Annotated in this window: 217 protein-coding genes, 1 pseudogene and 3 riboswitches (2 of these 221 cut by a window edge); of the genes and pseudogenes, 102 read left to right on the top strand and 116 right to left on the bottom strand. The window is 63.1% G+C overall.

The features are described 5' to 3' along the window. The 6 genes in view from LDN85_RS19335 to mnhG are tightly spaced (each overlapping or abutting the next) and all read left to right on the top strand, a layout consistent with a single transcriptional unit that may run on beyond the window. Positions 1 to 1031: the 3' portion of a Na+/H+ antiporter subunit A gene (locus LDN85_RS19335; RefSeq protein ID WP_223943867.1), read on the top strand. It extends 1978 nt beyond the left edge of the window; the window shows 1031 of its 3009 coding nt (coding positions 1979-3009); its start codon lies beyond the left edge, outside the window; the stop codon is at positions 1029 to 1031. Next, positions 1028 to 1525, top strand: coding sequence for a Na(+)/H(+) antiporter subunit C (locus LDN85_RS19330; protein ID WP_026543333.1), 498 nt, complete (start codon positions 1028 to 1030; stop codon positions 1523 to 1525). The genes LDN85_RS19335 and LDN85_RS19330 overlap by 4 nt, the downstream gene beginning before the upstream one ends. Further along, complete coding sequence (locus tag LDN85_RS19325; protein ID WP_026543334.1) at positions 1522 to 3105, top strand: Na+/H+ antiporter subunit D; 1584 nt, start codon at positions 1522 to 1524, stop codon at positions 3103 to 3105. The genes LDN85_RS19330 and LDN85_RS19325 overlap by 4 nt, the downstream gene beginning before the upstream one ends. Next, complete coding sequence (locus LDN85_RS19320; RefSeq protein ID WP_223943866.1) at positions 3102 to 3668, top strand: Na+/H+ antiporter subunit E; 567 nt, start codon at positions 3102 to 3104, stop codon at positions 3666 to 3668. Before LDN85_RS19325 ends, LDN85_RS19320 begins: the two co-directional genes overlap by 4 nt. Then, positions 3665 to 3943 (top strand): monovalent cation/H+ antiporter complex subunit F, encoded by a 279-nt coding sequence (locus LDN85_RS19315; protein ID WP_026547836.1) that lies wholly within the window; start codon positions 3665 to 3667, stop codon positions 3941 to 3943. Before LDN85_RS19320 ends, LDN85_RS19315 begins: the two co-directional genes overlap by 4 nt. Continuing rightward, on the top strand, positions 3933 to 4325 hold the full coding sequence (gene mnhG / locus LDN85_RS19310; RefSeq protein ID WP_026543337.1) for a monovalent cation/H(+) antiporter subunit G: 393 nt from the start codon (positions 3933 to 3935) through the stop codon (positions 4323 to 4325). Before LDN85_RS19315 ends, mnhG begins: the two co-directional genes overlap by 11 nt. 97 nt (positions 4326 to 4422) lie before the next feature. Here the strand turns inward: mnhG and LDN85_RS19305 are convergent, their stop codons facing one another. Both LDN85_RS19305 and LDN85_RS19300 read right to left on the bottom strand, forming a co-directional pair. Beyond that, positions 4423 to 4683, bottom strand: a complete 261-nt coding sequence (locus LDN85_RS19305; protein WP_026543338.1) for a DUF4235 domain-containing protein — start codon at positions 4681 to 4683, stop codon at positions 4423 to 4425. Between the two features lie 35 nt (positions 4684 to 4718). Continuing rightward, positions 4719 to 5489: an NUDIX hydrolase gene (locus LDN85_RS19300; RefSeq protein WP_223943865.1), complete on the bottom strand. Its 771-nt coding sequence runs from the start codon at positions 5487 to 5489 to the stop codon at positions 4719 to 4721. A 410-nt stretch (positions 5490 to 5899) separates the two neighbouring features. Continuing rightward, positions 5900 to 6036: riboswitch (TPP riboswitch) on the top strand. A gap of 77 nt (positions 6037 to 6113) precedes the next feature. On the opposite strand from LDN85_RS19300, the gene LDN85_RS19295 reads away from it, so the two are divergent. Genes LDN85_RS19295 through LDN85_RS19285 form a run of 3 tightly spaced genes read left to right on the top strand, consistent with a single transcriptional unit; the run spans position 6114 to position 9117 of the window. Continuing rightward, the gene (locus LDN85_RS19295; protein WP_223943864.1) at positions 6114 to 6734 is read left to right on the top strand and encodes an ECF transporter S component; all 621 of its coding nucleotides are present in this window, start codon (positions 6114 to 6116) and stop codon (positions 6732 to 6734) included. Beyond that, the gene (locus tag LDN85_RS19290) at positions 6734 to 8326 is read left to right on the top strand and encodes an ABC transporter ATP-binding protein (RefSeq protein ID WP_223943863.1); all 1593 of its coding nucleotides are present in this window, start codon (positions 6734 to 6736) and stop codon (positions 8324 to 8326) included. The genes LDN85_RS19295 and LDN85_RS19290 overlap by 1 nt, the downstream gene beginning before the upstream one ends. Further along, positions 8323 to 9117 (top strand): energy-coupling factor transporter transmembrane component T, encoded by a 795-nt coding sequence (locus tag LDN85_RS19285; RefSeq protein WP_223943862.1) that lies wholly within the window; start codon positions 8323 to 8325, stop codon positions 9115 to 9117. The genes LDN85_RS19290 and LDN85_RS19285 overlap by 4 nt, the downstream gene beginning before the upstream one ends. An 83-nt stretch (positions 9118 to 9200) precedes the next feature. Here the strand turns inward: LDN85_RS19285 and LDN85_RS19280 are convergent, their stop codons facing one another. Next, a complete protein-coding gene (locus tag LDN85_RS19280; protein ID WP_026543343.1) occupies positions 9201 to 9800 on the bottom strand; it encodes a GNAT family N-acetyltransferase in 600 nt (199 codons plus the stop codon). 117 nt (positions 9801 to 9917) lie between these two features. Next, the gene (locus LDN85_RS19275) at positions 9918 to 12119 is read right to left on the bottom strand and encodes a penicillin acylase family protein (protein ID WP_223943861.1); all 2202 of its coding nucleotides are present in this window, start codon (positions 12117 to 12119) and stop codon (positions 9918 to 9920) included. A gap of 113 nt (positions 12120 to 12232) precedes the next feature. Between LDN85_RS19275 and LDN85_RS19270 the strand changes: the two genes are divergently transcribed. Next, positions 12233 to 12967 (top strand): siderophore-interacting protein, encoded by a 735-nt coding sequence (locus LDN85_RS19270; protein WP_223943860.1) that lies wholly within the window; start codon positions 12233 to 12235, stop codon positions 12965 to 12967. 43 nt (positions 12968 to 13010) lie between these two features. Here LDN85_RS19270 and LDN85_RS19265 read toward each other — a convergent pair whose 3' ends face one another. Then, the gene (locus tag LDN85_RS19265) at positions 13011 to 13361 is read right to left on the bottom strand and encodes a hypothetical protein (RefSeq protein WP_026543346.1); all 351 of its coding nucleotides are present in this window, start codon (positions 13359 to 13361) and stop codon (positions 13011 to 13013) included. A gap of 179 nt (positions 13362 to 13540) precedes the next feature. Next, a complete protein-coding gene (locus LDN85_RS19260) occupies positions 13541 to 14590 on the bottom strand; it encodes a WXG100 family type VII secretion target (protein WP_051421718.1) in 1050 nt (349 codons plus the stop codon). Positions 14591 to 14799: 209 nt separating this feature from the next. Here LDN85_RS19260 and LDN85_RS19255 point away from each other — a divergent pair, with 209 nt between their 5' ends. Next, on the top strand, positions 14800 to 16323 hold the full coding sequence (locus tag LDN85_RS19255) for a UDP-N-acetylglucosamine 1-carboxyvinyltransferase (RefSeq protein ID WP_223943859.1): 1524 nt from the start codon (positions 14800 to 14802) through the stop codon (positions 16321 to 16323). A 46-nt stretch (positions 16324 to 16369) separates the two neighbouring features. Continuing rightward, entirely contained in the window at positions 16370 to 17566 is a 1197-nt protein-coding gene (locus LDN85_RS19250) for a glutamate--cysteine ligase (RefSeq protein ID WP_223943858.1), read from the top strand. Positions 17567 to 17663: 97 nt separating this feature from the next. On the opposite strand, the gene LDN85_RS19245 is transcribed toward LDN85_RS19250, so the two are convergent. Genes LDN85_RS19245 through LDN85_RS19235 form a run of 3 tightly spaced genes read right to left on the bottom strand, consistent with a single transcriptional unit; the run spans position 17664 to position 19546 of the window. Next, positions 17664 to 18872: an O-succinylhomoserine sulfhydrylase gene (locus LDN85_RS19245; RefSeq protein ID WP_026543349.1), complete on the bottom strand. Its 1209-nt coding sequence runs from the start codon at positions 18870 to 18872 to the stop codon at positions 17664 to 17666. Then, a complete protein-coding gene (locus LDN85_RS19240) occupies positions 18873 to 19283 on the bottom strand; it encodes a rhodanese-like domain-containing protein (RefSeq protein ID WP_026543350.1) in 411 nt (136 codons plus the stop codon). Continuing rightward, on the bottom strand, positions 19280 to 19546 hold the full coding sequence (locus LDN85_RS19235; RefSeq protein ID WP_026543351.1) for a DUF1737 domain-containing protein: 267 nt from the start codon (positions 19544 to 19546) through the stop codon (positions 19280 to 19282). The genes LDN85_RS19240 and LDN85_RS19235 overlap by 4 nt, the downstream gene beginning before the upstream one ends. Positions 19547 to 19559: 13 nt before the next feature. Beyond that, positions 19560 to 19672: riboswitch (SAM riboswitch) on the bottom strand. 165 nt (positions 19673 to 19837) lie between these two features. On the opposite strand from LDN85_RS19235, the gene LDN85_RS19230 reads away from it, so the two are divergent. The 4 genes from LDN85_RS19230 to LDN85_RS19215 all read left to right on the top strand — a co-directional run bounded on the left by LDN85_RS19230 (position 19838) and on the right by LDN85_RS19215 (position 24601). Further along, a complete protein-coding gene (locus LDN85_RS19230; protein ID WP_346347052.1) occupies positions 19838 to 21166 on the top strand; it encodes an NtaA/DmoA family FMN-dependent monooxygenase in 1329 nt (442 codons plus the stop codon). After that, positions 21166 to 22788: an aromatic amino acid ammonia-lyase gene (locus LDN85_RS19225; RefSeq protein ID WP_223943856.1), complete on the top strand. Its 1623-nt coding sequence runs from the start codon at positions 21166 to 21168 to the stop codon at positions 22786 to 22788. The genes LDN85_RS19230 and LDN85_RS19225 overlap by 1 nt, the downstream gene beginning before the upstream one ends. After that, positions 22785 to 23846, top strand: a complete 1062-nt coding sequence (locus tag LDN85_RS19220; RefSeq protein ID WP_223943855.1) for a cysteine synthase family protein — start codon at positions 22785 to 22787, stop codon at positions 23844 to 23846. The genes LDN85_RS19225 and LDN85_RS19220 overlap by 4 nt, the downstream gene beginning before the upstream one ends. Before the next feature lie 272 nt (positions 23847 to 24118). Continuing rightward, positions 24119 to 24601: a carboxymuconolactone decarboxylase family protein gene (locus tag LDN85_RS19215; protein ID WP_091552353.1), complete on the top strand. Its 483-nt coding sequence runs from the start codon at positions 24119 to 24121 to the stop codon at positions 24599 to 24601. A gap of 274 nt (positions 24602 to 24875) precedes the next feature. Here LDN85_RS19215 and LDN85_RS19210 read toward each other — a convergent pair whose 3' ends face one another. Then, a complete protein-coding gene (locus LDN85_RS19210; RefSeq protein ID WP_026543356.1) occupies positions 24876 to 26330 on the bottom strand; it encodes an amino acid permease in 1455 nt (484 codons plus the stop codon). Between the two features lie 831 nt (positions 26331 to 27161). Here LDN85_RS19210 and LDN85_RS19205 point away from each other — a divergent pair. Continuing rightward, complete coding sequence (locus LDN85_RS19205) at positions 27162 to 27755, top strand: hypothetical protein (RefSeq protein WP_223943854.1); 594 nt, start codon at positions 27162 to 27164, stop codon at positions 27753 to 27755. A gap of 43 nt (positions 27756 to 27798) precedes the next feature. On the opposite strand, the gene LDN85_RS19200 is transcribed toward LDN85_RS19205, so the two are convergent. Next, positions 27799 to 28740: an aminodeoxychorismate lyase gene (locus LDN85_RS19200; RefSeq protein WP_026547850.1), complete on the bottom strand. Its 942-nt coding sequence runs from the start codon at positions 28738 to 28740 to the stop codon at positions 27799 to 27801. Between the two features lie 86 nt (positions 28741 to 28826). Here LDN85_RS19200 and cls point away from each other — a divergent pair, with 86 nt between their 5' ends. Continuing rightward, on the top strand, positions 28827 to 30299 hold the full coding sequence (gene cls, locus LDN85_RS19195) for a cardiolipin synthase (RefSeq protein WP_026543358.1): 1473 nt from the start codon (positions 28827 to 28829) through the stop codon (positions 30297 to 30299). 21 nt (positions 30300 to 30320) lie between these two features. On the opposite strand, the gene LDN85_RS19190 is transcribed toward cls, so the two are convergent. The 3 genes from LDN85_RS19190 to LDN85_RS19180 form a co-directional block, all read right to left on the bottom strand. Next, positions 30321 to 32390 carry a chorismate-binding protein gene (locus LDN85_RS19190; protein WP_223943853.1) on the bottom strand — a complete coding sequence of 690 codons (2070 nt, stop codon included), beginning with the start codon at positions 32388 to 32390 and terminating at the stop codon, positions 30321 to 30323. Then, a complete protein-coding gene (locus LDN85_RS19185) occupies positions 32387 to 32947 on the bottom strand; it encodes a low molecular weight protein-tyrosine-phosphatase (RefSeq protein WP_026543360.1) in 561 nt (186 codons plus the stop codon). The genes LDN85_RS19190 and LDN85_RS19185 overlap by 4 nt, the downstream gene beginning before the upstream one ends. Before the next feature lie 92 nt (positions 32948 to 33039). Beyond that, a complete protein-coding gene (locus LDN85_RS19180) occupies positions 33040 to 33660 on the bottom strand; it encodes a TetR/AcrR family transcriptional regulator (RefSeq protein WP_043433109.1) in 621 nt (206 codons plus the stop codon). A 99-nt stretch (positions 33661 to 33759) separates the two neighbouring features. On the opposite strand from LDN85_RS19180, the gene LDN85_RS19175 reads away from it, so the two are divergent. Then, on the top strand, positions 33760 to 34068 hold the full coding sequence (locus tag LDN85_RS19175; RefSeq protein ID WP_091552343.1) for a hypothetical protein: 309 nt from the start codon (positions 33760 to 33762) through the stop codon (positions 34066 to 34068). Between the two features lie 79 nt (positions 34069 to 34147). Here LDN85_RS19175 and LDN85_RS19170 read toward each other — a convergent pair whose 3' ends face one another. Genes LDN85_RS19170 through LDN85_RS19160 form a run of 3 tightly spaced genes read right to left on the bottom strand, consistent with a single transcriptional unit; the run spans position 34148 to position 37592 of the window. Next, positions 34148 to 35104, bottom strand: a complete 957-nt coding sequence (locus LDN85_RS19170; RefSeq protein ID WP_223943852.1) for a ribokinase — start codon at positions 35102 to 35104, stop codon at positions 34148 to 34150. After that, positions 35101 to 36546: an MFS transporter gene (locus LDN85_RS19165; RefSeq protein ID WP_223943851.1), complete on the bottom strand. Its 1446-nt coding sequence runs from the start codon at positions 36544 to 36546 to the stop codon at positions 35101 to 35103. The genes LDN85_RS19170 and LDN85_RS19165 overlap by 4 nt, the downstream gene beginning before the upstream one ends. Beyond that, the gene (locus LDN85_RS19160; RefSeq protein ID WP_223945498.1) at positions 36546 to 37592 is read right to left on the bottom strand and encodes a nucleoside hydrolase; all 1047 of its coding nucleotides are present in this window, start codon (positions 37590 to 37592) and stop codon (positions 36546 to 36548) included. Before LDN85_RS19160 ends, LDN85_RS19165 begins: the two co-directional genes overlap by 1 nt. 211 nt (positions 37593 to 37803) lie before the next feature. On the opposite strand from LDN85_RS19160, the gene LDN85_RS19155 reads away from it, so the two are divergent. Beyond that, entirely contained in the window at positions 37804 to 38862 is a 1059-nt protein-coding gene (locus tag LDN85_RS19155) for a LacI family DNA-binding transcriptional regulator (RefSeq protein ID WP_223943850.1), read from the top strand. Here LDN85_RS19155 and LDN85_RS19150 read toward each other — a convergent pair. Next, the gene (locus LDN85_RS19150) at positions 38855 to 39211 is read right to left on the bottom strand and encodes a hypothetical protein (RefSeq protein ID WP_223943849.1); all 357 of its coding nucleotides are present in this window, start codon (positions 39209 to 39211) and stop codon (positions 38855 to 38857) included. The genes LDN85_RS19155 and LDN85_RS19150 overlap by 8 nt on opposite strands. On the opposite strand from LDN85_RS19150, the gene LDN85_RS21950 reads away from it, so the two are divergent. Continuing rightward, positions 39210 to 39377, top strand: coding sequence for a hypothetical protein (locus LDN85_RS21950; protein ID WP_263422073.1), 168 nt, complete (start codon positions 39210 to 39212; stop codon positions 39375 to 39377). The two genes, LDN85_RS19150 and LDN85_RS21950, sit on opposite strands and share 2 nt — an antisense overlap. Here the strand turns inward: LDN85_RS21950 and LDN85_RS19140 are convergent. Then, the gene (locus LDN85_RS19140; RefSeq protein WP_026543368.1) at positions 39367 to 39990 is read right to left on the bottom strand and encodes a LysE family transporter; all 624 of its coding nucleotides are present in this window, start codon (positions 39988 to 39990) and stop codon (positions 39367 to 39369) included. The two genes, LDN85_RS21950 and LDN85_RS19140, sit on opposite strands and share 11 nt — an antisense overlap. Positions 39991 to 40147: 157 nt before the next feature. On the opposite strand from LDN85_RS19140, the gene LDN85_RS19135 reads away from it, so the two are divergent. Next, positions 40148 to 41221 (top strand): DNA polymerase IV, encoded by a 1074-nt coding sequence (locus LDN85_RS19135; protein WP_223943848.1) that lies wholly within the window; start codon positions 40148 to 40150, stop codon positions 41219 to 41221. Between the two features lie 175 nt (positions 41222 to 41396). On the opposite strand, the gene LDN85_RS19130 is transcribed toward LDN85_RS19135, so the two are convergent. The 5 genes from LDN85_RS19130 to LDN85_RS19110 form a co-directional block, all read right to left on the bottom strand. Next, positions 41397 to 42380, bottom strand: a complete 984-nt coding sequence (locus LDN85_RS19130; RefSeq protein ID WP_223943847.1) for an aldo/keto reductase — start codon at positions 42378 to 42380, stop codon at positions 41397 to 41399. A gap of 18 nt (positions 42381 to 42398) precedes the next feature. Beyond that, positions 42399 to 43556 carry a DUF6596 domain-containing protein gene (locus LDN85_RS19125; RefSeq protein ID WP_263422072.1) on the bottom strand — a complete coding sequence of 386 codons (1158 nt, stop codon included), beginning with the start codon at positions 43554 to 43556 and terminating at the stop codon, positions 42399 to 42401. A 66-nt stretch (positions 43557 to 43622) separates the two neighbouring features. After that, a complete protein-coding gene (locus tag LDN85_RS19120; RefSeq protein WP_026543372.1) occupies positions 43623 to 43982 on the bottom strand; it encodes a YciI family protein in 360 nt (119 codons plus the stop codon). A gap of 103 nt (positions 43983 to 44085) precedes the next feature. Then, the gene (locus LDN85_RS19115) at positions 44086 to 44901 is read right to left on the bottom strand and encodes a methyltransferase domain-containing protein (RefSeq protein WP_026547861.1); all 816 of its coding nucleotides are present in this window, start codon (positions 44899 to 44901) and stop codon (positions 44086 to 44088) included. 29 nt (positions 44902 to 44930) lie between these two features. After that, entirely contained in the window at positions 44931 to 45512 is a 582-nt protein-coding gene (locus tag LDN85_RS19110) for a helix-turn-helix domain-containing protein (protein ID WP_223943846.1), read from the bottom strand. A gap of 168 nt (positions 45513 to 45680) precedes the next feature. On the opposite strand from LDN85_RS19110, the gene LDN85_RS19105 reads away from it, so the two are divergent. Next, complete coding sequence (locus LDN85_RS19105) at positions 45681 to 47858, top strand: MMPL family transporter (RefSeq protein ID WP_026543375.1); 2178 nt, start codon at positions 45681 to 45683, stop codon at positions 47856 to 47858. A gap of 3 nt (positions 47859 to 47861) precedes the next feature. On the opposite strand, the gene LDN85_RS19100 is transcribed toward LDN85_RS19105, so the two are convergent. The 4 genes from LDN85_RS19100 to LDN85_RS19085 are packed head-to-tail and all read right to left on the bottom strand — an operon-like array spanning position 47862 to position 50344. Beyond that, positions 47862 to 48371 (bottom strand): GNAT family N-acetyltransferase, encoded by a 510-nt coding sequence (locus LDN85_RS19100; protein ID WP_223943845.1) that lies wholly within the window; start codon positions 48369 to 48371, stop codon positions 47862 to 47864. Continuing rightward, complete coding sequence (locus tag LDN85_RS19095) at positions 48368 to 48718, bottom strand: metalloregulator ArsR/SmtB family transcription factor (protein WP_091552322.1); 351 nt, start codon at positions 48716 to 48718, stop codon at positions 48368 to 48370. The genes LDN85_RS19100 and LDN85_RS19095 overlap by 4 nt, the downstream gene beginning before the upstream one ends. Positions 48719 to 48757: 39 nt before the next feature. Continuing rightward, positions 48758 to 49576 (bottom strand): hypothetical protein, encoded by an 819-nt coding sequence (locus tag LDN85_RS19090; protein WP_223943844.1) that lies wholly within the window; start codon positions 49574 to 49576, stop codon positions 48758 to 48760. A gap of 30 nt (positions 49577 to 49606) precedes the next feature. Beyond that, a complete protein-coding gene (locus tag LDN85_RS19085; RefSeq protein WP_223943843.1) occupies positions 49607 to 50344 on the bottom strand; it encodes an MIP/aquaporin family protein in 738 nt (245 codons plus the stop codon). A 45-nt stretch (positions 50345 to 50389) separates the two neighbouring features. Between LDN85_RS19085 and LDN85_RS19080 the strand changes: the two genes are divergently transcribed. The 4 genes from LDN85_RS19080 (at position 50390) to LDN85_RS19065 (ending at position 54036) form a co-directional block, all read left to right on the top strand. After that, the gene (locus LDN85_RS19080; protein ID WP_091552320.1) at positions 50390 to 51064 is read left to right on the top strand and encodes a helix-turn-helix domain-containing protein; all 675 of its coding nucleotides are present in this window, start codon (positions 50390 to 50392) and stop codon (positions 51062 to 51064) included. Positions 51065 to 51198: 134 nt separating this feature from the next. Then, a complete protein-coding gene (locus LDN85_RS19075; RefSeq protein ID WP_223943842.1) occupies positions 51199 to 51633 on the top strand; it encodes an arsenate reductase ArsC in 435 nt (144 codons plus the stop codon). 28 nt (positions 51634 to 51661) lie between these two features. Next, the gene (gene trxB, locus LDN85_RS19070; RefSeq protein ID WP_026543382.1) at positions 51662 to 52639 is read left to right on the top strand and encodes a thioredoxin-disulfide reductase; all 978 of its coding nucleotides are present in this window, start codon (positions 51662 to 51664) and stop codon (positions 52637 to 52639) included. 26 nt (positions 52640 to 52665) lie between these two features. Then, entirely contained in the window at positions 52666 to 54036 is a 1371-nt protein-coding gene (locus LDN85_RS19065) for an NAD(P)-binding domain-containing protein (RefSeq protein WP_223943841.1), read from the top strand. Between the two features lie 17 nt (positions 54037 to 54053). On the opposite strand, the gene LDN85_RS19060 is transcribed toward LDN85_RS19065, so the two are convergent. Further along, positions 54054 to 54911, bottom strand: coding sequence for a prephenate dehydratase (locus tag LDN85_RS19060; RefSeq protein ID WP_026543384.1), 858 nt, complete (start codon positions 54909 to 54911; stop codon positions 54054 to 54056). Between the two features lie 110 nt (positions 54912 to 55021). On the opposite strand from LDN85_RS19060, the gene LDN85_RS19055 reads away from it, so the two are divergent. Then, positions 55022 to 55534, top strand: a complete 513-nt coding sequence (locus tag LDN85_RS19055) for a hypothetical protein (protein WP_223943840.1) — start codon at positions 55022 to 55024, stop codon at positions 55532 to 55534. Between the two features lie 67 nt (positions 55535 to 55601). Here the strand turns inward: LDN85_RS19055 and LDN85_RS19050 are convergent, their stop codons facing one another. Beyond that, complete coding sequence (locus tag LDN85_RS19050; protein ID WP_223945496.1) at positions 55602 to 57014, bottom strand: aldehyde dehydrogenase family protein; 1413 nt, start codon at positions 57012 to 57014, stop codon at positions 55602 to 55604. 161 nt (positions 57015 to 57175) lie between these two features. Here LDN85_RS19050 and LDN85_RS19045 point away from each other — a divergent pair, with 161 nt between their 5' ends. Beyond that, positions 57176 to 57829: a LysE family translocator gene (locus LDN85_RS19045; RefSeq protein WP_026547873.1), complete on the top strand. Its 654-nt coding sequence runs from the start codon at positions 57176 to 57178 to the stop codon at positions 57827 to 57829. Here LDN85_RS19045 and LDN85_RS19040 read toward each other — a convergent pair. Then, positions 57826 to 58416, bottom strand: coding sequence for a TetR/AcrR family transcriptional regulator (locus LDN85_RS19040; RefSeq protein ID WP_026543388.1), 591 nt, complete (start codon positions 58414 to 58416; stop codon positions 57826 to 57828). The genes LDN85_RS19045 and LDN85_RS19040 overlap by 4 nt on opposite strands. Before the next feature lie 123 nt (positions 58417 to 58539). Between LDN85_RS19040 and LDN85_RS19035 the strand changes: the two genes are divergently transcribed. Together LDN85_RS19035 and LDN85_RS19030 are read left to right on the top strand one after the other, a co-directional pair. Beyond that, complete coding sequence (locus LDN85_RS19035) at positions 58540 to 60561, top strand: primary-amine oxidase (protein WP_223943839.1); 2022 nt, start codon at positions 58540 to 58542, stop codon at positions 60559 to 60561. Between the two features lie 22 nt (positions 60562 to 60583). Further along, the gene (locus LDN85_RS19030) at positions 60584 to 61063 is read left to right on the top strand and encodes a hypothetical protein (protein WP_223943838.1); all 480 of its coding nucleotides are present in this window, start codon (positions 60584 to 60586) and stop codon (positions 61061 to 61063) included. A 93-nt stretch (positions 61064 to 61156) separates the two neighbouring features. Here the strand turns inward: LDN85_RS19030 and LDN85_RS19025 are convergent, their stop codons facing one another. The 3 genes from LDN85_RS19025 to LDN85_RS19015 form a co-directional block, all read right to left on the bottom strand. Continuing rightward, the gene (locus tag LDN85_RS19025; protein WP_223945511.1) at positions 61157 to 61378 is read right to left on the bottom strand and encodes a hypothetical protein; all 222 of its coding nucleotides are present in this window, start codon (positions 61376 to 61378) and stop codon (positions 61157 to 61159) included. A 61-nt stretch (positions 61379 to 61439) separates the two neighbouring features. Next, positions 61440 to 62339: a sigma-70 family RNA polymerase sigma factor gene (locus LDN85_RS19020; protein ID WP_223943837.1), complete on the bottom strand. Its 900-nt coding sequence runs from the start codon at positions 62337 to 62339 to the stop codon at positions 61440 to 61442. Positions 62340 to 62356: 17 nt separating this feature from the next. Next, positions 62357 to 62815 (bottom strand): carboxymuconolactone decarboxylase family protein, encoded by a 459-nt coding sequence (locus tag LDN85_RS19015; protein ID WP_026543393.1) that lies wholly within the window; start codon positions 62813 to 62815, stop codon positions 62357 to 62359. 95 nt (positions 62816 to 62910) lie between these two features. Between LDN85_RS19015 and LDN85_RS19010 the strand changes: the two genes are divergently transcribed. Beyond that, positions 62911 to 63948 (top strand): zinc-dependent alcohol dehydrogenase family protein, encoded by a 1038-nt coding sequence (locus LDN85_RS19010; protein WP_223943836.1) that lies wholly within the window; start codon positions 62911 to 62913, stop codon positions 63946 to 63948. 70 nt (positions 63949 to 64018) lie between these two features. Here LDN85_RS19010 and LDN85_RS19005 read toward each other — a convergent pair whose 3' ends face one another. The 3 genes from LDN85_RS19005 to LDN85_RS18995 form a co-directional block, all read right to left on the bottom strand. Beyond that, the gene (locus LDN85_RS19005; protein ID WP_026543395.1) at positions 64019 to 65254 is read right to left on the bottom strand and encodes a pyridoxal phosphate-dependent aminotransferase; all 1236 of its coding nucleotides are present in this window, start codon (positions 65252 to 65254) and stop codon (positions 64019 to 64021) included. Positions 65255 to 65302: 48 nt separating this feature from the next. After that, entirely contained in the window at positions 65303 to 65962 is a 660-nt protein-coding gene (locus LDN85_RS19000; protein WP_223943835.1) for a hypothetical protein, read from the bottom strand. Positions 65963 to 66095: 133 nt separating this feature from the next. Beyond that, positions 66096 to 67688, bottom strand: a complete 1593-nt coding sequence (locus LDN85_RS18995) for an alkaline phosphatase D family protein (RefSeq protein ID WP_223943834.1) — start codon at positions 67686 to 67688, stop codon at positions 66096 to 66098. Positions 67689 to 67821: 133 nt separating this feature from the next. Between LDN85_RS18995 and LDN85_RS18990 the strand changes: the two genes are divergently transcribed. Then, positions 67822 to 68232: a hypothetical protein gene (locus LDN85_RS18990; protein ID WP_223943833.1), complete on the top strand. Its 411-nt coding sequence runs from the start codon at positions 67822 to 67824 to the stop codon at positions 68230 to 68232. Here the strand turns inward: LDN85_RS18990 and LDN85_RS18985 are convergent. The 5 genes and pseudogenes from LDN85_RS18985 to LDN85_RS18965 all read right to left on the bottom strand — a co-directional run bounded on the left by LDN85_RS18985 (position 68214) and on the right by LDN85_RS18965 (position 75258). After that, positions 68214 to 70658 (bottom strand): annotated as a pseudogene (locus tag LDN85_RS18985) (HAD-IC family P-type ATPase). The gene LDN85_RS18990 and the pseudogene LDN85_RS18985 sit on opposite strands and share 19 nt — an antisense overlap. A gap of 302 nt (positions 70659 to 70960) precedes the next feature. Then, on the bottom strand, positions 70961 to 71974 hold the full coding sequence (locus LDN85_RS18980) for a hydroxyacid dehydrogenase (RefSeq protein ID WP_223943832.1): 1014 nt from the start codon (positions 71972 to 71974) through the stop codon (positions 70961 to 70963). Continuing rightward, positions 71971 to 72915, bottom strand: coding sequence for a carbohydrate ABC transporter permease (locus LDN85_RS18975; RefSeq protein WP_223943831.1), 945 nt, complete (start codon positions 72913 to 72915; stop codon positions 71971 to 71973). The genes LDN85_RS18980 and LDN85_RS18975 overlap by 4 nt, the downstream gene beginning before the upstream one ends. Further along, positions 72912 to 73844 (bottom strand): sugar ABC transporter permease, encoded by a 933-nt coding sequence (locus LDN85_RS18970; protein ID WP_026543402.1) that lies wholly within the window; start codon positions 73842 to 73844, stop codon positions 72912 to 72914. Before LDN85_RS18970 ends, LDN85_RS18975 begins: the two co-directional genes overlap by 4 nt. A 100-nt stretch (positions 73845 to 73944) precedes the next feature. Further along, complete coding sequence (locus LDN85_RS18965; RefSeq protein ID WP_223943830.1) at positions 73945 to 75258, bottom strand: sugar ABC transporter substrate-binding protein; 1314 nt, start codon at positions 75256 to 75258, stop codon at positions 73945 to 73947. Positions 75259 to 75548: 290 nt separating this feature from the next. On the opposite strand from LDN85_RS18965, the gene LDN85_RS18960 reads away from it, so the two are divergent. From LDN85_RS18960 to LDN85_RS18940, 5 genes are all read left to right on the top strand, one after another. Continuing rightward, positions 75549 to 77570, top strand: a complete 2022-nt coding sequence (locus tag LDN85_RS18960) for a hypothetical protein (protein ID WP_223943829.1) — start codon at positions 75549 to 75551, stop codon at positions 77568 to 77570. 116 nt (positions 77571 to 77686) lie between these two features. Then, positions 77687 to 78766, top strand: a complete 1080-nt coding sequence (locus tag LDN85_RS18955) for a substrate-binding domain-containing protein (RefSeq protein ID WP_223943828.1) — start codon at positions 77687 to 77689, stop codon at positions 78764 to 78766. A 44-nt stretch (positions 78767 to 78810) separates the two neighbouring features. Then, positions 78811 to 79059, top strand: coding sequence for a DUF1016 N-terminal domain-containing protein (locus tag LDN85_RS18950; RefSeq protein WP_026543406.1), 249 nt, complete (start codon positions 78811 to 78813; stop codon positions 79057 to 79059). A gap of 51 nt (positions 79060 to 79110) precedes the next feature. Beyond that, on the top strand, positions 79111 to 79305 hold the full coding sequence (locus LDN85_RS18945; protein WP_223943827.1) for a hypothetical protein: 195 nt from the start codon (positions 79111 to 79113) through the stop codon (positions 79303 to 79305). A 115-nt stretch (positions 79306 to 79420) separates the two neighbouring features. Next, positions 79421 to 80029, top strand: a complete 609-nt coding sequence (locus LDN85_RS18940; protein WP_026543408.1) for a dihydrofolate reductase family protein — start codon at positions 79421 to 79423, stop codon at positions 80027 to 80029. Positions 80030 to 80125: 96 nt separating this feature from the next. Here LDN85_RS18940 and LDN85_RS18935 read toward each other — a convergent pair whose 3' ends face one another. From LDN85_RS18935 to LDN85_RS18900, 8 genes are read right to left on the bottom strand one after another with little or no spacing between them, the layout of a single operon-like run. Further along, positions 80126 to 80974: a CPBP family intramembrane glutamic endopeptidase gene (locus LDN85_RS18935; RefSeq protein WP_223943826.1), complete on the bottom strand. Its 849-nt coding sequence runs from the start codon at positions 80972 to 80974 to the stop codon at positions 80126 to 80128. Between the two features lie 42 nt (positions 80975 to 81016). Next, positions 81017 to 81808, bottom strand: a complete 792-nt coding sequence (locus tag LDN85_RS18930; protein WP_223943825.1) for a glucosamine-6-phosphate deaminase — start codon at positions 81806 to 81808, stop codon at positions 81017 to 81019. Positions 81809 to 81842: 34 nt separating this feature from the next. Beyond that, positions 81843 to 82763, bottom strand: coding sequence for a gfo/Idh/MocA family oxidoreductase (locus LDN85_RS18925; protein WP_223943824.1), 921 nt, complete (start codon positions 82761 to 82763; stop codon positions 81843 to 81845). Next, on the bottom strand, positions 82760 to 83647 hold the full coding sequence (locus LDN85_RS18920; protein ID WP_223943823.1) for a carbohydrate ABC transporter permease: 888 nt from the start codon (positions 83645 to 83647) through the stop codon (positions 82760 to 82762). Before LDN85_RS18920 ends, LDN85_RS18925 begins: the two co-directional genes overlap by 4 nt. Then, positions 83644 to 84600: a sugar ABC transporter permease gene (locus LDN85_RS18915; protein ID WP_223943822.1), complete on the bottom strand. Its 957-nt coding sequence runs from the start codon at positions 84598 to 84600 to the stop codon at positions 83644 to 83646. Before LDN85_RS18915 ends, LDN85_RS18920 begins: the two co-directional genes overlap by 4 nt. A gap of 29 nt (positions 84601 to 84629) precedes the next feature. Continuing rightward, positions 84630 to 85916 (bottom strand): extracellular solute-binding protein, encoded by a 1287-nt coding sequence (locus LDN85_RS18910; RefSeq protein WP_223943821.1) that lies wholly within the window; start codon positions 85914 to 85916, stop codon positions 84630 to 84632. A gap of 5 nt (positions 85917 to 85921) precedes the next feature. Further along, complete coding sequence (locus tag LDN85_RS18905; protein WP_223943820.1) at positions 85922 to 87268, bottom strand: sulfatase; 1347 nt, start codon at positions 87266 to 87268, stop codon at positions 85922 to 85924. A gap of 2 nt (positions 87269 to 87270) precedes the next feature. Further along, positions 87271 to 88317 carry a hydroxyacid dehydrogenase gene (locus tag LDN85_RS18900; protein ID WP_223943819.1) on the bottom strand — a complete coding sequence of 349 codons (1047 nt, stop codon included), beginning with the start codon at positions 88315 to 88317 and terminating at the stop codon, positions 87271 to 87273. Between the two features lie 133 nt (positions 88318 to 88450). On the opposite strand from LDN85_RS18900, the gene LDN85_RS18895 reads away from it, so the two are divergent. Further along, entirely contained in the window at positions 88451 to 89587 is a 1137-nt protein-coding gene (locus tag LDN85_RS18895; RefSeq protein WP_223943818.1) for an ROK family protein, read from the top strand. Between the two features lie 63 nt (positions 89588 to 89650). On the opposite strand, the gene LDN85_RS18890 is transcribed toward LDN85_RS18895, so the two are convergent. Both LDN85_RS18890 and LDN85_RS18885 read right to left on the bottom strand, forming a co-directional pair. Next, positions 89651 to 91666, bottom strand: a complete 2016-nt coding sequence (locus LDN85_RS18890) for a WD40 repeat domain-containing protein (RefSeq protein WP_223943817.1) — start codon at positions 91664 to 91666, stop codon at positions 89651 to 89653. A gap of 169 nt (positions 91667 to 91835) precedes the next feature. After that, positions 91836 to 92768, bottom strand: coding sequence for an NAD-dependent epimerase/dehydratase family protein (locus LDN85_RS18885; RefSeq protein ID WP_223943816.1), 933 nt, complete (start codon positions 92766 to 92768; stop codon positions 91836 to 91838). A gap of 139 nt (positions 92769 to 92907) precedes the next feature. Here LDN85_RS18885 and LDN85_RS18880 point away from each other — a divergent pair, with 139 nt between their 5' ends. The 9 genes from LDN85_RS18880 (at position 92908) to LDN85_RS18840 (ending at position 100971) form a co-directional block, all read left to right on the top strand. After that, complete coding sequence (locus LDN85_RS18880) at positions 92908 to 93651, top strand: TetR/AcrR family transcriptional regulator (RefSeq protein ID WP_223943815.1); 744 nt, start codon at positions 92908 to 92910, stop codon at positions 93649 to 93651. Between the two features lie 17 nt (positions 93652 to 93668). Next, positions 93669 to 94460, top strand: coding sequence for an oxygenase MpaB family protein (locus LDN85_RS18875; protein ID WP_026547919.1), 792 nt, complete (start codon positions 93669 to 93671; stop codon positions 94458 to 94460). Beyond that, positions 94453 to 95346 (top strand): DUF817 domain-containing protein, encoded by an 894-nt coding sequence (locus tag LDN85_RS18870; protein ID WP_223943814.1) that lies wholly within the window; start codon positions 94453 to 94455, stop codon positions 95344 to 95346. The genes LDN85_RS18875 and LDN85_RS18870 overlap by 8 nt, the downstream gene beginning before the upstream one ends. A gap of 138 nt (positions 95347 to 95484) precedes the next feature. Further along, complete coding sequence (locus tag LDN85_RS18865) at positions 95485 to 96291, top strand: hypothetical protein (protein ID WP_223943813.1); 807 nt, start codon at positions 95485 to 95487, stop codon at positions 96289 to 96291. 3 nt (positions 96292 to 96294) lie between these two features. Further along, on the top strand, positions 96295 to 96525 hold the full coding sequence (locus tag LDN85_RS18860) for a hypothetical protein (RefSeq protein WP_026543423.1): 231 nt from the start codon (positions 96295 to 96297) through the stop codon (positions 96523 to 96525). 339 nt (positions 96526 to 96864) lie between these two features. Beyond that, on the top strand, positions 96865 to 98736 hold the full coding sequence (gene dnaK, locus LDN85_RS18855) for a molecular chaperone DnaK (protein WP_223943812.1): 1872 nt from the start codon (positions 96865 to 96867) through the stop codon (positions 98734 to 98736). Between the two features lie 2 nt (positions 98737 to 98738). Beyond that, complete coding sequence (locus LDN85_RS18850) at positions 98739 to 99398, top strand: nucleotide exchange factor GrpE (protein WP_026547921.1); 660 nt, start codon at positions 98739 to 98741, stop codon at positions 99396 to 99398. Between the two features lie 153 nt (positions 99399 to 99551). Next, positions 99552 to 100532: a DnaJ C-terminal domain-containing protein gene (locus LDN85_RS18845; protein ID WP_223943811.1), complete on the top strand. Its 981-nt coding sequence runs from the start codon at positions 99552 to 99554 to the stop codon at positions 100530 to 100532. A gap of 10 nt (positions 100533 to 100542) precedes the next feature. Beyond that, entirely contained in the window at positions 100543 to 100971 is a 429-nt protein-coding gene (locus tag LDN85_RS18840; RefSeq protein WP_223943810.1) for a helix-turn-helix transcriptional regulator, read from the top strand. Between the two features lie 9 nt (positions 100972 to 100980). Here LDN85_RS18840 and LDN85_RS18835 read toward each other — a convergent pair whose 3' ends face one another. Beyond that, positions 100981 to 101442: a hypothetical protein gene (locus tag LDN85_RS18835; RefSeq protein ID WP_223943809.1), complete on the bottom strand. Its 462-nt coding sequence runs from the start codon at positions 101440 to 101442 to the stop codon at positions 100981 to 100983. 297 nt (positions 101443 to 101739) lie between these two features. Here LDN85_RS18835 and LDN85_RS18830 point away from each other — a divergent pair, with 297 nt between their 5' ends. Beyond that, the gene (locus LDN85_RS18830) at positions 101740 to 102042 is read left to right on the top strand and encodes a DUF3040 domain-containing protein (RefSeq protein WP_026543435.1); all 303 of its coding nucleotides are present in this window, start codon (positions 101740 to 101742) and stop codon (positions 102040 to 102042) included. A 52-nt stretch (positions 102043 to 102094) separates the two neighbouring features. On the opposite strand, the gene LDN85_RS18825 is transcribed toward LDN85_RS18830, so the two are convergent. Continuing rightward, on the bottom strand, positions 102095 to 102520 hold the full coding sequence (locus LDN85_RS18825) for a hypothetical protein (protein WP_223943808.1): 426 nt from the start codon (positions 102518 to 102520) through the stop codon (positions 102095 to 102097). Between the two features lie 87 nt (positions 102521 to 102607). Then, positions 102608 to 103258: a hypothetical protein gene (locus LDN85_RS18820; RefSeq protein WP_223943807.1), complete on the bottom strand. Its 651-nt coding sequence runs from the start codon at positions 103256 to 103258 to the stop codon at positions 102608 to 102610. A gap of 106 nt (positions 103259 to 103364) precedes the next feature. Here LDN85_RS18820 and LDN85_RS18815 point away from each other — a divergent pair, with 106 nt between their 5' ends. Then, positions 103365 to 103706, top strand: coding sequence for a hypothetical protein (locus tag LDN85_RS18815; RefSeq protein ID WP_026543438.1), 342 nt, complete (start codon positions 103365 to 103367; stop codon positions 103704 to 103706). 400 nt (positions 103707 to 104106) lie between these two features. On the opposite strand, the gene LDN85_RS18810 is transcribed toward LDN85_RS18815, so the two are convergent. From LDN85_RS18810 to LDN85_RS18785, 6 genes are all read right to left on the bottom strand, one after another. Further along, positions 104107 to 105924 (bottom strand): beta-galactosidase family protein, encoded by a 1818-nt coding sequence (locus LDN85_RS18810; RefSeq protein ID WP_223943806.1) that lies wholly within the window; start codon positions 105922 to 105924, stop codon positions 104107 to 104109. 17 nt (positions 105925 to 105941) lie between these two features. Next, the gene (locus LDN85_RS18805) at positions 105942 to 106640 is read right to left on the bottom strand and encodes a hypothetical protein (RefSeq protein ID WP_223943805.1); all 699 of its coding nucleotides are present in this window, start codon (positions 106638 to 106640) and stop codon (positions 105942 to 105944) included. Positions 106641 to 106645: 5 nt separating this feature from the next. Next, entirely contained in the window at positions 106646 to 107587 is a 942-nt protein-coding gene (locus LDN85_RS18800) for a carbohydrate ABC transporter permease (protein WP_026543440.1), read from the bottom strand. Beyond that, positions 107587 to 108513, bottom strand: a complete 927-nt coding sequence (locus tag LDN85_RS18795; RefSeq protein WP_026543441.1) for a sugar ABC transporter permease — start codon at positions 108511 to 108513, stop codon at positions 107587 to 107589. Before LDN85_RS18795 ends, LDN85_RS18800 begins: the two co-directional genes overlap by 1 nt. A gap of 116 nt (positions 108514 to 108629) precedes the next feature. Beyond that, complete coding sequence (locus LDN85_RS18790; RefSeq protein ID WP_223943804.1) at positions 108630 to 109910, bottom strand: sugar ABC transporter substrate-binding protein; 1281 nt, start codon at positions 109908 to 109910, stop codon at positions 108630 to 108632. A gap of 71 nt (positions 109911 to 109981) precedes the next feature. Further along, a complete protein-coding gene (locus LDN85_RS18785) occupies positions 109982 to 110995 on the bottom strand; it encodes a hydroxyacid dehydrogenase (protein WP_223943803.1) in 1014 nt (337 codons plus the stop codon). 229 nt (positions 110996 to 111224) lie between these two features. Between LDN85_RS18785 and LDN85_RS18780 the strand changes: the two genes are divergently transcribed. From LDN85_RS18780 to LDN85_RS18765, 4 genes are all read left to right on the top strand, one after another. Further along, positions 111225 to 113141 (top strand): heparinase II/III family protein, encoded by a 1917-nt coding sequence (locus LDN85_RS18780; RefSeq protein ID WP_223943802.1) that lies wholly within the window; start codon positions 111225 to 111227, stop codon positions 113139 to 113141. Beyond that, positions 113138 to 114286 carry a LacI family DNA-binding transcriptional regulator gene (locus LDN85_RS18775; protein WP_026543444.1) on the top strand — a complete coding sequence of 383 codons (1149 nt, stop codon included), beginning with the start codon at positions 113138 to 113140 and terminating at the stop codon, positions 114284 to 114286. Before LDN85_RS18780 ends, LDN85_RS18775 begins: the two co-directional genes overlap by 4 nt. Further along, positions 114286 to 116268, top strand: coding sequence for a DUF2264 domain-containing protein (locus LDN85_RS18770; RefSeq protein WP_223943801.1), 1983 nt, complete (start codon positions 114286 to 114288; stop codon positions 116266 to 116268). Before LDN85_RS18775 ends, LDN85_RS18770 begins: the two co-directional genes overlap by 1 nt. Before the next feature lie 919 nt (positions 116269 to 117187). Next, positions 117188 to 117988 carry a GNAT family N-acetyltransferase gene (locus LDN85_RS18765; protein ID WP_026543445.1) on the top strand — a complete coding sequence of 267 codons (801 nt, stop codon included), beginning with the start codon at positions 117188 to 117190 and terminating at the stop codon, positions 117986 to 117988. A 259-nt stretch (positions 117989 to 118247) separates the two neighbouring features. On the opposite strand, the gene LDN85_RS18760 is transcribed toward LDN85_RS18765, so the two are convergent. Then, a complete protein-coding gene (locus tag LDN85_RS18760; RefSeq protein WP_223943800.1) occupies positions 118248 to 121733 on the bottom strand; it encodes a discoidin domain-containing protein in 3486 nt (1161 codons plus the stop codon). 319 nt (positions 121734 to 122052) lie between these two features. Here LDN85_RS18760 and LDN85_RS18755 point away from each other — a divergent pair, with 319 nt between their 5' ends. After that, the gene (locus LDN85_RS18755) at positions 122053 to 122715 is read left to right on the top strand and encodes a GntR family transcriptional regulator (protein ID WP_223943799.1); all 663 of its coding nucleotides are present in this window, start codon (positions 122053 to 122055) and stop codon (positions 122713 to 122715) included. After that, on the top strand, positions 122712 to 123884 hold the full coding sequence (locus LDN85_RS18750; protein ID WP_223943798.1) for an MFS transporter: 1173 nt from the start codon (positions 122712 to 122714) through the stop codon (positions 123882 to 123884). Before LDN85_RS18755 ends, LDN85_RS18750 begins: the two co-directional genes overlap by 4 nt. 28 nt (positions 123885 to 123912) lie before the next feature. Here the strand turns inward: LDN85_RS18750 and LDN85_RS18745 are convergent, their stop codons facing one another. Continuing rightward, the gene (locus tag LDN85_RS18745; RefSeq protein WP_263422098.1) at positions 123913 to 124575 is read right to left on the bottom strand and encodes a WYL domain-containing protein; all 663 of its coding nucleotides are present in this window, start codon (positions 124573 to 124575) and stop codon (positions 123913 to 123915) included. Positions 124576 to 124684: 109 nt separating this feature from the next. Here LDN85_RS18745 and LDN85_RS18740 point away from each other — a divergent pair, with 109 nt between their 5' ends. Further along, the gene (locus tag LDN85_RS18740; protein ID WP_223943796.1) at positions 124685 to 125425 is read left to right on the top strand and encodes an alpha/beta hydrolase; all 741 of its coding nucleotides are present in this window, start codon (positions 124685 to 124687) and stop codon (positions 125423 to 125425) included. A 24-nt stretch (positions 125426 to 125449) separates the two neighbouring features. Here LDN85_RS18740 and LDN85_RS18735 read toward each other — a convergent pair whose 3' ends face one another. Continuing rightward, entirely contained in the window at positions 125450 to 128902 is a 3453-nt protein-coding gene (locus tag LDN85_RS18735; protein WP_223943795.1) for a DEAD/DEAH box helicase, read from the bottom strand. A gap of 165 nt (positions 128903 to 129067) precedes the next feature. Between LDN85_RS18735 and LDN85_RS18730 the strand changes: the two genes are divergently transcribed. Then, positions 129068 to 129916 (top strand): hypothetical protein, encoded by an 849-nt coding sequence (locus LDN85_RS18730; RefSeq protein ID WP_026543451.1) that lies wholly within the window; start codon positions 129068 to 129070, stop codon positions 129914 to 129916. Positions 129917 to 130002: 86 nt separating this feature from the next. Here the strand turns inward: LDN85_RS18730 and LDN85_RS18725 are convergent, their stop codons facing one another. Together LDN85_RS18725 and LDN85_RS18720 are read right to left on the bottom strand one after the other, a co-directional pair. Then, entirely contained in the window at positions 130003 to 130218 is a 216-nt protein-coding gene (locus LDN85_RS18725; RefSeq protein ID WP_035761425.1) for a hypothetical protein, read from the bottom strand. A gap of 268 nt (positions 130219 to 130486) precedes the next feature. Then, positions 130487 to 131026: a hypothetical protein gene (locus tag LDN85_RS18720; RefSeq protein WP_223943794.1), complete on the bottom strand. Its 540-nt coding sequence runs from the start codon at positions 131024 to 131026 to the stop codon at positions 130487 to 130489. 151 nt (positions 131027 to 131177) lie between these two features. Here LDN85_RS18720 and LDN85_RS18715 point away from each other — a divergent pair, with 151 nt between their 5' ends. Then, complete coding sequence (locus tag LDN85_RS18715) at positions 131178 to 131675, top strand: sigma-70 family RNA polymerase sigma factor (protein WP_026543453.1); 498 nt, start codon at positions 131178 to 131180, stop codon at positions 131673 to 131675. Further along, positions 131672 to 132346, top strand: coding sequence for a zf-HC2 domain-containing protein (locus LDN85_RS18710; RefSeq protein WP_223943793.1), 675 nt, complete (start codon positions 131672 to 131674; stop codon positions 132344 to 132346). The genes LDN85_RS18715 and LDN85_RS18710 overlap by 4 nt, the downstream gene beginning before the upstream one ends. 40 nt (positions 132347 to 132386) lie before the next feature. On the opposite strand, the gene LDN85_RS18705 is transcribed toward LDN85_RS18710, so the two are convergent. The 4 genes from LDN85_RS18705 to LDN85_RS18690 form a co-directional block, all read right to left on the bottom strand. Next, positions 132387 to 132881, bottom strand: coding sequence for an SRPBCC family protein (locus LDN85_RS18705; RefSeq protein WP_223943792.1), 495 nt, complete (start codon positions 132879 to 132881; stop codon positions 132387 to 132389). Further along, positions 132881 to 133273: a hypothetical protein gene (locus LDN85_RS18700; RefSeq protein WP_223943791.1), complete on the bottom strand. Its 393-nt coding sequence runs from the start codon at positions 133271 to 133273 to the stop codon at positions 132881 to 132883. Before LDN85_RS18700 ends, LDN85_RS18705 begins: the two co-directional genes overlap by 1 nt. Positions 133274 to 133294: 21 nt before the next feature. Further along, entirely contained in the window at positions 133295 to 134200 is a 906-nt protein-coding gene (trmB, locus tag LDN85_RS18695) for a tRNA (guanosine(46)-N7)-methyltransferase TrmB (protein ID WP_026543457.1), read from the bottom strand. 93 nt (positions 134201 to 134293) lie between these two features. Then, the gene (locus LDN85_RS18690) at positions 134294 to 134707 is read right to left on the bottom strand and encodes a hypothetical protein (RefSeq protein WP_026547938.1); all 414 of its coding nucleotides are present in this window, start codon (positions 134705 to 134707) and stop codon (positions 134294 to 134296) included. A 164-nt stretch (positions 134708 to 134871) separates the two neighbouring features. Between LDN85_RS18690 and LDN85_RS18685 the strand changes: the two genes are divergently transcribed. Next, positions 134872 to 136149, top strand: coding sequence for a CynX/NimT family MFS transporter (locus LDN85_RS18685; protein ID WP_223943790.1), 1278 nt, complete (start codon positions 134872 to 134874; stop codon positions 136147 to 136149). Positions 136150 to 136224: 75 nt separating this feature from the next. Here LDN85_RS18685 and LDN85_RS18680 read toward each other — a convergent pair whose 3' ends face one another. Next, positions 136225 to 137517: an MFS transporter gene (locus tag LDN85_RS18680; RefSeq protein WP_223943789.1), complete on the bottom strand. Its 1293-nt coding sequence runs from the start codon at positions 137515 to 137517 to the stop codon at positions 136225 to 136227. Positions 137518 to 137556: 39 nt separating this feature from the next. Continuing rightward, positions 137557 to 138774 (bottom strand): M20 family metallopeptidase, encoded by a 1218-nt coding sequence (locus tag LDN85_RS18675; protein ID WP_026543461.1) that lies wholly within the window; start codon positions 138772 to 138774, stop codon positions 137557 to 137559. 140 nt (positions 138775 to 138914) lie between these two features. Between LDN85_RS18675 and LDN85_RS18670 the strand changes: the two genes are divergently transcribed. Further along, complete coding sequence (locus LDN85_RS18670; protein WP_167332899.1) at positions 138915 to 139952, top strand: Lrp/AsnC family transcriptional regulator; 1038 nt, start codon at positions 138915 to 138917, stop codon at positions 139950 to 139952. On the opposite strand, the gene LDN85_RS18665 is transcribed toward LDN85_RS18670, so the two are convergent. Then, entirely contained in the window at positions 139949 to 140728 is a 780-nt protein-coding gene (locus LDN85_RS18665; protein WP_223945495.1) for a class I SAM-dependent methyltransferase, read from the bottom strand. The two genes, LDN85_RS18670 and LDN85_RS18665, sit on opposite strands and share 4 nt — an antisense overlap. A 205-nt stretch (positions 140729 to 140933) precedes the next feature. On the opposite strand from LDN85_RS18665, the gene LDN85_RS18660 reads away from it, so the two are divergent. Beyond that, positions 140934 to 142808, top strand: a complete 1875-nt coding sequence (locus LDN85_RS18660) for an FG-GAP-like repeat-containing protein (protein WP_223943788.1) — start codon at positions 140934 to 140936, stop codon at positions 142806 to 142808. 5 nt (positions 142809 to 142813) lie between these two features. Here LDN85_RS18660 and soxR read toward each other — a convergent pair whose 3' ends face one another. Continuing rightward, positions 142814 to 143269 carry a redox-sensitive transcriptional activator SoxR gene (gene soxR / locus LDN85_RS18655; RefSeq protein WP_026543464.1) on the bottom strand — a complete coding sequence of 152 codons (456 nt, stop codon included), beginning with the start codon at positions 143267 to 143269 and terminating at the stop codon, positions 142814 to 142816. A gap of 68 nt (positions 143270 to 143337) precedes the next feature. On the opposite strand from soxR, the gene LDN85_RS18650 reads away from it, so the two are divergent. After that, a complete protein-coding gene (locus tag LDN85_RS18650; RefSeq protein WP_223943787.1) occupies positions 143338 to 144822 on the top strand; it encodes an MFS transporter in 1485 nt (494 codons plus the stop codon). Between the two features lie 505 nt (positions 144823 to 145327). Beyond that, a complete protein-coding gene (locus LDN85_RS18645) occupies positions 145328 to 147052 on the top strand; it encodes a DEAD/DEAH box helicase (RefSeq protein WP_026543465.1) in 1725 nt (574 codons plus the stop codon). Positions 147053 to 147265: 213 nt separating this feature from the next. On the opposite strand, the gene LDN85_RS18640 is transcribed toward LDN85_RS18645, so the two are convergent. The 5 genes from LDN85_RS18640 to LDN85_RS18620 form a co-directional block, all read right to left on the bottom strand. Continuing rightward, positions 147266 to 147916 (bottom strand): MBL fold metallo-hydrolase, encoded by a 651-nt coding sequence (locus LDN85_RS18640; RefSeq protein ID WP_026543466.1) that lies wholly within the window; start codon positions 147914 to 147916, stop codon positions 147266 to 147268. Between the two features lie 4 nt (positions 147917 to 147920). Next, positions 147921 to 148925 (bottom strand): aldo/keto reductase, encoded by a 1005-nt coding sequence (locus tag LDN85_RS18635; RefSeq protein ID WP_091552471.1) that lies wholly within the window; start codon positions 148923 to 148925, stop codon positions 147921 to 147923. 535 nt (positions 148926 to 149460) lie between these two features. Then, positions 149461 to 149844, bottom strand: a complete 384-nt coding sequence (locus LDN85_RS18630; RefSeq protein WP_275966432.1) for a multidrug efflux SMR transporter — start codon at positions 149842 to 149844, stop codon at positions 149461 to 149463. A gap of 2 nt (positions 149845 to 149846) precedes the next feature. After that, complete coding sequence (locus LDN85_RS18625; RefSeq protein ID WP_091552225.1) at positions 149847 to 150161, bottom strand: multidrug efflux SMR transporter; 315 nt, start codon at positions 150159 to 150161, stop codon at positions 149847 to 149849. A gap of 9 nt (positions 150162 to 150170) precedes the next feature. After that, positions 150171 to 150236, bottom strand: a riboswitch (guanidine-III (ykkC-III) riboswitch). Positions 150237 to 150293: 57 nt separating this feature from the next. Then, entirely contained in the window at positions 150294 to 150938 is a 645-nt protein-coding gene (locus LDN85_RS18620; protein ID WP_223943786.1) for a HutD family protein, read from the bottom strand. A 97-nt stretch (positions 150939 to 151035) separates the two neighbouring features. On the opposite strand from LDN85_RS18620, the gene LDN85_RS18615 reads away from it, so the two are divergent. The 3 genes from LDN85_RS18615 to LDN85_RS18605 all read left to right on the top strand — a co-directional run bounded on the left by LDN85_RS18615 (position 151036) and on the right by LDN85_RS18605 (position 152962). Continuing rightward, complete coding sequence (locus LDN85_RS18615; RefSeq protein ID WP_091552221.1) at positions 151036 to 151632, top strand: phosphoribosylanthranilate isomerase; 597 nt, start codon at positions 151036 to 151038, stop codon at positions 151630 to 151632. 384 nt (positions 151633 to 152016) lie between these two features. Next, the gene (locus LDN85_RS18610) at positions 152017 to 152466 is read left to right on the top strand and encodes an SRPBCC domain-containing protein (RefSeq protein ID WP_223943785.1); all 450 of its coding nucleotides are present in this window, start codon (positions 152017 to 152019) and stop codon (positions 152464 to 152466) included. A gap of 94 nt (positions 152467 to 152560) precedes the next feature. Beyond that, positions 152561 to 152962, top strand: coding sequence for a YccF domain-containing protein (locus tag LDN85_RS18605; protein WP_011776159.1), 402 nt, complete (start codon positions 152561 to 152563; stop codon positions 152960 to 152962). A gap of 71 nt (positions 152963 to 153033) precedes the next feature. Here LDN85_RS18605 and LDN85_RS18600 read toward each other — a convergent pair whose 3' ends face one another. From LDN85_RS18600 to LDN85_RS18585, 4 genes are all read right to left on the bottom strand, one after another. Beyond that, the gene (locus tag LDN85_RS18600) at positions 153034 to 154905 is read right to left on the bottom strand and encodes a sialidase family protein (RefSeq protein ID WP_223943784.1); all 1872 of its coding nucleotides are present in this window, start codon (positions 154903 to 154905) and stop codon (positions 153034 to 153036) included. Positions 154906 to 154915: 10 nt separating this feature from the next. Further along, positions 154916 to 155662 carry a 2-phosphosulfolactate phosphatase gene (locus tag LDN85_RS18595; protein WP_223945493.1) on the bottom strand — a complete coding sequence of 249 codons (747 nt, stop codon included), beginning with the start codon at positions 155660 to 155662 and terminating at the stop codon, positions 154916 to 154918. Between the two features lie 14 nt (positions 155663 to 155676). Next, positions 155677 to 156546 carry a DUF4031 domain-containing protein gene (locus tag LDN85_RS18590; RefSeq protein WP_223943783.1) on the bottom strand — a complete coding sequence of 290 codons (870 nt, stop codon included), beginning with the start codon at positions 156544 to 156546 and terminating at the stop codon, positions 155677 to 155679. 132 nt (positions 156547 to 156678) lie between these two features. Next, entirely contained in the window at positions 156679 to 158013 is a 1335-nt protein-coding gene (locus LDN85_RS18585) for an FAD-binding oxidoreductase (protein ID WP_223943782.1), read from the bottom strand. 389 nt (positions 158014 to 158402) lie between these two features. Between LDN85_RS18585 and LDN85_RS18580 the strand changes: the two genes are divergently transcribed. Genes LDN85_RS18580 through LDN85_RS18565 form a run of 4 tightly spaced genes read left to right on the top strand, consistent with a single transcriptional unit; the run spans position 158403 to position 161536 of the window. Then, positions 158403 to 158813 (top strand): TOBE domain-containing protein, encoded by a 411-nt coding sequence (locus LDN85_RS18580; RefSeq protein WP_026543476.1) that lies wholly within the window; start codon positions 158403 to 158405, stop codon positions 158811 to 158813. After that, positions 158810 to 159616: a molybdate ABC transporter substrate-binding protein gene (gene modA, locus LDN85_RS18575; RefSeq protein WP_223943781.1), complete on the top strand. Its 807-nt coding sequence runs from the start codon at positions 158810 to 158812 to the stop codon at positions 159614 to 159616. Before LDN85_RS18580 ends, modA begins: the two co-directional genes overlap by 4 nt. Before the next feature lie 13 nt (positions 159617 to 159629). Then, positions 159630 to 160445: an ABC transporter permease gene (locus LDN85_RS18570; RefSeq protein ID WP_051420949.1), complete on the top strand. Its 816-nt coding sequence runs from the start codon at positions 159630 to 159632 to the stop codon at positions 160443 to 160445. Continuing rightward, a complete protein-coding gene (locus tag LDN85_RS18565; protein WP_026547955.1) occupies positions 160442 to 161536 on the top strand; it encodes an ATP-binding cassette domain-containing protein in 1095 nt (364 codons plus the stop codon). The genes LDN85_RS18570 and LDN85_RS18565 overlap by 4 nt, the downstream gene beginning before the upstream one ends. A 50-nt stretch (positions 161537 to 161586) precedes the next feature. Here LDN85_RS18565 and LDN85_RS18560 read toward each other — a convergent pair whose 3' ends face one another. Together LDN85_RS18560 and LDN85_RS18555 are read right to left on the bottom strand one after the other, a co-directional pair. Continuing rightward, positions 161587 to 162204, bottom strand: a complete 618-nt coding sequence (locus LDN85_RS18560) for an MSMEG_1061 family FMN-dependent PPOX-type flavoprotein (protein WP_026547956.1) — start codon at positions 162202 to 162204, stop codon at positions 161587 to 161589. Positions 162205 to 162307: 103 nt separating this feature from the next. Continuing rightward, a complete protein-coding gene (locus LDN85_RS18555) occupies positions 162308 to 162643 on the bottom strand; it encodes a hypothetical protein (RefSeq protein ID WP_223943780.1) in 336 nt (111 codons plus the stop codon). 219 nt (positions 162644 to 162862) lie between these two features. On the opposite strand from LDN85_RS18555, the gene clpB reads away from it, so the two are divergent. Continuing rightward, a complete protein-coding gene (clpB, locus tag LDN85_RS18550; RefSeq protein WP_223943779.1) occupies positions 162863 to 165520 on the top strand; it encodes an ATP-dependent chaperone ClpB in 2658 nt (885 codons plus the stop codon). A 76-nt stretch (positions 165521 to 165596) separates the two neighbouring features. On the opposite strand, the gene LDN85_RS18545 is transcribed toward clpB, so the two are convergent. Next, on the bottom strand, positions 165597 to 166223 hold the full coding sequence (locus LDN85_RS18545; RefSeq protein WP_223943778.1) for a septum formation family protein: 627 nt from the start codon (positions 166221 to 166223) through the stop codon (positions 165597 to 165599). A gap of 746 nt (positions 166224 to 166969) precedes the next feature. Here LDN85_RS18545 and LDN85_RS18540 point away from each other — a divergent pair. The 3 genes from LDN85_RS18540 (at position 166970) to LDN85_RS18530 (ending at position 168930) form a co-directional block, all read left to right on the top strand. Continuing rightward, complete coding sequence (locus LDN85_RS18540) at positions 166970 to 167194, top strand: DUF3073 domain-containing protein (protein WP_011776148.1); 225 nt, start codon at positions 166970 to 166972, stop codon at positions 167192 to 167194. A gap of 186 nt (positions 167195 to 167380) precedes the next feature. Beyond that, positions 167381 to 168163 carry a VOC family protein gene (locus tag LDN85_RS18535; RefSeq protein ID WP_223943777.1) on the top strand — a complete coding sequence of 261 codons (783 nt, stop codon included), beginning with the start codon at positions 167381 to 167383 and terminating at the stop codon, positions 168161 to 168163. Beyond that, positions 168160 to 168930, top strand: coding sequence for a VOC family protein (locus LDN85_RS18530; protein ID WP_091552204.1), 771 nt, complete (start codon positions 168160 to 168162; stop codon positions 168928 to 168930). Before LDN85_RS18535 ends, LDN85_RS18530 begins: the two co-directional genes overlap by 4 nt. 174 nt (positions 168931 to 169104) lie before the next feature. On the opposite strand, the gene purM is transcribed toward LDN85_RS18530, so the two are convergent. The 7 genes from purM to LDN85_RS18495 form a co-directional block, all read right to left on the bottom strand. Beyond that, positions 169105 to 170253 (bottom strand): phosphoribosylformylglycinamidine cyclo-ligase, encoded by a 1149-nt coding sequence (gene purM / locus LDN85_RS18525; protein ID WP_223943776.1) that lies wholly within the window; start codon positions 170251 to 170253, stop codon positions 169105 to 169107. After that, a complete protein-coding gene (gene purF, locus LDN85_RS18520; protein ID WP_026547027.1) occupies positions 170250 to 171881 on the bottom strand; it encodes an amidophosphoribosyltransferase in 1632 nt (543 codons plus the stop codon). Before purF ends, purM begins: the two co-directional genes overlap by 4 nt. Positions 171882 to 172028: 147 nt before the next feature. Then, positions 172029 to 172361, bottom strand: a complete 333-nt coding sequence (locus tag LDN85_RS18515; RefSeq protein WP_026543486.1) for a hypothetical protein — start codon at positions 172359 to 172361, stop codon at positions 172029 to 172031. Between the two features lie 91 nt (positions 172362 to 172452). Next, positions 172453 to 172794, bottom strand: a complete 342-nt coding sequence (gene uraH / locus LDN85_RS18510; protein WP_017199951.1) for a hydroxyisourate hydrolase — start codon at positions 172792 to 172794, stop codon at positions 172453 to 172455. Beyond that, positions 172791 to 173300, bottom strand: coding sequence for a 2-oxo-4-hydroxy-4-carboxy-5-ureidoimidazoline decarboxylase (gene uraD / locus LDN85_RS18505; RefSeq protein ID WP_223943775.1), 510 nt, complete (start codon positions 173298 to 173300; stop codon positions 172791 to 172793). Before uraD ends, uraH begins: the two co-directional genes overlap by 4 nt. A 155-nt stretch (positions 173301 to 173455) precedes the next feature. Next, a complete protein-coding gene (locus LDN85_RS18500) occupies positions 173456 to 174295 on the bottom strand; it encodes a phosphatase PAP2 family protein (protein WP_223943774.1) in 840 nt (279 codons plus the stop codon). 95 nt (positions 174296 to 174390) lie between these two features. After that, positions 174391 to 174882, bottom strand: coding sequence for a helix-turn-helix domain-containing protein (locus LDN85_RS18495; protein ID WP_223943773.1), 492 nt, complete (start codon positions 174880 to 174882; stop codon positions 174391 to 174393). A 63-nt stretch (positions 174883 to 174945) separates the two neighbouring features. Here LDN85_RS18495 and LDN85_RS18490 point away from each other — a divergent pair, with 63 nt between their 5' ends. Both LDN85_RS18490 and LDN85_RS18485 read left to right on the top strand, forming a co-directional pair. After that, complete coding sequence (locus LDN85_RS18490; protein WP_223943772.1) at positions 174946 to 176187, top strand: MFS transporter; 1242 nt, start codon at positions 174946 to 174948, stop codon at positions 176185 to 176187. A gap of 26 nt (positions 176188 to 176213) precedes the next feature. After that, entirely contained in the window at positions 176214 to 177308 is a 1095-nt protein-coding gene (locus tag LDN85_RS18485) for an alanine--glyoxylate aminotransferase family protein (RefSeq protein WP_223943771.1), read from the top strand. Positions 177309 to 177564: 256 nt separating this feature from the next. Here LDN85_RS18485 and LDN85_RS18480 read toward each other — a convergent pair whose 3' ends face one another. From LDN85_RS18480 to LDN85_RS18415, 14 genes are all read right to left on the bottom strand, one after another. Then, complete coding sequence (locus LDN85_RS18480; RefSeq protein WP_223943770.1) at positions 177565 to 177837, bottom strand: hypothetical protein; 273 nt, start codon at positions 177835 to 177837, stop codon at positions 177565 to 177567. An 8-nt stretch (positions 177838 to 177845) separates the two neighbouring features. Then, the gene (locus LDN85_RS18475; protein ID WP_223943769.1) at positions 177846 to 178931 is read right to left on the bottom strand and encodes a C2 family cysteine protease; all 1086 of its coding nucleotides are present in this window, start codon (positions 178929 to 178931) and stop codon (positions 177846 to 177848) included. Further along, complete coding sequence (locus LDN85_RS18470; RefSeq protein ID WP_223943768.1) at positions 178931 to 179485, bottom strand: hypothetical protein; 555 nt, start codon at positions 179483 to 179485, stop codon at positions 178931 to 178933. Before LDN85_RS18470 ends, LDN85_RS18475 begins: the two co-directional genes overlap by 1 nt. Positions 179486 to 179752: 267 nt before the next feature. Continuing rightward, a complete protein-coding gene (locus LDN85_RS18465) occupies positions 179753 to 180172 on the bottom strand; it encodes an ATP-binding protein (RefSeq protein WP_223943767.1) in 420 nt (139 codons plus the stop codon). Next, a complete protein-coding gene (locus LDN85_RS18460) occupies positions 180165 to 180497 on the bottom strand; it encodes an STAS domain-containing protein (protein WP_026543495.1) in 333 nt (110 codons plus the stop codon). The genes LDN85_RS18465 and LDN85_RS18460 overlap by 8 nt, the downstream gene beginning before the upstream one ends. Further along, positions 180487 to 182493 (bottom strand): glycosyltransferase family 2 protein, encoded by a 2007-nt coding sequence (locus LDN85_RS18455; protein WP_223943766.1) that lies wholly within the window; start codon positions 182491 to 182493, stop codon positions 180487 to 180489. The genes LDN85_RS18460 and LDN85_RS18455 overlap by 11 nt, the downstream gene beginning before the upstream one ends. Positions 182494 to 182516: 23 nt before the next feature. After that, positions 182517 to 183635, bottom strand: a complete 1119-nt coding sequence (locus tag LDN85_RS18450; RefSeq protein ID WP_223943765.1) for a SpoIIE family protein phosphatase — start codon at positions 183633 to 183635, stop codon at positions 182517 to 182519. Between the two features lie 336 nt (positions 183636 to 183971). Continuing rightward, positions 183972 to 184439, bottom strand: a complete 468-nt coding sequence (gene bcp, locus LDN85_RS18445; protein ID WP_026543498.1) for a thioredoxin-dependent thiol peroxidase — start codon at positions 184437 to 184439, stop codon at positions 183972 to 183974. A gap of 97 nt (positions 184440 to 184536) precedes the next feature. Beyond that, positions 184537 to 185319 (bottom strand): winged helix-turn-helix domain-containing protein, encoded by a 783-nt coding sequence (locus LDN85_RS18440; protein WP_223943764.1) that lies wholly within the window; start codon positions 185317 to 185319, stop codon positions 184537 to 184539. Positions 185320 to 185329: 10 nt separating this feature from the next. Next, the gene (gene allB, locus LDN85_RS18435; RefSeq protein ID WP_026543500.1) at positions 185330 to 186679 is read right to left on the bottom strand and encodes an allantoinase AllB; all 1350 of its coding nucleotides are present in this window, start codon (positions 186677 to 186679) and stop codon (positions 185330 to 185332) included. After that, positions 186672 to 187838, bottom strand: a complete 1167-nt coding sequence (locus LDN85_RS18430; protein ID WP_223943763.1) for a glycerate kinase — start codon at positions 187836 to 187838, stop codon at positions 186672 to 186674. The genes allB and LDN85_RS18430 overlap by 8 nt, the downstream gene beginning before the upstream one ends. Before the next feature lie 25 nt (positions 187839 to 187863). Further along, a complete protein-coding gene (gene gcl, locus LDN85_RS18425) occupies positions 187864 to 189639 on the bottom strand; it encodes a glyoxylate carboligase (RefSeq protein ID WP_223943762.1) in 1776 nt (591 codons plus the stop codon). Between the two features lie 134 nt (positions 189640 to 189773). Continuing rightward, a complete protein-coding gene (locus tag LDN85_RS18420; protein ID WP_223943761.1) occupies positions 189774 to 190652 on the bottom strand; it encodes a 2-hydroxy-3-oxopropionate reductase in 879 nt (292 codons plus the stop codon). Between the two features lie 87 nt (positions 190653 to 190739). After that, on the bottom strand, positions 190740 to 191543 hold the full coding sequence (locus LDN85_RS18415; RefSeq protein WP_089596273.1) for a TIM barrel protein: 804 nt from the start codon (positions 191541 to 191543) through the stop codon (positions 190740 to 190742). 260 nt (positions 191544 to 191803) lie between these two features. Between LDN85_RS18415 and LDN85_RS18410 the strand changes: the two genes are divergently transcribed. Next, complete coding sequence (locus tag LDN85_RS18410) at positions 191804 to 192067, top strand: hypothetical protein (protein ID WP_223943760.1); 264 nt, start codon at positions 191804 to 191806, stop codon at positions 192065 to 192067. Between the two features lie 27 nt (positions 192068 to 192094). Here the strand turns inward: LDN85_RS18410 and LDN85_RS18405 are convergent, their stop codons facing one another. Together LDN85_RS18405 and LDN85_RS18400 are read right to left on the bottom strand one after the other, a co-directional pair. Continuing rightward, complete coding sequence (locus tag LDN85_RS18405) at positions 192095 to 192619, bottom strand: hypothetical protein (protein WP_223943759.1); 525 nt, start codon at positions 192617 to 192619, stop codon at positions 192095 to 192097. Positions 192620 to 192830: 211 nt separating this feature from the next. Then, complete coding sequence (locus LDN85_RS18400; RefSeq protein WP_223943758.1) at positions 192831 to 194165, bottom strand: HEPN domain-containing protein; 1335 nt, start codon at positions 194163 to 194165, stop codon at positions 192831 to 192833. Between the two features lie 621 nt (positions 194166 to 194786). On the opposite strand from LDN85_RS18400, the gene LDN85_RS18395 reads away from it, so the two are divergent. After that, positions 194787 to 195992: a hypothetical protein gene (locus tag LDN85_RS18395; protein WP_223943757.1), complete on the top strand. Its 1206-nt coding sequence runs from the start codon at positions 194787 to 194789 to the stop codon at positions 195990 to 195992. Positions 195993 to 196468: 476 nt separating this feature from the next. Next, a complete protein-coding gene (locus LDN85_RS18390) occupies positions 196469 to 197326 on the top strand; it encodes a reverse transcriptase family protein (protein ID WP_263422071.1) in 858 nt (285 codons plus the stop codon). Positions 197327 to 197933: 607 nt separating this feature from the next. Here LDN85_RS18390 and LDN85_RS18385 read toward each other — a convergent pair. Then, entirely contained in the window at positions 197934 to 199607 is a 1674-nt protein-coding gene (locus LDN85_RS18385; protein ID WP_223943755.1) for an AAA family ATPase, read from the bottom strand. A gap of 618 nt (positions 199608 to 200225) precedes the next feature. Between LDN85_RS18385 and LDN85_RS18380 the strand changes: the two genes are divergently transcribed. The 6 genes from LDN85_RS18380 (at position 200226) to LDN85_RS18355 (ending at position 206514) form a co-directional block, all read left to right on the top strand. Then, complete coding sequence (locus LDN85_RS18380) at positions 200226 to 201221, top strand: LacI family DNA-binding transcriptional regulator (protein WP_223943754.1); 996 nt, start codon at positions 200226 to 200228, stop codon at positions 201219 to 201221. Between the two features lie 198 nt (positions 201222 to 201419). Further along, entirely contained in the window at positions 201420 to 202739 is a 1320-nt protein-coding gene (locus tag LDN85_RS18375) for an ABC transporter substrate-binding protein (RefSeq protein WP_223943753.1), read from the top strand. A gap of 2 nt (positions 202740 to 202741) precedes the next feature. Beyond that, positions 202742 to 203698 (top strand): sugar ABC transporter permease, encoded by a 957-nt coding sequence (locus LDN85_RS18370; protein ID WP_223943752.1) that lies wholly within the window; start codon positions 202742 to 202744, stop codon positions 203696 to 203698. Then, entirely contained in the window at positions 203695 to 204594 is a 900-nt protein-coding gene (locus LDN85_RS18365) for a carbohydrate ABC transporter permease (RefSeq protein WP_223943751.1), read from the top strand. The genes LDN85_RS18370 and LDN85_RS18365 overlap by 4 nt, the downstream gene beginning before the upstream one ends. A 64-nt stretch (positions 204595 to 204658) precedes the next feature. After that, positions 204659 to 205762, top strand: a complete 1104-nt coding sequence (locus LDN85_RS18360; protein WP_223943750.1) for a Gfo/Idh/MocA family oxidoreductase — start codon at positions 204659 to 204661, stop codon at positions 205760 to 205762. 2 nt (positions 205763 to 205764) lie between these two features. Then, a complete protein-coding gene (locus tag LDN85_RS18355) occupies positions 205765 to 206514 on the top strand; it encodes a ThuA domain-containing protein (protein WP_223943749.1) in 750 nt (249 codons plus the stop codon). Between the two features lie 46 nt (positions 206515 to 206560). Here the strand turns inward: LDN85_RS18355 and LDN85_RS18350 are convergent, their stop codons facing one another. The 4 genes from LDN85_RS18350 to LDN85_RS18335 form a co-directional block, all read right to left on the bottom strand. Then, positions 206561 to 206809: a hypothetical protein gene (locus LDN85_RS18350; RefSeq protein ID WP_026543516.1), complete on the bottom strand. Its 249-nt coding sequence runs from the start codon at positions 206807 to 206809 to the stop codon at positions 206561 to 206563. A gap of 229 nt (positions 206810 to 207038) precedes the next feature. Then, positions 207039 to 209045, bottom strand: coding sequence for an FG-GAP-like repeat-containing protein (locus tag LDN85_RS18345; RefSeq protein ID WP_081733472.1), 2007 nt, complete (start codon positions 209043 to 209045; stop codon positions 207039 to 207041). A 63-nt stretch (positions 209046 to 209108) separates the two neighbouring features. Beyond that, the gene (locus LDN85_RS18340; RefSeq protein WP_223943748.1) at positions 209109 to 211091 is read right to left on the bottom strand and encodes an FG-GAP-like repeat-containing protein; all 1983 of its coding nucleotides are present in this window, start codon (positions 211089 to 211091) and stop codon (positions 209109 to 209111) included. Between the two features lie 97 nt (positions 211092 to 211188). Next, positions 211189 to 212082 (bottom strand): LysR substrate-binding domain-containing protein, encoded by an 894-nt coding sequence (locus tag LDN85_RS18335; protein WP_223943747.1) that lies wholly within the window; start codon positions 212080 to 212082, stop codon positions 211189 to 211191. A gap of 115 nt (positions 212083 to 212197) precedes the next feature. Here LDN85_RS18335 and LDN85_RS18330 point away from each other — a divergent pair, with 115 nt between their 5' ends. Genes LDN85_RS18330 through LDN85_RS18320 form a run of 3 tightly spaced genes read left to right on the top strand, consistent with a single transcriptional unit; the run spans position 212198 to position 215891 of the window. Next, complete coding sequence (locus LDN85_RS18330; protein WP_223943746.1) at positions 212198 to 212962, top strand: enoyl-CoA hydratase/isomerase family protein; 765 nt, start codon at positions 212198 to 212200, stop codon at positions 212960 to 212962. A gap of 17 nt (positions 212963 to 212979) precedes the next feature. Then, positions 212980 to 214572, top strand: coding sequence for an AMP-binding protein (locus LDN85_RS18325; RefSeq protein ID WP_223943745.1), 1593 nt, complete (start codon positions 212980 to 212982; stop codon positions 214570 to 214572). After that, positions 214569 to 215891 (top strand): MFS transporter, encoded by a 1323-nt coding sequence (locus tag LDN85_RS18320; protein ID WP_223943744.1) that lies wholly within the window; start codon positions 214569 to 214571, stop codon positions 215889 to 215891. The genes LDN85_RS18325 and LDN85_RS18320 overlap by 4 nt, the downstream gene beginning before the upstream one ends. A gap of 63 nt (positions 215892 to 215954) precedes the next feature. Here the strand turns inward: LDN85_RS18320 and LDN85_RS18315 are convergent, their stop codons facing one another. Next, positions 215955 to 216374, bottom strand: a complete 420-nt coding sequence (locus tag LDN85_RS18315; protein WP_026542034.1) for a hypothetical protein — start codon at positions 216372 to 216374, stop codon at positions 215955 to 215957. Positions 216375 to 216731: 357 nt separating this feature from the next. Between LDN85_RS18315 and LDN85_RS18310 the strand changes: the two genes are divergently transcribed. From LDN85_RS18310 to LDN85_RS18300, 3 genes are read left to right on the top strand one after another with little or no spacing between them, the layout of a single operon-like run. Continuing rightward, positions 216732 to 217226 carry a DUF6301 family protein gene (locus LDN85_RS18310; RefSeq protein WP_155854093.1) on the top strand — a complete coding sequence of 165 codons (495 nt, stop codon included), beginning with the start codon at positions 216732 to 216734 and terminating at the stop codon, positions 217224 to 217226. A 1-nt stretch (position 217227) separates the two neighbouring features. Further along, a complete protein-coding gene (locus tag LDN85_RS18305) occupies positions 217228 to 218850 on the top strand; it encodes a hypothetical protein (protein WP_223943743.1) in 1623 nt (540 codons plus the stop codon). Continuing rightward, positions 218847 to 219332: a DUF6301 family protein gene (locus tag LDN85_RS18300; RefSeq protein WP_035761073.1), complete on the top strand. Its 486-nt coding sequence runs from the start codon at positions 218847 to 218849 to the stop codon at positions 219330 to 219332. Before LDN85_RS18305 ends, LDN85_RS18300 begins: the two co-directional genes overlap by 4 nt. A gap of 21 nt (positions 219333 to 219353) precedes the next feature. On the opposite strand, the gene LDN85_RS18295 is transcribed toward LDN85_RS18300, so the two are convergent. Beyond that, positions 219354 to 219818 (bottom strand): hypothetical protein, encoded by a 465-nt coding sequence (locus LDN85_RS18295; protein WP_026542030.1) that lies wholly within the window; start codon positions 219816 to 219818, stop codon positions 219354 to 219356. 184 nt (positions 219819 to 220002) lie between these two features. Here LDN85_RS18295 and mpaB point away from each other — a divergent pair, with 184 nt between their 5' ends. From mpaB to mpaP, 9 genes are all read left to right on the top strand, one after another. After that, entirely contained in the window at positions 220003 to 221055 is a 1053-nt protein-coding gene (mpaB, locus tag LDN85_RS18290; RefSeq protein ID WP_223943742.1) for a daptide biosynthesis RiPP recognition protein, read from the top strand. Next, on the top strand, positions 221055 to 222344 hold the full coding sequence (mpaD, locus tag LDN85_RS18285) for a daptide-type RiPP biosynthesis aminotransferase (protein ID WP_223943741.1): 1290 nt from the start codon (positions 221055 to 221057) through the stop codon (positions 222342 to 222344). The genes mpaB and mpaD overlap by 1 nt, the downstream gene beginning before the upstream one ends. Then, positions 222341 to 223564: a daptide-type RiPP biosynthesis dehydogenase gene (gene mpaC / locus LDN85_RS18280; RefSeq protein ID WP_223943740.1), complete on the top strand. Its 1224-nt coding sequence runs from the start codon at positions 222341 to 222343 to the stop codon at positions 223562 to 223564. The genes mpaD and mpaC overlap by 4 nt, the downstream gene beginning before the upstream one ends. Beyond that, positions 223561 to 223704 (top strand): daptide-type RiPP, encoded by a 144-nt coding sequence (locus tag LDN85_RS18275; RefSeq protein WP_155854090.1) that lies wholly within the window; start codon positions 223561 to 223563, stop codon positions 223702 to 223704. The genes mpaC and LDN85_RS18275 overlap by 4 nt, the downstream gene beginning before the upstream one ends. Before the next feature lie 45 nt (positions 223705 to 223749). Then, entirely contained in the window at positions 223750 to 223875 is a 126-nt protein-coding gene (locus LDN85_RS21945; protein WP_256378406.1) for a daptide-type RiPP, read from the top strand. A gap of 44 nt (positions 223876 to 223919) precedes the next feature. Continuing rightward, complete coding sequence (locus LDN85_RS18270; RefSeq protein ID WP_155854089.1) at positions 223920 to 224057, top strand: daptide-type RiPP; 138 nt, start codon at positions 223920 to 223922, stop codon at positions 224055 to 224057. An 85-nt stretch (positions 224058 to 224142) separates the two neighbouring features. Then, positions 224143 to 224961 (top strand): daptide-type RiPP biosynthesis methyltransferase, encoded by an 819-nt coding sequence (mpaM, locus tag LDN85_RS18265; protein ID WP_026542027.1) that lies wholly within the window; start codon positions 224143 to 224145, stop codon positions 224959 to 224961. Further along, on the top strand, positions 224958 to 226148 hold the full coding sequence (locus LDN85_RS18260) for a YcaO-like family protein (protein WP_223943739.1): 1191 nt from the start codon (positions 224958 to 224960) through the stop codon (positions 226146 to 226148). The genes mpaM and LDN85_RS18260 overlap by 4 nt, the downstream gene beginning before the upstream one ends. Further along, positions 226145 to 227065, top strand: partial view of a daptide biosynthesis intramembrane metalloprotease gene (gene mpaP / locus LDN85_RS18255; protein WP_051421617.1) — the 5' portion only. 783 nt of this gene lie beyond the right edge of the window; the window shows 921 of its 1704 coding nt (coding positions 1-921); its start codon is at positions 226145 to 226147; its stop codon lies beyond the right edge, outside the window. Before LDN85_RS18260 ends, mpaP begins: the two co-directional genes overlap by 4 nt.

Genomic DNA, 227065 nt, shown 5'->3' with positions numbered 1-227065 from the left:
CACAGATGCTGGTGGAAACGATTGTCCTGGTGGCGTTCGTGCTCGCCATGCGGAGCCTGCCCGCTGAGCTTCGCGACAGGACCGGCGGACGGCTTCGGGTGATCCGCGTGATCATTGGCGCGGCCTTCGGCATCACCATGATTTTCGTGGCGATCTACGCCATGGGCGCCCGCGTGGCCACGCCGATTTCCCTGGACTTCCCCCGTCTGGCCTACGAGGGCGGTGGCGGCTTGAACGTTGTCAACGTGACCTTGGTGGACATCCGCGCCTGGGACACGTTCGGCGAGATTTCGGTGCTCGCCATCGCAGCCACGGGTGTCGCGAGCCTGATCTTCGTCCGCAGCCGCGGTGACCGCATCAAGACCTCGGAGGCGGTGCCGGAAGGCAGCGTGGGGCGCCGCACCGGCGTCGAGCGTGACTCGCGTGACGGTGTCACGCTGGCCCTGGCGAAGAAGTTCACGGACGTCAGCCGTGATGCATGGCTGGTTGCGGGACGCACCTTGGCGCCCGAACGCCGCTCCATCATCTTCGAGGTGGTGACCAGGCTGATTTTCCACTCGATGATCGTCTTCTCCATCTACCTCCTCCTCGCCGGCCACAACCTGCCCGGCGGCGGCTTTGCAGGCGGCCTCACGGCGGGCCTTGCCCTGACCATCAGGTACTTGGCAGGCGGCCGCTTCGAGTTGAGCGAGGCTGCGACAGTCAGTGCCGGCACCCTTTTGGGGACGGGACTTGCGACGGCGGCGGCCTCGGGCCTGGTGCCGCTGTTCCTTGGCGGACAGGTGTTCCAGAGCGCGATCATAGAGTTCTGGCTGCCGGTCTTCGGCGACGTCAAGTTCGTCACCTCCACGATCTTCGACATCGGCGTTTACATCGTGGTCGTCGGCTTGGCGCTCGACGTCCTCCGCAGCCTCGGTGCCGAAATCGACGAACACTTTGAGGGCAAGGGGGCGCCCCTTGCTGAGGAAGACGCCGCCGATCTTGCTGAAGAAGCCGCAGAATCCGCCGCTTCCGGGAAAGGTACCGCATGAGCATCAACCTGACCCTGCTGATCGTCATGGGCGTGCTGTATGCCTGCGGCATCTACCTGATCCTGGAGCGGAGCCTGACAAGGGTGCTGTTGGGTTTGATGTTGCTGGCCAACGCCACCAATATCCTGATCCTGACCACCGGCGGCTACGCGGGATTGGCGCCCCTGTTCACCAAGGAAACAGCCCCCGAAGCCTACAGCGATCCCCTCCCGCAAGCGTTGATCCTGACCTCGATCGTCATTTCCTTCGCTGTAACGGCGTTCATGCTGGGCATCATCTACCGCACGTGGGTCCTGGCGCGGCAGGACGAAATCCAGGATGACCTTGAGGACCGCCGCGTGGCCGAGACGCCGAGCTTCGATGCCGAGGATGACGCGATTGTGCCTTTGGAAACCTCGGAATTCGCCGTCACACCTACCACCTCCCACCACACCCACCCCGAAGCCACCGAGACTCCGAGCAAGGCACCCAACCAGGAAGGAGGCAGCGCGTGAACCTCGCAAACCTGTCGCCGCTAGCTGTCCTCCTGCCGATCCTGGGTGCCGCACTCGCGTTCCTGTTGATCCGGCACCACACTGCCCAGCGCGTGGTGAGCATCGGTATCCTCAGTGCCACATTGCTGCTCGAGTGCCTCCTGCTCGTCTCCGTATGGGACGGCGGTACAACCTCAGTCACGTTGGGAGGATGGCTGCCGCCATGGGGCGTGGTGCTGGTGGTGGACCAGTTCTCCTCGCTCATGCTGGTTGTATCCACCGTGGTGAGCCTTGCGGTGTTGATCTACGCCACCGGCCAAGGCATGGCCGACGGCGACCAGGAAGCCCCCGTCTCGATCTTCCACCCGACGTACCTGATCCTGGTGGCCGGAGTCTCCAACGCCTTCCTCACCGGCGATCTCTTCAACCTCTACGTGGGCTTCGAGATCCTCCTGACGGCGAGCTACGTGCTCATGACCCTCGGAGGCACCGGACCCCGCATCCGCGCGGGCGTCACCTACGTGGTGGTCTCAGTGGTCTCCTCCGTGCTGTTCCTCATCGCCATCGCCATGATTTACGGGGCCACCGGAACCATCACCATGGCGGACCTGGCCATCAAACTGGCCGAACTGGACCAGGGGACGCAAAACCTCCTGCACGTCATGCTCCTGGTTGCTTTCGGCATCAAGGCGGCTGTGTTCCCGCTGTCCTTCTGGCTCCCCGATTCCTACCCGACAGCGCCGGCGCCGGTTACCGCAGTGTTCGCCGGGTTGTTGACCAAGGTGGGCGTCTACGCCATGGTCCGCACGGAAACGTTGCTTTTCCCCGGGGACACACTGAATGTTCCACTCATGGTGGTGGCGTTACTGACCATGGTGGTGGGCATACTCGGCGCCCTGGCCCAAAGCGACATTAAACGTCTGTTGTCGTTCACTTTGGTCAGCCACATCGGATACATGGTGTTTGGCCTGGCCATGAGTTCCGTAGCCGGTCTGGGCGCCGCGGTCTTCTATGTGGCGCACCACATTACGGTGCAGACCAGCCTGTTCCTGGTCACCGGCCTCATAGAACGCAGGGGCGGCAGTTCCTCCATTGACCGGCTGGGTGGCCTGGCCAAACTCTCTCCGTTGCTTGCGCTGCTCTTCTTCATCCCGGCCATGAACCTCGCAGGCATCCCGCCGTTCTCAGGCTTCCTGGGAAAGCTGGGCCTCCTGCAGGCCGGGGTGGAGCTCGGAACACCACTGGCCATCACGCTGGTGGTTGGCGGCGTTGTCACCAGCCTCCTGACGTTGCTGGCAATCGCGCGTGTATGGAACAGGGCCTTCTGGCGCAAGCCCGAAGACGCCGAGTATCCGGACCCTGCGCTTCAGGCGCCGGGGAACGTGGGCGTCCTGCCGCGAACCATGGTGGGGTCGACGGCGGGACTGGTAGTTTTCGGTGTGGCGCTGACAGTCTTTGCTGGTCCGCTGTTCAAGGTTGCAGACGGCTCAGCTGGGATCATGCTGGACCGTTCGGCCTATATCCACTCGGTCCTGGGTGACTCGGTCGAGGTGCCCCCGCTAGCCCAGTCCGAGGAACCGCAGCCGGGCGGTGCCAAATGAGCCGTAAGCCCATTTCCTTCCGTACCGAACTCCCACTGCTCATCTGGTTGGTGATCGTCTGGGGTGCGCTGTGGCGGGATTTCAGCCCAGGCAACCTGTTGTTCGGTGCATTGGTCGCGGTCTTGGTGGCCAAGCTGTTCTACCTTCCACCAGTGGAACTGAGTGGCAGGTTCAACATCCTGCGCGCCGTTCCCTTTGCGCTGATGTTCCTCGCCAAAGTGGTGGCAGCGAGCTTCCTCGTGTTGTTCCTGGCTGTAGTCAAGGGACCCAAGGTGCGCAGCGCCGTCGTCGCTGTTCCCCTGCGAAGCCACTCGGACCTGATGGTGACCGCCACCGGGCACGTCATCTCGCTGATCCCGGGCTCGCTGGTGGTGGAAGTGGACCGGTCGACGTCCACCCTTTACCTGCACGCGCTGAACATTTACGAAGAAGCGGACATTGACAAGATCCGCCAGGAAGTCCAGACCATCGAGGCACGACTGATCCGGATCATGGGTACGGCCGAGGAAGTACAGGCGCTCAACGCTGAAGTACGTCCGGGAACCGAAGGGGCAACACGATGAAGGAAATCATCCTCGTGGTGACGGCAGTGATCCTCAGCCTGGCTGCCGCAGGTGCGATTGTGCGCATCGCTATTGGCCCGTCCCTGTTGGACCGCGTGTTGGCATCGGACGTTTTGCTGGCCATTCTGGGTGCTGCACTGGCGATCGACATGGCGTTGAACAGGCACCTCAACAACTTGATGCTGCTGGTAGCCCTAGCCGTGATCGGCTTCATCGGATCGGTGACCGTTGCGCGGTTCGTGGCGGAACGGAGGGAACAGAGCAATGAATCCTGACGCTACCGGCGTGGATGCCGTGATCGATGTTGTGACCGCTGTGTTCCTGGTGGTGGGCGCCTTGATGTCCTTGGGCGCCGCAATCGGCCTGCTCCGGTTCCCGGACCTCATGAGCCGCATGCACGCAGCCACCAAACCCCAGGTCCTCGGATTGTTCCTCATGCTTGCCGCGATCGGCCTGCAAATGCGGACGTGGTGGGTGTGGCCAGTACTGCTGGTGGCTTGGATCTTCCAACTGCTGACCGCACCTGTGTCCGCCCACATGGTGGGCCGCTCCGCCTACCGAACCAAGCACGGCCACCGCGAGATGCTCACCAAAGACGAACTCGAGGCCGTTGTGCAGCGGGCTGCCGCGGGACAAGAGCCCCGGAACGACCGCTAAAAGCTCCCAGCAAAACGCGGGGACGCTCTGTTCCCACTGGTGTTCATTCCATCAAGTGGAGGCAAAGCGACCCCGCGTAGTTGTCTGTAGTTGAGGGCTAGACGATGTCCTGCGACTTGGCGAAACGTGCAATGGCGCGCTGTGTGCCACGGCTGGCCAGCACCTGGATCAAGGTGCTGACGAAGGCCGAGATCAGCGCAAAGGTCAGCGCTGAACGCAAGGACGTTTCCATGTCGTCGTTGCCCAGGGGTGGTTTGTTGCCTGTGGCCTTTTCCCACCCTTTGTTGACGAGTTTGGTGCCGACGAAGCCTGCTCCGAGGCTCACTCCGGTACCCAGCAGCTTGAAGAAGAGGTTCATGGCTCCAGCCTAGTCGTCCGGGGCCGAGCCAAGTGTCAGCGGCGGCTTTCCCGCTCTTTCAGGAACGCTGCCAAGGACCCCACTGGGGCCAACACCGGAACGACGGCGTGGTCTGCTGACCACACAGCGTCCACGGTTTCAAAGCCGGCGATTTCCTTGAGCAGGTAATAAGTAGGCGGCATCAACTTCAGTGTCCCGGCCGCTTCCGCGTCCAGGATTCCGGCGACCGGCATCCACAAAGATTGCCAGGCCTCGGTGGTTTGATGCTGGGGCGCGGCCCCTGGATGTGGTTTGGCGACGTAGAAGTAAGTGTCAAAGCGCTTGGGCATGTCCGTGGGAGTAATCCAGTTGGCCCAGGGGCGGAGGTCTTCGGCACTGATCCTGAGGCCGGACTCCTCCTGGACCTCCCGGATTGCGGCGGTCAGGACCGTGCCGGCATTGGTTTCGGCCTGCGCGGAACCGGTGTGGAGGCCGGCGTCGGTGCTGGCGCCGCGACTGGGGCTTGGGCTGAGGCGTGATTCAGGGCCGGGGCCTGATCCGGTTCCGATGGAGCTGGAGCGCCAAGCGGCGGCGTGGCGTTGAAGCAGTTCCGCCGGGTAATCCCATCCTGACTCGTCTGCAACATCCACCCGACCTCCCGGGAAGACCACCATTCCGGCGGCGAAGTCCATGGTGCTGACCCTGTGCTGGACAAAGGCTTCGAGCCCGCCTGGGGCATCGCGAAGAAGGATGACACTGGCAGCAAGCCGGGGTTCCGACGGGGTGTCCTCGCCGGCAGGGTGATTCTGAGTGGGTAGGTCCGTCATGAAATGTGCCCCTTTGCCGCGGTGGATTCTGCTGATTCATTCTCTCAGGTCGGGTTGTGGGGCCTGTTGTGCGGGGTTTGGGGTGGGGGATGGGTGTGGAGCGGGCCTGGCAATGTGGGTGGGGTTTGTTGTGGGGCCTGTTGTGCAGGGTTTGGGGTGGGGTATGGGTGTAGAGCGGGCCTGGCAACGTGGGTGGGTTTGTTGTGGGGCCTGTTGTGCAGGGTTTGGGGTTGGGGATCGGTGTGGAGTGGGCCTCGCAACGCACACGCCGGCGCCAACCCGCACACGCCCGCGCCAACACGCCCGCCCCCCGGCCCAGCCAGCCAGCCCGATTGTGACCGCATGCCGGCAACACATCAGCGCCCGCGAAACCCACAGGTGTAAACTGAACCCGCCCATCAGGGCAGATTTGATAACGACAGGGGAGCGCCGCCGTCGGAGCCTGCAGAGATGCGGGAGACGCGAGGGCGCTGAGAGTGCGGACAGCCGCAGACCCTCGAACCTGATCCGGTTAGTACCGGCGCAAGGGAGTCGAGCTTCTCAGAGTGTCCGGATCCAGGCGGCGCAAGCCACACCCGGGATCCGGGGAGCACTTTCCCCTCCTGTAACCTCAGGAGGCAGAAAATGACCACGGTAAACGTGAAGAAGACCAGTTATAACTGGCGTGTTGTAGACATTGTTGTGGCGGCTTTGATCGCCATCGCGGGCGGCGTGATTTTCTGGGCTTGGTCCCAGGGTGCCGCACTGGTATCCATCCCCCTGAACGCAACCTACCCGCCGCTTACCGGCCTCATCGCCGGCGGTTGGATGATCCCCGCCGTGCTCGGCATGCTGATCATCCGCAAGCCTGGCGCCGCGTTGTTCTGCGAGGCCATCGCTGCCACAGGCGAACTCATCATGGGTTCGCAGTACGGCACCACGGTGCTGATCTCCGGCATCCTGCAGGGCCTGGGCGCCGAGCTCATCTTCGCGGCCTTCCGGTACAAGAAGTTCAACCTGCCCGCCGCCCTCCTCGCCGGTGCCGGTGCCGGGCTCTTCTGCGGCCTGAACGACTCCTTCCTCCCGTGGGGCTGGAACATCGCCTACGAAGCCATCGACAAGCTCACCTACATCACGTTCACCACGATCTCTGGCGCTGTGATCGCAGGCGGACTGTCCTGGATCGCCACCCGCGGCTTGGCAAAGACCGGCGTCCTGAGTTCGTTCGCCTCCCGCAAGGCCGCTTCGGAGCCAGTTTTCAACTGATGCGCGCCACCAACAGCGGCGCGGTGAGGCCGGCCGCCATCTCCGCCGAGGGCTGGGGCTGGCGGCATGCCGGCCGGGCCGCCCCCGCAATTGAGGGCCTGGATCTCCGGATTGAGCCGGGGGAGCGGGTCCTGTTGCTGGGGCCCTCGGGCGCCGGTAAATCGACGCTCCTGCATGCCCTTGCTGGGGTCCTGGGCGACGAGGAAGACGACTCGGATGAAACCGGCTCGCTGCTGATCGACGGCGTTGCGCCCCGCGGGCAGCGTGGCCGCGCCGGATTGATGCAGCAGGACCCGGAAACGCAGGTGGTCCTCTCCCGCGTGGGCGATGACGTGGCCTTCGGCGCAGAAAACCTTGCCGTTCCGCGCGAGGAGATCTGGTCCCGTGTCCATGAAGCGCTCGACGACGTGGGGTTGCGAACCGCTGCCGGCGGCGGTTTGGCGTTGGACCACCCGACGGCGGCACTCTCCGGTGGCCAGAAGCAGCGCCTTGCACTGGCAGGCATTTTGGCGATGCGGCCCGGTTTGATCCTTTTGGACGAGCCCACGGCCAACCTGGACCCGGCAGGGGTGCTGGAGGTCCGCGACGCGGTCAAGCGCAGCCTGGACAAGACCGGAGCGACCATGGTGGTGGTGGAACACCGCGTGTCCGTGTGGAAGGACCTGGTGGACCGGATCGTGGTCCTGGCGCCAGGGTCGGGCGCGGCTGCGGCGGCAATCCGTGGCTCAGCCACAGCCACAGCCGGGGTGCTCCTGGACGGACCCCCGGATCAGGTCCTGTCCGAGGCCCGCACCATGCTGATGGCGGCCGGCGTATGGGTGCCGGGGTACGTTCCGGCAACCCGGACGCGGCACAACCAGCCCGAAACCGCACAACTGCTCCTGGCAGCACAGGACCTTTCAGTTTCCAGGGAAAAAGCCCGGCGCAAGGGTTTCAGGACCATCCCGCCTGTGCCGGTGCAGACGGGGATCACCGCACAGGTCCGGGCTGGCCAGGCGTTGACCATCACCGGCCCGAACGGGGCCGGCAAGTCCACGTTCGCGCTCACGTTGGCCGGCCTTTTGGCGCCGGTGGACGGCACTGTGAGTGCCGCCGTCGAGCTTTCCGAGGGAGCTGGAATTGATCCGTTCAAGTGGAAAGCGGACCAGCTGATTTCACGGATCGGAACGGTGTTCCAGGAACCGGAGCACCAGTTTGTCACGGGCAAGGTCCTGGACGAGCTCATGTTTGGTCCAAGGCATCTGGGCCACGGTGAGGAACGCGTGGATGAGTTGCTGGAGCGGTTGCGTCTCACCCATCTCGTGGACGCCAACCCGTACACACTGTCCGGGGGCGAGAAGCGACGGCTTTCGGTGGCCACGGTGCTGGCCGCGCATCCCAAAGTCCTGGTGCTCGACGAGCCCACCTTTGGCCAGGACGCCAATACATGGGCCGAGCTGGCCTCGTTCCTTTCTGAGCTGCTGGATGCCGGAACCGCGGTTGTCTCGGTGACACATGACCAGGAGTTCAGCGCCGTGCTGGGTGGAACCGAATTGCGCCTGGGCACGAGCCAACAAGGCGAATCCACGCATCAGGCGGCGGGTGCAGCATGAGGGATGCCCTGAATCTGCGCGGGAATCATGCCCTCCTCACGCGTGCAAACCCCTTGGCCAAGTTCGTGTCCGTTTTCCTGATTTCGCTGGTGTTGGCCCTTTCCATCGACTGGGTCTCGGCGTCCGCAGCGCTGGTTGCGGAACTTGCCGTGTTTCCGCTTGCCGGGCTCACGCTCAGGCTGCTGTGGCAACGGGCGTGGCCCCTGATCATCGCGGCGGCCATCGGCGGCTGGAGCACGGCGATTGTGGCGGCGGACAGCGGCGCTGTACTGCTCGACGTCGGACTCTGGTCCATCAGCGAAGGTTCCCTTGAACTGGGGCTGGGTTTCATGTTGCGCGGTTTGGCGATCGCCTTGCCCGCCATCTTGTTGATGACGTGCACCGACCCTACTGACCTGGCCGATGCGCTGGCGCAGAAGGCAAGGTTGCCGCACCGCTTTGTCCTGGGATCCTTGGCCGCGATGAGGCTGGTGGGGTTGATGGCCGAGGAGTGGCAAACCATCGGGATGGCCCGCCGCGCCCGCGGAGTCGGTTCCCAGGGCAGCCCGTTCCAGCGGCTGAAGGCAACGCTGGGCCAGAGCTTCGGTTTATTGGTCCAGGCTGTTCGCCGGGCATCCCGGCTGGCGGTGACTATGGAAGCGCGCGGTTTCGGTGGCGGACAGCGGACGTGGGCGCGCGAATCCACTTACTCGTTGCTCGACGTCTGGGTGCTCCTGGGTGGCTTGGTGATCGCAGCCGGCGCCGTGCTGGCAGCTGTTGGTGCGGGAACGTGGAGCTTCGTCTGGCGCTAGTGCTTTCATGCACTGGCGCTCCGGGCACCAAGAGTGCCGCCGGCTTTTTTGGGGCCGGCGGCACTTCGCTTTTTCGGCGGCGCTTACAGTGCCTGTTGGTCCTGGATCTCGTCGAATCCTGAACGGGTAAGAAAACCCAACTGGGCTTCCTTCTCCGCAAGCTGAATGATCGGCCCCAGCTCAAAGCAGGTCGCTTCCAAACGACGCAGGGCTTTGGCGTTGCGTGAGTCCGGTTCCACCACAATCCGGTCCTTGCCCGGCAGGGAGAACATGTACTTGATGAGGGCTGTCCCGAGCTTCGGCGTGAAGTGCGGGATGGGCCGTGTGGCCGGGGCCAGGAGCAGGTGCATGCCGATGTCGGCCTCCCGGGCGGGGTAGGCCTCGCCTACGGGGTCGTGCAAGGGCTCGTAGGTCTGGAAGAGTGCCAAGGGCTCGCCATCAAGGATGGCCAGGAAAGCGTGGTGGGTGTCCAAAGAATCAAGGAACTCATAAATCCCCTGGACTTCTTCACGGGTATTTTCCGTCATTCCCCAGAACTTTGCCCGGGGCTGCGTGACCCACTCAAAGATGAGATCGATGTCCTCGGCGGGGATCAGCGGGACGATGCGCAGCGCGCCCCATCCTTCGAGGTCCTCGGAGTAGGTGGTGGTGCGGACGGAGAAGTCCTGGGTGGTGGTGGTCATGGCTTCCTTCGGGGCTGATGCGTGGCTGATGCGGTGCAGGCGAGGTGCTGGTGCGGTGCAGGTGAGGTGCTGATGCGTGGCTGGTGCGGTGGTGGTGTGGGAGTAGCGCGGGCTGGGTCAGTCTTTGAAGAGTTCATGCCAGTCGGTGACTACCGGGGCCAGTTCCCCGGCAGCCCAGAGCGGGAGCTGGTCGGCAAAGTGCTCGTGGTCAGGCGTGCCGGAGGCTCCGAATGGGACGATCCAACGGCTGTTGCGCCGCTCGGACAAATCCCACACGTAGCGGGCCACAGGTCCACGGAAGCTTCGGTCATCAACGCCGGGCAGGCTCTCGGTGCAGAGCACGCAGCCCGTATCTCCTGCCAGCCCGGCCGTGGGCGCCGCTGAAGCAAGTGGACCGGGAAGGACATGAACGGCCAACAGGGTGTGGCGGTCGCCCCAGGAGAGCACCCGGGGTTCCTGTACCGCAACGTCCTCAAGGGCTGCAGCAGCTTCCGCCGGGACGTCGATGCCAAGTTCGGAACCACGAACCAGCAGGGTTTCCAGGGCGAAGCCGATGCGGGACGCCACTGAAAGCCAGGGGCCGAACAACGGCGAGTAGCCCGTAGGCGCGTCCAAGGGTACCAGCGCGGAATGCCGTGCCAGCCGCCGGACCAGCTGCCCCCGCCAGGCCGCAAACACCGCGGCATGCCGGCTTTCGGCGTCCATGCGGCCGTCCCAGTCCAGCAACAGTGAACGCAGGACCTCCGCGTCGGGGGACAAATGGTCCTCCCCGGACGAACCCTCCGCCGTGGACAAACCGGCATCCCCGGACGAACCCTCCCCGGACGAACCATCCCCGGACGAACCCTCCCCGGACGATTCATCCGCAGCCAGTCCGGAGAGCAACGAACGGAACAGCGGCCAAGGTCCCAGCAGGGTGTCCGTGTGGATGGCTTGCATGTCACCCACGGACAACGGCCCCGACGCCGACGCCAGATCGAGCAGTTCACGGATGCGGGCGGCCCGATGCGCAGGGGCGAACTCCATGGCCACGGCGTCGCCTCCTCCGGCCGCGCGGTCATTCGCGCTCACGGCAAACTGCTCCACGTCGGTGCGGGGCAGGAAGACGTACTGCTGCTCCCACTGGTGACGGGGCGAGAAGGCCGGAGCCGGAAGGCGACGGTTTGCCGGATTGCGCTGCGGGACGAGCCCTGCAACGAAGTGCCGGACAGCTCCGGACGTGTCCGCGGCGATCACGCTGTTGACGGGCTCAACCCAGGCATCGAAAGCTGCTTCCACCTCAGCGACGCTGCGGCTCTCCAGCAACGGAAGGAGGGCCTCGAAACCCAGCCGCCCTTCAACGCGGGCCGGAAAGCGCAAACTCAGGGCGTCGCCGTCGGGCGCTTCGGAGATCACCGAACCCCGCGCGGTCTCAATGACCTCAACGGTGACCGGCTCACTGTCGCGCACGGTGATGGTTTCGAAACTCACGACGGCGGTTTCCCAACCGTCCGCTCCCCGCGCCTCGATGCGGACCCCGCCGGCGTCCGTGACCCGGCGGAGTTGTTCCTCGAAAAGGTCCTGGTAATCGGCCATGGCGTTGGTGATGGCCCAGGCGGTGTGCCCGGTGTGGGCGAAATGGGGGAGGCCGGGGACACCTGGGAAGGCGAAGCCGATCGCGTCGAAGTCCGGGCAGGCGAGCCGTATTTGCTGGTACACGCCGGGAAGTTCCATGAGGCGGTGCGGGTCGCCGGCGATCAGCGGGAGGCCGGTCGCTGTCGTCGAGCCGTGTGCAGCCCAGGCGTTGCTGCCGGACCAGACGGGGGCTTCGATGCTGAACAAGCCCACAGCGTCATCGCCCAGAGTCCGTGCCACGTGGGCCCTGAACAGTTTGTTGGGGAACGTGGAAAAAAGTACGTGGTGTACCAGGAAGACACCCAGCGGGGTCCACGGATTCCAGGGCTCCGGCGCGCTGCCGGACGCAGCGAATTCCGGGCCGTTGCGCAGCCCGTCGGCCAGCGCCTGGTTGATGCCGGCTACGTACTGTCCGCACCAGCGCTGGGTCCGGGTGTCGAGGTTCCCAAAGCAGCGGCGGGCTGTGTCATCGAGCCTGGCTTGGCGGGCGAACCGGTCCCAGACCACGGCGTCGGCTCCCAGGACTTCGGCGGTGCGGCCTTCTGAGCGCCACCGTTCCAGCTCGATCTGCCACGATCGGTCGGCAGCGGCGTTGTTGCCTTGGAGGAAGGCGAGTTCGTCGGCCGAATCAGCCCACAAATGCGGGATTCCCCACCGGTCGCGGTAGGTGCCGGGGCCGCCTGCCGGGGCGGAAGGGTGCGTCAAGGCAGGCGTCATAATCTCTGGCCGCTTTCGAGCTTAGGTTAGGCTTACTTAAGTTCAAGATAAATGGCTTTGGCCCCGTTCACAAATCGTGGACATTCGTGAAGGAGTGTTGCTTGAAGCGCAATTGGGAAGGCGTCGTCCTCAAAGTCATGGGCGCCAAGGACTTCACCTTGGAGGTCACCGGGAAGGACGAAATAACCCCGGACTTCCTCCGCGTGCACGTTCGGGACGGCGGGTTGCTGGAGCGAAGCGGATTGCATCCCACCATGTGGATCCGGCTGTGGTTCGACGACGCCGGCAAGGCCCACCAGCGCGCCTACACGCTGGTCAACGCTTCCCCTGCTGACGGAACCTTCAGCATGGACTTCGCACTGCACAACGGGGTTGCCGCTGACTGGGCCCGCTCTGTCCAGCCCGGCGACACCATCGATGCCACGGTCCAGGGCAGTTCCTTCACGTTCCCGCAGCCGGTCCCGCGCCGGATCTGGGTGGTGGGCGATCCCGCCTCCATCCCGGCCATCAACTCCTTGCTGGACCAACGGAACCTTACCGCCGCGGGCGCGGCTCCCGTCACCGCCTGGCTTGAATACCAGCACGACGCCGACCCCTCGCTTCAGGTGCGGACGTCAGAGTCCGACGTCGTCACCTGGGTTCCGCGCAAACGTGACGGTGCCGCCTTGGTGGAGGAAGTCTGCGATGCGCTCACGGCCGGGACCGTGTCCGTGGAGGAGGACTTCTTCTGGATCGCCTGTGAAGCCTCCAGCACCCGGGCAATCGTGAAGCACCTGCGCAAGACGCTGGGCGTGGACAAGCACCGGATCGACGCTTTGGGGTACTGGCGCGTCTAGGAATCACGTCCAGGCGCCGCGGCGCTTCTGCCGTATCGCAGCGTTACTCGCGCCAGTTCAGGAAGCCCTTTTTCCCCTCCGGCGGCGTGAGGACCACGTCCCGCCCGTACTTCTTCTTCGCGTCATCGCCGAAAAAGGCATCAGGAACTATCCGGATTGCCTTGGCAACCTTTCCGTCCTTCATGAAGACGAACAGCGCCGGGGATGCCGTGTAGCGGTTCTCCTTGGTCAGGGGTTCGCCGAAGGCCGCTTCGATGTCCTTGGCCGGCGTCCCTTCGGTCACGAATCCGGCCTGGTCCCACTCGAAGTCCGTGGCGTCAGCCAATTTCAGGGCCGTCCCGTTCTTGGCGGATTCGAGGACCTGGTTGTTGAGCTTCTCATTCGATTCGGGCATAACGGATCCTCCTAGTGAACAGGCGGCCAGGGCGCAGGCCAGGACGAGGGTGAGCAGGCTTGCGAGCGTGGCGCGGGTTGCGAGGGTGGCGCGGCGTGTGGGGGTGGCGCGGCCCGCGGCGGGGGTGCGGCCTGCTGAAGTCCGTGGCCGGTGTCGTGCCTGTGTTGCGGGCTGGGTCCTCACGAGGTGGTCCGGGACTCGTCGTTGAACTCCGGATCCTCGCCCGGGGCGGGTTCGGCATTGTTGGCATCGCCGGTCTGGTCCATGGGGACCTCGTTGGACGGGTGGGGCAGCAGGTCCTGTCCCACCACCACGGTGTCGCCGTTGTTCACGGCTTCCTCAATCAAATCCGCAAGCTCCTCAGCACTGGCATCCGGGTTGGCGATGGCCACATTGCGGCCCACCTCATTGTTGTACAGATCCATGGCTTCACGGGGCGCAGGGTTTCCAGGGAGCTGCTCGTGGGCCGTCGCGTAATCCTCCGCCCAGTCGGCGCCGAACTCCTTGACCATGAGGGCGTTCCAATAGGCGTGGCGGAAGGCGTCATTCTGGTCATCGTTGCGGTCTGCACTGGGAAAGCGGTCATCAGCGGTGCTGAACGCGTCATCGTGGATGTCCTTGAAGGCGTTCATCTCAAAAGGGCCCAAGCCGTTGAGGAGCTCAGCTTCCTTCTCGGTGACTTCCCTTTGGTCGACAATGAAGCGCAGGGGATCCCAGTCCCCGGGCCACTTGGTGACCTTGGCATCGCTGACCTGGTACTTGTCCAGGATTTCCTGCGGTGTGGGCTGGTCCTGGTTGGACGCGGTCTTGGTGCTGGCGTCACCCCCGGAACTGCCGTTGCTGTCGGAACCGGTGCTGTCGGCGGACCCGGAATCGCCGGCGCCCCCGGAGCTGCCGGCGTCCCCGGCGCTCCCTGAACCGCTCCCCGAACCGTTGCTGCCAGCGCCTTCAGTGGAAGCGGAGGATTGCTGGTCCGCGTTGGTCAGGACGGACCGTGACGCTTCCTCCAGTCCACGCGTTGTCCGTTCCAGCAGCGGCCTCAGCCGGCCTTGCCAATCCGCGGCAAAACGCTTGGCGTCCTGGCCCTGCCACCCGCCGCCATGGCCGGTCATTCCCTGCCCGATCAACGAGTCGAGCTCCCTGGCCCGGCTGGTCAACAGTGTGGCACCGTTGGACAGGGCCTTTGAGAGTGCTTTGAGTTGGTCGACGTCGGCGCCGTAGAAAGGCATGTTTCCCCCTGAGCTTTGCCTCCATGCTTTGGTATTGTCGCGCGAATCGCAATGGGGACCTCTGCCCAGCCATAACGGGTGGAAAGCGTTAGCCGGAAGTGAGCGGCCGCCGTCGAGCCTTTATCTCACAATCCGGGTACGGTGTGACGTTTGCCGCTCAAACGGCGTTTTATGCTCCAGTTCTAGCTCACCTGTGATATTTCTTGGATATGACGCAACCTACCGCTGAACACGTAGGCCTTCTGCTCCGTAACGCCCGCGGCGAAAAAGGGTGGACGCAGGGGCAGTTGGCTACCGAGCTTGGAACCAGCCAGAGCGCAATCGCCCGGATGGAGCAAGGCAAACAGAATCTCAGCCTTCGGATGATCGAGCGGCTCGAGGCCATCTTCGGCCGATCAATCGTCAAAGTGGGCAAGCCCCAGATGACCCACCTCCGGGTTGAGGGCGGCAGGACCCTTTCCGGAGAAGTGGATGTCAACAGCAGCAAGAATGCAGGCGTGGCCCTTCTGTGCGCCAGCCTGATCAACCGCGGCACCACCACGTTGCGCCGGTTGGCCCGGATCGAGGAAGTCAACAGGATTGTTGAAGTCCTGACGTCCATCGGCGTCGAATGCACGTGGCTCAACGGAAGCGACCTCCGCATCCGCAGGCCCGACGTCCTGGACCTGGGTTCCATGGATGTGGACGCCGCCCGCCGTACCCGCAGCGTCATCATGCTGCTTGGTCCGCTCTTGGACGAGACCAGCGAATACCTGCTCCCCTACGCCGGTGGCTGCGACCTCGGAACCCGCACAGTGGAGCCGCACATGCAGGCGCTGCGCCAGTTCGGGCTCGACGTCGAAGCGAAGTCCGGGTTCTATTCCGTGACTGCGCCGCCCGCTGATGGACACGACCGTTCCTTCGTCCTCACCGAACGTGGCGACACCGTGACCGAGAACGCCATCATGGCCGCCGCACACCGCGAGGGCACCACGGTCATCCGGAACGCGAGCCCCAACTACATGGTCCAGGACCTCTGCTTCTACTTGCAGGGACTCGGCGTGGAGATCCAGGGCGTGGGAACCACCACGCTGAAGATCACCGGCCGTTCCGCCATCGATGTGGAAATCGAGTACTTCCCCTCCGAAGACCCCATCGAGGCAATGAGCCTGATCACCGCCGGGATTGTCACCAACTCCGAGGTCACCATCCGCCGTGTCCCCATCGAGTTCATGGAAATCGAGCTCGCCACCTTGGAGCAGATGGGCCAGAACCTCGAAATCTCCGGGGAGTACATGGCGCGCAACGGCCGGACCCGCCTGGTGGACGTAACTACCAAGCCATCCGAGCTCCGCGCTCCCCAGGACAAGATCCACCCCATGCCGTTCCCCGGCTTGAACATCGACAACCTGCCGTTCTTCGCAGTCATCGCAGGCAACGCCGAAGGCCAGACCATGATCCACGACTGGGTCTACGAAAACCGTGCGATCTACCTGACGGAGCTCAATAAGCTGGGCGCCCAGGTGCAGTTGCTTGACCCGCACCGGATCTACGTCAATGGACCCACCAAGTGGCGTGCCGCGGAGATCGGCTGCCCGCCGGCCCTGCGTCCTGCCGCGTGCTTGCTCCTGGCAATGCTTGCTGCCCGTGGCACGTCCGAGCTCCGCAACATCTACGTGATCGAGCGCGGCTACGAGGATCTGGCAGAGCGGTTGAACACCATCGGCGCCAAAGTCGAGTACTTCCAGGACTAGGCTCCACGCCACTGTCCTCCGCAGGCCGCCTGACGCAGAATGGAGCATGCGGACGTTCGGGGTTGAGGAAGAGCTGCTCATCGTCCATCCTGTGACGGGCGAACCCTTGGCCTTGGCCGATGCGCTGCTGGCCACCTACGACCAGCCTGCCACTGCTACCGGGCTCAGTCCCGAGCTCAAGCTCGAGCAGATCGAGACCCAAACCCGGCCCTGCCACAGCTACGCCGAACTCCGGCACCAGATCCGCCGTGGCAGGGTCATGGCCAATGAGGCGGCCCGCCGGCACGGCGCACAGGTTGCTGCGATCGCTACCTCTCCACTGGATTCGAACACCCACACCACCCCGGATCCCCGGTATGCCGCCATGCTGGACCGCTTTGGTATTACCGCCACTGAGCAATTGACGTGCGGATTCCACGTCCATACCTCCGTGGAGTCGCCGGAGGAGGGCGTGGTGATACTGGACCACATCCGCGACAAACTCGCGGTGCTCACGGCGCTCTCCGCCAACTCGCCCTACTGGCGGGGACTCCCCACGGGGTTCGACAGCTACCGCACGCAGGCCTGGAACCGTTGGCCCACCTCAGGACCCTCCGCTCTTTTCGGCTCCCTTACCGCGTATCGACGCCTTGTGAAGCGGCTGCTGGATACGGGCGTGATCCTGGATGAAGGCATGATCTACTTCGATGCCCGCATCTCCCGCAACCATCCCACCGTGGAGGTCCGGGTAGCCGACGTCTGCCTCCGCGCCGAGGACGCGGCCTTGATTGCGGTGCTGGTGCGGGCTTTGGTGGAGACGGCTTCCCTGGAAATGCTCGACGGCGTTGAGCCCACCCCGGTGCCCACGGCACTCCTGCGGATGGCAAGTTGGCAGGCCAGCAATGCCGGGCTGCGCGGAGATCTTCTGGATTTCGGTGATTTCCGGCCACGTCCGGCAGCGGAAGTGGTGTGGGCGTTGGTGGATTATGTGAGCCCGGTCCTGGATGACCAGGGCGAATTGGAACTGGTCAAGGCCGGCATCCAGGAGTTGCTGGATCGGGGCAATGGCGCCCACGAGCAGCGGGAAGCGGCGGTGCGCTTTACCAACAGGAGGCACGGCGGTCAGAGCCAGGCGGGTAGTCCGCCTACCGCGGAAGCCTTGGCCGCCGTCGTCGGGCATGCAGCGAAGGTGACGGTCCGCGGAACCTCTGCCGACGCGCACAAGGAGCCCGCGCCGACGCTGGCCAGGGTCAGGCGGCCCTAGGTCCGCAGGCTTCCCCGGTCTTCCGTGGACTTCGCCACCGTGCCGGCAGCATTGACTGCTCCGGCACGGTGGGAAGGATGCTTCCCCGGCTGCAAGATCAGACCTGCTTGAGGGCCTTCTCCAGGTCCAGGATGAGGTCGTCCACGTCTTCCAGGCCCACCGACAAACGGACCACGCCGTCGCTGAGGCCGATCGCGGCCCGGCCCTCCGGTCCCATGGCCCGGTGGGTGGTGGTGGCCGGGTGGGTGATGAGTGACTTGGAGTCACCGAGGTTGTTGGAAATGTCCACCACGCGCAGCCCATCGAGCAAGGCGAACGCAGCCTCCTTGGCTGAGCGTCCGGCCGAAGGCGACAACTCGAACGTCAGCACCGTACCGCCGGCCTTCATCTGTTTCGCGGCCAGCTCGTACTGCGGGTGGGACTTCAGCAGCGGGTATTTGACCCAGCTGATGGCGGGTTGCTGCTCAAGCCACTCTGCGATCTTCAAAGCCGATGCCGAGCTGTGGTTTACCCGCAGGCCGATGGTCTCCAAACCCTTGGTCAGCACCCAGGCATTGAACGCCGACAGCGACGGGCCGGTGTGCCGCATGAGCTGCTTGACCGGGCCGTCGATGAACTCCTTGGTCCCCAGGATCGCGCCGCCCAGAACACGGCCCTGGCCGTCGATGTGCTTGGTGCCTGAGTACACAATCACGTCCGCGCCCAGCTCACCGCAGCGCTGCAGCAGGGGAGTGGCGAAGACGTTGTCGACGACGACGGTCGCCCCGGCGGCATGCGCCAGTTCGCTGACGGCCGCGATGTCCACGATTTCCTGCATGGGGTTGGACGGTGACTCGAAGAAGACGGCGGTGGTCGGCTCCGAGAGGGCTTCACGCCATTGGTCCAGATCCGGGCCATCCACGAATACCGTCTCCACGCCCCAACGGGGCAGGATCTCATTGAGGATCACAAAGCAGGAACCGAACAAGGACCGGGCGGCCACCACGCGGTCGCCGGCAGCCAGCAAGGCACCCAGGGCGGTGAACACCGCGGACATGCCGGACGCCGTCGCAAAGCATGCCTCGGTTCCTTCGAGCAGCCGCAGCCGCTCCTGGAAGGTGGCCACGGACGGGTTGCCGTAGCGGGAGTAAACGAAGCGTTCGTCCTCGCCGGTGAAGGCACGTTCGGCCGCAGCGGCTGACTCATAAACAAAGCCGGAGTTCAGGAAAACCGGCTCGGACGTTTCCTGGAAATTGGTGCGGTCAAGACCACCGCGAACGGCCTGGGTGTCAGGGCTCCAGCCGGCGGCGTCGGGATTGAATGTCACTTACTCGGTCCCCAGGTTCGTCGGCAGGCCGCGGTTTTTCCAGCCGTTTACGGTGCGCTCGCCGTAGCGGTCCGGTTCGCCTTCAAAGCCTTCAAGGACGTTGTAGGCAGTGAAGCCGGCTTGCGTCGCGGCGATCGCGGCGGAGATGGAGCGCTGGCCGGAGCGGCAGATGAAGACGAGCTCCACGGCTTCGTCCTCGGGTGCCTGCTGCTGCAGGTCCTCGATGAAGCGGGAGTTGGGGATGCCGCCGGCGAGGTTCCACTGGATGAAGAGGGGATCGTTCTCCGTGGCTTTGGTGTCCGGGATGCCGATGTGGGCCCATTCGCCCTCGGTGCGGACATCCACCAGGATCGCGCCTTGTTCAAGCTTGGCCCACGCGTCCTGTGGGGTCAGGTCACCTGCGTAGCTCATGCGTGGCCCTCGAATGCTTCTTCGTCGTCGTAGTTCTCAAGCTGGTCCACTGCGTTGGCTACGGCCGCGTCAGCGTTGGCGATCGCGGCGGGAAGGACAATTGCTTGGGCAACAATGACGGTGGTGCCGTTGAACGTTGCTGCCGGGCTGCCATGGAGCACATAGCCCTCGGCGAGTGCGCTATGGATACGCTCACAAAATTCACGGTTGTCCGGGCCTGTAATCAGGCGGTAGGACAGTTTTTCTTCAGTGGGTTCAGGCATTGCTGGTGCTCCTCAGTCACGCTTGCAGTTCGAATTTGTCGATACGCCGAGTAGTCACCTGAGGCACCCCGCCGGAGAGAGGGTTGCCGACCAGCAAGTCAGGGCTTTGCGCTGGTACTCATTACTCAAGAAAAACGTAACATCGACCGGCCTTGGGCCGCACTTGCGTGCTGTTCTCCGGTCGTCATGTTGCGTAATCGGAGGCCGCCCGGGACCTCACCAAATGTGACGTCCCGGGAGCATAATTGACCCAGTACGACCCCCTGTAACTTCGCATGAAATCAGGTCGCGGTGAACGGACAGAGCAGTTCTACACTCAAGCCCATGCTGCACTTTGGATGGTTTGTAGGCCACGGATTCGGTGTCCAAGGGTGGGGGACGCCGGGCTACGGCCTGGGCTACGACTGGAAGAAACCCGCCCTGTACCAAGAGGCCGTCCGGGCGTTCGAACAATCCGGTTTGGACCTCTTCATCATTGAGGATTCCCTCACCGTGCCGGACACGTACGGCGGATCGGCGGAGGTCTCCCTGGCTCATGCCTCCTTCGCGCCCAAGCATGATCCCCTGGCGCTGGTCCCGTATCTTCTGTCCGCCACCGAGCACCTGGGGATCGTCCCGACGGTCAGCGCGTCCTTTTATCCGCCCTTCACAGCTGCCCGGCTCCTGGCCACGCTGCAACACTTCTCGGAAGGGCAGCTGGGCTGGAACGTGGTGACGTCCGGCAGCGACCTCGCCGCGCAGAACTACGGGCTGGACCAGCAGATAGAACACGACCTCCGGTATGAAAAGGCGGAGGAATTCGTCGACGTCGTCAGGCGGCTCTGGCGGAGTTGGGAACCTGGCGCTGTGGTTGAGGATGTGGAGGCCGGCGTGTTCGCGGACCACAGCAAAGTGCATCCGATCAACCACCACGGCGACTTCTTCAAGGTACGCGGTCCCCTGAATACGGCGCCTTTGCCTGAAGAACCCGTGTTGGTGCAGGCCGGGGCGTCACCGCGGGGGAAAGCGTTCGCAGGTGGCCATGCCGACGTAGCCATTGCCTTGGCCCGCGGCGTTGACGGTATGAAGGCCTACCGCGACTCCATCCGTGCCGAGGCCGCCAAGGCAGGCAGGAATCCCGACGACGTCAAGGTACTTTTCGTCCTTAAGCCCACAGTGGTTGGCTCAACTGCCGAAGCTGAGGACTTGCGGGCCCAGCGCCGCGAACTCACCCAGCGGGACATCGACAGCCAGCTCAACTCCATTTCGTATCTTTCGGTGATCGACTTCAAACAATTCGACCTCGATGCTCCACTGCCGGAACTGAGTACCAACAGCAACCAGGGGACCTTGGAACACTTCGCCAAGGCGGCGCCTCCCGGTTCCACGTTGCGTGAGATCCTGCAGGCCAGGAGCGGCGGGGCAGGGGATTCGATCATCGGCACGGTGGGCCAGATTGCCGACTACCTTGAGTCCACCGGCTCCGAGGTGGGCGGCGACGGGTTCCTCTTTTCCGGTTTCGTGGATCCGGTGACGGTCCATGGCGTGCTGGATAAACTCACTCCCGAACTGCGGCGTCGTGGCCTGTTGAGGAAGAGTTACGGCAATGGTGGGTTCCGGCAGAACCTCCTGGACTTTTGATGGCCTCTGTTGAGCCCCGCACCCTTCATCTGGGGATGACGCCGATTTCCGCGCGGAGTGTTGCCCTGACGGCCGCTGAGTCCTCGTTCCACGTGAAACTCAACCAAGATGCGTTGACTCTGATGACCCGCTCACGGGATGTTCTGGAGCATGCGGCGGCCTCCGGACAGCGGGTTTACGGGCTCAACACTTTGCTTGGATCCGGCAGGGATACCGCTGTGGAGGAGAAGTCACTGCTGGCGTATCAAATCCAAGTCGTCAGGTATCACAACAGCGGCGTGGGCTCCTATCTGGACCGTCCCGCTGCCCGCGCTGTGATCCTGGCCCGGCTCATCGGGTTCAGCCGGGGAGGTTCCGGCGTGCGCCCGGAAACAGCCGCTTTCTATGGGGAGATGCTGAACCGTGGAGTCCTTCCCGCCATCCCGCGCGAAGGCTCGGTGGGTTCCTCGGACCTCACCCAGCTGGCCGCCGTCGCAGCCGTTGCCATTGGTGAGGGCCAAGCCTTCGACGCCGACGGCACTTTGATCCCCGGAGCCAAAGCGCTCGCCGACGCCGGCCTGCAGCCACTGGTCCTCGCGCCCGGCGAAGCGCTCGCCTTGGTCAGCGCCAACGCCTACTCCGTGGGCGTCGGAACCCTCGCCCTGGTGCGGTTGCAATACTTGGCCCGCCTGGCCGACGTCGCGCTTTCTCTCTCGCTGGAGACCATCGCCAGGTACGACGGCGGCGGGAACCTCAGTCCGTTTTCGCCGGCCATCCAAGCGGCCAAGGCGGTAAACGGCCAGGGTGACTCGGCGGCTGCAGTGCGCCACCTGCTCAGTGGTGGCTGGATGGAAGATGTGCGTCCCGAGGTGTCGGTGCAGGATGCGTTGTCCTTCCGGGCCGCACCGCAGACGCACGGGGCCTTTCGATCCCTCGTGGCGCAGCTGGGTGCTGCGTTGGAGGTAGAGCTGAATGGTCGCGGCGACAATCCGTTGGTTGATGTCGAGTCCGGGCTCATGGTGTCCGGCGGGAACTTCCAGCCGATGCAACTGGCCCTTGCGTTCGAAGGCCTGCGGGTCGCGGTGGCACACGTGGGGGTCTCCAGCGAGCGGCGCATCGCCAAGCTGTATCCGCCGCAACGGGCCATCCGGGCCAGGCACCTGCAGGCAGCATCGACTCAAGCCCCGTCTGCGGGGTCTGAACCGGGGGCCGGACTGGAGTCTGCCCCGGCTGCCGGGCTTGCCCAGGAGGAACTGCCCGGGCTGCTGTGGTACTCCGCCGCCGGGCTGTTGGCCGAGCTCAAGTTCCTGGCCGCCCCGGCCACCCTCGGCGCACCGACCCTGTCTGCCGACGTCGAGGACCATTCAACGCTGGCCCCTTTGGCCCTGCAGCAACTCGAAAAGTCGGTGGAGGTGCTGGAAAAGCTGTTGGCAATCGAGGCATTGACGGCGTCCTATCTGCTGCTGGAAGCGGGAGCCGCGCAGCCGCTCGGGAAGGGGACAGCCGTCGTCGTGGGTCGACTCGCTGATGTGCTGGCCGACAGGCCGGCGGCGCCCGATCTTGTGGAACGGGCGCGGATTGCAGTGCGGGACGCGACGGACCGAGTACTCCCGGAAACAGAGGAAGGGGCGGAGTTGCGGTGAACACAACAATTCGCAAACACGGAGTGCACTCGGCAACGGCTACCCCGGACGGGCTGGACGCCTCGGTCCTGGACAAAGTGGGCAACACGCCTTTGGTGAAGTTGGAGTCGCTGGGCCGCGGCCTGGGGAGCACCATCCACATCAAGCTTGAGTCCGAGAACCCCGGCGGCTCCATCAAAGACCGCACCGCCCTCAGCATGGTTCGCGCGGCCGAGAAGTCCGGGGAGCTGAAGCCGGGAGCCACCATTGTGGAGAGCACCTCGGGCAACACGGGGATCGGCCTGGCACTGATCGGGCACCTGACGGGCCACCCAGTGGTGGTGGTGACGGGCGATACGATCTCCGAAGAAAAGCTCGCTGCGCTTCACAATTACGGGGCCCGCGTGATCCTGACTGACTGGAATGCGCCGTCCGAGTCACCGGAGAACGCCCGCGCAGTAGCCGCCCGGATCACCGCAGAGACACCCGGTGCCTGGCGGCCCATGCAGTTCGACAACCCCGCCAATCCCTTGGCGCACTATCAAACCACCGGACCGGAAATCTGGGAGCAGACGGGCGGCCTGGTCACGCACTTCGTTGCCGGCATAGGGACCGGCGGGACCATCAGCGGGAACGGGCGGTACCTGAAGGAACGGGTGGCGGATTCACGGCCCGGCGGGCACCTGGAAGTTGTTGGCGCCGACCCCTATGGCTCCGCCTACAGCGGCGGGCACCCCGGGGAGATCCTGGTGGATGGCGTGGGAAACTCCTGGCCGGAACCCGAATGGCCCAAGGCATTCGACCGCTCCATTGTGGACCGATTCCTGCGCATTCCCAACGACGACGTCTACACCACCGTCCACAGGCTTCTCGACGAAGAAGGCCTGGCGCTTGGCCCGTCCTCAGGGCTCGCGGTGGCCGCGGCTGTCCGGGTGGCTCGTGCTGCGCCGCACGGTTCGGTGGTGGTGGCCATAGCGCCCGACGCCGGCACCAACTACCTGAGTAAGGCCTTCAACCCGGCGTGGCTGGCCGAGCATGGCATCCGGCTCGCCGCCGACACCCCTGCCGCGCGCGAATAGAACCCTCTTTCAGGTCCCCCGGGTTTGGGGTGGACCCTCTTTCAGGTCCCCCGGGTTTGGGGTGGACCTTCTTTCACATCCCCCGGGTTTGGGGCGAACCTTCTTTCACATCCCCCGGGTTTGGGGCGAACCTTCTCTCACATCCCCGGGTTTGGGGCGGACCTTCTCTCAGTTCCCCCGGGGTTTGGGGCGAACCTTCTTTCAGGTCCCCCGGGTTTGGGACGAACCCTCTCGCGTCAGGCTGCATGGGCCCTTTGCGCTAGGCTCCAACCATGCCCGAACAGGAAACAAAACCACGTCTGGCCGGCTATCTGGACAAGCAGCAGCCGGAACTTTATGCCACGCTGAGCCACTATTCCCAGCAACTTGTAGACGAAGCCGACCGACTGGGAATCTCGCGTCGCACCCTCGAACTCGTCAATTACTTGTGCTCGCAGATCAATGGTTGCGCCTTCTGCCTTGACCTTCACCATCGCCGGGCCCTTAAGCTCGGTGAAACAGAACAACGGTTGTCCTTGGTAGCTGTTTACAAGGAAGTTCAGCTCTTTGATTCCGCTGAAGTGGTGGCCATGGAAATCGCTGAGCAAATAACCCGCATGAGTTCTTCACGGCCCAGTCCTGAGCTCTTTGAGAAGGCACGGCAGCACTACAGCGACGAGCAAATCAGTGTGCTCTGCATGGCTGCCATCGGCATCAACGCTTTCAACCGGCTGTCCATCTTGAGCGAGCACCCGGTCCGCGCAGCCAAGAAGTAGCCCGGAAAACACAGCCGGGTGATTAACCCGGAAGATACAGCCGGGTGATTAAGGGGCGTGCCTCCACCACCAACTTTGGCTGGCAGGGCCGATCTGACACATCTCTTGCCCGGCGTGTCAGGGCTGCCCGGGTTTCAATGTGGGTGGTGGAGGTCCGGGAGGTGTGGCGTCCTGACCCTCTTTGAGATGGGCTCAGCCCCTGGTCAACCCGCAAAGGTTGTCCAGGGGTTGAGCTGTCTCCAAACAAGGTCAGGAAGCTACGAACCAGGAAGAACTATGCGTCCGCTGCCTTCTTGAGCGACCGGCGTCGGCCGTACTTGAAGTAGAAGACGGCGTAGCAGGCGCCCACGAACGGAACGCCGAACAACAGTGCTGCGACCTGGTTGGGGTCGAACGCGATACCGATCAGCGATACAAGGCAAAGTGCGAACGCCAGGATCGGGACCAGCGGGAACAATGGGGCCTTGTACGGCAGTGTGCTGAGGTCTCCGCCGTTCCTGATGAAGGTCCGCCGGTAAATGAAGTGCGACGCCACGATGGACATCCAGACACCCACGGTGGCGAAGCCGGCTACCGAGACGAGCACAAGATAGACCGTGGCCGGAGCCACCACGCTGCTGATCAATGAGGCCAAGCCGCCCAGCATGCTCACGCAGAGCGCCACCATCGGGATGCCGCGCTTGGTGAGTTTCTTGAATACCTGCGGTGCGTGGCCTTCATCGGCGAGCGAGAAGAGCATGCGTGCACAGGAGAAGAGGCCGCAGTTTCCGGCGGAGAGCAGCGCGGTGATGATCACGAAGTTCATGATGTCCGCGGCATAGGGGATGCCGAGCATCGAGAAAACGGTGACGAACGGGCTCTCGTCCACGCTGACTTTTTCGTAGGGGATAGTGGCCGCGATGACCAGGATCGCCCCGACGAAGAAGATCATGAGCCGGATGACCGTGGTCCTCATGGCCTTGGGGATGTTGGCGCCCGGGTTGGCGGTTTCGCCCGCGGCAACGCCGATCAGTTCCGAGCCGGAGAAGGCGTAGAAGACAGCCAGGCAGGTAACGAAGACGCCGGTGAAACCGTTGGGGAACAGGCCCGCCGGCGTGCTGAAATTCTCACCAAAGGAGGGATAGTCTCCCGTAGCGAGGGGGTGGAATCCCGCCAAGGCGGCGCCGCCGAGAATTATCAAGCCGACGACGGCGGCAACCTTGATAAGCGCGAACCAGAACTCCGATTCGCCAAAGACACGCGATGAAATGGCGTTCAGTGTGAACAGGACCGTGGCGAAGATGAAGCACCAGATCCAGACGTCGACGCCTGGGAACCAGCGCTGCATGAGGAGGCCGGCCGCTGTAAATTCCGAACCCAGGGCAACCGCCCAGCAAAGCCAGTACAGCCACGCAGTGGCGAATCCTGTGGCGGGGCCGATGGTGCGGGCTGCGTAAATGTGGAAAGCGCCGGAGACGGGGAACGCGACAGCGAGCTCCCCGAGACAAGCCATCACCAGGTAAACCACTACGGCGCCGATGAGGAACGCCAGGACAGCGCCCAAGGGGCCGGCTGTGGCGATGGTGTATCCGGAACTTACGAACAGGCCTGATCCGATGACGCCGCCCATGGCGATCATGACCAAGTGCCGGGCCTCCATGGACCGGCGCAATCCTGTTTGCGAGGCGTCAGTGTGGGACTGTGCCTCTGTTGCCGATGCTTCGGCTTCTGTGGGGGAGCTGAGTCCCATATTCCCTCCGGGAAGTTAGCCAGCAAAGTCTGAAGTAGTACCAGCCGGACGTGATCCAACTAACACGAGAACAAGATTCATCACATGACGAATGACCATTTCAAGGAGAATAAGGAATGCGATTGAACACACAGACAGCCCTTGGCTGAGGCTAAGAGTTCCTAATCATTTAGTCATGCGAGCGATTACTCTACTTGTTATCTGCTAGGTTCCATGCGGAGCTCCTTAGCCGGAGGCCCGCTGATGGGGTGGGTTTGCAACCGTTCTGCACAGACTGAGTCGCGGCGAAAAGCTGCCTGCCGTGTCTAAGTCGCTGACAGGGTGCTCTCCCTCTTTTCTTGGTTTCGTTACATTATCGGGACCGTCCGACATTAACCGGGTATGAGAGTGAAGACAAAAACAGGGGACCGTGGGGAGTTGCCCTGGCAGCGGCGACTCCAGCCCAGAGCCCCGGCGATTCCGCAGTACATTCGCGCCACCGGCTTTTGGCCCAAGGCTGGGTTGGGACTGGCTGCTCTGACCGTCGTTGCTGCGGGGGCCGTTGTTGTGGCTCCTGCCGTGTCAGCGCAGTTTCAGCCGGAAGGGCCTCCGGTTTTGCCGGTCGGTGATACCCAGAGTGAGGGGAGCGCCGCTGGCGAAGGACCCCGGGAGAACGACCTCGGTGACCTCGTGTGCCAGGGGAACATGGTGCCGGTTCAGGCGCTGGTTAATCCCAAGCCCGCAAGTGAGCTGTCTTCCGGCGCTGCGCCGGCACTCGAGGGGCGTGACGTCTCTGACTTTAACCCTCACACGTGGCTGATTGCGCAGGAGAGCAGTGACCGGGTGATGCTGATGACGAAGCTCCAAACTCCCCAGGATGACGGCAGCGGAGATATTCGCGACTACCAATACATCATCATTTCCACCAAGTCCATGGAATCGGAACCAGGCAAAGCTGTGTGGGCAGTGGTCGAGTCGTCTACATGCACCCCCGAGTGGGACCTCGGCGGGTTGGATACCGCGGCGGTAACCCTTGATCCGGCACAGCCCAGAAGCCTTGCCTCCAACCACCTCGCCTTGCTTGTCACGGAGATTTCCTGCAACTCGGGGCAGGACGCCGAGGGGCGCCTTGAAGTAGCCAAACTTGTCGAAACGGCCTCAACCGTGGAGGTGGTCGTGGGAGTGCGGCCGTCCGGGGCCGGGATGAAGACCTGCCAGGGAAACCCGCCTACACCGTTGACAATTTTGCTGCAGCAACCCCTGGGAGAGCGCAAAGTCTTGAACACGTCGCCCTTCCAGCCTCGGGAGATTGCGGTACCTGCCGCACGCGAATTGTCGGACGGTGTAGCTGCAGCCGGTGGCACTGCTGCGCAGGGTGGCTCCGCTGGTCGGGTGGCCCGTGTTCCGGGGCCACCCGCCCCAGTGGTTCAGCATTCCGGCTGGTGAGAGCTGTCCACGCTCTGCCGGAGGCCCGCTGATGGGGTGATGTTTACTCGATTCCCGCGAACAGATGGTTCAGCTCCGCGGTGAGCTGCTTGCGCACCTCGGGCGTGCCGATTTCCTTGCCGTTGATGTGGTTCACAGGGGCGATCAAGCGAATGCTGGAAATGAGCCAGACGGCGTCGGCGTCGAACAGGTCCTGCGGTTCCAGGGGACCATAACCCAATTCCCAGCCGGCAGACTTCGCGGCAGCGAACAATGCGCCCTGCGAGGTGCCCGGGAGGATGCCGCTGTCCAGCTGGGGAGTGATGAGCCGACGAACAGTCCTGACCGAACCATCGCCGTCGTCTGCTGTTTCAAGGTGCGCCAGCAACACGGTGGACGTGGGGCCTTCCAGGACCCGGCCGTCAGTTGACGTGAAGATGGCATCGTCCGCACCCTGCTTGTGCGCGTAGCGCAGCGCCGCCATGTTCACGGCGTATGAGAGCGTCTTTGCGCCCAACAGCAGCCACGGTGCGCGCTCGCCGGCTTCGGTATCAAAGCCGCGGTCCAGAAGGACGACGTCGATGCCCGTCTCGCGCTGTCGGCGACTGCCCGCAGGTGAGGGCGACGCTTGTACCCAGCACGTGGGGCTGGCGGCGCCTTCAACGCCTCGGGTCACGATGAGCTTGACTACGACCTCGTCCTCTTCGGGTGTCGGGGCAGGGTGGACGTCGCGGAATTCGTTGATGGCTGTCTCGATGGCCCGGCGCCAGACGTCCTGCCCGGGGAGCTCCAGGTCCAAGGCTGCCGCGGAACTGCCCAGACGGTTCAGGTGCGCCTGGACTTTGCGGGGGCGGCCTTGAACGGCAAGGAGTGATTCGAACACACCGTCGCCGCGGGTGGCACCCAGGTCCGTTGCCATGAGTTGCGGTTGGCTGGAATCGGCAATACGGCCGTTTTCGAAGGCTGGGTCCAGGAAAACGAGGACCGTGGGGGCAGGTGAAGTCATGGTCCCAGCTTAGTGCGGGGCCACTGCGGACGACTTTGCCGGATAGGCTGTGGTCACCGTTGTTCATGGACCGTAGGGGTTATCGCGTGCTCTTTCCTTTTCCGTTTGGCCAGGAGTGGACCTGGTTGTTGGGTGCGTGGGCCATTGCGGAAGTCATCATGCGCATCGTGCTGCTGGGCATCATTCCGGGCAACCGTCGTCCCACCACGGCCATGGCATGGCTCTTGGCTGTTTTCCTCATCCCTTCCGTTGGGTTTGTGCTGTTCCTGCTCTTTGGCAATTTCAAGTTGTCCAGGCGCAGGCGGGAGCAGCAGGAAGAAGTCAACCGCCGCGTCCGCGCGGTGACCTCCGACCTCGCTGACCCCGTGAGCGTCTACTCCGGGCCGGAATGGGTGAAATCGGCGGGAGAGCTCAACCACCGGCTGGGTTCGCTGCCGATGGTTGACGGAAACAAAGTGGAGCTGATTCCGGGCTACGAGGAATCCATCAAGGCCATGGCCGAGGCGGTCAAGGGTGCGAAGACCTACGTCAATGCCGAGTTCTACATCATGAGCAGCGACTCGGTGACGAACGACCTTCTGACTGAGCTGGAGAAGGCTGCCGAACGGGGAGTGACCGTAAGGCTGCTCTTTGACCACATCGGAACGCTTCGGGTGAAGGGCTACCGTCGGCTGATCCGCCGGTTGAAGGCAGGCAAGATCCAGTGGAAGCGGATGCTTCCGCTGCTGCCCATCCATGGCCAATGGCGCCGCCCGGACCTCAGGAACCACCGCAAGATCATGGTGATCGATGGAATGGTTGCTTTCACCGGCTCGCAGAACCTCATCGAGCCGTCCTACAACAACCCCAAACACCACAAAGTGGGCCGCAAGTGGGTTGAACTGATGTCCCGTCTTGAGGGGCCAATCGTGGCTACGCTCAACGTAGTGTTCGCTACGGACTGGCTTAGTGAAACGGACGAATCCCTCGAGGACCAGCTGCGTTTGCCAACCCAGCCGGCTCCCGGACACGTCACCGCCCAGGTAGTGCCGAGCGGCCCCGGTTTTGCCACTGAGAACAACCTGCGCCTGTTCAACACCCTGATCTACTCTGCGCAGCACCGGATTTCCATTTGCAGCCCGTACTTTGTCCCGGACGACTCCCTCCTCTATGCCATCACCACGGCCGCACAGCGAGGTGTCGACGTGGAGCTCTTCGTCTCAGAAAAGGGCGATCAGTTCCTGGTCCACCATGCCCAGCGCTCCTACTACGAAGCTTTGTTGGAAGCCGGTGTGCGCATCTACCTGTACCGTGCGCCATACGTTCTCCACGCCAAGCACTTCACCATTGATGACGAGGTGGCCGTCCTCGGTTCCAGCAACATGGACATGCGCTCCTTCTCCTTGAACATGGAGGTCTCGGTGATGCTCCTTGGCGCCGAAACCGTGAACCTCATGCGGGCCGTGGAATCCACGTACCGCGAGGTGTCCCGTGAGCTTATGCTGGACGACTGGATGGATAGACCACCCTTGGCCAAGTATGTGGACAACGTGGCCAGGTTGACCGCGACGCTGCAGTAGTCCTCAACAGCAGACCCAGGGTCAGTCCGGGAAGCCGGCCCCCAGTGCTGACAGCACCCCGAACGCCTTGGTCCGGATTTCCTCGTACTCGTCGTCGGCCACGGAGTCTGAAGTGATGGCCCCGCCCACGCCGAGGGTAAGGGTCCGCCCACCGGCGCCTTCCGGGTTGACCACCAACGTACGGATCACCACGGCCAGATCAGTGGCCGCATTCAGCGAAAAGTAGCCAACAGCTCCCGAATAGATGCCGCGGGGTCCGGACTCGAGCTGGTCCAGGATGTCCATGCTGCTGATCTTTGGTGCACCGGTCATCGAGCCGGCGGGAAAGGCTGCTGCCAAAGCTTCCGCCCGGGGTGCGCCCGGTTTCAAATGGGCGTCAATGGTGCTGACCATTTGATGGACGGTTGCGTAACTCTCGATCGCGCACAAGCGGCTGACTGTGACGGAGCCAGGGATGGCGAAATGGCTGAGGTCGTTGCGCAGCAGGTCCACGATCATGATGTTCTCGGCGCGGTCCTTCCGCGACGTCTCGAGGTCGTGCCGCAAAGCAGCATCCTCGGCAGCATCCGGAGAGCGCCGCCGGGTGCCCTTGATCGGCTCGGCGCGCATGCCGCCGTCGGACAGGATCCGCAGGAAACGCTCGGGCGAGGTGCTTGCCACCACCAGTTCGCCGAACCGGAGGTAACTGGCAAACGGTGCCGGGTTCCGGCGTCGGAGGTTCAAGTAGCTGCGCCAAGGGTCCAGGTCCCCGGCGGGGGCTTCGAGGGTGGTGGTCAGGCAGATTTCGTAGGAGTTGCCCTCGCTGATTTCGTGCTGGGAGTCCGCGATCTTGCGCTTGTAGTCGGTGGCGGAGTCCCGGCTCACGAATTCCGGGACGGCGCCTGACTCGACGGCGCCTGATGCAACGGCACCGGAAGAGCCGGCAAAAGGCTCGGCAGAAGAGGCGGCAACAACAGCAGCCCCGACGGCGGTGCGGGCCGCGCGCAACCACTCACCGGCGTCGGGCGCTTCCAACGCGAGCAGCCAGACGGCGTGTTCCCGGTGATCCAGGACCACGGCCCGGCCGGCGAAGAGCAAGGCGGCATCGGGGGTGTCGGAGGCGACGTCGTTGCCGCCGGTTTCGCGTTTGAGCTCGTAGCCGAGGTAGCCGAGCCAGCCGAGGGTGAACTGGCCGTCGTAACCGCGTGGCGCGCGGACGGCGCGTCGGCCCCAGACGGAATCGAGCCAGCGGAAGAACGGCCCGGTGGTGTTGACGGAGGCCGAACCTGCGGTCACCCGGGTAGTCCCGGACTGGTGACGTACCGACTGGCCGAAGGTGCCGCCGTCGTCAGCCAGGATGCTGAAGCGGCTGCGGGCCGCGGCTTGGGACCTGCCGGCCACCGAGGCGGCGTTGGAGGAATCGAGCCACACGGCGTTGGCGGAGCGGCCGTAAAGGGACTCGAACAACAACGCTGCGTCCGGGGTGGCGTCCAGGCGTTCGGAGCGCAGTTGAAGGCCGCGGCGTGCACTAAGTTCCGGTGACAGGATCGAGGCGACTGAAGGCAGGTACATGAGGGCCTGCAGGACATCTTCCGGTGCACTGCCGTCAGCGGGGTTCTGGACCCGGACGTCGGCAGCGCTGACCACGGCATCGGAGGCAAGCCACTGCTCTTCCTGGGCAGCCCAGCTGTCCCAGTAAGGTTCGTAGGTACTTCCGTCCCGTGCCAAGGCTCGACGGCGGCGATCCTCACCTGGGCATTCCACCCAGACCACGGCGTCCAGCAGGGGCCGGGCAGTCTCTGCCGCAGCACCCACGCCCTCAACAATGATGATTTCGGCGGGCAGCGTGACGTTCAGTCCGCCGTCGTAGTGGCGTTCCCAGTCCCAGCTGGTCCATTCGGCGGCCTGGCCGGAGCTGAGCGGTGTCAGGACTGTGCCGACGTAGCGCTCAATGCCCGGCATGAGGCCGTTCCAGCCGGGATAAATGTCCTCAAGGTGGAACAGCGAGACTTTGTGGTGCTGCCGCAAACGGGCAGCCAGTTCCACGGCCAGTGTGGTTTTTCCTGCGCCGGACCTGCCGTCAACAGCGATGATCACGGGTGCAGGGGTCATGTCATAGAGGTTACCTGCTGGTGGTCGTGGCCCGCGGCGGCTTCGGCGGAGGCGATGGCTGCTTTGACGTACTGCACGATTCCGGGGATGGCGTCTTTGATGAGCGTCCAGGTGTTGTCGAAGTCCGTGTGGCCGCCGTACCAGGGGTCCTCGATGCCGAGATCCAGGGAGCTGCGGCCTTCCATGTGGGGATCGAAGCTGCGGAGCATCCGTACTTTTTCGAGCGAGGCCCGGTCAGGGGCGCCCTCCTGGAGCCAACCGAAGTGGTCAACGTCAAGGGCGAGGATCAGGTCCCGTTCGGCGTACCATTCGTGCAGCCACTTGCGGGCAATGTGGTCTTCCGAAGCGATGTGCTGTGCTGTCAGGACGCGGGCGGCGCGGGGGTCGATCGGGTGCCCCACCTCGTACCCGGTGGTGCCGGCGGAGTCCACCCGCACCAGTTGGCCGAGCCCTTCCGCGGCGAAGGCTTCGGTGAGCATGAGTGCTGCCATGGGTGAGCGGCAGATGTTTCCCGTGCAGACCGTGATGATGCGGTATGGGCTCGTCGTTGAGTACATTCAGCAAGCATGATTGATGGCACCCCTTCTTGGCTAGGGGCCACTTCACAACTGAGTCACTTTTCGTGTCAAAGCTGTCACAGAGCAGCTGGCTACCCCTGCGTTGTGAGCACCGGATCAGTGGTCGAGGCTTCGGCGGCCAGCGCTGCGGCCGCCAGGTAGACGGTGCGTACGACGGCGGCGCGTCGCCTTTGCACGCGGCCGGGGTCGTTGCCGGCCATCAGTCCATCGAGTGCCGGGAGGACGGGCGCGGCATCGCAGAGGCTGACGATGGTGATGAGCAGGTCTCCGGCGTCTTCCCTTGAAATGCCGGGGAGGGCGGCGATGGTGCTGTTGACCTTGGAGGCGCAGTTGGCCATCCTCTTGGGCAGCCCAACAACTTCCACGCCCCGTTCCAGTCCTTCCCAGAAAAGGAGGCGGGGTGCGGTGGCGTCTTTTTGGTGGTGGTCAAAGAGCCGGCCGGCGTAGTCTGCCATGGCCTCGGGTCCGTTGCCCTCGATGGGCACTTCATCCATCAGCGAGCTTAGGGCGGTGACGATCACGGCATCAAAAAGGGCGTTCTTGTTGCCGAAGTATTGGTAGATCCGTTCCTTGTTGACGCCGGCTTCTGCAGCGATGCGGTCGATGCGGGCGCCGGCAAGTCCTCGCGCGCAAAACTCGGAGGTCGCTGCCTCAAGAAGCAGTCCCTTGGTTCGCTCTGTGTCCCACGCCATAGGGTCATATTACCATTTTCCAACTAAGTAGTTGTAATTGATTCGCGGCGGGGTTATGGTGATCTCAAGCCAAAAGCAACCGTTTAGTTGGAGAATGCCATGACAGCACAAACAACCTCCGAAATCGCCGTCGAGCCAGCAGCGCCTGCCCGTCCGCAGGGCCCTTCCGTCCACATGCGGGCACTCATCACATGGCTGGCGATCTTCCCGCTCGTCTCCATCGGCATGCTGCTCCTGGGCCCCATCATGGAGCCGCTCCACCCGGTCCTGCGGGCGCTTATCCTGACAGCCTTTGTTGTGCCCACCGCCGTCTACCTCGTGGTTCCCCGCCTCATGGCCGGCCACGGCGCGCTGTCCCGCAAGGCCGTGGAACGCGCAGCACAACGGGCAGCCCGCACCTCCGCTTAACCCAAGTAGGTAACAGCAAATGCTCCACCGGGGCCTCGGTGGAACGTTTACTGTTACCCAGTTGGGTGCCGGACTGGGGCTAAGCGTCCCTCAGCTGTTCGACGTCGGCGATGCCCGGGTACGCGGCCTGCGTCCCCTTCTTGGTTGCGGCCAACGCAGCGGCAACCGAAGCGAAGGAAGCTGCGCTTGCCAAGGAGTCCCCGGCATCCAAGCGGGCAGCGACAGCACCAGTGAAGGCATCACCGGCGCCAGTGGTGTCAACAGCTGATACCCGCGTCGGAGCGATGCGCGTGATCTGATCTTCAGCGCCGTGTGCCAACGAATCCAGGACCACGGAGCCCTGGGCGCCGAGTGTCACCAGCACCCGCTGCAAACCTCGGTCCGCGAACTGGCTCCGAACCGGCTCCCACGCCTCCGCCCCAGCGTCAGCGTCAGGAATGTCCGCTTCGGCACCAAGGAACAGCGAAGCCTCGTGGGCGTTCACCAACAGCACATCGCTCAAGTGCGCCAGCTGCTCCGGCACCTCCGCGTAAGGCGAGAGGTTGAGCAGGACAGTGGCGCCGGCGTCGTGCCCTGCTTGGGCGGCGGCAATCACAGTCTCGATCCCCACCTCAAGGCAGAGGCACACCACGGCCGCGTCCTTGAAAGCGTCCGGCGCGACGTCCGCGGGCTTGAGTGTGCCGTTGGCGCCGGCAGAAATGATGATGCTGTTCTCGCCGCTGGAGTCCACGGAAATGACGGCGACGCCAGTGGCGACCTCCCTGCGCAGGACCCGCGAAACGTCCACTCCGGCGTTGGCCGTCGAATCCAGGAGCATGGTGCCGTTGGAGTCCTCTCCCACGGCGCCGATCAGGCTGACCCGGCCGCCGAGCTTGCTGGCAGCCACCGCCTGGTTTGCGCTCTTGCCTCCGGGATTCACCGCGAAACCGTTGCCGTGGACCGTCTCGCCGGGTTGGGGGAGGCGGTCGCAGTAGATGGTGAGGTCGGCGTTCAGGGAACCGACGACGACGATTCCCGCCTTGGGTGCGCCGCTCATGCGGTCACCGCCTGATCCTCGGTCACTTCTGCGTCCACCGGCTTGGGGATCAACAGCGAGGCCGCGAAGGCAGCGAGGGTGATGACAAGGCCCACCACCACGACCGTCAGGTAGGACGCCTTGGCATCATTGAGCGAGGCTGTGGCCACGAGAACGGCGGGAAGGACCAGGAAGCTCAGCCCGGCGCCGAGGTTGAAGGCGCCGGCGTTCATGCCCGGAAGGAAACCGGGGTTGCCTTGCGGCGAGAGCACCACGCCCAGTCCGTTCAGCATGATGTTGACCGTACCGGCGTACATGATGCCCAGCAAGGCCGTTCCCACGATCATCATGGGCAGGTTGTTGAGGCCGAAGAAAGCGATGATCGCCAAGGCCACCAAGCTTCCGACCAAACCGATGCGCAGGACCTTGGTGTAGCCGAGGACGGGTGCGAGGCGGCCGCTGATCGGACCGAAGAGCCAACCAAGAAGGGCGTACGGGGTCAGGATGATCAGCGACATCTCGGTAGGACCAACGCCGAATCCGGGATCCGCAGCCTGCACATAGGCGGGCACGATCCCGTTGATGACCGCGAAGATACCGGTCATGGTCAGCGTGGTGGTCAGCAGCGGAGCCCACGTGGAGCGCTGGCGCAGGTGCACTGTCTCAACCATGGGCTGCTTGGCGCGCTTCTCAACAGTCCAGAACGCAAAGAACGCGACGACGGCAATCACCGTGAGCACGAGCGCCAGGGTCAGCGTGCCGGCGTCGAAGGCCGTGGCCAGCTTGGCGCCTTCGTTCAGTGCGGTCAGCAGGGCGCCGACGGCGATGACGATGCAAAAAACGCCCAGCCAGTCCATGGTGGTGCCTGCCGCGGGCTTGCTTTCGCCGGCGAGGACGGCGATCAGGACGGTGGCGATCAGGGCCAGGGCAACCATGAGCCAGAAAATGCTGCGGAAGCCGAAGTTCTCGGCGAAGTAACCGCCAACGAACGAGTCCACGCCGGCCACGCCGCCGTTGACTGCCGTGATGAGCCCCATGAGGGTGCCGTACTTGCGCGGGTTGGTGACGGCGGAACGGAGCATGATCAGGCAGAGGGGAACCGTGGGACCACTGACACCTTGGATGATGCGGCCCACGAATAGCCACGTCACGTCCGGAGCCATTGCCGCGATGACCGAGCCCACGGCCATGAGGATCATCATGCCCACAAGGATTTTCTTGCGGCCCACGATGTCACTCAGGCGGGGCAGGAAGAGCGAGAACAGGGCGGCCGCAGTGAAGAACCAGGTCTGGGACAGCCCGATGGTGGCTTGGTCGGTGTTGAGTTCGTTGCCCATGGTGACCAGGGCCGGGCTGAGCATGGAGGCGTTGAGCTGGAAGGCCACGCAGGCTGCCAGCAACGCCACCATGAGGGCGGTGACGTTGCCGCGGGAGGTCTTGGAAGCGGTTGCGGGGGAGGACATTACTTTGCCTCTCCTGCCAGGATGGCCTCTGCTGTGGCGCTGACTTCGACGTCGGTGGGGCGGCCCGCGGCGGTGGCGACAGCACCGGCGTCGTGCGTTGGTTCGCCGATTCGTTCGATGGCATCGGTGACCAGGTCCCAGAACTTCTTGTGGTCCAGGTCCACAGCCACCGACGTGTGGCAGTCATCCGGGGCGGGCGCACGGAAATCGGCAACAGTCATGCCCAGGGTGAGCTTGCCCTGAAGCTCAATGTCCACCGGGACCTTGCGGGTGGTCATGACGGTGGGGTCGATGACGTAGGCGACGGCGCAGGGGTCATGGACCGGCGGGAAGTCGAATCCCTGGGCGTCCTTGTAGGTCTTCTGGAAGAAGTCCATGAGTTCCATGACGAACTTGGCCGGCTTGGTGCCGATCTTTGCGATGCGGTCCACTACCTCGTCCGTTGCCAGCGCCTGGTGCGTGAGGTCCAGGCCAACCATCACCACTGGCCACTTTTCGTTGAAGACGATGTGCGCGGCTTCGGGGTCGATGATGATGTTGAACTCCGCCACGGCACTCCAGTTGCCCACGTGGTAGCCGCCGCCCATGAGCACGACTTCCTTCACGCGCTCCACGATGCGTGGCTCCTTGCGGGCTGCCATCGCAATGTTGGTCAGGCCCGCGGTGGGGACCAAGGTGACGGTGCCGGGCTCGTGAGCCATGACAGTTTCAATGATGAGGTCGACGGCGTGGCGCGGGTCCAGCTCGATGGTGGACTCGGGCTGCTCCGGGCCGTCCATGCCGGAATCACCATGGATGCTGGGAGCGGTTTCGATGGTGCGTACCAGGGGGCGGTCGCAGCCGGCAGCGAAGGGGACGCCGGTGATGCCGGCAATGGTGGCCACCGAGAGGGCGTTCCGGGTGACCTTTTCCAGGGTCTGGTTTCCCACGACCGTTGTCACGGCCAGAAGTTCGATGTCCGGGTTGCCGTGCGCCAGCAGCAATGCCACGGCGTCGTCATGGCCAGGGTCACAGTCAAGAATGATTTTCTTGCGTGCCGGTGTCATGGTGTTGGGGTCCACGTTTCTCTCCACGTCATTGGGGCCTGCCTGGTACTTGCCCCGGGCAGGGCGCTAAGCATTCAGGGGAATTCTGGCACTCGTTTGTGGGCTACGTCAAACGCTTAACGTGTTTGTGCGGCGTGTCATTTCCCTCCGACGTCAAGCGCTTGATGCCTTCGCGCAGGTCAGGGCGGATTTGGAACGCTACGATCGATGCATGGAATCCCTGGACCGGCGCCACGGCCGCGCACCCCGCTCACCCCGGGTGACGGCTGCGATGGTGGCTGCTCGGGCAGGCGTTTCGACGGCGACCGTCTCACTGGTGGCGAACGGCAAAACCCAAGGACGGGTGTCAGAGGACAACATCTCACGGGTCCGCTCCGCGATCGCCGAACTCGGTTACGTGGTGGACAGCATCGGCAGCTCCCTGGCCCGCGGCGTCAGTTCCATCGTCATCCTGGTGACCCCGGACGTTTCCAACCCGTTCTTTGCCAACGTGATCGCCGGGGTGCGGGAGTCCCTGGGAACCCAGTATCAACTGCTGCTCTCAGTGACCGACGCCGGCGAATCGCCCCAGGCTTCCGACGTACGCAAACTATTGGCACTCCGCCCTGCAGGGCTGCTGGTAGGCGCCCCCAGCGCAGAGTTTTTGGAAGATCTGTCAGCGGCGGCTCCGTTGGTGCTGCTCGACGCACCGGGCCTTGAGTCCTACGCGCCGTCCGTGAACCTTGACGTTGCCCAGGGTGCCCGCGAGCTGGCCCGTCATCTGGCTGCATCCGGCCATACCCGCGCCGCCTACGTGGATGGCGTGACAGGAACAACAACCTTCCAGCTGCGCCGCGAAGCCTTCCTGGCCGAGGCTGCCGCCTGCGGGCTCTCGGTGGCTGAAGGCCATGTTGTCAGCACCCCGATCGACGTCGGTGCTGCCGCTGCCGCGTTCGCCGACGCCTGGCCGGAATGGCAGCGCGAGGGGGTGACCGCCGTCGTCTGCGGTACCGACACGCATGCCTATGGTGTGCTGCAGGAAGCCCGCGTGGAGGGTGTCCGGATCCCTGGAGAACTGGCCGTGGCAGGCTTCGACGACCTGCCCTACTCGGCTACCAGCAACCCAAGCCTTACCAGCGTCCATCTTCCGGCGACGCCCCTGGGGCGCAAGGCTGGGGAGCAGCTGCGGGGCCTCATGGAAGGCCTGCCGTTGGCGGAGCCCCATGTGACGCTGGAGAGCTCGCTGGTGGTGCGGGGATCTACGTCATCCAGCCAGGTGTCACCTAACTAGGTGCCAGCGGGCGAAGCTGGTCCTCCGGGATGGGGTTGGGCACGGTGAAGTAAACCTGCGGGGCGGTCATATCTCCCCAGTCCTCCCTTTTCACCCGCACCAAGGTGGGCGTGACTTCGGCGATCCGCACGCGCAGCCACCCGCCGTCGTCGAGCAGTAATTCGTGCGGGTCGGCGAGGTATCCCAGACCTAGCTCGTCAAGGGTTTCCTCAGCCACGAACCAGTCCACTACTTCCGTGCGCGCCCGTCCCAGCAGGTCGATGGCCACAAAACCGTCGTCCACGGGCTTCATCCAACCCACGTGCTCACGGTCGTCCGAGCGTCGGTGTTCGATCCAGTCCGGTTCCATGTCCTCGACCGTAGCACCGGGTGTGGCTGGTTCGCTGGGCTTGGCTGGTTGCTTGGCTGGTTCGGTTGGTTGGTTCGCTGGCTGGTTGCTTGGCTGGTTGCTTGGCTGGTTGCTTGGCTGGTTCGGTTGGTTGGTTGGTTCGCTGGCCGACTCGGCTAGTGGATGACGGCGAGCAGGATGCCCACAAGGACGAACAAGCAGCCGAAGACCCTGTTGAGGACCTTCTGGCCGTGCTCATCATGGGTGAATCTCTGGAAGGACCGGGCCGCGAAAGCGAAGAAGAACCACATCACCATGATGTCGATAATGATGACCGTAGTAGTCAGCACCGCGTATTGCTGAAGCAGCGGCTGATCCGGACGGATGAACTGGGGCATGAACGCCAGGAAGAACACGATTGCTTTGGGGTTCAGGAGGTTTACCCATATGCCGCGTTGGAACATGGAGAGGGCGGACTCGTTCTTCTTGTCCGCGACTTCTTCCTCGTCCAGATCCGGTTTGCGCAGGAACTGCCGGATCCCCAGGTAGACCAGATACGCGGCCCCGGCGTACCGGATGACGTTGAAGATCACCGGAGAACTCGAAACCAGCACTCCGACGCCCAAGGCAACAATGACGATGTGGATGACCAGGGCCACCTGTTGGCCGAGGATGCCCCAGATGGAGCGTCGGAAGCCGGAATTGAGCGAGTTGCTCATGGTGAAGATGGCCCCGGCGCCGGGAGTGAAACTGATCAGGGTGCCGGCGCCAACCAGGGCCAGCCAAAGTGAAAACTGCACATCTCAGCTTAGGCCCGGGGGACGGGTGCTCTTGACGCGTTGCTTCCTGACCTTCTTTGGCGGCTGACGAGGGTGAATGCACCCGGAATAGGTTGATTCGCCCGCCCGCCCGAGCCAAAGAAGGTCAGGACGCCACAGCGTAGGGCAAACTGGTGCCGTGAGCGGAATCCCTTGGGTACTCCACGTCGATCTCGACCAGTTCATAGCGGCTGTCGAGATCCTGCGCCGGCCTGAGCTGGCGGGCAAGCCCATCATTGTGGGCGGCAGGGGAGATCCCACGGAACGGGCTGTTGTCTCCACGGCCTCCTACGAAGCCAGGGCGTTCGGCGTCGGCTCCGGAATGCCGCTGCGGATCGCGGCCCGGAAGGTACCGGATGCCATCATCCTGCCGGTCGACCAGGAGGCGTATCTCGCGGCCTCGGACGTCGTGATGGCCACCCTGCGAGCACAGCCGGGCGCCACCGTTCAGGTGCTGGGTTGGGATGAGGCGTTCGTCGGCGTAGTAACCGAGGACCCGGAAGCGTACGCCAGGAAGATCCAGGCCGCCGTCCTCGAACAAACCCAACTGCACTGCAGCGTGGGCATCGGCGACACCCTTGTCCGCGCCAAGAATGCCACCGATTTCGGCAAGCCCGCAGGAACATTCACCCTGACCAAGGAGAACTGGCTCGAGGTCATGGGAGCCAAGCCCACCAGGGAACTGTGGGGCGTCGGGCCAAAAGTGTCTCAGCGCCTCGCGAAGCACGGAATCACTACGGTGGCAGAGCTCGCATCAACGGAGCCGCAGGATCTCGTCACTGAATTCGGACCGAAAATGGGCCCGTGGTACGCGCAGTTGGGACGGGGGGAGGGTGCCAGCGAAGTGGACGACACACCGTGGGTCGCCCGGGCACATGGCCGCGAGACAACCTTCCAGCAGGACCTGACCGAGCGCACGCAGATCAGTGACGCCATCAAAGATTTGAGTGCCCGTGTTTTGGAAGATGTGGCCGCGGAGGGGCGGCCGGTGATCGGGCTGACCCTGAAAGTCCGTTACGCGCCGTTCTTCACCAAGACCTACGCGAGGAAGATCCCCGAGACTTTCGACCGGGAAGAAGTTCTGGCGCAGGCCTTGGAGCTGGCCGCGAAAATGGAGCCGGACCGCCCCATTCGCCTCCTCGGCTTGCGGGCCGAAATGTCCATGCCCGAGGAAGCCCGCAAGGGACACACGCCGACGCGCGGCGGCTGGTAACGCGGTCGAGCACCAACACCCGACGGCGGTCCGCAGCGCCCGACGGCGGTCCGCATTTGACCGAGGAAGCCCGCAAGGGACACACGCCGACGCGCAGCGGCTGGTAACGCGGTCGAGCCCTAACGCCGTCGGGCCCTAACGCTGCGGATCGCAACACCCGACGGCGGCCCTCCTACTACCAGCGCGGGTGGATCGCTTCGCGGAAATAGCGGTCGTAGATGTCCCGGACGTTGTGGGCGAGGCCGGTACCAAGGTCCTGCATTCCGCCGGCCTCGGCATTTGCTGCTGCCTGCGATGCGGAGCGTGCACCGGGAATGACCGAGGTGACACCGTCCTGGGCAATCACCCAGGCGAGGGCCGCTTGGGCGGTGCTGACGCCGTCGGGCACCAAGCCGCTGAACTCCTGTGCGGCCCTGACGCCGGTTGCGAAGTCGACGCCGGAGAACGTCTCGCCGACGTCAAAGGCAGAACCGTCGCGGTTGTAGTTCCGGTGGTCGTTCTCCGGGAATTCGGTGTCCGGTGTGTACTTCCCGGACAGCAGGCCGGAGGCCAGCGGGACCCGGGCGATGATGCCGACTCCGGCTTCCTTCGCTGCGGGCAGTACCTCGTCAAGAGGCTTGAGACGGAAGGCGTTGAGGATGATCTGCACGGACGCGGTATTCTCGCGCTTGATGGCCTCAAGGGCCTCATCCGTCCGCTCGACGCTCACGCCGTAATTGCGAATGACTCCTTCGCTGACGAGGGTGTCGAGTGCGTCGTAGACTTCGTCGCTGCTGTAAACGGACGTGGGCGGGCAGTGCAACTGAACAAGGTCCAGCGTGTCCTGCTGCAGGTTGCGCCGTGAGCGGTCAGTCCATTCCCGGAAGTTTTCCAGGGTGTAGTTCTCGCGCAGTTGATCCACGCGGCGGCCCATTTTGGTGGCTACTGTGATGTCCAGTTCCGGGTTGGCGCGCAGGAAACGGCCAATGAACTGCTCGCTGCGGCCGTCACCGTAGACGTCCGCGGTGTCGAAGAAAGTGACGCCGCCATTCACGGAGGCTTCCAGGACTGCGAAGGCGTCCTCTTCGGTGACAGAACCCCAGTCGGCTCCGAGTTGCCAAGTGCCCAGTCCCACGGTGGAGACGGATCGGCCGGTTTTGCCAAGTATGCGCTGTTCCATGGTTCCGACTATAAGGCTTTATGGCTGGTCCATCCGCGCCACTTTTCCCAGTAGGTAGCGCCTTTCCTGAAGGCTGGCCGTCTTTTTGGCTGCGGCCAAGTAGGCGGCCCGGGCCTCCGGATACGAGCCTGCCATCTCCAAAAGATGCGCCCTGACCGCGTCCAATCGCTGGCTCCGCCCCAGGGCTTCATCCAGACCGGCCAGCAACTCCAGCCCCGCGGCCGGGCCGTGAACCCTGGCCACCGCTACCGCGCGATTCAGCGTGACCACGGGACTGGGTGCTACGGCATCAAGAACTGTGTACAGGGCAAGAATCTGCGGCCAGTCGGTCTCCTCATCTGAGGCCGCTTCCGCGTGGACCGCTGCGATGGCGGCCTGTAGCTGATAGGGCCCGGTGGCCCCCTGACCCAGGACGGAGGACAGCAGCGCGATGCCCTCCTGGATCTGGTCCCGATTCCACTGACTGCGGTCCTGCTCCGCCAACGGCACCGGCATCCCATCCGCCGAAGCCCGCGCAGCCCGGCGGGAATCGGTCAGCAGCATCAACGCCAGCAGGCCGGCCGCCTCAAGCTCTTGTGGCGCGGCGTCCACCAGCAGACGGGTCACCCTGATGGCCTCGGTGGTGAGGTCCTGACGCTGCAGCGACGGACCCGAGCTTGCCGCGTAACCTTCGTTGAAAATCAGGTACAGGACGTGAAGTACGACGCCGAGCCTCGCCTTGCGCTCGGAAGGCGGCGGCAAGGTGAAGGTGGCACCGGCTTTCTGGATCCCTTGTTTCGCGCGGCTGATGCGTTGTCCCATGGTCGCTTCGGGGACGAGGAAAGCCGAGGCGATTTCCGCCGTCGTGAGTCCTCCAACTGCCCGGAGAGTTAGGGCGAGCTGCGACGGAGCGGACAGGGCCGGATGGCAGCAGAGGAACATCAAGGTGAGCGTGTCGTCGGCTTCCGAAACCGTACCCGGCTGGATGTCGGCGTCCATGGCAGCAACGCGTTCTTCGCGGGCCCGGCGGGCGTTTTCGCTTCGATAAAAGTCCACCAGCCTGCGGGTTGCGACCGTTATCAACCACGCCCGTGGGTTGTCCGGCAACGTGGATGGCCACTGCATGGCGGCTTCCAGCAGCGCCTCCTGGACGGCGTCCTCGCAGGCATCGAACTGTCCGTGTTTGCGTGCCAGCACGGCAAGGACCTGCGGCGCCAGGCTGCGCAGCAGGTCCTCGATCCGTGCATTCGGCGAGTGGTCCAGCTAGACCTCCGGCGGAGCTTCCTGGACCGCGCGCAACTCAACCACCTGCGCGTACTTGACGATGCTTGAGCAAATTTCGACGGCGCGCTCCTCGCTGGCCACGTCAACCACCCAATAACCCACCAAGGACTCTTTGGACTCGGCGAACGGGCCGTCGGTGGTGATGACGCCGTCGGGGGTCTGCTTGACCAGCTTCGCGGTGCTGCCGTCGGCCAGGCCCGCGTTGAACACCATCTCGCCGGACTCGGTCAGGTCCTTGTCGATCTGGATCATGAACCCGATCATCTCCTGGATCCACGCGGGGTCAGCTGTCTCCATCATGCCCTCGGCCGATCCGAACATCATGATCATGTATTTCATCTCAAACTCCTTGTGAGGGGCGGCCTTTGGTGGCGCCTTCACCCGTGGGTCGGAACTGCGGTGGGCTTTTCTACATGGTTGGGGAAATTCTTTTTTGCACCGCTCAGGCCCGGGCGATCACCTCACCGTTGGGGATCAGGAAGTATCCGTCATCGGTGGCTCCCCAGCGGTGCCATCCCGCGGCAATCCGGGCGAGGTCGGCCTCGTTGGCGTAACCGTACTCCAGGGCTTGCTCGGCGAAGGCGGAGTGCAGGACCCGTTCGCTCCACACGCGTGATTGCCAGGCACGTTGCTGGGCGGTGGCGTAGAGCCAGTTGCTGCTGGTGGGAGCCACCTGGGTGAAGCCGGCCTGCTGGGCCCACGACACCAAGCGCCGGCCGGCGTCCGGTTCAGCTCCGTTGCGGCGGGCGATCTTTTGGTACAGCTCCATCCAATCGTCCAGTTCCGGGACTTCGGGGTACCAGCTCATGCCATGGAAGTCTGCGTCGCGCACGGCAACAATGGCGCCGGGCTTGGCGACGCGCCGCATTTCGCGCAGCGCCGCCACCGGGTCCGTGAGGTGTTGGAGCACTTGGTGCGCGTGAACGAGATCGAACGACTCATCCTCGAAGTCGAGATCGTAGATATTGCCGGTCTGAAAGGTCACGTTGTCCACGCCGCGTTCGATGGCCAGCCCGGTTGCCTGCGCAACGATATCCGGAGAGCGGTCCAATCCGATTACTTGCCCGGGCGCGACCAGCCCCGCAAAGTCGCACGTGATGCTCCCGGGTCCGCACCCGACGTCGAGCACTGACGTTCCGGCGGTGAGGTGCGGGATGACAAACGCTGCCGAATTCTCGGCCGTCCGTGAGGCGTGGGCCCGGACAACCGACTCGTGGTGCCCGTGGGTGTAGACATCTTCAGGCTGCTGCGCGTTCATAGGGAAACGCTACAACTTGGAAGGTGGAATTAGGTGGAATGCGCTGCGTCGGGTTGGGTCGCTTCCTCGCGTGCGGCGAGGGTGGCTTCCACCATGTCCGTCATGAACCGGGTGACGAGCTCCAGTTCCTCGGAACTGTAGGCGGCCATGGCCTTGCCCATGCGGATGGCAAGCGGCATGAACATGGCGCTTCCGTCCTTATAGGCCTTGGGTGTCATCTGGAGCTGGACCTGCCGGCGGTCCGTGCCAAGGCGTTCGCGCACCACGTGGCCACTGGCGTGCAAGCGATCCACCAGCGCAGTGGTGGCGGGGGAGCTGAGGCGCAGCTCGGTGCGGAGGACCCCGGGCGTGACCACCTTGCCAGCGGCCGTGTGGCGCATGATGACGGCGAGCGCGTTCAGGTCCGTGCGGTGCATGTCATTGCGCCCGCCGGCTGCGTCCACGTAGTGGTTGGCTTCCAGGGTGAAGTTCTGGAGGAGCCTCACCAGTTCCTGGGGTGCGGCGTTCTGGGGACGTCCCTGTCCGGCTTCGCCTGGTTCGGCTTCGTTTGGTCCGGCTTCGCCTGGTTCGGTGCGCTCTGCTTCGGGGCGCGTGGCTGCTGTATCCGACATGTCCGCCCTCCTGCCAGCGTTTGCCTGGTGATTAGTGCCTTCCGGATATTACTCCCAGCAGCCGGGGATTCCGGCATTCGCTTCCACTAACCCTTGGAATAGTTCCATCGTAGAGATAATCTATGATGGAATAAAGACCCTTTACGCATCCCCACAGAAGAAGGACCCATGAACACGCGGAAAGTACCGTTCTGGCTTCGATGGCTGATACCCGTGGTGCTGGTCATCACCTGGCTTGGTATCGCAGGAATTGGCGGCCCTACGTTCGGCCGATTGGAGGAAGTATCCTCCAATGACCAGGCCTCGTTCCTCCCCGCAGGTGCCGAAGCCACCGAGGCCGGCGACTGGCAAGCCAAATTCCGGGACTCTGAAGAGATCCCTGCCGTGGTCATCGTTGAGAACGATGCCGCCTTCACTCCGGCCCAGCTGGGCCAAGCAGCCCAGCTGAAAGCCGACATCGAGGCACTCAAGCTGGGGAGCGCCGTCGTCGGGCCCATCCCCTCCGAAGACGGCAAAGCCGTCCAGTTCATAGTTCCGATGGCGTCCTCGGATGAGCTGCGAGATAAGGTCCAGGAGCTGCGCGACGTCGTCCAGCCCGGAGCACCCGACGGCATGAAGGCCTTCGTGACCGGGCCAGCCGGCCTGACCGCCGATCTGGTCAACGCTTTCGGCGGGATCGACGGCATCCTGCTGCTGGTAGCGCTGGGCGCTGTGTTCGTGATCCTGCTGCTGGTTTACCGTTCCGTGGTGCTGCCTCTTGCTGTGCTGTTCACTTCGGTTTTTGCCTTGTGCGCCGCCATTCTGCTGGTGTTCGGCATGGCCAAGGCGGGCTGGATCCAGCTCAACGGCCAAAGCCAGGGCATCCTTTCCATCCTGGTCATTGGTGCAGCGACCGACTACGCGCTGCTCTTCGTGGCGCGTTTCCGTGAGGCGCTGACCCACACCACCAACCGCACCCAAGCCGTCATCACCGCATGGAAGGCCTCGTTCGAACCGATCCTCGCCTCCGGCGCAACGGTGATCATCGCGCTTCTCTGCCTGCTCTTCTCCGACCTGAACTCCAACAAGGCGTTGGGCCCCGTGGCGGCTGCAGGCATTCTCTGCTCCCTGTTCGCGGCACTCACGCTCCTGCCGGCGCTGATGGCCTTGCTCGGCCGCGCCGCCTTCTGGCCCTTCCGCCCCAAGTTGCTGCCCGACGACGAACGCGAACCGGAGATTGTCACCGGACTTGAGGGACAGAAGGGTCTGTGGCGCGCCACGGGTCGCCTGGTCTCCAAGCGGCCGCGCGTTGTCTGGGTGGCGTCAGTGCTGCTGCTCCTTGCGGCCTCGACCGGCCTGATGCAGCTGAAGGCCAACGGTGTTCCGCAGACGGACGTCATCCTTTCGGCATCCGACGCCGTGGACGGCCAGGAGGCCCTGGCGCGGCACTTCGACGCCGGCAGCGGCAGCCCCGCCGTCGTCATCGCCCCGCAAGGTTCCGCGCAGCAGGTCCTGGACAAGGTCAAAGCCGCCGACGGCGTGGGCGATGCCTATCTGCTGGCTGATGGAAACGTGCCCATCACCGGGGCCCCGGGCGCTCCAGCCGATCCGGCCGTCCGCGATGGCAGGGTCCTGATCAACGCCACCCTGAACTCCGCCGCTGACTCCATAGAGGCCGAAGAAGCGGTGAAGTCGCTGCGGGTTGCGGTCAAGGAGGTCGACGCCGATGCCCTGGTGGGTGGCGTAACCGCCACTGCGTTGGACACCAATACCACCGCGCAACGCGACTTGGTGGTGATCATCCCGATCGTGCTGATCGTCATCCTGTTCATCCTGATGCTCCTGCTGCGTTCGGTGGTGGCTCCGGTGCTGTTGGTACTCTCCGTGGTGCTTTCCTACGGTGCCGCCATGGGTGTCTCGGCGTGGGTGTTCAACGGAATCTTCGGATTCTCAGGTGCCGACGCCACGGTGCCACTGTTCGGCTTCGTGTTCCTGGTGGCCCTGGGCGTTGACTACAACATCTTCCTGATGAGTCGTGTCCGCGAAGAGTCTTTGAAGCACGGGACCCGACCGGGGATCCTGCGGGGCTTGGCCGTCACTGGTGGTGTCATCACCTCTGCCGGTGTGGTCCTCGCCGCCACGTTCGCGGCCCTCGGGGTTATCCCCATCATGTTCCTGGTGCAGCTGGCTTTCATCGTGGCATTCGGTGTGCTGCTGGATACCGTCCTGGTCCGCTCCCTGTTGGTTCCCGCGCTCGCCTATGACATCGGCAGCAAGATCTGGTGGCCGGGCAAGCTCGGGCGCGAGTCCTCGCCTGCGACCCCTGTTGGGCGTCACAAAGAGGAGGAGGCCCCGGTGGGCCGATAACCGTCAGTCAATAACTGGCGAGCGGCGCTCCAGCAGCAGGGTGTCGCGCCATTGTCCGGCGGCGGGTCCGGTGCTCAGGCGAGCAATACGTTCCCGTCGCCCGACAATGGCGAATCCATTGGCCTGATGCAGCCGCAGGCTGGCCTCGTTTTCAGGGAAGATGCTGGACTGGATGGTCCAGATTCCCTTCGCCTCCGTGGAGTCAGCCAAGGCCGTCAGGAGAAGTGCGCCGACCCCTTGGCCGCGGGCGGCGCCGGCGACGTAGATGGAATGCTCCACGACACCGGCGTAGGCCGGACGCTTGGAGACCGGCGAAACCGCGGTCCAACCCAGAACGTTCCCCTCGCCGTTGACGGCCACAAATCGGTGGTCGGGCAACCTGGAGTTATTGAAGGCGTCCCATTCTGGCGCGGACGATTCGAACGTGGCGAAGCCGGTGTCGATGCCTTCCTGGAAGATCTCCCTGACGGCGGGCCAGTCTCCGGGCTCCATGGCCCTCAGCATTACCGTCACAGCCCCGTCACCATGCCGGCAACAGCGTCCAAGGCGCCAGGGACGAGCGAGTAGTAGGCCCACGTGCCGCGCTTTTCCCGGTGCAGCAAGCCTGCGTCCACCAGGATTTTCAGGTGGTGCGACACCGTTGGCTGGCCGAGGCCCAGGGGCTCGGTGAGATCGCACACGCAGGATTCCCCCGATGCCTCAGCTTTGACCATGGACAGAAGCCGCAGCCGGTTGGGGTCAGCGAGGGCTTTGAAGACCGAGGCCTTCTGCTTCGCATCCTCGGCATCGAGGGCGGGCTGGCTCGTTGATTCGCGGCAGTCTTGCGTCGAGGCGGATTCGAGCGTGGGGAGGACGGTCATGTACCTATTATGCGCTTGCATTGACGGTCATCAATGTTCTCAGCGGCGACCGGTGGGGACCACTTTCGACTTCGGCCTGTCCTGTGAGCGGCGTACTTTTTTGCGTTGTCGCCGCCGCTTAATGTCAGCACTGAATGGTGGCCTGGGCGTGCCACGGAGCGGGCCGCTCCAGTAGTGCCCACCCAAAAGGACTCCGGCCAGGGCGCCATACGCCCACGCGAACGGAAGAGCCGGCTGGCTGGTGTTCCCGCCCAGGAATGCCAGTAAAAAGAACTCCACGGGGACCACCAGGAGGAGCATGTTCCGGGTCAGTGGTGACGGCGGAAAACGGAACAATGCCCAGCCGCAGAGCAAGGCACCGGCCAAAACGGCGGCGACTGCCGCCGTCGGACTCTGGAAGGCGAGGTGGGCGAGGCCGCCGCCAATGAGGACAGCGACGCAGCCTGCAACGGTCGGCAGGAGTCGGCGGCTACCCACGGCCTCTACCTCCTTGGCGTTGCTCTTGGCCTCCTGCGGATCAGCGGTCCGCGGACGCTTGCCCGACCACGGGCGTCCACTGCCTAGTGCCCCTGCGATGAACCCAAGGCCCCAGGATGCTGCTGCAGGAATCCCCAGGCTGTCCTCGACTGAGAGCCACGAGTAGAAAGTCAGCGGAAGCGCCAACAGCATCACCATGGAAGCTCGGGACGTCTGCGGAACCTGCCGGAACAGCAGCGTGGTGTACACCGCCCCCAGGACAAAGATCGGGGATGCTCCGAGCAGGACGCTGCGGGCCATCCATGCGAAAGCCACGACAACAACCATGATCATCCCAACAGGGAGGACCCATGCCGGCCATTGGCTTGAAGTCTTCTTCATGTCAGCATTCCCCACGGGACCAAGGGTAGATCACGCCCGGGTGTTCACTGTGTGCGGCACGACGACGTCGTCCGCCGTGCGCGCATCCCTGGGAAACAGTGCCACCAGAAGGCCAAGTCCAACGGCGGCGCCGATAAGTTGCGCGAGGACAAAGCCCGGGACGGAGACGGGTGCGATCCCGGCGAAGGTGTCGCTGAAGATGCGGCCCACAGTCACCGCGGGGTTCGCGAAGGACGTGGAGGACGTGAACCAGTATGCCGCTCCGATGTAGGCGCCGACAGCGGGGGCTGCCAGGGAGCTGCGCTTGGTGGCAGCAAGGGAGAAGATCAGCAGAACAAGTCCGGATGTAGCCACAACCTCGGCCAGCAAGTGGCCAGGAGTTGCACGTTCTTTGCCGGAAATCGACGTGCCGACTTCAAACATGGTGTTGGCCAGAACGCTGCCGCCGATCGCCCCCACGGTCTGCGAGGCAATGTACGTGCACAGTTCCTTCACTGACAGCCCGCGGCCGGTTCGCCTGCCCAGAATCCAGTCCACCAGTGAAACTGCCGGATTGAAATGCGCGCCGCTGATGGGTCCAAAGATCAGTATGAGGACCGTCAGTCCGAGCACCGTGGCAGTGCTGTTTTGCAGCAGTTGCAGGCCGACATCGTCGGGGGAGAGCTGCTGGGCCGCAATACCGGAGCCCACAACGATCGCAACGAGGAGGCAGGTCCCCAGCACTTCGGCGAGCGCGCGGCGCCACAATGCCGGCGGATGAGTAGTCATGGGAACAGCTTGACGCAAGAAGTTGGTTCAGTCAAAATTGAATCAATGACTATTGAACGAAACTCAAGCCTTCTGGAGCGGGCGGCCAAGTACGCGGCCCTGGCTGATCCTGCGCGGCTCCGCATCGTGGACCTGCTGACATTGGGGGATCTGTCGCCGACGGAATTGCAGGTGGAACTGGACATGCCCGCCAACCTGCTGTCCCATCACCTGCGGTCCATGGAGGCCGCCGGGTTGGCTGTTCGGCATCGTTCGGAAGCCGACAAGCGGCGCAGCTATGTGCGCCTGGCTCCCGGGGCGCTGGATGGCCTCACTCCCGGCCGCGAGCATGGGGCCAGCCGGGTTTTGTTTGTCTGTAGCCGGAACAGTGCCCGCTCGCAGTTGGCGACGGCTTTGTGGCGAACCGCCAGCGACATCCCTTCGTTGTCGGCGGGAACTCATCCGGCGGACCATGTGGCGCCGAGGGCTGTTGATGTCGCCCGCCGGCATGGTTTGGACCTTGCCGGAGCCAAGCCATGCCTGATAGACCGAGTGATGCGGGACGAAGATCTGGTAGTCACGGTCTGCGATAACGCCCATGAGGAGTTGCGGGGGTTGCGCGGCATTCACTGGTCCATCCCCGATCCGGTTCGACTCGACAATGAGGAGGCGTTTGAAGAGGCCTTCGCAGACATTTCGCGCCGGGTTCACGATCTCGCGCCCCGCTTGCGTGTGGCCTAGCCATGCAGGAGCCATATATTGACAATCATCGATGTATTAGCCAATACTCGATTCATCGATGAACATCAATACGTTTCATCGCGGCATTGGCACGATGCCCACCAAACCGGCCCAACCGATGTCAGGAGAAACCTGTGAGCACCGAAACCGCCAAGAAGCCCTCCGTTTTGTTTGTCTGCGTTCATAACGCAGGGCGTTCCCAGATGGCTGCTGCGTTTCTCACAAGCCTGGCAAAAGGTGCCATCGAGGTCCGCTCCGCCGGCTCGCAGCCCGCAGACAAGGTCAACCCTGCAGCTGTTGACGCGATGTCTGAGCTAGGTATCGACATGTCCGCTGAGGTTCCGAAGGTCCTCACTACCGAAGCCGTCAAGGAATCCGATGTTGTGGTGACCATGGGTTGTGGCGACGAGTGCCCGTACTTCCCGGGAAAGCGCTACGAAGATTGGGTCCTCGAGGATCCCGCGGGCCAGGGCGTCGAGGCCGTCCGTCCCATCCGCGATGAAATCAGGGCCCGCATCGAGAACCTGATTACCGAACTGCTGCCTGCCCGCCACGCCGACGCCCAGTAATTCACCCGAACCCTCCCAAGGAGACCACGTGAACACCGAACAGCTGATCATCATCGGGTCCGGCCCTGCCGGGTATACGGCCGCCATCTACGCCGCCCGCGCCGGGCTGAACCCCCTCGTTTTGGCCGGCTCGGTCACCGCCGGCGGCGCACTCATGAACACCACGGAAGTAGAGAACTTCCCCGGCTTCCCGGGCGGGATCCAAGGCCCGGAGCTTATGGACGGGCTGCAGGAACAGGCCGAAAAGTTCGGTGCACGGATAGTGTTCGACGACGTCACTGAGGTCGACCTCAAAGGTCACCTCAAGCGCGTGGTCACCGGGGCGGGAGAGAGTCACGAAGCGCCGGCGGTCATCCTCGCCACGGGCTCCGCCTACAAAGAGCTTGGGCTTCCGGAAGAGAAGAAACTCAGCGGGCACGGCGTCTCCTGGTGTGCCACCTGTGACGGCTTTTTCTTCCGCGAACAGGACATCATCGTGGTCGGTGGGGGCGACTCCGCCATGGAGGAGGCTACCTTCCTGACACGGTTTGGAAAGTCTGTCACGGTAGTGGTCCGGAAGGACGAACTCCGGGCCTCGCGCATCATGGCCCAGCGCGCCAAGGACAACCCTAAAATCACTTTTGCGTGGAACTCGGCCATCACCAAGATTCATGGGGACACGAAAGTAACCGGAGTGACGCTGCAAGACACCCGCACTGGCGAAACCCGGGAACAAGCGGCAACCGGGATCTTCGTGGCTATCGGCCACCTCCCCCGGACGGAGCTCGTGGAAGGACAAGTGGATCTCGACGCTGAGGGTTACATCAAGGTGGACTCACCCACCACGTGCACCAACCTCTCGGGCGTCTTCGCCTGCGGTGACGCCGTGGACCACCGGTACCGCCAGGCCATTACCGCTGCGGGTACCGGTTGCTCGGCGGCACTCGATGCTGAGCGATACCTCGCCGCCCTGGATGATGCCCACAGCATTGCCACTGCGCTGGTCGAAGAGCCCACCCACTCCTGAACATCACCTCTGAAGGTAAGAGCAGCATGAATCAGCACCTCCCGATTGCAGTCATCGGTGCGGGCCCTGTTGGCCTGGCGGCCGCAGCACACCTGCTCGAACGCGGCCTCGAACCGGTCATCTTCGAAGCCGGCGCTTCGGCAGGGGCTGCCATCGAACAATGGCGCCACATCCGCCTCTTCTCGCCGTGGAGGTTCAACCTCGACGCCGCTGCGGTGCGGCTACTCGAGCCAAGGGGCTGGAAATCGCCCCGTCCCACCGCCCTGCCCTACGGCGGGGAACTGGTTGATGACTACCTCACCCCCTTGGCGGAGCTCCAGCCCATTGCTTCCCGCCTGAAGACCGGTGCCCGCGTCATTGCAGTAACCCGGGCCGGCCTCGACAAAACCCATGTCCGCGACCGGGACACGGCTCCCTTTTTGGTTCGGGTTGAACACGGTGACGAGGTGCGCGATTACACCGTGTCAGCGGTCATCGATGCCTCCGGCACGTGGTCCACCCGGAACCCCTTGGGAACCTCGGGGTTGCCCGCCATCGGTGAAGAGCGTGCAGCAGAGCGCATCACTTCGCCCTTGCCCGATGTTTCCGGCAGGGATCTAACGGCTTTTGCTGGTCGGAGGGTTCTGGTGGTCGGCGCGGGCCATTCCGCTGCAAACACCCTGATCAGCCTCGCCCAACTGGCCAAGGAGGCACCGGAGACCAGGATCCTCTGGGCGGTCCGGGGGGCCTCTGCGGAGAAGGTCTATGGTGGCGGCGACGCGGACGGCCTGCCCGCCCGCGGCCAGCTCGGCTCGCGGCTGCGCAGGCTTGTTGAATCCGGCACCATCGAACTGCATACCAGTTTCGGAATTCGCTCCCTGACCGATTCAGAGGACGGAGTGACCATCACCTCCGGCGACGGACGCTCCCTGGTGGCCGACGTCGTCGTACCTTGTACCGGATTCCGTCCCGATCTGGACATGCTCCGGGAACTCCGCTTGGACCTGGACCCTGCCGTTGAAGCTCCCACCGAATTGGGCCCCCTGATTGATCCCGAATTCCACTCGTGCGGCACGGTCCCGCCACACGGTGCGATGGTGCTTGCCCATCCGGAGAAGAACTTCTACATAGTCGGCATGAAGTCCTACGGGCGTGCACCGACATTCTTGCTGGCCACCGGCTATGAGCAAGTCCGTTCGGTATCCGCTGCCCTCGCAGGAGATCAGCTGGCGGCGGACACTGTCCACCTTGAACTGCCGGAGACCGGGATTTGCTCCTCTGACGCCGGTACCAGCTGTGACGTTCCTGCTGTGGCACCATTGGCACCGCAGCTGGCGGCCAGCGGCTGCTGCTCAACTCCAGAACCATCATTCGTTGGATTTCCCACCGGGCTTGCCCACGGTCGCTCGGGGAGCTAGCTGGCGATGCGGCCTCCTCAGGCGGTGACCGTGTTCCGTTCCCGGTAATCGTCGGCAGCGTAGACCCCGAGGATCCGGACTTCGGTGGTGAAGAACTCCAGTTCCTCCAACGCCCGCCGGAGTCGTGCGTCTTCGGGGTGGCCTTCGACGTCGGACAGGAACATGGTGGCGGCGAACTCGTCACCCACCATGTAGCTTTCCAGCCGCGTCATGTTCAGGCCGTTGGTCGCAAAGCCGCCGAGAGCCTTGTAAAGGGCTGAGGGAACGTTGCGGACGCGGAAGACGAAGCTGGTGATCGCAGGGCCAGGCAGTTCATCCTTGCTGGGAAGCTCGCGTTCCCTGGCCAAAACAACAAAACGCGTGGTGTTGGTGGGATCGTCCTCTACTCCTGAGGCCAGGACGTCGAGCCCATAAAGGCCGGCGGCCAGCGGCGGAGCCAAGGACAGCTTTCGGGGATCGTTCCAATCCCTTACTTCGCGGGCCGAACCGGCTGTATCGCCGGCGATCACGGGCTTGAGGCCAGCCTCCCGGATGATCCGCCGGCACTGACCAAGCGCGTGGATGTGGCTGTGGACCTCGGTAGCTCCCTCGATGGTGCTTCCCGGTATGCCCAGAAGGTCAAAGTGGATCGGCAGGAAGAACTCGCCCACGATCTGGAGCTTGGACTGGGGGAGGAGCACGTGGATGTCGGCTACGCGTCCGGCAATGGAGTTCTCAATCGGGATCATGGCCAAATCCACTTCACCCGTGGATACACGCTCAAAAGCATCCTCAAAGCTCGCGCACGGCACGCTTTCGAGTTCGGGGAACATTTCCTTGCACGCGAGATCCGAATTGGCTCCGGGCTCACCTTGGTACGCAATCTTCTGGGCCATGATGCTCATGGTTACACGCAGGCCGCCCGGCTTCCCAACCGCGTCCACCCTGTGACTGGACAAGCGGGCGCCACCGGCCCTAGGTTCGCAGCAAGGATTGGGGGCCGCTGATGCCGAGTACAACAACGTTTCAAGGGGACAGGGCGCAGCAGATCAACGAGCAGCGGGTGGCAAGCTTCGCGGGCACGATCATCGGCGTATTCACGTTTCTGTGGGCATTCGTGATTTCAGGACTGATGGGCTGGAACGTCCTGGCAACAGCGCCGTGGCAGGTCGCATCACACGCGTTGAGCCTGATGTCAGCGCTCATCATCCATCTCTACTGTCTAAGACTTGCTCACCGGACGAGTGCCTCCGGGCTGCTCTGTTTCGCAGCCGCAGCGTTCTTCTTCGCCGACATCGCATTGGGCTTTCAGTACAGCCCGTTCTTCGGAATTGCCCTCATCGCTTGGGCGGCCAGTGCCCGCCGCCCCTTCCTTGCCGGAACTGGAGTGTTGGCTCTAGGGGCCGCCATTTTCGCCAGATTCGACCATGAGCTCGGCGTCGTCGTCGTAGGTGCATGCGGCGCGATCATACTTGCGATCGCAGCCTGGCCAAAACGGAGCACTGGAAAGCAAAAGTAAGTGACAGATAACGTCGCTATGAGGGCTCATTGCGACGTTATCTGTCACCTGGATGGGTAAGCGCGGCTTAGCCGTTGATAACCTGCGGGACACCAAGAGCCTTGAGGCCCTCGGCGCCGAACTCCAGGCCGTAGCCGGACTGCTTCGCGCCACCGAACGGGACCCGCGGGTCCACGGCGCCATGCTTGTTGATCCACACGGTGCCGGCCTGGATCCGCGACGCCACTTCGCGTGCGGCGTTCAGGTCGGAGGACCAGACTGAGGCGCCGAGTCCGACGTCGAGCGCGTTTGCCTTGGCGACTGCCTCGTCAACGGTGCTGTACTTGATGATCGGCAAGGCCGGGCCAAATTGTTCCTCGGCAACCAACGGGTTGTCGTTATCGATGTCGGCCACCAAAGTGGTGGGGTAGAAGTTGCCGGGAGCATCGGCGTCGGGGTTGCCGCCCAAAAGGACCCGGGCGCCCGACTCGCGGGCGGCTTCAACCAGGCGGGCAACGATGTCGTACTGCTGGCGGTTCTGCAGGGGACCGAGGACGTTGTTCTCGTCCAAACCGTTGCCCATGGGCATCGCGGCGGCCACGGCAACAAGTTCTGAACAGACGGCCTCGTACTGGGATTCGTGCACGTAGAGGCGCTTCAGCGCAGCGCAGGTCTGGCCGGTGTTGATGAAAGCGCCCCAGAACAGGCCCTCGGCGATGGCCTTGGGATCGGAATCGGGCAGGACGATCCCGGCGTCGTTGCCACCGAGTTCCAGCGTGAGCCTTTTGACGGTGTCGGCCGAGGACCTGATGATGGCTTTGCCTGTGGCGGTGGAGCCGGTGAACATGACCTTGCCGATCACCGGATGCTCCGCAAGGCGGGCTCCGACGTCGCGACCACCGGAGACGACCGAGAGAAGGCCTTCCGGCAGTTCCTGGTTGATGATCGAGGCCAAGGCCAGCACGGAGAGCGGTGTGTATTCGGAGGGCTTGACCACCACGGCGTTGCCCATGCGAAGGGCCGGAGCGATCTGCCACACGGTGATCATCATCGGCCAGTTCCACGGGCCAATGGCACCCACGACGCCGATGGGCCGGTAGTGCAGTTGGGCGTGGGATTCGCCGTCGTCCACCACGGTTTCAGGATCAAGCGGCGTGGCCGCAGTGGCGCGAAGCCAGGCAGCGCATGCGCCAACTTCGAAGCGCGCGTTGGGGCCGTTCAGCGGCTTGCCTTGCTCGCGGGACAGGAGTTGGGCAAGTTCTTCAGCGGAACGTTCGACGGCGTCGGCGGCCTTCATGAGGGCAGCGGACCGGGCGTCGTGGCCCAAGGAAGCCCAGGCGGGTTGGGCGGCAGCGGCGGCCGAAATGGCTGCTTCGAGGTCATCGACTGTGTGAACAGGTGCTTCGCCGACAGGCTCGCCCGTTGCCGGGTCAAGGATCGTGCGGCTGTTCTGTCCTGGGGCTGGGGTGATCGAGGCCAGCAGGGCGTCGTAAGTCTCCATTGGTACTCCGCTCGGGTAGTAAGTCTTGGCGGCCGTTGAGGCGCGCGGCGATGTTTCCAGTGTGGCCGGGGTCACGCGCGGGGGCCTTGTCTATGCACGAACGTCCCTTGACGGGAAGCGAACGCTTTCGGTTCGGGCGCCTTTGCCAGATAATCGAGCTTGTGACCCTTGCATCCCTCGCGGCCTTCGCTGGCCTCTGCCTTGTCCTGTCTGTGACGCCCGGCCCGGACACGTTCCTGGTGCTGCGCATCGCCTTGAACCGTCCCAGTGCGGGCATTGCGGCTGCGGCGGGGTCCGCGGCAGGCGCAATCATGTGGGCGGCGCTGGTGGGTGTGGGACTGGCTGCCATTCTGGAGCAGTCCGCCGAACTGTTCCGCTGGGTCAAGATTGCCGGCGGACTCTACTTGCTGTACTTGGGCGTCTCGTCATTCATCAAGTCCCGGAAGGCCGCAAAAGCAGCCAAAGCCACCGCCGCAGGAGGCGGCGCGGAGAACACCCCGCTCCCGTACAGCCGGCTGTCCGCTCTGGGAGCCGGAGCTTTGTCGACGCTGCTCAACCCCAAAGTTGGGCTGTTCTATCTCGCCGTTGTTCCGCAGTTCATTCCCCACGGTGGTGACACCATGGGCACCTCGCTCATCCTGGGCGTGGTGGTAGCCGTCATCGCCTTCGCCTATCTGTCGATGATCGCCGTCGTCGCGTTTAAGGCGATGAGGTGGCTCAAGCGTCCCAAGGTGAGCACCGCCGTCGAGCGCGTCAGCAGCGGTGTGATCGCCGGACTGGGCGTCGGAGTGGTGGCGTCGGGAGCCACCAGCTAACCTGCAAGCAGTGCGAGGTAGTTATCCAGCTGTCCGGCAAGATCCTGGGAGAAGTGCTCGGCGGGGGACAGTGCCACAACGATTTGCGCGCCGAGCATCATGTTCAGCAGGTGGTCGGCGACGGCGGCGTCCTCAATAGGGGTTTCAATTTCCCCTGCCGTGCGGGCTGCTGCGCAATGATCGGTGATGGTGGTGTGCCATTGGCTCATGGACTCGCTGTGAAGTGCGGCCATGTCCGGGTCGTTGAGCGCCTTCTGCCAGAACGGAATAACGATCCGGGCTTCATTGACGCGTTCCTCATCCAGTGGAAGGACTTCGGCGCAAAAAGCGCGGAGTGCCGCCACCCCGGAGAGGCCTTCCGTCACGGCGGTGATGCGCTGGTTGGTGCGGTTGAACACGTGCCCGAATGCGGAGGTGAGCAGCAGGTCCTTGGTGGGGAAATAGGGCTTCAGGGCGCCGTTGGCGAAGCCGGCTTCCTCGGCGATTTCCCGCATGGTGGCCCCTTCCATGCCCAGCCTCGCGATGATCCGCCAGGTAGCGTCCACCAGTTCGAGGCGTCGTTGATCGTGGTCCACAATCTTTGGCACTGAAGGGGCTCCCGGAAAAATAAATGGCGGACAGGTCTTGTGACCCATCTTACGTTTTGGTTATTCTCTACACCTATAGAAAATAAATCCTGACCCATCATAGGTCCCGGACAAGAGGCAGCCATGACGCCCACAGCAACTGAGACAGCAACCGGGACAACCCGGGAAACGCAGTACGCCCTGGCAACAGGCGCCGAGATCTCCCAGGTGCAGGGAATCCTGCAGGAAGCCGGCCACCTCGGCGCCGGGAAGCGGATCGCCTATTTGGGACTCATTGATCCCCCGCGCGGCCAGTCAGGGCAGGACCGACGCTTCCGCATCTTCATCCACGACATCGCCGGCGGTGCTCCCAGCGACGTCCTCGTCTCCGTGACCCAGGGCCGGATCCTGGAAGCCCTCGCGCTCGATACCAAGGTCTCCGGCGAACTCCCCGTCCTGGAGGAGGAATTCGAGGTAGTTGAGACTCTCCTCGCCACCGATGATCGTTGGCTCGCCGCGCTCGCCGCCAGGGATCTGGACGTCGCCAAAGTCCGCGTCGCACCGTTGTCGGCAGGCGTCTTTGAGTACGACGACGAGAAAGGTCGCCGCATCCTCCGCGGCCTGGCCTTCGTGCAGGACTTCCCCGAAGACAGCGCCTGGGCCCACCCCGTGGACGGACTGGTGGCCTACGTGGACGTGGTCAAGAAGGAAGTCACCCAAGTGATTGACCTCGGAGTCATGCCCATCCCGGCGGAGCACGGAAACTACACCGATCCCGAACTGACCGGCCCCCTTCGGGAAACCCAAAAGCCCATCAGCATCACCCAACCCGAAGGCCCAAGCTTCACGGTCACCGACGGGAACCACGTGGAATGGGAAAAGTGGAGCGTCGACGTTGGCTTTGATGTTCGCGAAGGAGTTGTCCTCCACAACCTGGCCTTCAAGGACGGAGACCGCCGCAGGCCCATCATCAACCGCGCGTCGATTGCGGAAATGGTGGTTCCTTACGGTGACCCCTCGCCCATCCGTTCCTGGCAGAACTACTTCGACACCGGCGAATACCTGGTGGGCCAATACGCCAATTCCCTGGAACTGGGGTGTGACTGCCTGGGCGACATCACCTACCTCAGCCCCGTCATCAGCGACGCCTTCGGCAACCCCCGCGAGATCCGCAACGGCATCTGCATGCACGAGGAAGACTGGGGCATCCTCTCCAAGCACTCGGACCTCTGGACGGGCATCAACTACACCCGCCGCAACCGCCGCCTGGTGATCTCCTTCTTCACCACCATCGGCAACTACGATTACGGCTTCTACTGGTACCTCTACCTGGACGGCACCATCGAATTCGAAGCCAAGGCCACCGGCGTCGTGTTCACATCCGCGTTCCCGGAGGGCGGCTCGGACAATATTTCCCAGCTCGCCCCCGGCCTTGGAGCCCCGTTCCACCAGCACCTCTTCAGCGCCCGGCTGGATATGGCCATTGACGGGTTCACCAACCGTGTGGAAGAAGAGGACGTGGTCCGCCAGGCCATGGGTGATGGCAATGAGCGCGGCAACGCGTTCTCTCGCAAACGTACGGTCTTGGCAAAGGAATCCGAAGCAGTCCGCGAGGCCGACGCCCGTGCAGGCAGGACCTGGATCATTTCCAACCCGGAGTCCAGGAACCGTCTGGGCGAGCCTGTTGGTTACAAGCTCCATGCCGAGAACCAGCCCACTCTCCTGGCAGACCCCGGCTCCTCGATCGCCAAGCGCGCAGCCTTCGCCACCAAGGATCTCTGGGTCACCCGCTACGCCGACGAGGAGCGCTACCCCACGGGCGACTTCGTAAACCAGCACTCCGGAGGCGCCGGGCTGCCGGCCTATGTTGCGCAGGACCGCGAAATCGACGGCCAGGACATCGTCCTTTGGCACACCTTCGGGCTGACGCACTTCCCCCGCGTGGAAGACTGGCCCATCATGCCCGTGGACACGGTGGGCTTCAAGCTCCGTCCCGAAGGCTTCTTTGACCGCAGCCCGGTTCTGGACGTGCCGGCAAACTCTTCAGGTTCAAGCTGCCACAGCGCGCCGGCCCCCGGCGAGGCGCCCGGCGAGCACGGCGCGGGGCAAGGCGAGCACGGCGCGGCACCCGGCGAGCACGGCGAACCTGCCGGCCACTGCCACTAGAACTCCCGCCGGGACACTCATAATGGCAACCACGACAGGACAGGTCCGGGCTTCCGGGCCTGTCCTGCACCCCCGGATTTGCGCCGCCCTGACAGCTGTTTCCTGCGCAGTGCACCTGTGGCTCGCGGCCTCGGGACACCACCAGGCCTGGCTGGGCATCCTCATGATCGGACTGGCCGCAGTGTGCGTTCCGTGCACGGTCCACATCTGGCGGCACAGCCGGGTTGGCGCACTCCACCAAGTGACTGTCTCGGCACTGGCAATGGTGGGACTCCACGCCGTCCTGCTCCTCAGTGCGGGCGGTTCCGGACATGCGCACGGCGGGGGACCGGCGTCGAACGCTGTTGGCGTCTCAGGTGTTGTTTCAACCCATGCGCTTTCGTCCGGCGCTGCCGGCTTGTTGTTGGTCATCGGACTGGAAATCACGACGGCGTTGCTCGCCGCCACGCTGGTGGCCCGCCTTCGGCGCTCGCGAACGTCCGAGGCAGCTGTGGCTTCCTGACCCTCTTTGCCGAACCGCTCGCCCGAAATCAACCCACCCTGGTTGCCGCTGCGACTATCGGCAAACAAAGAAGGTCAGGAAGCAACGCCTGAGCTACCCGGCCAGCGAAACCCGCGTCAGCTTGTCCGGGTTGGACACCTGGCGTACTTCCCGGATACTGCCATCCGGGGCCGCCTCGCTCCTGCTGGTCATCGGACTGGAAATCACGACGGCGTTGCTCGCCGCCACGCTGGTGGCCCGCCTTCGGCGCTCGCGAACGTCCAGGGCAGCTGTGGCTTCCTGACCCTCTTTGCCGCACCGCTCGCCTGAAATCAACCCGCAGTGGTTGCAGCTGCGTCTATCAGCAAGCAAAGAAGGTCAGGAAGCAACGCCTGAGCTACCCGGCCAGCGAAACCCGCGTCAGCTTGTCCGGGTTGGACACCTGGCGCAACTCGCGGATGCTGCCATCCAGGGCGGTATCAATCACCAGGACATCGGAGCGGCCATGATGCCGGAGTACCAAGGCCGGCTCGCCGTTGACCTCGATGATCCAGGCCCGGACCGGCTCCGTGGGATCAAAAACCGCAGCTTTGCCAAGGATGCCGGTGAAGAAGCGCGCGATCCTTGCCGCGCCGAACAGCGGATTCATGGCGCTCTTGACCTTCCCGCCGCCGTCGGCCCACAGAACGGCGTCCCGGTCCAGCATGGCGACCACGGTGTCAATGTCACCCTGCTCGATCGCACCCACCAGCTTTTCCAGGGCTGCCCGGTCTTTGGCCCTCGGGGCGGGAGCTTCCGGATCAATCTCCAGCCGGCGTTCTGCCCGTGAAATCATCTGCCGAACCGCTGCCGGGGTCTTCTCCAGAATGTCCGCGATCTCCGGGGCAGACATCGCGAACGCCCGGTGCAAAACGAGCGCCGCCCTGGCCTCAGGTGCCAGTTGCTCCGCCAGGTGCAGCAAGGCCAAGGACAGGAGTTCGCGATTGGCCACGGTTTCTTCCGGAAGCCTGGAGGCATCCAAGGGCTCCGGCAGCCAGGGCCCGGTGTACTCTTCCCGGACGGCGGCGAGTTGGCGTACCCGATCAACTGAGCGGCGCACGCATACGGTTGTCAGCCATGCCGGCCAGGAACCCACGTGTTCCGCGTCGGCCTGGCGCTCGCGCTTCACGGCGTCGATGGCCACCTCGGAAACCACATCCTCCGCATGCCCGAAGTCGCCCAACATCCGGTAGGCGATTCCCAAGAGACGGTTCCGTTCGCTCTGCCACGCCGACGTGGCTGACACCGTAAGAGTCATGCTGTCAACGCTACCGTTCAGACCAACGGATTCTTCTCATCCACTGGCGGTTCCATCTGCGTGCTGATGGCGATCCTGTTCCACACGTTGATGGTGGAAATAGCGAAGATCAGCCCGCCCATCTGGGCGTCGTCGAAATGGGTGGCAGCTGCGTTCCAGATCTCGTCCGTGACTGTCTCCGGACCCAGCTGCGTGACGGCGTCCGTCAGGGCAAGAACTGCCTGCTCGCGGGCATCGAAGAACACCTTCGAGTGCTGCCACGCCGCCACGGCGTGCAGTTTCCTGTCCGGAATTCCGAGCTTCCGACCGTCCGTGGCATGCATATCCACGCAGAAGCCGCAGCCGTTGAGGATGGAGGCGCGCAGCTTGATCAGTTCGTACAGTTCCGGATCCACGGACTTGCGGGCGTAGCCTTCCAATCCGATGACGGCGGCGTAGCCGAGCTTGTTGGTACGGCCGATGTTGATGCGGGTCATACTGACTTCCCTTCAGAGATGGTGCCTTACAACAGGAATGTCGGATCCCGCCCCCGAAGTGTGACAGGGGGCAGCCAATTGTTAGAGTCAGGGGCGTGCGCGCAATAGTCTTTGATGAGGTCCGGACCCAGCCCGAAGTCAGGGAGGTCGCCAAACCGCAGGCCCCTGTTGGAGGCGTGGTGGTGAGGGTGCTGGCCACCGGCATGTGCCGCAGTGACTGGCACGCTTGGGCCGGCCACGATGACATTGCCATGCCGCACGTACCGGGCCACGAGCTCGCCGGGGTGATCGACGCCGTCGGGGAGGGCATCCAGCATTGGAAGGTGGGCGACCGCGTCACCGTCCCCTTCGTTTGTGGCTGCGGCAGCTGCGAATGGTGCCTGGCCGGCGATGCCCAGGTCTGCCCGGACCAGCAACAACCCGGCTTCACCCACTGGGGTTCGTTCGCCGAGTACGTGGCACTGCATGCTGCGGACAGCAACTTGGTTGCCATCCCCGAGAGCATTGAATATTCGACGGCGGCAAGCCTCGGCTGCCGCTTCGCCACCGCTTACCGTGCCTTGGCAGCCCGTGCGCAAGTGAAAGCCGGAGAGTGGGTCACTGTAGTTGGCGCGGGCGGAGTGGGACTGAGCGCTGTGATGATCGCCAAGGCCATGGGGGCACGGGTGATTGCCGTGGACCGGAACCCCGAGGCGCTGGCTGTGGCTGCACGGCTGGGTGCCGAACACACCGTGCTTGCCGATGGTACGGACATCCCGGCCGCAATCAACGTCCTCTCCGGCGGAGGCAGCCACGTGGCGGTGGACGCTGTCGGAAGTGAACAGACCTGTGCGGACGCGATCCTCAGTCTTCGCAGGCGGGGCCGCCACGTCCAGATCGGGCTGCTCCCGTCCATCGACGGCAATCCGCAAGTGCCCATGGCACGGGTGATCGGCTGGGAACTGGACGTCCTGGGCAGTCACGGGATGGCCGCTGTTGACTATCCGGGCATGCTGGCGCTCATCGAACAGGGAGCGTTGCAGCCGCAGTTGCTGATCGAGCGCACCATTGGCCTGGAAGAAGCAGCCGCACTGTTGCCCGGCTTCGACAAGGCGAACCCCGCCGGCATGACCATGGTGGACCCTGCCCTTTAAGTCACTTCCCGCACCCAAGTAAGTAGCAGCAGAGCGCGTTTGGACCGCTCAGAACGCGCTTGACTGTAAGCTATCTGGGTTCGTCAACGGGACGGTTCCGGTACGCGGCGAGGTAGGTGGAGATGCGGCGCACTGCTTCCTCGATGTCCTCTACTGCGGGCAGGATGACGAAGCGGAAATGGTCCGGCGTGGGCCAGTTGAACGCCGTTCCGTGCGAGACCAGGATTTTCTGTTCCTGCAGGAGTTGGAGGACGAACTTCTCGTCCGAGGCGATCGGGTAGATTTCCGGGTCCAACTTCGGGAACAGGTACATGGCACCCGCGGCGGGGACGCAACTGACGCCTGGGATCGCGGTAAGGAGTTTCCACGCCAAATCACGCTGCTCACGGAGACGCCCGCCGGGACGGATGAGTGCCTCGATGCTTTGGTATCCGCCGAGGCACGTTTGGATGGCGTGCTGGGCTGGAACGTTGGCGCACAACCGCAGCGAGGCCAGCAGTTCCAACGACTCCCGGTACGCAGCTGTGACTGTCCGCGGGCCCGTCACGGCAACCCATCCCGCCCGGTATCCGGGCATGCGGTACGCCTTGGACAAGCCGCTGAACGTCAGCACGCAGACGTCCTCGGCTACGGCTGCGGTGTGAATATGCGGGGCGTCAACGTAACGGATTTTCTCGTAGATCTCGTCCGAGAACAGGACGAGGTCGTGCTTCCGGGCCAAGGCGGCGAACTGCTCCAGGATGTGGCGCGGATAGACGGCGCCGGTGGGGTTGTTCGGGTTGATGATCACGATGCCCTTGGTGCGCGGGGTGATCTTGGCTTCGACGTCGGACATGTCCGGCCACCAGTTCTCCTCCTCATCGCAGAGGTAGTGCACGGGATTGCCGCCTGTAAGGGTCACCGCGGCAGTCCACAAGGGGTAGTCCGGGGCCGGGATCAGGATCTCGTCGCCGTTTTCCATGAACGCCTGCAGGGTCATGGAAATCAACTCACTGACGCCATTGCCAACGAACACATCTTCGACGCCGATGGTCATCAGTCCGCGGGTCTGGTAGTACTGCGAGATGGCGGTGCGGGCGGAGAAAATGCCCTTCGAATCGCTGTATCCCTGCGCGCCGCGAAGGTGGTGAATCATGTCCACAACTACCGACTCCGGAGCCTCAAGCCCAAACGGTGCTGTGTCCCCGAGGTTCATCTTGAGAATGCGGTGCCCTTCGGCCTCCATGGCCTTGGCCGCTTGGAGGATGGGCCCACGGAGTTCGTAGCGGACATTCTGGAGTTTGCTGGAGTGCTGCATCGGACGCATGGTTGATCATTTCACGGCACCTGCCTGTGCGGGCAAACCGTTCCGGAATCAGAGCCAGCGAATCACCAGGGGAAGGCTCCTGGTGCTTGCTGAAACTTCCCGTTCAGCGCCGTTGACCGCCACAGCGAAGTGCTGGACCTCGTCAGCAGATGCCAGGACTTCAAAGTGGCCGGTCGCATCACTGACCGCCGCGGTTGCAGAAGAGTGGGCGTGAATGTAAGCGTCGGAAATGCCTTTGTTGTGCACATCCACCAGCCGTCCTCGGATACGGCGTCCGGCAGTTGAAGCGCCCACGGCAGCTTGGGCAGGCGGATCCGACGGCTCCTCGAAGGGGAGGGATACAGGGACGCGGACCAGGAAGCCCAGCCCTTGCCGCACTGCACCGGAGTACTCCTCAGGCCGGAACTCGCCGCTGGATACTACGGAGTACTGGCCGTGCAGTTCCACGGCCAGTAGCAGGCGCTCCATGTTCTCCAACTGCTCAGGGCCGTGGCACTCCACTGCCACCCTCAGTTCCAGGTCCAGTGCCGGCCCGTCACGGCGGGACCGTCCAACCCTGTTCAGGGTTACCGCCCGCACGGTGACCGGAGCGTCCGGTGGAGGAACGACGGCAGTGGGGGAGCCGTCGTCGAACCTTACATGCTGGGGGTCGACGGCGGCGGAAAGTACCCTCAGGAGGTCGTACAGCGACGATTGCACATGGCCCACGGCAGAACCCCAGCCGGACAGAAATTCACTGAATTAACTGGAACTAGGCTACTCCCGCTCTTCGGCGTAGTCACTGGGCCTAAGCCCCAAGCAGGCAACAGCAAGTGCTGTCACCTACTTGGGTGAACCAGGCTCAGGCGAGGCCGGGGACGCCGTCGGTGATCGTGAAGGTCTTCCTGGTGCTGACCGGTGCGCCCGGGGTGGTGACCTGATCCAGCACGCGGAAGTCGGCGGTCATGGAGTCCTTGGTGATTCGCGTGTTCACGTAGCCGCGGTTGTCGTTGTAGAACTTCAGGTGCGGGTTCCAGGCCATGGTGGGGTCGGTGGTGGATCCTGTGCCGTCGCCGGTGGAGGTGATGGAGGAGCACACCAGTTCCGAGCCAACCACTGCCGCGGCGGGGTCCTTGTAGTCCACTTTGAGGTCGGCGGCCCAGTGGCGGTGGACGTCGCCGGTCAGTACGACGGCGTTGCGCACCTTGGCGTCCACCCAGCCTTGGGTGATGCGTCGGCGGGAAGCGGCATACCCGTCCCACCCGTCCATGGAGACGTCGTCGATCTCCGGGGCTTTGTCACGGTCCCGTTCGGCGAAGAAGACCTGCTGGCCCAGGATGTCCCAGCGCTGGGTGGAGTTCCTGAAGCCGTCCAGCAGCCATTTCTCCTGTTCGGCACCGGTGATGGTGCGGTTTTCATCAAGGCGTTCGGTCACGTTCTTCCGCCAACCGTCACCGGCCAGTTGATCGTCCCGGTACTGCCTGGTGTCCATCATGTGGAAGTTGGCCAGCTGTCCCCACTGGATGGTTCGGTAGATCTTCATGTCGAAACCAGCAGGGACCGAGGACGAACGCAACGGCATGTTCTCGTAGTACGCCTGGAACGCGGCGGCGCGGCGCTGGCGGAAATGCTCCGTGGTGTCATTGAGTTGGCCTGCGTCACTGTTCTCCGGGATATCGTCCGCCCAGTTGTTGTCCACTTCGTGGTCATCCCAGACCACCAGCCACGGTGCGATCGCATGCGCTGCCTTCAGGTCGGCGTCGGACTTGTACTGGGCATGCCGCTGGCGGTAGCCGGCCAGGGTGGTGGTCTCGGGTCCTTCGTGGTCGCGGGGGTTTCCGCCGCCGATCACGTAGCTGCCCTTTTTGTACTCGTAGAGGTAGTCACCCAAGTGCAGCACCAGGTCCGGGTGGTCCTCGGCAAGGCGGCGGTAGGCCGTGAAGTAGCCGTGCTCGTACTGGGCGCAGCTGGCGAAGGCCATGGCCAACGCAGCGGGGGTTTCACCGGGCGCCGGACTGGTCAGGGTGCGGCCCACTTCGCTGACATGCCGCCCGGTGCGGAAACGGTAGAAGTACTCCCGCCCGGGGCGGAGGCCTTTGAGCTCGACGTGCACCGAGTGGGCGGTTTCGATCCTGGCATGTTCGACGCCGCGGGCTACTACGCGCCGCATCGCCGGGTCTTCTGCGACCTCCCAGGCGACGGCGACGTTACGCGAGGGCATGGCGCCCAGGCCGTCCTCGGCTACGGGGTTTACTGCCAGGCGGGTCCAGATGACGAAGCCGTCGGGCCACGGTTCGCCCGACGCGATGCCGAGGGTGAACGGATCGGTGCGGAGACCGGCGTCGTCCGCTGTAGAAACCGCGACGGCGGTCCCTGGCAACGCGGCTGACATGCCGGCGGCGATTCCTGCTCCAAGGCCGGCTGAAATGAGGGATCTGCGGGAGATTTTTTCCATAAGGCCGACCCTAGGAAGCCTGGGTTGACTGGATCGAAGGTGTGCATGAATGTGTGGTTAATTCTGTGACAAGGGGTGTCACTTGCCCTCGGGGAGCTGCCTGCCGCGTGGGGGCCTCGTCTATGCTCAGTTCATGAAGACGGGCGAGAGCCGTAAACGACCCGGAGTGGTGACGTTCTCGGTGGTGCTGATGTATATCGGTGGCATCGCCCAAATCCTGCTCGGGATACTGACGATTTTCCTGCGGTATACCCCCGAAGCCCAGTCCGGCGGCATTGCTTTGCCCATCACCTTGCTGGGAGCAGGCATGGTCCTGTTCGGGCTGTTGGTGATCGGACTGGCCTCCGGGGTGGCCCGCGGCAGCAACGCGGCGCGGCGTGGTGCAACCGCAGTCATGCTGCTGGGGCTTGTTTTTGCCGTGCTGGACCTGGTGATTGCTGCGGACGGAGACTGGTCGGCCGTCATTTCCCAAGGCATCGCTTCGGTCGCCGTGCTGGTGCCGTTGTGGGTGGGACGTGGTCGCAGCTACTTCGAGGCGCGCTGATTGACCGTTTGGTGCAGGGCCTCCTGGGCATCCCGGTAGGCGACGCGGCGATGAACGAACCGGACGATCTCCACCAGCGCGATGCACGCCGCTGACGTTCCCAGGACCAGTAGTGCCGTGGGCAGGGTTGGATCGGTGAACTGCAGGAAGTCGCGGGCTATTGGCACCGAGTACACCAGGACAAGGCCGACCATCATCGCACCGATGACCATGCCCTTGAAGCGGGTCACCGGGCGCGAGAGCACCACCAGGATCCAGATGCCGATGATCGCCAGGATCAGCGTGGACCCGGTCCTGATCTCCGCTTCCGGAATCTGCAGGTTCGCCGCAAGGCGGGCATAGGAGGCGAGCCCCAGTGTCACCGACAAGCCCGCCGGGACGGCAAAGGTCAGTGAGCGGCGCAGGAAGCCGGGGATGTAGCGCTGGGCGTTGGGCAGCAAGGCCAGGAAGAACGCCGGTATGCCGATGGTCAAACCGTCAGTGACGGACAGTTGCCGCGGAAGGAAAGGGAATGGCAGCAGGAGGATGCCGAAGGCGATGGCCAGGAAAGTGGCATAAGCGGTCTTGGTCAGGAACAGCATGGAGACGCGCTCGATGTTGGCGATGACCTGCCTGCCCTCGGCCACCACTGAGGGCAGGTGGGAGAACTTGCCGTCCAGGAGCACCAGCCGGGCCACGGCCTTGGTGGCTGCCGCCCCGGAGTTCATCGCCACACCTATATCGGCTTCTTTGATGGCCAAGGCATCGTTGACGCCGTCGCCGGTCATGGCCACTGTGCGGCCGGCGGACTTGAGAACCACCACGATCCTCTTCTTCTGGTCCGGGGTGACGCGTCCAAAGACCACGTGGTTGTTGATGACCTCCAGCAGTTCCTGGTCGTCGTCGGGCAGTTCCCGGGCATCGAAGCCATAGGGCGCCTCCAGCCCGACTTCCCGGGCTATGGCGGCAACGGTCTGCGGGTTGTCACCGGAAATGATCCGGACGTCCACGTCCTGCGCCGCGAAGTAGGTGAGCGTTTCGGCGGCGTCGGGGCGGATGTTCTCCTTGAACGTCAGTAGGGCAACCGGGACGGCGTCTGATGGTACGGTCTCGTCACCGGTGGGCGTGCCGTGGGCCAGCACCAGTGTGCGCCGGCCGGTGGCAGCCAGCTCTACGGTCCGGGCGGCAAGCTGCTGCCGCACAGGATCGGTGGAATTGTGCCCCGGGAACACCATTTCGGGCCCTCCCAGGATCCACATTCCGTCGTCGAAAACAACCGCGCTCCACTTACGCGCCGAAGAAAACGGCACGCGGTCTACCGGCGGCTCTGCGGGAGGCTCGGTGAAATGACCGGCAAGGCTCCGGGCCGTGGCATTGGCATCGTTCTGCACGCCGTACCAAGAGAGCACAGCCTCCCAGCCCGGGCGGTGCGTCAAAGGATGGGCGGCGTCGAAAACGATGTCGCCCTAGGTGAGGGTGCCGGTCTTATCGAGGCAGATGATATCCACGCGCGCCAGCCCCTCGACCGCCGGAAGCTCCTGCACGAGGACCTGTTGCCGGGCCAGCTTTACCGCCCCGACGGCGAAGGTGATGCTGGTCATCAGTACCAGTCCCAAAGGAACCATGGCGACGACGGCGGCAATGGTCGCCGTCGCAGCGTCCCGCCACGCTCCACTCGCCGAAGCTTCGGCCCACCCGCCCTGGGCAATCATCTGGGCATTCAGGACCAGCAACGCCACCGGACCCACGAACCAAGTGACCCATTTCAGGACCCGGTCGATCGAGGACCGCAGTTCTGAAGCCACCAGGGAGAAGCGCTTGGCCTCCGCCGCCAGGGAGTTCGCGAAGGAGTCTGCGCCTACCCGGTCCACCACGGCTGTTCCTTCACCGGCCACCACCACGGATCCTGACAGGACACGGTCGTCGTCGGCCTTTTCAACGGGGTCGGATTCGCCGGTCAGCATGGATTCATCCACTTGGAGGCCCCGTGATCCGGCTACCAGTCCGTCGGCGGGCACTTGGTCACCGGCACGGAGGACCAGGGTGTCATCCAGCACTACGTCGTCCAGGTCGATTTCGGCCTCGGAGCCGTCGCGCATCACCCTGGCGTGCGGGGCGTTCAGGAGGGCAAGGCGGTCCAAGGCACGCTTGGCCCGGTACTCCTGGACGCTGCCGATCACCGCGTTGGCCACGGCACTGAACCCGAACAAGGCATCCTGCCAGCGGCCGATCGCAAACAGGACAATGAAGCAGGCCAGGATGATGCCGTTGAACAGGGTGAGCACGTTGGCGCGGACAATGCTCCACACGCTGCGGCTGGTGTCCTGGACGAAGGCGTTGGTTTGTCCCGCGGCCACCCGCGCAGCAACTTCGGCAGCGCTCAATCCCTGGGCCGATCCACCCGCTGGACGGACTGCCGCCGGTGATTGGTGCTTGTCCTCTGGCACGCATGCCCCCAGTTGTTGTGCTGATCAGATCACGTGGACTGATCCAATCAGTTGAGTCGATCCGAGGAGCCGGGTCTGTCCAAGGATGGGTGGAGCGATGGGACTGAGTATGCCAGCCGCTGGGCGTTCTGTCGCCGTCGTGGTTGTTGCGCACGGCCGCGCACGGCCGCGCCCGCCCAGGCGTGAGGGTAGGCCGCGCCCGCCTAGGCCGTGCCCGCTCAGGCGTGAGGGTAGGCCGGGCCCGCCTAGGCCATGCCCGCTCACGCGTGAGGGCAGCCCGGGCCCGCCTAGGCCGTGCCTGCTCAGGCCGTAAAGGCGAGGTCTTTCGCATGGAGTCTGTGCAGGAGCGGTTCTCCGCGGGACACCCGGTGGGCTTCCTCGATGGTGCTGGCGGCCATCCGCTCCAGCTCCATCCCCAGCGAGCCGGCCAGATGCGGTGTCAGCAGCACATTGGGGTGTGTGTAGAAGCCCGAGTCCGCTGGGAGCACCCAAGGAGTGGTGACGTCCAGGACAGCGTAAAGGTCGCCTTGCTCGATGCGCCGAAGCAGCGCATCTTGGTCCACCAGTTCGCCGCGCGCGGTGTTGATGAAGGTGGCACCGGGCTTGAAACAGGACACCAGGCCTTGATGGATCAGGTTGCGGGTGGACGGAAGCGACGGCGCGTGGAGGCTGACGACGTCGCAACTGCCCACCAGCTCTTCCAAGGTGACGCGTTCGACGCCGAGGGAGGCTGCCGCGGCATCGTCAAGGAAAGGATCTGCCACTACTACGTGGACGTCGTAGGACTTCAGGAGCCGGATGACGTGCTTGCCGATCCTGGACGCCCCGATGATGCCCACGCGTTTGCCGAAGTTGCCCATGTCCGGGAACACCTGGTCCGGCTCGATACCGGTTTTCTCCGAGTGCAGCTTGCGGGCGATCTGGAGGACGCGCTTGTTGGCCAGCAGGATCATGGCCACCGTGTACTCGGCCACGGGGATGGAGTTGGCATCAGCGGCGGTGCTGATTTCGATGCCCCTTTCCCAGCATTCGTCGCCCACATGGTGTTTGACGGTGCCTCCGGCGTGGAGGACATGGGTCAGGCGCGGAGCTGCGGCCAGGGCCGCGGCATCCAGTCTGGGGCAGCTCCACCCTGTGATGAGGATGTCCGTCTCTGCCAGGAGTTCCAACGAACGTGCGGATGTGAAATCTTCCATGGGATCAGGGCTAAGCAGCCGCAAGCCGGGGGAGAGGGTCTCGAGGCGGCGGCTGGGAAAGACCCGGGATACGACGCCGGGACCCATGGCGAGCGCGACGTTTGGTTTGGTGCTGGTCACTTGACGCTCCCTGCGGTCAGGCCTGACTTCCAGAAGCGCTGGAGCATGATGAAGGCCACCAGCAACGGAAGGATGGAAAGCAGCGAGCCCGTGATGACCATGGGCGTGAATTCGGGCTGCGGTACGGAGTAGCCCTGCCAGATGGAGATGCCCACGCTGACGGGGAGGAGTTGCTGGTCCTGGAGCATCACCAGGGGGAGCATGAAGTTGTTCCACACGCCCACGAACTGGAAGAGCGCGATGGTGATGTAGCCGGGCATCATCATGGGGAGGCCCAGGGAGAAGAAGGACCGGACTGGCCCGGCGCCGTCCATCCGTGCGGCCTCGAGGGTTTCTGCCGGCACGTAGCTGGAGGAGTAGACCCGGGCCAGGTAGACGCCGAACGGGTTGCACAGTACCGGGATGAGGATGGCCCAGATGGTGTTGGTCATACCCACCAGGGAGGCCAGGAGGTACATGGGCAGCACGGTTGCGGTGTTGGGGATCAGGACGCCCACCAGGACGAAGCCGAAGAGCGAGTCCTTCCAACGGAACTGGAATTTGTCGAACGCGTATCCGGCCATGACTGAAATGAGGCTGCCGAGGACCGCGCCAACGCCGGCGTACATCACGGAGTTTCCCAGCCAGCGGAAGAAGAGCCCGCCGTCCTGGTTTGCCACGTTGGCGATGTTCTCGAACAGGGAGAAATTACCCAACGCGTAGGCGCTGGTGCCGTAGAGGTCCGCTGCATTCTTGGTGGAGGCGAACACCAACCACAGGACAGGGACCACCATGTAGGCCGAGCCAATGATCAGGAGCCCGTTGACGGTGAGCTTGCTGGCAAACCCTCCGCTGCGGTTGGAAGTGCCGTTGCTGCCGCGGCCGGAACGGTATCCCGTGCGGCGGGACCGTGGACCTTGCTTGGATGCTGCGGTGTTTCGGGAAAGTGTTGAGGTGCTCATGATTTGTTCATCCTGGAGCTAAGGCGGGTGACGGCCAGGGACAGGATTGCGGCCAGCCCGGCAATGATGATGGAGGCCGCCGCGGCCTGGTTGAGGTTGTGGCGGATGAACGCTGCGTCATAGGCCCACAGGTTGGGAACCCAGGTACTGGTGACCGAGGCCGTGGCCTTGGAGATGATGTTTGGCTCGGTAAACAGCTGCAGGGTGCCGATGATGGTGAAGAGCATGATGACGCTCAGGGCCGGCAGGATCAGGGGGAACTTGATGCTCACCGCGGCCCGGATCTCACCGGCGCCGTCCACCCGTGCCGCTTCCAGGATTTCCCGGGGCACGGCCTGGAGTGCAGTGAACAGGATGATGACGTTGTAGCCCGTCCATTCCCATACTCCGATGTTCACGATGGATGGGAGCACCAGGTGGGCGTCCAGGAAGTTGACCTGGATACCGCCACCCTGGAGTGCCTGGACCAGTGGGCTGATGCCGGGGGTGTAAAGGTAGGCCCAGATCAGGGCAGCAATGACGCCCGGAACTGCGTGCGGAAGGAACACCAGGAGCTGGAAGAGCTTGCGTGCCTTGGCCACTGTCGCATCCAGCAGGAGTGCGAAGACCACTGCACCGCCCACCATGCAGGGAATGTAGATCAGGCAGTAAAGGCCGAGGCGGCCGATGCCCTCCATGAAGGTTTCGGATTGGAAGACCTGCACATAGTTCTCAAGCCCTACGAACACGGTCTTGGCTTCCCCGAAGCCCAAGCCGGACTTCTGCTGCGAGTGGAAACTCAGCACCAGGGAGTAGATCACTGGTGCGATCATGGCGATCGCGAAGACCGCGAAGAAGGGGACCAGGAACAGCGCGGCAGTCCGTCCGCCGGTTCCCGCCAGTGCACGGCCGCGGCGGCGCACTGTGGTGGTGAGGGCCTGGGTGGCCATGGGATTCTCCTAGCTTGGGAGGGGGCCTCCTGTCAGAGGCCCCCTGCCTGTGGGACTACTCGGTGAGCGGCTGTTCCTGACGAATTACTCTTTGACGGAACTACTCTTTGACCGACAGGCCGGCCTGCTTCAGGCTGGCCACTGTGGCGTCCTGGGCGGTATCGACGGAGCCAAGGATGGTGCCGCCGGTGGTGAGCTTGCCGTAGGCATCCTTAAGGGCTGTGTTGGTGATGTCCCAGTTGGGTCCCCACTGCCAGCCCGGGGTGATGGTGCCGTACGCCTTGGTGAAGACCTCGTAGATGTCGTTGCCGAAGTAGCTGGCGTCGTAGGCCTGCTGGGCCACGGGCGTCAGGCCCGGGAAGGCCAGGAACGCGGAGCCGGTGTTGCCGCGGGCCTTGATGGCCTGCTGGTTGGTGGTGAGGAACTCGACGAACTTGGCGGCAGCGGCGGGGTTCTTGCTGCTCTTGGTCACGTTGAAGCTGGAACCGCCGTAGAAAGCGCCGGATTCGTTGCCCCAGTTGGGCAGCTCGGCAGCGATCCACTGGCCCTTCTGGCCGCTGGCCTCGGTGCGCTTCTGGATGCCGGTGGCACTCCAGTTCGCGCCAACTACGCCAACCACAGTGCTGTTGGCGAGGTCCAGGCTCCACTCGTCGCTGTAGGCCTGGGTGACTTTGACGATCTTCTGGTCAATCAGCTTCTGCCAGTAGTTGGCAACCTTCTGTGTTGCTTCGTCGTTGACTCCAACTTTCCAGCTGTCGCCTTCGGTGCCGAACCACTTGGCCCCTGCCTGCCAGGCCAGACCTGCGCTCGCCGCTACCTCGTTGGGGTTGAAGCTGGCCAGGTAGGAGTCAGGCGCTACGGCCTTGAGCTTCTTGCCTGCCTCTTCAAATTCGTCCCAGGTCTTAGGGACCTCGACGCCGGCTTTCGCCAGCATGTCTTTGCGGTACCACATGAGCATCGGGGCGGCGTCGTACGGAAGGGCATAGGTCTTCCCGCCGAACTGGACCAATGCCTTTGTCTCGTCCGTGAGCTTGTCCACAGTTTCGGACTTGTTGATCAGGCCATCGAGCGGAATGACCTGGCTGTTGCTGACGAACTGCGGCAACTGGGGGTATTCGATGGTGGCGACGTCCGGGCCGTTGCCTGCCGTGATGGCGGTGGAGAGCTTGGCGTAACCACCGTTGGCGCCGTTGGGGATGGTTTCGAAGCTGACCTTGATCTTGTCCTGGCTGGCGTTGAACGCTTCAGCCACTTTGTCCATCCCGGCCAGTGAGGACCAGAAAGTAATGGACCCTGAGGGGTCTTCCGTGGGCGTAGGAGCAGCGGAGGTGCTGGGGCCGGTCCCGCAGGCTGCGAGCAGCAAGGTGCTGGCCGCCAGGCCGGCCACCCCCGCGAATAGGTGACGACGCTTCATGGTGTTCTCCTTTGAAGACTTGCGATGCGAAGAGAGGGGACATGTGGTTGGGGCCACATGCGATGAATCCATGTAATCGGCAAGTTCGAACATCTTCAACGTTTCAAACAAATTCAAACATTCAGCAAGGAAGCCTGCGTCTTTGAACCGCATTCCGGCGATGCATCACCGATGCCAATTGTGTTTGAACGAACAAAAATGCTGGACGCTGGTCGTTCGGCGCTGCTATGAATTCTGGACACCCGAATCAGCGACTACTGAAAAGTCACCACCGAAGAACAGGGATTCCAATGGAGAAATCGAACATCAGCAGGCGGGCAGTCCTTCAAGTTGGCGGCGCGGCTTCGCTCGCGGCGGCCATCGGGCTGGCAGCCGGCCAGTCGGCGTCGGCGTCCACTCTTCCCGCGTCCAAAACCAAGGCGACCGAAGTGCTGGACCTTGGCCCCGGCGTCGTCCAGTTCTCCCTGATGAGCGGGCTGCTGGTAGGCGACACGCTGTTCATCGGCTCGCGGAACCTGGATCCCGTGCGCATTGTGGCGTTCCATGTTCCCAGTGGCAAGGTCACCGGGGTGACCGAGTTGGAGAACGGCTACGCCATCCAAACCCTGGCCGCCGACGCCTCGGGCCGGTACCTGTACGCCGGCGTCCTGCAGAACACCACCGGGCCCAAGCCGAACCTGTTCCGCTGGGACCTTTCCAACCCGGGTGTGAAAGCCAAGCCCATTGGGCGGATCGGGGACCGCGACGTCCGAGACCTGAGCGTAGCCCCCAACGGCCGCCTCTACGCTGTGGGCGGCGGCAGCGGGACGGCGCCGGCGTTGTGGGAATACGACCCCGCCACGGGAACGGTTTCCAACCTTGGTGTTCCCGATGCCGGCGCTACCCTGGCCCGTGCGGTTGCGGCCACGGACTCCACCATCTTCTTCGGCGCAGGCAGCACTTTGGGCGGCGGCGGCAGCGCCAGCAGGGCATGCCTCTACGCTTACAACCGCGCTGCCAAGACCTTCACCAACGTCACGCCTGCAGAGATGGTGGCAGATCCCAGCATCCGGGACCTGGCAATTGTTGGCGACAAAGTCCTGGTGGGCTCGGCTGCTTCCACGTCCACTTCCAAGATCGCCGCCGTCAGCATCGCCAACCCGACCTCCTACGCCGCGGCCGCATCCGAAGGCAAGACCGCCAAGAACTTCGCCGCGATCGGGGACAAGGTCTACTTCGCCAACGAGGCCGGTCTCCTGGCGTACTCACTGTCCGGCAACAAGGTTGCAGCTGTGCCATACCAAGGGCCGTTCCTGGGCGAAATCTGGGGCGTTGATGCCTTGGACGGCAAGCTGCTGGTCACCTCCGCTTTCGGTTTCGTGGCGGAAATCGACCCCGTTTCCGGGACGTACAAGACCACGGACCTCGGCGAGGCCGGAGCGCCGTCGGATGCCCAGGAAGCCATGGGGCTGGCAGCCGGGGGTGGCCTGGTGTATGTGGGCGGCAATGGCGTCATCTCGCGTCGGTCGCTGAAGGACGGGCAGGTCACCAACATGACGGTTCCGGGCGAAGCGAAGGACGCCGTGGTGGTGGACAACGTGCTTTACACCGGCCAGTACAGCTCCCAGGGCATCTGGAGCTACGATCCGCGCAGCGGCAAGCCCATCAGCCAGGTGGCCAAGTTCTCCTCCGAACAGAACCGTCCCCTGGACGTCCATTGGGACGAGGTCAACAAGCTCGTCCTGGTGTGCGCCCAGGCTGACACCGAGGGCGGTGGCTCGCTCTGGACCTACGATCCCGCCACGGGCAAGTCCGGATTCTTCCTCAACCCCGTGGACAAGGTGCAGCTGGTTCGTGCAGTAACAGCGCGCGACGGCGTTGCCTACCTTGGCGGCGGACGGCCCGGTACCGAGGGGCCCGGCACTGTTGTGGCGATGAACCCTGTGACGGGCAAGGAACTGTGGCGCCTCGATCCGGGCCTCGGCGCAGGCGTTTCTGCCTTGGCTGTGCAGGGACGGTACTTGTACGGGATCGTCCGGACCGGGCGCATGTTCGTCATCGACCTGCCACGGCGCGTGGTGGTGCACCAGGCCGACATCAGTTCGGTCTGCACCGGATTCGCGGCCTTGGTCACCAACCGTGGTGCTGTTTATGGTGTCTCGGACACGGACGTTTTCCGCTTTGATCCCAAGACCTTCGAGCTCGCCACGGTTGTGGCCGATATCGACGGCGGCTGGTACAGCGGCTCGCACATCACCAACGACGAAGACGGCTACCTCTACACGATGCGTGGCCGGAACGTTGTTCGGATCGACGACTACCCCCGACGGTAGTGGCTGGCGTTGCGGGGCCCGCTTTGCGCTCTCTGGCGAGTATTTAACGCGCAGAGCGGGCCTCACAGCGTTCATTTATGCTTGTTTGACCATTTGGATTCCGGAAGAGGATTGGCATGCTCAGCGGGGAACGCCACGAGAAAATACTCCGCGAGCTGGAGTTGCGCGGGACACTGACCGTGAACGGGTTTGCCGAAAAGAGCGGCCAGTCCACCATGACCATCCGCCGGGACCTCACACAGCTCGCGGCCCAGGGCCTGCTGAGGAGGGTCCATGGGGGAGCGGTGCGGATGGTGGCCGAACGGCCGGGCGAAACAGTCAGCCGGAGATCCCGCCAGCCACTGGCAACCCTTGGCCTCATCGTTCCCACCGCCGGGTACTACTTTCCCGAAATTATCCGGGGCGCAGAAGCTGCAGCCAGGGAACTGAACGCGCGGCTCATCCTGGGGGTCAGCAACTACTCCACCGAGGATGAGCACCGGCAACTCCAGCGCATGGTGGCAAACTCGGTGGACGGCATACTGTTGGCCACCGCCGGACCCTTGGAACCCGGGTCTCCGACGTTCGAATTGCTGTCCGGACTGCGGATTCCCGTGGTACTGGTGGAACGGTCAAGCCGGGTGTTCGAGTCCGTGATGTCCGATCACAGCTACGGGGCCGAACTTGCCATCGAGCACCTGGCATCATTGGGCCACCGCAGGATAGGGCTGGCCATAGCGAGCAGCTCCACGGCACCCTGGCTCCGCGAAAGCCACGAGCGCATGGTGGCCAAGCTTGGCCTCGAAACAGATGCACCCGTCATGGAATATGTCCGTTCAGTGGTGGGGGCAGGCAACAACCAGAAGGAGTTTGCCAAGTTCCTGAAGGACTGCCGGCGCACCGATACCCATGCGGCCCTGGTGCTGCCGGACGAAGAGGCCATCACGCTCATCAACCTGGCTGAGGAGTCCGGCGTCGATGTTCCCGAGGACCTGGCGATTGTGGCCTATGACGACGAAGTTGCGGACCTCGCCCCTGTACCCCTGACCTCCATCGCCCCGCCCAAGCGCGACGTTGGACATGCCGCCGTCGCCATGTGCATGGAACGTCTTGCGGCAAAGACGGGTTCCGCCGTGCAGCCTGCACTGCGCCGCGTAAGCCTGGCCCCGAAGCTGATCATCCGGGAGTCCACGGTGACGGGGGAGGACGCGGAGTAGGGGTCTGCTCTGAGAAATGTCAGTGGCGGTCAATAGTTTGAGGCATGACTGATTCGCGTGCCCTGGCTTTACCCGCAGATTACAAAGATCTCTTGGATGCGCTCAAGAAACGCGTGCGCGATGCGCGTCAGACCGCCCGTCGAACCGTCAACACACAGCTGATCGAGTTGTATTGGTCGATCGGGAAGACTGTGTTGGAGCGTCAGCAGATCGAGCAATGGGGGAGCGGCGTCATGGGGCGCCTGGCCGAGGACCTCCGTGCAGAGTTCCCGGATATGAAGGGTCTGTCTTGACGGAACCTCTTTTATATGCGGGCCTTTGCCGACGCATGGCCGGACCCAATTGTGCAACAAGTTGTTGCACAATTGCCGTGGGGGCACGTCACCTCACCCATGGCAGTGGCCGCCTATACATACGACAAGCTCCCGGCCTCCGAACAGCAAGCCCTGCCCAACGAAAGCCACCTTGTCGCTGCCCTCGAATGGGCAGATCCTGACGAGGAACAGCCGAGCGCCTCCCAGGAGACGCTTGTAAATTAGTCGCATTGCCTTCACCGCGCGACCCTCCCGCCGGCTCTGTGCCAGGACTAGGATGTCCGCGGAAGCGCACTGCACACCGGCAAGACCAGACCCCAACCCTTAACAGGAGAACACCATGGGAATTCTGTCCGTTGACCTCTTCATCACCCTCGACGGCGTGTACCAGGCCCCGGGCGGCCCGGACGAGGACCGCTCGGGCGGCTTCGAGCACGGCGGATGGCAGGCCGCCTACTCAGATGAGGAAGCCGGTGCCGCGATCGTCGATGGGATTAACCGGATGGACGCCCTTCTGCTGGGTCGGCGGACGTACGACATCTTCGCCGCATACTGGCCCAACCAGGACGACCACATTGCCCGGACACTGAACGGCCTGCCCAAATTCGTGGTTTCCAAGACCTTGACCGACCCTCAGTGGGACGGAACGACGACGTTGGGAAACCTTGATCAGCTCGCTGCCCTGAAGGAGCGCTTCAACGATATCCACGTGATCGGCAGCGGCGAACTGGTACGGTCACTCCTCGACGCGGACCTGGTGGACCGGCTCAATTTGTACCTTTACCCGCTCACCTTCGGCACAGGCAAGCGCTTGTGGGCCGACGGAGCCGGGGTACCCGCGGCTTTCCGGTTGGTTCAGCCGCCGCAGGGCTTTCCCAACGGGGCGGTAGCGCTGGCGTACGAGCGTGCCGGGGCGCCGGTTACGGGCATCGATATCGGTCAATCCTGAAGCCGCAGTAAACTGCCGCTGCACTTAACTGGAGCGTTCGACGGCGGGTGCGGCACCCGCCGTCGAACGCTTCAGTTTTCTGCTGTGTCGCCTGGGCTAGCGCAGGACCGGAACGGCGAGGGGTTCACGCTGCACCCGTCCGCGAACGAAAATCAACGCGACTACGGCGATCAGCATGTAGATCATGTTGGCCGGGCCTGCCAACTGTAATAGCGGGCTCTGCGGACCCGCGGCGGCCTGGTCGATGCCGCCAGTTGACAGGAAGAGCGTGGGGTCGTAGAGGGCATGCAGGATCATGGGCCAGATCAGGTTGCCGGTGACCCGGAGAGTCAAGTACATGCAAATGCCGAAGCCGAACGTAAACAGCACGGTCACCAAGACGGTGACGATCGGCATGCCTGACAAGACGTTCGCGGAATGAAGCAACGCAAAGACCAAGGAAGACAGCACCATGACTACCCACTCCGGCTTCCCGGAGTCGCGCAGCATTTTCACCACGATGCCGCGGGTAAGGATTTCCTCGGCAAAACCGATCAGCAAACCCGTGAGCAGCATGATGACCACCACGGATGCCTGATAGCTGCTGTAGTTGATGCCCAGAAAGCGCAGCGCAATGGCAGCCACCAGGAAGAACGGCGCAACCCACATCCACCAGCTACCCTTGATCGGCTGGGGAGCGAACAGCGGTTTAAACCACTTCACCGAATACACGAATGCTGCCAGTGCCGCGCTGCCAATAATCAGCGACAACGTCAGGCCGACAAAGACGCTCTCGGGCGTGCGGAAGAGGTCCTCGGCTACCACCTGGTCTCCCGCAATGGGACCAATCACCAGGCCGGCACCAAGGTAAATCGCCATATAGAGAACGGCCAGCAGGATGGCCCGCCACCAACCACCCTTATCCCAGAACGCTTTCCACGGTGATGAACGGACGGATTGGTCCACGTAATGCCCCCTTGAGTCTGCGGGACGATGGATTGCCCCCACCTAGAAATCTACTGCACGCAGATCTTGTGCCGATTGCCATGCGTGCCGGTAGTACTCCGAGTGCGCCAGCCGGGCGGCGGCGTCCTCGTCGATGATCACCGTCGCCCGCGGATGCTGCTGAATGACGGAGCCCGGAACTGCCGAGGACACTGGGCCTTCCAACGCAGCGGCAACAGCCTTTGCCTTAGAGGAACCGAACGCCAACAGCACCAACTGCCTTGCCCGGAGGATGGTCCCAAGCCCTTGGGTAATGCAATGGGTTGGGACTTCTTCCAAGGAACCAAAGAACCGCGCGTTGTCCCTGCGCGTCTGTTCGGCCAGTGCCTTGATACGCGTGATTGATGCGAGGGAGGACCCGGGCTCGTTGAATCCCACGTGGCCGTTGGAACCGATGCCCAGGATTTGGATGTCGATGCCCCCGGCGTCCGTGATCATGGCTTCGTACTCGGCTCCGGCGCGGGCGATGTCGGGGCCCGTTCCCCGCGGAGTGAACACCTGCTCCGGAGTAAGCCCCAGCGGTTCCACAACCTCGCGGGCAATCACCGAACGGTAGCTTTCCGGGTGCTCAGGCGGGACGCCGAGGTACTCGTCCAAGGCGAAGCCACCCACGCGGGACACATCAATGCTGTGCTCCCGCACTTCCTTGGCCAAGGCCGAATAGGTTGTCAGCGGGGTGGAACCTGTTGCCAGGCCCAGGACGGTGGCGGGGTTTGCGATGATTTGCTGCATAAAGATGGATGCAGCGACGCTTCCGGCCTCGATGGGGTCGCGGACAATGATGACTTCTGCCATGGGCTTCCTTTGGCTAGTAAAAGATAGCTGTTGCTCAGTTGGGTGAGAGGCTGACGGGCGTGCCGGCTTCCAGGCTCTTATTGGCGGCTTCCACGATTGCCACGATGCTGAGGATCTCCCGCAACGGCACATTCGGTGTCCCGGTCCGGATGGAACTCACGATCCCGTCAAGAAGGCCCACCAGCATGGGCGGACCCGCCTCGATGGAGAACTCGGAACAGCCGCGATCGGTGTCGATGCGTCCTGACGTAAAGGCGCTCCATTCCGCTTCGCCCGTCAACGAGACCACGCGGCCGTCTCCCCAGCGGACCGTCACGCTGGTGGCGCTGGCCGGTGACCCCGGCCTAACGGCGTCGACCGTTACCGTCTCCGGTCCGGCCCCCAGGGCGGCCACTGCGAGGTCCACCAGATGCACGCCGTACCAGGAAAGGCCCGGGTGGCCGGGCTGGGTGGGGAGGGGACCTTCCAAAGATACGGATTGCCCGGTCCCGCGGGAAAGGGCCTCCTGGAACTCAGGCGTGAACCGCTTGGGAGAGCCGGCCAGGACCAAAGTTCCGGAAGCCTGCGCCTGGGCGAGCATGGTGCGGGCCTCAGCAAGGGTAGGAGCGAACCGGGTGTCCACGTAAATCGGCTTGCCGAACCGCACCACGCGCTCAAAATAGCGTGGGTGCGTCCTTGCATCGGAGGACACGATCAGCAGGGCATCGCAGGCCTCGGCCACGGCTTCCGGCGAATCGCACATGGTGACGCCCAACCCGCTCACCTCGTCCGCGAAGTCGTCGATCCGGTCGCGGCTCAACGGAAAGTCCGACGCCGGTTCCCCCTTCCAGGCGTGCGTCACCGTGCCGCCGGGGACAACGCCGTCGGAACCGTTGCCGAAGAGGCGGGTAAACGAAGGCGCGTGCGGGGAGTCCACACCGATGAGTCCGAAGCGGATGGGCGCAATAGCGGTCATCCCTTGACCCCGCTGTGCGTGATGCTGGCGACGATGTGCTTCTGCAGGAGGGCGAAAATCACCAGGCACGGGATGAAACTGACCAGTGTTGCAGCCATGACGTTGGACGTGGAGGCCGTCTCGGTGTTCAAGGTTGCCAAGCCCACGGTAAGCGTCCGGGCAGTGTCGGATTGACCCACCACCAGTGGCCAGAGGAGGTCGTTCCAGTGCCACAGGAAGACGAAGATCGCCAGCGTTGCCAGGACCGGACGGATCAGCGGAAGAACGATCTGCCAGAAAGTACGCCACTCACCGGCGCCGTCAATGCGGGCTGCGTCGAAGAGCTCCTCGGGCATGTCCCTGACGAACTGGCGGATGAGGAAGATCGCCTGGGCGTTGGCCAAGGTGGGCAGGATCAGGCCCCACAGGGTGTTCACGCCGCCCATCTTGGAGATGAGGATGAACGTGGGAATCAGGGTGGCCTGAACGGGCACCATCATGGTGGCGATAATGGCCCACAGCAGCGCGTTCCGTCCCGGGAACCTCTTACGGGCCAAGGCGTAAGCGGCCATGGCAGCGGTCAGCAGGACCACCACCACTGACACTGCTGAGTACAAGAAAGAGTTCCAAAGCCAGAGCGGGAATTCGCCTACGTTGAAGATGCGGACAATGTTGTCCAACGTCAACGACGGCGGTAACGCGTAGGGCAGTGTGGGGGCTTCCTCCGGGGAGAGCGCCAGCACGGCAACGGCGATCAGTGGCGCCACGGTGAAGAGTGAGATCACTGCCAATACCCAAGTGAGGGTGCGCTGGCGGCGTTTTTCGGTGCTGCGGCGGGGATTAGCGCCGGTGGAGTGGCCCGGAGTACGCCCGCCTATTGAGGGGCTGGGAACTGTGGCAGTCACTTGGATTCCTTACCTTCGAAGAAGCGCTGCTGGATGAGCGAGAGGATGAGCACGATGACGAACAGCACCACGCCGATGGCTGAGGCGTAGCCGAAGTCGAAGAACTTGAAGCCTTCGTCGAACAGGAAGTAGATGAGGCTGTGGCTGGCCCGGGCGGGTCCGCCGCCGGTCATGACGTAGATGGTGTCGAAGACCTGGAAGCCGACGATGGTTTCGATGACGAGGACGAAAAACACCACGGGCTTCAGCAGCGGCAGCGTGACGTACCAGAACGATTTCCAGGCGCCGGCACCGTCAATACGGGCAGCCTCGTGTACCTCTGCGGGTTGGGCTTTGAGTCCGGCCAGGAAAATCAGCATGGAGTAGCCGAATCCTTTCCAGACGGACACCACGGCCAGGGACAGAAGGACCAGCAGTTGGGGTCCGGAGGTGAAGGGCACGGGGCCCATGCCCAGGCCGCCCAAGGCTGCATTCAGGGGACCGTCCGTGGAGAAGATCCACGTCCAGATGATGCCGGCCATGACGAATGAGCTGAGGTACGGAATGAACAGCAACGCCCGGAAAGTCCCGGTGAATCGGACCAGTTTGTCCAAGAGGACCGCCCCGGCCAAGGAGACTCCGATGATGAACGGCACGAAGATGGCCACGTACAGGAACGTCACCTTGAGGCTTTGCCAGAAGTTTGGATCAGCGGCAAGCCGTGTGTAGTTATCCGCCCCCAGGAATTCGAAGTCGCCGTTGAGGCTGTACTCGGTCAGGCTCATGGCGCCCGCCCCAAAGATAGGGAGGAACTTGAAGAGGCCGAAAATGACCAAGGTGGGGAGCACGAAGAGGATCCCGGCAATGGCCTCACGGTTACGGGCCGTCTTGGCTCCAAAGGGCTTGAGCGGGGGTGCCGTCAACTCGGGATGTCGACCGGCCAGTGTGCTTCTGGTGCGGGTGTTTACAGACATGGGGTGACCAATCAGTGGTTGGGCTGGACTCAGGATGCCGAGCGCTGCAGGATGCCGCGAGCCTCTTTAGCGGCACGGTCCAGGGCTTCCTTGGCGGTGACATCGCCACGAAGGGCCGCCTGGATGTTCGGCGCGAGGGCGCCCATCACCTGCCGGGCAGCGGGGGAGGGTTCGCCGGGGTTGGCGGACTTCAAAGCTTCTGCCATGGCAAGCGAGTCGGCGTCCGTGCCAAGGGCCGCGGCATCGCTGCGCGTAGGCAGGTTGCCGGCAGCGGCGTTGAGGGCCTTCTGGGACTCAGCCGAGCTCAGGTAGCTCATCACCGTGTAGGCAGCGTCGCGGTTTTCCTTCTTGTTGATGGAAGTCAGTGCCAGCAATCCGGGATTGCCGTAGGTTGCCTGGACCTTGCCCTGCAAGGGAGCTCCGAGGGCAACATTTTCGGCACCGAGCGCGGCGCGCATCTGTTTCAGCTCAGGCAGGGAAGTGGTGGCACGCATCGCTGCTTTGCCAGCGGCAATCGGGGCACCTTCAACTTTGGGGCCATCGGTGGCTGCATCCGCTGGCAGTCCACCAAGCTTCTTGAGGTCCACCAGCAACTGCAGCGCCGAGACTCCGGACTCCGAGTCGAAAGCAACGTCCTTGGCATCATCGGTGAATACTGTCCCGCCTGCCTGCCACAGCAGGGGATAGAAGGACAGGTTCAACGTTTGCTCGGGGCTGCCGGCGTAGTCCATCACGGCAATGCCCTTCTTCGCCAGTACCGGCGCGGCACTGCGGAGGTCGTCCCAGGTCTTGGGCAGTGGAATCCCGGCGTCCGCGAAGATCTTGGTGTTGTACGCCGTGGTGTTGATGTTCTGGAACAGCGGAACTCCGAACACCTCTTTGTCGAATGTCGCTGCCTCCAATGTGCCGGGGTAGAAGCTGTCTTTGTCCTTCTCAACTGCTTTGTCCACGGGCAGCAGTCCACGAACGTTGCGGTAGGTGGCGGCTTGGTCCGGCGTAATGAGTACGACGTCGGGGCCGGAGCCAGCTGCCAGAGCCGCTGAGATCTGGGCGTCCCGCTTGTCGAACGTCTGGAGCTCAATGGTCAGGTCAATCCCGGGATTGGCCTTCTCGAAGCTGGCTTCCGTGTCCTGCCAGAACTTCTTGCTGGCTGTCTCGTCTTTGATGACGGGGTACATCCAGAGCGTCACTTTGCCGCTGGCTTGGCCGCCGTCGGACGTTGAGGAGCCTGCGGAACCGCAGGCGGTGAGGGTCAAAGCGGCGGTGACGACGGCGGCAGTGGCCAAAGTGGCGCGGCCCAACTTACGTGTAAACATGGTGGCTACTTTCGGGTGAGGGTGGCTTCTTGGATCGCGGTGAGCGCGATCTGGTGGCGGCTGGCTGCAACGGGGGCGGTGAGGAGGGGATCTCCGCATTCGAACATCCAGTCGAAGAGGGCAGCAGAGAGATCGCGGAGGATCTCCGACTGCTCCGGATGGGCGGCGATGTTTTCCAGTTCCCCAGGGTCTGTTGTGAGGTCGTAGAGCTCCATCGCCGTGCTGGTACCGATGGTTGGCCCGCCGAGATCTGCCGGCAGGCTGCGATGGACCCAGGATTGCGTGGGATCCATGGCACGGGGTGCGTTGGAGAAATTGACGATCAGCTTGTGCGTGGATGTGCGCACTGATCGCTTGGGGTCGTAGTAGGTGTGGTAGCTCAACTGGCTGAAGCAGTGGTTGCGTGGTGCCTCCCCTGCTTCGACCGCCGGCCGCAGGGTGGTCCCGGCGAGGCCGTCCGGAGTTGGCAGTCCTGCCAGGTCCAACAGGGTGGGCAGGACATCGACGTGACTGACGATGTCCGACACGCGCCTCCCGGACCACGCCGGGTTGCCGGGATGGCGAAGCATCAGCGCAACGCCGAGTCCGGCGTCGTACAGGGTGCATTTGGCGCGTGGCAGCGCAAGCCCGTGGTCGGTGGTGAACAGCACCAGCGTCTGGTCGCGGAGGCCCAGCGAATCGAGTTCCGCCAGGATGCTGCCGACGCCTTCATCCATGTGTTTGACTGCGCCTTGGAGTTCGGCGATTTCCTCGCGGGCACCGTCGTCGTCCACCAAATGGGCCGGAACGGAATGCCCCAAGGAGACGTCCGGTTCCACGCCATCGGCAAGGAACCCCATCACTCCTGGGCGGTCCCTTGCGGAGGGCACCCGGTGCGGCTCGGTGAAGCCCACCTGCAGGTAGAAGGGCCGCTCGCTGCCGGACATCCGACGCAGGGCGTCGGTGGCGCGATCTACGACGACGTCCCGCGCACCTCCCGTACGGGCGTGGTCGAAACCGAGCCTGCCGGCCACCACGTCGTCGTCAAGGACGCGCGATTCGTGGTGCACGCCGACGAGCTCGGTTTGGTAGCCGACAGACTTCAGCCTGGAGGCGATGTGGTCTTTCGGCTCTTTGAGGTCCCAACCGAAGGGCTCGTGTGTCAGCCCGAGGACGCCGTTGCTCTGGGGATACGTACCGGTGAACAGCGAGGCCCGGGCGGGGCTGCAGTGCGGAGCCGTCGCGAAGGCTTGTTCGAAGAGTGCTGACTCATCGGCCAACGCGTCCAGGTTTGGCGTGGAGACGGTTTCCACGCCGTACGTACCCAGGAAACGGCCGAGGTCGTGGCAGTGGATCAAGAGAATGTTCTGCACGGTCAGCCCATCCGTTCGAGGTCGGTTCGGGTCAGGGCGTGTTCCATGGGTTGGTCGCTGATGAAGCGGCGTAGTTCGTCAACCACAATGCCGCCCGCCCTGCGTCTGGAGTCGATGGTGGCTCCGCCGAGGTGGGGAGTAAGGAGCACGTTCGGCAGGGTGCGCCATGGGTCATCTGCGGGAAGGGGCTCGGCGTCGAAGACATCCAACGCAGCGTCTATCCGGCCCGAACGCACCTCTTTATAGAGGGCTTCCATGTCCACGATGGTGGAGCGGGCCGTGTTCACTAACGCTGCCCCATCCGGAAGCAGGGCGAGTTCGGCAGCACCGATCAGCCCCCCGGTTTCATTGGTGGCGGGGGCGTGGATGGCGACGACATCGCTGTTTGCCATGAGGCCATGCAAGGTGGCGGAGCTGGCTGCAAGGGGATCCCCTTCATGGAGGTACGGATCATAGACGCGTACCTCTGCGCCGAGTGCCCGGCAGGCGTCGATATAGCGGCGGCCCGTCCGTGAGGCGCCGACTACGCCGATGCGGGCGCCGGAGATTTCACGGGCCCTGGGTACTGCGCGGGCATCGTCCCAGTTGGTGCCGTTGCGGAGGCTGTGATCGAGCTGGTGCACGCGGCGCAGCAGGCTCAGAGTGAAGGTGAGCGAGAGCTCCGCGACGGCCGGGGCCATGGCTGCTCCCGCTTGGGAGATGGGGATGCCGGCGGCCCAAAATGCGTCGCTGACAAGGGCGTGCAGCGATGACGCGGCGTGGACGACGCATTTGAGGTTCGGCGCCGCTGCCAAGTGTTCGGCATCGAGGCGGGGGAAGCCCCAGGCTGTGATGAAGATGTCTGTCCCTGCTGCCGCGGCGGCGAAAGCGTCCAATGACTGGAGCTGGGCCGGTGCGATGGCGGTAACCTCGCCCAGCTGGTTCAGTGCAGCGTGGGTTTCCGGGGAGATGAAGGCCGCCCGTTCCACGTCCGGGATGCTCAGGAGAATCCTCAGTCCGGCGGCGGTGGGTGGCGGTGGTGTCGATGCAACGCCGTTGTTGATGTTCATGGGTTGAGATTGCCAGTTTCAGTATCTTTTGTCAATGACTAAAGTAAGTATGATGGAGAGTGTGAAAGCAATAGCGCTACGGATGCCAGAATGGGTGGGATCCTTTGCCGCGCAACAACAGGAGCCACCAGCAATGAAGCCACGTGCAGGCAGCAAGGCCCTGATCCGTGAGATCAACGAGGCCCTGGTGCTCGACGTCGTGCGGACCAAATCGCCCGTCTCCCGGGCCACCATCACGGTGCAGACCGGCCTGAGCGCTGCCAGCGTCACCGGAATAACGGGCAAGCTCATCAACTCGGGCCTGCTGGTTGAGACCGAGATCGCGCCCAGTACGGGCGGCAGGCCAGCGCGCCTGCTCGAACTTGGCCGCGAGGGCGTTTTCGCCGCGGGCGTGCGGTTGTCTGCTACGGAAGCGCACGCCGTCGTCGTCGATTTGCGCGGTGAAGTGGTGGCCACGCACAGCGAGCCGTTGGCATCCACTGAACCTGCAGAAGCCGCGGCAGCCGCGGCGCGGGCAGTGAGCGATGCTGCAGGCGGCAGGGAGCCCAAGCTTATTGGTGTGGGGGTGGCCATCTCCGGCGTTGTGGACCAAGCGAGTGGCCTGGTGCGGCACAGCGGGGCCATGAGTTGGGCTGATATAGCCTTCCAAGAGCTCCTCGAAGAAGTCGCAGCCCACCCCGTCGTCATCGACAGTTACGTCAACGCCTACACGCGCGGGCTGCTTTTCGACGGCGTCTTTGCAGGCCGCGAGATGCTCATCTTCAGCGTCGGCACCAGCCTTGGCGCCGCCGTCGTGGTTGAAGGCCGTATCCAGCGTGGCTTCAACGGTTCTGCAGGGGGTTTCGCTCATTCGCGGGCGATCACCGGTCCCGAGCCGGCCAGACCCTGCCACTGCGGCGCGGAGGACTGTTTCGAAACCCGAGGCAGCCTCTGGGGCATGCAACGTGAACTGCAGCGGAGCGGCCAGGACCGGGGGATAGACCCTGACGGCGACTCCGCACTGATTGCCGACGCGGCATGGCACCTGGGCATTGGAATGGCGAACATGGCCAAGGTCCTGGGCCCGGGGCAGGTGGTGGTCGGCTTCGCGCCCGAAGCCGATCTGGGGACGTTTGCCGAGCAGACCAAGGCCGCGTTCGTGCGCCAATACGACCACGCGAATACTCCGCCTCCAATTTTTGATACCCCCATAGCGGATCCCGTAGCGCTGGCCAGGGGTGCTGCATGTTCGGTGCTTGCGCGACTTTTCACTGCCAGCCCGGCTGGATAGCAGCAGATGCCGTTTGCAGGGCTCTAAACGGCATCTGCTGCTACTTACATGGGCTAGTGCGGCTTAGCGCCGCATGGTCTGCATTGCCTGCTGATCGTCGATCCTGACGAGGTCGGATCCTTGCAGGGTGTAGAGCAAGCCGTTCTCGTCGGCGGTGATGTGGGGGCCGCTGTACCAGCCGCCGTTGATGCCGGCCACCACAACGGACACCGCGAATGTGATCGGATCGATGCGGAACACGGTGGTGTCGGAGACGCCGTACACGATTCCGCGGCTGACCTGGAGGGCGCCGAAGTCGGTGCAGACGCTGCTCAGGTCGCCCCGGTGAACCACTTGGCGGGTATCCAGGTCAATGACGAACAGGCCGGAGGCCTTGCGGGACATGCCGTAGAGGAACTTGCCGTGGATGGCCATTGCTGCGATGCCCTGCGGCTGTCCCGGATCCACGCGCCACAACTCCTGGTTGGCTACGGGATCCCAGGCAACAACCGTGCTTCGCGGGCCGGTGGCGTAGATGTTGTCCCCTCCGAGGTACGCCACGCCATCCTTCGTGGCCACCGCCCGGACCATCTGCAGACTATCGATGGGGTTGACCTTGGCGGTGACCTGCGTGGTCACGGGGTTGTAAGCAGCGAAGCACCCGCCACCGCCGGTATCGTTCTGCGCCCCGGCAATGACCAGCCCGTTCACGGCGTCCCAGCAGACATCCAGGGGACGGTTTTGTCCCGGCGGGAGCGCGGCCACCTGGTAGGGGAGTTGCCCGGTAGAGGGATCGTAGGAGTAGATGCCCCGGGAGTTGTACTGGCCGGTGTAGAGGATTCCGCCCACGATCACGGCATCCTTGGCTTCGCCCGTCGCCCGAAGGTAGGAAACCTGGTTCGCAGCCAGCTGGTGACGCGCAATGGTTCCGGTGCCACCCACATACACGTCCCCCGCACCCGCGGCGAGGCCCATGCAGAGTTGCGGACCGCCCGGAGCTCCAGCCTGTGTGAGGTCACGCTTGACGGCGGTCTTCGCCACAGGATCGACTTCAATGACATCGTAGGAAGAGACAGTGAGCGCCTTGTTGCCGTAGACGTCCAAGCCCCACATGGCCCCAACATCCTCCGTGAGGATTTGGGTGATCTTTTTGCTGACCATGTTGTAGGACCAGACGCCCGGCTCCTTCACGAAGAAAACGTCGTTGCCCAACTGCCGGAACATCACCCCGGTCTTGGCGATGATCGCGTATTTGGAGTGGTCTGCCAGATTGATGAGTACGGATTTCCCTGGGCCCTTGACGCCCACTCCGAGCTGGCCATTCAGGACGCTGAGCGAGGTAACGGATACGCCGGTGGAGACTTCGGCCGGGAGGATGTTGGTGGACGCTTTGGTTGTTCGGTCAAACGCAAACAGGCGAGCCGGGCTGGAACCGTTGCCACCACCCAAGGTGCTGCCGGTGCCAAAGTACACGTGGCTGTCAGAGGCGGCCACGGCCTGCGCAATGGTTGCCCCTGGATCCGGCACGCCCCAGCTGGTGGTGGCGTTCGTTCCGGGATCGTATTCCCAGAGAGAAGGAGCCTTGGAGGTCTCACCGCCACCTGCTGCATAGACCTTGCCGTCTGGAGCAACGGCCAGGGCCCTGATGTCCCGGTCCCCGGTTTCACCAACACCCACTGCCGGAGAGCTGGGCGTGCTCAGGTCCCAGCGGTAGATATTCGGTTTCCCATCCACACCGTCGCGCAGCACGCCGGCGTAGAGGTAGCGACCCGTGGAGTCGGCGGCCAGCGCTTGGATGCTGTAGCCGGATCCAAGGTCAGTGCGGGATGTGACTTTGCCGGTGGGAAGGTGGAAACCGATCACCCGAGCAGGGCTGAGGTTGCGGGACCCGATGTAGACGGTATCGCCCACCAGCAATGAACTCATCAAGGAAAACTGCACGACGGCGGGTCCCAGGTTGGTGATCACGGGACCGCCTGCGGCCTGGTTCCGGGGTGCGGCCTGCGCTGCGCCGGAGGACATTGCCGACAATGCTGCGGCGAGCCCGCCGATGCCCCCGGTCTGCAGCAATTGACGACGATTGATGGCAAATGTGGACATGGAAGATCTCCTCATTGAGTGTCCCGTGGGGGTGGTTTTGGTGCTTTGCGGGACGTTCCGGATACGTCCCCTGCGCACTCCCTCAAGGGTTTCAGCCCTCAAGTCTGAAATCCATGATTCGAACATTTTCAGACATTGGCTGCGTGCCCTGCCGCCCCTCGGGCTGCGGCTACATGGCCTGCCGCCCGGCGCTCCGCCACCACGCCACGGTGGCCGCTGCTGCTTCGGTAAGGGGAGTGGGTTCGAGCCCAAGCATCCGCTTGCTTTCGGAGGAATCCATCACAAAGGGACGCTCGAACTGGTAGAGCATCTCCGCCAGCTCACGCATGTCGGTGGAGAAGACGCCGGCAGCCCGCAGTACCCAACCGGGTACTGCACTCACTTTCAGGACGGAAACCCCCGCGGCGTCGGCGTAGGCTGCAGCCACTTCGCGCTGGGTCATCGGCTGGCCGGTCGGTGCGTGCAGCACGCTGTTCCACAGCTCGGGCTTCTGCGCCGCAGCGATCATGGCCGCGGCGAGGTCCGGCACATACGTGAAGGAGTGCGGCTGGTCTGCGCTTCCGATGACCTGGATTGCTTTGCCTGCCAGAACCAAAGGGACCATCCGTTCCCCGGCGTGGGCCATTTTTACCCGCGGCCCAAAAAAGTCCCCGGCTATGACGCTCACGGTATTGGCAGCGTGCAGCTCCCGTGCTTTCAGCAGCTGGACCCGGATGCCGCGCTTTCCGCCGGAAGCTTCCCGCGGGCTCGATTCAGCCATGACCTTGTCCGGCTCGCTGTACGAGTACAGGCTTTCGGGGAATACGACGACGGCGGCCGCGGCCGCCGCTGCATCCATCACCACCTGCTCTGCTTGTGGGAGTTCGGCGGCCCATGCCGCTGTCCGGTAGGCGGATCCGTGGATGCAGTGGAAGACGGCGATGGCACCCTGCAGGGCAGATCCGAGCTGGGATGGATCTGAGACGTCCGCACGGATCCGTTCAACTAAGGGATGCTCCGGGCCGCTGCCGGATCGCGTTAAAACACGAACCTGGTGACCTTGCCCTGCCAATCGCTCCGCAACACTGTAGCCAACGGGTCCTGCTCCTGTGACGACGTACATGGTGGTCCTTCTTTCGGGTCTGCAGGGATTTGAATGTGAGAGCACTGCTCTCTCAATCAGAATGGACTGCGCATTAACGTCTGTCAAGAGCAGTGCTCTCATTTGTTGACACCGCTCTCCATTGTGGCAAGCTGGGGACATGACTCCAGCCGAACCCGCCGCAGCCATGACGAAGGCAAAGCCGCCCACTCCCCGCGAGCGTGCCCGCCGCCAGACCATCGCCGACATCATCCGGCTCGGCCGGGAACACCTGGCTGTCCATGGTGCGGCAGCCCTGTCCCTGCGCGCTGTGGCGAGGGATCTCGGCGTCGTATCCTCTGCCGTCTATCGCTATGTGGACAACCGCGACGAACTCCTCACGCTCCTGCTGATTGACGGCTACAACGAGCTGGGTGATGAAGTCGACGCAGCAGTGAACGCTGTGTCCGGGGATGACTTCGCCGGGCAGTTCACAGCGCTCGCCAAGGCTGTCCGCGCCTGGGCCATCCGTGAACCTGCCAGCTATTCGCTGCTTTTCGGCAGCCCCGTTCCCGGGTACCAAGCGCCCGGTGAACGCACCACGATTCCTGGTACTCGAGTTATCGTTCGCCTCGTCGGTATCTTTGACGCCGCCTACCGTGCAGGTGCGCTGAACGCAGAGGTGAGTCCCGCCGTCGTGATTCCCGAAAAGCTGGCAGCGGATCTGGCAGCCATCCGTGAGGAGATGCACCTCGAGGCCCCGGACGCAGCTTTGGCGCGCGGTGTACTGGTGTGGACGTCCGTGTTCGGGGCTGTCAGCTTCGAGGTTTTTGGGCAGTACGGCCCGGATACTTTCAAGGCGCGGGACGAACTTTTTGACCACCAACTGCGGGTGCTCCAGGGCCTGGCGGGGCTCCAAGGCTAGGGCGCTACAGTATTCAGATGGTCCGAGGACTGGCAGACATTGGTGCGGAGGGCGTCCTGCTCGCAGGCGCCGGCCGCGCCATTCTCCTGCAAATCGCAGACCCCAGGGTGGGCCACGGCGTAGCCGAGCACAGCAATTTCGCGGAGCGTCCCATGGAACGGCTTCGGGCCACCATGACCTACGTCTACGCGGTGGTTTACGGTTCTGAACAGCAGCTTACGGCCGTTCGCCGCGCCGTCAACCGCGCCCACGCGCCCGTCCGCCGCGGACCGGCCGGCGCCTCCAAGGGGTACAACGCCTTCGACGCCGAATCGCAGCTGTGGGTGGTCGCCACCCTTTATGACACTGCCGTCACTGTCTACGAACAAGTGCATGGAAAGCTCGACGACGACACCGCCGACCGCATTTACCGCGAGTACGCGCGGATCGGGACAGCCCTGCAGCTTCCGCCGGATATGTGGCCCGCTGATCGTGCTGCGTTCGCCGCATATTGGGATGCTCGCGTGCGCGGACTCCGCCCGGACGACCAGGCGCTGAGGGTTGCCCGGGATCTGCTCTATCCGGTGGGCGGCCCGCGGGTCCTGCGGCTCGCAATGCCGCTGGCGCGCTTCCTCACAGCCGGCCTGTTGCCGGAGCATCTTCGTGAAGGCTTTGGCTTCGAATGGGGCGCCGGCCATGCCCGCCGGTTTGAGCGGACCATGCGGGTACTGGGGCGTATCTATCCACGGTTGCCGCAACGGATCCGGCACTGGCCACGGGATTACTACCTTGGCGGGCTGGATGTGGGAGTCGAGGTGCCGCATGCGTAACTTCACCTCGGTTGAGGAATCCATTGACGACGCCGCCCACCGCTACCTGGACCGGTTCCGCGGAGGCCGCCTCCAGGCCGGGCTCACCGAGTTCGTGGTCTTTGGGCTGAAGCAGGCGTGGGCGTGCGTGTTCGGTGCTGCGTTGCTCGCCGTGATTTTGGGGGCGCGGCTTTGGTATCCGGACAACGCCGGCCTCGCCCGGAACGACTTCCTGACCCTTGCCGCCGTCGTTATTCAAGTATTGATGATCGCCTTCAGGCTGGAAACCCTGCGGGAACTGCGGGTGATCGTGCTGTTCCACGTGGTGGGCACGGTGATGGAGCTGTTCAAGACGGACGTCGGTTCCTGGGCGTATGAGGCCGAGGGCGTCCTGCGGATCGGCGCGGTCCCGCTGTTCAGCGGGTTCATGTACGCGGCTGTGGGCTCCTACATGGTGCGGGTTTTTCGGTTGTTCGACCTCCGCTTCGACCGCTACCCGCGCCGCTGGATCACCGCCCTGGTAGCGGGTGCGATCTACGTGAATTTCTTCTCGCACCACTACATCTTCGACCTCCGCTGGGTGCTGCTGGCCGCCGTCGTGGTTGTCTACGGGCGGTGCGTGATGCACTTCCGGGTGTTCCGGCGGCGCTTCCGCATGCCGATCCTGGTGTCATTCCTGCTGGTGGCGGTGTTCATTTGGTTCGCCGAGAACATTGGAACCTGGTCGCGCGCGTGGCTCTATCCGAACCAGTTGGAGGGCTGGCAGGCAGTTTCCATCGACAAGCTGCTGGCGTGGTTCCTGCTCATGATCATCTCGGTGGTGTTGGTGGCGTGGGTGTACAAACCGGAACCGCTCGATGCCGGCCAGGGCGCCGAGGTTCCTAGGCTTCGCCGCGTAGCGCCTTGAGGGCTGCCCGCTTACCACGAGGTCGTTCAGGGGTACAAGGGGCGAAATGTAGGGGTGCTCTGTCGTTACGTGCAACTTTCCGCTGGTACTTGCAGTTCACGGGCGGTCGATGGCCAACGAATCACATAAGATCACAGCATGCCGGACTTACCTTGGACCACCAATCAGTTGCGTAAACTGGGCATCTGCATCAGGGACTCCAGGCCAATTCCCGAATCACTCCCCACCTACGATGCCGTGATGGTGTACTACAACGACGTAGCTGCCGACACGCAATCAAAGATCAAAGCGTTGGATTGGACTCCGTTACTTGGTGAGCGCGTACCGGAGGTTACCTCCCGCCCCAAGACCATCGATACCCTGCGAGAGAAGCTTCAGCGCGACCACTCGACGCCCTTGCAAAGCGTGCAAGACATAGCTGGCGTGCGGTTTGAAGCAGAAATGACCCTTGATGAGCAGGATGGCGTGGCGAATGCCATCGCTGGTCTGTTTGGTCACGATCTGCAGGTGTGCTGTCGCGACATGCGGGACAGCCCGCATAGTGGATACCGCGCGCTTCACCTCTGGCTAAAACTCCCGGCACGAGTTGAAATCCAAATCAGAACCCACCTTCAAGGCCGATGGGCGAACACCTATGAAGCAGCAGCAGACGTGCTGGGCAGGGGGATTCGATATGATGAATTGCCCACGGACGATAGGGAGAAAAAGTTCGTCGTTGATCTACAAGACATCTCCACTAGTGGCCTCTCCACACTTGAGCGGCGCCGTAGCAAAGTCCGCACGCTTCGCAGCTTGGAAGAGGCCAAAGAACATCCGTCCAAGAGCAAGTTGAGAGAATTCACCAAAGCGGAAAGAGACATGGACGAGACGGAGAATGTGGTCCTGGAAGGACTGGCGAATCTCAAAGCTTCGTTTGATACCATGCGGCTTACTAGGAAGGAATGAGACATGCCTGGTTATGTTATCGAGTACAACCGCCTTACCGGCGATCGGCTGGTTACAGCATTTCCTGGAGCCGATGGTCATAAAGCAGCGCTCTTAGAGCGACTGCGTCTGGAGAAGTTGCGCCCCAGCGAGGACTGGGAAGTCGTCTCGCTGAATAGCGACTCTTTGGAGACAGTCCAGAAGACTCATTCGCGTTACTTCACGGGCAAAGAGGTTCACGCTTTAAGCGCCTAAAACGCACCTCGTAGAGGAAGGGCTCGGCAGTCAGCAGACGGCCGGGCCCTTCCTGCGTTCCACTAGTCATGTAGAGCAATTGAACCCGAGTGCAACTGCCAGTTCACCGTGGGCGAAACCAGCCCTCCGGCCCCGTGATTCCGGGATGTTTCCGGAGCTGAAAAGCAAAGTTGAGCGTACTTCACTCAACTTTGGATTGACATCTTTCCGAGGCTGAGTACAGTTGAGTGCAGAACGCTCAACTAGCCGATTGTTGAGCAGGCTTCCGGCACGTAGACCGCCCAGCGGACCGTTGCCAGGGTGCAATCTCCAACATCGGCCATTGAAAGGAAACAAGATATGTCACGTGCAGTAGGTATCGACCTCGGAACAACCAACTCCGTGGTCTCTGTTCTCGAAGGTGGCGAGCCCACCGTTATCGCCAACGCAGAAGGCGGCCGCACCACGCCGTCGGTGGTTGCGTTCTCCAAGTCCGGCGAAGTCTTGGTCGGCGAAATCGCCAAGCGCCAGGCCGTCAACAACATCGACCGCACCATCGCTTCGGTCAAGCGCCACATGGGCACCGACTGGAACGTCGCCATCGATGACAAGAAGTACACGCCGCAGGAAATCTCCGCGCGTATCCTCATGAAGCTCAAGAACGACGCCGAGAGCTACTTGGGCGAAAAGGTCACCGACGCTGTGATCACCGTTCCGGCTTACTTCAACGACGCCGAGCGCCAGTCCACCAAGGAGGCCGGCGAAATCGCAGGCCTCAACGTCCTCCGCATTGTCAACGAGCCCACCGCGGCTGCACTGGCCTATGGCCTGGACAAGGGCAAGGAAGACGAACTCATCCTGGTCTTCGACCTCGGTGGCGGTACTTTCGACGTCTCGCTCCTCGAGGTTGGCAAGGACGAAGACAACTTCTCCACCATCCAGGTCCGCGCAACCGCCGGTGACAACCGCCTCGGCGGCGACGACTGGGACAACCGCGTTGTCGAGTGGCTCCTGAACCAGCTCAAGGTCAAGGGCATCGACCTCTCCAAGGACAAGATCGCCCTCCAGCGTCTCCGCGAAGCTGCAGAGCAGGCCAAGAAGGAACTGTCCTCCTCCACCAGCACCAACATCTCCCTCCAGTACCTCTCCGTCACCCCCGACGGCCCGGTTCACCTGGACGAGCAGCTGACCCGTGCCAAGTTCCAGGACCTCACCAAGGACCTGCTGGACCGCACCAAGAAGCCGTTCAACGACGTCATCGCCGAAGCCGGCATCAAGGTTTCGGACATCGACCACATTGTGCTCGTCGGTGGTTCCACCCGTATGCCTGCTGTCTCCGAGCTCGTCAAGGAACTCGCCGGCGGCAAGGAGCCCAACAAGGGCGTCAACCCGGATGAAGTTGTGGCCGTTGGCGCTGCACTCCAGGCCGGTGTCCTGAAGGGTGAGCGCAAGGACGTCCTCCTCATCGACGTCACCCCGCTTTCCCTCGGCATTGAAACCAAGGGTGGCGTCATGACGCACCTCATCGAGCGCAACACCGCTATCCCCACCAAGCGTTCCGAGACCTTCACCACCGCTGATGACAACCAGCCGTCCGTGGCCATCCAGGTCTTCCAGGGCGAGCGTGAATTCACCCGCGACAACAAGCCGTTGGGCACGTTCGAACTGACCGGTATCGCTCCGGCACCCCGTGGCGTTCCGCAGGTTGAGGTCACCTTCGACATCGACGCCAACGGCATCGTCCACGTGTCCGCAAAGGACAAGGGCACCGGCAAGGAACAGTCCATGACCATCACCGGTGGCACGGCGCTCTCCAAGGACGACATTGACCGCATGGTCCGTGAAGCCGAAGAGCACGCAGCAGAGGACAAGGCCCGCCGCGAAGCTACGGACACCCGTAACTCCGCAGAGCAGCTCGCCTACTCGGTGGACAAGCTGATCGCCGACAACGACGACAAGCTGCCCGAGGAAGTCAAGACCGAGGTCAAGGCCGACGTCGACGCCCTCAAGTCCGCTCTGGAAGGCACCGACGACGCCGCTGTGAAGACTGCGTTCGAGAAGCTCCAGGCTTCCCAGACCAAGCTCGGCGAAGCCATCTACTCGCAGGCCGCTGCAGCTGACGCTCCGGGTGCCGGTGCCGAAGGTGCTCCTGCCGGTGGCGAGTCAGGTTCCGCCGCTGACGAGGACATCGTCGACGCCGAAATCATCGACGAAGACGAAGCGAAGAAGTAGCCATGCCTCACCACGGCAACGAAGCAGAGCACTCAGAAGGCAACGAGCCGCGCAAGCCGGTTATCCGGGACAACCGCAAGGTTGACCCGGAGACCGGGGCAGCACGTCAGCCTGACAGCGAAGCTGCGGCTCCCACCGAAGGCAGCGCCGCTCCCACGGACGGCGACGCCCTCTCCCAGGCTGAGGAAATCCTCAACGGGGTAGAGGTGCCGGCAGAGGAATCGGTAGCCTCCGGTGCCGCGGCTGAAGCCCAGGCTGCGGAGCTCCGCAACGACCTCCTCCGCCTTCAGGCTGAGTACGTCAACTACCGCAAGCGCGTCGAACGCGACCGCGCCGTAGCAGGAGAAATGGCCGTCATTGGCGTCCTGAACTCCCTGCTCCCGGTGCTGGACGACGTCGACGCCGCCCGCCAGCACGGTGACCTCGAAGACGGCCCCTTCGCCGCCATCGCCACCAAGCTGGAGAACGCGCTGAAGACGTACGGACTGGAACGCATCGCGGACACTGGAGTCGAATTCGACCCCACCATCCACGAAGCACTCATCCAGCAGCCCGGCGAAGACATCGAGGTTGACACTGTCAGCCAGGTGCTGCGTTCGGGATACCGCTCCGGTGAGCGGGTCCTGCGTGCAGCCCAGGTGATCGTCGCGGTTCCGGCTTAGTCCCATCTTGTCGCTACACCGGATATGGGGCGGTGCCCGCTCCGCGGTGCCCTCCACACCGCCGCCCCATATCCGGTTGCGCGCCCGCTGTAAGCTCGCCTGAGGTGAGATGACTGCGGACGTACGCTTAGTTTGTTTTAGAAAGGAACGCTCTTGGCCAGCCAGGACTGGGTTGAAAAGGATTTTTACGCGATCCTTGGTATTGCCAAGGACGCGTCCGACGCGGATATCAAGAAGGCTTACCGCAAGCTAGCCCGCGAGCATCACCCTGATACGAATTCGGGGAATGCTGCTGCGGAGAAGAAGTTCAAAGACATTTCCGAGGCTTACTCGGTGCTGTCCAATCCTGAGGATCGGCAGCAGTATGACGCCATCCGCGCCATGGGCGGTGCCCGGTTCGCGCCGGGTGCTGGAGCCGGGCGTGGTGGTGCAGGAGCCAACGGTGGGTTCGAGGACCTGTTCGGCGGCTTGTTTGGCGGTGGCCCCGGTGCCCGTCAGCCCGCGGGCGGCGGAATCCCTCCGGAATTCGCTGACCTGTTTGGCGGTGGATTCGGCGGTGCCGGCCAGACCGGCTTCCAGCGTGCGCCGCAGAAGGGTTCGGACCGGACCGCGACTACCTCCATCTCGTTTGCCGGATCCATCAAGGGGACCACGGTCAGCCTGCGCGAGAGCAACGGCAACGTGATCGACGTCAAGATTCCCGCTGGAATCAAGGACGGCCAGAAAGTCCGCCAGCGCGGCAAGGGCAACGTTGGCCCCGCCGGCAATGGCGACCTCATCATCACGGTGAGCGTGAAGCCGCATGACTTCTTCCACCGCGATGGCGACGACATCCGCATCCACGTGCCCGTCACGTTCGCAGAAGCGGCACTCGGCGCCACCATCGAGGTTCCAACGCTCGACGGCGATACCGTCAAGGTCCGCGTACCGGCCGGGACGCCCTCGGGCCGTACCCTCCGGGTCAAGGGCCGTGGCGTGAAAACGTCCAAGGCCACCGGTGACCTGTTGGTGACCATCGACGTCGCCGTCCCGCAGAACCTGAACAAGGAAGCGGAGGAGGCCGTGAAGGCGTTCGCCGCCGCCACCACTGACGCCGACCCGCGTCACGACCTGGCCGCAAAGGCCCGGTTGTAAGGAGGCGGTCATGGCTATCGACGTCAACCAGCCGATCTTTGTCATCTCGGTCGCTGCGGAGCTTGCCGATATGCATCCGCAGACGTTGCGCCAGTACGACCGTTTGGGCATCGTGTCGCCCAGCCGTGCGCCCGGCAAGTCCCGCCGCTACTCGCAGAACGACGTCAACAAACTGCGGGAGGTCCAGCGCCTCTCGCAGTCCGGCGTCTCGCTTGAAGGCATCAGACGCATCCTCGACCTCGAAAACCAGGTTGCTGCACTGCAGTACCGGGTGGCCGAGTTGACCGAGGAACTGTCCCGACGCCGCTCACCAGTGGACGCGAGGATCTTCGCTGCGGGAGCAGCGGGCGACGTCGTGAGCCTTGCCCGCGGACAGCGTCCCCGGGCAAGGTCCCAGGCAGTTGTGGTGTGGCGGCCACGCCAAGGAGAGAACCTCTAGGCCGGAGGTTTACGGCAGGGTCCGGTCCCAACTGACCACTACCCGTGCAGCGCCCTGTTCGGTCCGCTCCACGTCGGTGACGATCTGTGATTCGGGCGCACCCATGTCACGTATCTGCTGCTTATAGTTCTCCACATGCTCCAGCAGTGATTCTTCAGTCCATTCGCCTGGACGCATCCTCGTCGAGATTTCGACAGGCTCCTCCGGAACCAGGATTTCCGCTGGACGGGCCACATGCGGCTCTGAAGCGTCGGCCGGCGACTTTTCCAGCCGCGAGGCTCCCTTTGGTTCCTGACGGCGGTCCTTGATGGGTTCGGGTTCTCCCTGCGGCACCAACATACGGAACGCGAAGGCCCCGCCTGCCACACCGGCTACCAGGCCCATGGCAATGAGCCATATGGTCCGGCCCGGTCCGCGCCGCTTGGGAACTGCTCCTGTGGTGTGTGACTTTTTTGGGTTTGGTCGTGCCATGGGGAGTTCAACTTTCCGTCGGCGTTCGGTAGTCCATACATGAGCAGGCTGTAACCCGCACCACCATGGTAAGCATGCTGAGGACTCGTGGTAAGACTCGGAGCTGCGAACGCGTACCCAAGGTGCCTTCCCTCACCGGCAACGTAGCCGCCGACATGCTTTACGTGGTTCATTTGCTGTGGCTTGCAGGCTGGAACGGGAAGATAATGAAGGCATGGCACGGCAAGCAGAGCCCGTGCTGATTCTGGGCATCGACGCAAGGACGGCGGCGTTGCCCGTGTGGTGAGGAAGTTTCCGGTGTCGTTGTCGGAAGAAGAGCGCAGGAGCTTGGAAGAGCTGGAGCGGGAACTGGCTTCCACTGATCCCGAACTGGCCTCCGAGCTGACTTCGGGCCGGCCGCGGGGCGAGGCAGCCCGCACCATTCTCGGCAGCCTCGCCGTACTGGGTGGCTTTGTCATGGTGATCGCCGGGATCGTGACCCAGATTGTGGTGCTGGGCGTGGTGGGTTTCCTCTTGGCCAGCGCCGGGGCGTATTGGCTGCTCGCCAGGACCTCGCTTCGGCGAAGGTTCGGAAACCACGACGGCGAACCGGCACCTTAGCGGGACCGTGCACCTTGATGATGCTGCTTGAAGGCCGGGGTAGAGACGTCTCCTAGGGAACCGGCGGCACGGGCGGCTGGACCGGAGTTTGGGGCTGCTTCACGGGTTGAGGTTCACCCGGCGGCACCATCATCCGCCAGGCAAGGATGGCACCGGCACCAACGGCGGCCCCCACAATCAGACCGATTACCCACCCGGACAGGCGCGGAGCGCGCTGCGGACTGGTCCGTTTCAAGGCCTGCGTCGTCCTGTTCACTGCCTTGGCCGCCGCCCGCTGGGCTTCCTTGGCGGATTTCTTGTTGCCGGTCAGCGTGAGCATGACCCCGTGGACCACGGATGGGACGTCTGCATGATTGATGCGGGCCAGTGCCCACTTCACCACCGCGTCGGTCTGGGACGATGTCCCGTCGGCCGCGTGGGAGACCCACTCACGGGCCAGATCCTGCGCGGCGGGAATGATGTTCTGAGGTTTGTACATGTGATGCGCCCCTGGAAGAGTAGACGGCCCCGTGAGCCAGCCTACGCCGGAGCTCCCGCGACCAACAGGTGCTCCGGCGTCCAAAGATCAGTCGCGGACAACAGCCGCCAGCTCCACCGGGCTTTCCAGCCCCGCCCATTGACCGTTCAGGGTCAACTCACCATGAAGCTCAGGAGCGGCAGCCGAGTTGGCCGAAGAGTCCGCAGCCACATCAACCACGCGGGCCACCTTCAACCGCAGCTCGCCGGCGTCGATGATGGTCACGCCGCTTCCCGAGACCGGCGCCGAGGCGCTCAGGGCGGGAACACCGCCGTCGAGCTTTCCGCTGCCTTTTACCGTCACCGAACTCGGACGCGGCTCCGGCTCGCCGTCGACGATCAGCTCGGCCTCCTTCTGGCCCGTCAGAATGGCGGTGGCCAAGGCCTTGATGTAGATGGGGTCAGCGCAGGCGTCGTACACATAGCGCTTGCCCAGGACCGAGTGATCCATGGTGCCGATCAGCCACTCTTCGGCCCCGGCGAGCTCATAGCCGCGGTAGCTGAGGGGCACCTGGTAGATGCGCTCGCCCGCAGCGACCACATGCGTCTCCATGCCGACCTCGCCGGCGGGATCATCAAAACGGTAGGCCCCAATGAGCTCCGGCGTGCCGTCCTGGATAAACCAGGGCTGCTTTGGCAGGTAGCCGGCGATGAGGTCGAGCTTGGACGGGGACAGGTTTGCCTTGTGAATGATCGCCATGCACCCCAGCCTAGGGCAGGGCACGGCGAGGTTCGAAAGCAGTCCGATGCGCGGCCCGGCCCCTGCACTGATTACAATCAGAGGGACGTCGACCACTGAGGGAATCATGAAGAAACTCACCACTGTCCTGATCGCTGCCGGGCTTATCGCCACGGCATCCGCCTGTTCCGCACAGCAGCAGCTGACCACCAAGGAAACCTGCGACCGCGTTGGCGTGGCCGCAGCCGGCATTCCCCAGAACGCCAGCCAGACCGCCACCATCCGCGTTGCCAACGCCATGCGGCCCATCGAGCCCGTAGCGTCCGACGACATGAAGCCTGTTGTTACCGCCATCCTGGAGTACATGGATGAGCAGGCCAAGGAAACCCCTGATGAAGCCAAGCTGGGCGAGCTCGGCGCCAAGTACCAGGAAGCCGGCACCAAGTACGGCGAGCTCTGCCGCGGCTAATGACGCCCGCGCGCTGAAGGCTCACTCGTTGGAGAGACAGAGCTGAATGAACAGGGCTGAATTAACAGAACTGAATAAAGAGAGCTGAATAAACAGAAAGGGACCGGTTGAAGAACCGGTCCCTTTCTTCGTCCCCAACCCTCTATCACGTCCCACCCCTTATTCCACGACGCTCTATCACGTTCCACCCCCTATTCCACGACGCTCTATCACGTTCCACCCCTTATTCCACGACGCTCTATCACTCCTCTAAAGAGAGTGAGTGATGGTTGGTGGAAACCTCGGGGGATGTGAGTGAGGGTTGGTGGGGAGGGTGGGGGATGTGAGTGAGTGAGGGTTGGTGGGGAGGGTGGGGATGTGGGAGAGGGTTGGTGGGGAGGGTGGGGGATGTGAGTGAGGGTTACTTTTCGTCGGGGCCCAGGTCAGGCCCGACGGCGAAACCCACCTCGCGCGTGGCGCTCCCGTGGAGTTCCAGGATGGCGAGCTCGTTGGCGCCTTCGCGGATCAGCGGGCCGGGAACATACAGGGTGCGTTGCGGCCCACGGCTCCAGTAGCGCCCCAAATTGAAACCGTTGATGAACGCATTGCCCTTGGTCCAGCCGTCCAGCCGCAGGAAGCGGTCGCCCGGGCCGTCCGCTTCAAAAGTGGCAAAGGAGATGGACGGGCCGGCCACACCGGCGGACGCGGCACCCGGGCCGTCCGCTTCAAAAGTGGCAAAGGAGATGGACGGGCCGGCCACACCGGCGGACGCGGCACCCCGAGGAAGAGCAACCGCAGCGGCCCGGAATGCGTCCAGCGAGGCCAAATCAACAGCGCCGACTTCCCAGTCCAGCACCTCATCACCGTTCAGCAGCGCAGGCCCGATCAGCCCCTTCGCCTCGCCGATCCTCTGCCCATAGTTCACCCGGCCCTGGTCCTCCAAAAGGACCTGCAGACGACCATCACCGGGAATGACAACAGTGCGCTCGCCCAGTTCCCGGCTGAGAACGCCTACGGGCACGCCGTCCAGGAAGAACTGGGCACGGTCGCGAACTTCAGAGAAGGACAGCACGCCTCCGCCCTGCAGCAACACCTCGTAGAGGTAGAAGCCCCGGTACTGCCCGGTCCTCTCCACCGGTGGAATGGTTCCAGGCACCAGCGAGGTGGACCCGGCAACAGAAAGCAGCGGCACAGACTCAGAAACGGCCACCACGGAAACCGGAGCAGGTGCCCGGGGAACCGGCACCTCGGCTGGAACCGGGAAGTGCTTGGCGATGACGTCCCGGAATGCGAAGTATTTGGCCGTCGGATGCCCGTCTTCGGACAGAGGAGCGTCGTAGTCGTAGGAGGTGATGGTGGGCTCGTAAATGCCTTTGTCGTTGGCCCCGTTGGTGAAGCCGAAGTTGGTTCCGCCGTGGAACATGTAGATGTTTACCGAAGCCCCGGCGGTCAGCAGGGCGTCCAGTTCGGCGGCGGAAGCAGCGGCGTCGGTGGTGTGGTGGTGCGTTCCCCAGTTGTCGAACCAGCCGTTCCAAAACTCGGCGCACATCAGTGGGCCAGTGGGTTGCCGCTCCCGCAGAAAACCAAGCCGCTCAAGGGAACGCGATCCAAACGTCCCGGTTTTGTGGAGTTCGGGCAGCGAGCCGTCCTCGATCATGGTCCCGAAAGGCTGGTCGCAGGTGAACAGCGGAACGTCCACACCCAGGCGCTTGGACAGGTCCACCAAATGCTGCAAGTAGGCTTTGTCGTCCCCGTAGGCGCCGTACTCGTTCTCAATCTGGAACATGATCACAGGGCCGCCCTGCGTTATCTGCCGCGGCACCACCACCGCCAGCACGGCTTCCATATAGGAGGAGACGGCGGCCAGGTAACCGGGCTCGCTGCTGCGGACACCCACTGTGGGGTCGGTGAACAGCCATGCCGGAAGCCCGCCGTTATCCCATTCAGCGCAAATGTAGGGACCCGGCCGGACAATTGCGTGCATCCCGGCGTCGGCCACCAGGTCAAGGAACCGGCCAAGATCCAGCCCGCCGTCTGCAATAAAAGCACCTGGGAAGGGCGAGTGCTCATTCCACGGCACGTACGTTTCGATGGTGTTCAGCCCCATGAGACGGGCCTTGTGGATCCGGTCCGCCCAGAGATCGGGATGCACCCGGAAATAGTGGATGGCTCCGGAGAGGATGCGGAAAGGCCGATCGTTCAGGAGGAAGTCCTGATCGCCGATTTCGAACGTGTCCAAGGAAAGTCCTAACAGTCTTACGGGGTACGCAGCACGGCGTGGAAAGCGTACGAGGCGTTGCTCCAGATCACGAAGAGCAGCGGCGCCGGCGCCAGCGCGACGCCCAGGACCGGCTGCATCACGGCGGCGGAGACGATGATCCCCAGCAGGATCAGCATGGCCAGGCTGAGGTACCAGCGCTGGGCCACCAGATAAAGCGAAGCCTTGAGGATGCTTTTCAGCTTCGCATCAGGCAGGAGTACGACGCCGGCAATCGCCGTGACGGAAAGGCTCACCGTCACGGCGGCTGCTACGACAATCAGCGGCACCAATAGTGCGGCACCGGGAAGGGCCGCGGCGTTGTTTTGGATGACGGCCAGGTCCACGCCGAGGAACATCAGCATGGCCACAGCCCCCACGCCCAGCACTGCGGACTTGGCGAAACTGCGCTTGTATCCGCGAAGGAACGCGGCAACCGGCTTGACCGCGCCGCCGTCGTCGTTCAATGCCTTGTAGGCAGCGAAGATGCCGGCGAGCGACGGAGCGATGGTGACCGAAAGCGCCAGGAAGAACGGCCACGCAGAAGCGGGGTCGGCCACCAGCGAGAGGCTGAGGACCAGCGGAGCGTTGGCCACGGCGAGCAGTGCGTTCCCGGCCAGGAAGGTGTAGATGAACCCGAAGATACTCCCGAAGGTCTCGAATCCCGGCCCGGCCCACCGCCGCGGTTTAGCGCTCACACTACTCATCCTTTCATCCCGCTGGTCGCAATGCCCTGGATGAAGTAGCGCTGGCCGATCAGGAAGATGATGAGGATCGGGATCACGGAGATCACCGAGCCGGTCATGATCATGGCGTATTCGGCGTCGAACTGGCCAACGAAGGACCGCAAGCCCAACTGGACAGTCCAGAGGCGGTTGGACGTGAGGTAGATGAACGGGCCCATGTAGTCGTTCCACGTGTTCACGAACGTCAGCAGCGCCAGGCTGGCGAGGGCCGGCTTGGACAGCGGCAGGATCACGCGGGCCCAGATGCCGTACTCGCTCAGGCCATCGATCCGGGCGGCTTCACAGAGCTCGTCCGGGATGGTCATGTAGTACTGGCGCATCAGGAACACACCGAAAGCGCCGAATGCCTGCAGCAGGATCAATGCGTTGAAGCTGTTGGTCAGGCCAAGGTTCTGCATCATGATGTACTGCGGCACCATGTACGCCTGCCACGGGACAGCGATGGTGCCGATGTAGGCCAGGAACAGCACGTCGCGGCCCGGGAAGCGGACCTTGGAGAAACCGTAGGCAGCCAGCGAGCCGGTGAGGACCTGCAGGCAGGTGATGATGACGGCCAGGTACAGCGAGTTCTGCAGGTAGCCCATCATGGGAATGCGGGTCCAGATGTCCGTGTAATTGCTCCACACGAACTCCTGCGGAATCCACTGGATGGGAACGGTGAGGACCTGGTTGTTTTCCTTCAACGACGAGGAAAGCATCCAGATGAACGGCACCATCAGCGCCGCCACGAGGACCACCAGGACACCGTAGATCACGATGTTTGCGGTCCGCTTCTTCTGCTCCCGCGGAGAGCGCTTGCGGTCAGTACGACGACGGTCTTCCGCAGTAGGTGCCCCTGACGGAGACGGAGCTGCATCCGCCAGATGTGTGGCTTTGAGGTCTTCGGCCATGTTGGTCATCAGCGTTCCCTCCGCTGTTGGATCTTGAACTGCAGGACGGTGACCGTCAGCACGATGATGAACAGGACCAGCGAAATGGCTGAGGAGTAACCGAACTTACCTTCGCCGATGCCTTCCTGGTAGATCAGCTGGGACAGCACCGTGGTGGACCGTCCGGGGCCACCGTTGGTCATGACCACAATGAGGTCGAACACTTTGAAACTGGAGACCGTCAGCATGACCACCACAAAGAACGTGGTGGGACGCAGGGACGGGATGGTGACGTTCCAGAAACGCTGCCAGGCGCTGGCACCGTCCACTTCGGCGGCTTCGTACAGCTCGGTGGGGATCGCCTGGAGGCCGGCCAAGTACAGGACCATGTAGTAGCCCATGTCGCGCCACACACTCGTGATGATGACCGCGGGCATGGCCCAATCAGAACTGGACGTCCAGCCGGGCGGGTTGGCAATGCCGATGGCGCCGAGGAACTGGTTGATGGGACCGCTGTCCGGGCTGAACAACATGTTCCAAACCACTGCCACAGCCACCAGTGAGGTGATGTAGGGGAAGAAGATGGCAACGCGGAAGAAGCCGATGCCCTTGAGTTTGCGGTTCAGCAGCATGGCCAGGATGAGGGCCAGTGCCATGGTGAGGGGGACGTGGCCCAAAGCGTAGACCAAGGTGTTCCGCAGCGCGATCCAGAAGGAATCGGAGGCGAACATCCGCTCGAAGTTGGCCAGGCCAACCCACTTGGGAGCGCTGAACGAGGTCCATTCCATGAAGGAGAGCGCGAAAGCGGCCACGACTGGAATGAGGGTGAAGGCAAGGAAGCCAAGGAAGTTCGGAAGGATGAACGTCCAGCCGATCAGGGTGTTGCGCCTGGCTTGCTTCCTGTTGCCACGGCTCTGCACTGGGGCAGGAGCCTGGGTAATTGTTTCTGTAGTCATGATGACCGCTCCCCGGGAGTTGGGGGCGTTCCTCCATTTCAGGATCCGGAGAATTCAGGTCCGGCCCGGTGCTGCATCCTTGGGGCGCAGCACCGGCACCAGTTGCTTGCCTGGCGTTACTTGCCCAGCACTTCGCTCTTGACGCGCTTGCCCATCTCAGCAATACCGTCCGTGACGGAGCGCTCGCCCACCATGATGAGGTCGTGCTCCTGGTTGAGGATCTTGTCCGTAGCGGCAGACTTGTCACTGACGGGCATTTCCAGTTCCGTGGTGTCCGGAGTGAAGGCCTTCTTGGACAGTTCGTCCGCGGGCATGCCATCGAGCTTGAAGTACTCGGCGGTGATGGCATCGTTCTGCAGGGCCGGGACGACGCCGATCTTGGAGATCGCCTTGGCACCTTCTTCACCGGCAGCCCACTCGATGAACTTCTTGGCTTCATCGGAGTGCGTGGCGTTCTTGTTCACGGCGAAGGCCGTGGGCGAACCGAACGTGGTGACCTTGCCGTCGTCGTTCTTCTGTGGCATTGGAGCCAAGCCCCAATTGACGTTGGTCTTGCCGTCCTTCTTGGCCTGGAGGATGCCGGCAATGTACCAGGTGCCCATGGGCATCATGGCGGCCTGGCCGGACTCGAACATGGTCCGGTAGCTGGTCTTCTGGCTCTTGGCGGTGCCGAAGTCCAAGGTGGCGCCGGACTTCTGCAGGTCCAGCGCAGTGTTGTACTGGTCCTCCATGAAGCCGTAGTCACCGCTGTTCTGGTCGGCGCCGTTCTGGGCTGCCGCGGTGGCCTGGACTACTGAACGCCAGATGTGGTGGTACGTGCCGTATGTCTTCTTGCCGCCGGTCTCCGTGGAGAGCTTCTTGGCGATCTCCGTGTACTTCTCCCATGTCAGGTCCTTGGGATCTTCAATGCCGGCAGCCTTGAAGAGGTCCTTGTTGTAGTACAGCAGCCAGAAGTCCTGGCGGTAGGGAGCAGCGAAGTACTTGCCGTCGATGTTGAAGGCGTCCATGCCGGCGAGGTTGTCCTTGCCCACCTTGTCCACCACGCTGTTGATTTCCTGCAGCTGGCCGTTGTTGGCGTAGCGGGAGTAGTCGATCACGTTCTTCATGGTGAGGACGTCGGTGGTGTCGCCACCGGCCAGCATGGTGGTGACCTTCTGGGGGTAGTCGTCGGCCAGGATGTCCACGGGTTCAATGTCCACGTTGGGATTGGCAGCCTCGTAGCTGTCAAAGAGGGCCTTGAACTCGGGGGTGCCCTCGTAGTTCCAGACCGAGACGGTCAACCGGGTCTTGCCTTCGGCCGCCTGCGGTTCGGCGGGACCGGCAGCGCCGGCACAGCCGGTGAGTCCGAGCCCTGCAGTCACCGCAAGGGCGATTGCGGCGAGGGTTGTGCGCTTCATTGCGTTCTCCTTTAGTACTGGGTTTTAAGTTTGCCGTAGGTGCGGCGTTGGTGTGGCTGGGTGTGCCGGGCCTAGGCGCTGAGGCCGAGGTCCGCGTGGACTACTTGGGCCAGGAGGTCCTTGCCGGCGAGGTACCGTTCAAGGTCATCCAGGGCGGCGTCGGACATCCGCCGGGTCTCCGTTCCGAGCGAACCGGCAATGTGCGGGGTGATGATGACGTTGGGGAGGTCATACAGGGCGGAGCCGGCCGGCAGCGGCTCGGGCTCCGTGACGTCAAGGAGCGCCGTGATCCGTCCGGTGGCGCACTCTTTCTCGAGGGCTTCGGTGTCAACGAGGGAACCGCGGGCTGTGTTGATGAGCGTCGCGTGGTCCTTCATTGCCTGCAGTTCTGCCGTGCTGATCATGTTGCGGGTTTCCGGCAGTGCCGGTGCGTGGATGGTGACTACATCGGAGACGGGCAGGAGTTCTTGAAGCGAGACCAGCCTTCCGCCGGCGGCCGCTACTTCCAACGGATCCGCGTAGGGATCGCTGACGAGGCACGTGACGTCCTGGAGTTGCTGGACCAGCTGTACTACGCGGCGGCCGATGCGGGAGAACCCCACGACGCCCACCACACGGCCGATGTTTCCGAGCTCGCCTCGGTCCGCGATGTAGCTCCAGTCTTCCCGGTAAGTGCGGGCGTCGTTGGCGAGGATGTGTGCCTTTTTGCCCGCCAGGACGATCGAGGCGAAAGTGAATTCGGCTACCGGGATCGCATTGGCGTCGGCGCCGTTGGTCACGGTGATGCCGCGGTCCCAGAGTTCTTCGCTGACGAAGCTGCGGACAGTTCCTGCACAGTGGAAAACAGCCCTGAGTTTGGGCATGCGCTCCAAACGCTCAGCATTGAGCTGCGGCACTCCCCAGCTGGTGAGGAGGATTTCCACCTCTTCCAAACGCCCCTGCAACCCGGGTTCGTCCAGGGAATCCGTCCAGGGCCGGTCACCAAGGTCCACCAGTCCAGCAAGCCGCTCCAGACGCGTGGAATCGAACTGGTCAGCAAAGGTTCCGCTATTCATGACCAGCAGTGCCTGGGGCTTGAGCGACATTGAGGGGATCCTCCCTTCGAAAATTCAGTGGTCTGTTCGACCGTGATTTATGTGTTGCATCACATCTAATAATCAGTACATACTCATAAACAAGACAGTTCATTCAACTCAATCGAACTTGATCTGAAACGTTCAAACTCGAACAAACGAGAGAAGAATCCCTATGGCAACCGGCACCGCCGCCGTTCAAGCGCCACTTCTTTACCCGTTGAGGAACACATGGGGCCCCATGGCTGATCGGGACAACCTGTTGGAGACACTCCGAGGCTCCCGTGACCGGCTCACTGTTCGCCCGGCGTCCGACGGCGGATGGCAGCTTGATGATGCCCGCCTCCTTTCCGGGTGGCGCACCCAAGCATCGGCAGAAAAGGGGAGTGCCTGGCCCCAGCCCCTTGTGTCCCACTACGCCCGGTACTTCCGCGACGGCAACCGCACGGCCTACGAGGGACTGGTGGCGAGCCGGCAGCAGCGGCTGACGCGCGCCGTCGTCATGGCTGCCGTTGATGGACCGGCTTCCCGTGAGGAGTGGCTTGATGAGGTGATCGACGGCGCCTACCTCCTGTGCGAGCAAAGCTCCTGGAGCTGGGCCGCGCACGACGACGTGTTCACCCGCAGCGGCGACGTGGTTCCGGACCGTTCCCGGCCCTACCTGGATCTCGGCGCCGGGGAAGTGGTAGCGCAGCTCGCCTGGGCTGACCATTTGCTGGGTACCTCCCTGAACGAACGCGCCCCCGGACTGCGCCGGCGTATCCGTCTGGAGACGAGCGAGCGTGTGATCCGGCCGTTCCTGGACCGGCTCGACTGGCACTGGCTGGGCTTGGACGGCGATGTCCACAACTGGAACCCCTGGATCCACTCGAACATCATTGTGGCGGCATTGCTGCTGGTTGATGACCCTGATGAGCAGGCGGCGGTGGTTGCCCGGTGCATCGAGGGCCTGGACCGCTTCCTCGCCTCCATCCCGGCCGACGGCGCAATCGACGAGGGCTACGCGTACTGGTGGAACGGTGCCGGACGTGCGTTGGAAGGCCTGGCTTTGTTGGAGGAAGCCAGCGGCGGCGCACTCAATCCGGACCTGCCAGTCATCCGTGCGCTGGTCGCTTTCCCACACCGCATGCACCTGGGGCACCGCTGGTTCCTGAACGTTGCCGACGGCCCGGCCCGCGCCCACAAAGGCTTGCCGTGGAGCATGCTGCACCGCTGGGCTGTCCGGCTGGGGGACTCCGACGCCGCCGCGCATGCCGCGACCTTTGCCGCCGTCGAACCTGAACCCAACGCGGCAGCCGGACTGGGCCGCGTGCTCACCCAACTGACCTCCCTCAGCCAGCCCACGTCCCGCACCCAACTAGGTAGCGCTCAGCTGCGACCCAGTTGGGGGACGTACCTGCCATCGGTCCAGATCATGGTGGCCCGGCAAACCCCGGGGTCCACCGATGGGCTCACGCTCGCGGCCAAGGGCGGACACAACGGCGAGCACCACAACCACCGCGACGTCGGTTCCGTGGTGGTGGCCGTGGATGGTGTGCCCTTGCTGGTCGACGCCGGCCAGCCCACGTACACAGCGCAGACATTCGGGCCCGATCGCTACCGGATCCGCGCCATGCAGAGCGCGTGGCACAGCGTCCCGGCGCCTTTCGGGTTGGAGCAAGGGACGGGGTCTTCGTTCGCGGCGACCGTTCTCCAGGAGCCCACACCGGAGGAGCCCACGCTCGAGCTTGGACTGGGGGCGGCCTATGGTTTGGACCACCCCGAGCAGTGGATCCGCACCTCGCTGATGAACCGGGAGCTCGGCTCCGTGGTGATTGATGACCGCTGGAACCTGCCCGCGCAGGCGCCTGAGGGAACGCACCCTCCGGAGGGAACGCACGACGTCGACATCACCTACCTGGTTGCCGGCACCGTCCGCGTCGGTTCAGACGCCACGGCCACCATCACGCCCGAAGGTATCCCGGCTGCCGAAACCACCAAGGGACTGCACCTGCGCTGGAAGCCGGCCACCGCCGTCGTGCTGGTGGACGAGTGGCTCCTGGACGATCCGCTCCTCAGCGATATCTGGGGCGAAAAACTGACCCGTATCCGATTCCGCATGCCCGCCGAAAACCGCACTTCCGGCGCATTCACCCTCACAGTGGAGGCAACACCTTGAGTTCCGAGCAGACCCCGGAAGCGGGCGGCAAGTCGCTCTTTTCCTTGCAACGCCGTGAGCGGCTCATGGAGGAATTGCGTGCGCACGGAGCCATCACGGTCCGGGATATCGCCGCAAAGCTGGGCGTCAGCGAATTGACCATCCGGCGTGATGTGAACACCCTCGCCGACGAAGGGCTGGTGTCCAGGGTCCACGGCGGCGCAACCCTGCCCAGCCCGTTGGACCGTTCCGTGGCTGTGGGGAGGCCGTCGGCGCACAGCTACTCGATCGGCATGGTGGTTCCATCGCTGGACTACTACTGGCCGCAGGTGATTTCCGGTGCCCGCGGCGAGGCCGAAGCGCAGAACCTCCGCATCCTGGTCAGGGGTTCCGCCTATGACGCCGCGGATAACCGTCGCCAGGTCCAGGCACTGCTGGATACCCAAAACATCGACGGACTGATCGTGGCGCCGGACATGGGCGGTGAGCACGGCAAGGAGCTGCTCCGCTGGCTCAACGCACTGCCCATTCCGGTGATCCTGGCTGAGCGTCGGGCGCCGTTGGAGATTCCCGCCCATCGGCTGGAGTGGGTGGCAACGGACCACTCGTTCGGCGCAGGGATGGCCGTTCGGCACTTGTGGCAGGAAGGGCATCGGATGATCGGCTGCCTCACTGATTCCACGAGCCCCACCAGTCCGCACGTGGTCCGGGGCTGGAAGCAGGCCATGGCAGCGCTGAAGATTCCGCTGGAAAACTCCATCCATGAGGACTCAGCCAAACTGGACAACGGCGACCGGGCCAAGCACTTCGACCACGTCCTTGACTTGTGCCGTTCCTCCGGAACCACGGCCATGCTGGTGCACTCGGATACCCAGGCCGTGGCGTTCGTGCAGCACTGCGTGGACCGCGGAGTGGACGTTCCCGGCAGCATGGCGATCGTGGGCTACGACGACGAAGTTGCCTACCTGGCCGAACCCGCGATCTCTGCAGTCCGGCCGCCCAAAAGCTACGTCGGCAAAGTGGCGGTGCAGCTCATGGCTGCGCGCCTGGCCGAAGGAAGGATGCGCCCAGTGCATCGCATTGACCTGAACCCTGAGCTGATCGTCCGGGAGTCGTCCGTCGGGGCGCCGCGTGGACTGGCCGGAGTACTGGAGGATTCCCTCTGATGCTCTTGCCACCGTTGGATCACCAACTCTCACCCTTCACCGGCCTGACCCGCGAGCACTGGTGCGCTTACGCGGATCACCTCCTGCGCTCCGCCCATCACTTTGGGACCGTGGACCATGCCAACATCCACCTGCCGGGAGCCAACAGCCGGTACGGCCCGCGGAGTGACTCGCTGGAGGCCTTCGCACGGACGTTCCTGCTGGCCTCCTTCCGGATGGCGGGCGACCCCTCTTCCACAGGCTGGATCGCGGAGTGGTACGCCGCCGGGCTCGACGCCGGAACCAACCCCGCCAACCCCGACCGCTGGCCGACACCAGGCGAGCTGGGGCAGGCGAAGGTTGAGGCGGCGTCGTTGGCTGTCGGCCTGGCACTGACCCGCGACGTCCTCTGGGACAAGCTCCCCGAACGCGTGCAGGAGCAGCTCATCGCTTGGTTCGAGACCGTGATCGGCGAGGAATATCCGCCCATCAACTGGGTGTGGTTCCAGATTGTGGTGGAGACGTTCCTCGCCTCTGTCGGCGGCCGGTACTCGGACGAGGACATCGACGCCGGACTCGCCATCCACGATTCCCTGTACCGGGGCGGGGGCTGGTTCGCCGACGGCCCCGAGCGGGCCTACGACCACTACGTTGGCTGGGCGTTCCAGGTGTACCCGCAACTGTGGGCGCTGATGGCACCCTCGGATCCCCGGGTTACTGCACGAAAGACGCTCGACGGCGACCGGCTGGCTGACTTCCTGGACGACGCCGCGTTCTTGGTGGGGGCGAACGGTGCTCCGCTCATCCAGGGCCGCAGCTTGATCTACCGGTTCGCGGCCGCGGCACCCTTCTGGGTAGGAGAGTTGTCCGGGCACACCCGGCTGGCCCCGGGCATGGCTCGGCGGGCAGCCTCCGGAATGCTCGACTACTTTGCCCGGCACGGGTCCATCACTGACGACGGCCTCCTTTCCATCGGCTGGCATGGCGAGTTCGCGGGAATGAAGCAGGCGTACTCCGGTGCAGGCTCCCCGTATTGGGCTGCAAAGGGGATGCTCGGGCTGGCGTTGCCTGCGGATCACCGGGTGTGGACCTCCGTGGAGGCTCCGCTCCCCGTGGAGGTTGCCGACACACAGCGGCTCATCGCTGCTCCTGGGTGGCAGGTGGATGGGACGCGTGCCGACGGTGTGGTCCGGATCCGGAACCATGCCACGGATCATGCTGTTGTTGGCGCTGTGGTGGCTGATTCTCCGCTGTACGCCCGGATCGGGTACTCGACGCACACGTTCCCGGACCTCACGCCGGAGTCGGTTGATAACGCGGTGGCGTTCATTGACTCCTCCGGCCGGCTGACGCACCGGACAGGGTTTGAGTACCTCGGCTCGTTCTCCGAGGGCGGGGTTCAGGTAGGTGCTTCCCGGTTCACTGCCCACTGGATCGAACCTGATCCCGACGCCGGGCCGGATCACGGCAGCGGGGTGTCCGGTGTCGCGACGGCCGGTCCTTCGGTCACGGTTGTTTCGGCGACGCGGGGCGCGGTGGAGCTTCGGCTGGTGCGGGTTTCAGGGGCTTCTTCCGGGGGTGCTTCTGGTGCTTCTGGTGAGGGTTCTGTGGGCGCGTCCGGTGATGTAGCTGCGGGTGTTCTGGGTTCTGCGGGTCCTGCGCTGCGGATCGGGGGATGGCCGGTGGATGCTGCATCTTCGGAGGTCAGCACTGTCCTGGCCGTGCCTGGCTTCGGCGTGCCCTTGGATGACTCCGGGACCTTTGTCCGCCCGGGGGCACACCCGATGGGTTCGGAGCTCACCATTCCTTGGGTGGGTACCGCGGGCACAGCGTACGACGGCGACTACGCCGCCGTCGTCGTCCTCACGGGTGAGGGAGGTACTTCGCCGGACGGGGGCGTCACGTTTGTGACGGGCCAGGGGGAGGGCGAGGACCGTTTCGTGTTCGCCGACGGTGCATCGATACCCCTTTCCCGGCTGTGGCCTTCCCGATTCGAGGCTTAGCTGCGGGTCAGGTGATTCCTACCATCTAACGCGCAGCAAGCCATCGAACCGGCGGGCCCACGGAGGTGGGCACGTGCCCGTTTCGGGGGTTCGCTGCTGAGTGTGCCGTGCGCACGGCATCGGGCGCAGCGAGCCATCGAATCGGCGGGCCCACGGGGGTTCGGCCGACGCGTAGTTGCCCACTAACCGACTCCAACCGTCTGGCCTGCAGTGAGCCCCGGGAGCGAAGCCCGTTTCGGGGGTTCGCTGCTGAGTGTGCCGTGCGCACAGCATCGGGCGCAGCGAGCCATCGAATCGGCGAAGCCACGGGGGGTTTGGGCCGACGCGTAGCCGCCCACTAGCCGACTCGTACCGTCTGACCTGCAGTGAGCCCCGGGAGCGAAGCCCGTTTCGTGGTCTTGCTGCTGAGTGTGCCGTGCGCACGGCATCGGGCGCAGCGAGCCATCGAATCGGCGGGCCCACGGTACTGGGGTTGTGCCCGTTTCCGGGTCTTGCTGCTGAGTGTGCCGTGCGTACGGCATCGGGGGCAGCGAGCCATCGAATCGGCGAGGCCCCGGGGGTTTGGGCCGACGCGTAGTTGCCCACTAGCCGACTCCTACCGTCCAACAACAACGCAGCCATCGAATCGGTCTCCCACGGTACTGGGCGCTTGCCCGTTTCGGGGGTCGCTGCTGAGTGTGCCGTGCGCACGGCATCGGGCGCAGCGAGCCATCGAATCGGCGAGGCCCCGCAGCTTGGGCCGACGCGTAGTTGCCCACTAGCCGACTCGTACCGTCTGACCTGCAGTGAGCCCTGGGCGCGTGCCCGTTTCGGGGGTTCGCTGCTGAGTATGCCGTGCGCACGGCATCGGGTGCAGCCAGCCATCGAATCGGCGGGCGAACTAGGGGCGGCCCGGAATCCCCTGCAGTAGGCTCGCCGGATGAGCAACAGCGAAGACCGCGAACGTTTCCTGGCAGCCTATGACCACAACCTCCGCACCGACGCCGAGACCCCCAGCGCCCTCAAGGTCACCCAACACGGACCCCTGCGCCTGGTGACGTTCATGAAGGGGCGGGGTTTCGTCACCTACAGGGACCTGGGCGATGCGGACTCGCAGACCGTGAAGAGACTCGTCGCCGAGGCGATCGCGCACTTCCGCGCAGATCCTGACATCACCAAGGTGGAATGGAAATCCCGCGGCCACGACCACGCGCCGGGTTTGCATGAAGCCCTCATTGAGAACGGCTTCACCCAGGATGACCCCGAGTCGATCATGATCGGCGAAGCGAAAGCATTGAGCACGGATGTGCCAATTCCCGGCGGCGTAACCCTGCGGCAAGTCACTGACGAAGCCGATGTCAGGGCCATGAGCGCCATGCAAGATGAGGTCTTCGGGGAGCCGGTTTCAGACGAGATGGCCGAGGCGTTGCTGCGAAGGCTGTCGCTCGGCGATGGCATGCAGCTTTGGGTTGCCGAAGCTGAGGGAAAGATTGTCAGTGCGGGACGCTTGGAGCCAGTGCCGGGGACAGTCTTTGCCGGGATCTGGGGCGGTGCCACCAGGGAAGAATGGCGTGGCCGGGGGATTTACCGGGCGTTGACGGCCCGCCGTGCACAGGCCGCACTCGAGTTGGGCAAGTCACTCATCCACAGTGACTCCACCGAGTTCTCGCGGCCAATCCTGGAACGTTCCGGGCTGCTCAAGGTCTCGACGACAACGCCGTACCGCTGGGTGCGCGGCTAAATGCTTGAGGGCCAGCCGCCGGTTGAGGCGGTCCACCTCATCCAAGACTCGGCCCGCTTCGGTGAAAACACAGCGGGGCCCCTCAGGATCGAAATCCCCAGGGGCCCCGCCGGTTGAGACGGTCCACCTCATCCAAGTCTTCTGTGGCTGCCCAGTGCCGGTTGAGTTCATTGTTCCAAGGCTCGTCCCACTTCGGTGAAAACACAGCGGGGCCCCTCAGGATCGAAATCCCAAGGGGCCCCGCTATCTCAGAATTTCCTTACTTGCCAGCCGCGAAGTAGCTCACGCACTGCCCCTGATTGGTGAACACGGGCGACGGACTGGTCTTCCATCCGTTGTTCTTGCACGCGTCCTTCCCGGTGGAAACAGTCACGCGATATTGCTTCGTGGTGCCGTCTGGCGCCGTCACGGTGACTATCGCCGTCGGGCTTTCCGCCGTTGCCTGCTGGACGGTCACCTTGGCGTTCGTGTCCAGCGGGTAGCCGACGACGGCGGGAGTCGCCGTCGCGGTCAGCACCCGGTAGTCGGTGGTTCCGGGAGCGAAACCGACCACGGAGGCTTGGTTGACCAGGAGCCGGCCGAGGTCGGCCAGCCCGGCGTCGGCCAGGCGTGATCCAGCGATAGCCACCTCAGCGATCTTCGTGTAAGACGCCGTGGTCACGAACGAAACCCTGATCCCGCGGGTGGTTACGGGGTCGAAGCGGACGGTCGTCGGTGAAGAAATGGAGAGTCCGGTGATGGTTCCGGCGGAGGTGTCCTTCCATGTTCCGGTGGCATCCTGGTACTGGATCTTCAGGCTTGCCGCGGCCTTCTCCGCGGACGTCACGGTCACTGAAGAGACGGTGTAGTCGCGGCCAAACGCGTAGCTCAGGCTGTCACCGGCCCTGCCGCCGCTGACCCAGTTGGACCAGCGCGTGGAGGCGTTGGAATCGCAGGTGTTCTTCGCGATGTAGGAGCCCTCGGTGTAGCTGGCGGTGACGGAAGTGCTGGGATCGTCCTTGCAGATGTTGCTGCTCGGAACCCGGTCCACCACCAGCACTGTGAGGGTCGCAGCGAGTGAGCCCGCCGTGCCCGGAACCGTCACTGAACCAACAGTTTGCAGCGCCGAATCCGACAATGAAGCCCAGTCCCACGTCACTGGGAGCGGGTTGCGGGCCGGGCCGTCACCGATTTGTCCAGGGACGGACGTGGGCGCAGCAGCCTGGACCTCAGCCACGGTAGAGCCAATGCCTACCGTTACCGACGCCGGATCGGTGGCGACGTACTGCCCAACAGTCACGGTCAGGAGGGCATCGTCAAACACCTGCCCGTAAGGATCGACGCCCGAACCGCGAAGTGTCACCTTTCCTTCCTTCTGCCAAACCGACGGATCAACAGAGGACCACGTCACAGCCAGCGGCTTGCCGGGACCCGCCTCATACAGAGGCGTCACTGTAGAAGGCAGGGTAGGCGCAACGCCAGTGAGAGTGCTCAGTTCAACGGGAGAAACACCCAGGAGCTTCAAGTCAGCAATGTCCGTGAAAGCCCACGCCTGGTGCGGGTTGGCCGATGCCGTGGCCGTGGTTCCGGTGGAGGAAGCCAGCGCTACGGACGTTCCGGCGGCGGTTTGGTTGCCCGAAACCTGCAGCGCAATCGCCGCACCTGCGTTGACCAGTGACCATTGCTTGCCGTTCTCAGTGGTCACTATCCACTGTGCAGAAGGAGTCGCCTTGGCTTGCTCCACCGAGAGGGAACCCAGTGAAGCGGCACCCGACTGGCTCCCGTTCAGTACGCCTCCGTTGCCGGTCAGGACGCGCCCGTCCTTGCTGGAAACAACCCAGCGGCGATCGTTCCCAAAGCCACCTGCACCCACGGCGTTGAAGGTCCACATTTGTGGAGCCACGCCTGCTGCGTCGCCGCCCAGTTCCTCGATCGACGCAGTTCCGTTCGCGCGCCCGGTCAGGTATTTGCCGCTCGCCTCACCGCTGAGGTGGTAGCTGTGGCCGTCCTGCACAGGTGCGGCGTCGTCCGAAACTCCACTGACGCCGTCGACGACGAAAGTCACCACTGATGCGGCAGGAACCTCAAGCGTCGCGGACTTGGCGGTGGTATCCACGGCCACGGGTGCGCCCTTGACCAGGGCGTTCTTCTCGATGTCGTCCAGTGGGGACTTGGTGGTGACAACGGGAGTGACCTTGGCGCCGGGAGCGATGGAGCCGAAACGGCTGAGGTCGATGGTGACCTTTTCCGGCGTCGGGGTGTCGTTGAAGTGGACCAGGGTGGCGCCGTTGCCGTCGGCGCGGAGGGCGCTGGCGGTCTTGGCGTTGTCGTTTTGAATGAGGAAGTCGCCCGGACGGATGTAGTGCGTGAAGTTCCGTGTGGTGTTGTATTTCTGGTTGGTCAGGACCTTGCACTTGGCTTGATCCCCGGTGGCGCCGTCGTTGAGCCGACGGTTGGAGAAGCCTTCGCGGCCTTCGTAGTTGCAGTCAAAGTCGACGTAAATGGAACCCCACCCTTTGTCTGCTTTTTCTTGCTTGTACGTGTCCTCCACAGGCTGCCAGAACACCCACGCGTTGGGGTCCAGTTCGCGGAGATCGTTGACCATGCGGCCGGCGATGCCCAGGCCGTTGGTGATGTTGGAGCGGTCCCAGCCGCTGGTGGAGTCGCCGAGCGCGGGGTTGCCTGTCCAGAAGCCGCCAACCTCACTCATCCACAGGGGCTTGTCCGTGGAGTTGGCGAGGTCCCGGACCCGGCGTCGATCATTGGTGCCGTACGTGTGGACGTTGAGCTGGGCAACGGCGTCCTTGGCCTCCTGGCTGTAGCCGTTCCAGTTGGTCATGAACTTGCTGGGATCGGTCTCGTCCATCGCCGAGATGACGGTGTCGGTGCTGCCCTTTTCCAGTTCGGCCGCCAGGAGCTTGGTCACTCGGTCCTGGGCGGCCGGGTAAATCAGCGCGCCCTCCTGCTTCTGCGTGTACGTGGTGGGCGGCTTGCCTGTGGCGGCGTCGATGTCCGTTCCCCAGTAGCCCGAGTTTGGCTCGTTGAACGGATCGATCGTGTCCACCGTGATACCGCTGCCCTTTTCGAGAAGTTCGACGGCGTTCCTCATGTACGCGGCAAACTTGGCTTCGGCTTCGGGCAGGAGGTTCTCGCCCTTGGCGGTGTTCACCTGGCCGGAAACATAGCCGCTCTTGGTCATGAACCACGGCGGGGAGTTGCTGAACGCTTCCCAGTGGGTGATCTGTTGATCGGCGGCCAGGCGCTCCACCCACCAGCGCTGGTTCTGGTCGGCGTCGGGGTTGTAGGAGGCGGGGTCGTCAGGGTCCCACGCGTTCAGGAACGCGAGTTTGTTGGCCTGCGTCTTGTCCACGGTTCCGTCCGGGTTGTAAAGGTTCGACGCCGGTTGGCCGGGTTGCGCTTCAGCCACCGGCTTCCACCATCCCTCCACAGCGCTGCCGTCGTTGAGGTAGTTGGCTACGTCGGAGGCATTGCCGCCACCGACGTTGTAGCGGGCAATGTTGAGGTTCAGCCCGTCCTCACCGAAGACCTTCTGGTACAGCTCCTCGCGCAACTCGGGGGAGTATCCCGCCGTCGCATTGGCAAACCAGACCAGGCTGGTTCCCCAGCCTTCGAACGCTTCGCCCCGGGTGGCGGGGTTCGGTGTGATGGTGACCGCTGTTGCGTCGTCTGCTTGTGCTTGGGGGGTGGTTGCGGGCAGGAGTGCCATGCCAGCGGCGGCTGTGACGGCTGCCGCCAGTATTGCCACTGGCCTTCGGATTCTTCGAGCGGTAAACGCCATGGGTGGACCTCATCGTCGGGGTGTCATTGGGTGCTTTGCCTGGCTTCATGGAAGGGCCGGGCAAGCCGAGACTATGAGGCTCTCTGGGTTGCAACAAGGCACTCGAACACGCTCGCTCGTGGTCAATCAGAACCGGTCACACGCATTCAAGCAACGCGGGGTCATTTATGGCCCCTTTGAGCCGCTTGAAGGGGCCACAGGTGACCCCCCGTTGCTTCTGTTGCGCTTGAAGGTTGGGCGCTGGTTGTATAGATGTATACAAGTACACTTTGCAAGGCGGTACGGCATGGCAGAACAACCACGGAACACAGGGGCACATCTCGTCTACGGCGAGCTGAAGCGCAGGATTCTCAGCTTGGAACTCAAGCCGGGCGAGCGTCTCTACGAACCCGCGATGGCGTCCGAGTTGCAGGTGAGCCGCACTCCGCTCCGGGAAGCCATCCGGCGCCTGATTTCCGAGAGCCTGCTCGAACAGCAGGCAACCGGGGGAGTCGTGGTGCCCGCCCTGGATGAGAAGGTGATCTCAGAGCTGTACGACGTCCGGGCCGCTTTGGAATCCCTGATGGCCAGGGAGGCCTGCGCCAACGCCACCCCTGCGGACCTTGAGGAACTGCGGGGAATCCTGGCCCGCAATGCTGCCATGGTGGAGTTCCCTGACGAAGCCATGAAATACGGGGTTGCCCTGCATTCGGCCATTGCCAGGATTGCCGGGAATTCCTGGGCACAGCGCTTCCATCAGCAGATTGCCAGCCAGGTTGAACGGTACCGGTACTTCACCAACAAGGCCTCGGAACGCCGGGATGAGGCACTCGAGAACCACCGGCTCCTGGTTGAAGCCATCGCCTCAAAGGATGCGGAGAAGGCCGCCAAGGTGGCCTTCGACCACGTCATCGGCGCACGGGATGAGACGCTGCGGGTCATCACGGGCTCCGGACTCGTGGTCGAATGATCGGGGAACTTGGACGGCGTTCGTCCACTGCACTCCTGATCCACTCGGCCCTCATCCAGGCTGTCACTTTCCTGGTCCGCCCGGCCACTACCTACCGCGCACTGGAATTGGATGTTCCCGGGTTCGCCCTTGGCCTCCTTGCCGCAAGCTACGCCGTATTTCCCCTGCTGTTGGCCCTGCCCATCGGCGGACTGGTGGACCGCCTCGGTGAGCGCAGGCTCATGGCGATCGGGGCCGCCGTCGTTCTTGGTTGTTCTGCGTTCCTGCTGTTTTGGGGGAGTTCGGTTCCGGCGCTTGTAGCTGGAACGGCGCTTCTTGGCGCGGGCCAGCTGGCCTGCGTGGTGGGGCAGCAGGCAGTGGTGGCGAACAACGCTGCGTCGACGCGCTTGGACTCTGCCTTTGGATACCTGACGTTCGCCGCTTCGCTGGGTCAAGCCTTGGGCCCGCTGGCAATTTCCATTGTGGGCGGTGCATCCGTGCGCCCTGACACCGGCGCGATCTTCCTGCTCGCCACGGCCATGAGCCTGCTGATGTTCCTGACCACTTTCGTGATCTCCTCGAAGGTCAGTCGAGGCCGCCGCGCTCCCAAGGGAGGTCCCAAAGGCAGTGCGGCTGCGCTCCTCAGGACACCTGGCGTAGTCCGGGCCTTGGCAACCAGCGCTACCGTCCTTGCAGTGGTGGACCTGACCGTCGTCTACCTGCCGGCATTGGGTGCGGAAAGGGGCCTGACCGCGGCCACCGTGGGCCTCATGCTGACCGTCCGGGCCGTGTTCTCCATGGTTTCCCGGCTCGGACTCGGCAGTGTGTCCCGTCGGCTGGGCCGGATGAAACTGCTCATCACCAGCCTGGCCATTTCCACAGCTGCCCTTGGCGTGGCAGCGATTCCGATGCCCGAATGGCTGCTCTTCATCGTCATGGCGTTCCTCGGCCTGGGCTTGGGAATCGGCCAACCATTGACCATGTCCTGGCTCTCCGCCCAAGCACCGGAAGGCCAACGCGGGCGCGCACTGGCCTTGAGGCTGGCCGGAAACAGGGTGGGCCAAGTGGTCCTGCCGAGTGCCATCGGCGTGGTGGCGGTGGGTCTCGGTGCGGCGGGGGTGTTCCTGGCGTCAGCTGTTGCCGTGGGCGGAACCATGCTGTTGCTCCGGGGGGTTCGGCTGGACGACTGAGTCTGGGCTGCGAGGTTGAGTGAGCGACTCACGCGCCCCGGGAGTGCACAGGCCTGGCGTTCGCTGGAGGTTCCCCGACCTCGTGGATGGTGTGGCCGCTGCAAGCCGTCTTGGTGACGCTGGCCCGCTCGATGCGGGACACGATGAACCACCGCATGGCGTCGCGGAGTCGACACCATCCAACCAAGTACCACTGGCCGTTCGTTGAGGCGAACAGTACGGGTTCGACGTCGCGGATGGTGGTGCTCCCATCTCCCGATGTGTAGCGCATGCGGATGACACGTTGCTCGGACATCGCCTCCTCCAGAGCCGACCTGATGGTACGCGAAGAGGCGGGAGCCGTGTTCACCCAGACGCGGCCAGCCAGTTCGTCGGCTCTTGCCCGGGTCTTGGGATCGAGGACATCCACGATCTTCCGGATCCCGGCTGCTGCCAAATCGGCATAAGGTGCGTCGGATGCAGCGGATACGGCTGCCATTAGCGCTACGGCCTGGGCTGGGGACAGGCTGACAGGCGGCAGGGAAGCGCCAGCGGCCAACCCGTAACCACCCCCGGGTCCTGGGCGCGACCATACGGGCGCACCGCTGCTCTCCAGCGCATCGAGATCCCTCTTGACTGTTCGCACGGATACCGCGAACTCTCCCGCCAACCGCTCGGCGGACACCCCGCGCGCTCCGCTGCGGCGCAGCATCTCAGAGAGCGCATGGAGGCGTTCTGTGCGTTTCAACTTCCAGTCCGCATCAAATTCATGACACAAATAGTGACACACCCTTGTCCGTAACGCCTGCGAGGGTAGTGGCATGACAACTTCTACAAGCAGTCCGGACATCATCCTCATCGCCGGCCACTGGCTGGGTGCCTGGGCATGGGATGAAGTCCTTGAACACCTGCAAAGCGACCACTCACACGCAGTTGCTGTGACGCTCCCTGGTCTCGATGGGGACGATCCTGAGCGGGCGACAAAGACCTTGGACGACCAAGCTGCAGCGGTCCTGGACACCTTTGCCCGACTTGGGGTTACCGAAGACCGGCCCGCTACCATCGCGGCTCACAGTGGGGCGAACGCCCCTGCCAGCCTTGTCCTGGACCGACACCCGGAACTTGTTCATCGGGTGGTGTGGGTCGACTCAGGCCCGCTGGCGACAGGGAGCGTCTTCGCCCCGAATCTCCCGGAAGACGTGGACGAGCTTCCACTGCCGTCCTTCGAAGTCCTCGCACAGCAGGCAAGTCTGGAAGGCCTGAGCACGGAAGTCCTCGAGCGTTTTCGTGCCCGGGCCGTTCCCGAGCCTGGCCCCGTGCTTCGTCAGCCCGTCGAGCTCATGAATGAAGCCCGTCGCCAGGTCAGGACCACCATGGTGTGCTGCTCGATTCCTGGCGCGCAGGTGCTGGAGTTGGCCCACGCAGGCCATGCCATGTTTGCCGAAGTCGCAAGCGTCGGGAATCTGGACGTTATTGACCTTCCCACGGGGCATTGGCCCATGTGGAGCCGCCCCCGGGACCTTGCCAAGATCATTCAGTCAGCTTCCACACGAGCCGACTGAACCAGCTCCCGCTGTTTTGGGAGGTCACTCCGCGAACAGCGCCGCCAGGTCGTCCGCCGTCAACGAGCCACCGGCCAGGGCGTCGCCTTCCATTACGTCCGCGAACAGCTGTGACTTCTTGGCCTTCAACGCCATGACCTTTTCCTCGATGGTGTCCTTTGCCACCAGCCGGTAGACCATCACGTTCCTGGCCTGCCCAATACGGTGCGTGCGGTCCACGGCCTGGGCTTCGGACGCGGGGTTCCACCAGGGATCCAGCAGGAATACGTAGTCGGCTTCGGTCAGGTTGAGCCCGAAGCCGCCGGCCTTCAGCGAGATCAGGAACACCGGAGCGGACCCGTTTTTGAATTCGCTGACCACATCGCCGCGGTTCCTGGTGCTGCCATCGAGGTAGCAATACTCCACGCCCTCTTCGTCCAGGCGTTCGCGGACTTTCCCAAGGAATCCCGTGAACTGGCTGAAGATCAGTGTCCGGTGGCCCTCGGAAATGACATCCTCCAGTTGCTCAAACAACACGTCGAGCTTGGAGGAGCGCACTCCGGACAATGAGGAATCCACCAACGACGCATCCAGGCTGAGCTGCCGCAGCAACGTCAGCGACTGGAAAATAGTGAAGCGGTTCTTGTTCACGTCATCGATCAAGCCCAGGATCTTCTGCCGTTCCCGCTGCAGGTGCGTCTGGTAGACCTTCTGGTGCCGCGGGTTGAGCACCACTTCCAGGATCTGCTCCTGCTTGGGCGGCAGGTCCTTGATGACCTGCTCTTTGGTGCGGCGCATCATCAGCGGACGGACACGACGCCGGAGCTTGCCCAGTTGCGCGGAGTCGCCGTTCTTTTCCACCGGCTTTTGGTAGTTCTCGGCGAACCGTTTGGGGCTGGGGAACAGCCCCGGCGCCACGATTGAGGTCAGCGCCCAGAACTCCATGAGGTTGTTCTCCAGCGGCGTGCCCGTGATGGCCAGCTTGAAACGGGCCGGCAGCTTCCGCGCGCACTGGTACGCCTTGGACTGGTGGTTCTTGACGAACTGGGCCTCGTCCAGCATCAGCCCCGCCCACTGGAAGGAGGCGTAGGCATCGTAGTCAATGCGGAACAGGGCATAGGAGGTGATCACGACGTCGGCACCCGCCAACGCTTCCACAGGGGACAGGCCGCTCTTGGCGAAGGTTTCACTGACGGTCCGCACCACCAGGCCAGGAGCGAATCGCTGTGCTTCCAAGGCCCAGTTGCTCACCACGCTGGTGGGCGCCACCACCAGGAAGGGAGCGCGTGGAGTTACCTCGACAGCGTCGCCCTGCGCGGCAGCAGCAGTCGAGGCAGCCAGATCCTTTGCCGCACAAATCAGCGCAATGGCCTGAACGGTCTTACCAAGGCCCATATCGTCCGCAAGAACACCGCCGAGGCTGTGCTTGTAGAGGAAGCTGAGCCAGTTGAATCCCTCCAGCTGATACGGACGCAGCTCAGCGTTAAGTCCGGCCGGGAGCGGAAGTCCGGTCACGCCGTCGTCGAGCAATCCACCCACGGCTTCACGCCAGGCGGCGGCCTGTTCGTCCACAATCCCGAGCTGCGCCAGCTCGTCCCAGAGCCCGGCCTGGAATCGGCTGATCTGCAGGGTGCCGTCCTTGTTGTCCGGGTTGTCCTGCAGCGAACGGGCTTCGTCGATCAGTGCGCGGAGCTGGTGCAGCTCCGGCAGGTCCAGCGAGAAGTAAGCGCCGCTGGGCAGCAGCATGCGGCTCATTCCGGCCGCAAGCGCCGAGAACACCGCCGCGAAGGACACCGGTTCGCCTTCGAGCGTGATCACGATTCCGAGGTCGAACCAGTCGCCACTGGCCGTCTCCTTGGTGGAAATGGACACCACGGGTGCTTCTGCTGCCTCGCGGTAATCTGCGATGTCACCGGATGTTTCAACTACGAGGTCGGGCAGTTCCCGCAGTGCCGGGAGAACCTCCTCGGTGAAGGCCAGTGTGTCCAAGCCGCTGAGCTCGGCGGAGGCAGCGATACGGGGCGCACCCCAGCCACCGGTTGCCGACTCGGCCAGTGCGGACACCACATCCCACGGCCGTCCGAGCGACTCCAGGATGCGGGCTTCCTCAGCGTCGTCCCGGTAGCCTCGATCGTCCGGGTGCCGCCACAGCGGTTGCGCCGTGACCAGCGTGCCGGACTTGTAATGCCACTCCCAGTGCAGCCGGACCTTGTGGTCGTTGCCGTAATTGGCCAGCAGGGACAGCGTAGGGACGGCCAGGGTAGGCAGCTCCACGGATTCGTCCGCGGCCTGGACCGGCGTGGACTGTCGCAGTTTGGGGTAAAACGAGGTCAGGAAGCGGCTCTCATCCTCGGCAGGAATCTGCAGGGTTTGGCCGTCCATGACGAACTCCAGGAGCTCGTCAGTGATGCCACCCTCGATCGGCGCCAAGGTGATCAGGTTCTTTTGCTGTGGCACGCCGGGCAGGGTTTCCCCCGAATGCGTGAAGAAGATACCGTTGGCCGGTTTGCCCAGGAAGCCCACGGATCCGGGATCCACGGATTCCCCGTCCACGGTGACGGACGGCGCAAGCTGCAGTCCGCCGTCGGGCGCTTCCGCTGTGCTGTCCGGTGCCGCGTCCAGACGCGCCAAACTCAGTCCGACGACGGCGGGTTGGGACTCCACGCGGACAGGCTCGCTGCCAGCGGAGTGAATGAGTGGGATGCCGGCTTTGGTGGCGTCGGCGAGGAGGGTCCAAAGATTCTTGGCAGCGAAGTCGTTCAGGCTCAGCCACATGGCACCGGATGGTTGCTGGCGGCCGTTGCTGGATCCATGGGCGGCGAGGAAAGTCTGAAGCCATTCGACGTGGACTTCGTTGAACTCCCGGCGGAAGCTGACGTAGCTGAGGTTGTTCCAGGAGACGTCGCCGCGGATCCATTTGCCCTTGGCGCCCATCATGACCGGGCGGGCCTTGAGCTGGCGGACGCTGCGCATGGGGTCCCGGCGGCCTGTGTAGGAGAAGTGGGCCGCAGGCTCTTCCACCTCGAACTGAAGTGCAAGCGGGATGCCGGCGGCACTGGGCGCCGTCCCGGGCTTGGTGATCAACCTGTTGAGGGCTTGTTCCCAGGCGGGACGGGCGGCGCTGCCCTGCTGCCCCGAACCAGCGCGGGAGGTTTGGATACCAGGAGCCTGCGAGAGGAGCTGTGCCCGGATGCTGGGGTGGTCCTCGGCAGTAAACAGCAGGGCGGCTACATGCTTGCAGTCCTTGCGGACAGGGCAGCTGCAGATCCCCACGGTGCAGCTCCAGCCGCTGGGCTTACGGACCAGTTTGGCCGACGTCGAATACGGCTGCGGACCCGTACCCCGGACCTTGCCGAGCAGAAGACCCGTGGCCGAATCAAAAGAAATTCCGCTCACGCGGCTGCCCATGGCATAGGCCAGTCCGGCCGCCAGGGAGCGGTCGTTAATGGCAGGAGTCTGAATGGCCAGTTCCCAGTTTTCGTCTGTGTGGGACGGCATGCGTCGGGCTACTTTCGGCAGGAGGTTATCTGTTCAATCTTAGTCAGCAGAAAACGGCTCCCAAACTTCGCCCTCCGTTCACCTCAACCTCGATTGCCGCGACGCTCCCGCGCGTACGTTGAAAGTGTCCGGAGCACCACCAGCTTTCAGCAGTGAGGATTTCCCATGACTACCAACGAGTACCCCGTCGTCCTGAACAAGACCAGCTTCGAAGCCGGCAACGCGGATGTAGTGGATTCCAACGTCAACGTCGTGAACCTGATGTACCAGGAGCTCCTCAACAGCGACGAAATCGCACCCGCAGCGCTCAACAGCTTCTTTGTGGACTTCTACCTGACGCAGGCACTGTCCGGCGGCTTCGCCCAGTACGTCTTCACGGCACCGGAACGTGAAGAGGTGGACTCCTACGTCCGCGCCGGCCTGGAAAGCATGGGCGCCACACGCCATCTGGACCTCTTCAACCGCACCGCGTCCGCTTTCGACGCCCTGACCGAGGATGAAGCAGAGGCCTACCTCGACGGAGAACTGGACGAGTCCGAAACCCCGCCTGCTTCAGTGGCGGCCTTGGACGAGCTCGACGGCGAGTTCGAGTCACTGCTGGAGGAAGAGGACATCATCGACCTCAACGCCGCGTACCTCCGCGACCAGTCCGAACTGCTGGTCCTGACCGACGAGGAGATCGAAGCGCACATCGCCGGGCGCGTTGCCTTGGTGCCGGACCTCGCAGAGCGCCAGGCCGAAGCCGAAGAAGAAGCCCTGGCCAACGCCCCCGAGTTCGAGGTCATCATCCGCGAACTGTGCGACGTTGCCGGCTACGCCCTCGAGAAGATCACCATGGGCGACCCCAACTACGAGCACGACGGCGTCAAGACCCTCGCCTGGCACTTCTCCACCGACCACGGCGACTACCTCATGATCGAGGACGACGAGGAGGCCTTCATGATCCACCCGGAGACCAAGGAGATCATCGCGGCTGTGGAGTTTGAAGAGTCCGAGGAATTCGCCGACGCGTAAGCCACTCGTTGCCGAGGTCGCCGGAACGCTGCAGAATCGCCGTTGCGTTCCGGCGACCTCGCCGCGTTTCCGGCGATTTCGGTGCCCTACGTCTTGGGCGTTGCCTTGCTGACCTGCCGGAACTTGACGAATCCCCACACTATGGACGCTTGCCAACAGGCCAGCAGGCCCACCCAGATCCAGTCCAGGCCATGCTCTGTGGCGTTGATGATCAAGGCGATGAGCCCCAAGGTCCACCCGAGTTCCTGCACCCCCAGGAACGTCAAGGTCGGCGTCTTTTTGCTGCTGATGTCCTGTGTCATTTTCTCTCCCCCTAGAGTTGGTTTGCAGTCTAGCGGACCCATGCATCGGCCTGGCTTGGGGTTTGGGCCGCCGAAAACGCCCGAAAGCTGCGGCGTCGGCGTGCGCAAAAACTCCGCCGGGGCACCTTTTTCAAGAGCGGGCTTTCAAAGAGCGCGTCCTTCGTGCGCTCGGGTGAGGTGGCGTGCTCGTGAGTTCGCGGGAACCTCGCATGTTCACACGGAACCTTCCGGCGACCTCGGAGGTTTCCCGCGAACCCGGCGTCACGCCTCAGTAACCCGAACCCGCAGCGCCCTTGATCATCTCCCCGGTGGGGCTTACCAGATACCAGACGCCACCAACTCCTTGGCCGGTGACATCCCCCGGGGCCTTGTCCTTGGCGTAGTAGTACAGCGGCATGCCGTTGAGCGTCACATGCTTCTTCCCATCCGGAGACGCTATGGTTCCCACAGTTCCGGTGACGCCGTCAACAGTGGGGGCGTCCGCCGTCGTGGTAAAAATCGGCCAGGCGTCCAAGCACGCGGCGGTGCACGCGCTGGTTCCGGAATCCTTGACGTCCTTGGTGAAGAAGTAGAGGCTCATACCCTTGCTGTCCACCACGATCTGACCCGCGCTGGAGGAAGCCAGGTTCATGTCGGCAGCGGCACTGGCGCTGCTGCTGGCGGCGCTGGGGGAAGCCGAGGTGGGTGCCGCGGAGGTCGCCGCGGGCGGGGGAGTGGAGGTGGCGGTGGTCCCCGGACTTCCGCCGCACCCTGCCATCGCCGCGGCCAGGATCACTGCACCGAATCCAAAACTGAGTCGTTTCTTCATTTCTCGCTCCTTTGACGAGCCGGCCGGGACGGACCGGCGCTAACCCCTACGACGCCGGCGGGGGAAGAATGGTTCACGGGGGCTGAACCATTTGCCGGCGTGCGTCGTCGTATAGGCGAAGGGGCAGGAGAAAACACTGAGGGAGGTGGCTATGCCGTTGGACGAGGACGTGGTGGCGGCGATCTACCGCGACCATGGCACCGCGTTGAAACGCTTCGTGCTCAGCTGCACTTCCGATGCCCATCAGGCCGATGACGTAGTGCAGGAAACCATCCTGAAGGTCTGGCAGCATGCCCCGCAGATCACGGGCAGCCTGCGAAGCTACCTCTTCCGGACGGCCCGCAACGTCATCATCGACAACTACCGGAAGGCCCAGCGGCGCCCGATGGAAGCCGGTGAGCAGGACCTCCCGGACCACGCAGCGAGGGAACGCGTGGATGAGCTCCTGAACCGGGTACTGATGGAAGAAGCGTTGCTCCGGCTCAGCCACGAGCACCGCGAGGTCCTGGTAGCCCTCCATTACCAGCGGTTTACCGTCAGCGAGGCAGCACTGCAGCTGAACATACCTGCCGGAACCGTGAAATCCCGGGCCTTCTATGCTGTGAAGGCCCTCCGAACGATCCTTGACGAGATGGGGGTGGAACGATGAACGGCCAGTCCGTCCACCAATTGCTGGGCGCTTACCTGCTGGGTGGGCTCGACGCCGGTGAAGCCCGCTCTTTTGAGGACCACCTGGCCGGCTGCGCTGAGTGCCGTCGTGAGCTGGAGGAGCTTGAAAGCCTTCCGGCATTGCTCGACGCCGTGCCGCCGGCTGACGCTGTGGCGCTCACCGTCACCGGTGGTTCCCAAGCGCTTGCACCGTTGGAGCCAATGCCCGGCACCCTTCCCGAGAAAGTGCTGGTTGACTTGTCGGCGCGCCGAAGGAAATCACGACGCCGGTGGGCGGCCGTGGTGGGTGCTGTGGCTGCCGCTTGCCTGGTGGCTGGTTTCCTGGCCGGCCCACTCTTGAACCAGCCACCCAAGCCTGACGCGAGCTATTCAGTGCAGTCGGACAACGGCCTGCAGTTGACCGTGGGAATGGTGAAGAAGACGTGGGGCACGGAACTCGAGGTTGAGGGCCGCTCCATGCCCTTGGAAGGCACTCTTTATCTTTGGGTGAAGGGCCGGGACGGGGCTGAGGAACGGACGTGCGGTTGGACGGCGACACCCAGCGGCCGGATCAAGATCAGAGGTGCTACGCCGGTCCAGTTGGCCGGAATCGCGGGAGTTGAGCTCCGCGACGAAGCCCAGAAGACGGTTGCCTCGATCTCGGTGCCGTAACCACCTGGGGTACCGTAACCAGCCGGGGTGCCGTAACCAGCTAGTTTTCGGCGACTTCGGTTCCCTGTGCGCGCAGTTCGGCCACCAGTGCCGGGTTCTCGCAAGCCCGGGCGAACGCATCGATCCGGCGCTCAATTTCGCGGCCAAGCAGCCAGCTACCCACCCTCTCGGCCAACGGCTTTACCAGAGCCGGGCGGCACGAAAAGGTGTACTTCCAGACTGCCCGGGTTCCGCCGTCGTCGGGCGTGAACCGCCAGCCACCACCGAAGTTCCCAAAGAACCACGGCCCCGAAACCATGGTCATGCCCACATTTCGGGGTGGGGTGTAGGAGACGTATTCGCTGACCATTTTCAGGCCCATGCGGGAAACGGTCCGTGTCCGGACACCCTTGCCGGCAGCTGTGGCTCCGTCAAGGAAAGCCTGGGCCGAGATGAACGGGTCCCATTTGAGCCGGAATTGGCCCGTCGTTTGGGAGAGGGCGAAAGCTGTGTCCGGATCCAAGCGGATGAATCGTTCGGCGCGCACCTGGGGCATCAGAACCCCTGACCTGAGCCGAGGACCAGGAACACCATGAAGACAATGCCAAAAATGTTGACCGCCATGATCGCCAATCCGATGATCCCCGTGATCCGTCCCGCGTTCATTCGGCCGGCCCGGAAGACGGCGATCAATCCACTCACCACGGCAATGATCGCCAGGACCACGGAAATCCCCGCCAGCACCAACGCACCAAACCACCAGGCATCATTGCCCTCGTTGTAACGGCTCATGGCGGAGGCCACCGCTGCAATGCCCAAGGGGATGCTGACCACGGCCGCGATCGGCGAGAGCACTGCAGCGATGATGCTGGTGATCCCGGCGGGAAGGCCGCGCGTCCCGGTCCTTTGTGGTTGCTGGTAGTAGTCGATCGGTGGCTGATAGCTCATGGTTCCCCCGGAATCCGTCGGCTAAAGCTTGCGGTAAGTGAGGTCGAAGATCATGCGACCGGCCTCGTGGGCCTTGTTCTCGAAGCTGGTCCGGATGCGGCCATCGAAGCGGGGTGCCCAACCGCCTTCTTCATCCACGCCCTCATTGGGACCAGTGTGCTCGGTGCTGACCGGCGCGCGGCCTTCCCTCACCGGGGCGCCGCCCACAACAGACTCGACGCCGGATTGCCACACCTGCGTCAGCGGGCTTTCCTCGCCGCTGCGCTCGCCTTCGTGCATGTTTTCGAACTCCGTGGACCCGGCCAGGACTTCGCGGACGTGCACTGCATAGTTGGACCAGTCAGTAGCGATCCGCCAATAGCCACCCTTTTCCAGTGCCTTGGCAGCTACGGAAGCGAAGGCGGGCTGGATAAGCCGGCGTTTGTGGTGCCGGGCTTTGTGCCAGGGGTCGGGGAAGAACACCCAGAGCTCGCTGACTGAGCCTTCGGGGAGCATCGATTCGAGGACCTCGGGAGCGTTGGCTTCCACTACCCGCACGTTGGTCAGGCCCCGGCTGTTGATCTTGATGATGGTGTTGGCCAAACCCGGGGTGTAAACCTCAACGGCCAGGAAGTCCTTGTCCGGGTTCTGCTCCGCGGCGTGGACCACGGCGTCACCCAGGCCGGATCCGATCTCGACGATCAGGGGTGCCTTGCGCCCGAATACGGCCTCGGCATCGAAGGTGTAGTCCGGGTGCACGGAAGTGTTGGCAACATGGCGGGGCACTTGGATGGCCCAGCGTTCGGCGTGCTCTTCCCAAGCAGCCTGCCTCCGGCCCTGCAATCGGGTGCCGCGGCGCACGAAGCTGACGGGCCGGCCGCCATAGGTTCCAAAGGATGCCTGGGTGCCGGGCGTGACGGGGCGCGGGGAATCTGGGGTTTCACTCATCACTTCCAGAATACTTTGGTTCGGGGTGGAGGCTCTGCGGAGTCTGGGCTGGGTGCTTGCGCCGGGGACGTTCCACGGTGCGGGTACCGGTGTTCAGTTGCGAAGCACCATCAAGAGCAACGCCAGCCCTTCGAGTCCTGCAATACAAAGCCCGAAGATCCCAAACATCCATGCTATGGTCCGCTGCCCATCGGCATCGCGGCTTTTGGCCAGCCTGAGACAGGTCAGGCCACAGACCAACGCCCCGAGCCAGCAAGCTCCGGTGGGGACCACGAGAATCGTTTGCGCAGCCATTGCATATGGGGGTGACTCAGCGCCAAACATGAAGAGCATCCCCACAGGGAAGACGATCATGAAGACAATGGGCACCCCCATGGCCAGTGCCAAACTCCAGATGCTGACCTTCAATCCCGGTGGGTGCGAAATCCGCGCGTGCGACTTCTGAGAAGCCGGCAGAGGATGCCCGGAAGTAGTGCTGTGAGGTGATGGTTTGGGGGTCTTGTCCATGCCCTCAACGCTATGGATCGCGATGCTGCAGAGGCAGGTAAATCTCTCCTATGTGGATAACTCTGCCAAGGCAGCTATTCATACACCGATGGTCATATACCGCTCACCGGTCATATCCCGCCCAACGGACCCTCGATCGAAGCCGCCCTGACAGAATAGGACGTGTGACCTCCTCCAAGACGCCCGGCTATCGAGAGAAACCAGTCCTGCCTGACATCGCCGTGGACGCTGAGATCGACGACGAACCGGCCGCGGATCCCACACAGCTCCGTGGTAAGCGCGGCCTGGTCTACTTGGGCATCTGCCTGGTACTGATCGGACTGAACCTCCGCACCGTCTTCTCCAGCTTCTCGGCGGTCCTTCCGGAAATAACGTCCGACGCCGGTCTGCCGGGTTGGTCGCTGGTGGTCCTCACAACCGTTCCGGTCACGCTGCTGGGACTCTTCGCGCCACTGGCTCCCATCCTCGCCCGGAGATTCGGGGCGGAACGGGTGCTTCTCGGAGCCATGGCCGTGCTCACTGCAGGCCTCCTGCTGAGGCCAGTGGAGTTCCCGGGATTCGGTCACTTGCCGGCACTTCTGGCCGGAACAGCTGCCTGCGGTGCCGCAATAGCGCTTTGCAACGTCCTCCTGCCGGGCGTCGTCAAACGGGATTTCCCGCACCGCCTTGGCCTGATGGGCGGCCTCTACACCACCGCGATTTGTGCTTCGGCAGCCCTTGGCGCGGGCTTCACGTACCCGGTGTTTACGGCAACCGGCCACTGGACATCGGCTCTGTGGTTCTGGGCGGTTCCTGCCGGCGTCGTACTTTTGCTTTTCCTCCCGCTCGCGATCCGCCAACCATCCGTGAAACACCAAGCCGTCCACGGTGGCGTCAATGTGTGGCGCTCGGCCGTGGCGTGGCAGGTGACCATGTTCATGGTGTTGCAGGCCATGATGTCGTTCAGCGTGTTCGCCTGGATGGCACCGATCCTGCGCGACAGGGGGATTGATGGCGGAACGGCCGGGCTGATCGTCTCGTTGTCGATTGTGCTGCAGATGCTGGGGTCCCTGTTTGCCCCTGCCCTGGCCGCGCGTTTCAAGGACCAGCGGATCATCAACATGGTGGTGGCGCTGATGACCGGAGGCGGCTTTGCCCTCACGATCTTTGGCCCCACTGAGTTGATTTGGGTCTGGACCGGGCTGAACGGGCTTGGCCAGGGATCACTGACTGCCGTGGCCCTGACCATGATCATGGTCCGGACCCGCGACGCCCACACCGCCGCACACCTGTCCGGGATGATGCAGGGCGTCGGCTATGGGGTAGGTTCACTTGGCACGCTGATGGTGGGTCAACTGCACCAGGGGACCGGCGGTTTCGAGGCGGCCGGAGTCCTGTTCCTGGTGGTGGGATCCTTGGCTGCCTTCTTCGGTTACCGGGCAGGCCGCGACCGCTTCGTTTAACGTTGTGAGGCCCACTCTGCACCCAAAGACCCCGGGAAAACGTGCAGAGCGGGCCTCGCAACGATCGTGGGGAACCTAGGCCGTGAGGTCCTTGCCCTTGGTCTCCGGGATGGAGAAGGCAAACCCGATGCCCACCAGCAGCAGGATCACGGCGTACACATTGAACAGCTGGGCCTGACCGATGCTGCCGAGCCAGGTCTGCAGGTAAGGGGCGGTGCCACCGAAGGCCGCCACACAGATGGAGTACGGGACCCCGACGCCGATGGTTCGGATGTGGGTCGGGAACAGTTCGGCGTACACGGCCGGGACAATCGCTGCGCTGCCGGCGATGAAGAACAGCATCACGGACATTGAGACGGCCAACTGCCACGGCGAGTCCTTCAGCAGCCACGTCATGGGGAAGTGCAGGAGGGCGGCGCCCGCGGCGGAGGCGATGATGACGGGCCTGCGTCCTATGCGGTCGGACAGTTTGCCCCAGAACGGCAGGGCTGCGATGAACACTACGTTGCCAATGACGCCGGCCCACAGGGCTTCGCCGCGATCCATCTTCAAAGAAGTTGCTGCGTAGCTCGGTGCCACCACACCCCAGATGTAGTACACAACGGTCAAGCCCACGGTGAGGCCGATGACCTGCAATGCCTGCTTCCGGTACTTGATGATCTGCGGCACGATCGGCAGGCGCTTCTCGTTGGGAGCTTCGGCCTCAAACGCTTCGGTTTCCTTCATCTTGGCCCGCATGAACAGGGCGTAGATTCCCAGGGCGCCACCGATCAGGAAGGGGATGCGCCAACCCCAGGCGCTCATGTCTTCCTTGCTCAGGACGTTGGTCAGGATGGCGCCGAGCAGCGTACCAGCCAGGATGCCTGCCGTGCCGGAGGTGTAGATGAGCGTGGCCCAGAAGCCGCGGTGTTCCTTGGGTGCCATTTCCGACAAGTAAGTCTGCGACGACGGCAACTCACCACCGTGCGCCAGGCCTTGGATGAGGCGGGCCACCAACAGCATCACCGATGCGAAGGCGCCAACTGCCGCGAACGTCGGCGCGATGCCGATGAGCAGGCTGCCCACCGCACCCAAGGCCACGGCTACGGTCATGGACGTTTTGCGGCCGATCCTGTCGCCGATCCAGCCGAACACGAAACCGCCGAAGGGGCGGGCAACGAAACCGACGGCGAAGATCGCCAAGGTGGACAGTACCGCCGACGTCGGGTCGGCCTGGCTGAACAGGGCGCTGGCGATGAAGGGTGAGAACGTTGCGTAGATTGCCCAGTCGTACCATTCAACGGCATTGCCGATTCCGGTACCAACGAGCGTCCGCGCGTGGGATTTTTGGACCTTGACGTCGGAGGACGTTCCTGCGGTGGTGGTCATGGGATTCTCCAAGCTGATGCGGGGACAGGGAGGTGGACGCTAGTTGCCGGCAAGGGCGGCGATGCGGGATACGGCGAGCTCGGCGTACAGCGCGGCACCGTCGGTGAGGACGCCGTCGTCGAACGTTGCGTATGGCGAGTGGTTGAAGGCCGACGTCGCGTGGTCGGCGCCTGGGGCAACGGCACTGAGTCCGATGAACGTGCCGGGAACTTGGTCCAGGACGCGGGAGAAGTCCTCGGAACCACTCAGGGGCGTGGCCATCCGGGTATGCCTGGACTCGCCGAACATTTCGGCGATGACCTTTTCCGCAGTGGTGGTCTCGTCCTCGTTGTTGATGGTGAGGGGATATTCTTCGTCGTACTGCACATGGACCTCCAGCCCGTGGGCTGCGGCAATACCGTGGAGCAGCCTGGGTACTGCTTCCATCATCTTCCTGCGGGAGGCTTCGGAGAAGGTCCGGACGGTTGCTTCTATGCGGGCGGTTTCGGGGATGACGTTGCGCTTGGTTCCGGCCTGCAACACGCCAACGGTCAGGACCACGGGGTCGAAGAGGTCGAACTGCCGGGTGATCATGACCTGCAGGGCGGTGACCATTTCCGCCGCAGCCGTGACCGGATCCTTGGCCAGGTGGGGAGCGGAGCCATGTCCGCCGGCGCCGTGGACGGTGACGAAGAGGCCCGCCGAGGAACTCAGCATGATCCCGGGTTTGGTGAGGAACTGTCCGTGATCGGCAACTGATGAGAACACGTGCATTCCGTATGCTGCATCCGCACGCCTCCCGGCCGCGTCCAGGACGCCTTCCTCGATCATGTAGCTGGCGCCGTCAAAGCCCTCCTCGCCGGGCTGGAACATGAGGATGACATCGCCTGCCAGTTGATCCTGACGCTCTGCAAGGAGAGTGGCAGCACCGGCGAGCATGGAGGTGTGGAGATCGTGTCCGCAGGCATGCATGGCGCCGTCCACGCGGGAGGTGTAGTCCACGCCGGTGGTCTCCTGGACGGGGAGCCCATCCATGTCGGCCCGCAGCAACACCACGGGCTTGTGGGCCGAAGCGTGGCCGGCACCGCCGCGGAGAACTGCCGTGACCGATGTCGTTTCCTTGCCCAGGGTGATCTCGAAGGGGAGCCCATCCAGTGCCTTGAGCACCTTTTCCTGCGTGCGGGGGAGCTGCAGCCCGATTTCCGGTTCACGGTGAAGGTCATGCCGGAGGCGGACGATGTCGTCCCGCAGCTCCTTGGCGTCGGCAGCGATGGTCATGTTGTACTCCTGGGTTTATCCGGGTCTCTTCCTTAGAACATTGTGTGGTGACGTGCTTCACAGGCTTGAAAACATCTGGAAATATGCATTTTCGGCCGGAAGTACCAGAAATTATGCAGCGACTGTGGGAGAGTTGGGGCATGGAACTCAGTGAGGAAGATCTTCGCCTGATCAATGCACTGCAAATTTCGCCCCGGCTCAGCTGGTCCGACGCCGGCCAGGTCCTGGGCGTCCATGCCACCACGTTGGCGGCGCGCTGGGACCGGCTCCGGGAGTCGGGAGCCGCCTGGACCACCTCCCACCTCACCGGAGATCCGAAAAACATGTGCCTGGCCATGGTGGACGTTGACTGCGACATGGACCTCCGGCCGGAGGTGACGGCGGCGCTGGCCGCCCTGCCCGAGGTCATTACCGTGGAAGAAGCAGCAAGCAACCGCGACCTGACACTGACCGTCATCACCCGTGACCTGGAGCAGTTCAGTGCGCAACTGCTGCCGAGGCTGAAGGAAATCCGCGGACTCACCAAGTACCAGACCGCACTGTGCACGCGTATCCACATCAGCGGCTACGCGTGGCGCCTCAACGTCCTCACCAAGGGGGAGCAACAGGCGGTCCGCGCGCTCGCAGGACCCGAATCCGCCAGTCCGCTGGGCCCCGACGCGAGCGCAACCCCGCTCCCCGACAGCCACTTGGCGCTGATCCCTTTCCTTGCCCGGGACGGTCGGGTCACCGCAGCAGAGATCGCGAGGGCGCTGGGGCGGAATCCGGCCACCGTGCAGCGGCAACTGGGCAGGGTCCTGGCCAGCCGCATGCTGTCCTTTCGTTGCGAAATCGCCCAACAATTCTCGGGCTACCCGGTCACCATCCAATGGTTCGCCAACGTCCCGCCGGGCAGGCACGAGGCGGCCGCCGTCGAGTCGCGCGCCATCCGCAACGTGCGTTTCGCTGCCTCCACTACAGGGCGCACCAACTTCACCATCATCATGTGGCTGCGGTCCCTGGCCGAGGTCCTGGAAATGGAGCTCACGGTCCAGCAGCGGATTCCGGGCATCGAATTGGTGGAAAGCGTGGTCATGCTGAACACGGCCAAACGCGTGGGGTGGATGCTGAATCCCGATTCCACCGCCACCGGTGAGGTAGTGGCGCCCTACGCGGAATTCCTTCCCGACGGTATTTAGGGGCTTTTTACTGCCCGCAAAACCGTGTCCAGGGTGGTGCCGGACTCGCCATCGGGACCTGTGACCGAACGCTTGCGGTCTGTAAGGACGTTGACGAACCACGGGTCACGGTCCAGACGCAATGCCCCTGCCAGCTGTTCCGGGGTGAAGAACATGCCGGAGTCGTGATGGTGGCTCCACGACGGCAGCCCGTGCGGATGGTGCCCCACCACCAGCAAGGTGCCGCCCGGGGCGACTGCTGCCGCGGCCATTGCCACGGACTCGCGCCAGGGCAGCAGGGGTGAGTGCAGGAACTGGGCCGAGACGAGGTCGAATTCGGCGTTGGGGGTCCATTCCGCGAGATCCTGCTGCTGCCACGTGATCCGGTCCGCGTGGCTGGTTCCTGCTGCATGCGCAGCTGCCCGTTCAAGCGCGACGGCGGAGACATCCAATGCGGTCACGGTCCAGCCCTGCTCTGCGAGCCAAATGGCGTCGGCGCCTTCGCCACAACCAAGGTCCAGTGCTTTGCCGGGTTTCAGGTCCCTGGCTTCGGCCACCAGCTGCGGATTCGGATTTCCGCTCCACACTTTGGTCCGCTCCTTGTACATGCCATCCCACATGTCCACAGCGTTGTCCGCGTCCTCGTGGAGGTTCAAGCCGCGCTGCTGGGCGCCGTCGTGTTGGTGGGCATGCTCGGGCGTCCCTGCGCCGGTGGGTTGTTCGCCGTGGAGGGTGCCGCCGTCGTGCGTCTTTTCAGTCATATGCCAAGCGTGCCGCGAGGCGTGGACGGAAGGCAATGCCTGTTGCTGCTTCGGCAAGTCTGAAGTAGTTGGGAGTTGACTATGGTCTTTCCGTGCGGGGGTGGGTAGCCTTTGTCGCAGATGCGCCCGTCGCGAATCAGGGGCGCCTGAAATTGGGGGATTCACGGTGTTTCTGGCGCGAAAAATCAGTCTCAAAGCCTGCCTGTCAGGTGCTTTTGCAGCGGTGCTGGCGATGGCGGCAATGCCACCCGCACAAGCGGCTCCGCCGTCGTCGGATGCGGTGGCGGTCCCCGCGACGGTTCCATCGACAAGCCCCGCGACGGTTCAGGCGGCGACTGCAACGGCCCCGCGGAAAATCGACATAGCCCATCCGAAATTCGTGGAGCTCAAGAAAGACGGCACAAAGCTCTTTGTGGCCAGCCCCGAGGGCATGCTGTCCGTCATCGACACAGCCCAGGGTGTGGTGGCCAAAAGCGTCCAAGCCGGTCCCACCACCGCCCTGGCTCTCAGCACGAACGGATCAACGGCTTTCCTGGCGACCGGCACCGGCGTCACCATCATTGATGCAGCTGCCATGACCGTGAAGTATGTGGTCCCTGTGGGTGACGAGGTGGCAGGCCTGGTGGTCAGCCCCGGTGGAACCGCACTGTATGTGGGGCTCAAAACCGCGGGCGTGAAAGTGGTTGATGTTGCCCAAGGCAAGGTAACAGCCCAAATACCAGTGGGTGGAAGCATCACCAAACTGCTGGCAACTCCGGACGGGGCCAAGCTCTATGCGCTCAAGGGGGCATCGGTAGCGGTCATTGATACGAAGAGCCGGACCGTTTTGGCCACGGACCCGATGACCGGGACGGACGGCACCGTCTCACCGGATGGAACGCGGTTGGTGACCACGCACGGGTGGGGCCTCTCGGTCATCAACACCGCCACGGACAAGGTTCTGGCCACCTTCCAGACGTTCCTGGAACCGTCCGCGCCCGTCTTCACCCCGGACAGCAAGCGGGCCTTCTTCGAAGACCACGGACAACCGTATTACCCGTCCCCGGGCCGCCGGGTCATCAACAATCCCATGGTGTCCCAGCTCAACCTCGAAACCCTGGCCGTCGGGCAGGCCACCCCGGACAGGCAGGAGCCGGGCACCTTGGTGATGAACCCGGATGGAACCCGGCTGTACCGGTCAAATGCAACGGTGATCCAGGTGTGGGGTGCAAGGTCCGAGGATTCCTCCATCCCGTTGGTCGAGGATCTCCAGCTCGGTGCCTACACCTCGGTTCGGGCGATGGCACCGGACGGGTCCAAGCTCTACGCAACCTCCGTTGACGGCAACGCCATCTGGGTTCTTGACACCTCCGGTCCACCAAAGAACGTCTGGAAGGACTACAACTCCGACGGCGCCACGGACGTGCTCGCGCGGGACACTGCCGGCACGCTGTGGCTCTACCCCGGGGACGGAAAACGGGGATGGCTTCCAAGGTCGGCAGTGGGCTCAGGATGGAATGGCATGAGCCTGATCCTGTCCGCAGGCGACTTCAACGGAGATACCCACGCAGACGTCCTGGCCCGCGATGCCGCCGGCGACCTCTGGCTCTACCCCGGCAACGGCCGTTCAGGGTGGCTGCCCAGGACCAAAGTGGGCGTGGGCTGGAACGCCATGACCGCCGTCGTCGCTCCTGGTGACTTCAACGGTGACGGTAAGGCGGACGTCATGGCCCGCGACGCTGCGGGGGACTTCTGGCTCTACCCGGGCAATGGTTCAGGCGGCTGGCTTCCGCGTGCCAAGGCAGGAACCGGATGGAACCAGATGACCACCATCCTCGGGCCCGGGGAATTTGGGTCGCCGGGCGGGGACATCATGGCCAAAGACGCCGCAGGAACCCTGTGGCTCTACGAAGGAAACGGTAATGGCGGATGGCTGCCGCGCCGGCAGGTAGGAATCGGGTGGAACGTCATGACGGCGATAGTGACACCCGGCGACATCAACAGCGACGGCGTGCCTGATGTCCTGGCGCGCAACTCCAGCGGAAGCCTGATCCTCTATCGAGGAACGGGTTCAGGTGGCCTGCAGGAGGACCAGCAGGTGGGCGCCGGGTGGAACGTCATGACCGCCATCCTGTGACGCTGCTACGACGGTTGGTTCCAACGCTGCGCACCGGTTCCTGAAGCGCCGAGCTCGTCCGAGGGGTTCTGCAACGTGCACGACTTCAGGCTCAGGCAACCACAGCCGATGCAACCGTCAAGATCGTTTCGGAGGTGTTGGAGGGCAGCGATGCGGTCGTCTAGCTCCTTGCGCCATCGCAGCGACAACTTGGCCCAATCGCGTTTGGTGGGAGTCCGGCCGTCCGGCAGGGAATCCAACGCCTCGCGGATGTCCTTCAACGGCAGGCCCACGCGCTGGGAGGTCTTGATGAACGCGACCCGGCGCAGGGTGTCCCTCCGGTAACGCCGTTGGTTGCCGGCCGTTCGTTCCGCTTCGATCAGCCCGTTGCGTTCGTAGAAATGAAGGGCCGACGGCGCCACTCCGCTGCGCTCGGACAGCTCGCCAATAGTGAGGGGCCTGTGGGTTGTGGCTGGCTGCATGGTGTGGCCTTCGGTGGCGTGGATAGCGGATTGACCTCAACATTAGTTGAGGTTCTAGGGTAACCACCATGACCTCTGACACCTCAACGGCCGGGATACTGCGCCGCCCCTACCTGCTTGCCACCGTGGGGGCTTGCGCACTGGTGTTCCTCAGTGCGTTCGAATCCCTCGCCGTGACCACCATCATGCCGCTCGTGAGCCGCGACCTCGACGGGGCAAGCCTTTACGCCCTGGCCTTCGCCGGCCCCCTGGCAACCGGTGTGATGGGCATGGTGGCAGCGGGCAACTGGTCGGACCGTCGAGGACCTGCGGCGCCGCTGTATTCCTCCGTTGCTTTGTTCGTAGCGGGACTTCTGATCGCAGGGATGGCCGGCACCATGGAAATCCTGGTGCTGGGCCGGTTGGTGCAGGGTCTTGGTGGCGGCGCGATGACCGTGGCGCTCTACGTCCTGGTGGCCCGGGTGTACCCGGCCGAACTGCACCCTAAGATCTTCGCCGCTTTTGCCGCGTCCTGGGTGGTCCCATCCCTGGTGGGACCATTCGCGGCAGGCGTGGTGGCCCAGTTGAGCAGCTGGCACTGGGTGTTCCTCGGCGTCGTGGGACTTGTTGTTCCGGCTTTGCTGATGGTGGTGCCGGCCGTGCGTGGCATGAAGTCCGAACCCCCAGCCGAGCCTGTTCCCTGGGCGTTTGGCCGTATGGGGTGGGCTGCGCTCGCAGCCATAGCCGTCCTCGGCCTGAACCTGTCCGCTGAGGTGCCGGGCTTCGGTGGGGCGATTGCCGTCGTCGCGCTGGTCATTGCCCTTGTTGCGGTGAAGCCCCTGGTACCGCGTGGAACACTGACGGCACACCGCGGCCTGCCCAGTGTGATCCTGGTACGGGGGCTGGCGTCGGCGGCGTTCTTCGGGGCCGAGGTGTACCTGCCGTACCTGTTGACTGAGCGGTATGCGTTCACGCCGACCTTTGCCGGGCTGACCCTGACCGGTGCCGCGCTCGCGTGGGCCGGGGCGTCGGCGGTACAGGGCCGGCTGGGTAACCGCTTGGCCGACGATCTCGCCGTGAAGATCGGCGCCGCACTGGTGCTGGTCGCCATCATTTCCACGCTGGTGACGGCCGCGTTTGCCCTCCCCGCGGCTGTGGCCATTGGCGGGTGGATCCTTGCCGGCGCCGGGATGGGCCTCATGTACCCGAGGCTCTCCGTGATGACGTTGGCGCTGTCCACTCCCGAAAACCAGGGCTTCAACAGTGCGGCCATGTCCATCTCCGACTCCCTTGGCGGTGCGCTCTCCCTCGCCGCCACGGGGCTTGTGTTCGCGGCCTTCACGACGACGAACCCGTTCGCGGGGGTGTTCGCACTGGCGGCGATCATCGCCGTCGTCGGGGTTCTCATGGCGCCGAGGGTCGCCGCCCGCGCGGGGGGTCGTGCTCGGGTGGGTGCTCGTCGGGGTGCTCGGGAGGGTGCTCGAGAGGGCGCTCGGCGGGGTGCTCGGGTGGGCGTGACATCGGCCGACGCAAGTACACCCGACACGGAATCCGAACTGACGCACCACGCCTGACCCGTTGGGGAGGTTGTGAGGCCTGTTCTGCAGGGTATGTGTGCCCGGAAAGGTGCAGACTGGGCCTGGCAAGGTGTGGGGTTTGGTTGTTGGGCCTGTTCTGCAGGGTATGTGTGCCCGGAGGGGTGCAGAGCGGGCCTGGCAAGGTGTGGGGCTTGGTTGTGAGGCCTGTTCTGCAGGGTATGTGTGCCCGGAAGGGTGCAGAGTGGGCCTCGCAAGGGGAGCCTGAGCAGCCCCGATGCAGGTCCGCAGGAGAAACACTGCTAAGCTAGGAACACTTGATGTGCGGTGACGCCCTGAAGCAGGTGGCCTGAAAGGCTGCGCGGCGGGGCATTTTTCATGTGAGAGGCACATCCTGCGTCGATGAACGCGTTCTATTTGGTCCCGACCACCGCTGTTGCAGCGAATCGGTAGACCACCTGACTTTTCCTCGGCGAACCCCTGGCCCAACCGGCGTCGGGGGCCGATGTCCGCAACTGGACACCGCCCGAAAGACATGAAGTTTATGACTACTTTTGCTGCCCTTGGCACGCCCAAGCCCATTGCTGAGTCCCTCGCCGCAGATGGCATCGAAGAGGCATTCCCCATCCAGGTGAAGACCCTCCCTGACACGCTCGCAGGCCGCGACGTCCTGGGCCGTGGCCGCACCGGCTCCGGCAAGACCATCGCTTTCGCCATCCCGCTCGTGGCCCGCTTGGCCGAGCGCGAAGCAAAGCACTTCCGCAAACCGGGCCGTCCCATGGGCCTCGTCCTTGCACCGACGCGTGAACTGGCAACCCAGATCAACGCCACCATCGAGCCGTTGGCCAAGGCCATGGGCCTGAACACCACGGTCATCTACGGCGGCATCTCCCAGGCACGCCAGGAAAAGGCCCTGCGTGCCGGCGTCGACATCGTCATCGCCTGCCCGGGCCGCCTCGAAGACCTGATCCGCCAGCGCATCCTGACCCTCGAAGCCGTTGAGGTCACCGTGCTGGATGAGGCCGACCACATGGCTGACCTCGGCTTCCTCCCGGTGGTCAAGAAGCTCATGGACATGACCCCCACCCAGGGTCAGCGCCTGCTCTTCTCCGCAACGTTGGACAACGGTGTTGACAAGCTGGTCAACCGTTACCTCTCCAACCCGCTGACGCACTCCGTGGACGATCCCCAGGCCGCTGTCACCACCATGGAACACCACGTCCTGGTGGTCAACGACCAGACCGTCAAGAAGCAACTCATCGTTGAACTGGCCTCCGGCGCCGGCCGCCGCGTCCTCTTCATGCGGACCAAGCACCACGCCCGCAAGCTTGCCAAGACCCTCACGGACGCCGGCATCCCCGCCGTCGACCTTCACGGCAACCTGTCGCAGAACGCACGCGACCGCAACCTTGCCGAGTTCTCCAACGGTGACGTCCGCGTCCTGGTGGCTACCGACGTCGCGGCCCGTGGCGTTCACGTTGACGACGTCGAACTCGTCATCCACGTGGACCCGCCCACAGAGCACAAGGCCTACCTGCACCGCTCAGGCCGCACCGCCCGCGCCGGTTCCGATGGAACCGTGGTCACCCTGACGCTTCCCGAGCAGCAGAGCGACGTCAAGAAGCTCATGAAGGCTGCCGGCGTTGACGTTTCGTTTGAACGCGTGACGGCCAACTCGCCGCTGGTTGCCGAGCTCGTGGGCGACATCGCGGACAAGGTTGATCCCCGCACCCGTGCAGCTCTCCTGGCAGCCAAGGCTCCGCAGGGTGGCGGCACCTCCACCGGTGCCAACGCCCAGCGCAAGCGCGCACGCCGTTCGGGCGGCCAGGCTGCTCCCACTGCCGGTGGCCGTGGCGGCCGCGGTGGACGTGGAAAGGTCGCGGCTGAGCCGGTTCGCACGGACGTCAACCGCGCCGAGCGTCGCGCAGCAATGAACGACGACGTCGCCCGCAGCTCACGTGGTCGCGGCAAGTCGACTTCCACTCACCGTAACGACGTACCGGGCTCGCAGGGGCAGGGTGGCCGCAGCGGCCGTCCGGCTACCGGCCAGCGGGCAGCTTCGGCTCCCCGCACGGCGTCCACTACTTCGACGCGTACCGGCGGAAACAAAGCTGTTTGGTCTTCCGCAACCGGCGCTGCGTCCGGTGGATCCTACGGTTCGGGCGCTTCCGGGAACTCCGCTCGTGGTGGATCCGGTGCAGGCCGTCCGGCACGCAGCGGCCCGCGTCGTGCCTCGGCTCCCGCGTCCAACGAGCGTCGCGGCCGCTAACCTCCCGTTGTGAGGCCCACTCTGCGCGCTATTCCTTGGGTTTGGCGTGCAGAGCAGGCCGCGCAAGTTTGAGTCTCGGGTTGTGAGGCCCACTCTGCGCGCTATTCCTTTGGGTTGGCGTGCAGAGCAGGCCCCGCAAGTTTGAGACTCGCGTTGTGAGGCCCACTCTGCGCGCTATTCCTTCGGCTTGGTGTGCAGAGCGGGCCCCGCAAGCTACCAGCCTCGGGCGCGCCACTCCTCAAGGTGTGGCCGCTCGGCGCCAAGGGTTGTGGGCAATCCATGGCCGGGGTGGACCAGGGTATCGTCCGGATAGGCGTCGAACAGTCGCTCCGACACGTCGTTCAACAGAGAAGTGAAGCGTGCAGGATCTTTCTGTGTGTTGCCGACGCCTCCCGGAAACAACGAGTCACCACTGAAAATGTGGGCGGGCCCGTTCGGATCCTGGTACACGAAAGCGATCGAGCCCGGGGTGTGTCCGCGCAAGTGGATTGCCGTGATCTCGAAGTCGTCAAACCGCTCGACGTCGCCGTGACCAAGCCGGACATCCACCGGAACCGGCAACGCATCGGCGTCGTCCGCTCCAGCTGAGGTGGTTGCGCCGGTAACTTCCACCAACTCCGGCAGCGCGCGGACATGGTCCCAGTGCTGGTGGGTGGTGGCGATCCTGAGCACCTTGGTGGGAGCGGCCGAATCGACGGCGCTGTCTGCGATCAATTGCTGGATCGCAGGAAGGTCGTCGGCGGCGTCGATCAACAACTGCCCACCCGTGGACTTCGAAGTCAGCAAGTACACGTTGTTGTTCATCTCGCTGACGGAGATGCTGCGGATGGTGATTTGGTGCAAAGAGTGAATGAGCGAATCCATGCGATCAGCCTACGTTGTTGGCTTCGCGGCCCTGCGAAACCCAGTTGGGGTCGGCAGAACGTGAACCCACGACGCCGGCCGCGGCTTGGTTGAGCACCTCAAGTTGTGCTGTCCCCAGTTGCAGGGACAGTGCCCCCAGGTTCTCGTCGATCCGGTGCGTTTTACGCGTGCCGGGGATGGGAACCACGGAAATCCCAAGGCGCTGACCTTGGGCGAACAGCCATGCCAGGGCTACCTGGGCAGGAGTTGCATCCAGCCCACTGGCTACCTCGCGGACCGCGGCCACTACGGCTTGGTTCGCATCAAGTGCCTCGTCACCAAAACGGGGGATCTTATGGCGGAAGTCATTTTCCCCAAGGTCGCCCGCGCTGACGGTTCCCGTGAGGAATCCGCGGCCAAGAGGCGAATAAGGCACAAACCCAACGCCAAGTTCCTTGGCGGCAGGTACAACGTTGAGCTCCACATCCCTGCTCCAGATCGACCACTCGCTCTGGACCGCGGCAATGGGATGGACAGCGTTGGCCTGCCTGAGCTCCTCGGCCGTCACCTCAGACAAGCCGAGGTGCCGGACCTTGCCCTCTCGGACCAGTTCCGCCATGGCCTCCACGGTTTCCACTATCGGAACGCGGAGGTCACGGCGGTGCATGTAGTAGAGGTCAATCACGTCAGTGTCCAGGCGGCGGAGGCTCGCTTCCGCCGCTTGCCTGATGTAAGGCGCATCCCCGCGGACTCCCGTGTACCCGTCCGCGGGGTTGCCCTCAATTCCGAACTTGGTGGCCACCTGGATCTCGTCGCGCCGCTCCTTCAAGAGCCTGCCCACGAGTTCCTCGTTGCTCCCGGCGCCGTACACGTCTGCGGTGTCGATGAACGTGATTCCCGCGTCCACCGCATGCCTCAGTGTTTGCAGGCCTTCTTCCGGCTCGATTCCCCCGTACACCGGGGTGAGGGCCATTCCGCCGAATCCGAGGGGACTGACCTTGAGGCCGTCACCGAGTTGAACTTCAGTCATGAACTTCTCCAATGCGCGTAGGTGTTCCAGAGTGCCCTTTGTTGGCGTGAACCCGCTGGAGGCAGCGGGTATTCCTGCTGTTGCGGTCCCGCGCGCTGCCCGGCCCGCCCCGTTCGGTGGCCGACTCGATGGGCCGCTGCGCATTCGATGGTGCGAGACATCGAATGAGCAGCTACCCCTCGAAATGGAGCGTCAGGAAGCATCTATTCGATGGGCCGCTGCGCATTCGATGCTTCGCTGCAGGTTCGTCGAGCTGGCTGGCTGCGGATTTCCCGGGCGTGTGAAGGCCGATTCGATGGGCCGCTGCGCATTCGATGGTGCGAGACATCGAATGCGCAGCTACCCCTCGAAATGGAGCGCCAGGAAGCGTCTATTCGATGGGCAGCTGTGCGTTCGATGCTTCGCTGCAGGTTCGTCGAGCTGGCTGGCTGCGGATTCGCCGGGTGTGAAGGCCGATTCGATGGGCCGCTGCGCATTCGATGGTGCGAGACATCGAATGAGCAGCTACCCCTCGAAATGGAGCGCCAGGAAGTGCCTACTCGGCCTTGGCAGCAGGCTTATCGGCAGGCAGGGCCTTCAAACCGGCAGCACAGCCCACGATTCCCGCGATGAAGAGCAGCTTCAGCGGGCTCGCGGACTCCACGCCCGTGATCATGGCCCAGCCAACTGTCAGCGCAGCACCAATCCCGACCCAGACCGCGTAAGCAGTACCGAGGGGGATGCGCTTCACGGCGATGCCCAGTCCGAGCATGCTCAGTACTGCGGTGATAGCGAAGACCACTGTGGGCATGAGTTGCGTGAAGCCGTTGGACAGGCCCAAAGCGGTGGCCCATACGGCCTCGAGCAGCGCCGAGGCCAGGAGAATGGCCCAGAAGATTCCGTTGCCGGTGTTCTTGGTGTTCGAGTTGTTTGCAGTCATGGCTACGCCACCACCTTCAGGCCGACCACGCATGCGCCGATGCCCGCAAGCAGAAGCAGCCGGGCCGTCGTCGCGCGTTCAACTTTGGTGACCATCGCGTATGTTGCAGTGAGGACGACACCGACGCCAACCCACACCGCGTAGGCCGTGCCCGTCGGGATGGACTGCATCGCGATGGCGAGGCCGCCCATACTGGCGATCACTGACACCAGGAACACAACAGTTGGGACGGGTTTGCGGAAGCCCTTGGAACGGTGGAGCGCTGCGGCCCACACGGCCTCAAGTGCTCCGGAAAGAATGAGAATTATCCACGACATGACATTTCCTTTGGCCAGTCTTGTCGCGTTCCGGGTACTGAACCGTCGTCCGGAGGTTCCAGAGCGGAACCTTCATTTCAGGCTAGCAACTCCCGCGCAGGGTGGCCACTTCTGGTGGTTAACGTCACCAGCTCAGGCGTGGGCTTCCACATGGTCGATCGAGATGACCGCGATGAAGCCCCGGCCCGTGATTTCCGGGCTGCGGGTATCCGAGCCCACCACGGCGTCATACCGGGACAGTTCAATCGGCTCGGCCGCGCTGGGTGCCGGGGCGCCGCCGTCGGACTCTTCCTCCTCAACCGGTGCTTCGTCCCCAAGCCCGCCGGGCGCCACCGTGGCTTTCCCTTCAAGAAGGACGGCCAGTTGGCCCTCGAAGACCGGGTGAGCCCGTTTCTTGGAGATTTCCACAATGGACGTGTAGCCCTTGAAAGCGCCCTCGCGTGCAATGACGTTCAGATCCTGTATATCCCCGGTGGGAAGAGTTGCCGAAGAGGCGGCCTCGCCAGAGAAACGGAACGGACGATACTTCTCCAGCGGGTGCTCCGAGCCGTCCACAGAGAGCAACAGCAGTTCGCCGTCGATGATGGTGATAACCCGCTCCATGCCGGGGAAGGCGGAAAATTCGCCGGCTTTTGAGACGTCGGCGATGCTGACGCGCCAATCCCATGCCCCGTCCTGGGCTGAAGCGGCTTTGGGGTGGCTGGCGAGTTCGCGCGTCACCCCACCGCCGTTGCGCCACGGTTCAGGACGGATGTCGGCAAAGCGGATGATCTCCATTCGACCAGCCTAGTGGTGGACACGGCTTCTGCGTTCGCATTCCGGCTTGCTAACGTCATATGTGGAAAACGTTGCGAGTTTGGCTGGAGGCGCGGGAATGTTCGTCAAAGTGTGCGGCTTGAGCACGCCGGAATCCCTCAGTGAGGCCGTCGACGCCGGTGCCGACGCGGTGGGATTCGTCCTTACCGCCAGCCCGCGCGAAGTCAGCCCGGAGCAGGTCCGCATCCTCCTTCCCTTGGTTCCTGCCGGTGTCCACGCCGTGGGTGTTTTCCGGCACGAGTCTGCCGCGGATGCCGTTGAAACAGCGCGAGCGGCAGGCCTCGAGTGGGTTCAGCTCCATGGTCACCGCACGGCCGAGGACGTCAAGACAGTGCACGACGCCGGTATGCGGCTCATCAGGGCCGTCACCATGGGTGCCTCCGAGGACGAGTTCGCTGATCTGGGTGAAGAATTGTTCCTGGTTGATGCCGCCGTGCCGGGCTCGGGGGAGTCCTGGGACTACGGTTCGGTCCGGGCGAAGGGACTCGATGGCCGCGAATGGCTGCTCGCAGGGGGACTCGAAGCCGGCAATGTTGCCTTCGCAGCAACCGCGGCCGGAGCCTGGGGCGTGGATGTGTCCTCCGGCGTGGAGTCTTCCCGCGGAGTGAAGGACCTGGCCAGGATCCGGGCGTTCGTGGAAGCCGCCAAGGCCTGACCGTCTATCACGTCTCCGGGTCTTTTGGCTGACGCTCGATCAGATCCCCTGGTCTTTCCGCTGACGCTCGATCAGATCCCCTGGTCTTTTGGCTGATGCTCTATCACTTCCCCCAGCCTCTCGACTGACGCTCTATCAGATCCCCCGGGTCTTTCCGCCGATCCTCGCTCACGTCCCCTGGGTTGACTGACGTTGCTCTCTGACACCACGATTTCTGGTGGTGATGTGAAAGAGGGATCGTGTAAACCTGCGATTTAGTGAGAGATCGTCTGGCTGTCACTGGCACCCCCTAGAATCGCTTCCAACACCAGTTCGCTTCCAACACCCGAATCCACCGTTAAACGGACACTCCCACCCGCAGTCCACGAAAACAGGAGTCAAACAATGAGCGCGGAACACTTCACCCTGACCATGAGCCGTGAGTTTGACGCTCCTCGCGAGAAGGTTTTCGACGCTTGGATGGATCCTGACAAGCTCGCGCAGTGGTTCGGCCCCGTTGAGGTGGAGGCGCCCCGCGAGAAGATCATTGTTGAGCCGAAGGTGGGCGGCATCTGGCAGGTGGTCATGGTGTGGTCGGACGAGGATGGGGAGCAAGAAGCCCCCATTGAAGCTGTGATCTCTGAACTGGAAGCCCCGGCTCTCCTGGTTGCGAAGGCCAAAGCTGCTCCGGATGCCGATCACGAATTCGAGGAGATGCGCCTGGAGTTCGAGGACCTCAACGGCCGAACCCGCATGAATGTCACCCAAGGCCCTTTCGAATCCCAGGAGTGGGTGGACATGACCCGTGACGGCTGGGGAACTTCGTTCGACAAGCTGGACGACCTCCTGGCATAACGGGCAGAGCATTCTCCAGTGAAAAATCACTTCAGGGAAGAATCAGGGCAGACCCCTAGGCTTTTTGTCAGACCGGCAAGGGAGAATGGGGACTATGAAAACGCTCCTTAACATCATCTGGCTTGTCTTCGGTGGGTTCTGGCTGGCTTTGGGCTACTTCGCGGCGGGCATCATTTGCTGCGTTCTGATCGTCACCATCCCGTGGGGCATCGCTTCCTTCCGGATCGGTGCTTACTGCTTGTGGCCCTTCGGCCAAATGGTGGTGGAAAAGCCGGGCGGTGCAGGGGTATTCGCTCTCCTCGGCAACGTGATCTGGCTGCTCGTTGCGGGTATCTGGATCGCGATCGGTCACGTGGTCACCGCCTTTGCCATGGCCATCACCATCATTGGCATCCCACTCGCCATTGCCAACCTGAAGCTGATCCCGGTGTCCTTGATGCCGCTCGGCAAACAAATTGTGCCAACCAACCAGCCGTTCGTCAGCACCTACCGCTAGGCATACCTTCAGCCTGCCAGCACCTCCCGTTGCCAGCACCTGCCGCTGGAAACGCCGGCGCTGAAAGGCACCTAACCCTGGAAAGCCTGCACAGCGCCGGTACCCAGTTCGAAACGGAAACGCCGCACCTGAAGTATGCGCCCACCGTCGGACTCCACAGTGAACGAGACTTCCAACGCGGCCCGGTCCATGTCCGCAGCCGTGACCGTGTAGGTCGGCGTGAAGTACAGGACCTGCTCGCCCGGCAGAAGGTCGACCGGCGGGAAGTCGCCCTGGTTGGCGTGCGGTCCGAGAAGTACGACGCCGGTCATCGGCTGGGTGCCGCAGTTGCGGGCACGCCCGGTGAAAGCCAGGATGTCCCCGGCTTGGTAGCCGGGGATGATCGGGCCGTAGTTGAGGTCCTGGGCTTCACGCGTGCCAAGGACTTGGTTTCCGGAGTAACCCTGGCCAATTTCCTTCCAGGTTTGCACGTCCCACTGGCCGTCGCTGGAGGATGGAAGCACGTGGAATTCACCTGCGTTCTGCCACTCGTCAGGACGGCCAGGGGTAATGGAGCGCAGTTCCATGTCGAAGGCCAAGACGTCGGGGCACGAGTCAGCCCGGCCGCCGTCGACCCGGCCGCTGGCAACCCCGCCGCCGTCAGCCCGGCCGCCGTCGACCCGGCCGCCGCCGCCGTCAACCCAGCCGCCAGCCCAGCCGCCGCCACCGTCAACCCCGCCGCCGTCAGCCCGGCCGCCGTCGACCCCGCCGCCGTCGACCCCGCCGCTGTCGACGCCGTCGTCAACCCCGCCACCGGCGGAAGCTGCCGCCGAACCCAGCTGATCCGTCAATTGCTCCGCAGGGATGGAAGCGAACACGATTTCCCGGTAACCCTGTCGCTCATAAAGGACGCCCACGTTTCCATCGGGCAGGCGCGTCACGGTGGAGTAGGCCGAACTTCCGGGGCACACCACCAGCTTGGCCGGCCAGGTGGCGCCATTATCGATGGAAAGGCTGAGCACCGTGTTCCGGCGAAGCTGCGGGTCCTGGTTGTTGCTGGACAACAACCACCCGGACGTGCCGGATTCCGGGAGCGAAACGCCGGGTCGTCCGTCGAAGCGGGTCAAGGAGCCGTTGTCGCTGGGGTCGGGCAGATCTTCAACAGGCTGAAGCAGGCTCCACGAGTGCCCGCCGTTCTCAGAAACAGACCATAAACGGCACGGCGTTGCCCGGGAGTGAAGCAGAAGCCGACCGTCATCCAGGCACACCACCTTGTTTTCGTTGGGCCCGATCCCGGACGGGCCATCTCCGATCAGTTCTCCCAAAACCCAGGTCTCACCGTGGTCGTCGCTGAACGCCGAGGCGGCCATGATGTTCCCCTCCACGAGAACTACATACTGCTGCACCAGCCTGCCCCTGAATGGGCCGGTGTGGACGTGGATGCCTTGGCCTGCCGCAGCAAAAAGGCCGGTGATTCCTGGGTGGGCCGATTTGAGCTGTGCGGTGAGCCGACGATGCTGCCAGGTGCCGCCGTCGTCGTCCGAGTAACTGACGTCCGCGTGCTGAACCTCGTCGTCCGGCTCCATGCCGGGGACGGCCTCGAAGAATCCGGCGTGGGTTCCAGCGGCGTGGAACATGAAGATACGTCCGGTCTCGTTGTCCACCAGCAGGCTGGGGTCACCGAATCCCTGCAGTCCCCGGGCTGTGCGAACCACCTGCTGCGGGCCCCAGGTCTTTCCGTTGTCCGTGCTGCGGCGCAGGAGGAGATCAATGGGATTGGGAAGATCGTCCAGGTTTGGCCGGCCGTCGTAGGCAGCCAGCAGGGTGCCTCGTGGGCTCACAGCAAGGGCGGGGATACGGTACTGGCGGTAACCGCCCACGCCACGGACGGCCAGGACGTGTTCAAGGTCGGGGATCGCCAGTGGCAACTCGGGGCTCACATAGGTGTGGAGGTAGGAGGTCATACCTCCTAGTCTAGGGCGTCCTAAAAGCACCGTTCAGCAGCAAGGCAACCGCAGAACTGTCATCCAACTCTGCCGCGATGCTGACGTCCCCGGCATAACCGGCGTCGATCAATTCCCGTCCACTGGAACAGCCTTGCAGTACTTCTGTCAGCCGGGGTTCGGCAGCACCGAACGCCGCGGCAGCCATCTCAGCCTCGGGTGAAAAGCTGTGACGACCTGCGGCTGCGAGGCCGGCAATGAACGCGCCCGCCCCGAGCTGATCCTCCAACGACGGCCGCAATCCACCGTCCGTCCACTTTTCACCTGCTGCGATCACGGCGATCACGGCGTCGGCGGGCAGGGCGGCGTGGACCCAGCGGGCCGTTGCGGCGGCGTTTCGGAGTGAGACAGCCACTACTTTGGGCGCCGATGCCGCAAGCTCATGGCTGATTGTCGAACCGTTGGGGGAGGGGAGAACCACGCGCTCCAGCGTGCCCGCCTTGCGGAGGCTGGAAGGGGAAAGGCTCAAGCTCTCGGTGTTCCTCGGCCCGGCGAGCAAAGCCTGATGATGAGCCGCAAAATCAATTGCTGATGCGTCCCGATGAGGATAGGGAAACACCACAGCCCCGCGGTCAACCGCAACACTGACGCATGTGGTGAAGGACAGGACGTCAACCACCACCGCGAGGTCCGCACCGGGCACTACGGCACGGGCGCCGTCGAGCCCCCATTCAAACCGGACCGCGTACGGAAGTTGCCGCTGCGGCACCCCCGCCATATCCGGGGAACCGCTCACGCGAGTTCCGCCGTGAGGTTGCGCCGCGCGGCGTCGAGCCAGAGCCCTTTGGCTCGTTCCCCATGGAACAGCGGTTCCAGGTTCAGGAGGTGACGCACGACGGCGGCGCGCCCCTTCGCGAAGTCGTCGTCGCTGACGTGGGCGTAGTCTTCGCGGACGGCGGCCAGGTAGCGCGCATAGGCTTGCTGGTCGCCGCCAAGTACGGAGAGGTCGGCGTCGCAGAGGAGCGCCCCGGCATGGTCATCCGCTTCCGGAGAGTGGTTGGAGGTGAGCCGGACAAGCCGCGCTACCTCGGCCACATCGTCAGGGGGTAGACCGGCAGCCGTGAGGCGATCCTCCGCCAGCACGGCTGAGTCTTCCTCGTCCTGGCCGGCGACTCCCTCATACACGGCGTCGTGGAACCAGGCTGCCAGGGAGACGGTACGGGCAGGTACGGCGGGTTCGGTCAGGAGGTCGAGGGCCTCAAGAACTGCCAGGAGGTGGGTGCGGCTGTGGTATTTCCTGCCGTCCTCACCCCAGCGTTCCAATAGTTCCAGCCCCAACTCCTCGTGGCCGGGAAGAATGCTGTTCCACCGCTCCATCAAAGGGACTGTGAGGGCTTTGCTCCGTTCGCGCGCCGGAATCCGCAGGCCGCTCGCTATGAGTTTGCGGACCAGGATCCGGGCCTCAACGGGTATGGCACCGGCGAGGACGAGGTCATCGTAGCGGCGTTCGGGGACGTCGTAGTGATCGCCGTCGAAGGCCCTTTCCGGAATTCCGGCAGCGGCGGCGAACGCATGAAGCTCATCCAGGGTTGAATCCGATACCAGATGCGAAAAAACGGTCCCATGCGCGGGCCATAGGGGCGGATCAATGTAGACGGCCATTGCCAAAGTGTAATCCCAAGTGATCCTTCCCAGTTGCCGGCCATCGGGACGTCTACCGCCGTGCTGCCGCCCCGGAAATCCGGGCTTCACTGTCCGAACTGTTCACGGCAACTGGGAAGGAGCGTAGGGTTCTCAGTGCTGGGCGGGCAGGATGTTCTGGTTGCCGCGGAACACGTTGTCGGGATCGAATTCGCGCTTGACCAGGGAGAGCCTGCGATAGTTCTGTTCGCCGTAGGCAGCCATGATCCTGTCCTGGCCTTCGTCGCCGATGAAGTTCAGCCACACCCCGCCCGTAGTGTGCGGGGCTATGTCCTGTCGGAACTGCTTGACCCAGGCTTTGGCTTCCAGCCCACCCTCCTGGGTTGCGGACAGGCCGAAGGGGTGACTGACCCACTCTGCGCCTCGATGCTGCAACGGTGTGTTCGCCGCTGCGGGGCCGCCCACTGCTCCTCCCCAGCGCACCACCAACTGTTGGGAATTCGGGCCCGGCAGCCGCTGCGCCGAGTCCACCAGGAGATCCAGCGCATCATCAGTGAGCTTGTTGTGATAGTCGGCGCTCCAGTAGTTGTAGAGATCCGGAGGGTCGTCGATCATGCACTGGAAGTCCGCATAACCCATGGGAGAGACCAGGTCCACGGCGGGCCCCAACTCTTTGAAAGGCCGGGCATGTTCTTCGCCCGACTCAACGTCTCCCGCGTAGAGGTAGGCCATGCCGACGGCCAGTTTGCCCACCATGTCTTCGGGAATGAACTCTTCCGGAGGGGCTGTGAGAAAGACGAGTGCGGTGCCGACTGCGTCGGGAGCGTCAAGGGCGATCTGCCGGTAGGCACGGGACACGTCAGCGGCATCCCCGCCCGGGAACAGCATCAGGCCGGCCATGACTGTTGGCCCAAGATCGTGCAGTTTGAAGGTCAAGGAAGTTGCGACACCGAAGTTGCCTCCGCCACCGTGGAGTCCCCAGAACAGCTCCGGGTTCTCTCCCGGACTGGCGGTCACCCGATCCCCGGACGCTGTGACAAGGTCCACGGAGAGCAGGTTGTCGCAGGCGAAACCGTAGGAGCGCTCCAGCCATCCCGAGCCCCCGCCCAACGTAAATCCGGAAACACCCGTGGTTGAGGCGCGGCCGCCGGTAACGGCCAGGCCATATTGCTGGGTTGCCCGGTCGAACTCGCCCCACGTGAGTCCGGCACCTGCGGTGGCAGTCTTCGCTTCGGTGTTGATGCTGATGGACTTCATGGGACGGACGTCGATCACCAGCCCGTCGTCGTTGGTGGACATGCCCGCCACGGAATGCCCGCCGGACCTCACTGCAACGTCCAGGTTGTGGTTGTGCGCATAGCTGAGGGCTTCAGCCACTTCGGCGGGATCGGAGCATTTGGCGATGACAGCCGGTTTGCGGTCGATCATCGCATTGAAGAGTTTCCGGGCCTCGTCATAGCTGGGGTTGGCCGGACGAATCCATTCCATGGGACGCTCCTTCGCGCCTAAGACTCTCTCCCTAGAACAGGGTACGGCGGCGGGTCCCTTGGGGCCAGAGCCAACGGTGCCCCGCTGAGGAAGAGTTCGACGACGGCGGCGCGCCCGGTCGCGCAAATCGCACCGGTGCTGACGGGTGCCTCGCGCGGAAACTGGTGCCCCGGTGACGCCAAAGGAGTGCGTCGGGGACGACGAGAACGACGACGGCGGCGCCTCCCGTCGGTGCCGCTGCGCGGCGGCGCCTCCCGTCGGTGCCGCTGCGCGGCGGCGCCTCCCGTCGGTGCCGCTGCGCGGGTGCCGCCTGGTTACGGTTTTAGTAATATTCGGTTTGCGGACAAACCAGCCCCATCCAGACGCATTTACGGAACTACACTGATCCCATGCCGCAAATACGAATTTCCGAGGCCGCCCGCTTTCTGGGTGTCAGTGACGACACCGTCAGGCGCTGGACTGAGAACGGAACGCTGACGGCGCAGAAGGATCCGGCCGGGCGTCTTGCCGTGGATGGCCTGGAACTCGCAACTCTTGCCCGCGACCAGTCCCATCTCCCGGATGACCCCGCCCGGGTTGGAAGTTCGGCCCGAAACCGCTTCGTCGGTTTGGTCACGGGGATCACGGCTGACAAGGTCATGGCGCAGGTGGAGCTTCAATGCGGCCCGTTCCGGGTGGTGTCACTCATGAGCAGTGAAGCCGTGAGGGACCTCGGGCTGGAGCTCGGTTCGGTAGCCACCGCCGTGGTCAAGGCCACCACCGTCATCATCGAGACTCCCCAGGGAAAGAGCATCATATGAGCATCACCGGTCATCGCCCCAGATTTACAGCACTGTTGCTTGCCGGCGCCCTCACAACGGGCCTCGCAGGCTGTGCAGCGGACACGTCAACACCTGCGGCCCCCTCAGCCGGTGCCTCGTCCCAGCTGTCGGGCGAGATCACTGTTTTCGCAGCGGCATCCCTGAAAACGACGTTCACTCAATTGGCCGAGGACTTTGAGGCCGGGAACCCTGGAACCAAGGTCAATCTAAGCTTCGCCGGTTCCTCGGACTTGGTCACGCAGATTACCCAGGGCGCCCCCGCCGACGTCTTTGCCTCCGCCGACACCAAGAACATGACCAAGCTTGCAGACGCCCAGCTCGTGGACGGCACCGCCCAGAACTTTGCCACCAACGTGCTGGAGATTGCCGTCCCACCCGGCAATCCGGCGTCGATCTCTTCTTTTGCCGACCTGGCCAAACCGGGCGTCAAAGTGGTGACGTGCGCCAACCAGGTTCCTTGCGGCGCAGCTGCGGACGTGGTCGAGAAAGCTGCCGGTATTACCCTGAGCCCCGTCAGTGAAGAATCATCCGTTACCGACGTCCTGGGCAAAGTCACCTCCCAGGAAGCCGATGCGGGCTTGGTTTACGTCACGGACGTCAAGGGAGCGGGGAACAAGGTCAAGGGCATCCCCTTCCCGGAATCGGACAAGGCCGTCAATACCTACCCGATCGCCACCGTAGGTACCAGCAAGAACAAGGAACTGGCCGCTGCCTTCATTGCCATGGTCACAGGCAACGACGGCAGGAAGATCCTTGCCGACGCCGGCTTCGGCGCTCCGTAACCGGGGGATTGTGATGAAACGCATCGGCTCCGGTTACCACGGCATCCCGTCGTGGGTCTTTGTCATCGCCGGAGTCGGGGGATTGCTGGTGGTCCTTCCACTGGTGGCGATGCTGGCCAAGGTTAACTGGCCGCAGTTCGTTCCCCTCATCACCTCCGAATCCTCGTTGGCGGCGCTGGGTTTGAGTCTGCGAACCTCGGCTGCGAGTACCGTGCTCTGCATCGTGCTGGGAGTGCCCCTGGCGTTGGTGCTGGCACGCGGAGACTTTCCCGGTCAGCGGTTGCTCAGGGCATTTGTCCTCCTGCCGCTGGTTCTTCCGCCGGTCGTCGGAGGCATTGCGCTCCTCTACACGTTTGGGCGGCAGGGGCTTTTGGGTAAATCGTTGGAGGCGGCGGGGATCCAGATCGCGTTTTCCACCACGGCGGTGGTCCTGGCACAGACCTTCGTGGCCTTGCCCTTCCTGGTGGTCAGTTTGGAAGGCGCGCTGCGATCGGCCGGAAACAAGTACGAAGCGGTGGCAGCCACGCTCGGAGCCCGGCCCACAACAGTTCTTCGTCGTGTCACCCTTCCACTGGTTTTGCCAGGCCTGGCGTCCGGTGCTGTCTTGTCCTTCGCGCGCAGCCTGGGCGAGTTTGGTGCCACATTGACCTTCGCGGGAAGCCTGGAGGGGGTAACCAGGACGTTGCCGTTGGAAATCTATCTGCAGCGTGAGACCGACGCCGATGCCGCCGTCGCATTGTCCTTGGTCCTGGTGGCGGTTGCGGTTGCTGTGGTGGGGCTCAGTTACGGCCGCAGGCAGCGCAACAAGTCCGTGGAGGTCCAGCCATGAGCTTCGAATTCCATGCCAGCCTCAATGCCAGGAACTTTGATCTGCGGCTCAGTCTTGCCGACGGCGAGACCGTTGCCATCCTTGGGCCCAATGGCGCAGGCAAGTCCACTCTCCTGGGGATCATCGCCGGCTTGCTGCGGCCGGACGCCGGAACAGCCACAATGGGCGCGGCGGCCAACGGAGACAGCCTCAGGACGTTGTTCAACCTCGACGGCGGAACCCGCCTGTGGAGCCCGCCGCACCTCAGGGGCACCGCCTTGCTGGCCCAGGAAGCACTCCTGTTTCCCCACCTGAACGCGTTGGACAACGTGGCGTTCGGGCCGCGCAGTGTGGGTGCTTCCAAACGGGCGGCCCGGGAAACTGCCAAGCACTGGCTGGCCGAGGTGGAGGCACTGCCGCTTGCCGGCCGGCGGCCAGCTCAACTATCGGGCGGACAAGCCCAACGGGTTGCCGTGGCCCGGGCCCTCGCTGCTGAGCCTGAACTGCTCCTCCTGGACGAGCCCATGGCCGCGCTGGACATCCACGCCGCTCCGCTGCTGCGTCGAGTGCTCAAAAGGGTGCTGCAGGACCGCAAGGCCATCATCGTTACGCACGACGTCCTGGATGCCTACATGCTGGCCGATCGCGTCATCGTGGTGGACAACGGCCGGATCGCCGAGGCAGGGCCAACCCGGCAGGTCCTCGAACGGCCGAGAAGCCACTTTGCCGCCGGATTGGCCGGCCTCAACCTGGTCACGGGCACCCTCACCAGCGAGGGAATTACGACGCCGGATGGCCGGGTTTTCGCGGGCCGGCACGATCCTGACTGGTCACCCTTGCCCGGTCAGGCAGGCGTGGCCGCCTTCCCGCCGTCGAGCGTTTCCGTTTTTCCGGGCGAGGTGCACGGAAGTCCCCGCAACTCCTTCCCTGTGGTCATCACGGACCTCGAGCCGCACGGCGACCAGATCCGTGTGCGTGCACGCTCAGGCGCATCGGAACAGTCCCTTTCGGCCGATATCACCCCGGCAGCCTCTGCCGATTTGGGCCTGGTGCCGGGCATGGACGTGAGGTTTGTGGTCAAGTCCGCGCTGGTCTCGGTGTACCCCTCCTGAGGGCTGCTGCCCGGTCCGGTGCCTGGGGGCTGCTGCCCCTCCGGTGCCGGTCAGTCCTTGTACATCCTCTCGGCGTAGGAGGGTCCGTAGTAGGACTCCAGGTCCTCCAGCGGTGTCCCGGGTTGGGTATACGTCTGGGCCAGGACCGCGATGCTGGGCAGGCCTTCCGGATCCCAGGTTTCGGGCTGCCATAGGCCACTCCGCATGAAAGCCTTGCCGCAATGGGTAAACACTTCCTCTACGGAAACCACCACGGCTGCGCGGGGCCGGTGCCCCTTGACCACCATGTGATCGAAGAAGTCTGCATCCCGGACAATCTGCGCCGTACCGTTGATACGCAGGGTGTCGGTCCTTCCCGGGACGACGGACAGGATGCCGACATTCGGGTTTTCCAGGATGTTGTGGAAGCCGAAGGCGAGCCTGTTCCCGGGGCGCTCCGGGATGGCAACGGTGTGGTCATCCAGGACGTGGATGAATCCGGCAGGGTCTCCCTTGGGCGAGGCGTCTACCCGCCCCAGCGCATCGGTCGTTGAAAGCACGCAAAAGGGGCTGGCCGCCAGCCATTGGCGATCGAAATCGCTGAGCGAAGTACGGACCTTCTTCCGCACGCGGTCGAGGGGGAGTCCTATGAGTTCTTCGAGTTCTTCCGGGCTTGAAATGGTGTCCATGGCCACAGCCTACGGGTGTTTCTTGCCCTGCGGAGCGTCTGCACCCGTTCCCGCCTTCCGCGCCCGTGAGTACGGTCGCGGCAGGCGGGAACCGGTGCGCTGCCTACATCCCGGGGATCTCCAGCGCCTCATAAACCTGGATGGACGCTCCCGGCATCATCAGGTGCGGATGCCCTTCAAGGAGTGCCAACGCGGCGTCCATGCTGTCGGCTTGAAGGATGGTGTAACCGGCTACGTCGGCGGCCGAATCCGAGACTCCGGAGGTGCCGATCTCTTTACCCCCACCCAGGGGCGTCCCAAGGTCGACAATGCCGTCGCCGGCCTTTTCCGCCCAGTCCATCCAGACCTTCATGCCTTCCGACGCCGACTCCGGTGAGCTGTCCTGCATCGCCGATTCTGCGGACTGAGGAGCAGTGTAAAGCACCATGTACTTTGTCATGTCGGTTCCTTTTTTCGAAGTTTTGGCCGAGCCTGCGGGAAGGCCGTTCCGCCCGGTCACAGCCTGATCGTAGACCCCTGTTATTCACATAGCCATGGTTTTATCTGGACACTGGTTTCGCCGTGGGCAAACATGGAACCCAGTGGACCAAAAATCAAAGTTGAGCGTAGTAGACTCAACTTTGAAAGCATTGGATCCACTCCAGAAAGGGAGCACTCTTTGGACGTCAAATTCACCACCAAAAGCCAGGAGGCCCTTTCTGCGGCCGCCATGAATGCCTCGACGGCGGGCAACCCGCAGTTGGAGCCCGCTCACCTGTTGAAGGCGCTGATGGACCAGCGTGAAGGTGTTGCCGTGGCACTGCTGCGCGCTACCGGCGCGGACCCGGATGCCGTGAGTGTGCAGGCCAGCTCGGCCATCAAGGCGCTTCCGTCGTCTTCGGGAAGTTCCGTCCAGCAGGCCCAAATGTCACGCCAATCGGTGCTGGCCATCCAGGCTGCCCAGAACGAGGCCGACAAGCTCGGCGACTCCTTCGTCTCCACTGAACATCTGCTGCTGGGTCTTTCGGCCGGAAGTGATGCGGTGGGGAAGCTGATGCGCGACGCCGGCGCCTCCCATGAGGCGCTGCTCGCCGCACTGCCGGGTGTCCGCGGCGACAGGAACGTCAACTCGCCGGACCCGGAAAACACCTTCCAGGCGCTCGAAAAGTTCGGCACCGACCTCACTGCGGTGGCGCGCTCAGGCAAGCTGGACCCGGTCATCGGGCGTGACAGCGAGATCCGCCGCGTCGTTCAGGTGCTGAGCCGCCGAACCAAGAACAATCCTGTACTCATTGGTGAGCCCGGCGTTGGCAAGACGGCCGTCGTCGAGGGGCTCGCCCAACGCATGGTGGCCGGCGACGTCCCGGAGAGCCTGCGCGGAAAGACGCTTATTGCTTTGGACCTCGCTTCCATGGTGGCCGGGGCGAAGTATCGCGGCGAATTTGAGGAACGCCTGAAGGCCGTCTTGGAGGAGATCAAGAACTCCAACGGACAAATCGTTACGTTCATCGATGAGATCCACACGGTAGTCGGCGCCGGCGCCACAGGCGAGAGTGCAATGGATGCGGGCAACATGCTCAAACCCATGCTGGCCCGTGGCGAATTGCGCCTCATCGGTGCCACTACCTTGGACGAGTACCGGGAAAACATTGAGAAGGACCCCGCCCTTGAGCGGCGCTTCCAACAGGTCTACGTCGGCGAGCCCAGCGTGGAGGACACCATTGGCATCCTTCGCGGCCTGAAGGAACGCTACGAGGCACACCATAAAGTAGCTATCGCGGACTCGGCGTTGGTGGCGGCCGCAACGTTGTCGAACCGCTACATCTCGGGACGGCAGCTTCCTGATAAGGCCATCGACCTTGTGGACGAGGCAGCATCCCGGCTTCGCATGGAGATCGACTCCGCACCGGAGGAGATCGACCAGCTTCGCCGCGCCGTGGACCGTTTGACCATGGAAGAACTGGCCCTTCAAGGTGAAACGGATCCTGCATCCGTAGAACGGCTGGCTGCCCTGCGTGCCGACAAAGCGGACAAGAACGAAGAACTCAGCGCTTTGAATGCGCGCTGGGAAGCGGAGAAGGCCGGACTCAACCGGGTAGGTGACCTCAAGGCCAAGATCGACGAACTGCGTTCTGCCGCGGATAAGTCCCAGCGGGAAGGTGACCTGGAATCGGCATCGCGGATCCTCTACGGGGAACTGCCCGCTCTTGAACGTGAGTTGAGCGCAGCCGCTGAGGAGGAGTCGGCCCGGAGTGACTCAAAGCCTGAGTTGATGGTTGCTGAAGACGTGACTGCTGACGATATTGCCGAGGTGATTTCCGCGTGGACCGGCATCCCCGCCGGACGCATGCTGCAAGGGGAATCGCAGAAGCTGCTGCACATGGAAGAAGAACTCGGAAAGCGCCTGATCGGACAGAGCAAGGCTGTGCAGGCTGTGTCCGATGCCGTGCGCCGGGCCCGTGCCGGCATCAGCGATCCCAACCGACCCACGGGTTCCTTCCTGTTCCTGGGACCCACCGGCGTCGGTAAGACCGAGCTGGCCAAGGCCCTGGCGGACTTCCTCTTTGACGACGAACGCGCCATGATCCGGATCGACATGTCCGAGTACAGCGAGAAGCACTCAGTGGCCCGCCTGGTGGGTGCTCCTCCGGGATACGTCGGCTACGAAGAAGGCGGCCAGCTCACCGAGGCAGTCCGGCGCAGGCCGTACTCCGTGGTGCTTTTGGACGAAGTGGAGAAGGCCCACCCCGAGGTCTTCGACATCCTCCTGCAGGTCCTCGACGACGGCCGCCTCACCGACGGCCAAGGCCGCACCGTGGACTTCCGCAACACCATTTTGGTGCTCACGTCCAACTCCGGAAGCCAGTTCCTGGTGGACCCGGGCATGGATGCCAAGGCAAAGCGTGATGCAGTCATGGCAGTGGTGCAGGCATCGTTCAAGCCGGAATTCTTGAACCGCCTGGATGAGATCGTGCTGTTCGATCCCCTGAATGTGGAAGAGCTGGCCAGGATCGTGGAACTGCACGTTGCCGAGCTGAGCAACCGGCTCCGTGATCGCCGCTTGAGCCTCGAGGTTTCGGACGGAGCCAGGGCATGGTTGGCTATGTCCGGATTCGATCCCGCGTACGGCGCCCGGCCTCTTCGCCGCCTGGTGCAGCGCGAGATCGGTGACCGCCTGGCCAAGGAGATCCTTGCCGGTGAAATCAGCGACGGAGATACCGTGCTGGTGGACACCGCAGCTGATCTCGACGAACTCACCATTGAGGGGCTCGAAGCGCTGGCAGGTCCCGACGGCGGCATGCCGGCGGGTGCGGGACTCACGGTCCGCAGGAAGTAACCGCCACAGTGTTCTTCCCGCACGTGGTGCGGGACCAACAAGGAGCAGCCCGCCGGATGCAAGTGCAGCCGGCGGGCTACTTCTGCAGGAGGTCTTCTTTGATGGTGTTGCCTGAGTCCACCACAATGAAGCAATCGACCCGACGGTCGCCCCGATCCCAACTGGTGGTACTCGGGTACACATTCTGCTGCAGCAGGACGTAGTTTCCGGCCGCATCGTTGAGCTTTGCCACCGAGGCCTTGCACACCTCGCGGCCCTTGTCACGCAGAGCATTGGTTCCGGGGAAGGAATCCTCGCCCGGGTACACGTGGACTCCAATGAGCTGGGCAGAGTGCTCGGTGTCGCAGGCTACCGCGCGTGCTTCGCTTGCGTTGGGATCAAAGTCGGCGAAGCAGTCGCCCACCTGGAAGTCCTTGGAATTGGCGTCACGGGGAAGCGGCCCCGGGGTAGCGGTGGCGCTTGGGGTGGTGACAGCGGCTTCGGGACGGGTTCCCAGCAGGTTCAGCAGCACCCAAATCACCACGCCTATGAGGACGAGAACACCCACCACAATTCCGCCAATGACCAAACGCTGCCGCTTTACCGGATCCCCGTGCGGTTCGGGCTGTGGCTCTTGGCCCGGATACGGCTGCTGGCCCGGATACGGCTGCTGGCCCGGATAGGCGCTGGCGTACTTAGGGGCTTGTCCGTCAGACGGTGGCATCGTCGGGTCTGGCTGGGAGGTAGGATCTGGAACGAAGTCGGGATCGAGCTCCGGTGCGGGATCCGGCTGAAGCCCTGACGGGGATGCCCAGGGGGCCGGCGTGGTTTGCGTGTCAGGGGAGGGCGGTTGCTGGGCCGGGGACGCGGCGGACTGTTCCGGATCCGGCCGGCCAGTAGCCTGTCCCGCAACAGCTTGTCCCCCAACAGGTTGTCCCGCAACAGCTTGTCCCGCAACAGCTTGTCCCGCAACAGCTTGTCCCGCAACCGTTCCAGGCTGCTGTCCCCAGACGGGCTGTTGCCCAGGCTCGGGCGAAGGTTGCTTGTCGGGGCCGGTCGCGGTCGGTTGCTCGGGCTGCTGGCTGCCTGATGCCCCGTCCGTTTGCCCGCCCGTCCCGGATGCCGGCGTATCAGCGCCGGCGGGTTCGGTTTTGGGCGCGGGAGGCACCCCATCCTTGTCCTTATCGCGTGGGGAGCCCTCGCGTGGCGGGGTGTTGTCCTGGCTCATTTCCTGGGTGTGCCCTTCCTGCTGTGACGCCGCATTGAGGCAGACTCTACCCAATTTTTGGCCCCCAGGGAGGTGTTTGGCCGTGCTTTTGGCCAAGGCTGGTCCGGATGGGGGCTGTGGTGGCGCGCAGGCACCCCTGAAAGCATGTAATCTAGACATACGACAAATTGACCAAACATTCCGGGGCCTCACCGATAGCCAAGGTGACCACCTCCGGTCCAAGTACAAAAGGGGGTCACGCCATGGGGCGCGGCCGTCAAAAGGCAAAAGCTACCAAGCAGGCTCGGGATATTAAGTACTACTCCCCGAACACTGACTATTCGGCACTTGAGCGGGAGCTCACGGGTCCGTCCAGTCGTGTCAAGAGCCACTTCCCCGACGATCCCCCTGAGCCGGACTATTCGGCTTATGAGGACAAGTACGCGGAAGATGATGACGACGAGGTTGACACCCGCCGGATCGGATAGCTGTCGCAACCAACAGGTGCCGTAGGCGCTGAGTTGCGGACCGCCGTCGTACTTTCAAGGTCATCGCGCATTTCAGGATGCCGGAAATCTTTTGAAAAAAGGGCCTCAGGGCACGCCAGTCATTGGCGTACCCTGAGGGCCCTTTTTTGCGTAGGCTGGAGTTTCGAGTGCATTGAAAGGAACGCCATGCCGGAGGTCGACAGCTACACGCAGGGGACGCCGTGTTGGGTGGACCTTTCTTCCACCGACATTGACGTTTCCACCAGGTTCTACAGCGACCTCTTCGGATGGGAGCTGGACGCCATGGATGCCGGGAACGGCATGACGTATTACATGGCCAAACTCAAGGGCCGATACGTTGCCGGAATGATGCAGCAGATGCCGGATGCCCCGGAAGGGATGCCGTCCTACTGGGCCAACTATCTTGCGGTTGACTCGGCTGACGAGGCCGCGCAGAGGGTGGAAGCTGCCGGCGGTGCCCTCCTTTTCCCTCCTGACTCCGTTCCAAACGGGTCCGGGCGTATGTTCTTCGCCACAGATCCTACTGGAGCCCAGATTGGCTTTTGGGAAGCAGGAAAGCATCCGGGGTCGGGGCTGGTCAACGAGCCGGGAACCATGATCTGGAATGAACTACAGACCAACGATGTCCCTAAAGCCGTAGCTTTCTACGAGGCCGTGACCGGCTGCACCAGCGAAACTGAACCATCCGGCGACTTGCAGGAGTACACAAGCCTGCTGGTGGACGGACGACGAATTGCGGGTGCGCTGAAGCTGCCTATCCAGGGCTTGTCACCGTTCTGGATGACCTACTTCAATGTGGTGGATATTGACGCGACTGTGGAGCGGGCCGTCGAGCTGGGCAGCCACGTTATTGCCCCCGCATTCGACGTGCCGGGAGTCGGACGCATGGCAGTCCTCATGGACCCTGCAGGCGCAGCCTTCAGCATCATGACAGGCTTGGCATCATGACTTCACGTAAGCACTACGCCAGCGGAGAGCCGTGCTGGGCCGACCTCCAGACCAGGGACGTGTCCGCGGCCAAGGATTTTTATCAGCAGGTTTTCGGGTGGAGCTACAAGGACCTTCCCACTCCGGACGGGCGAAGCTATGCGCAAGCCTTCGTCAAGGATCAGCTGGTGGCCGTCATCGCACCGCAGAACCCCATGCAGGAGGCAGCCGGAACGCACGGTCAGTGGAATATCTACATCGCCGCCACTGATACCGACGAAATCGCCGACGACGCCGCCCACGCAGGCGGGAAGCTTCAGTTTGGTCCCGAGGCAGTAGCGGATACAGGGGTTTTGGCGTTCGTCGAACCTCCGGGCGGCGGGACTACAGGTATTTGGCAGGCGGGAACGCATGTGGGAAGCCACCTGTTCAACGAGCCCGGCGCCTTGGCTTGGGCTGAACTGTTGACACCTGAGCCGCAGGCCGCCGTCGGGTTCTTCCAGCAGCTATTCGGGCATGAGGTTACGGAATATCCGCAGGACGACGGCGGCAGCTACAGTACGTTGATGGTCAACGGTGACGAGGTGGCCGGCATCGTTCCTGCCGATGAAGGCGAGGACGCTGCCTGGCAGATCTACTTTGGCGTGGCCGACGTGCGTAAGGCCGCTGAAGCCGCGCTGGCCGCCGGAGGGGAACTGCTGGTCGAGCCGGAAGAAGGGGCCGAGACAGGCTCACTCGCCACGATTCAGGACCCGCAAGGCGGAATCCTGAGCTTGATCCAGGTCTGAAGACACTGAAGACGCTGAAGACACTGAAGGCGCTGAAGGCCTGAACACACCGAAGCCCAGGAAGGCCCCGGAGACGCACCCAAGGCGTCAACACACCGAAGACGCCGGAAACGTAAAAGAGCGGCCGGGCAGTTCATCACTGCCTGGCCGCTCTTTTATGAAGCAATAACGCGCTTAGGCGTAGGCGTTCACCAAACGCACAGCGCCGCCGTCGACGCCCTTGGCACCCTGGACGTAGTCCGGGCCGGTCTTGTCGATCGAGTCGCTGTCAGCTGCAACGGTGCCCATAACCCAGGAGGGCAGGCCACGGTCGTTCAGGCGGGCCACGGCAGCATCGGCTGCTTCGGCGGAAACAATGGCAACCATGCCCACGCCGAGGTTTAGCGTGCGCTCCAGGTCGGCCAGGGGGACGTTGCCCAGCTCGGAGACCAGCTTGAAGATGGCCGGCAGTTCCCAGGTGTTGCGGTCAACCGTAGCTACCAGGCCCTGCGGGAGGACGCGTGCCAGGTTGGCGGCGAGGCCACCACCGGTGACGTGGCTGAAGCCGTGCACTGCCGCGCCGCCCGTGACGGGGAAGGTGCGGGCGAGGTCGAGGCAGTCAGCTGCGTAGACGCGGGTGGGCTCCAGAAGCTCTTCGCCCAGCGTGCGGCCGAGTTCGGATACCTGGCGGTCCAAGGCCCAGCCGGCGTGGTTGATGACGCGGCGGACCAGGGAGTAGCCGTTGGAGTGCAGGCCGGAGGATGCCATGCCGATCACGACGTCGCCGGCGCGGACGCGGTCCGGGCCGAGGAGGGCGTCGGCTTCGACGATGCCGGTGGCAGCACCTGCGACGTCGTATTCGTGCTCACCCAGGAGGCCCGGGTGCTCAGCGGTCTCGCCACCCACCAGCGCGGTGCCGGCCACGGAGCAGGCAGCTGCGATACCGCGGACGATGTCAGCGATGCGTTCCGGGACAACCTTGCCGCAAGCGATGTAGTCGGTCATGTAGAGCGGCTCAGCGCCCACCACAACGATGTCGTCCACCACCATGCCTACGAGGTCGAAACCGATGGTGTCATGGATGTCCATGGCCTGGGCGATGGCTACCTTGGTGCCCACGCCATCGGTGGACGTTGCGAGCAGCGGCTTCTTGTAGGTCAGCAGCTTCGAGACGTCGTACAGGCCAGCGAAACCGCCGACGCCGCCGATCACCGACGAGTTGTGGGTGGCCTTGATGGCGCCCTTCATGAGTTCGACTGCGCGGTCTCCCGCTTCGACGTCCACACCCGCGGAGGCGTAGGTGATACCGGAGTTATTCTCAGCGGCGGGTGTTGCGGAGCTCATACAGACTCTTTCTTGTCGGCGTCGGTCAAACGATCAGCGTCGGTAAGCAGGTTTTCGAATTCGGCGTCAGGTCCGGGATCGCAGCCCGTGGCGCCGGGCTTCTCGGCCGGGTCCTCGGTATCGTCCACGGAATCGGCCTCAGAGGCAGCAGGCAGGCCGCCAAGGTCGGTGCGCTCCAGCAGGTTCTTCCCGAGCTTGTCCGCGTGGGGAAGCTCGATGGGGTACTTGCCGGTGAAGCAGGCGGTGCACAGACGTTCGCGCGGCTGCTGGGTAGCGCCGATCATGCCGTCCTCGGAGATGTAGGCCAGCGAGTCAGCGCCGATTGCCTGGGAGATCTCCTCGATGGTGGCACCGTTGGCGATCAGTTCCGCGCGGGACGCGAAGTCGATCCCGTAGAAGCAGGGCCACTGGACCGGGGGAGAGGAAATCTTTACGTGTACCGCGGCGGCACCGGCTTCCCGGAGCATCCGTACGATGGCACGCTGCGTGTTGCCGCGGACGATCGAGTCATCCACCACAACAATGCGCTTGCCGCGGATCACCGACTCCAAAGCGTTGAGCTTGAGGCGGATACCCAGCTGGCGCAGGGTCTGCGAGGGCTGGATGAAGGTGCGGCCCACGTAGGCGTTCTTGACGAAGCCGTGCGCGAACGGGATTCCCGACTGTTCGGCGTAGCCCACGGCTGCGGGGGTGCCTGACTCGGGAACCGGAATAACGAGGTCTGCCTCGTGGGTGTTTTCGCGGGCCAACTGGCGGCCCATCTCCACACGTGCCTCGTACACGGAGCGGCCGGCAATGGCAGCGTCCGGGCGGGCGAGGTAGACGTATTCGAAAACGCAGCCGGCGGGGGTTGCCTCAGCGAAGCGCTGGGAGCGGACGCCGTCCTCGTCGATGGCAATGAATTCGCCGGGCTCGATTTCGCGGATGAAACTTGCGCCAACGGTGGCCAGGCCGGCCTGCTCGGAAGCGACAACCCAGCCGCGCTCCAGGCGGCCCAAGCACAAGGGGCGGATGCCGTAGGTATCGCGGGCTGCGTAGAGCGTTCCTTCATCCATGAAGACGAAGCAGAAGCCGCCCTTGATCTTGGGCAGCAGCTCCAGCGCGGTCTGCTCCAGGGTCTTGCCCTCTTCACCCTCAAGGAGTGCGGTCACCAAGGCGGTGTCCGAGGTGTTTCCCTGCTTCATTTCACCGGTCAGCTGGCCATCGTTGCGCTCAAGGATCATTTCCCGGAGCTCAGCGGTGTTGGTCAGGTTGCCGTTGTGGGCCAGGGCAACCGTGCCGGTTGCTGTTGCACCCAGGGTCGGCTGCGCGTTGGCCCAGTGGCTTGCACCGGTGGTGGAGTACCGGCAGTGGCCAACGGCCAGGTGCCCGGTAAGGGTGTTCAGGGTTGTCTCATCGAAGACCTGGGACACAAGGCCCATGTCCTTATAGACATTAATGCGCTTGCCGTCACTGGTAGCTATACCAGCCGATTCTTGTCCGCGGTGCTGCAGCGCATACAGCCCGTAATAGGTGAGTTTTGCTACTTCTTCACCGGGAGCCCAAACCCCGAAGACGCCACAAGCGTCCTGGGGGCCTTTTTCGCCGGGGAGAAGATCATGAGAAAGTTTTCCGTCGCCACGTGCCACTGGTCGATTGTCTCATGATGTCGGCGTGGTACGTTCCCCCGCAGCTTATGTGACCCCCGGAACGGGCCTTGATCAGGGGAGTTCGGCCGAAAATGCGGCGCGTCTCACACTTGGCACCCCCGCAAGCAGGTGGGCCGGGCGCCTGAGTCAGCGGACGCCGTCGTTCTCTGGTCCTTCGTCCGGAACCGAATCCGGAACGGGCTCAACTACGGCACGCTGTGTGCGCTTGATGCTGATCCGGTCCAGGACCAGGGCGAGGATGGAGAAAAGAATGACGCCGCCGCCCGCGCAAACGATCAGGAAGAAGCCGAACACCGTGCCGGCGTCGAAAGCGGGGTCTGCCTGGCGGCCGTACGCGATGATGGCTGCCACGATTGCACCAACCACTGCTCCCAAAATCATGAAGGGAACAAACTTGGGTGCCCGGCGAACCGTGATCTCGCGACGGGCGGAGTTGGGGGTGGTGTCCTCTGAAGCCATGCGTTAAAGCCTACCGTTCTCCGCCCAAGTGACAGTTAATGCCAATGTCCTTGAAGAACATTGGCATTAACTGGAAACTCGGCGGGGTGGGTCAGCTGCCGCGGTACGTCGAGAATGCGAACGGGCTCAGCAGGAGCGGCACGTGGTAGTGCTCACCGGCGTCGGAAACTGTGAAGTTGAGGTCCACTTCGGGGAAGAACGTCTCCGTGCCGAGGCCCTCGTAGTAGGCGCCGGTGGCGAAGTTCAGGCGGTAAGCGCCGCCGGGAATCCGCTCGGGGCCAAGGGTCTTGATGCGGCCGTCGGCATCGGTTTCGCCCTTCGCCACCAGGGTCCAGTCGTCGCCTTCGCGGACGTAGAGTACGACGGCGACACCCGCCGCCGGGCGGCCGGAACCTGTGTCCAGGATGTGGGTTGTTACTTGTGAAACGCTCATGCGTTGACTCCTTCGCTGATCAAGCCGGAGAGGCGCAGCAGTGCGATCTCCCGCAGTTGGCCAGCCACGATTGTGTCTTCTTCTTCGGGCGTGTGGGTGATGCGTTCCTGGAGTGTGCCGAGAATTTCCTGCGCACTGCGTCCCGCGGCGCGGATCAGGAAGACCCTGCCGAACTTTTCCTCGTAGGCGCGGTTTCCTTCGGCGAGGGCGGTGGTGACCGCGCTGTCTCCCGGATCCACTCCCGCTTGCTCCGACCGTGACATTGCTGCCTCGGTGGTCTGTGCCTTGGGCCGTTCGCCGATCCTGGGGTGGTGGGCCATGGCTGACTCCACTTCCTCGGAGGTGAAGGGCTCTGCGGCCTGCTGGGCCTGCCCCAACAATTCCTCGACACTGGAGAAGGGGCGGGCGTCGACGACCGACTCCACCCAGCGGGTGATATCCAGGCAAGGGGTCAGGATCCTGATGGCCTCGTCCCGGTCAACACTGTTGAATTCTGCAAGCTCCATGCTTGTGACATCCTTGTGCAAATGCTGGCATCCATGGTGTGGGCTATGCGGAACTCCTGCTGGTGCAAGAGGAAGCGCGTGCTTCAATGCTTCCGCATCATGGAACTGTTATTTCAGCATACGTAATTCAGTTAAGCGGAGCAGCCCCGCCGGTGTCAAGAGACTACCCTGCGGGGACTGCCATGGCGTCGGGCCCGCACGGTCAGGTACAGGCGATGGGCGGTGATCACCAAGGCCAGCCAGGCGATACCGATGGCCCACGCGGCCAGCACGTCCGTCAGCCAGTGGTGGCCCAGGTATACCCGACTCAAGCCCATGGTCATGGCGAATACGGCCGCTACCAAAATGGTGATGACCCTGGACCGGGTGGTGTTAAGCCTGAGGATGATCAGATAGGCGACGATGCCAGCGATCACGATCGAATTCAGCGAGTGGCCGCTGGGGAACGATGGCGAGTGCTCATACGGCGGGATGGCGTCGGCGAGATCGGGGCGGGTGCGGCCAAACAATGGCTTGCCCAGGATGGTGATGAGAAGCGAGCCAAGGCCGGCGGCGAGCATCAGGATTACCGGAGTCCATGAGCGACGCCTCAGGGCAAGGAAAATCATGATCGCGACCGCTATCAGCGGCATGCCCACCGTTCCGCCGATGTTCGTATAGGCGGTGATGGCAACGTCTGCGGCCGGTGATCTGACGGACTTGGCGGCATCGAGGACCGGGTGGTCAAGGCCCGCGACGCCATCGGCCTCGGTCACGGATTCGTAGACTTCCCCAAAGGCCCAGGCCAGGGACAGTGCCACGGCCAGGCCCACCACCAGCGTGATGATCAGTGCGGCGTAGGGACCCAGGAACTTGGTGATCCCTTCTGCTCCGCGCGCCAGGGTGTGGCCAACCGGCGACTTCCAGCGGGTCAGGTCCTTTCCCGCGACAAATCTGTCCTGGTTTACCTCACCGGAGACGCCTTGCTCCGGCGCCTCTTTTCCTTCAGTCGTCACTCGTGTCCCCTATCCGTGGCGGCCTCAGTATTGGTGAGTAACCTTAGCAGTTGCTGCCCGGAGGTTCCTGGGTGTTCTTTTCGGTCAGGGGCCCGCTACTTCCCGGTGACAGCCGGCGCTGAGCTGTCAGGCAACGTTTGTCCCACTTTGACCAGCAATGTCTGTTCGGGTTTGAGTTCCATGCCGCTGTCCCCGAGGGGCCGAAGTTGCGGGACCGGCTGACCCGTGGCTGGATCCATGAGGGCTGAATGGTGCTCTTTGGCGCCAAATGCATTGCGCTCGCCCCACTGCCGAAGGCTGAGGATCACGGTGAAGAGGTCCCGGCCGGCCTCCGTCAGTTGGTACTCACTGCGCGTACCGCGGTCGTTGGGAGCCCTGTTCAGGACACCCCTGTCCACAAGGAGCCGGAGGCGATCCGAAAGGATGTTCTTTGCCACCCCGAGCGACCTCTCATATTCGGAGAAACGACGCTTGCCGTCCAGGGAGTCCCTGATGATCAGCAGGCTCCACTTGTCCCCCACAAGATCGGCGGCGCGGGCAACCGGGCACTCCGGGTCGGTCCACTCGACATCACTTGGTTGCAACATAAAACCATTCTGCCATAAGGTCAAACGGTTGCATATTGAAACCAATCTAGGGAGAGGGGCATCTTGGGCACCAAACAACCCATGCATTCCCGTGAGGGAATCAGCCGGGCTCTCCTGCTGCTGTTGGCCGTTGTGGCCGGCTTCATGGTCTCGAACATCTACTACGGGCAACCATTGCTTGAGCGGATCGGCGCCGATCTGGATTTGCCCACAGCAAGCCTTGGCTGGATCGTGGCGTCCTCCCAGGCCGGCTATCTCCTGGGACTGGTCCTCCTGGTTCCGTTGGGGGACTTGGTGAGCAGGCGCTTGCTCATTCCAGTGCAGGTTGCAGCCAGTGCCGTGGGCGCGTGTGCCGTGACACTGGCGTCGTCGCAGGCTGCCCTCCTGGTTGCCTTCGGGATCCTGGGGTTGGCGTCGTCAGTGGTGCAGACCATCGTTGCCTACGCCGCATCTGCCAGTACCCCCGACCAAAGGGGCGGAAACATCGGAACCGTCACGTCCGGCGTCGTGAGCGGCCTCATCCTGGCGCGGACCGTAGCGGGCGGCATGACCGATCTCTGGGGCTGGAGGTCGGTCTACCTTTTCGCCGCGGCGGCCGGGATTGTCCTCGCCGTCGCGGTTTTCCGCGCCCTGCCCCAAGAAAAGGCCGAGAGGCGCGGGGTGGGTTATTGGCGCGTTGCCTCGTCCGTGGTGGTCCTCACGCGGAGGAATCCCGTGTTCCGGACCCGGTCGCTCACCACCTTGCTGCTTTTCGCGTCCTTCGGGGTGCTGTGGAGTGGGATGTCGCTGCTGCTCAGCGGCCCGTCATGGCACCTTCCGCCGGGCATTATTGGACTGTTCGGGCTGGCGGGCATGGTGGGCGTTCTCGCTGCTTCCAAAGCCGGCACCGCGTCCGACCATGGTTGGGGTCAGAGGGTCACAGGGTGGGGGTTGGCGGCGCTCCTGGCCTCGTGGGTCACGTTGTCCTTCGGCAGTTGGTCGCTGCTGTGGTTCATAGCCGGGATCATCGTGCTCGACGCTGCAGTCCAGGCCGTGCACGTCAGCAGCCAAACGCTCATTGTTGGGGGCGCCGAAGAGTCGGCCAGCAGCATCATCGGCAGCTATATGGTGTTCTACTCGGTAGGCAGCGCAGTGGGTGCCGCCGTCGTAGCGCCCGTCTATGCGGTGTGGGGATGGGCCGGCGCCAGTGTCCTGGGGGCGGTATTTGCGCTGGGTGCGCTCGCCGTTTGGGGAACGGATCGGTTTCGGCTGCGGGGTGCTGGAACGCGGTTGGTTCGCTCCGGGCAGCAGGCTGGGGCAGAATGACCTCAACCAGCTGAAGGAGTTCGCACATGCACGATATTCTGACGTCCCGGTTCCTGTTCGGCCCCGGCCCGAGCAATTGCTACCCCGAAGCCATGGCTGCGTTGGCCTATCCGGTCCTCGGGCATCTGGACCCCGTCTTCATTGAGCGCCTTGACCACACCTGCGAGGGCCTCCGGACGGTGTGGGGAACGTCCAACGCACGGACACTTCCGTTGAGTGCCACAGGTTCAGGCGGCATGGAAGCAGCTTTCGTCAACACAGTGTCCGACGGCGACGTGGCAGTGATCGCTGTTAACGGACTGTTCGGGGCGCGCATGTGTGAAGTTGCCCGGCGCTGCGGTGCCACGGTGGTCCGTGTTGACCACGAATGGGGCCAGCCCGTGGACGCCGACCGCGTGCTCTCGGCGCACCCCAATCCGAAAGTGATCGCGGCGGTCCACGCCGAAACCTCTGTGGGGGTGCTCTCCGATATCGCCGCGCTCGGTGCCGGCAAGGGCGACGCCCTGCTGATCACCGACGCCGTTACCTCCATCGGCGGTCTGGAACTCCGCGCGGACGACTGGGGGATTGACGTCGGGTACGCCGGCACGCAGAAATGCCTGGGTGTTCCGCCGGGACTTTCGCCGTTTACCGTGTCCGACCACGCCTTCGAGCGCCGCGTCAAGGATCCGCGCTCCTGGTACCTCGATATCGGGCTGTTGGGAGGCTATGTTGGCGCGGCCAGCGGTGCCCGGACCTACCACCACACCGCCCCCGTCACCATGATCGCCGGCCTCGAAGCCGCCCTGGACCGCATCCTTGCCGAGGGCCTCGAGAACGTGCAGGCGCGGCACCGTGCAGCCGGTGCGGCGTTGCAGGACGGGCTCCAGGAAATGGGGCTGGAACTGTTCGCCGCAGAAGGCTCCCGCCTGCCAAGCCTCACCACCGTGAAAGTGCCCGACGGCGTCAACTCGGCTGCCGTCCGCTCTTACCTTCTGGAGAAATTCAGTATGGAAATCGGCTCGGGCGTGGGAGAGTTCGCGGACACCGTGTGGCGGATCGGCATGATGGGTCCGAATGCGAACAGTGCCTCGGTGACCCTGGTGCTGGGAGCGCTGAAAGAGGCGATCGCGAAAGCCTGACGCTCTTGCACATCCCCGGGGTTGGGGCGGAACCCTCTTGCACATCCCCCCGGTTTGGGCCCAACCCTCTTGCACGTCCCCCGGGTTTGGGCCCCAACCGTCTCTCACATCCCCCGGGCTTGGGGCGGAACCCTCTTGCACATCCCCCGGGCTTGGAGCGGGACCCTCCTGCACATCCCCGAGTTTTGGGCGGAACCCTCTTGCACATCCCCCGGGTTTGGGCCGAACCGTCTCTCACATCCCCCGGCGCCGACAATCAATCGGCGACGTGACCGGCGTCGTACGTCAACGTTGCTGACGCCGCGGAACTGCTGTCGGCGGGTCGAATGGACGTCACCGTCAGCAAGCCCGCGCCCGGCAGGGTGATCGACTGGCCCTCTCGGAACGCCTGCTTCCGCTGATGTTCGGCGGTCCGGATCCAGAATTGGATGGCGGGAGCACCGTCGGCGATACCGATCTTGACGACGCCAACCTTGACGCCGTCGAATGTGGGCTGCATGCCCTGCTTGACTGTAACCAGCTGTTCCATGGCCATCCTTACTTCACGTCCACGGAGTACACGGAGTCGAAGTTTTCCTTGTACTCATCTTCGGTGAGTTCCAGCGTTCCGGACTTATGGTCGTCGTCGCCTTCCAAGTATCCGCCGGAGGGTCCCCACGGGTTGGCCAGGACGATCACTTTGTCGCCGTCGTCGTTGGTCTTTACATCGACCACAACATACGCGTGGTTGGGCACGACGTCGGTGCGGTTGACTTCGTCGGACTCCCAGACCCAGTCGAAGTCGTCATCCTTCACATCTTCGGTGCCCACGGAAACAGCTTGGCCATCCGAGAGTTTGTCCTCGATATCGTCAAAGTCCAGCTCGCCGTCCTTGTCTGCGGACTGGCCGGTCATCAGTTCCATGGCCTCGTTGCTGAAGCCGCCGTCGATGTCGTCGTAGGACCCGCCGCGGTGCTCGGCAGCTGCGCGTTCGTAAATGGAAAGCCAGTTCGGCTCGCCGTCGGCGCCGCGGACACCGCCCTCAGTCGACTTGGCCTCCACAGTTACTTCGACTGGTTCGCCGTCTTCGTACAGTGTGACCACCCAGTGCGTGGGCGGATCGCCGACCGGACGCATGTGCGATTCGAGGAACTCGTCCAGCTTGCCTTCGCGCTCCAGCACTTGGGCCACGGAGCCGATTCCTGCCAGCAACCAGCAGTCGCCGATTTGTCCCTGGTTGATGTCGGCGGGGTCGCCGGCGTCGGGGTCGTTGCGAACGTCGCCGGGCACATCGACGTCGGGAGCGTCCGGATTCAGGGGGCCCGGGTCGCCGGGTGGGTTCGAGTCTCCCCGCCCGGAGCGATCGGAGCCCGAGGACCCGGAACTGGACTTGTCCTGCTCGTCCGCATTGCGGATCAGCTCTGTGGCCTGGGCCTGCAGCTCGCCGGAAATCTTCTTCAGCATGGGGCGGTGCTCGGAGTCCCACGAGGCCCTGAACATCGCCGCGTCGCGGCCGTCCCACCGCGCATTGCTGATCAAGTGACCCAGCTCCGTGGAGAGGGAGGTCATCCGTTCCGAGTGCCGGGACATGGTCTTTGCCAGTGCCCGCAACTGTTCAATGTCAGCGCCGTAGAATCCGGGCATTACTTTTCCCCCTGGGGTAGTTCGCTGGCATCGCAGCTTTCGGACTGCACTGGCGCGGTGATGTCGAGGTAGGCCGGAAACTTCGAGCGGATGGTCACCGTGGCGCCCGCGGCGTCGGTGCTGCGGCTGACCACCCAGCCTCCCGGGGTGGGGTCAGTTCCGTCGAACGCCGGGAACCCGTGCTGCTGCAGGATGGGATCGGCCGCGGCGAATACCTCTTCAAAGCTCCGTGAGGGTTTCACGATGTCCGCGCTGCTTTTCATGCTCCGTAGGGCGAGCACGCATTGGCCATCTTTTACCCGGCTCAGGCTTACGGGGTCGTCCACAGACCAAGTGATACCCGGCAGCTTCGCTTCAAGAGCGGCAACAAGTTCGGTGGTCAGGGCGTCGTACTTGGCGACACTCTCGGCCACGGGCGCCGGGCTGGCCGTAACCGGGGGTGCACTGCTTGGTTCCCGGGTGGGTCCGTCCGGGGTATTGCCGCAGCCCGCAGTCGCCATCAGCGCCAGGGCAGCAGCCAGCGCCCAAGGCTTAAGGTACGTGCTGCGGTTCATTTCGTCCCCAATTTCCGGTTAACGTTCGACGGCGGATCTCACCGAATGCTGTCAGGTTGCGTTTCGCTTGGCGATGGGCAGAACGACCCATGCAGGTGAGAGATGGTTCGGCTCAAGGGTGGGGGATGTGAGTGATGGTTCGGCTCAAGGGTGGGGGATGTGGGAGATGGTTCGGCTCAGGGGTGGGGGGATGTGGGAGAGGGGTGGGCTCAGGGGTGGGGGGATGTGGGAGATGGTTGGGCCCAGGGGTGGGGACGTGGAAGAGGATCAGGTGTTGCGGGTGAGGATCCAGGTGTTTGTGCCGTCCTGGCGCTCGAACGTCACCGTGGTCACCAGAGCCTCGATGAGTGCCAGCCCGCGCCCGGACTCCGCATCCTCGTCCGGCATGGAAGCCTGCATGTCGTTGGCGAAGGGCTCGCGGGCGTTGTAGGCGCTGACCTTCGCGATCAGGCGGGAGGGCCGGACGCTGATGTCGACGTCGATCTCCACGGGCTTCTCCGCCACAGGGAGTGCGTGCTGCACAATGTTCGCTGCTGCCTCAATGACGGCCGTAGCGAAGGTCATCCGATCCATGTCCGGCACAAAGGCGGCATCGTCCCATAAGGCGTCGAGCTCGTTGTGGATGGCCTCGATCGCTTCCTCGTTGGAAGGCCCGTGGAACCCACGCCGGGCGATGACCTCAGTCATCTCCGAATGCCTCTTCGGCAGTGGAGTACGCCGTGAGGACCCGGTCCATGTTGGTCAGTTCCAAGACCATCTTCACCTGGGGTTGAACGCCGGCAATCCGGAGGTCGCCACCTGCCTGGCGGGCTGCTTTGAGGCAACCGATGAGGGCGCCGAGGCCCGAGGAATCCATGAAGTCCGTTTCGGCCAGGTTGACCACAACCCTGCTGGACCCGCCGGCTACAACCTCGTTCACTACCTCGCGGAGTTTGGGCGCTGCCACCATGTTCAGGCGGCCGACGCTCTTCACCTCCGCGTAGGAGTCCTTGACCTCATAGCTAAACTGCATCTGCGTTCCTTTCCTCGGGGCGCTCGGGCCCAACATCCTGGGGGCCGATACCTTCAGGCGCATCGCCTGCAGGTACAAAGCCCTTATACAAAACTGCCTTGACCAGCACGCTCAGGACCACAAGGTCGTAAGCAACCCAGGCGACGTTCACCAAAGTTCCCAAAGGTTCGGAGAGGCCGGTCAACAGCCGGGCAATACCCACCACCAACGCGATGGCCAACAAGACCGCCACAATGATCTGCGGCCGGATCAGGCTCCAACTCGGGCCGCCGCTCTGGCGTGCCTTGGGGGTGACCGCAAACCCGAGGGGGCGTCCGAACCAAACGTTCCGCGCCGCCGTCGTACATGCTTTGATCCAGGTGGGGAACAGCGCGAGGCTGTACTGCTGCCCGCGCCAGGTGGGGATGCCGTGGCCGGCCACCACAAACAGCAGTTGGTTCACCACCATGAACGGGATGAAACGGATGAAGAAGTCGAGGCTGAGGCTGCTCACCGGAAGGATGCCCAGAATCAGGTAAATGATGGGCGCTGCGAAGTACACCACGGCTGCGAAGCCGCTCAGGTAGCTCCACATGGTGGAGAAGTACATGAGCCGCTGGCCCCAGGACATCCGGCGTTGGACCAGCGGGTTTTCGCGCAGGAGGACCTGCATGGTGCCCTGGGCCCAGCGAAGGCGTTGGGTGAGCATGGTTTTGAGGTCTTCGGGTGCCAGGCCGTTGGCGAGGATTTCATGGTGGTACACGCTCTTCCAGCCCAGGCCGTGCAGGCGCATGGACGTGGCCATATCCTCGGTGACGGAGATGGTGGCCAGCGGCATGATTGGCTGTGCTTCGTCGGTGCGTTCCACGGAGATGGCGGACAGGATGGCGTGGACCGATTCCAGCGCACCCAGCGGGGACCAGTCGCGTCCGGACATGCGGTCGACGGCGTCACTCGCCACCGTGGTCACGCCCGACTCTCCGACGTGGGCCAGTTCCATCGCGGCGATTTCTTCGAGGTCGGCCTGCAGCGCGGAGAAGTCGGCGGCCACCAAGGTGCGCACGGCTTCGTCGACTTTGCGGCGGACCCGGTACGTGATCTCGCTGAGGGGTGCCCGGGCCTCGAGTTCCAGTTGGGCGGCGTTGGTGGCGGCCTCTACCTCGTTGAGCATCTGCTCCACCAGGGGGTTTTTGGCTTCGGCCGAGCGCCGTGCTTTCTTGATGGCGGATCGGGAGGCGGCCAGGGCCCGGCGCACGCTGTCCTCGGTGGCTTTGACGTAGCCCACCAGGCCCAGCTGCATGAGGGCTTCCCGGCGGAGGATGGCGTTGGAGCCGCAGAAGAACGCCGCATTCCAGCCGTCCTTGCCCTGTTGGATGGGGCCGTAGAAGAGCGGTGCCTGGCTGCCCAGGGGATCGTCGGCGGGGACGTTGATGAAGTATTGCGGGGTCTGGACCAGCGCTACGCGGTCATCGTTGAAGTAGCCCAGCGTTTTGTCCAGGATGTCCGGCTCGGGGATCTGGTCGGCGTCGAGGATCAGCAGGTATTCGCCCGAGGTGACCATGAGGGCGTTGTTCAGGTTGCCGGCCTTGGCGTGCCGCGGCATGTCCGGCGTCCAGTCCGCGCCACGCGTCACGTAGCCAATCCCGTGCGACTTGGCGAGTTGGCGCATCTCGGGACGATCGCCGTCGTCGAGTATCCAGGTGCTGTGCGGCCAGCGGATGTCCTTGGCGGCCAGTGCCGTGGTCATCACCAGATCCAGCGGCTCGTTGTACGTGGTGATGAAGACGTCCACGGTGGCGTCAGCCGGGGGAGCGGGAGGCGGCTTGCGGATCTTGAGGTTCCACACGGTCAGGCCGAACAGGATCACGTCAATGAGGCTGTACGTTTCGGCGATCACCAACGGAACGGCGATCCACCACGCCTCCCAGTTCAGCGAGGCCATCCAGCGCCACGCCACATAGTTGACGCCCAAAATGACTGTCAGGACAACGAACAGCCGGGTCCAGAAACGTGTCACAATCCCCCCTTTTTTGTGGTTCGTTAGAGTCGGACGTCAGGTTTTCTGCGAACGACGACGGCGGTCACGTCGTCTTCCGCTGTCGCCGCGGGTGCCAACTCAAGAAGGGCAGCGCATACGCCGTCCGAGGTTGCCTCGCTCCGCGCCGACTTTTCCACGTTCCGGATGAAATCTTCGAGGGAAGCGTGGGCGTCCAGCACGCCGTCGCTGACGATCACCAGGGTGTCGCCGGGCTCCATCAACAGCTCAGCGGCGGGCCAGTGCTGTCCTTCGAGGATGCCCACCGGGGGGCCGGCGGAAACCAACCTCTGGACCGCCCCCTCAGCCGGGATGTACAGCGCGAGGCCGTGACCGGCGTCGATGTAGCTGAGCTTTCCGGAAGGGGCGTCCAGCCGTGCATGGAACATGGTGGCGAAGGAACCGGACTGGTCCAGGTCTGTGGTGATGGTGGCGCTGGCCGAGGTGAAGGCGGCGTCGATGGCCGGGGTGTCCGCTACCGACCGCATCACGGCGCGGACTGTGGCTGCGATCAGGGCCGCACCCATGCCTTTGCCCATGGCATCCGCGAACGTCAGGTGCATGCCGTCCCTGGTCTGGTACCAGTCGTAGAAGTCCCCGCCGACGCTGCGGGTCGGGCGGAAGGCGCCGGCGACGTCGTATCCCTCAAGCCGCACTGTTTCCCGGGGCAGGAGGCTCTGTTGCACCACGGCTGCGCGCGCAAGTTCGTCCATCTGGGCGGTGTCTTCGGCAGGAGCGGCAGGTGTGCGGGCCCGGCGGAACAGTGCCCGGATGCGGGCCTGGAGTTCCTTGGGGCTGAAGGGCTTGTTGATGTAATCGTCGGCACCGATGTCCAGGCCGTTCAGGCGGTCGATCTCATCGGCCCTGGCGGTCAGCATCAGGATGTAAGCGTCCGAGAATTCGCGCAGGCGCTTGCACACTTCCATGCCGTCGATGTCCGGGAGGTTCACATCCAGGGTCACCAATTCAGCGTTGGTGTTGCGGACAGCCTCGACGCCGGACAAGCCGTCAGGTGCTTCGGTCACCACAAAGTCGAGCTGCTCGAGGACCAGGACGAGGAGGCCACGGATGTCGGCGTCATCTTCGACGACTACAGCGTGGCGGACGGGCGTGGGAGAGACCATGGCTCCATTAACTAATGCTGCTGGGTATTTGTCACGTTTAGTCACGGTACATGAAACGCCCGCTCATAAAAGTGGGCGGGCGTTACAGGTTTTGTGCAGTTATGTGAGAGAGCGTTGGGCTCAGGCCCGGGGGATGTGAGAGAGGGATTCGCTCAGGCCCGGGGGATGTGGAAGAGCGTTCGGCTCAGGCCCGGGGGATGTGGAAGAGCGTTGGGCTCAGGCCCGGGGATGTGGAAGAGCGTTGGGCTCAGGCCCGGGGGATGTGAGAGAGGGATTCGCTCAGGCCCGGGGGATGTGGAAGAGGGTTCGGCTCAGGCCCGGGGATGTGCGAGAGGGTTAGACGCCCAGCTCTTCCTTCAGCGCCTGGACGTGGCCCTGCGCGCTGACCTGGTACTGCGTGAGCTTCACGGTGCCTTCGCCGTCCAGGACAACGGTGGAGCGCACCAGGCCTTCCACGATTTCGCCGTCAACCAGCTTCTCGCCCCAGGCGCCGTAGGCGAGGGCGACCTTGTGGTCTTCGTCGGAGAGCAGCGGGAAGGTCAGCGCAAATTCACCGGTGAACTTGGAGAGTGCTTCCGGGGCGTCCGGGGAGATCCCGATGACCTCGTAGCCCTTGCCCTGCAGGCTGGCGAGGTTGTCGCGGAAATCGCAGGCTTCGGTGGTGCAGCCGGGGGTGGCTGCCTTCGGGTAGAAGTACACAATGACGTTGCGTCCGCGGTAGTCGGACAGCGAGACCTTGGTGCCGTCGGCGTCGAGAAGCGCGAAATCAGGTGCTTGCGTTCCGACGAGGAGTTTCTGGGTCATGGCGATCCTTTACGTTTCACCGGCAAACAGCCGGCCTTCATTTCAAACAACAGCGGTCAAGCAAATTGCGGGGCGTTGATCTTTTACAACAGCGAATCTAGATGCTGTATTCCGCAGGTCCGCGCACTGTGGCATAAGGGCCTGGCACGAACTGGTAGCCGCCACCACGGACGGTGGCGACGGTGTGACGGGCGGAGCCTAGCTTCCGCCGCACCCTTCCAACATAAACGTCGATCGAGCGAAATGCAGCGCCGGGGAGGTCAAATGACTCCAAAAAACGTTGCAATTCTTCACGGCTGATGGCCCGTGAGCAGTTAACCACGAGGTAGCGCAGCAGCTTGTATTCCATGCCAGTAAAGGAAACTGGCTCGCCGTCCAGCAGCACTACTTCAGCGGCGAGGTCCACCGCAAGTTGACTGCGGCGGCTGGCCAACGTTACGGGCTCGACGGCGGTGCTGCCGCCCTCTTCGGTGCTGTCGCCGCCGTCGGAAACGGCTTCCGCACGCGTCACCGAACGCGCCTCCGCGAGGGCATCGGCCAGCGAGAGAGAGCCGTTGGTACCGGCGTCGGCGGCTTCCTGCGGAGTGCCGCCCCAGGAAGTGTCGCCGACGCCGGAGTGCTCTGCCCCGGTGGCGGGCCAGATGCGGACTTCCGCCTCCGGGGCAAGTTTCATGGCGCGGGCCAGCACAAGGCGTGCTGCCCGCTCCCAGACTGCGGGATCGATCTCGTCGCCCTCGGCCGGGTTGACCCAGAGGGCCAGCCCGTGGGCGGTGAGGCCGTTCCGGTCATTAACGCTGCGGGGGTTCGGGCCGCGTCCCGTGAAAGATCCGCGTGCTGCGGGCCCTCGCGACGGCGGCGGCCCGTAGGCATTGACTGCCATGACGGTTGACCTAAACGTTGCCGCGGCGGAGCAGCTTGCCGCCGGGGTTCTGGCCGTCGATCGGGGTGCCGCGCAGGTAGGTCTTGCGGACGACGCCGGCCAGCGGACGGCCGTCGTACGGCGTGATCGGGTTCTTGTGCTTGAGCTTGGTGACGTCCACAACGAACGCTTCGTCCGGGGCGAAGATGGAGAAGTCGGCGTCGTAGCCAAGTGCGAGCTGGCCCTTGTTGTGCAGGCGGGCCAGGGCGGCGGGCTTCTCAGCCATCCAGGAAACCACCTGTTCCAGCGGGATGCCGCGGTGGCGGGCTTCGGTCCAGATCAGGGACAGGCCCAGCTGGAGCGAGGAAACGCCGCCCCAAGCTACTGCGAAGTCGCCGTTCTCCAGGTCCTTCAGATCCAGTGTGGAGGGGGAGTGGTCCGAGACGATGCAGTCGATGGTGCCCTCCTGCAGGCCCTTCCAGAGGAGCTCGCGGTTGGAGGCCTCGCGGATGGGCGGGCAGCACTTGTAGGCCGTGGCGCCGTCGGGGATTTCTTCGGCCATGAGCGTCAGGTAGTGCGGGCAGGTCTCAACGGTGAGGTTGACGCCGTCGCGCTTCGCTGACGCGATCATAGGCAGTGCGTCCGAGGAGGAGAGGTGCAGGATGTGGGCGCGGGCGCCGGTCCAGCGGGCACGTTCGATGACCTCGGCGATTGCCTTGTTCTCGGCGCCGCGGGGGCGGGAGGCGAGGAAGGTTTCGTAGTGGTCGCCGCCGGGGTGCGGGGCGCGGTCAATGGCGTGGGAGTCCTCAGCGTGGACGATCATGAGGGAGTCGAAGGACTTGAGCTCAGCCATGTCCTCTTCCATCTCGTCCGCGTCCAGGTGCGGGAATTCGTCCACGCCGGAGTGCAGGAGGAAGCACTTGAAGCCGAAAACGCCTTCGTCGTGCAGCGGGCGGAGGTCGCTCTTGTTGCCCGGGATGGCACCGCCCCAGAATCCGACGTCGACAAAAGCCTGGTCCTTGGCGACCACGCGCTTCTGCTCCAGACCGTCCACGCTGGTGGTGGGCGGGATGCTGTTCAGCGGCATGTCGATGATGGTGGTCACGCCACCGGCGGCTGCGGCGCGTGTGGCGGAGGCGAAGCCTTCCCACTCGGTGCGGCCGGGCTCGTTGACGTGGACGTGGGTGTCCACCAGGCCGGGGATGAGGGTTTCGTCGTCTGCGAGTTCAATGACCTCGTTGCCCGTCAGGCCGTTGCCCAGGGGTTCGATGGCGACGATGATGCCGTCGCGGATGCCAACTTCGCGTGCTGCGAGGCCGGCGGTGGTCAGGATGCGCTGGCCCCGGATAACGAGGTCATAGGCGCCGATTGCTTCAGACATTGAGGTACTCCTTATTTTCGGTCCGTTCCGCCAGGTACACGCCTATGTGCTTACCTAATTGTTCAAGCAACGGACCTGCTTCAGCGATACATTTTTGGACATCTTTTTCCAGATCGGTCAGTGCGTGGACCGTGTGGAAGCCGGCATCCGTGAGTTGTTCCCGGCTCAGGGTACTCCGGCCGCACACTGCGATCACGGGAACCCCGTTCCGTTGTGCCGCCCGCGAGACACCCATGGGGGTCTTGCCGAGCAGGCTTTGCTCGTCCAGGCTGCCTTCTCCGGTGATCACCAGGTCGGCGCCCTTCAGGCGTTCTTCGAGTTCAGTGAATTCAAGCACGACGTCGATGCCCGGCCGCCGCTCTGCCTTCAGCGCTGCGATGGCAATGTAGCCGACACCGCCTGCCGCTCCTGCGCCTTCTGCCTTGGCGGCGTACTTGGCGTGCTGCCCGGTGGTTGCTGCGAGCACGTCCACGAAGTGGCTTGCTGCCGCGTCGAGTTCGGCGACGTCGTCCGGCGTCGCGCCCTTCTGCGGACCGAAGATGGCTGGGGCTCCGCTGGCCCCCAAAAGGGGATTGTCGACGTCGGACGCCAACACGAACTCCGTTGCCTCAACGCGGACGTCGAAGTTGGAGAAGTCGATGGTCTCGATTTCGGCGAGAGCTGCACCGCCGCCGGGGAGCTCGTTGCCGTCCTTATCCAGGAACACGGTGCCGAGGCCCTGCAGGACGCCTGCACCGGCGTCGGTGTTGGCGCTTCCACCCACACCCAGGATGATCTTGCGGCAGCCGAGGTCCAGTGCGGCGCGGATGAGTTCGCCCGTGCCGATGCTGGTTGCCGTCTTGGCTGTTTCAGACGTGGGGCCGTCCGGCAGGAGGGCGAGACCGGAAGCCGCCGCCATTTCGATGACAGCTTCCTGGTCCCGCACTGCGAAGTCTGCCTTCACCGGCTCGCCGAGCGGGCCGGTGACGGTGGTGGTCCGGCGGCTGAAGCCGGAGCCGATGGCGGCGTCGATGGTTCCTTCGCCGCCGTCGGCCACCGGAATGCGTGTTGCCTCAATGCCTTTGCCAAACCCCGCCTGCAGGCCTGTTGCCAGGTGCTTGGCGACGTCGGGCGCGGACAGCGAGCCCTTGAATTTGTCCGGGGCGATGACAACACGCATTCCGGTGCCTCCTTTCAGTATTTCTTTAAGCCTTGGTCAGGATCGCGGTCGGAGCGTCCGCCGCGGTTTCTGCCAGCTCTTCGAACTCGTTCACGCCGTTGATCTCAACGCCCATGGAGATGTTGGTGATCTTTTCCAGGATCACTTCAACCACCACGGGAACCTTGAACTCGCCCATGAGTGCCTTGGCCTTGTCGAAAGCGGCAGGCAGATCATTGGGGTCCTCAACACGGATGGCCTTGCAGCCCAAGCCTTCGGCAACCTTGATGTGGTCAACGCCGTAGCCGTTGGTCTCCGGGGAGTTGATGTTCTCGAAGGCCAGGGAAACGTTCTGCTCCATGTTGAAGCCGCGCTGGCTCTGACGGATCAGGCCCAGGTAGCTGTTGTTCACCACAACGTGGATGTACGGCAGGTTGAACTGTGCGCCAACGGCCAGTTCTTCAATCATGAACTGGAAGTCGTAGTCACCGGACAGGGCAACAACGGTGGCGTCCGGCGTTCCACGAACTACGCCCAATGCAGCGGGAGCGGTCCAGCCCAGCGGGCCGGCCTGGCCTGCGTTGATCCACTTGCGGGCACCGAAGACGTGCAGCATCTGTGCGCCGGCGATCTGCGACAGACCAATGGTGGACACGTAGGTGGTGTCGCGGCCGAAGGCCTTGTTCATCTCCTGGTACACGCGCTGCGGCTTGATGGGCACGTTGTTGAAGTTGGTCTTGCGGTGCAGGGAGCCCTTGCGCTCCTGGCACTCGGCAACCCAACCCGAGTAGTCCGGCAGGGTCTTAGCGGCCTGGCGTTCGCGGGCCAGCTCCAACAGACCGTCCAGCGCCGCACCGGCGTCGGACGCAATGCCCAAGTCCGGGGAGAAAACGCGACCGATCTGCGTCGGCTCAATGTCGATGTGCACGAACTTACGGCCGGCCGTGTAGGTGTCCAGGCCGCCGGTGTGGCGGTTGGCCCAACGGTTGCCGATGCCGATCACGAAGTCGCTCTGCAGGAACGTCTCGTTGCCATAGCGGTGCGAGGTCTGCAGGCCAACCATGCCGGCCATCAGCTGGTGGTCGTCCGGGATGGTGCCCCAGCCCATCAGGGTGGGGATAACCGGAACGTTGAGGATCTCGGCCAGCTCAACCAGCTGAGCCGAAGCGCCGGCGTTGATGATCCCGCCACCGGCAACGATCAGCGGGTGCTTGGCAGCGGTCAGCAGGTCCAAAGCCTTTTCCAGCTGCTTGCGGGAAGCCTTGGGCTTCTCCACCGGCAGGGGCTCGTAGGCGTCGATGTCGAACTCGATCTCGGCCATCTGAACGTCGATGGGCAGGTCCAGCAGGACCGGGCCCGGACGACCCGAGCGCATCAGCTGGAAAGCCTTCTGGAACGCGCCGGGAACCTGGCCCGGCTCCAGGATGGTCATGGCGAACTTGGTCAACGGCTTGGCGATGGACTCGATGTCCACAGCCTGGAAGTCTTCCTTGTGCAGTTTGGCAACCGGTGCCTGGCCGGTGATGCAGAGCATGGGGATGGAATCAGCCTGGGCTGCGTACAGTCCGGTGATCATGTCCGTGCCTGCGGGGCCCGAGGTGCCGATGCAGATGCCGATGTTGCCATCAGCTGCGCGGCTGTAGCCGTCGGCCATGTGGCTGGCGCCTTCAACGTGGCGGGCCAGCGTGTGGCGGATACCGCCGTGGGCACGCATTGCTGAGTAGAAGGGGTTGATCGCTGCGCCGGGCAGACCGAAAGCTTCGGTTGCGCCTTCCTTTTCCAGGATGGCTACGGCCGCATCAACGGTGCGCATCTTTGCCATGGTGTACTCCTTGTTTTTTGCCCTTGCGGGCGAAGTCTGTGGTGTTTTTGGGTGTGGTGAGGGAGCCGCCGTCGTTTAAGTACGACGGCGGGTTCCCTGCTTTTGTTGCTTAGTTGCCTCTTGGGCGGCTGAGGTTAGCTGCGGCCGCTGAGCTGGAGGACCTGCTTGAAGAGGCCCGAGTGGTCGAGGCCGCCGTCGCCCTGGTTGACGGTTGCGGCGACGAGCTGGGCGACAACTGCGCCGAGCGGGACAGCGACGTTGGCTTCGCGGGCCGCGGAGGTGACGATGCCGAGGTCCTTGTGGTGGAGGGCCAGGCGGAAGCCGGGGTCGAAGTTGCGGTCCAGCATCTTCTGACCCTTCTGCTCGAGGACCTTGGAGCCGGCCAAGCCGCCGCCGAGGACCTTCAGTGCTGCGTCGGTGTCTACGCCGTAGGCCTCAAGGAAGGCGATGGCCTCGCCAAGGACCTGAATGTTCACGGCCACGATCAGCTGGTTGGCTGCCTTGACGGTCTGGCCGGAGCCGGACGGGCCGACGTGGACGATGGTCTTGCCCACTGCGTTGAGGACATCCTGCGCTGCCTCGAAGTCTGCAGCTTCGCCACCGACCATGATGGACAGGACGGCGTCGATTGCGCCCTGTTCGCCACCGGATACCGGTGCGTCGAGGGGGCGGATGCCTGCTGCTACGGCGTCGTCCGAGAGGCGCTTGGCGACGTCCGGGCGGATGCTGGATGCGTCGATCCAGAGGGTGCCCTTCTTCGCGTTGGCGAAGACGCCGTCCTTGCCGCTGACTACGCCCTCAACATCGGGGGAGTCCGGGACCATGGTGATGACGACGTCGGCGTCCTTGACTGCGTCAGCGATGCTGGTGGCACCCTGGCCGCCCTCGGAGACGAGCTTGTCGATCTTGTCCTGGCTGCGGTTGAAACCGGTGACCGTGTGGCCGGCCTTGACGAGGTTGATGGCCATGGGGAGGCCCATGATTCCGAGTCCGATGACTGCAACGTTGCTCATTGTGGTTCTCTTTCTGAAAGTCTTTGTTTTAACTCGAGCGGGCTATTTGGTGAGCGCCGCCGCTGTGGTGGGTGCCGCCGTCGTGAGTCAGTTGGCGTTGGCGCGCTGGCGGATGGCCCAGCTGAAAGCCGATTCCTGCGGTTCCTTGTATTCGAGGCCGATGTAGCCGTCGTAGCCGAGTTCGCGGCTGCGGGCGATCCATTCGCCGAGGGGGAGGGTGCCGGTTCCGGGAGCGCCGCGGCCGGGGTTGTCGGCGATCTGGATGTGGCCGAAGTCCTTGGCGTGGTTCTCGATGACAGATTCGACGTCGTCGCCGTTGACTGCCAGGTGGTAGAAGTCGGCGAGGAGCTTGATGTTCTGTGCGCCGGATTCTGCCTTGACGCGGGCGATGACCTTGAGCGCGTCTTCGGCGGTGAGGAGCGGGTACTTGGGTGCGCCGCTGACCGGTTCGAGGAGGACGGTGCCGCCGATGCGGGCGACGCCTTCTGCTGCTGCGGCGAGGTTCTTGGCGGCGAGTTCGTCCTGCTCTTCAGGGGTGAACTCGTCCTGGCGGTTGCCGTAGAGGGCGTTGAAGGCCTTGCAGCCCAGGCGCTCACCGATGCCGGCGACCACGTCGATGTTGTCCTTGAACTCGGAGCAACGTCCCTTCCAGGAAACCAGGCCGCGGTCGCCGCCGGGCATGTTGCCGGCATTGAAGTTCAGGCCCGTGAGCTGAACGCCGGCGTCCTTGATGGCGGTTTCGAATTCGGTTACTTGTGCGTCGGTGGGGACGGAGGTTTCGAAGGGCCACCAGAACTCGACGGCGTCAAAACCGGCTGCCTTCGCGGCGGCGGGGCGCTCGAGCAAGGGCAGCTCCGTCAGGAGGATGGAGCAGTTCACTGTGTACGTCATCGTAGGTCCTTCCGAGGAGGGGCTTGGATCTATCTTCCGGGTTGCTTGGCTGTTGCCTTGATCTTTGGCTTAAATTTCCGCTTTGTGGAATTTAGATTCTGCTTTATGAAAAGTTTAGGGAAGGAGGGGGTGGGAGTCAAGGGGGCGACGAGTCTCACGGGAAGGGTCCGCGAAAGAGGTGCATGCCTCCTTTAGAAACGGCTTGCGAAAATCACAGCCTGTTCCGGGCGCGGCGGTGACGATGAGGGATGGACCTGTCGATGGCAACTCGTAGGGAAATCTCGACAAAGTACGCAGCCGATTATGCGAGGTCATCGAAGAACGCCACGGGGTTGGTTTTGGATGAACTGGTCGCCGTCACGGGTTGGTCCAGGGCCAATGCCCGGCGGGCGCTTTCGACTGCGCGCAAGCGCAAGGGCCCTGCGAGGGTGGCGGTACGGAAGCCTCGGGGACGAACCTATGGCTATGACACGCTTAAAGTCTTGATCGGTGTGTGGCGGCTGGCAGGAATGCCCTCGGGCTAATATCTGGTCGCGACCATGGACCTGTGGCTACCCAAGCTCGAAGCGTCTGGTGAACTCGACAGCAAGCGGCTGACACCGCCCGTCTGCGTGCAGCTGATGCGGGTCTCCGGGGCCACGATAAACCGGCAATCCGTGTTCCAAATCTTCGATGCGGCCAGGGAAGAAGACGCCGAGGATAGTGAACACCTGGAGCCTCCTGACCGGGGTAAGTAAGACGCAGCCCGCCGCTCCACCAACAACCCTCATTACACCGACGCCGCCTACGTCACGGAAATGTACGTAATGCAGCGCTACCTGCGCCCGGACCTTCTCCAGGTAGCCGGGATCAAGGACTTCAACACCTGGGCCGCGACCTTCGCCCAAGTCGTTGAAGAAATGGAACTCTCCGTAGCCGGCGGTGACCGGTTCAAACTCAAGAGCCGGTTCGCGAAGTTCCAAAACGTCCCCGAACTGCTGAAGATGTTCAACACCTTCGCCGACGTCAAAACCGCCGAAGACCTCAAACCGCCCATCCCCACACTCGCCCCACCGGACGGAGGCGGGCTCATACAACCAAACATGCTGGTCGTGGACCCAGCCCGGAACTGCGTGACTACATTCAGGACATCGGCAACCGCATCGACGCCATCCAGCAAAGTCTTGTGCCCTCCGAGGAAGACAACATGCTCAAAGTCTCCTCGGACGGCCGCAAAGCCGCCTTGGACATGAGACTGGTGGGTCCGCACTGTTCCAGCACGGACCCACCAAGATCAGTGCCACAGCTTCAGCCATCGGCAGTTCGGTAGGAATTTATTTGCGGGTCCCGTGCGATTCTTTCTCGAAGTTTTTCAGGGTCAGCTCCGAGCTCGACGGCAATCCAGACCCTGAATAGAAGGACCCCCTCTCGCCAGCAGTTGGCAATATCTACCGTTTGGGGGAGTTGACGGTTGGCATGCTTAAGAGCGTTATAGGTATCCGCCATCCGTTTTGACCAGCCTGCGTCTACAAAGGGTAAAAGCCCAGGCACTTCTTTGACGATGCGGTCCAGTCGTTGCTGGTAAGAGACGTACTTGGCTTGTGACTCAGGAAGGCCGTCCTTGCGAATAAACAGAAGGAAGCCAAGGGCTTCCAAGCCGATAGCCACTTGGGTTAGTTCGACGCCGATTGTCACGCCGTCCAGGTAGAGACTCGATACGGCAGGGTCCACCGCTCTTGCGAATTCGTCACGCAGCTTGATCCAACGGGCGAGACCTTCGGCTCCGAGTTCATCCCAGAGAATCAGATGCTCAAACCGCCGTGACTCTTCCTTGCGCGCTGGCGCCCTTGAGTCTATGGCCTTCCTCCACCATTGCTGTCGCTCCGACTCCGGAGTGCGTCCTTCAATAGAATCTTCCGTTCGGGCAACGGACACGGGTATGTAGCTCTCATCACGCCATCGTGAGACAGCCAAAAGGTCCCGAATCGCCCTCATAGCTAGATGATGCCGACTCCAAGGTAATTCTTCTTCGGTTCGATGTTCTACCCACACGATGTCCTCTATTAGAAGACTGCCATCTTTGGGTGTTCTACGTATAGCAGGCCGCAGGACGATTTCGGACTCGGGAATATTGATGACTTCCGGTATCGCCACATGAAATTCCGCAGACTGGAAGCGGCCCTCTTCATCAAATTTCCTGGTCTGAGAAATGGCAGTTGTTCCTAACCATGCGCGAAGTCCCGAGACCTCTGACCTCATGCCGGTGACTTTTGCATGAGCCATTGATGGGGCATCCAAGACCGCCGCCCCTACATAGAGCCGGCCCGATCCGATCCGATGGTTGGTGTGGTAGCCGTCCTTACGGCATCCAATCAGCGCCACCGGGCCGTAGGAGTCATGAAAGAAGAGGGTTGTTGGTACTGACGGGCGAGATCGAGATTCCCCGGCCGATACCGAGACAATATCGAAATAGTCGGTTGTGAACCACCGAGCATACTCGGGGCTCTCATCGTGGCTGAAGATGAGTGATATAAAGATGCCCCTACTGGTCAGCTCGAGTGTGGCGCTCACCTCGGAAGTAGCCTTGTCCCCAGTTGAGAGGCTGCCGTACCGAGGTTGTCCGATAATCAATTCATTGGGCATCTTCTGATTCTGCCTTGCGACCCAACCCGATGGATGCTGCCCAGCCGGAAGTTGACCAAAAAAGACCGTTTTTGACCGCAGCCGGAATCTAGACACTAGGACCAAGGATGTGGCTCGCGACGATAAATGGCGGCGTTCTGGCCGCGCTATTTGTCACTTGGGTGACGTTGTTGTTCCTCGCCTGATCGCGCGGTAGGCAGTGGATCGAGCGACGCCGAATAGCTCCGCAATCTCGCTCGTGGTAGGCGCCCGCCCTGGTGCAGGCTGACGAGGTGGGCCTCTTGAACTTTCGACAGCTTTGGTTGTTTCTCCGGAGCCAGCGGAACAGGATCCGACAAGGCTTGCCGGACAGTGTCCCTGCCGACCTGATACCGCGTGGCCGGGTCCGCGGATCGACACGACCTCCACGCGGGAATCTCGGCGGATCGTGGCATACAGCCAGCTCCCTGCGGACCCTCATCCGGGGCCGCCAAAATGATTGTTTTCAACAGATGAAAACAACGCTGAAGGGGTCCTGATTCGTACCGTCGCGACGGTCCTGAAGTAAACTACGATAGTCAGTTTCAGCTAGCCTATGGAAAGATACCAAGGTAGCTATCTTTTGACGAAGTAGGAGCACCTATGGAATTATCTAAAACCCGCCGTGCTGCAGAATGGTTGAAGCAATTTGAGGTAGATGATCAAGCAGCGGCCATGGCGCTATTAGATAGCGTGCGATTTTTACAAGGTGGTGAAGTAATCATCGGCATACGACGGTCAATCGAAGAACTGCTCGCGGACCGTCAAGAACGCTTTCCCGTAGCTCTCGTTCCAATTATTTCTTCAGAAGATATGATCCGCGAAGACGGTATTGATGATGATGCAGAACTAATTACCTTCTGTGGGTTCGACCCCGCGCAACCAATCGCAAATAACCCTGGCAGTGAAGCCTTGATGGCGCAGCTCATACGCGAAGTCCGAAGGGCATCTCCGTCCGCGTCTATTTTCTCCGCGCCACTAACCCTGGAGGAAATGAGGAAATCTAAGGTCCACACCCTTTTATGCGTAACTGACTATATCGGGTCAGGTCAACAAGTTTTAGATTACGTCGAAACGTGGTACCGCAACCGAACCATTAGGAGTTGGCGATCGTTTAAGTGGCTTCAAATCGGCGTCATTGCGTACGCTGCAACATCCGCTGGAAAAAGCCTAGTTGAGACTAGCCCGCATATAGATTTTCTTAAAGTTACGGAGATCGCCCCGGGCATTAGAGAAATAGAAAACTCCTATCTTGGAGCAAAGGTCGCGGAAGTATGTCGCATCTACGCGAAGCACGGAAAGATAGGGCCCGCACTTGGATACCGTGGTAGCGCGGGATTGTTTGCAAGTTCATTCTCAGTACCTAACAACCTTCCGGCCATTCTTATTAGAAGATCTAAAAGATGGGAACCCTTCTTCGATGGTCGTTCAGTATCAACCAGCCTCTCAGACGAAATTGGGAGCCATGTTCCGGGCGTCAATATTTCGCAGCAACTTCTCGATGCGGGACAAGTTCGGCTTGCAGCACGTCATCGAGACGGGCACATCGATCGTCCATGGCAAACGCATATGATTATGCTCGGCCTTCTGCCTCGCACTGAGGAGCAACTAGCCCTGGCTCTCGGCTTACACCTACCAGCCGTAAGAGCAATTTTGGTTTCTCTCGAACGTCTGCAGTTGATTGATACCAAAGGTAGGCTCACATCGGCTGGATACGAAGCGCTAGCATCCCACCGCCGGAAGCCTCGCCGGGCTCCGGCGTTGCTCACCCCGGACCCTTCTCCGTACTATCCTCGCTATAAGACGTGAGGAGGGGTCACTTGCTTAGTGATGAAGCTGCAGCATCGTTGCAGCTCGCTGGAGTGTGGCGTTAGGCCACACTCAAGGATCGTGGCTAACTGTGATCATAGGACGATCTGAGTCTGCGCGTGGGGCTGGATGGAGACATCCTTCCATCGGCGACTCGGGGATTCTCCATCCAGTCCTACGGAACCCTACGGGTCGAAAGGTAAGCTGACGTGATTCCTCCTCACCTCTATCATCAGCAGGGGGTCAATCTTGGGATTGAGCCATCTGCACTTAAGCGCGCATCGGCGGAAAGAGCTCGATTGCGGGCTCAAGGTGCGTATCCGATTCTCTCGCTAGGGCACCTCGCCAGCGAGACCGGTGCTTCGTACAGCTACCTACGGGAAATCGTCAGCAGATCCCGGGACCCATATCGTTCGATCGCGATACCTAAAGCAACGGGGGGCACACGGCCTATCTCGGCGCCCGAGCCAATCCTCATGGACGTACAACGATGGATCTTGCGCAATATCCTCGACAAGTTGCCCATGCACCCAGCAAGCTACGCTTATCGTTCGAAGACCTCCATTGTGCAATGTGCATCGCAACATATGGGTGCTCGTTGGTTGGTGAAGATGGATCTACACGATTTCTTCGGCACCGTAGGTGAACAATCGGTGTATCGGGTTTTTCGAAAATTGGGCTACAACAAACTTGTGTCCTTCGAACTTGCACGGATCACGACACGGACAGAAGATCTCGAACGTGCACCTTGGCTCGCTGCGAACACTGTCATCGGTAGTTATGCTGTAGCCGGGATGGGAGTCCTTCCGCAAGGCGGACCGACGAGCGGCTCTCTTGCAAATGCTGCCGCGACTCGCCTCGACCAACTCCTGCAGAAATTCTCACTTCAACGCAGTCTAAATTACACTCGCTATTCTGACGATTTGACATTCTCGAGCCTTGACGCCTTCGATCGCCTTACCGCAGAATCGGTTGTCCAGGAAGTATCGGGTTTGGTTCGGAAAGCAGGTTTCGTCACACACCGGGCTAAGACGCGTATTGTTCCGCCTGGTTCCCGAAAAGTCGTTCTTGGGCTTTTGGTTGATGATTCTGTGCGTTTGATGCCCGAGCATCGCAGACGTATCGAAGTGCATCTTCGTGGATGCGAGAAATTTGGGCTTGCAAATCACGCCGAACATCGAAAGTTTAACTCAGTTTTTGCACTTGTCGATCATCTTGCCGGCTGGCTTGCCTTCGCACTTGGAGTCGATAAAGTAGTTGCGCTGAGCTGGTGTCGACGGTTCAATAAAATTCTTGAGCGCGAAGGTTTACCGCCAATGCCCCATTTAGTTTAGGATGTGTGTCACAGTTGGCGGTTTGTCCGACTAGCAATTAGGGTCTTTCGCAGTAACGTTTCAGTTCTTGTACTTGGCGTTTACATCAGGGTCGTCACGAGCAAGCTTGGTAGTCCCGAGCGTAAACCAAGCATTCCCTGCAGCCCGATGTCGGCAGGTTGCTTGAGGTACTAATCGAGCAGCTCATCGGCAAGCGTAGCTCCTGGGTCCAAAGTGGATGAACTGCCGCTGGCACCCGACAAACGGCGCCGGTCTTCTTGGCAAGCCTCGCGCAGATTCACCGCCTCTCGAATGTCCCGTTACTGACCTGCTCAAACCGGAACGCCTGGGAGCCTGCCCATTCCAAATGGGTCACGGGGTGGCGCTGCCGCCGTCGTAACGATTTGCTTGCCTTGGCAAGACTCCATATATGAAGCGACCGGGGAAATGCCTCGAATGCAGAACGACAGTAAGGGGCGCCTGCTCAGGTAGGGATGTGCGGCCGGGCGTCTCACTATTCAGTTGGTTTGTGATAGGCATTGTCCCGGCTGCGTCTAAATGTCGCTACACCCGGAGATCCCGCACATACCGTGTCTTGTTATGTCGTTTCTCGCCAAGAAGTGTGCGCCTACATGTCGTTGGCGATTCGAATAGCTTGTGCAAGGGAGTCCACCTGTGGCCATAGGTCGTCGTGCCAGTCGGAAACGACATCCCGTTCGGCGAGGGCTCGCGCGACGGTTATTTTGCTGGGTTTGGTCGCTAGCCCATCAAAGGTGTCGGCCAAAGGCGATGAGTTCCGACTCGATGGCACTTCGTAGCTCTTCTCAGGGTATTCAGACGCGAGGACGGCTTCTAGGGATTCTTTTCGAGCGTAGTTCTCGATGGTGTACCCGGCGGTCACCCAGGCTACGGCGTGTATGTTCTGAATCTCCTGAATGATTCGGTTTTTGGTTCCGTTGAGTGCATCGTTTGGCTGTTTCCGGTCGGAGTCGATCAGGATTGCTAGGTTGCGGTTGATATTTAGCAGCGAAATGAATTCGTCGGTCGCTTTATCGTCAACGGCCAGATGGTTGAGGAGTGCACCGCCATAGAACATCACTGAATAGTGTGCGCCTTCGACAAGGTTCGGATGCTTCGTGTTGAGCCAGTGGTTGACGTATATACGGTCGGAGGGACCTTCCACCCATATCAGGAAGTTTGACTGGACCAAGTCCGAGGCCTTGTTGCCGAGGTCTGACACAGCATGAGCAATGGTCGCCGGCGACGACGCAGCGCGGACGGCGCTGAACCCGGATTCCGATGTGACGTGGGAAATCGATGCGACTTCCGCGTTGAGAAGGGCGGCTGAGTGGGTTGAGATGAGATATCTGTTGGTCGTCTCACGATGAAGGTAGGCAATGAGTTTTCGTTGAAGTGTTGGGTGGAGGTGCAGTTCGGGCTCCTCCATGCAGATCAGTGTTTCCTGAATGATCGTTGAAACTGCGGCCAGGAAGATCACTTCGTGGATACCCGTCCCGAGGGAGTCAAGGTCCATGGCCTCACCTTGGCCTAGGACCACGTGGATCGTGTCCTGGGATTGGGGAATCTCGATTAGGGCGTGGGGGTCATCGACGACGTCCCGGACGAAGTTTTGAAGAGCGTGAAACTTAGCCTGGTCTACTGATCGTGTGGCGATAGAGGGTCTTGAAAGTTGTGCTAATCGGGGGACCAGGCCCCGTCCGTTTCTCAGGTCGGTGACTACGCGAGTGGGGTCGGGGGTGGCAGTTAGTTCGCGGATAGCGTCCACCCACTCTGTGGGGGGAATGAAAGACCATGGGCGGAAGGCGCTAAAGATGCCGGTTAAGTTGCTCTGTGGATCAGAACTGGATTGACTAAGCAATTGATTGCTTAAACTTTGCAGGCTCCCGACCGATATACCCGCGCCTTGACCGACGGCCTGAGCGAACTGTTGCAGGCTGGGGATCATCGACAAAGTTGGGTTGTTGACCTGTAGCAGGTCGAACTCCAGCCAGATGGTGTCGGGTTGGCCACGGGTATACGCGTCCCGCGTGAACAGGTCGGTGAAAGGATTCCCCGGGCCCCCTAGGTGAAATGACTGTTTGACGCGTTCGGTCAGACGCAGTCCAAGAGTGATGGCGCGTTCGTGCTTCCAGGGGATGGGGGTGTCTTCGCGGCGCGGGAACAAGGTGTTCGTTGCTGCCTGACCGCTTTCTCGGAGACTTGGAAGCAGCTCGTGCATGATCCGCAGTGTGTTGGATTTTCCAACGTTGTTGCGGCCGACTACCAAGTGGACCTTTTCCATCGGGCCTACGATGAAAAGTTCTTCACCGCCGAAACTTCTATAGCCTCTAACGCCAAAGCCTGCCCAGTCCTGTAGCAACCCGTACTCCTGCCCAATCTAAGTTCACGAAACTATTTAAGAGCGTAATCGTTACTCGTGCCATTCCCGCTTTATGGCGACGCTCTAGGAATCCACGGCACCTCGGGCGGGGATTGGTGCTACTCGCCAGGGCGGGGGAGTTCTGCAACTCGTCGTGACTTGGTGGCAATCTCTCTAATGGATCGTTTGACGCGACCCCTCTCCTAACGTCATGGTCAATCCATATGCCTTTGTATCGGTGGTTTGCGATGTCCCAGCAAACTATCTCATCTTGATTTTCTCGATGTTGATGAGTTCACGCCTTTGGCGAGACTTTGGCAGGTGGTGTTGGTTCTGTGTGTACCGTAGTGGCATGGTGCGCCCCATCCCCGAGTCGGTACCCTTATGACCGCTTTCAGTGATCGCGCCAGCGGTGTAACTTCAACTGACCCATCAGCCCACATCGCTCTCCATACTCCAGCTATGCTGAAGAGCGCCTGTGGGCGCGGAAGTGGCGTGGCGGCAGAGTCCATCGTCACTGCTCGCGGAAGGACAAACTGAATGGCTCGGCCGACAGTTCAGGATGTCGCCAGAACGGCGGGTGTGTCCGTGGGGACGGTGTCGCGCGTCTTGAACGGAAGCTCCGCAGTCAGCGATGCGGCCAAGGAGAAGGTTAACGCAGCCATAACGGAGCTCAGCTACCGTCCGCTAGCTTCAGCAAGGGATCTCCGCAGGGACCGAACCATGCGCGTTCTCGCTCTTGCCAAGAACCTGGATTCCCTCGTCATCAGCGAAGTCTTCCGCGGCGTTGGAGACGCAGCCGCGGACAACGGCTATGTCAGCCTCATTGCAGCCACCGACGGGGATCTGGATCGCGAACAGCAACTCGTGGACATGCTGCGCAACGGGTCCGTGGACGGGCTGGTGATCTTTTCCCCAACCATGCCGGACGACGACGTAAACACCGTTGCCGAGCAAATGAGCGTCGTCCAGGTCTGTGAGATCGTCGATGCCGAGGCGGCATTCGGAGTGTCCATTGACGACCGCCAAGCCGCCTACGACATCACCAAACACCTGATCGACACGGGCGCCAAGAAGCTGGCAATGCTCGCCCACAGGGGTGCCCGCTCGGGTCGACTCAGGGAGGAAGGCTTCCGCCAAGCCTTGGAGGAGAATGGCCTGGAACCAGACCGGGTGCACCTGGGCGAAGGCAACTTCGGCTTCCACGCCGGACGCAATCTCACTATGAAACTCCTGGAAGCCAAAGGCCTCCCGGATGCCGTCTTCTGCGGAACGGACGTCGTTGCCGCCGGGTGCGTCCGTGAGCTCACCGATGCCGGCATAAAGGTCCCGGATGACATCGCCGTAGCAGGTTTCGATGACTCGGCCCAAGCAGAAATGTGTGTCCCGGAGCTAACCACGGTAAGACAGCCGGCCTACGAAATGGGCCGAGTTGCCTTCGCTGAACTCCTGGAACGCATGACAGTCCCAGGCGCCCACCGCAAGGGCAGAACCTTCCTCCCGCACGAACTCGTCATCCGGGACTCCACCAAATAAAAGGGTTGACAGCCCTCCGTGGTCCCTGTCACACTACTTTGGAATCGATTCCACGGCCGCAAGGCCGATTCTTATGGAAACATTTGGAATCGATTCCACAGAATGCAAGAACCACCGGCAAAGAAGCCAGCCTCAGCACGCGGGATAGTCAAAGCGCGCACTGAACCCCACCGCCCACAGCCGCCAAAGGAGCCACTTGTGGACTTGAACCGACCTGCTTCCCCGCTCCAGAACCAGACTCAAGCAACGCCCCGCAACCGAAAAGCACTGGCGGCCACAGCAATAGCCGCAGCCCTCCTCCTCACCGCGTGCGGCGGGGGAGCAGCACCCCAAGGTGCCGAACAAGCGGCAGCTGCCGATCCGGCGTCGGGCGCTAGTGCCAGCGGCGCTGTGAACATCTGCGGCGTCAAGGACGCGAGCGGCATTTACAAGGGCACGGCGGAGGCGTTCACCAAGGCGAACGGCAAGGTGACGGCCAAGTACACGGAGATCGGCGCCACCACGGATGAAGCCCGCACGCAGATCGTGCAGCGGCTGGAGGGCAAGTCCACGGAGTGCGACATCTTCATCACGGACGTCATCTGGACCTCCGAGTTCGCCTCACAGGGCTGGCTGCTGGACCAGACCAAGCTGGTAGAGGCCAACAAGGACCGGCTCATTCCCTCCACAGTGGAAACCACCAAGTACGAGGACAAGTACTGGGGCTCGCCGTTCTTCACCAACGCCGGATTGATCTATTACGAGAAGGACAAGGTGGCCAAGCCCGAGACCTGGCAGCAGCTCTACGCAGAAGCCGCCAAAGCTCCCGGCAACGGCTTCGTCTACCAAGGCAAGCAGTACGAGGGCCTCACGGTGAACTTCCTCGAAATGCTCTACAGCGCGGGCGGCGAAGTCCTCGATGACCAAGGCAACGTCAAGATCGACTCCAAGGAAACCCGCGACGTCCTCAACTTCATGAGTGACGGACTCAAGAACGGCTCAGCCGACCGCGCCGTCCTCACCTACAACGAAGACCCCGCCCGCCTCGCCTACGAGTCCGGCGACTTCGGATACCAGCGCAACTGGCCGCACGTGTACCGACTGCTCAACGCGACACCGCTGGCGTCCAGCTTCGCGGTCGCACCGCTGCCGGCATGGGAAGGCGGCAAGGCCTCCGGTGTGCTCGGCGGCTGGAACCTGGCGATCTCGGCCCACTCCACCAACCAGGCCGGGGCTGTCTCGTTCATCGACTTCGCCACCACCCCGGACTGGCAGAAGCACGTGGCCATGGACTACTCGCAGGCCCCGGTGAACGAAGCCGCCTACTCGGACCCGGCGGTGCTGCAGAAGATGCCGTTCGCTACCGAACTCCTCGCCTCCGTGAAGGGTGCCAAGCCCCGCCCGATCTCGCCGGTCTACCCGCAGATCAGCCAGGCGATCTACAAGAACGTCTACGCCGTCCTCTCCGGAACCGCCTCCACCGAGGACGCCGTGAAGAGCATGGCCGAGGAAATCACCAGCGCCAAGGCGAGCTTCTGATCATGACCCTCAAGACAATTCAAGCCAGCGGCGCACCCGGAGGCCGCTCGCCAAACCGCGTAAGCGGCCGCGACCGGGCCGAGCGGAAGCTCGCGTTCCGCATGACCGCCCCATCGCTGGTCATCATGGCGCTGGTTGCGGCGGTCCCCATCGGCTACGCGATCTGGCTCTCGCTGAACCAGTACAGCGTCCGCACCGCAGGGCTCTCACGCTTCGTAGGTCTGGACAACTACATCGCCGCCCTCACCAGCAGTGAATGGTGGGCCGCGTTCGGCCAGACCTTCCTCTTCGCGGGCCTCTCCGTCAGCCTGGAACTCATCCTCGGTACGGCCATGGCGCTCCTGCTCAACCTCGCGTTCAAGGGCCGCGCAGTCCTGCGCACCGTGGTTCTGCTGCCCTACGCGATCATCACCGTGGTCAGTGCCATCACCTGGCAAACCATGTTCCAGCCCAACATGGGCCTGGTCACCAACGTCCTCTCCACGCTGGGGCTGCCCGGCGGCGACGTCGTCTGGCTCGGTGAACACGGATATGCGATGGCCGTGATCGTCATGGCCGACGTCTGGAAGACCACGCCCTTCGCGGCACTCATCATCCTTGCCGGCCTGCAGGTCATCTCCGCCGAAACGTACGAGGCCGCGGAACTCGACGGCGCCAGCAAATGGCAGACCTTCGTCCACATCACCCTGCCGCTCCTGCGCCCGGCAATCGTCCTCGCCGCGATCTTCCGCACCATGGACGCCCTCCGCGTCTTCGACCTGCCGTTCGTCCTCACCCGCGGCGCCAACGGCACCGAATCCATGTCCATGCTCGCCTACGGCCAACTGCGCGAAAACCGGCTGGTGGGCGAAGGCTCGGCGCTGTCCATCCTGACCTTCCTCACCGTCATGGTGGTCTCCGTTATCTACATCCGCTTCGGCGGCGGCAACATCCGCGACGTCGCGAAGGAGGAACAATGAGCACGCTGACTGCAGAACGCACGACGCCGGAACTCGCCACCGCGCGCAAGGCGCCAAAACGTCGCTTGCGCGGGGAATCGAAACTGCATCCCCTGGTGTGGGTGTTCGTGGTGGCCGTCATGGCTTTCTCACTCATCCCCTTCTACTGGCTGGTCAACACCTCTCTTAAGAAGGGAGCGAGCCTGTCCAAGGGCGAGCTCTTCCCGAGCCAGCCGACGCTCGAGAACTATCTGGTGGTCTTCCAGAACCCCGAGTTCCTCCTGGCCTTGCGCAACTCGGTGATTATCGCCGTCGTGACTACAACGGTGGCGCTGGTCTTCGCGTCCTTCGCCGCGTATGCGCTGGCCAGGCTGAAGATGCGCCGCAAGGCGATGATCCTGACGCTGATCCTCTCGGTCACCACGTTCCCGGCCATCGCGATTGCGGCCCCGATGTTCTCCATCTGGCGCGAAATAGGCCTGTACGACACCTTGCTTGGCCTCATCATCCCGAAGCTGACGTTCGCGTTGCCGCTGGCGATCTACACGCTGACGTCGTTCTTCAAGGAGATACCGCGTGAGCTGGAGGAATCCGCGTACATGGATGGCGCCACACCGTTTGTTGCCTTCCGAAAAGTCATCCTGCCGCTCGCGGTTCCCGGTCTGGCTACGACGGCGATCCTGGTGTTCATCTCGGTCTGGAACGAATTCCTCCTGGCCGTCACGCTGACCACCTCGCCGGAAGCCCGGCCCGTGCCGGTCGCGATTGCGTTCTTCAGCGGAACCAGCGAGTTCGACCAACCCCTCGGCACCATCAGCGCCGCCTCGGTGATCATCACCGTCCCGCTCGTGATCCTGGTGCTCTTGTGCCAGAAGCGAATCGTGTCCGGCATGACGGCCGGCGCGGTCAAGGGCTAAGCCCGTCACGAAGTCCCGAAACCCCTCACAGACTCTAAGAAACCACCCAAAGAACAGGAACAACGTGAGCATTCAGCAGCAGGCCCCGTCCGCAACCCTCAAGGTAGGAGTTGTGGGCATTGGTTGGGCCGGCCAGCAGCACCTCAAGGCATACAGCAACATTCCCGGCGTCGAAATTGTTGCCGTCGCGGGCATGGAAGAAGAGCTTCTCGCCCAGCTGACCGAGGAATACAGCATCCCTCATGCCTTCGCCCGCTGGGAGGACATGATCGAGCTCGAGGACCTCGACGCCGTCAGCGTCGCCGTGCCGACGTTCCTGCACGCACCCATCGCGATTGCTTCGCTCGAGCGGGGCCTGCATGTGCTGAGTGAGAAGCCGATCGCGCGCAACGCCGTCGAGGGTCAACAGATGGTGGACGCCGCCCGCAAGGCCGGCCGCGTTCTGGACGTCGCGTTCAATCACCGCCGCCGCGGCGACATCCAGGCGCTGAAGGAAGTGATCGACGCCGGGACGCTGGGACGTCCGTACTACGCCAAGGCGTCGTGGCTCCGCCGCCAAGGGATTCCGATGCTGGGCAGCTGGTTCACCAATCCTGAACTCGCCGGCGGTGGTCCGCTGGCTGATATCGGCGTCCACGTGCTGGACTACTCGCTGCACCTGCTGGGGGAGCCGAAGGTCCTGGCGGTCTCGGCCTCGACCCACTCCGAACTCGGACCCCGCGGGCTCGGCGGCAACGCCCGCTACACAGCCTCGAACTCCAGCCATAAGTTTGAAGTGGAAGACTTCGCCTCCGCATTTATTCGCCTGGAAGGTGGCGGTACCTTGATCCTCGAAGCCGGCTGGGCCACCTACCGCGACGAGCGTGACCTGATGGACTTCACCGTTTACGGGACCGACGGCGGAGCGGACTTGCGCTCGGTGGGCGCCTCCGAGAACCCGGTAGCGGACGTCCACGTCTTCACCGAGAAGGACGGCGAGAACGCGGACTTCGAGGTGGTGGCCGAACCCGGGCGAGCCCACCAGGCCGTCGTCGACGATTTCATTGCCGCCGTGCGCGGTGGCGAAACTGTATGGGGAAGCCATGACGGTTCGCTCGCCCTGAGCCGCGCGCTGATACTCGATGCTTGCTACAAATCCGCCCTGGAACAACGTGAAGTGGTGCTCTGAAAATGACTGATTCGAAATTGAAGATTGTTGTCTGGAACGAGGCCGTCCACGAGGCCCGCAACGAACCTGCGACCATCGGCGAGATGTACCCCGAAGGGATCCACGGCGCCATCGCTGCAGGGCTCCGCGGTTTCTACCCGGACTCCGAAATCTCCACAGCGACCCTCGCTGATCCCGAGCACGGGCTCTCCGAAGAAGTTCTGGAGCAGACTGATGTGTTGCTGTGGTGGGGGCACATCGCCCATCAGGAAGTCGCTGACGAAGTGGTGGAGCGCGTGCAGCGGCACGTCCTGGGCGGAATGGGTTTGGTGGTGCTGCACTCCGGACACTTCGCCAAGATCTTCACCCGTTTGTTGGGCACTACCTGCTCGCTGAAGTGGCGCAACGAGGGCGAACGTGAGCTTGTGTGGACGGTCAAGCCCTCGCACCCGATCGCCGCTGGGATCGAGAGCCCGATTGTGATTCCGCAGCAGGAAATGTACGGCGAGCTGTTCGACATTCCGGAGCCCGATGACCTGATCTTCATCAGCTCGTTCACCGGGGGAGAGGTGTTCCGCTCCGGCGTGACGTTCTCCCGTGGCAAGGGCCGGATCTTCTACTTCAGCCCCGGCGACCAGGAATACCCCGTGTACCACCAGCCGCAGATCCAGAAGGTCATCGCCAACGGGGTTGGCTGGGTTGCGCAGCCGGGTGTGTTCCGGGAAGCGCCGGAGGTCAGCAACCCTGCGCGGGGGTGGTTCGAGGAGGCGTAGGGCCTCGGGCGGGATGGCCGGCTACGACAAAGCGGCCGGGCGTGGCTTATCTCTTGTCTGCAATTTCCGTGGCGGCTCGTCGGGACCTGATGATTGCCAGTCCGAAAACGCTGCCTGCAGCGGCCAGGAAGAAGAACAGCACCAGCAGTGGCCCCGACATCCCCGGGAAGAGCGGGTTGCGGCCGGTCAGGAAGATTGAAGCCAAGAGGCCCACCATCGACACGCAGAAAATCAGCCCCAGTGCCTTCTGCATGCGGCCCTGGCGAATTGGCAGTGACTTGTTTGAAGTAGCCATGGATTGATCCTATGCCGACAGGTCCGGTGAGCATCGGGCCCAGCCATCTCACGCCGTGTCTTCAGGGGCACGTATGGAGGAACGAGTCGTACAACGTACGGGCCACACACCGGCACACCGCCGATGAAACATCTACACTCGAGCTCTTTTTCCAAGTCCTTGATTCGCTGCGAAAGAGGCCGGTGGGCAATATGCAAGCGCTGGGCCTCTCGTCCGCGCCACTTTCGGCCTAAAGAATCGGTGACAGGCCATTCCATCCAATGCTGATGACACCCGGGTAGAGCCATTCGCCCTTACCGTTTCCTGGGTAGTTCCACAGGTAACCGGAATTGTCGCGGGCAAGTATGTCCGGGTAGGTGTCGCCGTCGAAGTCACCAGGACTCGTGATTTCGTCCATGACGTTCCAGCCATAACCGATCTTGCTTTCAGGTAGCCATCCGCTTTTGCCGTTCCCCGGGTAGAGCCATAGCGATCCAGCGCTGTCACGGGCGACGATGTCGGCGAAAGTATCGCCATCGAAGTCCCCTGGGCTTGTGAGCTCGCTCATGGTGCTCCAGCCGTAGCCGATCTTTGTCTGGGGTAGCCATCCGCCTTTGCCGTTCCCCGGGTAGAGCCACAGTGATCCAGCGCTGTCACGGGCGACGATGTCACCGAACGTATCGCCGTTGAAGTCTCCAGGGCTGAAAATTTCACTCATGGCGTTCCATCCGAAACCGATCTTTGTCTGGGGGAGCCATCCGCCCTGGCCGTTACCCGGATAGAGCCATAATGATCCGGAAGCATCGCGTGCCAGAACGTCCATGTTGCGGTCGCCGTTGAAATCTGTCGAGGTCGTGATTGACGACATCACGTTCCACCCAGAACCAATACGCGATTGGCCCCATTCCCCGCCGTCACCGCGGCCTCGATGGAGCCAAAGCGACCCTGAGGAGTCTCTCGCTATCACATCCGGAAAGTTGTCGCCGTCGAAGTCCTTAGTCCTCGGTTTTGGAAGCACCGTGATGGTCACTGTGGGTGAGGATGCGCTTGTCCCAAGGACGTTGGTTGCAGAGATTCTGAATGTGAACTTTCCGGCCGCTGTTGGCCGACCAGTCAGAGCGCCTGTCCTCGAGTCGAAGGTAGTTCCTGGCGGAATCGACCCGGAAACGATGCTGATCTGAGCGGGCGGTGCAGACGTAACCCCGAAACTATATGAATATTCAAAACCCACTGTTGCTGGAGGAGGAGTTACCGGGGGAGTAACAACGGGGACGGCCGAGGTGGTGCTACCGTCCAAAACCAAAAGTTCGTCACGTGAGGTGGCGACAAATACTGTATGAGTCTTGGGGTTAATTGCAATACCGAAAGTATCCGAGTTGGTGGTGATTCGCTGAGTCACCTCGCCTCCGTTTATGACAACGAGGCCTTCCCCGCCGCCGTTGGGGACGCTTACGAACAAAGTTCCCGTCTTCGGGTCTACGGCCACATCGCGTGCGCCGCCTGCGATTGAGATTTGGGATGCAACAGCGTCGTTCTTGATGACGGTTACACCCTGTGTCATCTCATTGGCAACGTAAACCGTGTGCGTGACAGGGTCGACGGTCACACCCTGCGGGAAGCTGTAGTCGCCCGATAGTTTGATTGTTTTTGTCACCGCTCCTCCCTTGACGATGGAAAGAGTTCCACTTCCGCGATTGGTGACATACACGGCATGAGTCCCTGGATCTACAGCAACGTCTGAAGGGTAGTGGCCAACCGCAATGCGGGAAGTCACCTTTCCGTCCTCAATGACCGCCAATCGATGGGGGTCGTTGACGCCCGCCGCGCTGCTCCAGTCTGTTACGTACGCAATGTGTGTCCCGGGGTCCACCGCGACGGCCATTGGAGCGCCCCCGACGGAAACGGTGGTAGTCACCACCGTTCCATTGATGACCGAGACGGTTCCAGAAGCTGAATTCACAACGTACACAGTGCTCGTGGATGAATCCACGGCGATACCTTGAGGCCTGTCACCGACTGGAATGGTGTGGGTTACGGTATCCCCTTGAATAACCGAAACAGTGTTGCTCCCGGAATTTGTGGCGTACACCGTTCCCGTTGCAGAATTCACAGCAACTCCAACAGGTGCCTTGCCGACTGGTACCCAGTCCGTCAGCGTCGGTGCGGCAACTGAAATTTCGGACATAGGCGGCGTGACTAGAACTGTGAGCGATAGTGTCACCGTGGCGGCAATACGCCCGAGGAATTTTATGGCCATGGGGGCAGCCCTTACATTGGTTCGAATTCTGCTGGTAAGTGTTCTTTCCTCAAGGAGGTTGAATCAGTTGAGCTGCGACATACCATTCCAGCCAATGCCGATTCTGCTGGCTGTGAGCCAGTCGCCTTTGCCGTTGCCGGGGTAGAGCCAGAGGTAGCCGGCGGTGTCGCGTGCGAGGAGGTCTGTGAAGCTGTCGCCGTTGAAGTCTCCGGGGCTGGTGAGTTCGCTCATGGAGTTCCAGCCGGTGCCAATTTTGGTGGCTGTGAGCCAGCCGCCTTTGCCGTTGCCGGGGTAGAGCCAGAGGTAGCCGGCGGTGTCGCGTGCGAGGAGGTCTGTGAAGCTGTCGCCGTTGAAGTCTCCGGGGCTGGTGAGTTCGCTCATGGAGTTCCAGCCGGTGCCAATTTTGGTGGCTGTGAGCCAGCCGCCTTTGCCGTTGCCGGGGTAGAGCCAGAGGTAGCCGGCGGTGTCGCGTGCGAGGAGGTCTGTGAAGCTGTCGCCGTTGAAATCTCCGGGGCTGGTGAGTTCGCTCATGGAGTTCCAGCCGGTGCCAATTTTGGTGGCTGTGAGCCAGCCGCCTTTGCCGTTGCCGGGGTAGAGCCAGAGGTTGCCTGCAGTGTCCCGGGCCAAGACGTCCAACTTTCGATCACCGTTGAAATCGACCACAGCAGTAATTGATGTCATTGCGTTCCAGCCAGTACCGATCTGAACGGCTGTCAGCCAGCCGCCCTTGCCGTCGCCGGGGTAGAGCCAGAGCCCGCCAGACGCACTTCGCGCCATGACATCGGAATGGCTGTCACCGTTGAAGTCCTTCGGGAGCATTCTTGGAAGCACATTGATCGTGAGATTGGCGGTAACGGCGTCGGGCCCGATGATGTTGCTGGCCCCGACCTTGAAAACAAACTGCCCTTCCAAGGTCGGCGTGCCGGAGAGCGTTCCCGTTGAACCGTCCAAAGTCAGCCCAGGGGGCAGGGAACCGCCAGCAATTCTGAACGTGGCCGGAGGCTGAGCGGTGGTGGAAAACGTGTATGTGTAAGAGGTCCCCACCGACCCAGTACTCACCGGTGTACTGGCGGTGAAGACCGGTCCAGCGGCAGTCAACCGGCCATCAATGACTGACACAGCTCCTGCGTTGGGGTTCGTCGTGTATACGGTGTGTGATGTTGGATCAACCGCCACACTGGACGGATACCAGTCCACGCCGAAGGTGGCGGTGAACTTTCCTTCGTTGAGCGCCAAGACCTGCCTGCTCAGATTGTCGGCGACGAAAACGGAGTGGGTGGCTGGGTCGACAGCTACTCCGTTAGGGCGCCCTGGGAAAGGCACCTTCGCGGAAGTGCCATCGCTGTTGATGACTGTAAGGCTCGCATCGATGCTGCCCGTGTTGTTCGTTACGTAGATCTGGTGCGTCCCGGGGTCGACTGCAACGGAATGCGGGTTTGGTCCGGATGGAAGGGTCTTCACGACTCTGTCAGAGCTGATGATTGACAGCGTTTCGCTGACACTATTGGCGACGACTACCGTGTCATTTCCAGCGTCCACCGCTACGCCGTATGGTCTCCGGCCGACTTTGATTGTGCTCGTCACGGAAGTTCCGGAAATGACCGATACCGAACTCCCCTCGGAGTTGCTGACGTAGACCGAATGGGTTTTTGGATCGACCGCAATTCCCAAAGGTGCGTCGCCAACCGCTACAGTGTTCACCACTTTGTTTCCGGAGATTATGGAAACGTTGTCATTATAGGAATTTGTGACATACACAGTTTGTGTTCCGGGGTCGACTGCCACTGCCCACGGCCTGTCACCGACGGTGATTGTATTCGTCACTTTCCCGCCATTTATTACAGAAACAGTGTTGTCGTAATAATTAGCAACGTAAACGTTCCTGGTTATGGGATCTACTGCCAGGCCGGACGGATAAGACCCTACGGCAATGGCATTCGGCACTGACGGAAGGGCTGATGCCGGGGGCAGCGATACTGCGGTGGCTACAAAGGCAAGTGCGAGCGACGCGCCGGCAATGACGCGGCGCGCGGAGATGACAGTCATAAGCCGAACCCTACAGTGAACTGACTCTCAGTCCTGTCATTCTGCCCGCGTCTAAATACGCGGGAATCTTGTCACGCTCACGCCGTTATTATGTCCCTTACCCATGCCCACCCGCCTCCAGCCCCGCCCCAACGGCCTCAACAAAAGCGTCCGTCTCCGCTGACCGCCTGCTCTTCAGCCACAGCGCCGACGTCCGCCACGCCAGCGGATCACCAACCAACGGACGCCACACCATCCCCGGAGGCAGTGGCGTCCACGGCTCCTCGTTGAAGTGGACCCCGCGGCCGGCCATGATCAGTCCGTGCGTGAAGTGCTGATTCCGCGCATGAACAATAGCCGCAGGTAGATAGCCAAAATCCCGGCACGTGTGCAGGAATGAGTCGTACAACGTCGGGGCCATATGCCGCGGGAAGATGATCAACGGATTCCCGGCCAGGTCACCCAGCGGCACAGCATCCAATGAAGCCAGCGGGTGCGAAGCATTGAGCACCACACCAAGAGCCCGCGAATACAGCGGCCCCGACTCAAAACCCACGCTGCTCAAAGGGTGACGGACCACCGCAACGTCCAGTTCGCCGTCGCGCAGTCGCTCAACCTGCTCAACGGTGGTGAGTTCGTGCAAATTCAGCAGAACGTCAGGCGCAGACGCAGCAAACGAAGAGACCATGGTGGACAGCGCAACAGGGTTCGTGTCCGGCGGCACGGCCACCTGCAGGATGCCCGAAGCGCCGGGACGGATCCGCCGCATCGACTCCTGCGCCATGGCCACATGATCCAGCACCCCACGTGCGTGTTCCAGCAGCAAAGCGCCGGCCTCGGACAGCTCCACACCGGTACGCCGCCGATGAAACAACTGCACCCCGAGCTCTTTCTCCAGGTCCTTGATGCGCTGCGAAAGCGGCGGCTGGGCCATGTGCAAGCGCTGGGCGGCGCGTCCGAAATGCAACTCCTCGGAGAGCACCACGAAGTACTTGAGATGGTGAAGGTCCATCGCCGCACCATACCAGTTTGGTATCAAGCCGAGTAGATATTGATGTTAGACGGGTCACAATCCCCGATGGTCAGATGGGACTCAAGAAGCCCCACCGAACCAAAGGAATCTCCCAATGTCCCAGGACGTCCTCTTCGAACAGACCGGCCCCACCGCCATCATCACGCTCAACCGCCCTGACAAACTCAACGCCTGGACCGAAGCCATGCGCAGCCAACTCATCGACTACCTCGAAGGCCTCAAAGGCAACGACGAGATCCGCACGGTCATCCTCACCGGCAGCGGACGCGCGTTCTGTGCAGGCCAGGACCTGGCCGAGACCGCGTCCATGAACCCCGAGGATCACAAGTCCGCGGAAGCATGGATCGACGGTTTTGACCGCCTCTACCGGGCCGTCCGAAACCTCGACCAGATCACCATCGCCGCGGTAAACGGCGTCGCCGCCGGCTCCGGCTTCCAGTACTCACTCCTCGCAGACCTGCGCGTCGGCGACTCCAAAGTCCGCATGGGCCAACCCGAAGTCCTCTCAGGCATCCCCAGCATCACCGGCATTTGGGCCATGTGGAGCATCCTGGGCAAGTCCAAGACCTCCCAGTTCGTCCTCACCGGCGAGCTGGTGGACGCTGCGGAGGCTCAGCGTCTCGGCCTCCTTAACTACTTGGCGGACGACGGCGGCGTGCTGGCTTACGCCAAAGACCTCGCCGCCCGCTTGAGCCTCCTTCCCCCGGGCGCAGTCCGCCTGACCAAGAACCGGCTGCGCAGCCTGGAAGACGACGACCTCAGCGATGCGATGGCCGAAGCCAAGCGCGTGCACCGGGAGGCCTACGGCACCGGCGAACCGCAGCGCGAGATGGCACGCTTCCTCGCCGGCCGTCGCTGAAGGGACGGGATACCAACGTGAAAACCGCAACCCAAGACCGTTACGCCGAACTGCGGAACAGCCACCGCTGGGAGGTGCCTGAGTTCTACAACATGGCCGTCGACGTCGCCGACCGGCACCCAAGGGACAAGCGCGCGCTCATCCTGGAGTCCGCCGTCGAAGGTCAACGAGAGGTGAGCTGGGGCGAAATCCAGGACCGTTCCCGTCAGATCGCTGCCACCCTGCAAAACGCCGGCATCAAGAAAGGTGACCGGGTCGCCGTTTTGCTGCCCCAGCGCTCCGACACCCCGGCCGCATACCTCGGTGTGCTCCGGACCGGCGCCATCCTGGTCACGATGTCCCTGCTCTGGGCCGCAGAGCCGATCCGCTTCCGGCTGGAGGACAGCGGCGCGTCGGTGATCATCGCCGAAGAGTCAGCGAAGCACCTCTTTGAGGACTATGAGGGCACGTTCATCGACATTGAAAGCCCGGAAATCAAAGAGGCAACCACCGAATTCCAGGATGTCGAAACCAAAGCCGACGATCCCGCCCTCATCTTCTACACCTCGGGCACCACCGGCCGGGCCAAGGGAATCGTCCACGCGCACCGGACCCTCTTGGGCCACAACGAGTTCGAGTACTGCCACCAGATCGGCGACGGCGACGTCTTCTATGGCGCGGGGGACTGGGCATGGTCGCTCGCCAAGCTCATGGGGCCGCTCCGGCTTGGCGCCACGCACCTGGTTTTCCGGCCCCACGGCGGTTTCGATCCCGCGGCCCTGCTGGAGAGCATGAGCCGCCACCGCGTCACCAGCGCGCTGGTCAACCCCACGTTCCTGCGCAAGACGCGCGAAGACGTGCCCGACGCCGGCACTCGCTTCCCGCTGTCCCTGCGGACGGTTTGCTCGTCCAATGAGCCGCTGACGCCGGACCTGATCACGTGGTTCGAGTCGCAGTACGGAGTGACGTTGCTGGATTACTACGGTTCTACGGAGTCGTACCCGCTGCTGGGCAACTATCCGGACGTGCCGGTCAAGCCCGGTTCCATGGGCCGTCCACTCCCTGGATGGGAGGTCCGCCTACTGGACGAAAACGAACAGGAAGTCCCCGCAGGCGAGACCGGTGAGGTCTGCCTCCGGGCGCGCTCCAACCCGCAATTTCCCTTGGGATACTGGAACATGCCGGAGGCGTCCGCCGCCGCATTCGGTGGCGGCTGGTACCACACCAAAGACCAGGCCTACGCGGACGACGACGGCTACTTCTGGTTCCTGGGGAGGACCGACGACGTCATCAAAACGTCCGGCTACCGCGTTGGACCCTATGAGCTGGAGGCAGTCATTCGTGAGCTCGATCCCGTGCGGGACGTGTCCGTCACTGGTGTGCCCGACGAGCTCCGCGGCCAGTCCATCAAGGCCTGGATCGAACTGATGCCCGGCCACGCTGGGGGAGCGGAACTGAGTGAAACCATCGTGGCGCACGTGAAGGAGAACTTCTCCCGCTTCGCGTACCCGCGATTCATTGAATACGTCTCCGCGCTGCCGAAGTCAGCCACCGGAAAAGTCCAGCGGGCCCAGCTCCGCGAACTCCCACACGTTGTAGCCTCTCCCCGCCTCGAAGGACAACAATCATGAATACGATGACCCAGAAAGTAGCTGACACCGAGTCTTCCCCGCGGCGCAGCCTCAAGCGCGTAGCCGCGGCAGCCGCCGTCGGAAATTTCGTCGAATGGTTCGACTCCGCGGCTTATGCGGTCATGTCCGTCACCATTGCGAAACTCTTCTTCCCGGACTACTCCACGACGGCGTCACTTCTGGCCGTGTGGGCGATCTTCGCCGGCGGCTTCATCGCCAGGCCGCTCGGGGCTGCATTCTTTGGACGCTACGGTGACAGGATTGGCCGGAACAAGATGCTCGGCCTCTGCGTGGTGATCATGAGCGCGGCGACGTTCTGCATCGGGATCTTGCCGACATTCGCGGTGATTGGCGTGTGGGCTCCGATCCTCCTCTTCCTGTTCCGCGCGGTTCAGGGCTTCACAACCGGTGGCGAGTACACGGGGTCATCGGCCTTCATCGTCGAATACGCTCCGGAAGGCAAGCGGGCAACGTACGCAAGCATCATCCCCGCCACTGTCGGACTGGCTTCGGTTGCCGGTGCGCTGCTGGGTGTGGCGATTACTTCCACGTTGAGCACTGCTGATCTGCAGGCTTGGGGTTGGCGGATTCCTTTCCTGTTGGCCGCGCCGCTTGGGCTCATTGGCCTCTACATCCGGTCAAAGGTGGACGACACCCCCGTGTTCCGTGGTCTTGAGAAGACGGGTGAAGTGGCAAAGAGGCCTTTGGGCGAAGCCATCCGGATGTGTTCGCGCCAAATCTTCACTCTCTTCGGTTACAGCATCACCAACGCAATCGCGTACTACCTCATGAGCAGCTACATGATTGCGTACATGACCTCGAGCCTTGGCTACTCCTCGGCCGAATCCATGATCACCAGTGTGATCACCATGCTGGTGTACACGGCGGTTTGTCCTCTGGCTGCGCGTGCCAGTGACCGCTACGGCCGGAAACGGATGCTGCTGGTGGCCTGCGTGGGCTTCGTGGTGATGACCATTCCCGCGTTCTCCATCATGCCGCTGGGTCTCGGTTTCGCGATCCTGGGAACGAGCGTCCTGGGCGCGTTGGTAGCCGTGATCGGAACGTCCAACGTGCCGGCGCTGGTGGAGATGTTCCCGTCGTCGGTCCGGGCATCCGGTTCAGCGATTGGTTACACCCTGGCCTACGTGCTGTTCGGTGGAACGGCTCCCTTTGTAGCCACCGGTTTGGTTGCGGGCTTTGGCTCACCGCTGGCTCCGGCCTTCTACCTGATGGGAATGGCATTGGTCTCGGCGGTGGTGGTGGTCCTGTTCTTCCGGGAAACCAAGGACCTGTCACTGTCGCGGACCACGGTTCTGTAAGTTCGTTTGGCTTGATGCCCTGGCGCCCAAACTCAAAGATTCTGGTCGCCAGGGCATCAATCGCTATGACGGATCTTTGCTGGCAGCAGGAGACTTTGGTGGACCCGCCTCTCCCAAGATCAGGTACCACTTCGCCTGAAGCCAAGAGAGCCTGAAGGAGATCGTGTCACCGTCATCGTCGGTAACTGCAGCTTCTTGATGATCGGGCGACTGCCTTACCGACCAAGTTACGGTGACGTCCCCTTGGAGCGATTCTGCCTGGGAAGCCAATATCTCCGCTGCATTCTCTCTGGCCTCCATGTCATTCGCTGAGAGGCCAATAAGCTCCTGGATGTCGCCTTCCCTGGCTGCGTCAACCACGGCATGTGCCACGGAGTCTCGCTGCGCCATGTCAGGGTCGGCGATGTTGTCACAACTGGCTACAGCCAGACAAAGCATGCCAGCAATGGTTATCCGTAAAACAGCGCTGTATAGACGCTTCATGATTTCATTCCATGCTCCACACATCTTCGGGTTAGTGACGTTTGGAGCGTAACCCCGGATTTTGTGACTAGGTGTCGAATCCATGGAAACTAGGTGGTGATTTGCGCCCTCTGGGTGGCGATTATCGGCAAAATGAGTGGTCAGGAGCGCCGCTCTAGGTGTTCAGTATCCTCGGTGTTCAGAGCTGGCCAGACCCACGGCAAACGCCGCATGGGGGATGCTACTTGGCCGCTGTTTCGTCCTCGCGGAGGGCCTAAAAATTTATAGTTACGTGTCATGACCTGTCGGTCTCGTCTTTTACACTGAGGACAAATGCCCAGAGAAACCATCTGAGGCTCGTGCTTTGGGGGAGAACAGATGACAGAACCGGTGACGTGGAAAGCCATGGCCCCAGTCGAGGTCTGTGACCTTATGGACTTCTGGGCTGCCGCTGACTGGCCGCTGTCGAGAGACGAAGTGCAGAACCTCGCTGTCGAGCGTTTCGGCTGGAGCATCGAGGGGGATGACGGCGTGTCCTATCTGATAAATACGGTTTCGGGATTCACCATTCCGGACGTTTCGACCATAGGCAGCAAGGGATCCCTGAGCTATATCAACCTCCGGGTTTCAGACGTGATCCGCCAGGTCACGCCCCAATCCACCGAATTCCTTGGCGACAATTTTGCGCTTATGGTGCGTGAAGGCCAGCAGCGTTGGGGAAAGCCGGCAATGCGGAAACCCGACGGCGCGGAGTCAGCAAGCTGGAATCTGCCCACGGGCGCCTGCATCACGTTGAACTGCAACCCGAAGAGTCTCAGTGCGATGTTCCAAACTCCCCAGGGCGTTGAGATCGACCGGAAGCTGGGGGACTAACGTGGCCAGCGCAAAAGGGCGCCAATCCCGCGTCCCCAACCGTCCGGCGTCGAATCATTCCCTGGAAAAGGACCAGCCGACATCGCTCATCAAGCCTGGACAGTATGCCGTCCTTGACGGTGTTGAGTATCAGATCCTGCGCCGGGGAGATGCTTGGGTGTTGTTGACGGATCAGCCGACGCCGGGTTTCAGTGCGTGGGGCAAGCACGGATACATCCGGGAGATCGGTCCGGGGGAGCAGTTGGAGTGCCATGACGTCAAGCATCGTGGCACGTACCGGGGCTTGATCATCGAAGTCCATCGGAGTGGCCCACATGGATTCTTGGTGAGCAGCCTGGACCCCTCGGCCGGTGACGAGGGGTTTGAAGGTTTTGATCCCCGTGACCGGGATCAGGAAAAGAATATCCCTCCTGATGACCCGGACCTCCTGTTCAGCACTGTCCGGACGCGGGTGCCGATGCCTTGGGCTGAGCGGACACCAAGCGAACGGGCGACGTTCGACTGGAACGATTTCCGGGACAGGCTCGCAGTGACGCTCCGAGGCTTAACGGACCGTGCCATTCTGGTCATCACCTCCAGCGTGTACCCGAACAGATATGTGCAATTCGCGAGGCAGGGCGACCGTCTTGAAGCAGAGGCCCCGGGGAAAGATGTCGTGGGCAACGCCGTCGAGTCCGTGCTGAAGGACGCAGGTTGGCAGGCACTCGGGGTTGGGCAGCCGAACTGGTCCTCTGTCCTCCCGCTTCCGGCGTTGACCTCCGAGTTCCGTGAGCTCGCGGAGCGGTGCGTGGCCGCGTTGCGAAACTCCTACGGCGTCAAGAGTCCGGACGACCTCAGCTATCGGGCCTGGCGTGAGGGAGAACTGATGGCAGCCGGACAGACTTGGTCGGCGGAGCGGGTAGCCGGGATGGATCCAGGTTCCGCTTCCCTGGAACTCCCCGGACTGGGGCTGGACTCGAACCGACTCGACTCAACGGGGACAGTGGAACGGGAGCGTCAACCCACCCTTTGGGTCAGCTCCTTGGACCACCCTCTGGTCGAGGAGATTCTCGGCACCCCGCCCATGAAGGCGATCAACCCTCGGGTGAAGCTGAGCCTGCTCACTCACCCTGACGGTGTTCTGGAATGGAGGTTCCTGGCGGGGACGAAGGTCATCGCGGTGACCGATGATGGCACCCTGGAATTGCGTCATGCCGGCTCCAACCCAACGAAAGTAGTGGCCCGGGCTGACTCTGTTCGGCCCTTCGTTCTCGACCTGGTGCAGGGAATGCTCTGGCCGGAGAAGCAGATAGCCACCTTTGAGGATGCGCCCGGGGTGGATGTAAAAGTCGGCCCCAATGGCACAGAGATTCGATGGGGACGCGGTCACTGGGTGGATTTCATCGGCGGTTTCGAGACCTTCAGGGCGGCCTACCCCCTGATTCACATGCTCAATGCCACCGACGCCGAGATTGTTCAGTCAATGGAGGCATCTGACGGTCGACCCGTTTTCAGGGTGGGTGAGTCGTTGAAGGATGCCGCTGCCGCGGCCGGGTACAACTTCAACTTTTTCAGCTACTCCGCTTGGAGGGTCTGGCTGGAGAGGGCAAAAAGCGAAAACCAAGAAAAAGGGGGAAACACGTGACCTGGAAATCAATGCCTCCCGCCGAGGTCTGCGACGTTATGGACTTCTGGATCGCGGCCCCATGGCCGCTGTCAGAGGACGAGACCCAACAACGTGCTGTGGAGCGGTTCGGGTGGACCACCGAAGTCGAGAACGGCAGGTCTTACCTGATGAACACAGTTTCCAACTTCACGTTCCCTGACGTCATGACCATCGAAGTCAAGAACGTCATGAGGGCAATGAGCCTCGATACCTCGGACAGCATCCGGGACCTCACGCCGGAATCCACTGATTTCCTCAATGATGCTTTCACCCTCATGGTTCGCGAAGGCCAAGCGAGATGGGGAAAACCGACACTTCAGAATTTCAAGGACACCCCATCAGCACGGTGGAACGTCGACGGCGGCGCCCGCGTCACGTTCAGATTCAACCCCAAGGGTCTCTCGGCAACATTCGAGACACCCCAGGGCGCGGAAATCGAAAGGAAACTCGGCGACCGCTGACGTCGCCGGCGCCCACTTAGATCAGCGGGTGTGAATCCTCTCGTCACTCGAGGAATTCTCCTGAACAGGCGGATGAAAGCGTCCGTATCGGCGTAGGCAGAGATACATGCCTATGAAGGTGACGAGACCCAGGATCGGTCCTGCCCACACCACGATTGACGAGCTGCGCACAAGCATGCCCGCCACGGCAAAAGCTGTAGTCGCCATGACTATTGCGGGGCTGTCCGAAACAAGCTTGCGCTCCGCCTTGCGTCCGATCTGCCCGTAGAACGCGCCCACGACCACGGGGAAGACGATGAAGATCCCGGCCACCAGCAGCAGCCAGGGCATAGGGGTCATAGCCGCCATGCTGATTGTCAGGCCGTAGGATCCGGCCAAAATCAACCAGTAGCCATTGGCACTCTTGCCACATCTTTTCTTCATCTTCTGACGTCCCCAATCGTCGAATGCCCAGCATAACCAATCCCGCGTGGTGCGCGAAGTCATTTGAAATGGCCTCATCCGCCACCACCTAGGCCACCCCAAACCACCACCTAGACGCCCCCAAAACACCCCTAATTTCGGCTGATTCACCACCTAGTTTCCGCTTTCCGCCCTGTGGCCCTTCTGCCCGCCCATAGTGTCCTTCTCAGAACGAGCACCCGGAAATTCCGCCGGGACTGCTCCGGAGATGAGTGCACAACTATTGGGGGTTGGGTCATTGAAGCTGAGTCAGCAACAGAGCATTGCCGCCGCTGTGGATCAGTGGGTCACCGGCATTCCCGGGCGTATCCGGGGCCATGTCATTTTTGTCGAGAATCCTGACCACACGGAATACGCGAAGACCCTCGCCGATGAGGATTCCGCGGTCCTGGTCATCAACGGGGACAGGACGGATACAGACATTGTGGTCGTCACAGGATCCTTCGATGTCGCGGGGGAAGAACTCCTGGTGGACGGCACGCTGAGCCTGGAAGTCCAGGATTATGTGGCCATCCCGTTCGTGAACCTGGTGGGCGTGACGGTAGTCAGGATTACCACCAAAGAGGATTGGCAAGCCTTCTTCGACGACGCCGAGGAAGCCTGCCGTACGGGGCACTTCGTGCAGCAGCTCACCGAGGTCAACGCAGTGCTTGCTGAGCGGGGACTGCTGAATGGGCAACCAAAGGACAACCTCCTGCTGGCCCGGCTTCACATCACCTGGGACGGTTCGATTCTCAGCGGACCCTACGGGGCCAAAATCGGCGCCATTGGTGACGCGCTGCCAGACCTGAAGGTCAGGGCCATCGCCCTCCGGCCCGAGTCGGCGGTTGCCGCGGCCTACTACCCGTGGGACATCTACGAATCGCTGGCCGCCAAACCGTGGATCGCCCGCTACCTGGCGGCCTTGGACGCCTGGAAATTTGTGGCCCGCGAGGACCGCCCCGCTACCAAGCTGGTGGGTTTCGGAGCCAGCCTTTACGGGGCCACACTGCGGGACGGCCTGCCGTCAGCTCACGCTCCCTTCATCCTGAAGCGAGGGAGCGAGCATACCCTCCTGGACCCCAGGACAGGCCGTCTCTTCAAGATCGGTCCGGACGCCGCAGCCATTATCGAAGCCGTCTCCAACCTGCGGGACGTTAAGGTAGCGGCCATAGCAGTGGCGCCCGCGCTCAACGTTCCGGCCGCGCTCGCCGAGGAGTCCGCCCGTGCTGTCCTGGACCGATTTGAGCAACTCGGTATCGACATTGTTGGTGGCCACTGATGACTGTCGTGCCGATCCTTCCTACCCCCAGAACCCAACTTCCGCTGTGGATACCCCTCATCACCCAGCACGACTTCGCAGGGGAAAGTCATACCGCAGTCAGCGCCAACGGCGTGCACGTCACCTACGAAGACGGCCGCCAACGCATCTGTGCCAAGAGCGGACTCTGGAACACCAACCTGGGCTATGGAAACGAGAACATCGCTGAAGCCGTTGCCCGGGAACTCCGCACCGCGTCCTATCTGCCGCTCTTCCGCACAGCTCACCGCACTGCAATCGAAGCCTCCAACGCTCTTCTGAGCCTGCCGGCCCACAGCTTCCACCGGGTCCTCTTTTCCACCTCCGGAGGTGCTGCCAACGATGCCGTGATGAAGCTGGCTCGCCAGTACTTTGTCTTGGACGGGCAGCCTGAACGCAAACTCATCGTCGGGCTGAAGGGCAGCTATCACGGGCTGACCTATGGAAGTCAGGCACTGAGTGGTGACGAACTGGGACAGGCCGTGTACGGAGTGGACCGGCGAAACATCCGCCACATCGGCTTTGACGACGACGGCGCGGAACTGGCGCAGCTCATGTCCAGGGAAGGCCACAGGATTGCCGCGGTCATCATGGAACCCGTTCTGGGCTCGGGTGCGGAAGCTGTGCCGGATGCCTTCATTGAAGAGGTCATCAAGCACCGTGACCAGCACGGCTTCCTCCTGGTCGCAGACGAGGTAGCAACTGGTTTCGGCAGGGTGAGTGGCTGGTTCGCGTCAGAGAAATGGTCCCAACAGCCGGACGTCATCGTCACGTCCAAAGGGCTGACCAATGGCACCAGCGCCTGCGCAGCCCTGCTGATCGCCCAGTGCGTCACGGTGACCTTCGACAAGAACGAGTCGGTCTTCGTTCACGGCGAAACCCAGGCCGGTACCCCGGCAACGTGCGCGGCGATCCTCGGCACCATCGCGGAGATGAAACGGCTGGACCACAACACCCTGACCAAGCAGGTGGCCGCCGGCCTCAACATCCTCATTGAGGAGCTGCAAAACACCCGGGGGATAGGCAACTCATCAGGGCGGGGCTGCATGAGGGCCATCAAACTGCGCTCACACAACGGAACGCCCCTGTCCTCAAACGGTGTACTGGCCGTGGTCCGGCGTATCCACGACGCCGGTGCAATCGTGCAGGCCGGGCCGGGACGAATCCAACTTCTGCCTGCCCTCATTTACACGGAGGAGAACTTCGAAGAACTGGGCACGGCCATCCATGCCGGACTGGCAGCGGCTGAAAAGGACGGGATCTTCGCATGATCGCGGACCACCTGTGGAGGACCCGTTGCGTGATCCTCGAGGCCGGCATGGCAGCCAAGTACATCGGCGGCCTCACCCGGGGGCGGACGGGTTTAGTGGTGGACAGCCATCTGGAAGCGCACAGGGACAAACTGCTGGCCGGCAACCTCAAAGGAGCTCCGGTACTGGAACTGCACGCGGCCCCGGTCACCGTGGAAACGGTCCGGACGGTGGGCAGCTTCATCCGCGAAAACGGGCTTCAAACGGTTGCCGGACTCGGCGGCGGTTCGGTACTGGATGCGGTCAAGCTGGCAGCACTTTTCACCGCCGACCCGAGCCTTGCCATTTTCGCCGAACGCCACGCCAAGCGTTCGGGTTTACTGGTCCTCCCGCCGCTCACGAATCCCAAAGAACGTCCAAAAACCATTCTCATGCCGTCCACCGTGGGGACCGGTGCGGAAGTCAGCGCTGTAGCGTGCCTGGACACCGCCGTCGGACGCCGCTTGATTGCCTCGCGACACCTGACCGGTGACGCCGCACTGCTCGACGCCGGCCACCTCGCCACCCTGCCGCAACAGCTGGTTTTCGAGGGGCTGCTGGAAGCGTTCCTGCGGGTGGCCGGAACCATGATCGGCAGCCATCACAGCATTTTTGACGATGACGGCCATGTACTCATTCAGCGGATCGTGAGGCTGGGCAGGCAGCTGTCCCGAAAGGACTCACCGGAGCTGAGACTGGCCGCTTCCCGGCTCAGCATGGAAACACACACCGGCTGGGCCCTGATGGGACGCAACCCCTACGGTGCCAAGCACTGGTACGTCGCGAACGAACTCGCCTATGTCACGGGCGCTCGGAAGATGACCGCGACGGCGTCGTTGATGGGTCCCATCTGGAAGGAAATAGGCGAAGGCGCGGTGGCCTGGGGTGATGCCCCACGGCTCAACCGGCTCTGGAGCATGGTGACGGCGACGGATCCCGCACTGAACCCCGAGCCCGGGCCGGGGATCGAAGAGCTGATGTGGAAGTGGGGTATTGCCCGGCTCCAAACCATCACCGCGGAAACCCTGGTCCGCACCACGGACGCTGCCATCCGCAACTGGGGCGGTGGTCTTCCCATGCTCCGGGGGATCGACGCCGCACAGATCCAGCACGTCCTCCATGCCGCCGCAGGAGGACCCCACATCTTGCCAGCCCCCACGGGAAATCCACGAGCAGGCAGGGGAAAGGAGGTGAACACATGAACAGCGCAAACGCACTCAAGAGCCTGGACCTCCACATCCAGGAACTCGAGCCCATGGATGTCCCGGATGACTGGGACGAACGAATCAAGGGCATTTCAGCCGGATTGGCACTGGTAGGCATCGCCGTCGCCATCACCTGATCCCCGTTTGGACGCCACAACAACAGCGAGGGGAGGTGAACGCGCATGCAAAAACAGCTCAACATCTCCATCCAGGAGATCGAATCGCTGGACACCCCTGATTTCCAGAACTGGTTCATCGGGGTCTCCCAGGGAGTCGCAATCGGCATCATCGCCGTCAGCATCACGTAGGACCCGTCAACAGCATCCACATAACAACTAGAAAGGAGGAACCAATGATCGCAAACGCGCCGCTTCAGCTGTCCATCGAAGAGCTCGAAAACCTCGACACCCCGGACGATACACCGTGGTACATCCGGGTTGGTGACGTCATCATCATCGCCGGCATCGTCGTCGGAATCGCCGCCACATAGCCGGTGCACGCGGGTGGTGCCACGTTCCGTCCCCCACCCGCGTGCATCCCGCCACCACTCTCAACCTCCCGGAGAACACGAGTTGATGAACACCGCAAAAGACAAGACCGCCGACGCCGTCCTGCGGATCCTGGGCCACATGAATCCTCCCGAGGATCTGTACAGCGTGTCAGGCTCCCGCCTTTATGACCTCGTCACCGCCAACGACCTCACGGAACTGCCGGAGATCCTGACCGCAGCCCGCAAAACGGTGGGACCCATCCTTGAGTTGGCTGCCGGGTCCGGTCGGATTACCCGGCCCCTCCTGACCCTGGGGCGTCCGCTGACCGCCGTCGATTCTTCCCGGGAAATGCTCGCCCTGCTCAAGACCAAAGTGGACACCCAGGCGTTCAATCCGCGTGGCGTCTCCGTGGACATGGTGGAGGCGGACATGTCCGGCTTCGAGCTCGACGGCGGATACGGTTGCGTGGTTCTCGGCGCCAGTTCCATCACCCTCCTGGACCCGGCGGGGCGACGCGCGCTCTTCCAAAGGGTCCGTGACTGCCTGGCACCGGAGGGGCGCTTTCTCCTGACCGTCCTGAATGCGGACAGCCACCGCGCATCAGAAGACAACGACGGCGGCACAACAGTTTCGCCGCTGGGCAAGGACTCGTTCCTGATCACCACGGAAAGCCGGGACCCCGCCAACGGTGCCCGCCACGTCACCATGATCCACGTGACCTTTGGCGAGGGCGGCACCTACCGGTCTTCGGCCTACTCCAGCGATATTGCCTTTGTCAGCAACAGCCTCATTGAGGAGGAGATCGCTGCAGGGGGCCTCGCGATCCTCGAACGCAGGCAGGTTCGCATCGCCACGCGGACCCCTGGGCTGAACGACATTGAACTGTGGGTATGCGGCGTATGAGCATCGATCCCGTGCGTACCCTGGATCCCTCAATGGGTCTGGTCTCAGAATCGGCGGTGTACGTCCCCAACGAGGTTGGACTGTGGCGGACGGCTGGTGTGCTGGCACTTGGGCGGGCATCGCTCCCCGGGTTCGCCTCCGCCGTCGGCGCCTTTGACGTCAGGAAACGCGACTCCATGACCCGGGGTGCGGGAGAAGCTGTGGAGAGATTCGCGTTGGCTCCAGCGCCAGGGGATGCGGAGTATCTTGTTGCTCCCGCCGGGAGTGCTGATGAGCGGATCGACTTCATCACCCCGGGACTGGGGCGGCCGTCGGCACTCGCTTACGAATTTCCCTGGTACCGGGCCACCAACCTGCTGACCGGAAAGGCCTCGCAAGTTCCCGCTCCGGTGGTGGACTATTGCCCCGGCCACGCCGAGGCGAATCCGTGGGACGGATTCTTCGATCCTTCTCCCAATGGTGCAGCGTCCGGGCCGTCGGAGGACTTTGCGCAGTGTGCAGGCATCGGGGAAGTGCTGGAACGGGATGCCTTCCTTGCGGCATGGCACCAGCGGACGCCGCTCCTCAGCTTCGATGTGGCGAGACTGCCCGACGACGTGCGGACGACGCCGGAGGCCCGGAACTTCCTTCTGCTCCTCGACGCGGCGCGGGCTGCCGGCGTCGAACCGTTGTTGGCTTTCGTCCCCCAAGAGAGCAGCCCACTGGTCACCGCGGTGTGCGTGATCGCCGTCGAAGGCCATTTTGCTGCAGTGGGGCTGAAAGCGTCTTCCCATCCTGTCCCTGCTTTGCGGGGAGCACTCCAGGAGGGACTCCAAATTCGGGAGCTGTTCCAATCCCGCACAGCTTCCCGGACTCCCGCGGCCGTGACGGACGACGATTCCCGTGCCGATTTCTGGGCCACGCCTGCAGTGATTGACGGGTTGCTCCGGTGGACACAGTCATTCCAGCCGGGCGGATTACCGGCCACCCAACCCGCGCCGGAGGTTGGGAATCTGGTTGATTACCTCGCGGGCAGGGACATCCAAACCCACTGGGTGAGCCTCAGCCACAGGCTTCCCGCGGCAGTCCGCGACATGGGATGGGTGGCCGGCAAAGCGGTGTGCCCCGGAGCGGTGCCACTCACCATGGACGAGACCAAAGGACTGTTCCTCCCCGGTCACTTCTCCACCCCGCACCCGCTGATATGAACCGGCTCAAAGTTCCCACTGACCGGGTGGTCGAATGGCCCGTCAAGCTTGCCCCGTCGGGATCCATCGATGCACCGCTGACGGAAAGCGGGCCCTGGATTGTGGCCATCAACGGTGTGCCGAAAGCGCGGGTCACCGCCGACGTCGCAACCGTCCTTAAAGCGGTGGACGGCAGGAAGAATCCGGCCCAAGTGGCGCTCTCCCTCGGGTCTCCTTGGACAGCACAGGACGTCACGGGCATCGTCCGCCAGTTGGCACCCACAGGAATATTCGACGGCGGTGCGGCGCCGGTTGCGATGCCGCGTGTCCAGTTCAGGCCGCCCCTGACCGTGCAGTTCACCTTGTTCAACCCTGCGCCTTTGCTCCAGTTCTTCAGGCCGGTGGTGGCGGCAATGGCAAGACCAGGTATGGCAGTGGTGGCACTTCTCCTCCTTCTCGGCGGGCTCGTGGGCGCATTCATGGCGGGCCCGAGTATGTGGCGGGTCCTCTCCACGCCGTTGCCGGTGAAGGCGTATCTGTATGTGGTGGCGGCGATGTTCGTCTCCACGCTCCTGCACGAACTGGGCCACGGCATGGCGCTCACATACTTCGGCGGAACACCACGCCGCGTAGGCATCATGCTGTTCTATCTTTCACCGGCATTCTTCTGCGATGTGACCGATGGGTGGCGGCTGAGTTCCAGGAAGCAACGCGTCCTCGTGGCGCTCGCAGGACCCTTGGTGCACGTCGCCCTGGGCAGCATCGTCCTGGCTGCACAGGTGCTTTTGCCCGAGTCACCGGTGAAGGACGCTGCAGTCCTTTATGGCGTCATTTGCTACGCCGTGGCCGTGCTCAACCTGTTTCCCTTTATCAAGCTGGACGGTTACGTTGCCCTGATGTCTGCCATGGACATCCCGCACCTTCGGAAGAAATCGCTG

The organism is Arthrobacter sp. StoSoilB20, from assembly GCF_019977295.1.
In the GTDB taxonomy this organism is placed as follows: domain Bacteria; phylum Actinomycetota; class Actinomycetes; order Actinomycetales; family Micrococcaceae; genus Arthrobacter; species Arthrobacter nicotinovorans_A.
The sequence above is the reverse complement of the archived record's forward strand: the minus strand, read 5'-3'. Positions and strand labels throughout refer to the sequence as shown.

Bases quoted from the DNA above. Each gene is read 5' to 3' on its own strand.
- LDN85_RS18385 (WP_223943755.1), bottom strand. From the start codon at position 199,607: ATGGAAAAGGTCCACTTGGTAGTCGGCCGCAACAACGTTGGAAAATCC.
- modA (WP_223943781.1), top strand. From the start codon at position 158,810: ATGAGCATCACCGGTCATCGCCCCAGATTTACAGCACTGTTGCTTGCC.
- LDN85_RS18345 (WP_081733472.1), bottom strand. From the start codon at position 209,045: ATGGCCATAAAATTCCTCGGGCGTATTGCCGCCACGGTGACACTATCG.
- LDN85_RS18670 (WP_167332899.1), top strand. From the start codon at position 138,915: ATGGAACTCAGTGAGGAAGATCTTCGCCTGATCAATGCACTGCAAATT.
- LDN85_RS18795 (WP_026543441.1), bottom strand. From the start codon at position 108,513: ATGACTACAGAAACAATTACCCAGGCTCCTGCCCCAGTGCAGAGCCGT.
- LDN85_RS19295 (WP_223943864.1), top strand. From the start codon at position 6,114: ATGACCACGGTAAACGTGAAGAAGACCAGTTATAACTGGCGTGTTGTA.
- LDN85_RS19320 (WP_223943866.1), top strand. From the start codon at position 3,102: ATGAGCCGTAAGCCCATTTCCTTCCGTACCGAACTCCCACTGCTCATC.
- LDN85_RS19175 (WP_091552343.1), top strand. From the start codon at position 33,760: ATGACAGCACAAACAACCTCCGAAATCGCCGTCGAGCCAGCAGCGCCT.
- LDN85_RS18355 (WP_223943749.1), top strand. From the start codon at position 205,765: ATGACTGATTCGAAATTGAAGATTGTTGTCTGGAACGAGGCCGTCCAC.
- LDN85_RS19080 (WP_091552320.1), top strand. From the start codon at position 50,390: ATGACTATTGAACGAAACTCAAGCCTTCTGGAGCGGGCGGCCAAGTAC.
- LDN85_RS19290 (WP_223943863.1), top strand. From the start codon at position 6,734: ATGCGCGCCACCAACAGCGGCGCGGTGAGGCCGGCCGCCATCTCCGCC.
- LDN85_RS18295 (WP_026542030.1), bottom strand. From the start codon at position 219,818: ATGACTTCGCGCACCACGCGGGATTGGTTATGCTGGGCATTCGACGAT.
- LDN85_RS19005 (WP_026543395.1), bottom strand. From the start codon at position 65,254: ATGCGTCCGATGCAGCACTCCAGCAAACTCCAGAATGTCCGCTACGAA.
- LDN85_RS18275 (WP_155854090.1), top strand. From the start codon at position 223,561: ATGAACAGCGCAAACGCACTCAAGAGCCTGGACCTCCACATCCAGGAA.
- mnhG (WP_026543337.1), top strand. From the start codon at position 3,933: ATGAATCCTGACGCTACCGGCGTGGATGCCGTGATCGATGTTGTGACC.
- LDN85_RS18365 (WP_223943751.1), top strand. From the start codon at position 203,695: ATGAGCACGCTGACTGCAGAACGCACGACGCCGGAACTCGCCACCGCG.
- LDN85_RS19215 (WP_091552353.1), top strand. From the start codon at position 24,119: ATGCCCGAACAGGAAACAAAACCACGTCTGGCCGGCTATCTGGACAAG.
- LDN85_RS19065 (WP_223943841.1), top strand. From the start codon at position 52,666: ATGAATCAGCACCTCCCGATTGCAGTCATCGGTGCGGGCCCTGTTGGC.
- LDN85_RS19185 (WP_026543360.1), bottom strand. From the start codon at position 32,947: ATGTACTCAACGACGAGCCCATACCGCATCATCACGGTCTGCACGGGA.
- LDN85_RS18705 (WP_223943792.1), bottom strand. From the start codon at position 132,881: ATGCCCCAGGTGCGCGCCGAACGATTCATCCGCTTGGATCCGGACACA.
- LDN85_RS18395 (WP_223943757.1), top strand. From the start codon at position 194,787: ATGGAATTATCTAAAACCCGCCGTGCTGCAGAATGGTTGAAGCAATTT.
- LDN85_RS18610 (WP_223943785.1), top strand. From the start codon at position 152,017: ATGAGCGCGGAACACTTCACCCTGACCATGAGCCGTGAGTTTGACGCT.
- LDN85_RS18965 (WP_223943830.1), bottom strand. From the start codon at position 75,258: ATGAAGCGTCGTCACCTATTCGCGGGGGTGGCCGGCCTGGCGGCCAGC.
- LDN85_RS18785 (WP_223943803.1), bottom strand. From the start codon at position 110,995: ATGTCGCTCAAGCCCCAGGCACTGCTGGTCATGAATAGCGGAACCTTT.
- LDN85_RS18800 (WP_026543440.1), bottom strand. From the start codon at position 107,587: ATGACCAACATGGCCGAAGACCTCAAAGCCACACATCTGGCGGATGCA.
- gcl (WP_223943762.1), bottom strand. From the start codon at position 189,639: ATGGCAAAGATGCGCACCGTTGATGCGGCCGTAGCCATCCTGGAAAAG.
- LDN85_RS18755 (WP_223943799.1), top strand. From the start codon at position 122,053: ATGGCAGAACAACCACGGAACACAGGGGCACATCTCGTCTACGGCGAG.
- LDN85_RS18900 (WP_223943819.1), bottom strand. From the start codon at position 88,317: ATGAACATCAACAACGGCGTTGCATCGACACCACCGCCACCCACCGCC.
- LDN85_RS18585 (WP_223943782.1), bottom strand. From the start codon at position 158,013: ATGGAATGGATTCGTCCGGCCAACCCCAGCTATGACGAGGCCCGGAAA.
- LDN85_RS18970 (WP_026543402.1), bottom strand. From the start codon at position 73,844: ATGGCCACCCAGGCCCTCACCACCACAGTGCGCCGCCGCGGCCGTGCA.
- LDN85_RS18745 (WP_263422098.1), bottom strand. From the start codon at position 124,575: ATGCTGCGCCGCAGCGGAGCGCGCGGGGTGTCCGCCGAGCGGTTGGCG.
- LDN85_RS18910 (WP_223943821.1), bottom strand. From the start codon at position 85,916: ATGTTTACACGTAAGTTGGGCCGCGCCACTTTGGCCACTGCCGCCGTC.
- LDN85_RS18715 (WP_026543453.1), top strand. From the start codon at position 131,178: ATGCCGTTGGACGAGGACGTGGTGGCGGCGATCTACCGCGACCATGGC.
- allB (WP_026543500.1), bottom strand. From the start codon at position 186,679: ATGTCTGAAGCAATCGGCGCCTATGACCTCGTTATCCGGGGCCAGCGC.
- LDN85_RS19285 (WP_223943862.1), top strand. From the start codon at position 8,323: ATGAGGGATGCCCTGAATCTGCGCGGGAATCATGCCCTCCTCACGCGT.
- LDN85_RS18630 (WP_275966432.1), bottom strand. From the start codon at position 149,844: ATGACTGCAAACAACTCGAACACCAAGAACACCGGCAACGGAATCTTC.
- LDN85_RS18555 (WP_223943780.1), bottom strand. From the start codon at position 162,643: ATGACAAAGTACATGGTGCTTTACACTGCTCCTCAGTCCGCAGAATCG.
- LDN85_RS19030 (WP_223943838.1), top strand. From the start codon at position 60,584: ATGGCAACCACGACAGGACAGGTCCGGGCTTCCGGGCCTGTCCTGCAC.
- LDN85_RS18890 (WP_223943817.1), bottom strand. From the start codon at position 91,666: ATGTCCACATTTGCCATCAATCGTCGTCAATTGCTGCAGACCGGGGGC.
- LDN85_RS18515 (WP_026543486.1), bottom strand. From the start codon at position 172,361: ATGGCTTCAGAGGACACCACCCCCAACTCCGCCCGTCGCGAGATCACG.
- LDN85_RS18540 (WP_011776148.1), top strand. From the start codon at position 166,970: ATGGGGCGCGGCCGTCAAAAGGCAAAAGCTACCAAGCAGGCTCGGGAT.
- LDN85_RS18310 (WP_155854093.1), top strand. From the start codon at position 216,732: ATGACAGAACCGGTGACGTGGAAAGCCATGGCCCCAGTCGAGGTCTGT.
- LDN85_RS18545 (WP_223943778.1), bottom strand. From the start codon at position 166,223: ATGCCACCGTCTGACGGACAAGCCCCTAAGTACGCCAGCGCCTATCCG.
- LDN85_RS18680 (WP_223943789.1), bottom strand. From the start codon at position 137,517: ATGACCACCACCGCAGGAACGTCCTCCGACGTCAAGGTCCAAAAATCC.
- LDN85_RS18650 (WP_223943787.1), top strand. From the start codon at position 143,338: ATGACCTCTGACACCTCAACGGCCGGGATACTGCGCCGCCCCTACCTG.
- LDN85_RS18825 (WP_223943808.1), bottom strand. From the start codon at position 102,520: ATGTACAAACCTCAGAACATCATTCCCGCCGCGCAGGATCTGGCCCGT.
- purM (WP_223943776.1), bottom strand. From the start codon at position 170,253: ATGAGCTCCGCAACACCCGCCGCTGAGAATAACTCCGGTATCACCTAC.
- LDN85_RS18840 (WP_223943810.1), top strand. From the start codon at position 100,543: ATGGCTATCGACGTCAACCAGCCGATCTTTGTCATCTCGGTCGCTGCG.
- LDN85_RS18740 (WP_223943796.1), top strand. From the start codon at position 124,685: ATGACAACTTCTACAAGCAGTCCGGACATCATCCTCATCGCCGGCCAC.
- LDN85_RS18880 (WP_223943815.1), top strand. From the start codon at position 92,908: ATGACTCCAGCCGAACCCGCCGCAGCCATGACGAAGGCAAAGCCGCCC.
- LDN85_RS19165 (WP_223943851.1), bottom strand. From the start codon at position 36,546: ATGTCCTCCCCCGCAACCGCTTCCAAGACCTCCCGCGGCAACGTCACC.
- LDN85_RS18870 (WP_223943814.1), top strand. From the start codon at position 94,453: ATGCGTAACTTCACCTCGGTTGAGGAATCCATTGACGACGCCGCCCAC.
- LDN85_RS18700 (WP_223943791.1), bottom strand. From the start codon at position 133,273: ATGAGCTATCAGCCACCGATCGACTACTACCAGCAACCACAAAGGACC.
- LDN85_RS18850 (WP_026547921.1), top strand. From the start codon at position 98,739: ATGCCTCACCACGGCAACGAAGCAGAGCACTCAGAAGGCAACGAGCCG.
- LDN85_RS18260 (WP_223943739.1), top strand. From the start codon at position 224,958: ATGAGCATCGATCCCGTGCGTACCCTGGATCCCTCAATGGGTCTGGTC.
- LDN85_RS18390 (WP_263422071.1), top strand. From the start codon at position 196,469: ATGGACGTACAACGATGGATCTTGCGCAATATCCTCGACAAGTTGCCC.
- mpaM (WP_026542027.1), top strand. From the start codon at position 224,143: ATGAACACCGCAAAAGACAAGACCGCCGACGCCGTCCTGCGGATCCTG.
- LDN85_RS18560 (WP_026547956.1), bottom strand. From the start codon at position 162,204: ATGGACACCATTTCAAGCCCGGAAGAACTCGAAGAACTCATAGGACTC.
- LDN85_RS18495 (WP_223943773.1), bottom strand. From the start codon at position 174,882: ATGTTGCAACCAAGTGATGTCGAGTGGACCGACCCGGAGTGCCCGGTT.
- LDN85_RS18780 (WP_223943802.1), top strand. From the start codon at position 111,225: ATGGCTGATCGGGACAACCTGTTGGAGACACTCCGAGGCTCCCGTGAC.
- LDN85_RS21945 (WP_256378406.1), top strand. From the start codon at position 223,750: ATGCAAAAACAGCTCAACATCTCCATCCAGGAGATCGAATCGCTGGAC.
- LDN85_RS18975 (WP_223943831.1), bottom strand. From the start codon at position 72,915: ATGAGCACCTCAACACTTTCCCGAAACACCGCAGCATCCAAGCAAGGT.
- LDN85_RS19060 (WP_026543384.1), bottom strand. From the start codon at position 54,911: ATGGCCCAGAAGATTGCGTACCAAGGTGAGCCCGGAGCCAATTCGGAT.
- LDN85_RS18835 (WP_223943809.1), bottom strand. From the start codon at position 101,442: ATGGCACGACCAAACCCAAAAAAGTCACACACCACAGGAGCAGTTCCC.
- LDN85_RS19090 (WP_223943844.1), bottom strand. From the start codon at position 49,576: ATGAAGAAGACTTCAAGCCAATGGCCGGCATGGGTCCTCCCTGTTGGG.
- LDN85_RS21950 (WP_263422073.1), top strand. From the start codon at position 39,210: ATGTCCTCGACCGTAGCACCGGGTGTGGCTGGTTCGCTGGGCTTGGCT.
- LDN85_RS18815 (WP_026543438.1), top strand. From the start codon at position 103,365: ATGAAGAAACTCACCACTGTCCTGATCGCTGCCGGGCTTATCGCCACG.
- LDN85_RS19105 (WP_026543375.1), top strand. From the start codon at position 45,681: ATGAACACGCGGAAAGTACCGTTCTGGCTTCGATGGCTGATACCCGTG.
- LDN85_RS18620 (WP_223943786.1), bottom strand. From the start codon at position 150,938: ATGGAGATCATCCGCTTTGCCGACATCCGTCCTGAACCGTGGCGCAAC.
- LDN85_RS18475 (WP_223943769.1), bottom strand. From the start codon at position 178,931: ATGCCCGGATTCTACGGCGCTGACATTGAACAGTTGCGGGCACTGGCA.
- LDN85_RS19205 (WP_223943854.1), top strand. From the start codon at position 27,162: ATGACGAAGCTCCAAACTCCCCAGGATGACGGCAGCGGAGATATTCGC.
- LDN85_RS19020 (WP_223943837.1), bottom strand. From the start codon at position 62,339: ATGACTCTTACGGTGTCAGCCACGTCGGCGTGGCAGAGCGAACGGAAC.
- LDN85_RS18440 (WP_223943764.1), bottom strand. From the start codon at position 185,319: ATGGCAGTCAATGCCTACGGGCCGCCGCCGTCGCGAGGGCCCGCAGCA.
- LDN85_RS18990 (WP_223943833.1), top strand. From the start codon at position 67,822: ATGAAGACGGGCGAGAGCCGTAAACGACCCGGAGTGGTGACGTTCTCG.
- LDN85_RS18690 (WP_026547938.1), bottom strand. From the start codon at position 134,707: ATGGACAAGACCCCCAAACCATCACCTCACAGCACTACTTCCGGGCAT.
- LDN85_RS19120 (WP_026543372.1), bottom strand. From the start codon at position 43,982: ATGAAATACATGATCATGATGTTCGGATCGGCCGAGGGCATGATGGAG.
- LDN85_RS18530 (WP_091552204.1), top strand. From the start codon at position 168,160: ATGACTTCACGTAAGCACTACGCCAGCGGAGAGCCGTGCTGGGCCGAC.
- LDN85_RS18415 (WP_089596273.1), bottom strand. From the start codon at position 191,543: ATGACGTACACAGTGAACTGCTCCATCCTCCTGACGGAGCTGCCCTTG.
- LDN85_RS18485 (WP_223943771.1), top strand. From the start codon at position 176,214: ATGCACGATATTCTGACGTCCCGGTTCCTGTTCGGCCCCGGCCCGAGC.
- LDN85_RS18320 (WP_223943744.1), top strand. From the start codon at position 214,569: ATGAATACGATGACCCAGAAAGTAGCTGACACCGAGTCTTCCCCGCGG.
- LDN85_RS18820 (WP_223943807.1), bottom strand. From the start codon at position 103,258: ATGGCGATCATTCACAAGGCAAACCTGTCCCCGTCCAAGCTCGACCTC.
- LDN85_RS19160 (WP_223945498.1), bottom strand. From the start codon at position 37,592: ATGACACCGGCACGCAAGAAAATCATTCTTGACTGTGACCCTGGCCAT.
- LDN85_RS18370 (WP_223943752.1), top strand. From the start codon at position 202,742: ATGACCCTCAAGACAATTCAAGCCAGCGGCGCACCCGGAGGCCGCTCG.
- bcp (WP_026543498.1), bottom strand. From the start codon at position 184,439: ATGACCCAGAAACTCCTCGTCGGAACGCAAGCACCTGATTTCGCGCTT.
- LDN85_RS18645 (WP_026543465.1), top strand. From the start codon at position 145,328: ATGACTACTTTTGCTGCCCTTGGCACGCCCAAGCCCATTGCTGAGTCC.
- LDN85_RS18430 (WP_223943763.1), bottom strand. From the start codon at position 187,838: ATGCGTGTTGTCATCGCCCCGGACAAATTCAAGGGCTCGCTGTCCGCG.
- LDN85_RS18605 (WP_011776159.1), top strand. From the start codon at position 152,561: ATGAAAACGCTCCTTAACATCATCTGGCTTGTCTTCGGTGGGTTCTGG.
- uraH (WP_017199951.1), bottom strand. From the start codon at position 172,794: ATGAGCGTTTCACAAGTAACAACCCACATCCTGGACACAGGTTCCGGC.
- LDN85_RS18915 (WP_223943822.1), bottom strand. From the start codon at position 84,600: ATGTCTGTAAACACCCGCACCAGAAGCACACTGGCCGGTCGACATCCC.
- LDN85_RS18330 (WP_223943746.1), top strand. From the start codon at position 212,198: ATGTCCCAGGACGTCCTCTTCGAACAGACCGGCCCCACCGCCATCATC.
- LDN85_RS18580 (WP_026543476.1), top strand. From the start codon at position 158,403: ATGCCGCAAATACGAATTTCCGAGGCCGCCCGCTTTCTGGGTGTCAGT.
- LDN85_RS18735 (WP_223943795.1), bottom strand. From the start codon at position 128,902: ATGCCGTCCCACACAGACGAAAACTGGGAACTGGCCATTCAGACTCCT.
- LDN85_RS19115 (WP_026547861.1), bottom strand. From the start codon at position 44,901: ATGAACGCGCAGCAGCCTGAAGATGTCTACACCCACGGGCACCACGAG.
- LDN85_RS18465 (WP_223943767.1), bottom strand. From the start codon at position 180,172: ATGACTGAGGTCATCGCCCGGCGTGGGTTCCACGGGCCTTCCAACGAG.
- mpaC (WP_223943740.1), top strand. From the start codon at position 222,341: ATGATCGCGGACCACCTGTGGAGGACCCGTTGCGTGATCCTCGAGGCC.
- LDN85_RS19050 (WP_223945496.1), bottom strand. From the start codon at position 57,014: ATGGAGACTTACGACGCCCTGCTGGCCTCGATCACCCCAGCCCCAGGA.
- LDN85_RS18940 (WP_026543408.1), top strand. From the start codon at position 79,421: ATGGGAATTCTGTCCGTTGACCTCTTCATCACCCTCGACGGCGTGTAC.
- LDN85_RS19190 (WP_223943853.1), bottom strand. From the start codon at position 32,390: ATGACCCCTGCACCCGTGATCATCGCTGTTGACGGCAGGTCCGGCGCA.
- LDN85_RS18625 (WP_091552225.1), bottom strand. From the start codon at position 150,161: ATGTCGTGGATAATTCTCATTCTTTCCGGAGCACTTGAGGCCGTGTGG.
- LDN85_RS18955 (WP_223943828.1), top strand. From the start codon at position 77,687: ATGCTCAGCGGGGAACGCCACGAGAAAATACTCCGCGAGCTGGAGTTG.
- LDN85_RS19305 (WP_026543338.1), bottom strand. From the start codon at position 4,683: ATGAACCTCTTCTTCAAGCTGCTGGGTACCGGAGTGAGCCTCGGAGCA.
- LDN85_RS18590 (WP_223943783.1), bottom strand. From the start codon at position 156,546: ATGGCCGTCTACATTGATCCGCCCCTATGGCCCGCGCATGGGACCGTT.
- LDN85_RS19110 (WP_223943846.1), bottom strand. From the start codon at position 45,512: ATGTCGGATACAGCAGCCACGCGCCCCGAAGCAGAGCGCACCGAACCA.
- LDN85_RS19255 (WP_223943859.1), top strand. From the start codon at position 14,800: ATGACGCAACCTACCGCTGAACACGTAGGCCTTCTGCTCCGTAACGCC.
- LDN85_RS19035 (WP_223943839.1), top strand. From the start codon at position 58,540: ATGACGCCCACAGCAACTGAGACAGCAACCGGGACAACCCGGGAAACG.
- LDN85_RS19260 (WP_051421718.1), bottom strand. From the start codon at position 14,590: ATGCCTTTCTACGGCGCCGACGTCGACCAACTCAAAGCACTCTCAAAG.
- mpaD (WP_223943741.1), top strand. From the start codon at position 221,055: ATGACTGTCGTGCCGATCCTTCCTACCCCCAGAACCCAACTTCCGCTG.
- LDN85_RS18270 (WP_155854089.1), top strand. From the start codon at position 223,920: ATGATCGCAAACGCGCCGCTTCAGCTGTCCATCGAAGAGCTCGAAAAC.
- LDN85_RS18615 (WP_091552221.1), top strand. From the start codon at position 151,036: ATGTTCGTCAAAGTGTGCGGCTTGAGCACGCCGGAATCCCTCAGTGAG.
- LDN85_RS19280 (WP_026543343.1), bottom strand. From the start codon at position 9,800: ATGACCACCACCACCCAGGACTTCTCCGTCCGCACCACCACCTACTCC.
- uraD (WP_223943775.1), bottom strand. From the start codon at position 173,300: ATGGAGCTTGCAGAATTCAACAGTGTTGACCGGGACGAGGCCATCAGG.
- LDN85_RS19330 (WP_026543333.1), top strand. From the start codon at position 1,028: ATGAGCATCAACCTGACCCTGCTGATCGTCATGGGCGTGCTGTATGCC.
- LDN85_RS18995 (WP_223943834.1), bottom strand. From the start codon at position 67,688: ATGGAAAAAATCTCCCGCAGATCCCTCATTTCAGCCGGCCTTGGAGCA.
- LDN85_RS18635 (WP_091552471.1), bottom strand. From the start codon at position 148,925: ATGACTGAAGTTCAACTCGGTGACGGCCTCAAGGTCAGTCCCCTCGGA.
- dnaK (WP_223943812.1), top strand. From the start codon at position 96,865: ATGTCACGTGCAGTAGGTATCGACCTCGGAACAACCAACTCCGTGGTC.
- LDN85_RS18770 (WP_223943801.1), top strand. From the start codon at position 114,286: ATGCTCTTGCCACCGTTGGATCACCAACTCTCACCCTTCACCGGCCTG.
- LDN85_RS18315 (WP_026542034.1), bottom strand. From the start codon at position 216,374: ATGAAGCGTCTATACAGCGCTGTTTTACGGATAACCATTGCTGGCATG.
- LDN85_RS18865 (WP_223943813.1), top strand. From the start codon at position 95,485: ATGCCGGACTTACCTTGGACCACCAATCAGTTGCGTAAACTGGGCATC.
- LDN85_RS18535 (WP_223943777.1), top strand. From the start codon at position 167,381: ATGCCGGAGGTCGACAGCTACACGCAGGGGACGCCGTGTTGGGTGGAC.
- LDN85_RS18660 (WP_223943788.1), top strand. From the start codon at position 140,934: ATGCCACCCGCACAAGCGGCTCCGCCGTCGTCGGATGCGGTGGCGGTC.
- LDN85_RS18720 (WP_223943794.1), bottom strand. From the start codon at position 131,026: ATGAAGAAACGACTCAGTTTTGGATTCGGTGCAGTGATCCTGGCCGCG.
- LDN85_RS19015 (WP_026543393.1), bottom strand. From the start codon at position 62,815: ATGACCCGCATCAACATCGGCCGTACCAACAAGCTCGGCTACGCCGCC.
- soxR (WP_026543464.1), bottom strand. From the start codon at position 143,269: ATGCAGCCAGCCACAACCCACAGGCCCCTCACTATTGGCGAGCTGTCC.
- LDN85_RS18570 (WP_051420949.1), top strand. From the start codon at position 159,630: ATGAAACGCATCGGCTCCGGTTACCACGGCATCCCGTCGTGGGTCTTT.
- LDN85_RS19180 (WP_043433109.1), bottom strand. From the start codon at position 33,660: ATGGCGTGGGACACAGAGCGAACCAAGGGACTGCTTCTTGAGGCAGCG.
- LDN85_RS19225 (WP_223943856.1), top strand. From the start codon at position 21,166: ATGGCCTCTGTTGAGCCCCGCACCCTTCATCTGGGGATGACGCCGATT.
- LDN85_RS18675 (WP_026543461.1), bottom strand. From the start codon at position 138,774: ATGACCATCGCTGCCGACGCCAAGGAGCTGCGGGACGACATCGTCCGC.
- LDN85_RS18640 (WP_026543466.1), bottom strand. From the start codon at position 147,916: ATGGATTCGCTCATTCACTCTTTGCACCAAATCACCATCCGCAGCATC.
- LDN85_RS18725 (WP_035761425.1), bottom strand. From the start codon at position 130,218: ATGACACAGGACATCAGCAGCAAAAAGACGCCGACCTTGACGTTCCTG.
- LDN85_RS18350 (WP_026543516.1), bottom strand. From the start codon at position 206,809: ATGGCTACTTCAAACAAGTCACTGCCAATTCGCCAGGGCCGCATGCAG.
- LDN85_RS19130 (WP_223943847.1), bottom strand. From the start codon at position 42,380: ATGGAACAGCGCATACTTGGCAAAACCGGCCGATCCGTCTCCACCGTG.
- trmB (WP_026543457.1), bottom strand. From the start codon at position 134,200: ATGAGTGAAACCCCAGATTCCCCGCGCCCCGTCACGCCCGGCACCCAG.
- LDN85_RS18885 (WP_223943816.1), bottom strand. From the start codon at position 92,768: ATGTACGTCGTCACAGGAGCAGGACCCGTTGGCTACAGTGTTGCGGAG.
- LDN85_RS18380 (WP_223943754.1), top strand. From the start codon at position 200,226: ATGGCTCGGCCGACAGTTCAGGATGTCGCCAGAACGGCGGGTGTGTCC.
- LDN85_RS18460 (WP_026543495.1), bottom strand. From the start codon at position 180,497: ATGCAGTTTAGCTATGAGGTCAAGGACTCCTACGCGGAGGTGAAGAGC.
- LDN85_RS18925 (WP_223943824.1), bottom strand. From the start codon at position 82,763: ATGACCGCTATTGCGCCCATCCGCTTCGGACTCATCGGTGTGGACTCC.
- LDN85_RS18950 (WP_026543406.1), top strand. From the start codon at position 78,811: ATGACTGATTCGCGTGCCCTGGCTTTACCCGCAGATTACAAAGATCTC.
- LDN85_RS18600 (WP_223943784.1), bottom strand. From the start codon at position 154,905: ATGACCTCCTACCTCCACACCTATGTGAGCCCCGAGTTGCCACTGGCG.
- LDN85_RS18565 (WP_026547955.1), top strand. From the start codon at position 160,442: ATGAGCTTCGAATTCCATGCCAGCCTCAATGCCAGGAACTTTGATCTG.
- LDN85_RS19315 (WP_026547836.1), top strand. From the start codon at position 3,665: ATGAAGGAAATCATCCTCGTGGTGACGGCAGTGATCCTCAGCCTGGCT.
- LDN85_RS19240 (WP_026543350.1), bottom strand. From the start codon at position 19,283: ATGAGCTACGCAGGTGACCTGACCCCACAGGACGCGTGGGCCAAGCTT.
- LDN85_RS18400 (WP_223943758.1), bottom strand. From the start codon at position 194,165: ATGCCCAATGAATTGATTATCGGACAACCTCGGTACGGCAGCCTCTCA.
- LDN85_RS18930 (WP_223943825.1), bottom strand. From the start codon at position 81,808: ATGGCAGAAGTCATCATTGTCCGCGACCCCATCGAGGCCGGAAGCGTC.
- LDN85_RS18450 (WP_223943765.1), bottom strand. From the start codon at position 183,635: ATGGTCTCTCCCACGCCCGTCCGCCACGCTGTAGTCGTCGAAGATGAC.
- LDN85_RS19085 (WP_223943843.1), bottom strand. From the start codon at position 50,344: ATGACTACTCATCCGCCGGCATTGTGGCGCCGCGCGCTCGCCGAAGTG.
- LDN85_RS18895 (WP_223943818.1), top strand. From the start codon at position 88,451: ATGAAGCCACGTGCAGGCAGCAAGGCCCTGATCCGTGAGATCAACGAG.
- LDN85_RS18595 (WP_223945493.1), bottom strand. From the start codon at position 155,662: ATGGCGGGGGTGCCGCAGCGGCAACTTCCGTACGCGGTCCGGTTTGAA.
- LDN85_RS18470 (WP_223943768.1), bottom strand. From the start codon at position 179,485: ATGAACCGCAGCACGTACCTTAAGCCTTGGGCGCTGGCTGCTGCCCTG.
- LDN85_RS18860 (WP_026543423.1), top strand. From the start codon at position 96,295: ATGCCTGGTTATGTTATCGAGTACAACCGCCTTACCGGCGATCGGCTG.
- LDN85_RS18340 (WP_223943748.1), bottom strand. From the start codon at position 211,091: ATGACTGTCATCTCCGCGCGCCGCGTCATTGCCGGCGCGTCGCTCGCA.
- LDN85_RS18710 (WP_223943793.1), top strand. From the start codon at position 131,672: ATGAACGGCCAGTCCGTCCACCAATTGCTGGGCGCTTACCTGCTGGGT.
- LDN85_RS19250 (WP_223943858.1), top strand. From the start codon at position 16,370: ATGCGGACGTTCGGGGTTGAGGAAGAGCTGCTCATCGTCCATCCTGTG.
- LDN85_RS18335 (WP_223943747.1), bottom strand. From the start codon at position 212,082: ATGGACCTTCACCATCTCAAGTACTTCGTGGTGCTCTCCGAGGAGTTG.
- LDN85_RS19170 (WP_223943852.1), bottom strand. From the start codon at position 35,104: ATGAGCGGCGCACCCAAGGCGGGAATCGTCGTCGTCGGTTCCCTGAAC.
- LDN85_RS19235 (WP_026543351.1), bottom strand. From the start codon at position 19,546: ATGCCTGAACCCACTGAAGAAAAACTGTCCTACCGCCTGATTACAGGC.
- LDN85_RS18765 (WP_026543445.1), top strand. From the start codon at position 117,188: ATGAGCAACAGCGAAGACCGCGAACGTTTCCTGGCAGCCTATGACCAC.
- mpaB (WP_223943742.1), top strand. From the start codon at position 220,003: ATGAGTGCACAACTATTGGGGGTTGGGTCATTGAAGCTGAGTCAGCAA.
- LDN85_RS18410 (WP_223943760.1), top strand. From the start codon at position 191,804: ATGGCAACTCGTAGGGAAATCTCGACAAAGTACGCAGCCGATTATGCG.
- LDN85_RS19150 (WP_223943849.1), bottom strand. From the start codon at position 39,211: ATGGAACCGGACTGGATCGAACACCGACGCTCGGACGACCGTGAGCAC.
- LDN85_RS19210 (WP_026543356.1), bottom strand. From the start codon at position 26,330: ATGGGACTCAGCTCCCCCACAGAAGCCGAAGCATCGGCAACAGAGGCA.
- LDN85_RS19055 (WP_223943840.1), top strand. From the start codon at position 55,022: ATGCCGAGTACAACAACGTTTCAAGGGGACAGGGCGCAGCAGATCAAC.
- LDN85_RS18750 (WP_223943798.1), top strand. From the start codon at position 122,712: ATGATCGGGGAACTTGGACGGCGTTCGTCCACTGCACTCCTGATCCAC.
- LDN85_RS19265 (WP_026543346.1), bottom strand. From the start codon at position 13,361: ATGCCCGAATCGAATGAGAAGCTCAACAACCAGGTCCTCGAATCCGCC.
- LDN85_RS18875 (WP_026547919.1), top strand. From the start codon at position 93,669: ATGGTCCGAGGACTGGCAGACATTGGTGCGGAGGGCGTCCTGCTCGCA.
- LDN85_RS18730 (WP_026543451.1), top strand. From the start codon at position 129,068: ATGACTACCAACGAGTACCCCGTCGTCCTGAACAAGACCAGCTTCGAA.
- LDN85_RS18420 (WP_223943761.1), bottom strand. From the start codon at position 190,652: ATGAGCAACGTTGCAGTCATCGGACTCGGAATCATGGGCCTCCCCATG.
- LDN85_RS19155 (WP_223943850.1), top strand. From the start codon at position 37,804: ATGGAATCCCTGGACCGGCGCCACGGCCGCGCACCCCGCTCACCCCGG.
- LDN85_RS19300 (WP_223943865.1), bottom strand. From the start codon at position 5,489: ATGACGGACCTACCCACTCAGAATCACCCTGCCGGCGAGGACACCCCG.
- LDN85_RS18480 (WP_223943770.1), bottom strand. From the start codon at position 177,837: ATGGAACAGCTGGTTACAGTCAAGCAGGGCATGCAGCCCACATTCGAC.
- LDN85_RS19095 (WP_091552322.1), bottom strand. From the start codon at position 48,718: ATGACCGTCCTCCCCACGCTCGAATCCGCCTCGACGCAAGACTGCCGC.
- LDN85_RS18960 (WP_223943829.1), top strand. From the start codon at position 75,549: ATGGAGAAATCGAACATCAGCAGGCGGGCAGTCCTTCAAGTTGGCGGC.
- LDN85_RS19200 (WP_026547850.1), bottom strand. From the start codon at position 28,740: ATGACTTCACCTGCCCCCACGGTCCTCGTTTTCCTGGACCCAGCCTTC.
- LDN85_RS18790 (WP_223943804.1), bottom strand. From the start codon at position 109,910: ATGAAGCGCACAACCCTCGCCGCAATCGCCCTTGCGGTGACTGCAGGG.